This is a genomic window from Bacillus sp. 204(2023), from assembly GCF_037027505.1.
GTDB classification, from domain to species: Bacteria; Bacillota; Bacilli; order Bacillales; family Bacillaceae; genus Bacillus; species Bacillus subtilis.
Genome location: NZ_JAXCHE010000001.1, coordinates 115,344 through 346,029, shown reverse-complemented (window position 1 = coordinate 346,029; position 230,686 = coordinate 115,344). Strand labels below are relative to the sequence as shown.

The 230,686-nt window shown below is 42.9% G+C and carries 230 protein-coding genes, 2 tRNA genes, 1 other RNA gene, 5 pseudogenes, 1 riboswitch and 4 other annotated features (1 of these 243 running past the window's edge); of the genes and pseudogenes, 55 read left to right on the top strand and 183 right to left on the bottom strand.

Going from position 1 to position 230,686, the window contains the following annotated elements; all coding sequences use genetic code 11:
* Nucleotides 1–319: 319 nt before the first annotated feature.
* The 9 genes from brnQ to WA279_RS01740 all read right to left on the bottom strand — a co-directional run bounded on the left by brnQ (nt 320) and on the right by WA279_RS01740 (nt 7,515).
* On the bottom strand, nt 320–1,642 hold the full coding sequence (gene brnQ / locus WA279_RS01780) for a branched-chain amino acid transport system II carrier protein (protein WP_336154052.1): 1,323 nt from the start codon (nt 1,640–1,642) through the stop codon (nt 320–322).
* Nucleotides 1,643–1,806: 164 nt separating this feature from the next.
* Complete coding sequence (gene azlD, locus WA279_RS01775; protein ID WP_336154050.1) at nt 1,807–2,139, bottom strand: branched-chain amino acid transporter AzlD; 333 nt, start codon at nt 2,137–2,139, stop codon at nt 1,807–1,809.
* Nucleotides 2,136–2,900 carry an azaleucine resistance protein AzlC gene (azlC, locus tag WA279_RS01770; RefSeq protein ID WP_336154049.1) on the bottom strand — a complete coding sequence of 255 codons (765 nt, stop codon included), beginning with the start codon at nt 2,898–2,900 and terminating at the stop codon, nt 2,136–2,138. Before azlC ends, azlD begins: the two co-directional genes overlap by 4 nt.
* A 12-nt stretch (nt 2,901–2,912) precedes the next feature.
* Nucleotides 2,913–3,386, bottom strand: a complete 474-nt coding sequence (gene azlB, locus WA279_RS01765; RefSeq protein ID WP_021480168.1) for an azlBCD operon transcriptional regulator AzlB — start codon at nt 3,384–3,386, stop codon at nt 2,913–2,915.
* A 322-nt stretch (nt 3,387–3,708) separates the two neighbouring features.
* Entirely contained in the window at nt 3,709–3,984 is a 276-nt protein-coding gene (locus WA279_RS01760) for a barstar family protein (RefSeq protein ID WP_336154048.1), read from the bottom strand.
* A 275-nt stretch (nt 3,985–4,259) separates the two neighbouring features.
* Nucleotides 4,260–5,492, bottom strand: a complete 1,233-nt coding sequence (locus tag WA279_RS01755; protein WP_336154046.1) for a cytochrome P450 family protein — start codon at nt 5,490–5,492, stop codon at nt 4,260–4,262.
* Nucleotides 5,493–6,145: 653 nt separating this feature from the next.
* Nucleotides 6,146–6,712, bottom strand: a complete 567-nt coding sequence (locus WA279_RS01750; RefSeq protein ID WP_327829555.1) for a cysteine hydrolase family protein — start codon at nt 6,710–6,712, stop codon at nt 6,146–6,148.
* Between the two features lie 230 nt (nt 6,713–6,942).
* Nucleotides 6,943–7,314 (bottom strand): DUF2568 domain-containing protein, encoded by a 372-nt coding sequence (locus WA279_RS01745; protein WP_110109640.1) that lies wholly within the window; start codon nt 7,312–7,314, stop codon nt 6,943–6,945.
* A 45-nt stretch (nt 7,315–7,359) separates the two neighbouring features.
* Entirely contained in the window at nt 7,360–7,515 is a 156-nt protein-coding gene (locus WA279_RS01740; RefSeq protein ID WP_014477443.1) for a hypothetical protein, read from the bottom strand.
* Nucleotides 7,516–8,010: 495 nt separating this feature from the next.
* Between WA279_RS01740 and WA279_RS01730 the strand changes: the two genes are divergently transcribed.
* Together WA279_RS01730 and WA279_RS01725 are read left to right on the top strand one after the other, a co-directional pair.
* Nucleotides 8,011–8,808, top strand: a complete 798-nt coding sequence (locus WA279_RS01730) for a Hook-associated protein 2 (protein ID WP_251187876.1) — start codon at nt 8,011–8,013, stop codon at nt 8,806–8,808.
* A 25-nt stretch (nt 8,809–8,833) separates the two neighbouring features.
* Entirely contained in the window at nt 8,834–9,100 is a 267-nt protein-coding gene (locus WA279_RS01725; protein ID WP_251187875.1) for a hypothetical protein, read from the top strand.
* Nucleotides 9,101–9,152: 52 nt separating this feature from the next.
* Here the strand turns inward: WA279_RS01725 and WA279_RS01720 are convergent.
* The 3 genes and pseudogenes from WA279_RS01720 to aadK all read right to left on the bottom strand — a co-directional run.
* Nucleotides 9,153–9,397, bottom strand: a pseudogene (locus WA279_RS01720) (MFS transporter); the annotation flags it as partial.
* 192 nt (nt 9,398–9,589) lie between these two features.
* Nucleotides 9,590–10,093, bottom strand: a complete 504-nt coding sequence (locus WA279_RS01715; protein WP_015251612.1) for a DinB family protein — start codon at nt 10,091–10,093, stop codon at nt 9,590–9,592.
* A 228-nt stretch (nt 10,094–10,321) separates the two neighbouring features.
* Nucleotides 10,322–11,176 (bottom strand): aminoglycoside 6-adenylyltransferase AadK, encoded by an 855-nt coding sequence (gene aadK / locus WA279_RS01710; protein ID WP_336154040.1) that lies wholly within the window; start codon nt 11,174–11,176, stop codon nt 10,322–10,324.
* A gap of 395 nt (nt 11,177–11,571) precedes the next feature.
* Here aadK and WA279_RS01705 point away from each other — a divergent pair, with 395 nt between their 5' ends.
* The 4 genes from WA279_RS01705 (at nt 11,572) to WA279_RS01690 (ending at nt 15,504) form a co-directional block, all read left to right on the top strand.
* A complete protein-coding gene (locus WA279_RS01705) occupies nt 11,572–12,615 on the top strand; it encodes a nitronate monooxygenase (protein ID WP_336154038.1) in 1,044 nt (347 codons plus the stop codon).
* A 342-nt stretch (nt 12,616–12,957) separates the two neighbouring features.
* Nucleotides 12,958–13,755: a glutamate racemase gene (gene murI, locus WA279_RS01700; RefSeq protein WP_336154035.1), complete on the top strand. Its 798-nt coding sequence runs from the start codon at nt 12,958–12,960 to the stop codon at nt 13,753–13,755.
* Between the two features lie 380 nt (nt 13,756–14,135).
* Nucleotides 14,136–14,843 carry a YrpD family protein gene (locus WA279_RS01695; RefSeq protein WP_251187981.1) on the top strand — a complete coding sequence of 236 codons (708 nt, stop codon included), beginning with the start codon at nt 14,136–14,138 and terminating at the stop codon, nt 14,841–14,843.
* Nucleotides 14,844–15,426: 583 nt separating this feature from the next.
* Nucleotides 15,427–15,504 (top strand): YjcZ family sporulation protein, encoded by a 78-nt coding sequence (locus WA279_RS01690; protein WP_072175780.1) that lies wholly within the window; start codon nt 15,427–15,429, stop codon nt 15,502–15,504.
* A 301-nt stretch (nt 15,505–15,805) separates the two neighbouring features.
* Here the strand turns inward: WA279_RS01690 and WA279_RS01685 are convergent.
* From WA279_RS01685 to sigZ, 3 genes and pseudogenes are all read right to left on the bottom strand, one after another.
* A pseudogene (locus WA279_RS01685) lies at nt 15,806–15,935 on the bottom strand (hypothetical protein).
* Nucleotides 15,936–15,998: 63 nt separating this feature from the next.
* Nucleotides 15,999–16,754: a metal-binding protein ZinT gene (locus WA279_RS01680; RefSeq protein WP_015384187.1), complete on the bottom strand. Its 756-nt coding sequence runs from the start codon at nt 16,752–16,754 to the stop codon at nt 15,999–16,001.
* A 133-nt stretch (nt 16,755–16,887) separates the two neighbouring features.
* The gene (sigZ, locus tag WA279_RS01675; protein ID WP_021480181.1) at nt 16,888–17,418 is read right to left on the bottom strand and encodes an RNA polymerase sigma factor SigZ; all 531 of its coding nucleotides are present in this window, start codon (nt 17,416–17,418) and stop codon (nt 16,888–16,890) included.
* A 135-nt stretch (nt 17,419–17,553) separates the two neighbouring features.
* On the opposite strand from sigZ, the gene WA279_RS01670 reads away from it, so the two are divergent.
* Nucleotides 17,554–18,534: an aldo/keto reductase gene (locus WA279_RS01670; RefSeq protein ID WP_336154031.1), complete on the top strand. Its 981-nt coding sequence runs from the start codon at nt 17,554–17,556 to the stop codon at nt 18,532–18,534.
* A 275-nt stretch (nt 18,535–18,809) separates the two neighbouring features.
* On the opposite strand, the gene WA279_RS01665 is transcribed toward WA279_RS01670, so the two are convergent.
* Nucleotides 18,810–20,126, bottom strand: coding sequence for a citrate:proton symporter (locus tag WA279_RS01665; protein ID WP_276353004.1), 1,317 nt, complete (start codon nt 20,124–20,126; stop codon nt 18,810–18,812).
* 114 nt (nt 20,127–20,240) lie between these two features.
* A complete protein-coding gene (locus WA279_RS01660; protein WP_015251604.1) occupies nt 20,241–21,110 on the bottom strand; it encodes a LysR family transcriptional regulator in 870 nt (289 codons plus the stop codon).
* Nucleotides 21,111–21,254: 144 nt separating this feature from the next.
* Here WA279_RS01660 and WA279_RS01655 point away from each other — a divergent pair, with 144 nt between their 5' ends.
* Nucleotides 21,255–22,358, top strand: a complete 1,104-nt coding sequence (locus WA279_RS01655) for a 2-methylaconitate cis-trans isomerase PrpF family protein (RefSeq protein ID WP_327829563.1) — start codon at nt 21,255–21,257, stop codon at nt 22,356–22,358.
* A 281-nt stretch (nt 22,359–22,639) separates the two neighbouring features.
* Here the strand turns inward: WA279_RS01655 and csn are convergent, their stop codons facing one another.
* Nucleotides 22,640–23,455, bottom strand: coding sequence for a chitosanase (csn, locus tag WA279_RS01650; RefSeq protein WP_336154024.1), 816 nt, complete (start codon nt 23,453–23,455; stop codon nt 22,640–22,642).
* 435 nt (nt 23,456–23,890) lie between these two features.
* Here csn and WA279_RS01645 point away from each other — a divergent pair, with 435 nt between their 5' ends.
* Entirely contained in the window at nt 23,891–24,154 is a 264-nt protein-coding gene (locus WA279_RS01645; protein ID WP_336154023.1) for a CD3324 family protein, read from the top strand.
* Nucleotides 24,155–24,290: 136 nt separating this feature from the next.
* A pseudogene (locus tag WA279_RS01640) lies at nt 24,291–25,107 on the top strand (alpha/beta hydrolase).
* Nucleotides 25,108–25,514: 407 nt separating this feature from the next.
* Here the strand turns inward: WA279_RS01640 and WA279_RS01635 are convergent.
* From WA279_RS01635 to WA279_RS01620, 4 genes are all read right to left on the bottom strand, one after another.
* Nucleotides 25,515–25,871: an SH3 domain-containing protein gene (locus WA279_RS01635; RefSeq protein ID WP_004398671.1), complete on the bottom strand. Its 357-nt coding sequence runs from the start codon at nt 25,869–25,871 to the stop codon at nt 25,515–25,517.
* A gap of 52 nt (nt 25,872–25,923) precedes the next feature.
* Nucleotides 25,924–26,283 carry an SH3 domain-containing protein gene (locus WA279_RS01630; RefSeq protein ID WP_119899611.1) on the bottom strand — a complete coding sequence of 120 codons (360 nt, stop codon included), beginning with the start codon at nt 26,281–26,283 and terminating at the stop codon, nt 25,924–25,926.
* Between the two features lie 286 nt (nt 26,284–26,569).
* The gene (locus WA279_RS01625; protein ID WP_336154402.1) at nt 26,570–26,656 is read right to left on the bottom strand and encodes a hypothetical protein; all 87 of its coding nucleotides are present in this window, start codon (nt 26,654–26,656) and stop codon (nt 26,570–26,572) included.
* A 144-nt stretch (nt 26,657–26,800) separates the two neighbouring features.
* Nucleotides 26,801–27,187: a VOC family protein gene (locus WA279_RS01620; RefSeq protein ID WP_336154021.1), complete on the bottom strand. Its 387-nt coding sequence runs from the start codon at nt 27,185–27,187 to the stop codon at nt 26,801–26,803.
* A 273-nt stretch (nt 27,188–27,460) separates the two neighbouring features.
* On the opposite strand from WA279_RS01620, the gene WA279_RS01615 reads away from it, so the two are divergent.
* Genes WA279_RS01615 through WA279_RS01595 form a run of 5 tightly spaced genes read left to right on the top strand, consistent with a single transcriptional unit; the run spans nt 27,461 to nt 29,778 of the window.
* The gene (locus tag WA279_RS01615; RefSeq protein ID WP_014477469.1) at nt 27,461–27,706 is read left to right on the top strand and encodes a hypothetical protein; all 246 of its coding nucleotides are present in this window, start codon (nt 27,461–27,463) and stop codon (nt 27,704–27,706) included.
* Nucleotides 27,707–27,723: 17 nt separating this feature from the next.
* A complete protein-coding gene (locus tag WA279_RS01610; RefSeq protein ID WP_009967868.1) occupies nt 27,724–28,092 on the top strand; it encodes a spore coat protein in 369 nt (122 codons plus the stop codon).
* Between the two features lie 18 nt (nt 28,093–28,110).
* Nucleotides 28,111–29,247, top strand: coding sequence for a zinc-dependent alcohol dehydrogenase (locus tag WA279_RS01605; RefSeq protein ID WP_014477471.1), 1,137 nt, complete (start codon nt 28,111–28,113; stop codon nt 29,245–29,247).
* Between the two features lie 18 nt (nt 29,248–29,265).
* Entirely contained in the window at nt 29,266–29,463 is a 198-nt protein-coding gene (locus tag WA279_RS01600; protein WP_070547576.1) for a hypothetical protein, read from the top strand.
* A gap of 15 nt (nt 29,464–29,478) precedes the next feature.
* Nucleotides 29,479–29,778, top strand: coding sequence for a spore coat protein (locus WA279_RS01595; RefSeq protein ID WP_043856871.1), 300 nt, complete (start codon nt 29,479–29,481; stop codon nt 29,776–29,778).
* Between the two features lie 261 nt (nt 29,779–30,039).
* On the opposite strand, the gene adhR is transcribed toward WA279_RS01595, so the two are convergent.
* Nucleotides 30,040–30,462, bottom strand: coding sequence for an aldehyde stress transcriptional regulator AdhR (gene adhR / locus WA279_RS01590; RefSeq protein WP_004398725.1), 423 nt, complete (start codon nt 30,460–30,462; stop codon nt 30,040–30,042).
* 182 nt (nt 30,463–30,644) lie between these two features.
* Here adhR and WA279_RS01585 point away from each other — a divergent pair, with 182 nt between their 5' ends.
* The 3 genes from WA279_RS01585 to yraA all read left to right on the top strand — a co-directional run bounded on the left by WA279_RS01585 (nt 30,645) and on the right by yraA (nt 32,659).
* Entirely contained in the window at nt 30,645–30,839 is a 195-nt protein-coding gene (locus tag WA279_RS01585) for a carboxymuconolactone decarboxylase family protein (protein WP_047182939.1), read from the top strand.
* Between the two features lie 128 nt (nt 30,840–30,967).
* Nucleotides 30,968–32,017, top strand: coding sequence for a formaldehyde dehydrogenase AdhA (adhA, locus tag WA279_RS01580; RefSeq protein WP_047182940.1), 1,050 nt, complete (start codon nt 30,968–30,970; stop codon nt 32,015–32,017).
* Nucleotides 32,018–32,149: 132 nt separating this feature from the next.
* Nucleotides 32,150–32,659: a cysteine protease YraA gene (gene yraA / locus WA279_RS01575; protein ID WP_003229836.1), complete on the top strand. Its 510-nt coding sequence runs from the start codon at nt 32,150–32,152 to the stop codon at nt 32,657–32,659.
* 41 nt (nt 32,660–32,700) lie between these two features.
* Here yraA and sacC read toward each other — a convergent pair whose 3' ends face one another.
* The 7 genes from sacC to levR all read right to left on the bottom strand — a co-directional run bounded on the left by sacC (nt 32,701) and on the right by levR (nt 40,488).
* The gene (gene sacC / locus WA279_RS01570; RefSeq protein WP_250540426.1) at nt 32,701–34,704 is read right to left on the bottom strand and encodes a levanase; all 2,004 of its coding nucleotides are present in this window, start codon (nt 34,702–34,704) and stop codon (nt 32,701–32,703) included.
* On the bottom strand, nt 34,643–34,774 hold the full coding sequence (locus WA279_RS01565) for a hypothetical protein (protein WP_223497671.1): 132 nt from the start codon (nt 34,772–34,774) through the stop codon (nt 34,643–34,645). Before WA279_RS01565 ends, sacC begins: the two co-directional genes overlap by 62 nt.
* A 116-nt stretch (nt 34,775–34,890) precedes the next feature.
* Nucleotides 34,891–35,718 (bottom strand): PTS fructose transporter subunit IID, encoded by an 828-nt coding sequence (levG, locus tag WA279_RS01560; RefSeq protein ID WP_047182942.1) that lies wholly within the window; start codon nt 35,716–35,718, stop codon nt 34,891–34,893.
* 21 nt (nt 35,719–35,739) lie between these two features.
* The gene (gene levF, locus WA279_RS01555; protein WP_014477476.1) at nt 35,740–36,546 is read right to left on the bottom strand and encodes a PTS fructose transporter subunit IIC; all 807 of its coding nucleotides are present in this window, start codon (nt 36,544–36,546) and stop codon (nt 35,740–35,742) included.
* A 16-nt stretch (nt 36,547–36,562) separates the two neighbouring features.
* On the bottom strand, nt 36,563–37,051 hold the full coding sequence (levE, locus tag WA279_RS01550) for a PTS fructose transporter subunit IIB (RefSeq protein WP_004399158.1): 489 nt from the start codon (nt 37,049–37,051) through the stop codon (nt 36,563–36,565).
* Entirely contained in the window at nt 37,051–37,491 is a 441-nt protein-coding gene (gene levD / locus WA279_RS01545; RefSeq protein ID WP_003246144.1) for a PTS fructose transporter subunit IIA, read from the bottom strand. Before levD ends, levE begins: the two co-directional genes overlap by 1 nt.
* Before the next feature lie 189 nt (nt 37,492–37,680).
* Entirely contained in the window at nt 37,681–40,488 is a 2,808-nt protein-coding gene (levR, locus tag WA279_RS01540; RefSeq protein ID WP_047182943.1) for a transcriptional regulator LevR, read from the bottom strand.
* 551 nt (nt 40,489–41,039) lie between these two features.
* Here levR and WA279_RS01535 point away from each other — a divergent pair.
* Nucleotides 41,040–41,180 (top strand): hypothetical protein, encoded by a 141-nt coding sequence (locus WA279_RS01535; RefSeq protein ID WP_121517033.1) that lies wholly within the window; start codon nt 41,040–41,042, stop codon nt 41,178–41,180.
* 38 nt (nt 41,181–41,218) lie between these two features.
* Complete coding sequence (locus WA279_RS01530) at nt 41,219–42,607, top strand: amino acid permease (protein WP_015483487.1); 1,389 nt, start codon at nt 41,219–41,221, stop codon at nt 42,605–42,607.
* Between the two features lie 95 nt (nt 42,608–42,702).
* Here WA279_RS01530 and WA279_RS01525 read toward each other — a convergent pair whose 3' ends face one another.
* Nucleotides 42,703–43,335: a LysE family transporter gene (locus WA279_RS01525; RefSeq protein ID WP_014477480.1), complete on the bottom strand. Its 633-nt coding sequence runs from the start codon at nt 43,333–43,335 to the stop codon at nt 42,703–42,705.
* A gap of 153 nt (nt 43,336–43,488) precedes the next feature.
* Here WA279_RS01525 and WA279_RS01520 point away from each other — a divergent pair, with 153 nt between their 5' ends.
* The 5 genes from WA279_RS01520 to WA279_RS01500 all read left to right on the top strand — a co-directional run bounded on the left by WA279_RS01520 (nt 43,489) and on the right by WA279_RS01500 (nt 48,285).
* Nucleotides 43,489–44,316, top strand: coding sequence for a TrmB family transcriptional regulator (locus WA279_RS01520; protein WP_336154012.1), 828 nt, complete (start codon nt 43,489–43,491; stop codon nt 44,314–44,316).
* A 172-nt stretch (nt 44,317–44,488) separates the two neighbouring features.
* Nucleotides 44,489–44,989 carry an RNA polymerase sigma factor SigV gene (sigV, locus tag WA279_RS01515; RefSeq protein ID WP_004398891.1) on the top strand — a complete coding sequence of 167 codons (501 nt, stop codon included), beginning with the start codon at nt 44,489–44,491 and terminating at the stop codon, nt 44,987–44,989.
* Entirely contained in the window at nt 44,989–45,846 is an 858-nt protein-coding gene (gene rsiV / locus WA279_RS01510; protein ID WP_251187858.1) for an anti-sigma-V factor RsiV, read from the top strand. Before sigV ends, rsiV begins: the two co-directional genes overlap by 1 nt.
* A 110-nt stretch (nt 45,847–45,956) precedes the next feature.
* Nucleotides 45,957–47,861, top strand: a complete 1,905-nt coding sequence (gene oatA / locus WA279_RS01505) for a peptidoglycan O-acetyltransferase OatA (RefSeq protein ID WP_336154011.1) — start codon at nt 45,957–45,959, stop codon at nt 47,859–47,861.
* A gap of 133 nt (nt 47,862–47,994) precedes the next feature.
* A complete protein-coding gene (locus WA279_RS01500; protein ID WP_087614863.1) occupies nt 47,995–48,285 on the top strand; it encodes a YrhK family protein in 291 nt (96 codons plus the stop codon).
* A gap of 243 nt (nt 48,286–48,528) precedes the next feature.
* Here WA279_RS01500 and cypB read toward each other — a convergent pair whose 3' ends face one another.
* The 7 genes from cypB to WA279_RS01465 all read right to left on the bottom strand — a co-directional run bounded on the left by cypB (nt 48,529) and on the right by WA279_RS01465 (nt 55,529).
* Complete coding sequence (cypB, locus tag WA279_RS01495) at nt 48,529–51,693, bottom strand: bifunctional cytochrome P450/NADPH--P450 reductase CypB (RefSeq protein ID WP_336154010.1); 3,165 nt, start codon at nt 51,691–51,693, stop codon at nt 48,529–48,531.
* Between the two features lie 15 nt (nt 51,694–51,708).
* A complete protein-coding gene (fatR, locus tag WA279_RS01490) occupies nt 51,709–52,293 on the bottom strand; it encodes a transcriptional regulator FatR (RefSeq protein WP_336154399.1) in 585 nt (194 codons plus the stop codon).
* A 222-nt stretch (nt 52,294–52,515) separates the two neighbouring features.
* On the bottom strand, nt 52,516–53,055 hold the full coding sequence (locus tag WA279_RS01485; RefSeq protein ID WP_336154008.1) for a class I SAM-dependent methyltransferase: 540 nt from the start codon (nt 53,053–53,055) through the stop codon (nt 52,516–52,518).
* Nucleotides 53,056–53,243: 188 nt separating this feature from the next.
* A complete protein-coding gene (locus WA279_RS01480) occupies nt 53,244–53,402 on the bottom strand; it encodes a hypothetical protein (RefSeq protein WP_003229817.1) in 159 nt (52 codons plus the stop codon).
* A gap of 156 nt (nt 53,403–53,558) precedes the next feature.
* Nucleotides 53,559–53,708 (bottom strand): YrzI family small protein, encoded by a 150-nt coding sequence (locus WA279_RS01475; RefSeq protein ID WP_004399102.1) that lies wholly within the window; start codon nt 53,706–53,708, stop codon nt 53,559–53,561.
* A 389-nt stretch (nt 53,709–54,097) separates the two neighbouring features.
* Complete coding sequence (locus WA279_RS01470; RefSeq protein ID WP_336154006.1) at nt 54,098–54,898, bottom strand: formate/nitrite transporter family protein; 801 nt, start codon at nt 54,896–54,898, stop codon at nt 54,098–54,100.
* Nucleotides 54,899–55,160: 262 nt separating this feature from the next.
* Complete coding sequence (locus tag WA279_RS01465) at nt 55,161–55,529, bottom strand: DUF2294 domain-containing protein (RefSeq protein WP_004398508.1); 369 nt, start codon at nt 55,527–55,529, stop codon at nt 55,161–55,163.
* Between the two features lie 315 nt (nt 55,530–55,844).
* Between WA279_RS01465 and fdhF the strand changes: the two genes are divergently transcribed.
* Complete coding sequence (gene fdhF, locus WA279_RS01460) at nt 55,845–58,787, top strand: formate dehydrogenase subunit alpha (RefSeq protein WP_080344278.1); 2,943 nt, start codon at nt 55,845–55,847, stop codon at nt 58,785–58,787.
* A gap of 18 nt (nt 58,788–58,805) precedes the next feature.
* A complete protein-coding gene (locus WA279_RS01455) occupies nt 58,806–59,288 on the top strand; it encodes a DUF1641 domain-containing protein (RefSeq protein WP_336154005.1) in 483 nt (160 codons plus the stop codon).
* Nucleotides 59,289–59,324: 36 nt separating this feature from the next.
* Here the strand turns inward: WA279_RS01455 and WA279_RS01450 are convergent, their stop codons facing one another.
* The 5 genes from WA279_RS01450 to WA279_RS01430 all read right to left on the bottom strand — a co-directional run bounded on the left by WA279_RS01450 (nt 59,325) and on the right by WA279_RS01430 (nt 63,124).
* Entirely contained in the window at nt 59,325–59,555 is a 231-nt protein-coding gene (locus WA279_RS01450) for a YrhC family protein (protein WP_015483495.1), read from the bottom strand.
* 82 nt (nt 59,556–59,637) lie between these two features.
* Nucleotides 59,638–60,777, bottom strand: a complete 1,140-nt coding sequence (locus WA279_RS01445) for a bifunctional cystathionine gamma-lyase/homocysteine desulfhydrase (protein WP_336154004.1) — start codon at nt 60,775–60,777, stop codon at nt 59,638–59,640.
* 1 nt (nt 60,778) lies between these two features.
* Nucleotides 60,779–61,702 carry an O-acetylserine dependent cystathionine beta-synthase gene (locus WA279_RS01440; RefSeq protein WP_336154003.1) on the bottom strand — a complete coding sequence of 308 codons (924 nt, stop codon included), beginning with the start codon at nt 61,700–61,702 and terminating at the stop codon, nt 60,779–60,781.
* A gap of 64 nt (nt 61,703–61,766) precedes the next feature.
* Complete coding sequence (gene mtnN / locus WA279_RS01435; RefSeq protein ID WP_009967881.1) at nt 61,767–62,462, bottom strand: 5'-methylthioadenosine/S-adenosylhomocysteine nucleosidase; 696 nt, start codon at nt 62,460–62,462, stop codon at nt 61,767–61,769.
* 20 nt (nt 62,463–62,482) lie between these two features.
* A complete protein-coding gene (locus WA279_RS01430) occupies nt 62,483–63,124 on the bottom strand; it encodes a class I SAM-dependent DNA methyltransferase (protein WP_336154001.1) in 642 nt (213 codons plus the stop codon).
* Nucleotides 63,125–63,316: 192 nt separating this feature from the next.
* Here WA279_RS01430 and WA279_RS01425 point away from each other — a divergent pair, with 192 nt between their 5' ends.
* Nucleotides 63,317–63,520 carry a YrzA family protein gene (locus tag WA279_RS01425; RefSeq protein WP_014477495.1) on the top strand — a complete coding sequence of 68 codons (204 nt, stop codon included), beginning with the start codon at nt 63,317–63,319 and terminating at the stop codon, nt 63,518–63,520.
* 36 nt (nt 63,521–63,556) lie between these two features.
* Here the strand turns inward: WA279_RS01425 and WA279_RS01420 are convergent, their stop codons facing one another.
* The 13 genes from WA279_RS01420 to WA279_RS01360 all read right to left on the bottom strand — a co-directional run bounded on the left by WA279_RS01420 (nt 63,557) and on the right by WA279_RS01360 (nt 76,839).
* The gene (locus tag WA279_RS01420) at nt 63,557–64,258 is read right to left on the bottom strand and encodes a YrrS family protein (RefSeq protein ID WP_003246156.1); all 702 of its coding nucleotides are present in this window, start codon (nt 64,256–64,258) and stop codon (nt 63,557–63,559) included.
* 64 nt (nt 64,259–64,322) lie between these two features.
* A complete protein-coding gene (locus WA279_RS01415) occupies nt 64,323–66,077 on the bottom strand; it encodes a peptidoglycan D,D-transpeptidase FtsI family protein (RefSeq protein WP_336154000.1) in 1,755 nt (584 codons plus the stop codon).
* 53 nt (nt 66,078–66,130) lie between these two features.
* Complete coding sequence (gene greA, locus WA279_RS01410; RefSeq protein WP_004399078.1) at nt 66,131–66,604, bottom strand: transcription elongation factor GreA; 474 nt, start codon at nt 66,602–66,604, stop codon at nt 66,131–66,133.
* Between the two features lie 250 nt (nt 66,605–66,854).
* The gene (gene udk / locus WA279_RS01405; RefSeq protein ID WP_003225916.1) at nt 66,855–67,490 is read right to left on the bottom strand and encodes a uridine kinase; all 636 of its coding nucleotides are present in this window, start codon (nt 67,488–67,490) and stop codon (nt 66,855–66,857) included.
* A gap of 6 nt (nt 67,491–67,496) precedes the next feature.
* On the bottom strand, nt 67,497–68,765 hold the full coding sequence (locus WA279_RS01400) for a peptidase U32 family protein (RefSeq protein WP_003229802.1): 1,269 nt from the start codon (nt 68,763–68,765) through the stop codon (nt 67,497–67,499).
* 18 nt (nt 68,766–68,783) lie between these two features.
* Nucleotides 68,784–69,713, bottom strand: a complete 930-nt coding sequence (locus WA279_RS01395) for a peptidase U32 family protein (protein ID WP_336153996.1) — start codon at nt 69,711–69,713, stop codon at nt 68,784–68,786.
* 5 nt (nt 69,714–69,718) lie between these two features.
* Entirely contained in the window at nt 69,719–70,372 is a 654-nt protein-coding gene (locus tag WA279_RS01390) for an O-methyltransferase (RefSeq protein WP_014480416.1), read from the bottom strand.
* A 151-nt stretch (nt 70,373–70,523) separates the two neighbouring features.
* The gene (mltG, locus tag WA279_RS01385; protein ID WP_327829131.1) at nt 70,524–71,606 is read right to left on the bottom strand and encodes an endolytic transglycosylase MltG; all 1,083 of its coding nucleotides are present in this window, start codon (nt 71,604–71,606) and stop codon (nt 70,524–70,526) included.
* A gap of 130 nt (nt 71,607–71,736) precedes the next feature.
* Entirely contained in the window at nt 71,737–72,018 is a 282-nt protein-coding gene (locus tag WA279_RS01380; protein WP_327829132.1) for a DUF1292 domain-containing protein, read from the bottom strand.
* 17 nt (nt 72,019–72,035) lie between these two features.
* Nucleotides 72,036–72,452, bottom strand: a complete 417-nt coding sequence (gene ruvX / locus WA279_RS01375) for a Holliday junction resolvase RuvX (protein ID WP_003229795.1) — start codon at nt 72,450–72,452, stop codon at nt 72,036–72,038.
* 7 nt (nt 72,453–72,459) lie between these two features.
* On the bottom strand, nt 72,460–72,726 hold the full coding sequence (locus WA279_RS01370; protein ID WP_003225903.1) for an IreB family regulatory phosphoprotein: 267 nt from the start codon (nt 72,724–72,726) through the stop codon (nt 72,460–72,462).
* Between the two features lie 84 nt (nt 72,727–72,810).
* Complete coding sequence (gene alaS / locus WA279_RS01365; protein ID WP_336153991.1) at nt 72,811–75,447, bottom strand: alanine--tRNA ligase; 2,637 nt, start codon at nt 75,445–75,447, stop codon at nt 72,811–72,813.
* A gap of 330 nt (nt 75,448–75,777) precedes the next feature.
* Nucleotides 75,778–76,839 carry an AI-2E family transporter gene (locus WA279_RS01360; RefSeq protein WP_336153989.1) on the bottom strand — a complete coding sequence of 354 codons (1,062 nt, stop codon included), beginning with the start codon at nt 76,837–76,839 and terminating at the stop codon, nt 75,778–75,780.
* A 156-nt stretch (nt 76,840–76,995) separates the two neighbouring features.
* Between WA279_RS01360 and WA279_RS01355 the strand changes: the two genes are divergently transcribed.
* Genes WA279_RS01355 through WA279_RS01340 form a run of 4 tightly spaced genes read left to right on the top strand, consistent with a single transcriptional unit; the run spans nt 76,996 to nt 79,951 of the window.
* On the top strand, nt 76,996–77,724 hold the full coding sequence (locus tag WA279_RS01355; RefSeq protein WP_336153986.1) for an amino acid ABC transporter ATP-binding protein: 729 nt from the start codon (nt 76,996–76,998) through the stop codon (nt 77,722–77,724).
* A gap of 21 nt (nt 77,725–77,745) precedes the next feature.
* Nucleotides 77,746–78,567: a glutamine ABC transporter substrate-binding protein GlnH gene (glnH, locus tag WA279_RS01350; protein ID WP_032722249.1), complete on the top strand. Its 822-nt coding sequence runs from the start codon at nt 77,746–77,748 to the stop codon at nt 78,565–78,567.
* 60 nt (nt 78,568–78,627) lie between these two features.
* Nucleotides 78,628–79,278 carry an amino acid ABC transporter permease gene (locus WA279_RS01345; RefSeq protein ID WP_336153983.1) on the top strand — a complete coding sequence of 217 codons (651 nt, stop codon included), beginning with the start codon at nt 78,628–78,630 and terminating at the stop codon, nt 79,276–79,278.
* A 16-nt stretch (nt 79,279–79,294) separates the two neighbouring features.
* The gene (locus tag WA279_RS01340) at nt 79,295–79,951 is read left to right on the top strand and encodes an amino acid ABC transporter permease (protein WP_336153982.1); all 657 of its coding nucleotides are present in this window, start codon (nt 79,295–79,297) and stop codon (nt 79,949–79,951) included.
* A 34-nt stretch (nt 79,952–79,985) separates the two neighbouring features.
* Here WA279_RS01340 and WA279_RS01335 read toward each other — a convergent pair whose 3' ends face one another.
* The 8 genes from WA279_RS01335 to cymR form a co-directional block, all read right to left on the bottom strand.
* Nucleotides 79,986–80,117, bottom strand: a complete 132-nt coding sequence (locus tag WA279_RS01335; RefSeq protein WP_003229780.1) for a YrzQ family protein — start codon at nt 80,115–80,117, stop codon at nt 79,986–79,988.
* 21 nt (nt 80,118–80,138) lie between these two features.
* Nucleotides 80,139–80,330 (bottom strand): hypothetical protein, encoded by a 192-nt coding sequence (locus WA279_RS01330; RefSeq protein WP_003225893.1) that lies wholly within the window; start codon nt 80,328–80,330, stop codon nt 80,139–80,141.
* An 11-nt stretch (nt 80,331–80,341) separates the two neighbouring features.
* Nucleotides 80,342–80,866, bottom strand: coding sequence for a PRC-barrel domain-containing protein (locus WA279_RS01325; protein WP_167408325.1), 525 nt, complete (start codon nt 80,864–80,866; stop codon nt 80,342–80,344).
* A gap of 55 nt (nt 80,867–80,921) precedes the next feature.
* Nucleotides 80,922–83,318, bottom strand: a complete 2,397-nt coding sequence (gene recD2 / locus WA279_RS01320; RefSeq protein WP_014477509.1) for an SF1B family DNA helicase RecD2 — start codon at nt 83,316–83,318, stop codon at nt 80,922–80,924.
* A 24-nt stretch (nt 83,319–83,342) separates the two neighbouring features.
* A complete protein-coding gene (locus WA279_RS01315) occupies nt 83,343–83,963 on the bottom strand; it encodes a tetratricopeptide repeat protein (protein ID WP_336154397.1) in 621 nt (206 codons plus the stop codon).
* An 85-nt stretch (nt 83,964–84,048) separates the two neighbouring features.
* Nucleotides 84,049–85,164 carry a tRNA 2-thiouridine(34) synthase MnmA gene (gene mnmA / locus WA279_RS01310; protein WP_004398509.1) on the bottom strand — a complete coding sequence of 372 codons (1,116 nt, stop codon included), beginning with the start codon at nt 85,162–85,164 and terminating at the stop codon, nt 84,049–84,051.
* A gap of 27 nt (nt 85,165–85,191) precedes the next feature.
* Complete coding sequence (locus WA279_RS01305; protein WP_014477512.1) at nt 85,192–86,334, bottom strand: cysteine desulfurase family protein; 1,143 nt, start codon at nt 86,332–86,334, stop codon at nt 85,192–85,194.
* Between the two features lie 18 nt (nt 86,335–86,352).
* Entirely contained in the window at nt 86,353–86,769 is a 417-nt protein-coding gene (gene cymR / locus WA279_RS01300; protein ID WP_003225879.1) for a cysteine metabolism transcriptional regulator CymR, read from the bottom strand.
* A 202-nt stretch (nt 86,770–86,971) separates the two neighbouring features.
* On the opposite strand from cymR, the gene WA279_RS01295 reads away from it, so the two are divergent.
* Nucleotides 86,972–88,237, top strand: a complete 1,266-nt coding sequence (locus WA279_RS01295; protein ID WP_015714437.1) for a replication-associated recombination protein A — start codon at nt 86,972–86,974, stop codon at nt 88,235–88,237.
* Between the two features lie 39 nt (nt 88,238–88,276).
* Here WA279_RS01295 and WA279_RS01290 read toward each other — a convergent pair whose 3' ends face one another.
* The 5 genes from WA279_RS01290 to WA279_RS01270 all read right to left on the bottom strand — a co-directional run bounded on the left by WA279_RS01290 (nt 88,277) and on the right by WA279_RS01270 (nt 92,995).
* Nucleotides 88,277–89,041, bottom strand: coding sequence for a tRNA threonylcarbamoyladenosine dehydratase (locus WA279_RS01290; RefSeq protein WP_123372978.1), 765 nt, complete (start codon nt 89,039–89,041; stop codon nt 88,277–88,279).
* An 81-nt stretch (nt 89,042–89,122) separates the two neighbouring features.
* Nucleotides 89,123–89,315: non-coding RNA, 6S RNA (gene ssrS / locus WA279_RS01285), on the bottom strand.
* A gap of 60 nt (nt 89,316–89,375) precedes the next feature.
* A complete protein-coding gene (gene aspS, locus WA279_RS01280) occupies nt 89,376–91,154 on the bottom strand; it encodes an aspartate--tRNA ligase (protein WP_336153975.1) in 1,779 nt (592 codons plus the stop codon).
* A 13-nt stretch (nt 91,155–91,167) separates the two neighbouring features.
* Complete coding sequence (gene hisS / locus WA279_RS01275; RefSeq protein WP_047182959.1) at nt 91,168–92,442, bottom strand: histidine--tRNA ligase; 1,275 nt, start codon at nt 92,440–92,442, stop codon at nt 91,168–91,170.
* A 90-nt stretch (nt 92,443–92,532) separates the two neighbouring features.
* Nucleotides 92,533–92,765: a binding site (T-box leader), on the bottom strand.
* A 59-nt stretch (nt 92,766–92,824) separates the two neighbouring features.
* Nucleotides 92,825–92,995, bottom strand: a complete 171-nt coding sequence (locus WA279_RS01270) for a YrzK family protein (protein ID WP_004399157.1) — start codon at nt 92,993–92,995, stop codon at nt 92,825–92,827.
* 132 nt (nt 92,996–93,127) lie between these two features.
* Here WA279_RS01270 and WA279_RS01265 point away from each other — a divergent pair, with 132 nt between their 5' ends.
* Nucleotides 93,128–94,684: an SH3 domain-containing protein gene (locus WA279_RS01265; protein ID WP_336153971.1), complete on the top strand. Its 1,557-nt coding sequence runs from the start codon at nt 93,128–93,130 to the stop codon at nt 94,682–94,684.
* 25 nt (nt 94,685–94,709) lie between these two features.
* Here the strand turns inward: WA279_RS01265 and dtd are convergent, their stop codons facing one another.
* From dtd to comN, 8 genes are all read right to left on the bottom strand, one after another.
* A complete protein-coding gene (gene dtd, locus WA279_RS01260) occupies nt 94,710–95,150 on the bottom strand; it encodes a D-aminoacyl-tRNA deacylase (protein WP_004398689.1) in 441 nt (146 codons plus the stop codon).
* 12 nt (nt 95,151–95,162) lie between these two features.
* Complete coding sequence (gene relA, locus WA279_RS01255) at nt 95,163–97,367, bottom strand: GTP diphosphokinase (RefSeq protein ID WP_003229747.1); 2,205 nt, start codon at nt 97,365–97,367, stop codon at nt 95,163–95,165.
* A gap of 167 nt (nt 97,368–97,534) precedes the next feature.
* The gene (locus WA279_RS01250) at nt 97,535–98,047 is read right to left on the bottom strand and encodes an adenine phosphoribosyltransferase (RefSeq protein ID WP_015384246.1); all 513 of its coding nucleotides are present in this window, start codon (nt 98,045–98,047) and stop codon (nt 97,535–97,537) included.
* 5 nt (nt 98,048–98,052) lie between these two features.
* A complete protein-coding gene (recJ, locus tag WA279_RS01245; RefSeq protein WP_336153970.1) occupies nt 98,053–100,413 on the bottom strand; it encodes a single-stranded-DNA-specific exonuclease RecJ in 2,361 nt (786 codons plus the stop codon).
* A 66-nt stretch (nt 100,414–100,479) separates the two neighbouring features.
* The gene (locus WA279_RS01240; RefSeq protein ID WP_336153968.1) at nt 100,480–100,803 is read right to left on the bottom strand and encodes a LapA family protein; all 324 of its coding nucleotides are present in this window, start codon (nt 100,801–100,803) and stop codon (nt 100,480–100,482) included.
* Between the two features lie 75 nt (nt 100,804–100,878).
* Nucleotides 100,879–101,376 carry a cation:proton antiporter regulatory subunit gene (locus tag WA279_RS01235; protein ID WP_003229739.1) on the bottom strand — a complete coding sequence of 166 codons (498 nt, stop codon included), beginning with the start codon at nt 101,374–101,376 and terminating at the stop codon, nt 100,879–100,881.
* 157 nt (nt 101,377–101,533) lie between these two features.
* Entirely contained in the window at nt 101,534–103,747 is a 2,214-nt protein-coding gene (gene secDF / locus WA279_RS01230) for a protein translocase subunit SecDF (RefSeq protein WP_015714442.1), read from the bottom strand.
* Between the two features lie 38 nt (nt 103,748–103,785).
* Complete coding sequence (gene comN / locus WA279_RS01225; protein WP_003229735.1) at nt 103,786–104,082, bottom strand: post-transcriptional regulator ComN; 297 nt, start codon at nt 104,080–104,082, stop codon at nt 103,786–103,788.
* A gap of 115 nt (nt 104,083–104,197) precedes the next feature.
* Here comN and spoVB point away from each other — a divergent pair, with 115 nt between their 5' ends.
* Nucleotides 104,198–105,754, top strand: coding sequence for a stage V sporulation protein B (spoVB, locus tag WA279_RS01220; protein WP_015251562.1), 1,557 nt, complete (start codon nt 104,198–104,200; stop codon nt 105,752–105,754).
* A gap of 3 nt (nt 105,755–105,757) precedes the next feature.
* On the opposite strand, the gene WA279_RS01215 is transcribed toward spoVB, so the two are convergent.
* Entirely contained in the window at nt 105,758–106,414 is a 657-nt protein-coding gene (locus WA279_RS01215; RefSeq protein WP_336153967.1) for a DUF421 domain-containing protein, read from the bottom strand.
* 197 nt (nt 106,415–106,611) lie between these two features.
* Here WA279_RS01215 and WA279_RS01210 point away from each other — a divergent pair, with 197 nt between their 5' ends.
* Complete coding sequence (locus WA279_RS01210; RefSeq protein WP_251187560.1) at nt 106,612–107,001, top strand: TIGR04086 family membrane protein; 390 nt, start codon at nt 106,612–106,614, stop codon at nt 106,999–107,001.
* Nucleotides 107,002–107,057: 56 nt separating this feature from the next.
* Here WA279_RS01210 and yajC read toward each other — a convergent pair whose 3' ends face one another.
* The 9 genes from yajC to iolG all read right to left on the bottom strand — a co-directional run bounded on the left by yajC (nt 107,058) and on the right by iolG (nt 114,506).
* Nucleotides 107,058–107,324, bottom strand: coding sequence for a preprotein translocase subunit YajC (yajC, locus tag WA279_RS01205; RefSeq protein WP_004398708.1), 267 nt, complete (start codon nt 107,322–107,324; stop codon nt 107,058–107,060).
* Nucleotides 107,325–107,360: 36 nt separating this feature from the next.
* Complete coding sequence (tgt, locus tag WA279_RS01200; RefSeq protein ID WP_336153965.1) at nt 107,361–108,506, bottom strand: tRNA guanosine(34) transglycosylase Tgt; 1,146 nt, start codon at nt 108,504–108,506, stop codon at nt 107,361–107,363.
* 26 nt (nt 108,507–108,532) lie between these two features.
* On the bottom strand, nt 108,533–109,561 hold the full coding sequence (gene queA / locus WA279_RS01195) for a tRNA preQ1(34) S-adenosylmethionine ribosyltransferase-isomerase QueA (protein ID WP_003229723.1): 1,029 nt from the start codon (nt 109,559–109,561) through the stop codon (nt 108,533–108,535).
* A gap of 29 nt (nt 109,562–109,590) precedes the next feature.
* Nucleotides 109,591–109,791: a DUF2905 domain-containing protein gene (locus tag WA279_RS01190; protein ID WP_003222669.1), complete on the bottom strand. Its 201-nt coding sequence runs from the start codon at nt 109,789–109,791 to the stop codon at nt 109,591–109,593.
* Entirely contained in the window at nt 109,784–110,788 is a 1,005-nt protein-coding gene (gene ruvB / locus WA279_RS01185) for a Holliday junction branch migration DNA helicase RuvB (protein WP_003229718.1), read from the bottom strand. Before ruvB ends, WA279_RS01190 begins: the two co-directional genes overlap by 8 nt.
* Before the next feature lie 10 nt (nt 110,789–110,798).
* Nucleotides 110,799–111,404: a Holliday junction branch migration protein RuvA gene (gene ruvA, locus WA279_RS01180; RefSeq protein WP_003229717.1), complete on the bottom strand. Its 606-nt coding sequence runs from the start codon at nt 111,402–111,404 to the stop codon at nt 110,799–110,801.
* 138 nt (nt 111,405–111,542) lie between these two features.
* A complete protein-coding gene (gene bofC / locus WA279_RS01175) occupies nt 111,543–112,055 on the bottom strand; it encodes a sporulation cell-cell signaling protein BofC (RefSeq protein WP_003229715.1) in 513 nt (170 codons plus the stop codon).
* Nucleotides 112,056–112,102: 47 nt separating this feature from the next.
* Nucleotides 112,103–113,410 carry an MFS transporter gene (locus WA279_RS01170; RefSeq protein ID WP_017696346.1) on the bottom strand — a complete coding sequence of 436 codons (1,308 nt, stop codon included), beginning with the start codon at nt 113,408–113,410 and terminating at the stop codon, nt 112,103–112,105.
* Between the two features lie 70 nt (nt 113,411–113,480).
* Nucleotides 113,481–114,506 (bottom strand): inositol 2-dehydrogenase, encoded by a 1,026-nt coding sequence (iolG, locus tag WA279_RS01165; protein WP_014480440.1) that lies wholly within the window; start codon nt 114,504–114,506, stop codon nt 113,481–113,483.
* 237 nt (nt 114,507–114,743) lie between these two features.
* Between iolG and WA279_RS01160 the strand changes: the two genes are divergently transcribed.
* Nucleotides 114,744–115,391, top strand: coding sequence for a phosphotransferase (locus WA279_RS01160; protein ID WP_024572252.1), 648 nt, complete (start codon nt 114,744–114,746; stop codon nt 115,389–115,391).
* Nucleotides 115,392–115,436: 45 nt separating this feature from the next.
* Here WA279_RS01160 and WA279_RS01155 read toward each other — a convergent pair whose 3' ends face one another.
* The gene (locus tag WA279_RS01155) at nt 115,437–115,559 is read right to left on the bottom strand and encodes a hypothetical protein (RefSeq protein ID WP_003229707.1); all 123 of its coding nucleotides are present in this window, start codon (nt 115,557–115,559) and stop codon (nt 115,437–115,439) included.
* Here WA279_RS01155 and WA279_RS01145 point away from each other — a divergent pair.
* The 3 genes from WA279_RS01145 (at nt 115,539) to WA279_RS01135 (ending at nt 117,855) form a co-directional block, all read left to right on the top strand.
* Nucleotides 115,539–116,090 (top strand): DUF5412 family protein, encoded by a 552-nt coding sequence (locus WA279_RS01145; protein ID WP_442894658.1) that lies wholly within the window; start codon nt 115,539–115,541, stop codon nt 116,088–116,090. The genes WA279_RS01155 and WA279_RS01145 overlap by 21 nt on opposite strands.
* Nucleotides 116,091–116,096: 6 nt before the next feature.
* Nucleotides 116,097–116,237, top strand: coding sequence for a hypothetical protein (locus WA279_RS01140; RefSeq protein ID WP_004398683.1), 141 nt, complete (start codon nt 116,097–116,099; stop codon nt 116,235–116,237).
* A 163-nt stretch (nt 116,238–116,400) separates the two neighbouring features.
* Complete coding sequence (locus WA279_RS01135; protein ID WP_336153960.1) at nt 116,401–117,855, top strand: alanine/glycine:cation symporter family protein; 1,455 nt, start codon at nt 116,401–116,403, stop codon at nt 117,853–117,855.
* 40 nt (nt 117,856–117,895) lie between these two features.
* Here the strand turns inward: WA279_RS01135 and WA279_RS01130 are convergent, their stop codons facing one another.
* From WA279_RS01130 to nadB, 6 genes are all read right to left on the bottom strand, one after another.
* A complete protein-coding gene (locus WA279_RS01130) occupies nt 117,896–118,618 on the bottom strand; it encodes a YebC/PmpR family DNA-binding transcriptional regulator (RefSeq protein WP_335388809.1) in 723 nt (240 codons plus the stop codon).
* Nucleotides 118,619–118,720: 102 nt separating this feature from the next.
* The gene (sgpA, locus tag WA279_RS01125; protein WP_003245996.1) at nt 118,721–119,317 is read right to left on the bottom strand and encodes a spore germination protein SgpA; all 597 of its coding nucleotides are present in this window, start codon (nt 119,315–119,317) and stop codon (nt 118,721–118,723) included.
* A 147-nt stretch (nt 119,318–119,464) separates the two neighbouring features.
* Entirely contained in the window at nt 119,465–120,628 is a 1,164-nt protein-coding gene (safA, locus tag WA279_RS01120) for a spore coat assembly protein SafA (RefSeq protein WP_101502145.1), read from the bottom strand.
* A 116-nt stretch (nt 120,629–120,744) separates the two neighbouring features.
* Nucleotides 120,745–121,851 carry a quinolinate synthase NadA gene (gene nadA / locus WA279_RS01115; RefSeq protein WP_003229691.1) on the bottom strand — a complete coding sequence of 369 codons (1,107 nt, stop codon included), beginning with the start codon at nt 121,849–121,851 and terminating at the stop codon, nt 120,745–120,747.
* The gene (gene nadC / locus WA279_RS01110) at nt 121,838–122,707 is read right to left on the bottom strand and encodes a carboxylating nicotinate-nucleotide diphosphorylase (protein ID WP_336153956.1); all 870 of its coding nucleotides are present in this window, start codon (nt 122,705–122,707) and stop codon (nt 121,838–121,840) included. The genes nadA and nadC overlap by 14 nt, the downstream gene beginning before the upstream one ends.
* Nucleotides 122,661–124,256: an L-aspartate oxidase gene (gene nadB / locus WA279_RS01105; RefSeq protein WP_251187567.1), complete on the bottom strand. Its 1,596-nt coding sequence runs from the start codon at nt 124,254–124,256 to the stop codon at nt 122,661–122,663. The genes nadC and nadB overlap by 47 nt, the downstream gene beginning before the upstream one ends.
* Nucleotides 124,257–124,358: 102 nt before the next feature.
* Here nadB and nifS point away from each other — a divergent pair, with 102 nt between their 5' ends.
* Entirely contained in the window at nt 124,359–125,546 is a 1,188-nt protein-coding gene (gene nifS, locus WA279_RS01100) for a cysteine desulfurase NifS (RefSeq protein ID WP_336153953.1), read from the top strand.
* Entirely contained in the window at nt 125,506–126,048 is a 543-nt protein-coding gene (locus WA279_RS01095; RefSeq protein ID WP_160244787.1) for a transcription repressor NadR, read from the top strand. The genes nifS and WA279_RS01095 overlap by 41 nt, the downstream gene beginning before the upstream one ends.
* A gap of 23 nt (nt 126,049–126,071) precedes the next feature.
* On the opposite strand, the gene pheA is transcribed toward WA279_RS01095, so the two are convergent.
* Genes pheA through spo0B form a run of 4 tightly spaced genes read right to left on the bottom strand, consistent with a single transcriptional unit; the run spans nt 126,072 to nt 129,348 of the window.
* Nucleotides 126,072–126,929, bottom strand: a complete 858-nt coding sequence (gene pheA, locus WA279_RS01090) for a prephenate dehydratase (RefSeq protein ID WP_014477545.1) — start codon at nt 126,927–126,929, stop codon at nt 126,072–126,074.
* Between the two features lie 16 nt (nt 126,930–126,945).
* On the bottom strand, nt 126,946–127,389 hold the full coding sequence (thrR, locus tag WA279_RS01085; RefSeq protein ID WP_003222630.1) for a transcriptional regulator ThrR: 444 nt from the start codon (nt 127,387–127,389) through the stop codon (nt 126,946–126,948).
* A gap of 60 nt (nt 127,390–127,449) precedes the next feature.
* A complete protein-coding gene (gene obgE, locus WA279_RS01080) occupies nt 127,450–128,736 on the bottom strand; it encodes a GTPase ObgE (RefSeq protein ID WP_014664841.1) in 1,287 nt (428 codons plus the stop codon).
* Nucleotides 128,737–128,769: 33 nt separating this feature from the next.
* Complete coding sequence (gene spo0B / locus WA279_RS01075) at nt 128,770–129,348, bottom strand: sporulation initiation phosphotransferase Sop0B (RefSeq protein WP_004399131.1); 579 nt, start codon at nt 129,346–129,348, stop codon at nt 128,770–128,772.
* Between the two features lie 77 nt (nt 129,349–129,425).
* On the opposite strand from spo0B, the gene WA279_RS01070 reads away from it, so the two are divergent.
* Nucleotides 129,426–129,548 carry a hypothetical protein gene (locus tag WA279_RS01070; protein ID WP_003229671.1) on the top strand — a complete coding sequence of 41 codons (123 nt, stop codon included), beginning with the start codon at nt 129,426–129,428 and terminating at the stop codon, nt 129,546–129,548.
* A gap of 120 nt (nt 129,549–129,668) precedes the next feature.
* Here WA279_RS01070 and rpmA read toward each other — a convergent pair whose 3' ends face one another.
* From rpmA to valS, 16 genes are all read right to left on the bottom strand, one after another.
* Nucleotides 129,669–129,953, bottom strand: a complete 285-nt coding sequence (gene rpmA, locus WA279_RS01065; protein ID WP_003222623.1) for a 50S ribosomal protein L27 — start codon at nt 129,951–129,953, stop codon at nt 129,669–129,671.
* A gap of 12 nt (nt 129,954–129,965) precedes the next feature.
* Nucleotides 129,966–130,304 carry a ribosomal-processing cysteine protease Prp gene (locus WA279_RS01060; RefSeq protein ID WP_003229669.1) on the bottom strand — a complete coding sequence of 113 codons (339 nt, stop codon included), beginning with the start codon at nt 130,302–130,304 and terminating at the stop codon, nt 129,966–129,968.
* Between the two features lie 2 nt (nt 130,305–130,306).
* Nucleotides 130,307–130,615, bottom strand: coding sequence for a 50S ribosomal protein L21 (gene rplU / locus WA279_RS01055; RefSeq protein ID WP_010330275.1), 309 nt, complete (start codon nt 130,613–130,615; stop codon nt 130,307–130,309).
* Nucleotides 130,616–130,628: 13 nt separating this feature from the next.
* Nucleotides 130,629–130,704, bottom strand: a sequence feature (ribosomal protein L21 leader region).
* A 57-nt stretch (nt 130,705–130,761) separates the two neighbouring features.
* Entirely contained in the window at nt 130,762–131,628 is an 867-nt protein-coding gene (spoIVFB, locus tag WA279_RS01050; protein WP_103803775.1) for a stage IV sporulation intramembrane metalloprotease SpoIVFB, read from the bottom strand.
* Entirely contained in the window at nt 131,621–132,415 is a 795-nt protein-coding gene (gene spoIVFA, locus WA279_RS01045; RefSeq protein ID WP_029727118.1) for a stage IV sporulation protein SpoIVFA, read from the bottom strand. The genes spoIVFB and spoIVFA overlap by 8 nt, the downstream gene beginning before the upstream one ends.
* Nucleotides 132,416–132,563: 148 nt before the next feature.
* A complete protein-coding gene (gene minD / locus WA279_RS01040; protein ID WP_014664846.1) occupies nt 132,564–133,370 on the bottom strand; it encodes a septum site-determining protein MinD in 807 nt (268 codons plus the stop codon).
* A gap of 1 nt (nt 133,371) precedes the next feature.
* Nucleotides 133,372–134,052: a septum site-determining protein MinC gene (gene minC, locus WA279_RS01035; protein ID WP_004398901.1), complete on the bottom strand. Its 681-nt coding sequence runs from the start codon at nt 134,050–134,052 to the stop codon at nt 133,372–133,374.
* Nucleotides 134,053–134,104: 52 nt separating this feature from the next.
* The gene (gene mreD / locus WA279_RS01030; RefSeq protein WP_004398811.1) at nt 134,105–134,623 is read right to left on the bottom strand and encodes a rod shape-determining protein MreD; all 519 of its coding nucleotides are present in this window, start codon (nt 134,621–134,623) and stop codon (nt 134,105–134,107) included.
* Nucleotides 134,620–135,492: a rod shape-determining protein MreC gene (gene mreC / locus WA279_RS01025; protein WP_003222609.1), complete on the bottom strand. Its 873-nt coding sequence runs from the start codon at nt 135,490–135,492 to the stop codon at nt 134,620–134,622. The genes mreD and mreC overlap by 4 nt, the downstream gene beginning before the upstream one ends.
* Before the next feature lie 30 nt (nt 135,493–135,522).
* Nucleotides 135,523–136,536: a cell shape-determining protein MreB gene (gene mreB / locus WA279_RS01020; protein ID WP_003229650.1), complete on the bottom strand. Its 1,014-nt coding sequence runs from the start codon at nt 136,534–136,536 to the stop codon at nt 135,523–135,525.
* Between the two features lie 91 nt (nt 136,537–136,627).
* The gene (radC, locus tag WA279_RS01015) at nt 136,628–137,323 is read right to left on the bottom strand and encodes a RadC family protein (RefSeq protein WP_015384272.1); all 696 of its coding nucleotides are present in this window, start codon (nt 137,321–137,323) and stop codon (nt 136,628–136,630) included.
* Between the two features lie 36 nt (nt 137,324–137,359).
* The gene (locus WA279_RS01010; protein ID WP_004398496.1) at nt 137,360–137,929 is read right to left on the bottom strand and encodes a Maf family nucleotide pyrophosphatase; all 570 of its coding nucleotides are present in this window, start codon (nt 137,927–137,929) and stop codon (nt 137,360–137,362) included.
* A gap of 152 nt (nt 137,930–138,081) precedes the next feature.
* The gene (gene spoIIB, locus WA279_RS01005; RefSeq protein ID WP_047182972.1) at nt 138,082–139,080 is read right to left on the bottom strand and encodes a stage II sporulation protein SpoIIB; all 999 of its coding nucleotides are present in this window, start codon (nt 139,078–139,080) and stop codon (nt 138,082–138,084) included.
* A gap of 133 nt (nt 139,081–139,213) precedes the next feature.
* A complete protein-coding gene (locus WA279_RS01000; protein ID WP_336153947.1) occupies nt 139,214–139,960 on the bottom strand; it encodes a prepilin peptidase in 747 nt (248 codons plus the stop codon).
* Nucleotides 139,961–140,099: 139 nt separating this feature from the next.
* Nucleotides 140,100–141,392 (bottom strand): bifunctional folylpolyglutamate synthase/dihydrofolate synthase, encoded by a 1,293-nt coding sequence (locus WA279_RS00995; RefSeq protein ID WP_336153946.1) that lies wholly within the window; start codon nt 141,390–141,392, stop codon nt 140,100–140,102.
* A 59-nt stretch (nt 141,393–141,451) separates the two neighbouring features.
* Complete coding sequence (valS, locus tag WA279_RS00990) at nt 141,452–144,094, bottom strand: valine--tRNA ligase (RefSeq protein WP_336153945.1); 2,643 nt, start codon at nt 144,092–144,094, stop codon at nt 141,452–141,454.
* A gap of 59 nt (nt 144,095–144,153) precedes the next feature.
* Nucleotides 144,154–144,376: a binding site (T-box leader), on the bottom strand.
* A gap of 165 nt (nt 144,377–144,541) precedes the next feature.
* Between valS and WA279_RS00985 the strand changes: the two genes are divergently transcribed.
* Nucleotides 144,542–144,733 (top strand): hypothetical protein, encoded by a 192-nt coding sequence (locus tag WA279_RS00985; RefSeq protein ID WP_003222590.1) that lies wholly within the window; start codon nt 144,542–144,544, stop codon nt 144,731–144,733.
* 18 nt (nt 144,734–144,751) lie between these two features.
* Here the strand turns inward: WA279_RS00985 and cotN are convergent, their stop codons facing one another.
* The 8 genes from cotN to hemA form a co-directional block, all read right to left on the bottom strand.
* Nucleotides 144,752–145,777, bottom strand: a complete 1,026-nt coding sequence (gene cotN / locus WA279_RS00980) for a spore coat protein CotN (protein WP_336153944.1) — start codon at nt 145,775–145,777, stop codon at nt 144,752–144,754.
* A gap of 32 nt (nt 145,778–145,809) precedes the next feature.
* On the bottom strand, nt 145,810–147,537 hold the full coding sequence (gene spoVID / locus WA279_RS00975) for a spore coat morphogenetic protein SpoVID (RefSeq protein ID WP_336153943.1): 1,728 nt from the start codon (nt 147,535–147,537) through the stop codon (nt 145,810–145,812).
* Between the two features lie 130 nt (nt 147,538–147,667).
* On the bottom strand, nt 147,668–148,960 hold the full coding sequence (hemL, locus tag WA279_RS00970) for a glutamate-1-semialdehyde 2,1-aminomutase (RefSeq protein ID WP_015384279.1): 1,293 nt from the start codon (nt 148,958–148,960) through the stop codon (nt 147,668–147,670).
* 29 nt (nt 148,961–148,989) lie between these two features.
* Entirely contained in the window at nt 148,990–149,964 is a 975-nt protein-coding gene (gene hemB, locus WA279_RS00965) for a porphobilinogen synthase (RefSeq protein WP_336153942.1), read from the bottom strand.
* Nucleotides 149,961–150,749: a uroporphyrinogen-III synthase gene (gene hemD, locus WA279_RS00960; protein ID WP_153256325.1), complete on the bottom strand. Its 789-nt coding sequence runs from the start codon at nt 150,747–150,749 to the stop codon at nt 149,961–149,963. Before hemD ends, hemB begins: the two co-directional genes overlap by 4 nt.
* On the bottom strand, nt 150,739–151,683 hold the full coding sequence (gene hemC, locus WA279_RS00955; protein WP_336153941.1) for a hydroxymethylbilane synthase: 945 nt from the start codon (nt 151,681–151,683) through the stop codon (nt 150,739–150,741). The genes hemD and hemC overlap by 11 nt, the downstream gene beginning before the upstream one ends.
* A gap of 32 nt (nt 151,684–151,715) precedes the next feature.
* On the bottom strand, nt 151,716–152,546 hold the full coding sequence (locus tag WA279_RS00950) for a cytochrome c biogenesis protein (RefSeq protein ID WP_003222575.1): 831 nt from the start codon (nt 152,544–152,546) through the stop codon (nt 151,716–151,718).
* A gap of 7 nt (nt 152,547–152,553) precedes the next feature.
* Entirely contained in the window at nt 152,554–153,921 is a 1,368-nt protein-coding gene (gene hemA, locus WA279_RS00945) for a glutamyl-tRNA reductase (protein ID WP_004399038.1), read from the bottom strand.
* Between the two features lie 228 nt (nt 153,922–154,149).
* On the opposite strand from hemA, the gene WA279_RS00940 reads away from it, so the two are divergent.
* Nucleotides 154,150–154,647 (top strand): hypothetical protein, encoded by a 498-nt coding sequence (locus WA279_RS00940; RefSeq protein WP_336153939.1) that lies wholly within the window; start codon nt 154,150–154,152, stop codon nt 154,645–154,647.
* 21 nt (nt 154,648–154,668) lie between these two features.
* Here WA279_RS00940 and yihA read toward each other — a convergent pair whose 3' ends face one another.
* From yihA to ilvB, 13 genes are all read right to left on the bottom strand, one after another.
* Nucleotides 154,669–155,256: a ribosome biogenesis GTP-binding protein YihA/YsxC gene (gene yihA, locus WA279_RS00935; RefSeq protein ID WP_003229621.1), complete on the bottom strand. Its 588-nt coding sequence runs from the start codon at nt 155,254–155,256 to the stop codon at nt 154,669–154,671.
* On the bottom strand, nt 155,253–157,577 hold the full coding sequence (gene lon, locus WA279_RS00930; RefSeq protein ID WP_336153938.1) for an endopeptidase La: 2,325 nt from the start codon (nt 157,575–157,577) through the stop codon (nt 155,253–155,255). The genes yihA and lon overlap by 4 nt, the downstream gene beginning before the upstream one ends.
* Before the next feature lie 180 nt (nt 157,578–157,757).
* Nucleotides 157,758–159,416 carry an ATP-dependent protease LonB gene (lonB, locus tag WA279_RS00925; protein WP_014477564.1) on the bottom strand — a complete coding sequence of 553 codons (1,659 nt, stop codon included), beginning with the start codon at nt 159,414–159,416 and terminating at the stop codon, nt 157,758–157,760.
* 151 nt (nt 159,417–159,567) lie between these two features.
* Complete coding sequence (gene clpX, locus WA279_RS00920) at nt 159,568–160,830, bottom strand: ATP-dependent protease ATP-binding subunit ClpX (protein WP_003229613.1); 1,263 nt, start codon at nt 160,828–160,830, stop codon at nt 159,568–159,570.
* 271 nt (nt 160,831–161,101) lie between these two features.
* Complete coding sequence (gene tig, locus WA279_RS00915) at nt 161,102–162,376, bottom strand: trigger factor (RefSeq protein WP_336153937.1); 1,275 nt, start codon at nt 162,374–162,376, stop codon at nt 161,102–161,104.
* Nucleotides 162,377–162,603: 227 nt separating this feature from the next.
* Nucleotides 162,604–163,608 (bottom strand): DNA damage checkpoint antagonist DdcA, encoded by a 1,005-nt coding sequence (gene ddcA / locus WA279_RS00910; protein WP_014477566.1) that lies wholly within the window; start codon nt 163,606–163,608, stop codon nt 162,604–162,606.
* Between the two features lie 118 nt (nt 163,609–163,726).
* The gene (leuD, locus tag WA279_RS00905; RefSeq protein ID WP_032726329.1) at nt 163,727–164,326 is read right to left on the bottom strand and encodes a 3-isopropylmalate dehydratase small subunit; all 600 of its coding nucleotides are present in this window, start codon (nt 164,324–164,326) and stop codon (nt 163,727–163,729) included.
* Nucleotides 164,327–164,338: 12 nt separating this feature from the next.
* Nucleotides 164,339–165,757, bottom strand: a complete 1,419-nt coding sequence (gene leuC / locus WA279_RS00900; protein ID WP_336153936.1) for a 3-isopropylmalate dehydratase large subunit — start codon at nt 165,755–165,757, stop codon at nt 164,339–164,341.
* A 49-nt stretch (nt 165,758–165,806) separates the two neighbouring features.
* A complete protein-coding gene (leuB, locus tag WA279_RS00895; protein WP_015251530.1) occupies nt 165,807–166,904 on the bottom strand; it encodes a 3-isopropylmalate dehydrogenase in 1,098 nt (365 codons plus the stop codon).
* Between the two features lie 20 nt (nt 166,905–166,924).
* On the bottom strand, nt 166,925–168,481 hold the full coding sequence (locus WA279_RS00890; RefSeq protein ID WP_336153935.1) for a 2-isopropylmalate synthase: 1,557 nt from the start codon (nt 168,479–168,481) through the stop codon (nt 166,925–166,927).
* On the bottom strand, nt 168,468–169,496 hold the full coding sequence (gene ilvC, locus WA279_RS00885) for a ketol-acid reductoisomerase (RefSeq protein ID WP_003222549.1): 1,029 nt from the start codon (nt 169,494–169,496) through the stop codon (nt 168,468–168,470). Before ilvC ends, WA279_RS00890 begins: the two co-directional genes overlap by 14 nt.
* A gap of 23 nt (nt 169,497–169,519) precedes the next feature.
* A complete protein-coding gene (gene ilvN / locus WA279_RS00880; protein ID WP_004399096.1) occupies nt 169,520–170,038 on the bottom strand; it encodes an acetolactate synthase small subunit in 519 nt (172 codons plus the stop codon).
* Complete coding sequence (gene ilvB / locus WA279_RS00875) at nt 170,035–171,759, bottom strand: acetolactate synthase large subunit (RefSeq protein WP_336153934.1); 1,725 nt, start codon at nt 171,757–171,759, stop codon at nt 170,035–170,037. The genes ilvN and ilvB overlap by 4 nt, the downstream gene beginning before the upstream one ends.
* Nucleotides 171,760–171,880: 121 nt before the next feature.
* Nucleotides 171,881–172,127, bottom strand: a binding site (T-box leader).
* A gap of 446 nt (nt 172,128–172,573) precedes the next feature.
* On the opposite strand from ilvB, the gene cotQ reads away from it, so the two are divergent.
* Together cotQ and WA279_RS00865 are read left to right on the top strand one after the other, a co-directional pair.
* A complete protein-coding gene (gene cotQ, locus WA279_RS00870) occupies nt 172,574–172,909 on the top strand; it encodes an inner spore coat protein CotQ (RefSeq protein WP_038827685.1) in 336 nt (111 codons plus the stop codon).
* 164 nt (nt 172,910–173,073) lie between these two features.
* Nucleotides 173,074–173,529, top strand: coding sequence for a GNAT family N-acetyltransferase (locus WA279_RS00865; RefSeq protein ID WP_268555709.1), 456 nt, complete (start codon nt 173,074–173,076; stop codon nt 173,527–173,529).
* Between the two features lie 132 nt (nt 173,530–173,661).
* Here the strand turns inward: WA279_RS00865 and WA279_RS00860 are convergent, their stop codons facing one another.
* Nucleotides 173,662–174,972 (bottom strand): Kelch repeat-containing protein, encoded by a 1,311-nt coding sequence (locus WA279_RS00860; RefSeq protein WP_336153931.1) that lies wholly within the window; start codon nt 174,970–174,972, stop codon nt 173,662–173,664.
* Between the two features lie 217 nt (nt 174,973–175,189).
* Here WA279_RS00860 and WA279_RS00855 point away from each other — a divergent pair, with 217 nt between their 5' ends.
* Nucleotides 175,190–176,014, top strand: coding sequence for a YsnF/AvaK domain-containing protein (locus tag WA279_RS00855; RefSeq protein WP_336153930.1), 825 nt, complete (start codon nt 175,190–175,192; stop codon nt 176,012–176,014).
* A gap of 58 nt (nt 176,015–176,072) precedes the next feature.
* Here WA279_RS00855 and WA279_RS00850 read toward each other — a convergent pair.
* The 24 genes and pseudogenes from WA279_RS00850 to sdhC all read right to left on the bottom strand — a co-directional run bounded on the left by WA279_RS00850 (nt 176,073) and on the right by sdhC (nt 197,793).
* Nucleotides 176,073–176,164: transfer RNA gene (locus WA279_RS00850), tRNA-Arg, on the bottom strand.
* A gap of 969 nt (nt 176,165–177,133) precedes the next feature.
* Nucleotides 177,134–177,820, bottom strand: coding sequence for a hypothetical protein (locus tag WA279_RS00845; protein ID WP_336153929.1), 687 nt, complete (start codon nt 177,818–177,820; stop codon nt 177,134–177,136).
* Nucleotide 177,821: 1 nt separating this feature from the next.
* On the bottom strand, nt 177,822–178,148 hold the full coding sequence (locus WA279_RS00840) for a hypothetical protein (RefSeq protein WP_336153927.1): 327 nt from the start codon (nt 178,146–178,148) through the stop codon (nt 177,822–177,824).
* Nucleotides 178,149–178,164: 16 nt separating this feature from the next.
* Nucleotides 178,165–179,124: a ParA family protein gene (locus WA279_RS00835; RefSeq protein WP_336153925.1), complete on the bottom strand. Its 960-nt coding sequence runs from the start codon at nt 179,122–179,124 to the stop codon at nt 178,165–178,167.
* Nucleotides 179,125–179,521: 397 nt separating this feature from the next.
* Nucleotides 179,522–179,764 carry a hypothetical protein gene (locus WA279_RS00830; RefSeq protein ID WP_336153923.1) on the bottom strand — a complete coding sequence of 81 codons (243 nt, stop codon included), beginning with the start codon at nt 179,762–179,764 and terminating at the stop codon, nt 179,522–179,524.
* A 13-nt stretch (nt 179,765–179,777) separates the two neighbouring features.
* Nucleotides 179,778–179,915 carry a recombinase family protein gene (locus tag WA279_RS00825; RefSeq protein WP_336154392.1) on the bottom strand — a complete coding sequence of 46 codons (138 nt, stop codon included), beginning with the start codon at nt 179,913–179,915 and terminating at the stop codon, nt 179,778–179,780.
* Between the two features lie 25 nt (nt 179,916–179,940).
* A complete protein-coding gene (locus tag WA279_RS00820) occupies nt 179,941–180,078 on the bottom strand; it encodes a recombinase family protein (RefSeq protein ID WP_336153921.1) in 138 nt (45 codons plus the stop codon).
* Nucleotides 180,079–180,539: 461 nt separating this feature from the next.
* Entirely contained in the window at nt 180,540–182,021 is a 1,482-nt protein-coding gene (locus WA279_RS00815; protein WP_442894659.1) for a restriction endonuclease subunit S, read from the bottom strand.
* A gap of 17 nt (nt 182,022–182,038) precedes the next feature.
* Nucleotides 182,039–183,469, bottom strand: a complete 1,431-nt coding sequence (locus tag WA279_RS00810) for a class I SAM-dependent DNA methyltransferase (RefSeq protein ID WP_336153916.1) — start codon at nt 183,467–183,469, stop codon at nt 182,039–182,041.
* A 113-nt stretch (nt 183,470–183,582) separates the two neighbouring features.
* Nucleotides 183,583–186,789: a type I restriction-modification system endonuclease gene (gene hsdR, locus WA279_RS00805; protein ID WP_336153915.1), complete on the bottom strand. Its 3,207-nt coding sequence runs from the start codon at nt 186,787–186,789 to the stop codon at nt 183,583–183,585.
* 302 nt (nt 186,790–187,091) lie between these two features.
* The gene (locus WA279_RS00800) at nt 187,092–187,574 is read right to left on the bottom strand and encodes a hypothetical protein (protein WP_336153913.1); all 483 of its coding nucleotides are present in this window, start codon (nt 187,572–187,574) and stop codon (nt 187,092–187,094) included.
* Nucleotides 187,575–187,727: 153 nt separating this feature from the next.
* Nucleotides 187,728–188,741, bottom strand: a pseudogene (locus tag WA279_RS00795) (tyrosine-type recombinase/integrase).
* 132 nt (nt 188,742–188,873) lie between these two features.
* A tRNA-Arg gene (locus WA279_RS00790) sits at nt 188,874–188,947 on the bottom strand.
* A gap of 129 nt (nt 188,948–189,076) precedes the next feature.
* Nucleotides 189,077–189,586: a metallophosphoesterase gene (locus WA279_RS00785; RefSeq protein ID WP_015384295.1), complete on the bottom strand. Its 510-nt coding sequence runs from the start codon at nt 189,584–189,586 to the stop codon at nt 189,077–189,079.
* Nucleotides 189,587–189,601: 15 nt separating this feature from the next.
* Nucleotides 189,602–190,198, bottom strand: coding sequence for an XTP/dITP diphosphatase (locus WA279_RS00780; protein WP_336153910.1), 597 nt, complete (start codon nt 190,196–190,198; stop codon nt 189,602–189,604).
* 12 nt (nt 190,199–190,210) lie between these two features.
* Nucleotides 190,211–190,948: a ribonuclease PH gene (gene rph, locus WA279_RS00775; RefSeq protein ID WP_003246039.1), complete on the bottom strand. Its 738-nt coding sequence runs from the start codon at nt 190,946–190,948 to the stop codon at nt 190,211–190,213.
* 109 nt (nt 190,949–191,057) lie between these two features.
* Complete coding sequence (gene gerM, locus WA279_RS00770) at nt 191,058–192,158, bottom strand: spore germination protein GerM (protein ID WP_021480263.1); 1,101 nt, start codon at nt 192,156–192,158, stop codon at nt 191,058–191,060.
* A gap of 114 nt (nt 192,159–192,272) precedes the next feature.
* Entirely contained in the window at nt 192,273–193,091 is an 819-nt protein-coding gene (gene racE, locus WA279_RS00765; protein ID WP_015251521.1) for a glutamate racemase, read from the bottom strand.
* Between the two features lie 7 nt (nt 193,092–193,098).
* Complete coding sequence (locus WA279_RS00760) at nt 193,099–193,539, bottom strand: MarR family winged helix-turn-helix transcriptional regulator (protein WP_003229573.1); 441 nt, start codon at nt 193,537–193,539, stop codon at nt 193,099–193,101.
* 243 nt (nt 193,540–193,782) lie between these two features.
* Nucleotides 193,783–194,007, bottom strand: a complete 225-nt coding sequence (gene gerE / locus WA279_RS00755; RefSeq protein WP_003184172.1) for a spore germination transcription factor GerE — start codon at nt 194,005–194,007, stop codon at nt 193,783–193,785.
* A gap of 115 nt (nt 194,008–194,122) precedes the next feature.
* Entirely contained in the window at nt 194,123–194,566 is a 444-nt protein-coding gene (locus WA279_RS00750; RefSeq protein WP_015251520.1) for an acyl-CoA thioesterase, read from the bottom strand.
* Nucleotides 194,567–194,626: 60 nt separating this feature from the next.
* Complete coding sequence (gene sdhB / locus WA279_RS00745) at nt 194,627–195,388, bottom strand: succinate dehydrogenase iron-sulfur subunit (protein WP_003229569.1); 762 nt, start codon at nt 195,386–195,388, stop codon at nt 194,627–194,629.
* A gap of 2 nt (nt 195,389–195,390) precedes the next feature.
* Complete coding sequence (gene sdhA / locus WA279_RS00740) at nt 195,391–197,151, bottom strand: succinate dehydrogenase flavoprotein subunit (RefSeq protein WP_003229567.1); 1,761 nt, start codon at nt 197,149–197,151, stop codon at nt 195,391–195,393.
* 33 nt (nt 197,152–197,184) lie between these two features.
* Nucleotides 197,185–197,793, bottom strand: coding sequence for a succinate dehydrogenase cytochrome B558 (sdhC, locus tag WA279_RS00735; RefSeq protein ID WP_003222512.1), 609 nt, complete (start codon nt 197,791–197,793; stop codon nt 197,185–197,187).
* A gap of 292 nt (nt 197,794–198,085) precedes the next feature.
* On the opposite strand from sdhC, the gene WA279_RS00730 reads away from it, so the two are divergent.
* Complete coding sequence (locus WA279_RS00730; RefSeq protein ID WP_003222508.1) at nt 198,086–198,532, top strand: YslB family protein; 447 nt, start codon at nt 198,086–198,088, stop codon at nt 198,530–198,532.
* Nucleotides 198,533–198,575: 43 nt separating this feature from the next.
* Here WA279_RS00730 and WA279_RS00725 read toward each other — a convergent pair whose 3' ends face one another.
* The 14 genes from WA279_RS00725 to zapA form a co-directional block, all read right to left on the bottom strand.
* Nucleotides 198,576–199,802, bottom strand: a complete 1,227-nt coding sequence (locus WA279_RS00725) for an aspartate kinase (protein ID WP_024572581.1) — start codon at nt 199,800–199,802, stop codon at nt 198,576–198,578.
* A gap of 125 nt (nt 199,803–199,927) precedes the next feature.
* Nucleotides 199,928–200,107: riboswitch (Lysine riboswitch) on the bottom strand.
* A gap of 64 nt (nt 200,108–200,171) precedes the next feature.
* The gene (uvrC, locus tag WA279_RS00720) at nt 200,172–201,944 is read right to left on the bottom strand and encodes an excinuclease ABC subunit UvrC (RefSeq protein ID WP_336153883.1); all 1,773 of its coding nucleotides are present in this window, start codon (nt 201,942–201,944) and stop codon (nt 200,172–200,174) included.
* Nucleotides 201,945–202,079: 135 nt separating this feature from the next.
* Nucleotides 202,080–202,394, bottom strand: coding sequence for a thioredoxin (gene trxA, locus WA279_RS00715; RefSeq protein ID WP_336153881.1), 315 nt, complete (start codon nt 202,392–202,394; stop codon nt 202,080–202,082).
* Between the two features lie 322 nt (nt 202,395–202,716).
* Nucleotides 202,717–204,204: an alpha-L-arabinofuranosidase AbfB gene (gene abfB / locus WA279_RS00710; RefSeq protein WP_015483534.1), complete on the bottom strand. Its 1,488-nt coding sequence runs from the start codon at nt 204,202–204,204 to the stop codon at nt 202,717–202,719.
* Nucleotides 204,205–204,421: 217 nt separating this feature from the next.
* On the bottom strand, nt 204,422–205,399 hold the full coding sequence (gene etfA, locus WA279_RS00705; protein WP_336153879.1) for an electron transfer flavoprotein subunit alpha: 978 nt from the start codon (nt 205,397–205,399) through the stop codon (nt 204,422–204,424).
* 35 nt (nt 205,400–205,434) lie between these two features.
* Nucleotides 205,435–206,208: an electron transfer flavoprotein subunit beta gene (etfB, locus tag WA279_RS00700; protein ID WP_014480500.1), complete on the bottom strand. Its 774-nt coding sequence runs from the start codon at nt 206,206–206,208 to the stop codon at nt 205,435–205,437.
* A 14-nt stretch (nt 206,209–206,222) separates the two neighbouring features.
* Nucleotides 206,223–206,999: an enoyl-CoA hydratase gene (locus WA279_RS00695; protein WP_038828015.1), complete on the bottom strand. Its 777-nt coding sequence runs from the start codon at nt 206,997–206,999 to the stop codon at nt 206,223–206,225.
* A gap of 14 nt (nt 207,000–207,013) precedes the next feature.
* Nucleotides 207,014–207,598, bottom strand: coding sequence for a fatty acid metabolism transcriptional regulator FadR (fadR, locus tag WA279_RS00690; RefSeq protein WP_014477593.1), 585 nt, complete (start codon nt 207,596–207,598; stop codon nt 207,014–207,016).
* Nucleotides 207,599–207,703: 105 nt separating this feature from the next.
* Entirely contained in the window at nt 207,704–209,386 is a 1,683-nt protein-coding gene (gene lcfA / locus WA279_RS00685; RefSeq protein WP_336153876.1) for a long-chain-fatty-acid--CoA ligase LcfA, read from the bottom strand.
* Nucleotides 209,387–209,574: 188 nt separating this feature from the next.
* Complete coding sequence (locus WA279_RS00680) at nt 209,575–209,979, bottom strand: DUF350 domain-containing protein (RefSeq protein WP_003237674.1); 405 nt, start codon at nt 209,977–209,979, stop codon at nt 209,575–209,577.
* Nucleotides 209,980–209,993: 14 nt separating this feature from the next.
* The gene (locus WA279_RS00675) at nt 209,994–212,351 is read right to left on the bottom strand and encodes an endonuclease MutS2 (protein ID WP_336153874.1); all 2,358 of its coding nucleotides are present in this window, start codon (nt 212,349–212,351) and stop codon (nt 209,994–209,996) included.
* Between the two features lie 20 nt (nt 212,352–212,371).
* Nucleotides 212,372–214,084 (bottom strand): DNA polymerase/3'-5' exonuclease PolX, encoded by a 1,713-nt coding sequence (gene polX, locus WA279_RS00670; RefSeq protein ID WP_336153871.1) that lies wholly within the window; start codon nt 214,082–214,084, stop codon nt 212,372–212,374.
* A 73-nt stretch (nt 214,085–214,157) separates the two neighbouring features.
* The gene (locus WA279_RS00665; RefSeq protein ID WP_003229537.1) at nt 214,158–214,691 is read right to left on the bottom strand and encodes a CvpA family protein; all 534 of its coding nucleotides are present in this window, start codon (nt 214,689–214,691) and stop codon (nt 214,158–214,160) included.
* Nucleotides 214,692–214,697: 6 nt separating this feature from the next.
* Nucleotides 214,698–214,955: a cell division protein ZapA gene (zapA, locus tag WA279_RS00660; protein WP_003229534.1), complete on the bottom strand. Its 258-nt coding sequence runs from the start codon at nt 214,953–214,955 to the stop codon at nt 214,698–214,700.
* A gap of 133 nt (nt 214,956–215,088) precedes the next feature.
* Between zapA and rnhC the strand changes: the two genes are divergently transcribed.
* Nucleotides 215,089–216,030, top strand: a complete 942-nt coding sequence (gene rnhC, locus WA279_RS00655; protein ID WP_336153868.1) for a ribonuclease HIII — start codon at nt 215,089–215,091, stop codon at nt 216,028–216,030.
* A 35-nt stretch (nt 216,031–216,065) separates the two neighbouring features.
* On the opposite strand, the gene pheT is transcribed toward rnhC, so the two are convergent.
* Both pheT and pheS read right to left on the bottom strand, forming a co-directional pair.
* Nucleotides 216,066–218,480 (bottom strand): phenylalanine--tRNA ligase subunit beta, encoded by a 2,415-nt coding sequence (pheT, locus tag WA279_RS00650; protein WP_336153866.1) that lies wholly within the window; start codon nt 218,478–218,480, stop codon nt 216,066–216,068.
* Between the two features lie 15 nt (nt 218,481–218,495).
* A complete protein-coding gene (gene pheS / locus WA279_RS00645; protein ID WP_004398818.1) occupies nt 218,496–219,530 on the bottom strand; it encodes a phenylalanine--tRNA ligase subunit alpha in 1,035 nt (344 codons plus the stop codon).
* Nucleotides 219,531–219,611: 81 nt separating this feature from the next.
* Between pheS and WA279_RS00640 the strand changes: the two are divergent.
* A pseudogene (locus WA279_RS00640) lies at nt 219,612–219,817 on the top strand (hypothetical protein).
* Between the two features lie 66 nt (nt 219,818–219,883).
* On the opposite strand, the gene WA279_RS00635 reads toward WA279_RS00640, so the two are convergent.
* Entirely contained in the window at nt 219,884–220,630 is a 747-nt protein-coding gene (locus WA279_RS00635; RefSeq protein WP_336153865.1) for a TrmH family RNA methyltransferase, read from the bottom strand.
* A 118-nt stretch (nt 220,631–220,748) separates the two neighbouring features.
* On the opposite strand from WA279_RS00635, the gene sspI reads away from it, so the two are divergent.
* The 4 genes from sspI (at nt 220,749) to WA279_RS00615 (ending at nt 224,986) form a co-directional block, all read left to right on the top strand.
* Nucleotides 220,749–220,964 carry a small acid-soluble spore protein SspI gene (gene sspI, locus WA279_RS00630; protein WP_021480275.1) on the top strand — a complete coding sequence of 72 codons (216 nt, stop codon included), beginning with the start codon at nt 220,749–220,751 and terminating at the stop codon, nt 220,962–220,964.
* A gap of 69 nt (nt 220,965–221,033) precedes the next feature.
* Nucleotides 221,034–222,140 carry a CdaR family transcriptional regulator gene (locus WA279_RS00625; protein ID WP_336153861.1) on the top strand — a complete coding sequence of 369 codons (1,107 nt, stop codon included), beginning with the start codon at nt 221,034–221,036 and terminating at the stop codon, nt 222,138–222,140.
* 102 nt (nt 222,141–222,242) lie between these two features.
* The gene (glcD, locus tag WA279_RS00620) at nt 222,243–223,655 is read left to right on the top strand and encodes a glycolate oxidase subunit GlcD (protein WP_336153859.1); all 1,413 of its coding nucleotides are present in this window, start codon (nt 222,243–222,245) and stop codon (nt 223,653–223,655) included.
* Nucleotides 223,652–224,986 carry a (Fe-S)-binding protein gene (locus WA279_RS00615; RefSeq protein WP_336153858.1) on the top strand — a complete coding sequence of 445 codons (1,335 nt, stop codon included), beginning with the start codon at nt 223,652–223,654 and terminating at the stop codon, nt 224,984–224,986. The genes glcD and WA279_RS00615 overlap by 4 nt, the downstream gene beginning before the upstream one ends.
* 38 nt (nt 224,987–225,024) lie before the next feature.
* Here WA279_RS00615 and WA279_RS00610 read toward each other — a convergent pair whose 3' ends face one another.
* The 6 genes from WA279_RS00610 to WA279_RS00585 all read right to left on the bottom strand — a co-directional run.
* The gene (locus WA279_RS00610; RefSeq protein WP_336154391.1) at nt 225,025–225,393 is read right to left on the bottom strand and encodes a VOC family protein; all 369 of its coding nucleotides are present in this window, start codon (nt 225,391–225,393) and stop codon (nt 225,025–225,027) included.
* Nucleotides 225,308–225,496: a hypothetical protein gene (locus tag WA279_RS00605; protein ID WP_100506469.1), complete on the bottom strand. Its 189-nt coding sequence runs from the start codon at nt 225,494–225,496 to the stop codon at nt 225,308–225,310. Before WA279_RS00605 ends, WA279_RS00610 begins: the two co-directional genes overlap by 86 nt.
* Nucleotides 225,439–227,235, bottom strand: a complete 1,797-nt coding sequence (gene cstA, locus WA279_RS00600) for a carbon starvation protein CstA (RefSeq protein ID WP_163138227.1) — start codon at nt 227,233–227,235, stop codon at nt 225,439–225,441. The genes WA279_RS00605 and cstA overlap by 58 nt, the downstream gene beginning before the upstream one ends.
* A 151-nt stretch (nt 227,236–227,386) precedes the next feature.
* Entirely contained in the window at nt 227,387–228,889 is a 1,503-nt protein-coding gene (gene abfA, locus WA279_RS00595; RefSeq protein WP_336153855.1) for an alpha-L-arabinofuranosidase AbfA, read from the bottom strand.
* 18 nt (nt 228,890–228,907) lie between these two features.
* Nucleotides 228,908–229,753 carry an arabinose ABC transporter permease AraQ gene (araQ, locus tag WA279_RS00590; protein ID WP_122895564.1) on the bottom strand — a complete coding sequence of 282 codons (846 nt, stop codon included), beginning with the start codon at nt 229,751–229,753 and terminating at the stop codon, nt 228,908–228,910.
* A protein-coding gene (locus tag WA279_RS00585) for a carbohydrate ABC transporter permease (RefSeq protein ID WP_003229507.1) crosses the window boundary here: on the bottom strand, nt 229,754–230,686 show its 3' portion. 9 nt of this gene lie beyond the right edge of the window; 933 of the gene's 942 nt are visible here — the last part of the coding sequence; its start codon lies beyond the right edge, outside the window; it ends in the stop codon at nt 229,754–229,756.

Below are 230,686 nucleotides of genomic sequence, written 5' to 3'. Positions count from 1 at the left end.
TGATCATGTGTTCATATATAAATATATATGCTCTTTACTGAAATGTCAAAATATTTTTTGTAGAAATCAACAATACCTCCTTAATTATTCTCTTATAAACATAAAAAAGCGGAGCAAACACATGGTTTGCTCCGCTAACCTAGTTTCTCTATCCTTTTCTTCTTCATATCCCTTATAAAAGGTATTGCGGACCCTCGATGATTTTTACCTTCATAAAATACATTATGCTATGTAACAGCTGTTTGTCCAAATGAGATTAAAAACATGCAAGCACTTTGTCCTTCCTGGAGATATGAGTGATATTGCTGCTGTTGATTGATCAACTTGTTTTTGCTCGGAATATACTCAGTATATAGCCGCATATTCCCCCTGCAATAGCTGGAATGAGCCACCCCAGTCCTATGCTATACATAGGAAGAATCTGATTGAAAATGCGATTCACAACTTCAATTTTTATTCCCGCCTCCTTCAAACCGTCAAATAAGCTGATGATGAATGCGAATAATAAACTGCCTTGATACACTTCTGTCTTCCCTTTAAATACAGAATGCAAAAACGTTAAAAATATTAAGGAAATCGCGATAGGATACATCGTCAGTAAGACAGGCATTGACACCTTAATGAGCTGGGTTAATCCTATATTTGCGACAAGCGTACTAAACACTGATAAAACGACAGCAATTTTTTTATAAGAAATGTTCGGAAATAATTCATGAAAAAATGAAGAACACGCTGTGATCAGTCCGACACTTGTCGTCAGACACGCCACTGTAATCATTAAGCCCAATAAGATTGAACCATAAGATCCAAAATAATAGGATGAAACCTTAGCCAAAACCTCTGCTCCATTTTCTAAAATCCCCAGTTCTTCAACGCTGGAAGCCCCCATATAGGAAAGGGCTGTATACATAACTGCTAAGAGTACTGCTGCAATCGCGGCTGCTTTTGCACAAACACCCATCAGCTGTTTTTTGGTAGAAGCTCCTTGTTCTTTCAATGCATTCACGATGATAATTCCAAAAACAAATGCTACAAGGGCATCCAGAGTAAGGTACCCTTCCTGAAATCCTTTAAAAAACGCTTGTGATGTGTACCCTTTTGATGGTGCTTGAATGGTTCCAATTGGGCGAATAAGAGCTACCACTACAAGCAATCCGATAAATGTCAGCTTAATTGGCGTCAAAAATTTTCCAACTATATCAATGATTTTTGAAGGATTAAGTGATAACAAGCATGCCAATGCGAAAAATAATATTGTAAATATGATCAATGAGACAGGGCCTGCATCATTTGATAAAAAAGGTTTTACCCCAATTTCAAACGATACGTTTCCTGATCTCGGGATAGCGAAAAAAGGCCCGATTGCCAAATAGAGAATCGTCGTAAATACAATGCCAAACACCGGGTGAACACGGCTGGCTAACGACTGTAAGTTTTGTTTACCCGAAAAAACAAATGCTGTTATAGCCAGTAATGGCAAACCAACTCCGGTCACTAAGAAACCTGCATTAGCGATCCATACATTTTTTCCAGCCATTTGACCAAGCATAGGTGGAAAAATGAGATTTCCTGCTCCAAAAAACAATGCAAATAGCATTAATCCTATAATGATGATATAGGAAGCAGACACTTTTTTTGACATTATACATCCTCCGATTAAAGTAGACACTTCTTGAATAGCCAGGAAACATTACAGATGCTATTTGCACTGGCACAGTGTTGATTCCAAAATAAGCTTGTGTCAGTTTATATATTTTTATCAAGTTCAATAAAAAGCATGATCATGTTGATAGTTTCCCATATCGGTTAAAAAACCAATTGCATCAAAACCATATAAACAACGGTTCCCCCCGCTATGGAAAGAAGCATATTTTTCTTCCACAAGTGAAGCAGTACAACTGCAGCTGCCCCAACCAATTCAGGAATGCCATGACTTCCAGAAAGCAGACTCACATCTTTTAAACAATAAATGACCAAAAGCCCGATTACCGCTGATGGCAGCACTTTACCAAGATACTGTACATATTTCGGTGTCGGTTTGCCTGAAGGGAAAATCATGAATGGAAGGAACCGTGTCAGCATTGTTCCAAGCACGACCATTGCAATGGTAATCATTTGCTGCATCATAGTCATCGTCATACGGAAACCTCAGCTTTCTCCAATGGTTTTCTCAGAACAGTCAGTACCCCTAAAATGGCGAGCATAGCAGGAATAATAAATTGGTTTCCGCCAAAAAGGATAAGACTGGCTACTGAAAGTCCAAGCCCTGTGAGAGCACTGTAATGCTTTTTCTCTTTCATCCACTGTTCTATGAAGATCACAATAAACAGAGCAGTCATCACAAAATCAAGCCCTTCAGTATTAAACTTCACGTACGACCCAAAAATCCCTCCTATCGCTGCCCCCGCGACCCAATATAAATGATTAAGCAGTGTCACAAAAAACATAAACCAGCCCTTGTCAACATTCGCCGGAACATTAGCGGTATAATTAATAGAAAATGATTCATCGCACATTCCGAAAATCAGATAAAGCTTTTTCTTTCCAGTCCCCCTGTACTTATCCAACATGGAAATTCCATAAAACAAATGCCGGGCATTGACCATTAACGTCAAAAAAAGAGCATTCATAGGGTTGAACACACCAAGTAAAAAATTCGCTGCAACAAACTCCATTGAGCCCGCAAATATCATAAAACTCATGATGATTGGATAGATTGCGCTAAATCCCAAAGAATGCATAAAGATTCCATAAGCTATCCCCAAAAACAAAAACCCCGCAAAAATCGGAATAGTATATGGGAATGCAGAACGAAATGCAGCCCATATTTGACTTCTCTTATTCATATGAGTGTTTATAGCAGGAGAGCTTAAATGTAACGATTCTTTATTTTTATTCAAATCAACAACCTCCTACATTTCATCAATTGGCACACTGACAGTTCTTTTTTCTGTACTCATGACTATGCTTGTGTCAACTCCACTAATAGCAGGGTTCTGCATTAATGAATCAATGATAAAATTCCGATAACTCTCCATGTCCTTCGCCACAATCTTAAGCATATAGTCATGGCTTCCTGTAAGTGTGTAGCATTCTTGAACCTGTGGGAATTTGTTTATATCCTCTAAAAATGAATGAATTGTCTCCCTATTTAAAGGTGATAAGTTGATGAGAGCTAGTGCTGTGACTTCGATTCCAAGTTTTTTCTCATCAACAATAGTCGTAAACTTTTTAATTATACCTGCTTCTACTAGGTTCTTTGTTCTTGCAAGGCAAGCTGATGGTGAAAGCCCAATTTTCTTAGATAAATTTAAATTTGATATTGAAGCATCTTCCTGCAATTCTCTTAAAATGGCCTTATCAGTTTCGTCAAGCATAATACTCATTTCACAACCCCCAATACCCTTAACTGAATTATATTTCATCCAATTTAAATGATAACGAATTTTTATTCGATGATCAAATATTATTTAAATTTAAATCCTTTCAAACGATTATTCACAGAATAAAATTACACTCGCTATTAACTAATAATTAAATTATCTTACATCAGAAAGAAGTCATGGGACTTGTGTGACTTGATACCAACATCATAAGAAACTTATCAGAAGCCAAAAAGTTATTGCGGTCTCACCGAAATTTTAATTTGTGGTGCCCTATTGCCTTTTTCCGCGAACGAAAATTGTTAAAATTCACAAAACAGAAAGTCTACTCTATTATTATTTTAAATTCGTCCTCTAGTTCCTCTTGAGCCTCTTGTAAAACTTCCAATACATCATCAGCGTATGAACCTAAAAATGTATTGCTGAACTCAAAATGTATTAAGACTAAAGTGAGCGGCAAATCCATCCACCCTGTCAGGCAATCCCATAAAGCGTCTAAATTTCTCCCATAGTAGTTTGGGAAGTCTAGTTTATCTTTTAAAACATCATGTAAAACTTCTATATTTTCAAAGTCTTTTCCATCTATTATTATTTTTCTCATTAGAAACTATGCCCTCCATTATTTTATCTTAACAAACGTTTTCTATGTAACAGCTGTTTGTCCAAATGAGGCTGAAAACAAATAAAAAACACCGATAGGGGGAAACTATTGGTGTTTGCAAGACATTTTCATGCCCGGTAGGCATAAATAATGCTAAACTTTGTTTTTGAAAAGCTATCATGTCAAATTTTTATGTTACAGCTTTTACTATCGTTTAATCTAATTTGAGGAGTAAAACGAGATATGTTTGAAAATCACATATCCCCCAAAAAAAATTAAAAACTGAGCGGCAGTTCTTCGAGTGCTCTCATCAGAAAATTCCCTTTCCATTTCATTTGTTCCTTTTCGCCTTTTAACTGTATATTTGGACAGCGGCGTAATAAGGTGGAAATCGCAATCTTTGCTTCTAAGCGGGCTAGCTGTGCACCAAGGCAAAAATGATTGCCATGGCCAAAAGCAATATGGCGGTTGTTCTTTCTTTCAATATCAAATATGTCGGCATTTGGAAATATCTTCTCATCACGGTTTGCTGATGCTAAAGAAATGATGATCACGTCTTTCCGTTTAATCTCCTGCCCATGCAGTATAAACGGTTCAGCCGTCCAGCGAATAGTCGTTAGCTCAACAGGGCTGTGAAACCGCAATGCTTCTTCTATGGCTGAATTCATCAAGTCCGGCTGCTGGCGGAGCTTTTCTAGTTGATCATGGTGACACATCAGAGCATATGTCATATTGGTGATTAAGTTTACGGTTGTTTCATGACCTGCAACGATAAGCAGCATAATCATCGAGTATAATTCTTCTGTACTTAATTGTGTGCCTTCACTTTCCGCTTGAATTAATGCACTGATTAAATCTCCTGCAGGTTCTCTCCTTTTTTTGCGAACTAAGGATTCCAGATATTCAACAAATTCCCCTAACAAATGGTCATTCTCCTGAAGTCTTTCAGGGGCATCTGAAAAATCAATAATTGCTTGCGACCACACTCTGAATTTTTGACGATCTTCCAAGGGAATGCCGAGCATTTCACTTATCACGATAATCGGCAAAGGAAACGCATAATCGTCTACCAGGTTCATGAATTTGTTGGGCTGTACTTTATCCAATAAAGAATCTGCGATATGTTGAATTTTGTCTTCCAACTGCAAAATCATCCGATGCGTAAATGCTTTTTGAACAAGAGTTCGCAAGCGGTTGTGATCAGGGGGATCTGAATTAAGCATATGCTTTGTTAAAGACTCTTCATTCTTCAATAGAGCAGGACGTTTTTCTTTTGCGGTAAATACATTTTCATAGTTTTTCTTTAATTTTTCATTCTTTAATAAATGTATTGCATCATCATATCTCGATATGAGCCAGCCTTTCCCCAGAGCTCCTAAAGATAATGGGTAGAGAGGCTGTGATTTTCGCACTTCTTTATAAAATTCATACGCTTCATCTTTAAATGCTCTCGAAGACAATTGACTTTCCGTCAAGATGGTTACACTCTTTTTTTCTTTTGAAGACATTCATTCGACCTCCATCTTTATGAAAGGTTATGTTAATCTTTAAATATATAATCAGTACGATTTGTAAAATGATCTATTGAAATCAGTATTCATGATAAGGGCCAAAATGCCGCCCCCTCATTTTGAAATAAAAGATATGAGACAGTCATTAATCATTTTGCTGCCTAAACTCTTTCCCTGATAAAATGGCGAAACTCCTAATACTTCTATGCCGGCTCTTATAAGGATTTGTAAGATTTTTCAGCCTCATTAGTCACCGTCAACATGTTCAATACTGAGGATCCCCCATTTTGTTATCCCCCCTGCTGCTATATAATCGATCAAGTTTAATGTCGGGTTTATCACGATGTTTTAATAGAGCAACAACAATTTCACCATTCTGAATGTCAACAAAAAAGAAATGCTTTTTAAAATATGCTCTTGTCAGTACTTTATGCATTTCAAAAATAAATGAATGATCTTTTTTTCTTGTTTTACGAGAAATCCATAAAAGGATATTGATTGAAAGATTCATGGAATAGCTTTGCCACTTTGCTTCATTCGATAAAGAAACATTGATACATCTCCTCTGAGCAAGTAAAGCAGGAAATCGAATTAAAGCGCCCTTCCTTTGGAAAGGCGCCTGCCGTTTTACTGTGCCAAAATGTTTTTCATCAGTGAGTTTTTATAAAATCATTTATTAATTGATCAGTTGTCAATATTGTGGCAAATTCATCATGCAATGTAGCTAGAGATATATTATGAATAGTCGCCGCATCATAATATGTATCATTTTGGTCTCTCATTCCGAAGGCTGCTGTTGCATCTGAAATCAGGTATGTATCAAACCCTAAATTACCACTCATTCTTGTGGTGGTTGATACACAGTGAGGCGTGGTTAAACCAGTTATGACTACAGTTGTTATTTCATTTAATTTTAAGAATTCTTCTAAATTCGTTCCAATAAAGCTGCTATTTACTGTCTTGATTATAATGACTTCTTCATCCATAGGCTTAACTATTTCCTTTATCGCAAACCCTTCATTCTTTGGATGGAATAAAGAATGAGGTTTATCAGAAGTGTGTTGTATGTATATGACTGTCCATCCTTTTTCTCTCCATAATTTTAGTATTTTACTAATGTTTTCTTCCGCCTTTACGTTATTTCGTTCCCCCCATTTTTTATCATCAAAGGCTTTTTGCACATCCACAATGATTAAAGCTTTTTTCTTTTCTTCCACAAGATACCCTCCTACGTAGAATTTCTATTTATTACTACATTCTAAATACAAATTTTACTTTTGTACAATTGTTTAATGATGAATTTCAAATGAGCGCCTTCTTTATTGGATAATGCGTTCTAAACTGCAACTGTGCCCAAGCCGTTAACCTTCAATAATCTAATCTGAGAATCACTGGCTCTACAGAGAATGATAAAAAGCACTCTAATAACGAGTGCCGAAATGAAAAACTATTGATTTAGAAGCCATTTGATACGCTCAGCTGAAAAGATGTAGTGGAGTATTATTAGACATAAAAAGACAATACCAACTGGTTTTAAATGACTAAAATAAAGCGCTGCAACAGCCATTGCAAAGATCAATAATTCAATAACTAACCTTGTTACCCCGTTTACAGCTATTACAGTTTGTCCACTTCGACTAGGATCATTAGGTACTGCAAATACAGACCAGACAATCATAACTGCAATAGGTAAAACCCAAGTTAAAACATATTTAAAATAACCATTAAAGCTTATCCAAGCAAACACCCCTAAGGAGATTAGTGCAGCCATTTCAAGGGTGAATCTTAAAAGTAAATTAGTCTGATTCAGTTTTTCCAACTCCTCTATAAAAAACACCCCCGTAGGAGATGCTCTTTCTCTGCTTTATTTCAGCGTATAAAAACTTTTCTGTTCTTCCTCTTTAGATTCTATTGTAGTTTTCGGCGAGATTACCTCTACTTTTGAAGAGATGATACCGACTGCTGCTGTTACCAATGCTCCGATTAATAGAACGATGATAAGTATAATGAAATATGACAACTTTTCCCCTCCTATCCAGTTAATTATCCAAATAATCAGGAAGTTGTCTACAATTTGCAGAATTTGTCGAACGAAGTAATGAATATACCATAAAAGCTGAATATTGACCTCGCTTATCGCTGGGAGGCTTTACTCATTGTATGAATTACAGTAATAATCTGCCTTCCCTTTTGAGAAGACGTTCCTCTCTTATATCCATTTGTTGCAACTCAGCTAGACTCTTTCTCCTTTTGGCGCAGCTGCTTCTGTTCCAAATTGAGTAACACCTGAATGTTTCATTGGAATTTCTGAACCATAGAGTAGTCTCCGCAATCGATGAACCTCAATAATATGGTTCGCCTAAGTTGTGAATATTATCTACCCAATTAATCTATTCATATATTGAATATCTCTTTATCATTTTTTTCAATCAATTGAAAATTTATGATGAAAATACTTTTTTTTCTTGTTAGTTGAGTTATAATACTTGAGTAACGGATAAAAAGGAGGAAAAATATGAAGAAAGTTTTATTGACAATACTTACTTTCAGTCTACTTATTTCTTTATTTGCTATTGATGGCAGTGAAGTCAAAGCAAAAGAAGTCGAAAGAGCGCATCTCCAAAAATCAGCAATTAATGGTTTAGATAAAATTGTTGATAAAAACGGCAAAAAACTTATAACTGAGGAAGAGTTATTAGAATTATTTAATTCAAGCGATTTTAGTCCAAATTCAACAAACCAAGTAAATTATTTCTATACTAATATTGATAACAAAACAACCATTTTAAAGTTAAATTTAGTAGTACATAACAACAAATTAACTTCAGTATCTTTAACAGATACCGAAGAAAAATCAGCGACAATTACAACAGCAGTTACAAATCAAGAAAAGGCATCGCCACAGTTTCAAATGCTTAGAAAGGTGCCAAAACCTAAACCGAAGCCTAAGCCGAAAAAACCAAAAATCACTAAAGATGTTCCATATAAAAAGAATGGTGGTACAATTAAAAAAGATTTTATAAGTGAACATGCGTATAAAAGACACAAGTATGACGCAAGCCGAAAATCTACAAGTAATAGAACTCAATATGGAAAAGATGTAGATGTCGCTGAACTGAGAAGATTAACAATGACACAGCCCGATCAAGCTTGGTCTTCTCGTGACAAAGGTGGTCCATGGCGGACATTCTATAGAAAGCAATTTAATAAAAATATAAGCACAAAAGACACTTCTACGACTCATCATCGTGTCATTATTAATACAGCAGACAGTAGTAAAAATACACAATTTCCGTTATCCTTTAAGAACTAAAACATTCTTTAGCAGGGAGCTAACCATGATTGAAAAATATACAACTGAAGTTTCTTTAGACTTTTTTAATGGTGACGAGACAGATTTAAAGGATACAATTGAGGAAATTAGACTTTTTGCAAAGACATATGAGAACGATAAAGTAACCGTCCTAAGTGTTACTGAAGACGAATCTTCAAAGGGAAAAAACTATAAGGTCCTTTTACAGCACGAAAGAGATACAGATAATCTAGGACGTAAATATGAATATGATGAAGAAAAACTATTTGGTTTCTTTGAAGATGAAGAATAGTTAACACCCTTAAAACGCATTCAAAAAAACCCCACTTTTAAAAGTGGGGTTTTTAAAGCGAATGTATTCCCTGTCTAGAAAGTTGTTGTGCAGGAGAGAACATATAAGTTTTTAGAAAAATACTTACCCAACTTAGTATCAATGATAGAATTCCCACCAATATGACGTTTTGTGTACGCATTTCTGATATAAATAACCCGCCTATAGCTGAACCAATTGTTGTTCCTACGTTACAGATGATATAAATAAGCCATTTGCGAAACCAGGAGCTTCAGGGGCTGAAGATGCAATCAAATATTAATTAATATTAGCCATTGATAGTACCGTTTCGTATGAAATGACGATGGCATTCTTGTTTGGAATAAAAATTATTAAAATATGTTCTTATCATTGGTAAACGAACAAAAAAAGAAGATGTTTTGAAAAAAGATAGCATCAAAACATCTTTTTACATGTTGTCATAGCGTAACTTTTTTATAACAAGGTTGATTACATTTTCGGGGCTTCCAAACCAAATTTTGCCCATTCTTCTTTTGCTGGACCATAAATACCTGGAACAGTTAAACCTGCTTGTCTCATAAGAACAGTCATTTGTCCTCGATGGTGATTTTGATGTTGAATTAAAAACATCAAAAGTGAACCATTAGGCAATTGTTGTCCGATAAAGTTGATACGTTCTTGAAGTGTATGGTCAGTCCATTGGGTTTTTAATGCCTGTACAAATGCATTACTGGCTTGATGATAGCTGTCAGCTATAAACTGAGCTGAAGTTGGAACAGGATAATCTTCAGCTGGGGCATGGAACGTTAAGTCTGTGTTTGAGGTAATGATGCGAATGGCAGCAACAGTATGCCAAGCAATACGGCCTAGAGTCCAATTTTGTGAAGTTATTTCTTGTTTAAGTGATTCATCAGTCAGACTATTTAATAGTTTCTGTGTAGCATCTGCTTCGAACTCCCAAGATTTCAAAAAATGGTCTAAGGTTTGAAACACAAAAATCCTCCTTTTTATTCTTTTGTTTTTTCAATGTACCTATAGGTTAATTATAATGCCTCGTTTCGTTAAAAAGAACAAAAATTTTGGACAAGAATAATCTATAGTAAAGTACGTAGACATTTCTTAAACGTAACGATTTTCGCATCTTTTTACAAACATCGTGACGACTTGGTCTACATTGTCAGCGAGAATCAAATATCATATGAAGACAATCCTATATTCTTATCACTTTACTGAGCAATAAATACCTTCCGTATACTTAGTGATGCCTTCATCGTAATCAGGATACTTATATGCAAGACTTTCTGATACAGCTTTTGAATACTTTCTAAATAATGCATAGCAAGTAAATAAAGACTTCCACATTTCCTGATACCCATTCACAGAATATGTAGACATGAGTTCCTCCCATTCTTTATTTGAAAGGTACCGTTTCATAAATTTATAGTTCTTCCCCATACTAAATGAATACCCTTTCTGAGATGCGATATGCCAGGCCATCATTCTCAATAAATTAGGACGTACAATTTCATTTAAATGGTCAATGGCAAAAAGGATTTCATTTCTTGCTAGTCCTTTTACTACGTAAGTCGAAACCATCCAGAACTCATTACAGCAATCATCAAATTCCCTTGCAGTCGGCTTTTTCATCCAGTATTGGCGATCATTTGGGGTCACTTTATAGTTGATGAACGAATCCTTATCGAGCAATACCTTAACCAAACCATCGTTATTAGCAAAATAATCTTCTGCTTCACGAATTGGAATAAGGGTTAGATCTAATTTGTTGCCATCCTCAAAAAGAATAATGTATGAAAACCAATTACCTAATTCGGGAGGAAAAAGCTCCATATCTTCTGGTTTTTGCATCATAATGCGCTTCCCAAAGATTTCGAGCCACTGATCATTTTCTTTAAAAGATTCTACATCAGTTACAAAATACGAGATGTCATAATCTTGGAAGTTGTCAGAAGGGATATTTCTGTTTGTACGTGACCCTTCCAAAGTGACCAATCGGATTCTCTCATCGTTCAAAGCAAAGTCCAAGAAAATGTCCATCATTTCCTGCTCACTTCGCATCGCATGTTCCTCCGTTTCAGCCTTAATATCTAACTGTAAAACCGAATATTGATCTGTACGTCTTATAGATTTTTTCATTCTTGAATGTGATGTATTCTTCTAAGCTTTATTTTACATGAAGTTCTCCTATATATCATTCAATATTAAGATGCAAGACATCTCAATATCAGATATCAACTATGAAGGACTACATGAATATTCAGTTTTTTGCAGAGCCGCCATGGGACGACACTATCTTTGACACACTTTAATCCCCCCTGCTTTATCGTCATGTTAACTAGTATGAGAGATTGACAAAAAGAAGGAAAACGATATATTTAAGCGAATACGGGTTTTTGAGTAAATTTTAAAATGACACTTTTTTCAAAAATCATGTCTTAACGGGGGGATTCGGTATGAATGAATTTATGAAAAAGTTTTCCTTAACAAAACCGATTATTCAAGCTCCAATGGCTGGCGGTATTACAAAGCCCCGACTTGCATCTGCAGTTTCGAATCAAGGTGCTCTTGGCAGCTTAGCATCGGGGTATCTTACGCCAGCCTTACTAGAACAACAAATAAAAGAAATGTTTGAGCTGACAGACGCTCCTTTTCAAATTAATGTGTTTGTTCCGCTAGGTCTAGAGATGCCACCAAAAGATCAGATTAAAAAGTGGAAAGAAAACATACCGTTAGCTAATCAAGTAAATCAATTCACATCTGTACAAGAAGAGTGGGATGACTTCTATCAAAAAATTGATCTAATTTTAAAATACAAGGTTAAGGCTTGCTCATTCACTTTTGATCTGCCGCCTGAAGACGCAGTAAAGAAGCTAAAAACCGCTGGATGCTGTTTAATAGGAACCGCTTCAACAGTAGAAGAAGCATTGTTAATGGAAGAACGGGGAATGGATATATTAGTCCTTCAAGGAAGTGAAGCCGGTGGACATCGCGGAGCATTTTTACCTTCCAAAGGTGAATCTGCCGTAGGTTTAATGGCTCTGATTCCACAAGCAGCAGATGCACTGAGCGTACCTGTCATAGCTGCTGGGGGAATGATAGACCACAGAGGAGTAAAAGCAGCTTTAACCCTTGGAGCCCAAGGCGTTCAAATCGGTTCTGCCTTTTTAATTTGTCACGAGAGTAACGCACATCCAGTACATAAACAGAAAATACTAGAGGCAAACGAAGCAGATACAAAGCTTACAACATTATTTTCAGGTAAAGAGGCCAGAGGAATCGTAAATAAATGGATGGAAGAAAAAGAACAGTTTGAGACACAAACCCTTCCGTACCCTTATCAAAATACACTAACGAAGGCAATGAGACAGAAGGCTTCACTTCAAAATAACCATGATCAGATGTCTTTATGGGCAGGTCAAGGGATACGGTCATTGACTGAGGAAATATCGGTTAAGCAGCTTTTAAATCAGCTTTGCCAAGAGGATATAAAAATATAGGCGCACCTCATTGATAGAGCAAAAAGCAAACTTCGACAGGCAGTTTGCTTTTTTTTTAGTAATTTCATCCCCTGACTCTGGAAATCTCAATACTCCTACATTTTCAAAGCTAATTGATTCGGGTTATCAATCATCCCATTGATTTGGTATGATCTTGATGAATTCACCACAATACATCACCAACATTTCGATCTTATCTCCTCTTCTCATGTTTTGCTACCTATTCGAAAAATCGGTAACTCCCATATTACATTCGAATAGTAAAATGGTTCTTTTTCGTTTGATTCAGATGATATAAAGTCATATGATAAAAAAAGAATGAGACAGAAAGCGTGAGAAGTTATGAAGATAGGATTTTTTGATTCTGGAATTGGTGGCATGACTGTATTGTATGAGTCCATAAAAGTTCTTCCTTATGAAGATTACATTTTTTATGCAGATACGTTAAACGTTCCATACGGTGAAAAATCAAAGGGTAAAGTTGAAGAATATATTTTCAATGCAGCTGAATTTCTGGCCAGTCAAAATATCAAAGCTCTTGTTATTGCGTGTAATACAGCTACTAGCATTGCGATAGAGGATCTTCGGAGAAACTTCGACTTTCCGATAATCGGAATCGAACCCGCTGTAAAGCCTGCTATAAATAAATGTACAGAGGAAAGAAAAAGAGTTCTGGTAGTTGCTACTAATTTGACGCTTAAAGAAGAGAAATTTCATAATCTAGTTAAAGAAATTGATCACCATGACCTTGTTGATTGCTTAGCTCTTCCAGGACTAGTTGAATTTGCTGAGAACTTTGATTTTAGTGAAGACAAAATCATTAAATATCTAAAGAACGAACTATCTTCTTTTGATTTGAAACAATACGGAACGATTGTGTTAGGATGTACTCATTTTCCGTTTTTCGAAAACAGTTTTGAAAAACTGTTTGGGATAAAAGTTGATATTATTTCAGGCAGTGTCGGTACTGCAAAACAGTTGAAAAAAGTTCTTGCAGATCGTAATCAGCTTGGTAAAGGATCGGGCTCAATCACCTTTTTCGATTCTGGCCATAAAATTGTGGACCAAGAAATCATATCAAAGTACAAAAAATTGTTTGAAATATTAGATCAAACTCAAAGGAGTCATGTTGGACATTGAATGTAAATGAAAAAGACAGTCTCCTGAAGGGAAACATGAACTAAGAAGCGGGCTTAAAAAGCCCATTTCTTTTCTAACAAACAATTGAGTTATGCACACATATCTGATTACAGTGTTTTCCCTCTTTCCCCCTCTTATTCTCCCCCATCTCTATAGCTTTTCTATTTCAATAAAGCACAAGTATCGATTGAAAAGTTATCGTAACATGTACACTTCACGGGACATTTTTCGAGATTGCGAATCGACCGTTTGCCAGATACACAAAGTCATAATGTGTAAATTCTGTGTCTATTAGCATGTTCATTATGGAATTATTTTCATAATGTTTTATAATACAAGATGATAGCGTTTTCTAATTATAATGATAGGGGGAAATAATGATGATGAAAAAAGGACTGCTTGCGGGTGCGCTTACGGCAACTGTGCTTTTTGGCACATGTGCAGTAGATGTGCCGGGTATTATTAGTCCAAAAACCGCAGAAGCTGCATCACAGCTAACTGATGGAATCGGCGGAAGGGCTTACTTGAACAGCACTGGTGCAATTTTTGTTACAAAAATCCAGCTTCCTAGCTCCATTCAGGTTTCAAATGGGACAGCCTATATCTACTCTGGCTTTAGCGGAGGCACAGAATCCGATATCGGGTTTCAGTACAGTGATAAATATAATGTATGGAAACCATATATGAAAGTTGGTTCAAAAGGGCAGGATCAGGTTCAGTACCTCGAAGGAGGAAGCCAATTCACGAATACGAAAGGCTTCCGTCCCGGCAGCACCGTACAACTTACCATCTACAAAAACCTTAACGGCAATACCCGCGCTACATACTGGGGCACGAACAATGCGGGATACAACGGCCGTCTCATTTCAGAAATCAGCAAAACAAATGTCGGCTCCATCTCCAAATGGAAAGCGCTCGCTACAGTTGCTACAACAGGGTCACGCCAATCTATCAAATCAAACTTTTCAACATCTTTTACAAACATCACCATCGACAATAAAGCAATAACACCTGTAATTGATACACAAGACTTCGCTAAAATAACAGTCTCAGGAAACAGTGTCAGTTTATCCGTTGTGAAAAATTAAAACATGTTAAACATACAATGCGTTAGGCTATTGAGAAGCTCTCGATAGTCTTAAAGGGGGGCATAACATGCCCCTTTTTTCATTTCAATTTAACTTTCAGTTAGCTTCGGTACATGCCGTCTATCCCCGTCTTTTATCTGGGTGAAGTAAGGAGCAGCTCTCCCCTTCTGAACCTGTTCCATTTGCTCAACGCAAAAGGTGTGCATCACTGTCTTAAAAATGTTAAAACAAATGGCAGATGGTGCACTTTATTTTTAGATGAGGCATGCTTACGCTCGATATGCAAGTCAAATGATTAAGGGTCTGCAAGAGAGAGAAGTTTTGGGTGTAATTCCATAAAAGAGGGATGTCTTCATATAGCTCGATTGCATCAGGAAGATTAGCCAGCGATTGGCCGAGAACAACACATCACTTTGAAACGGATTCATTCCAAAATGATAAGTATGATCCCATAACTAATATAGATCAGTTAGCAGTCCAGCCTTAGGCTAAAAAATATTTTTACATCAATTAAACTAGTATCACTATCGAATAAGCTCGATCTGCATATCATGTACTATCCTCTTTTAAGGAAGGTGATGTTATGAGGTCATTTCCATTAATTGTAGTTCTATTCATCCTATTAATCATCGTTGGGACATCTTTCTTTGGTGGCTATTAAGAACACACCTTACCTCATATCCATCAGACGCCATAAGAAATCTTTATGGCGTCTGTTTTTATTAGATTTAAACAAAACCATTAAAGTGGGGCCATGCAAACACACCTATGGAGATTACTGCCACGACTTGTGAGGGAAATGTTCTTCTCTTTATGGACTATTGTCGATCAAAAGAGAAAGTTGAAATACCTTTTTATGGTGAGATGAATCATATAAAAGACCGCAAAGCTTTCTTGAAGAAGCTTTGCGGTCTTTGGGTCTCTTTTTTGCTTTGTATAAGCCTATAGATTTCAAGCGGAATCTACTGCCATACATCCAATGATTTTATTTTGAAATAGGTTTCTTCTACTCTTCATGTGGGATGAACTCAAGGTATGCACGTCACAATAATGTGGCGGATCCTGAATGGTCTCAATCAGTTTTTTACCCATTCTATCAATTCTCCACAGAAAAAAATGGCTATGGCAGAACAACTTTCATAGAGTAATCATCATTTAATGAGCCATCATCTCATGGGCAATATCGTGTCCATCCATTTTTGACGGGTAGTAGGTAGGCCAGTTTTTGACTTCATCAAGTAAAGCTTCACGGTCGTCCCCCCAATAGAGATGGTAATGACTAGCTTTAGTCGGGTAAATACTATGATCACTAAACTGAATATACTGAGGCAGCCCTTCTGCTTTTTTAGCTAGTTTGAATATGTATCTTACCCCTCTATTGCCCGCATCATAGGTTAGAATTTCGTATCCGTCATACGTATACTTACCAGAATATTCTTTTCCATTTTTGAAGAACGTTACAGTATCTTTCTGGATGACAATACGGTCAACATCTGTTTGATAGCCTTTTTTATAATACTCTTTATATTCTTCAGCTGTCTTGCCGCCTTCGTATTCTGATTTATATGAAAACACTTCGTCAAGAGTACCATCTTGCAGGTATGGATATACAGATTGCCAATCTCCTTCCCAATCAGAAAGTAAGCGATCCTTTACTTGGCTGTTTTTAAAATAGCCTTCATATATTTTTTCTGTTTCTTCATCATGCGCATGACTATGATCGTGAGAATGTTCGTGTGTATGACTGTCAGATGTTTGCTCTTGCGTTTTGGAAGAGTCTTCTTCAACTGCTGAGGATGATGTTGTTTGATTAGACTCACCTGCAGAAGAACCGGAAGTCTGACATCCTGCCAAAACTAGTAATGAACCAATCGTTAATATGCCTAGCCGCTTTGAAAATAAAATGTTCATTCCAACACTCCTTTTTTATTAAATCGAAAACATTACGATTTATATTATACATGCATCTCTTGCAAACATCAAAGGGAAAATGCTTTTCATGCGGATGGCCTATTTTAAAGGAATAACTGACTATGTTCATCAGTTATTCCTTTAAAATGCGAAAGTCTACGATATTTCCATATCGATCCGCTTCAATATGACAGCACCCCTCAAGCAGCTGTTTTAATTTTCTCCGTCCGCGTTGTACCCTTGATTTTGCTCCCGAGTAAGAAATGCCGAGCTTTTCACTCAACTCTTTTTGTGATAACCCCTGGAATTCAGTTAACTCGAGAGCCTCTCGATACTTTTCAGGCAACCGTTTGATGGTCGATCGAATACACACAGTTGCTTCCTTGGTGAAATTTTCTTCCTCTGCACTGTCATTAAAATGTAGAACATCAGGCAATATTTCGCTTGTTTTTTTTGTACGGTAAAAATCAATAATCGTATTTCTAGTGATCCGATAAATCCAGCTGTCGATCTTTTGTTCATCGATCAGATTTGGGAGATGCACTTGTATTTTCATAAATACGATTTGCAAGAGGTCATCAACGATAGATTGATCGTTAACCCTATGTGAAATATATGTTTTTAACGGCTGATGAAATTGATCCCATAGATCCTCTATATTCATTTGAAAAAACCTCCTATAATTTTGCGTCTGCTTTACATTTGCTTCGTCTTTTTAATCGTAACAAAGAGCGAAACAATTGTTGAATCAATTGTATTGCAGCTGTTGCAAAAAATAATGATAAAGGAGAGGTTTGTTGTGGAGTATACCTATTTAGGGAGAACAGGATTGCGGGTGAGCCGTTTATGTTTAGGCACGATGAATTTTGGAGTTGATACAGACGAAAAGACTGCGTTCCGTATCATGGATGAAGCGCTTGATAACGGCATTCAATTTTTTGATACTGCCAATATTTACGGCTGGGGCAAAAACGCAGGATTGACAGAGAGCATCATTGGAAAATGGTTTGCACAAGGAGGACAGCGCCGCGAGAAAGTTGTTCTGGCGACAAAAGTATATGAACCGATTTCTGATCCGAATGACGGACCAAATGATATGAGGGGCTTGTCTCTATACAAAATCAGACGTCATCTGGAAGGATCACTGAAGCGGCTTCAGACAGATCATATCGAATTGTACCAAATGCATCATATCGATAGGCGGACACCGTGGGATGAGATATGGGAAGCTTTTGAGACTCAGGTTCGCTCCGGCAAAGTAGACTATATTGGATCCAGTAATTTTGCAGGCTGGCATTTAGTTAAAGCGCAAGCTGAAGCTGAAAAACGGCGATTCATGGGACTCGTCACTGAACAGCATAAGTATAGTTTATTAGAACGAACAGCTGAGATGGAAGTGCTGCCGGCTGCACGGGATCTTGGTTTAGGAGTAGTGGCGTGGAGTCCCCTTGCAGGAGGGCTTCTTGGCGGGAAGGCATTGAAAAGCAATGCCGGAATTCGTACAGCAAAAAGAGCAGATTTAATTGAAAAACATCGTTTGCAACTCGAAAAATTTTCAGATTTATGCAAAGAACTAGGAGAAAAAGAAGCAAATGTGGCTTTGGCATGGGTGCTGGCAAATCCAGTTTTAACTGCGCCGATCATCGGGCCACGAACGGTTGAGCAGCTGCGTGATACGATAAAAGCCGTTGAAATCAGTCTGGATAAGGAGATTCTCTGCATGTTAAATGATATCTTTCCCGGACCTGGAGGAGAGACACCTGAGGCATACGCCTGGTGATACATCCAAGACTCAATACTGACATTTTTCTTAAATATTTATACTGAACTATCATATTAGGAAAGACAAGAGCTTGTTTGTCTCTTGTCTTTTCCACATCATGCTGAAAATGCTGGCTAAACATCGACAAAATCGCTGCCGTTTCTAAAAAAGAACCCTAAACAATAGAGTAACTGGAAAGACAACTGGCTTGATCAGCTTGGGACCCCTTTCAGCTGTATTTAAATCAATCAAACTAATGATTCATTGGCAGTCTAAATATTATTATTGTTTCTTTACAAAATAGTAATAGCCCCTGTAATGATTGCTAACAACGTAATAACTAATGATGTAATTACAGCCCACTTAACGGCAAACCTTTGAAATGACCCCAAGTCAATTTTAAGCATGCTTACTAACAGTAGTGTTGACGCAACTAATGGACTCATCAGATGAACCGGCTGCCCCATTATAGAAGCCCTTGCAATTTCTACTGGTTCTATACCATATGCTGAGGCAGCTTCTGCAAAGATAGGTACCATACCAAAGTAATATGCATCATTTGATAAAACAAAAGTAAACGGAATGCTAGTGAGTGCTACAATAATGGGGAAAAACTCTCCCATTGATGAGGGGATGATGGATACCAATGATCCTGCTATGGCATCCACCATCTTTGTCCCGGATAATATACCAGCAAATACTCCTGCCGAGAACACCAATAATACCACGGTTATGGCATTACCAGAATGCTCGGCGATTCGCTCCTTCTGCATTTTTACATTCGGATAATTTATAGTAAGGGCAAGAACAAAACCAATTAAAAATAAAACTGACGGATGCTTAGTTCCAAGCACAATAAACACCATGATACTTATAACGAGGAATAAATTAAGATATATTAAGCGTGGCCTTTTCAATTGCTCGCTCTCCAAACTAGCAGCCATATAAGATTGAGAGCTGTCCTTTGTTATATGTCTAGGCTCTAATTGAACGATGCCTATTCGATTCCTCTCTTTCCTTCCCATTAGAAAAGCCAGAAATATCACACAAGCAATACCTCCAAGCATGGTCGGAAGTAATGGCACAAAAAAATCTGAAGGATCCAAACCCAGCACTGAAATCGCTCTTGTAGCTGGTCCGCCCCATGGAGTCATTCCGCTAACGATACTCAACGACAGCATTGCTAATGTCGCCATAACCATGGGATTCATACCAATTCTTTTATACAAAGGTAACATTGCTGAGACTGTTATCATATAGGTTGTTGTACCGTCCCCATCTAAAGCGATAAGCATTGCCAAGACAGCAGACCCTATCGCTATTTTCACAGGGTCTCCCTTTACTATAGATAAAATTTTTTCTATTAGCGGATCAAATAAACCTGCATCAATTAAAATTCCGAAAAAAAGAATAGCAAACAATAGCAATGCCGCTGAACTTGCAACTGTTTGAATTCCTTCTAAAATCATGTCGCCAATATCCTTACCAAAACCTCCAATAAGAGCAAAAACAATGGGAGTGATGGTCAAGGCAACAATTGGCGAGACTTTCTTTGTCATTATTAATATTGTAAAAACAGTTACCATCGAAAAACCTAAAATAGTAAGCATATTACACCTCCAAGAATACGCTTTCAAATGACTTTTGATTAACATATCTTATACGGTGTAATAAGTTAAATAAATATTTTTTTACTGTGTTCCAAAAAAAATTCTATCATAACTTTAAATGGTTACCATTTGTTCACCCTTTAAAAAATCAATGAATGCTTTAACGAGTTTGATTCCTAATGATTTTTGATCGTACATTAGCCAAGTATCTCTCATTAGAGGCTTACCCTTAGCATTATACAGTTCCATTGTGTACAAATGATCAGATTCCTGCAGGCAAATTTCTGGTGCTATGGAGTAACCAAGACCATGCTTTACCATCTCTTTGCAAGTCTCTTGTCGATCCACTTCCATTGCAATAATGGGGGCTTGTTTTAGATTCGTATGCATCCAATCTTCTATAATCGTTTTTAAAGAAGCATCAGTTTTATATTTGATAAAAGGTAAAAAAGGAAGCTGCTCTATCGTTATTGGTTTTTTTGAGATGATATGTAATTTTTCCCGTGTCAGCCGTTCCTCCACCCCTTTCCAGCGATGGCTTCCTCTCAGTATACCGACTTGTACAATACCAGCATCTAATAATTTCATGACATCTGTGCTCCAGCCTGTTTGTACACTATATTGGACATTAGGATACATAGTGGAAAATTCCCTTAATAACTTAGGGAGCTTATATTGAGCGAAATTGCTTGATACCCCCAGCCTTAGATGTCCTTGCACCTCTTTGCTTAGATTAGAAATATGATCTTTGGTATCTTGAAGTTCCTGTAGCATTCTTCTTGCATAAGCAACCAAGTGTTCTCCTTCCGCAGTAAAGGTAATTCCTTTATGCCTTTTGGTGAATAATTCAATTCCGAAAATCTCCTCAATCTTATTCAACCGATAAGTGATGGAAGGCTGTGATGTAAATAATCGTTCTGCTGTTTTTGTTACACTTTGTTCTTCGTGAAGAATTTTCAATAAAATCCAATCTTTCTCATCCATTTTCATCTTCCTTTCTAGTCCTTCTTTCACAATTATAAAAGTTTTTTTATTGAATATTAAGAAAACTTATATTTTATTTTTATTTTTTTACCTTCTACACTAAAAAACATAAAAAATACTACCTTTCAGATGAGGATGATGACGATGGTCAAGACGAATGTAACAATCATGAGAGGCGGAACAAGCAAAGGCGTTTTTTTTCATGAATCAGCCATGCCTAACAATAAAAACGAATGGGAGCCCTTTTTGCTTGATATCATGGGAAGTCCTGATAAAAGACAAATAGATGGTTTGGGTGGCGGCAATTCTCTTACTAGCAAAGTGGCGATAATCAAGAAAGCACATACCTCGGATATTGATGTTCACTATACTTTCGGTCAAGTCAGCATTTCAGAAGAAAAAGTGGACTTTATGGGGAACTGCGGAAATATCTCCGCTGCTGTTGGGCCATTTGCTATCGAAGAAGGACTTGTAAAAGCGACAGAACCAATGACTGCGGTAAGGATCCTGAATACCAATACGAATAAAATGATCATTGCGGAAGTGCAAGTGGAAGACGGTCAGGTCAAATATGACGGAGATGTTACGATATCTGGAGTACCTGGATCTGGATCTCCAATCTATTTAAACTTTCATGATGCCGCTGGTTCAGTTACCGGTCATTTATTGCCTACTGGAAATAGTTCGGAGTTTTTAGATACAAGTCAAGGCCAAATAGAGGTGTCTATTATCGACTATGCAAATCCATTAGTTTTTGTGGAAGCAAGCAGTATCGGCCTGGATGGAACGGAACTTGCAGAAGAATTTACTGATCTACAGTTGGCTCAATTTGAAGAATTAAGATCCATTGCGGCAGAGAAATGCGGCTTTGCCAGTCGATTTTCAGCTACAAAGTTATCGCCGGCTGTCCCCAAACTGGCTATAGTATCAAAACCAGAGAAATATAAGGATAGTACAGGTGCTTGGCATTCAAACGTTGAGATGGACTTACACATCAGGATGATGTCCATGCAAAAGCCACATCAAGCACTGGCTGTCACTGGAGCGATATGTACAACAAGAGCCCTTTCAGTGGAAGGTGCAATCCCTGCAAGAATAGCAAAAAACCACTCTACAAAGGTTCGGCTAGCTCATTCTTCTGGTATTATTGAAACAATGGTGGAGCCCACTGGTATAAAGATCGTCCGTACCGCACGACGTATTATGGACGGAACAGTTTATACGCATGGAGACTATCAAATGATGTAGATGGACTGTGCAAAAAGCCTCCCCCTTTCCATCGTTAATAGATGGATTGAAGGCGCCTTCTTGCACAGATCCATTGTAATCCGGCATGGCTTTAAAAAAAGCCTCTATATTGTTATTGTTTTACATGAAATCGCCAATGTCCTTTAAGGTATCTGCCTCAAGCCTGACCTAATCATTATAGAGAATTGAATACTTTTTACTGCAAATAAAAAGATACCAACATACATCATTGGTATCTTTTAGATTGAGTTCAATCCGCAGCGGTTTCTTTTCCTTACTGCTTATTTGATTACGAAATTACCGTACTCGTTTGAACGAACATGAATCGGTCCGTTTAAATTGTAGTTGTTCTCCTTGGCGATAGATCGAAGCACGTCCACACGGGCAACTGATTCTCTCCATTCGTCACGGGTGTCATGATTGGCCGGATTCATCAGATCGTCATAGCGTACGTCCAAGAATTTATTTAACCACTTCTTCTCGTCTATTCCGTCTTTAGGTGATCCGCCCGCTTTTTTGTTCGTACGTTTAATCAAGGCATAAAAAGAGTCAGGGTCATCACCATCGCCATGTTGAATAACCGTATCGTACATCACAGCTCTAGCCAATGCTGTTTTTAGTCCGGCATTGTCTGATCGTTTCATAGCAGGCTGATAATACAAATGGTCATTTACTTTGTCTTGAGCGGCGCGAAATTCCTTATCATTTGCAAGCAACTTCCAGGCAGAAGCGAATCCCTTGAGATTGCTTGTATCATCGCTTTCTTCCTTGGCCAGACGGCGCAATTCAGGCAGATACTTTTTCAGTTTGTTATTCGGAACTGCCTTTGTGTATACTTCCACTACTTCCAATGCATCCCCGGTAGCCGTTGTAAAGCCTGCCCGTCCGCATGTATAGCCTCGCCCGTCATCCAATCGCTCTACATATCCATATTGGATCTCCGTTGTGCCGTTTTCAAAGATACTTGTCAGCTGTTCCGCCCGGCGCTTTTGATCTTTATTCAGTCCCGCCGCAAAAACCGTTTCGCTCATCATCAGGGTAAAAAACATGGTGAAAACAAGTAATGAGATCGCTGCTTTTTGCATACTGATTTTCATTGCACTTCCCCTTTCTAAATATTGTAAATACAGACTCAGTATACATGAAGAGACTGCCCTATTGTTGAAAATGCATCAATTTGTCAATATTTTGAATCTAAAGTAATATAGCTTGAATCTTACTCTTTTGATTGCCAATCAGCCTTAGCCCCTCTCACTTGGAAGGTCCCTTTCATACTGCCAACTTTCATTAACAAGATGCCATAAGGCTTTACTCTATTTTATAATGGAAGTGATCATCGAAAATCGTTAGGGAGGTGATGTAAATGGCAAGCAAGATGAGAATGCCAGATTCCGCAACGTCCCATGCAAAGCCTACTATTGGGAAGCGATACTTTGCATGGGGTAGACTTTCTAAAAGATCGCCCAAGTAAGCTTTTCTGATATAGTGGCTTTGCACCTTATTTGTCATAAAAAAATAAGGAGATGGCAGAAATGGCATATGTAAAAGCAACCGCTATTTTACCTGAAAAGCTGATATCGGAAATTCAAAAGTATGTTCAAGGAAAAACAATATATATTCCTAAACCTGCATCCTCTCATCAAAAATGGGGTGCGTGTTCAGGAACAAGAAAGCTGATCGATGACAGAAACGCTTCTATTAAAAAAGCATTTAAAAACGGCAAAACCATTCATCAATTATCTGATGAATATCACCTCTCTATTGAAACAATAAAAAAAATTGTCTACTCTAAATAAACAAAACGGAAGCACTGATGAAATATAATCAGTGCTTTTTATATGGCGAGTTTGTTTCTTAGTTATTTCCTGCATATGATACCATTGGCCAATTGTGTAAAGTTAAGGGAGATGAGAAGAAAGGAAGGTCCTACAAATGACGATAAACAATGGAACATTGCAAGTACCCGGCGCGAACATCCACTATCAGGTGCGTGGCTCAGGTCCAATCATTCTTTTGGTCCACGGCGGAGGCGGTGATGCCGACAAGTTCCATCATGTTGCCAATCATCTGGCTAACTGGTACACGGTTGTTACTTATGATCGCCGCGGCCATTCCCGCAGCAATCTCGCCAATCAGATTGAGGATTACCGTGTGGAAACACACAGTGACGATGCTCACCGTCTTCTAGCCAAAATCACCAATAAGCCGGCATACGTATTTGGAAGCAGCTCCGGGGCTGTTATCGGGCTTGATCTGTGCATACGCCATCCCGAACAAGTACATGTCATGATCCCACACGAACCAATTCTTATTGCAGCTTCTGCATGGAAATGAGCTGAAACAAGCCGAGCAATTCATGGAAGACCTTAAGAAAAATCATCGAAGTGAAGTCATTAAGTTAATGTCAAGATTAGAGACAGACGAACAATCAAAGGCTGTGCTGACAAAGCGGCTTCTCGGCAATTCAACGTATTTCACTGAGTATGAAATTCAAGGAATTCTCAACTATACATTAGATATCGAAGCTTTAAAAACTGTGTTTACATCTCCACTGATGAAGATACTCCCAGCTGGCGGAAGTGCTTCTCGGGAGCTTTTTCCTTATCGTTGCGCGAACGCCCTGGCGGAACAATTGAAAACAGAATTGGTTGAATTCCCCGGAAATCATACAGGGTACACAATGCATCATAAAAAATTTTCTGAGAGGTTACACGACATGTTAGAAAAAGAAAAGAAACATACGTGTTAAGGATTGATTAAAATTTTCATAATAGGACAGGTAAAACTAACTATGGAATTGGAGAAGATTTCACGAAGCGTAAAAAGAACTTTTCACTAACGAGAACGCAATGTGAGATGTTTAACCAAAGTGATATTAGGGATTTCATCGAAAAATAGGTTTGTACATTACGTTCTCCTATTGATTATTTCCTATCTTAATTCCGTATTTTATACCATTAGATACAACTCTAAAGCGGCTCGTTATTTTGTCCTCAACATTAACCAGTGTCTAACATCATGAATCTCTTTTGAAAATCACCACAAATGCAGGTATGGAAGACTTCATCGCAACAAAAACCATACCAACTATTGTTGTTGGTATGGTTCGTCCTAGATAGGCCCTTAAGAAGAGATTCTATTGTACGGAGTATTTAGCTAATTGCATTTGTAACCGACAGGGCCGTCTGAACCTGTGTACACATATGTGTCAGAAACATATCCAATATTCACGACACCCCGGGAATCTTTCCACTGGATTTGGTCCCAGATATTACTCGTTCCATACTTCCCTGTAACAGTCGTTCCATAAGCGTAACAATAATAAGGAACACGGGAGCCGCTCGGAATGGAAAGCATAATAGGATAATTTGTACCAGGACCGCTGCGCATATTGACAGGCGCACCGCTGCTTGTTGAGACAGTAAAGTACTGAACGGCAAGTGCCTGACTGGAAAAAATGAATAATGATGCAATCATAACGGTTAACATACTCAGCATTTTCAGTTTAGTCAATGTCATCCCTCTTTCTTCAATTCCTTCATTTTAAGAAACGATAGAACATATGCTACCAGCTGCATTTAGGAACAACCGGACCGTCTGAGCCTGTATACATATATGTATCAGAGACAAATCCAGGAACGATCTCCCCGCTGGCAAGCGTCCGCTCTGTGTAATTCCAAATATTACTCGTTCCATACTTTCCAGTTACAGTTGTACCGGTTTTGTAGCAATAGATCGGGATGCGGGTTCCGCTCGGAATGGTTGTTACAATCCCCCAACTTGTACCTGGGCCGCTGCGCATATTGACAGGAGCACCGCTGCTTGTTGAAACCGTATAATACTGAGCCGCAAGTGCATGGCTAGAAAAAATGAACAAAGATGCAATCATCACCGTTAGCATACTTAGCCTCTTTAACTTATTCACCTTAAACCCTCCCCTTATAAATGCCGTACGTTTGACTTTCTTACATCCAGTTAAGGATTTACTTTCAGATACCATGCCCCCTCCCCTCCCATATATTTATCAATGTACCATAAACTAGATCTTTCAAAAGTGGAATTATTCCTATGTTTTCGACAATTAAGGATACAAAATAAATGGTATTCAGGCTTGATATTGATGGTGTGTTACATTTGGCTCTTAATCATTTGTCCAGTCGGTAATCACGATTGACAATCCCGAAAAAGGACATGGATCAAGCGGCTTCGTGTCAACCAATTAACTCAATCAGTGTACTGCTTCCTTGTATCCACGCTTCTCCTCGCTTCATGTATACTCCACCTTTTTCACCAATCAAAAACGGACACCAAACAAATCAGCGTAAATGCTGCAAGTTCAGTGTCCGCAACCTATTATGACTTTGCTTTCTTTTACCAGGGCGTATAAAAATGATGAGGTACGTTATCAAACGTTATATTCTATGATTTTGCGAGTCGAAAAATCATAACATTTTATATATTTCAATCAGATTATGATCTGGATCTCTGAAGTGAGCAACTCGGGCACTCCATTCCTTGCGATCATGCGGTTTATTCTCACATTTAACTCCTTTTTCGTGTAAATCGTCATACGTTTTATCAACATCTTCTACCTTAAACTGAAGCAAAAATTTTGATTGAGCTTCTCCTTCCAAGGACTTTTTTTCCTCTCCAACGATTTCAGCCATCGTTTCTCGAGATAAAAGCTCTATTTTCGTTTCACCATTATTAAAGAGTGCATATTCCATTTCATTCTCTAACCAACTTATTGGAAGTCCTAATGAATCTTTATAAAACTCGACGCTTTTCTTAAAATCATTCACCAAAAGTCTAATTTGTAACAGCTTCATATCGAGTGCCTCCTATAAAACCATACTTTTACTGGTCATCCAATTTAATGATACAAAAAGAAACCTGACAGCACTATGTCAAGTTTACATAAATAAATTTCCATACTTCACCTTATTTCAGATTTAAGTGCAGCTTATTCCATGTCATAAGAAATGTACGCTAACGAGCAAAAACAGCGATTCTTAAAACAAAAAATGATACCGAGTGTACTTTCTGTATGCTTCAACGTCATTTCGGGAAATGTAACGTTGATAAAAGGAGGTTACATCAATATGGATCATCAAACATTGGCAGCTCACGAGGCTGTTGACTTACATGAAATCGTGAACTTTAAAACACTTTGTATAGCGAAATCAAAGTTAATGCAAGGGCTTGTGTTTGACCAAGAACTGAAGGACTTGATGCAAAAAGATGTGCAGCAATCCATTCAAGACCTTACTGAATTACAGGCGGTGTATGAGCGTGCCTCATTTCAGGCCCCTGTCCCTCAAAGCCGCCCAACGCCAATCATCAATTGAAAGGAAGGTAAGCCTCTTTGAATAATGATCATTTAGACCCCATTAATTCGCTGAATGTGCCTGAACTAGCAGACACTACATTCGCGATGGATTTTCTTATACGAGCTAAGGAAGGCGTAAGGAATACTGCTGTAGCTTTGACAGAAACCGCTTCACCAGATGTAAGAGCACTGCTTCGGAAACAGCTGATGCAAGGAATTGCGATGCACCAAGAGATTACGGAACTGATGATCAGCAAAAAGTGGTTCCATCCATATGAGCTGAGCGAACAGTATAAGCTGGATCAGCTCTCTGCAAAAAACACGATCATGGTCGGCAATATGAACCTCTTTCCTGATGAAACAAATCGCAAAGGGATGTTTGACCGGACACCTGATGAACACTAACACTGGAGGTTTTACAGCATGAAGGCAGTAACGTATCAAGGCATTAAAAATGTTGTTGTCAAAGATGTCCCCGATCCAAAGATTGAAAAATCCGATGACATGATTATCAAAGTCACCAGTACAGCCATTTGCGGATCAGATTTACACTTAATCCATGGATTGATTCCTAATCTCCATGAAGACTATGTCATCGGCCATGAACCGATGGGAATTGTTGAAGAAGTTGGGCCAGGGGTTACAAAGGTCAAAAAAGGTGACCGCGTCATTATCCCTTTTACGATCGCCTGCGGTGAATGTTTTTTTTGTAAAAACCAACTGGAAAGCCAATGTGATCAGTCTAATGACAATGGGGAAATGGGTGCTTATTTCGGCTATTCAGGGCAAACTGGCGGTTATCCAGGCGGGCAAGCGGAATATTTAAGAGTGCCGTTTGCGAATTTTACCCATTTTAAAATCCCTGAATCTTGTGAGGAACCCGATGAGAAATTAAGCGTGATTGCCGATGCCATGACCACCGGCTTTTGGAGTGTGGATAATGCCGGCGTAAAAAAAGGCGATACAGTTATCGTTCTCGGCTGCGGACCAGTCGGCCTGTTTGCTCAAAAGTTTTGTTGGCTAAAAGGCGCAAAACGCGTCATAGCAGTTGACTATGTAAACTATCGCTTACAGCATGCGAAACGTACAAACAAAGTAGAAATCGTTAATTTTGAAGACCATGAGAATACAGGGAATTATTTAAAGGAAATCACGAAAGGCGGAGCGGATGTAGTCATTGACGCTGTTGGGATGGATGGTAAAATGAGCGATCTCGAGTTCCTTGCCAGCGGATTAAAGCTTCATGGCGGAACAATGAGTGCATTGGTCATTGCCTCTCAAGCTGTTCGCAAAGGAGGAACCATACAAATTACAGGTGTGTACGGAGGCAGATATAACGGTTTTCCGTTAGGAGATATCATGCAGCGAAACATCAATATACGCTCTGGACAGGCTCCTGTGATCCACTATATGCCGTACATGTTTGAACTAGTATCAACGGGCAAAATTGACCCGGGAGATGTTGTCAGCCATGTCCTGCCGCTTAGTGAAGCCAAGCATGGCTATGACATTTTTGATTCCAAAATGGATGATTGTATCAAAGTTGTGTTAAAGCCTTAAAAAACGGAGGTTACAGAAATGGAATACGCCTTACACGAAATGCTTGAGGTTCAGGAAATGACTTCATTTAAGACACTTTGTTTGACGAAATCTAAAACAATGAAAGCACTGGTATCTGATCCGAAGCTGAAAGAAATCATGCAGCAAGATGTTGACATCACCACACGCCAGCTGCAGGAATTTGCCTCTATTTTATCTAATGCAAAGCACGAATGAGGAGATGAATAAATCATGAATCCTATCATAGAATATCTGACCGGCATGAATGTTCTAACAGACCAAATCATTGCTATGGACTTATTAATTTCAGCAAAAAACGGAGTCAGAAATTATGCGATGGCAGCCACTGAAGCCGGAACGCCTGAAGTAAAAGAAGTCCTTATCCGCCATTTGGAAGAAGCACTCGATATGCACGAACAACTCTCGAGCTATATGATGGAAAAAGGCTGGTACCATCCTTGGAACACAGACGAACAAGTCAAGCTGAATTTAAAAAATATTGATACAGCCATTCAATTGCCAACCCTTTAACATACAATGAGTGATTTGCTGAGGAACAGTATTGATTGTGCACAACTGTTCCTCAGCTTCAAAATGAGCACTGTTTGTTCGGGTCCTATGACCGTAAATAGATTAACCGCTTTTCTCCATCTGTTCTCCGATAATGTTTGCAAATTCTCCAATCCAAATAAGGAATCGTAACCACCTCTTTTTATGCGATCTCTTGATGGAGAAAACAGGCCAGAATCAAAATCCTTGGTTTTAACCTGCCCTCTTCACACGCAAAGAATGCTACCTTCTTTGCTCCACTGATCCGTGAAGACTTTCCGTTTTAGGCCTGCTTTTGAGCTTTGCCTCATTTTCGCGCAATTTCCCATCATAATCTTTAATTTTTGTGTCTAATCTCTTAATTGTTTCATCAATTTCTTTCCGCTTCTCTATCAGCCGCTGTCGTTCGTCAGCCAGGATATTTTTTCGAGCTTCTACCGTACGGTCACCTTCGGTAAATAATGTTGTATATTCAATTAGCGCTTCTATCGATAGTCCCGCATTTCGCATGCATTTAATGAATTCAATCCATTTGATATCTTCTTCATCATAGTCGCGAATGCCGCTGTCTTTTCGTTTTACAGGCGGGATTAATCCTACACGTTCGTAATATCTGAGTGTTGCGGCTGTCAGGCCAAACTGCTTTGCCACCTGAGCAATATTCATGATCTTCACCTCTCTATCCTGCATGTTGTGAAGGTAACACTTAAAGTTAACTTTAAGTCAAGCTCAAAACAAGTGGTTAGCTGCTGAATCTGGGTTTATATATTCGGGACTTGTCTTAAAGCACACTTTAAGCTCTATACTTCTCCATGCAATAAAAACAGTTTAGATGGAGGGATTGCTGAATGGCAAATAAACAAACTGCCGGAAGAGAACAATTAGGAGAATTTGCGCCAAAGTTTGCTGAACTTCATGATGATGTTCTATTCGGTGACATTTGGGCAAGAGAGGAAGAACTTTCACCCCGGGATCGCAGCATGATTACAGTTTCTGCGTTAATTGCTGACTGTAGCTCACCTTATAAATCAGGTTCATTTTAAATGCTATTTTAAAAAAACCCTTGCCTTAAAGCAGACTTTAAGGTTTATCGTTATGTTGAAGACACCATAAAACATAAATAAGTGCATGTTTTTTTACAACACTTATGATGAAGAAAGGAAAGGTTCATATGTGTACTCAACATCAAACCCGTGTATTAAGCGTGTCACATGCAAAAGCCAAATTTGAACAAACGACGATTGAGCGAAGAGAATTACGGCCGCACGATGTCTTAATCGATATTAAATTCAGCGGTATTTGCCATTCAGACATTCATAGTGCTTTTGATGAATGGGGCGGTGGCATCTTCCCAATGGTGCCAGGACATGAAATAGCCGGTGTCGTAACAGCCGTTGGAGCAGAAGTCACCAAGTTTGCTGTCGGAGACCGCGTTGGTGTCGGCTGTTTTGTTGACTCTTGCGGAGAATGCGAATACTGTCTCAACGGAGAGGAACAATTCTGCACGAAGGGTGTTGTTCAAACGTATAACTCAGTAGACTACGACGGAAACCCCACTTATGGCGGGTACAGCCAAAAAATCGTTGTCACTGACAGATTTGTTGTTCGCATACCAGACCGTTTGGAAATGGATGTTGCCAGTCCGCTGTTGTGTGCAGGTATCACAACGTATTCCCCGCTGAAACACTGGAATGTTGGCCCTGGTAAAAAGGTTGCGATTGTAGGCGTGGGTGGCCTTGGACATTTGGCGATTCAATTTGCACATGCGATGGGTGCAGAGGTAACCGTCCTGAGCCGTTCCATGAATAAGAAAGAAGAAGCTCTGGAACTCGGTGCAAATCATTACTTTGCAACAAGTGACCCAGCTACATTCACTGCATTGGCCGGGCGTTTTGACGTGATCTTAAATACGGTATCGGCGAATCTTGATGTGGATGCCTATTTATCAATGCTTCGTATAGACGGGACACTTGTAAACGTTGGAGCTCCTGCCAAGCCGGACACATACAGTGTGTTTTCCCTAATCATGGGGCGCCGCAGCATTGCAGGTTCTCTAGTCGGCGGAATTCAAGAAACTCAAGAGATGCTGGATTTCGCAGCTGAGCATGACATCGAACCTAAAATCGAAGTCATCCGAGCTGACCAAGTGGACGAAGCATACGAACGTATCCTCCGAAGCGATGTCCGTTATCGATTTGTGATTGATATTTCCACATTGTAATAGGTAAGTCCTTATATGGGCTGACCCGCTTTTATTGAAACTCACGAAAAACGATCTCGTTAAGCAAATATTTTGAAGGCCGGTCAATCTTCCTGTTATTCTATGAATAGAGAGTTATTAGGAGGGTTTTTTATGAGCAAAAAAATTGCAGTTCTTGTTACAGACCAATTCGAAGACATCGAATATACAAGTCCGGTAAAAGCATACGAAGAAGCTGGCTACAGTGTTGTAGCTATCGATTTGGAAGCCGGCAAAGAAGTGACCGGTAAGCATGGCGAGAAAGTAAAGATTGACAAAGCCATCTCTGATGTGGATGCAAGTGACTTTGATGCACTTTTAATTCCTGGGGGATTCTCTCCGGATTTGCTTCGTGCAGATGACCGTCCGGGTGAATTCGCAAAAGCATTTGTCGAAAACAAAAAACCTGTTTTCGCAATTTGCCACGGCCCGCAAGTACTGATTGATACGGATCTTCTAAAAGGCAAAGATATCACAGGCTACCGCAGCATCCGCAAAGATTTAATCAATGCCGGTGCAAACTACAAAGATGCAGAAGTAGTCGTCAGCCACAACATTGTCACAAGCAGAACACCTGATGATTTGGAAGCATTTAACCGCGAATCTTTAAATTTGTTAAAATAACGAGAAGGCACAGACTGTTCGGGTCTGTGCCTTTTTTAAAATTAAGACTCCTTCTTTACATTCTGAAAGACAGCAGTCGCGTCCCACACATTCAAGCCAAATTGGCCTTCTGAAAATGCGGAATCATTTGCATCAATCACAAGACGATCATCTAAATAGATTTTAAAGCGATCGCCCTCGGCCTCTGTTTTCAGATGATACTTTTTATTAACGTCTATCGGTGTTTTGTATTCAGCAATGACAGAAGCAACACCGTTCTCAAATTTAAAGAATTTCACCAGGTCATGCTTCGCGTCCACATTGGCAAGATAACCGTTTTTGGCATCTTTGTCAGAGCGAAACATTAGTGCTCCTGCCCCTCTTCCGTTTCCATCCTTAATGGTGATATCAGATTCATAAGTGAAGTCTGACCCGGATGCTGAAGACAAGATAAAGGAATCTCCGTCCGACCTCCCTTGTTTCCCCTCAATTGTGTCGGCCCACGTGCCATTTACAGTCGTCCAGCCAGTCATATTGGACATAAAAGGTGACGTTCCCCATACCTTTTTTAAAGGGTGTATGGTTAAAGATTTTACCTTTACACCGCCCTTTGCAGCATATAATTCAAGCCCTTTGCTTGATCGGTCTGGGAGAATAATATCCGTTATGACCTGCTTTCCGTCATTCCCAAATACTTCAACCGAGGAGCGGTCAACAAAAATGCGCATCTTAACCTTCCCATTTACCGGCTTCAATGGGGCTGTTTCTTTTCCGGTGTTAAAGGCCGGATTAAAGGTGTCGTTGCCCGACTCGCTCCGGTCAACGAACAATTTGGCGTTCCTTCGGTCATAGCCGACCTTCGTAAATTGATTTTCACCTGTTCGGACCTTAAAACCAAATTCAGCAGCTGAACCAGGGCTTACTTTAAATTCTGCATTTATTTCATAGGCATCTCCAGATTGCCCTGCTAACACATTATGACTTGCAGGCGATATGGTCAGATTCTTCCACTTCTTAGAGGTCCCGCGAATCGTTTCCAGCTCTTTCACTGGTGTTTGGACCACTCTAACCCCTTCGGTAAACGCTTTCAATTTTAACTCTCTTGGAATGGACGTTGCACTTCTCCATGGGGATGTCGGAACATCATTCGCATATTGCCAATTGCTCATCCACCCTAACCATAGTCTCCGACTATCTGTGGCTGGAATATCGGACCAGGATACAGCGGCATAAAAGTCTCTGCCGTAATCCGTCCAGAGAACTTTGTTTGACGGGTTTTCATTTTTAAAATGAGTTCCATCAAAGTCCCCTACAAAATATTGCATGCCTGATCCTCCCGAGACCGCTCCGTTTCCGACACTGACCTGCATGACCCATTTCTTTTGATTCGGATTGCCGTCTACCGGAAGCTCAAATAAATCCGGGCATTCCCATACTCCCCCGTGGCTTCCTTGACCCTGTCCAAATTCACTTGCATACGTCCACTGCTTCAGATTTTTTGATGTATAAATGAGGATTCGGTCACCGGCCGCAAGCACCATTACCCACTTTTTTTCTTTCTCATACCAAAAGACTTTTGGATCGCGAAAATCTTTTTTACCCGGGTTTGGAATGACAGGGTTGCCAGCGTATTTCGTCCATGTTCTTCCTTTGTCGTTGCTATAGGCAATACTTTGCACTTGATGGCCTTCCCGATCCTGTGTATAAATGGCCACAAGCGGCCTCTCTTTGCCTGTTTGAAAACCGCTAGTGTTATTTTTATCTACAACTGCGCTTCCAGAAAAGATCGTGCCTTTTTCATCCGGATACAGCGCAACAGGAAGGTGTTCCCATGTAACCAAATCTTTGCTGACGGCATGCCCCCAATGCATGGGCCCCCACTGAAGCCCGTATGGATGGTATTGATAGAACAAGTGATATTCCCCGGCATAATATACCATTCCGTTTGGGTCATTCATCCAGTTTGCCTCTGGTGTGAAGTGGTATTGAGGACGGTAATCCTCATCATAGTAGCTTGAATCGGCTGCATCTGCCGAAAATGCCATAGTCAACAGCAGGGTGAACATGATCATGACTTGAATAAGTCTCTTTTTCATTTGTTCCTTCGCTCCTCTCTTCATGTTTGAACACTTTCAAGAGAGACTGCTAAGCAAGCTGGTCCGTTTCTGGCAATTCTCCTCTGTTTCGCTGTTATCCGAATGATTTATATATGAAAAGACTGCTGCAGTTTCTCTCTTTTTCCTTCACACAGCTTATGCTAAGAATCCAGCCCAATACCCGAGAATCCCGATGACAAAGATGCCGCAAATAATGAGAAGAGGATTCACCCCTTTGCGAAGCATCCATGCCACCAATAACGTTAATCCGAGAGGCAGCGCACCCGGCATAATGCTGTCTAACACGTTTTGTACAGTTTGAACATCTACTTTTCCGCTTTCATCCTTAATCCTGGATACAACGATTGGAATGTTGATGGTGGTCCATTTGGACACGAGAGCCCCCATAACAAATAATCCGAGAATCGAAGCGCCCTCTGTAAGCTTTTGAATGCGATTCCCCGCTAAATCCTGAAGAATCTCCATTCCTTTCACATAGCCATACTTTAATCCGTAATATTTTGTGCTTAATCTTATGGCATTCAGCAAGAAAAAGAATAGCAAAGGACCGGCAATGTTTCCTCCTAAAGCAAGGGAGGCTCCTAGCGCAGCTAAGACAGGACGAATCGTTCCCCAGAAAATCGGGTCGCCTACGCCCGCTATTGGTCCCATCAAACCAATTTTCATTCCGCTTATCGCTTTTTCGTCAATTCCTTTATTGTTCGCCATTTCTTCTTCCATGGCTGCCGTCACGCCAAATATAGGCGCTGTCAGCCACGGATGTGTATTAAACCATTCCAAATGCCGCTGCAAGGCTTCGTTTCTTTTCGCTCCGGGACCGTACAATTTTTTGATCGCCGGTATCATGACATAACAATATCCCATTGCCTGCACACGTTCGAAGTTAAAGGAACCGAGTAAAAAATTTGAACGAATAAACATGCTGAAAATTTCTTTTTTCGTTAATCGTTTTTCTTTCTCCATTTTTTCTTCCCCCCTCATCGTTTAGGCATCAAGATCATCATCGTCATCATAAACAGCAACACTGCCACTGTCTGATGCGGCCGCGACTGCTCCATGAGCGCTTTGTTTTTGCATCACCTGCTGGTATAAAAGCGCCAGACAGAGACCAAGGGCTCCAAATCCCACTAAGTTAAAATCGGTAAACGCCGCTAATAAGAAACCAATATAGAAAAATGGCTTTAAATAAGGAATATTCATCATATTGATCACCATGGCATACCCGACAACCACAATAATGCCTCCGCCTATTTGCAGTCCTTTTGTAATGACATCAGGAATATTTCCCAAGAACGCCTGAACAGCGCTGACACTAATTAAAGCAACAATCAATGTAGGAATCATGACGCGCAAAGCTTGAAACACCATCGCGGTAATATGCATAATTTCAATTCCTTTTATATTTCCCGCTTTTGCATATTGATCAGCGCGGTGGATGAAAAAGACAGTGATCGTCCGAACAAAAATCGTCAGCGCCTGACCCGCAGCTGCTAAAGCAACAGCGACAGCAATCCCTTCGCCAATTCCCTGATCAGCGGTAATAACTAAAATGGTTGAGATGACAGAGGCGATCGCTGTATCAGGTGCCATGGCAAGCCCGACGTTCATCCAGCCGAGCGCCATCAGCTCCAGTGTGCCTCCAAGAATAATTCCCGTTTTTAAGTCCCCGAGCACCAAGCCAACCAACGTACAGGCCACAAGCGGACGGTGTGTCTGCCCTTCATCCAATACACTTGCGATTCCGGTGATTGCTGCAATGATTAACAACAAAATAATTTGTAATGAAGACATATTCTCATCCCCTTGATTATTTTGTTACGTTCCGTAAAATCTGTACAAAATCCTCACTGGCATCTGAAGGCAGCTGCCTCAATTCCAGTTTCACGCCCTTGTCACTTAATGTTTCAAATGCCTTTATATCTTGTTCTGTGACACTGACTGATTTTGTGATTTGCCTGCGATGATTTTCAAAACGCATTCCCCCCACGTTTACGGTTTTGATCGGTACACCTGCTTCTATAAGAGATACAATATCGGACGGATTTTCAAACAAGAGCATTGCCGTTACCCCTTCGTAGCGCGGACTATGAAATGCTTTTGCCATTTTAGAAACCGAGACGGCACTCGCCTTTACATTTGAAGGCGCAACAGAAAGGATCAGCGTTTTTCTCATTTCGTCCTGAGCAATATCGTCGGAGACAACGATGATTCGGTCGGCTGCATGGACTTTTATCCACCTTGTCAGGATTTGGCCGTGAATAAAGCGGTCATCAATTCTTGCTAACACAATGTTCATCATAATTCATCCTCTCTTGTATCTTGATTGGCTGTTTTTACTTTTTCTAAATGTTCACTGCACACTTGAAAGCTTTGCTGACTCATTGCTTTTAAGTTGTTCAGCAAATCTTTGAGAGCCAGATGTTCTCTCAGGCTTAATACCTCCAGCAGAATCGGCAGGTTTACGCCGGCTGCCATATCCATTCTTTGATCCTCAGCAATAAAGGAAGCTGCCGCGTTATATGGCGTCCCTCCAAAAATATCGACTAAAAAAAGCACTTCATGTTCTTCCGGGATATCCTTGAGCGCCTGATGATATTTTTCTTGCAACGTTTGTATTCCTTCCCCTTTAAAAAACGGCACTGCAATCAGGTTATTTTCTTCACCGAATATCATCCCTGAAGATTCTTTTAATGCTATGGGGAAATCTCCATGACCGCTGATAATAACTGAAATCATATCTATTGCTCCTTTCCTGTTTTGTACATCCATATATAATGCAAGGATCGTGCCAACACAGTTGTGTTAAGCGTTTTCATTGTTATTTCAGCCAATAGCAATTTGTTGTTGAAACACTTAAAACGAAAAAAATAAACCTGTATTAAAATGGTGTTCCATTTAATACAGGTTCATATAAAAAAACTATTTTTAAAACAGCTGGCCATGCACTTCTTCAGCAAATATGGCGGCTATAAATAATTTTTCATCATCACTTATGCGAAGTCCGAGCTTTTCTTCATAAGGGGCTAATGTTCGCCCTGTCACGTACACCATTTCCTTCAGCTGATCATTGATCTCTTCTTCCTCCGAGAAAGCGATCGGATTCTGCTTAATTACCCTTTCAAAGGCGAAAGCCGTGTGCATAATGACTTTGATCAAAACCGCATTATTGAAAATGACTCCCAGCTCATCTTGAACGGTTTGCAGCCACTCCAATAACATTTCGATCACATGATGAGGATTCAAGAAGACAAGGTATTTTTTCAGACTATCCTCGCAAAGCTCCCTGACAATAATATTTGCTTCGTTCAATCCATTGCTCAAGGGGATGCTTCCTTTTGTAATCGCCTGTTGAATCAGCTTCTCTCCCTCCCCTTCAATTAACACTTCTAAAGATACATGCGGAGCATTGATTTTAGGGTCTTTCGTTCCGACTGTCGCAAGGATTTCATACTCTTTTTCGATTTCTTTTATGCTGTTGGCCAGCTTAATCGATGATACGGTCAATATGTGAATCGGGGTATCGGAGGCCTTGTTTACGATCGTGGTTAGAATGTCTTCCAGCTTTTTGGCCGTTCCGCTGCCCGTCGTGCAGATGGATACCAATGCCTTCTTTTTGCCGGGTGCCGCTGGCTGACGCTCCCACAACTCGATAAAATCCTTCGTGACCGATTGATAGATCGCATGCAAATTTAAATTCAAATAGTTTACCTTTCTGACAGCATCCAGCACCATTGAAGTCGTAACATTGCTGATCGTTTTGATGGAAATGCCTGTCTTTTCCTCCAGCCTGCTTTCCATCATTGCAAGCGACCCCATATCTACCAGCATTAAAACACCTTCACCTTCATCAACCTGTTTCATTTTTTCCGCTACGCATTCAATAATGTCCGAAGGTGAAACAGAAAGCGGCATGTCAACTGCTGCAATCGGCGTGCTCCCTAGCAGTTCTGTCGCGACTTCAACCATTGAACTCGCCGTGCTGTTTCCATGAGCAGCCACGATGATACCGACTCTTTTGTTCTCCTTTAACGATTTGATGGAATGGATTAACATCGTTAAGTAGATGACTTCTATTTCAGGAATAGCCACTTTAAAATATTCCTGAATTTTATCTTTAAAAATCATCGCCACCCGATATTCTTTCACATGAGTATCACGAATTTCATCCGTCTCCTGTGTATTCAAAACATCAATTTGCTTTCCTCGCTTTAAAAATGCGTCAATATGCATACTCAAGAAATAAATAAACTTACGGTCAAATGTGCAATCCAGCTCATGTTCAGCTATTTCTTTTAACTGTTTTGTCATTTGAATCACATCATCTTCAACGAATGTCAGCAGGTTGTCTTTTTGAAAAGCTTGATGGTGAAAAAAACTTCTGACATGCAAATGGACATCAGTCAAGATGTATTGGTTAATATCCTTTTTGGATAAACCTTCTTTCATAAGCGTTTTCACTTTTTCCTCAATCAAATGATATAAGTTAAATGAGAGGTCTTCGTCAATTTTTGTTGTTTCATCTTCTACAATCGGAGAGATAATCGTTGTAATATTGACATATTCAGAAATGGCTTTGCTTCTTTGCATGTTTTTGCTGCTGGACATCCATTCTTGCTTGATTTCATCAGGCAGATCGCGAACAGTCAGTTCAATAACCTCATTTCTGTCAAGGTTATGCAAAAATCCGTGTGCGCAAACTAACTGGACATTTGATTTCAGCTGTCCGACATTCCCAAATTTCGCAGAATGAATAAGCGCATTATAGACATCGATATGCACACTCAGATTCTTCTTAATTCGCTCTGCTTCTTTCCCTAATAAAAACGTCGTCAAATCTACTCTTTCTTTAAGCGATCGTTCTTCAAGCGAAGGAATATGAATGGTCATTGGGATTCTTCGCAAAAATGTTTTCAATAGTGCAGAACTCGGATTTTCTGTAGTCGCACAAATAAACAATACATTCGATGTTCGTTTATGTTCAGATTCTCCAAGCCTGTTATAAGAACCGCTGTCAATAAAATAAAACAGCATTTCTTGTCCCTCGGGAGGGAGACGGTGGATTTCATCCATAAAAAGAATGCCCCCATTGGCTTGTTCGACTAAACCTGCCTTATCCTCGGCAGCACCTGTAAATGAACCTTTTTTGTGTCCGAATAATTGAGAAAGCAATAATTGAGGGTTGTTGTAGTAGTCTGCACAGTTAAATGTAATAAATGGTGCGCCGGCCTTCAATATGTCAGAGTAAATGGCAAACTGGTAAATTCGGTTCGCAAAAAGGGATTTACCGGAACCAGTCGGCCCTAGGAGGAGCATATGCAGACCGTTCGGCGGATAAAAGACAGCTGCTTTTGCCTGGGAGATCGCTTTCTTCAAACTCCCTTTTGCCCCTATCATAAGCTCTAAGGGATTCGTGGAAATGTGTTGATGATTTTGCTTTGAATTTCCGGAAAACGCCTGAAGGTCTTTCACTTCCATCATCTCTGTATCCCATTTCTTGTTGAATAATTTTTCTGCTATCTCGACTGGGATGTATCTTACAGGAAACGTTTTAATTTTGATGACCTTTTTGGACCGGACGAGATTGTTCAATTCAAAGCTGACATTGGACCGCTCCATTTTCAGCTGCTCGGCAATTTCCTTTGCTGAATTCCCTTGTATTTTTAAAAGATGATCTAAGGTTGAATCATGAAAATTATGCATGAGCTGATGGTATATTTTATCTTTTCTTCTCACGTCTATCATCCTTTGTCCTTATTAGATAAGCCATTAACAAGAATATTTCGAAACTTTATAGTCCGCGTTGAGATTATCTGCTGATACACGTTTAAAAAGGTCTCTATAGCAGATTGACAAAGCTGGCTTTTATGCGTATATGTTTACATTTTGAATCATTTGCATCTCATATTAGTATGATAGATTCGCAGTTCTTGAGGGCCAGTCCCCTTCAAAAGTAATAATCAGTAAACAGTTTATCATTCTTGGGGAATGTAATGATGTCAAAATCATCAATGCCAAAAAATGAATCTTATAGATCAGGACAAATTACCTAAATATAACCCCTTAAGTTCGTTCACAACTAAAAAGACGGACACTCTATGTGACCGCCGCAGTATTACAATTTGCAAAACTTCGTCATTTTTGCAATCCACCTTGAAGGTTAAGGAATCTGTAAGCTTAAAAACTTTATCTTCGATTCTCTCGATTTGATCCCCCCTGCAGGCCTCAATCATAGTGGGTATGCAATTATACAAATCGTTACCGATCTAGTCTGTCAGATTGTCCAAATGACTTTCCTGTTTTACTCTGCTATTCAGGTAGAATCACGAGTGAAAAATAGAGCCAGAAGACATGTAACAGCACTTAAAATAGTTTTAAAATTTAAAAATAAAAGTATCTATTCTTTTAAATGTTATAATATCCGATAAAACTTTACTCATCTTTTTATTACTGGAGGAAAATAAAATTGATAGGCAATTCTAGCAAAGACAATTTTGGCCAGCAACAGAAATTGTCTAGAGGCCTTAAAAACAGGCATATACAATTAATGGCGATTGGGGGTGCAATCGGTACAGGTTTATTTTTAGGTTCAGGTAAATCCATCCATTTTGCAGGACCATCCATTTTATTTGCTTACTTGATCACCGGCGTATTTTGCTTTTTCATTATGCGTTCGCTCGGAGAACTGCTCTTATCAAATGCGGGATACCACTCTTTTGTTGATTTTGTAAGGGACTATTTAGGAAACATGGCAGCGTTTATCACTGGGTGGACCTACTGGTTCTGTTGGATTTCCCTCGCGATGGCTGATTTAACGGCGGTTGGCATTTATACGCAATATTGGCTTCCCGATGTGCCTCAATGGCTGCCGGGTCTTCTTGCGCTTATTATCCTGCTGATCATGAACCTTGCCACCGTTAAACTTTTCGGAGAATTAGAATTTTGGTTTGCATTGATCAAAGTCATTGCCATACTGGCTCTGATCGTAACTGGTATTTTCCTGATTGCGAAAGGTTTTTCCGCAGCTTCCGGCCCTGCCAGCCTCACCAACCTTTGGAGCCACGGCGGCATGTTCCCAAATGGATGGCATGGGTTTATCCTATCGTTCCAAATGGTCGTCTTCGCTTTCGTGGGTATTGAACTTGTTGGGCTGACAGCAGGTGAAACAGAAAATCCCCAAAAAGTGATCCCTAAAGCCATCAATCAAATCCCTGTCCGGATTTTACTTTTTTATGTTGGCGCACTTTTCGTGATTATGTGTATCTATCCTTGGAATGTGTTGAATCCAAACGAAAGCCCATTTGTTCAGGTCTTCTCTGCAGTAGGCATCGTTGTGGCTGCCAGTTTGATCAATTTTGTTGTATTAACATCAGCCGCGTCAGCTGCAAATAGCGCTTTATTCAGCACAAGCCGAATGGTCTATTCACTTGCAAAGGATCATCACGCACCTGGACTATTAAAGAAATTAACTTCTTCTAACGTGCCAAGCAATGCGCTGTTCTTTTCATCCGTCGCCATTCTGATTGGCGTTAGTCTGAATTATTTAATGCCCGAGCAAGTCTTCACACTGATTACAAGTGTTTCTACAATATGCTTCATTTTTATTTGGGGCATCACGGTGATTTGCCATTTGAAATATCGAAAAACAAGGCAGCATGAAGCGAAAGCAAACAAATTTAAAATGCCTTTTTACCCATTATCCAACTATTTAACACTTGCATTTCTCGCGTTCATTCTTGTCATATTGGCACTGGCGAATGATACACGTATTGCTTTGTTTGTAACCCCGGTCTGGTTTGTTTTATTGATTATTTTGTATAAGGTGCAAACCCGCAGAGGACATAAGATGAAATAAAAAAAAGACAAGGGATACTCACTCCCTTGTCTTTTTTATAGGGCCAAACACTAAATTAAACTTTGGTTTCAAATTTCATTCACTTCATTTAAGTGTTAACTCAAACCAGTTTTGATGCCGAAACCTACTAATATTATTCCGGTAATTTTTTGAAACACTTTCTGGAACTTCGAGTTTTTCATCCATTTTTTCGCGTAATCAATAATATAAACAAGAAACAGAAACCACAACACCGCTAATAAGGTTAGGATTGAAGCTAAAATGATGAGCTGCTGGTTTATATTTCCGTTCAAATTGATAAATTGGGGCATGATTGTAACATACACCAAAACAGTTTTAGGATTGAGAATGTTACTGAGTGAACCCTGCATAAAGGAAGTTTTATAATACCGTTTCGGAGAACTTGCCATATTTTTTGCTTGGGATTGCATGTCATCTAACGAAAACATACTTTTAGCAAAAAAACTTTTTACACCTAAATAAATTAAGTATGCCGCTCCCAAATATTTGATCGTTGTGAAAAGAATCACTGACTTTGCGATCACCACTGATAACCCTAAAATGGCAATCACCGTCCAAAAGGAAAGTCCTGTTGCCAATCCGAGAATGTTATAACGGCCGGCTTTCGGACCATACCTAAGCGTATTTTTCATCACAAGCATCGTATCTGCCCCCGGCATGATAACCATCATGGCAGCGATTGGTATGTATGCGAGTAAGCTGTGCACTGTTCTCTCCCCCTTTAAAAAATCCCCTCAATAATTTAGTGACTACAAAAGTAACTACTTATAAAAGTGTATCAATCAGTTTGGAATAAATCAATATGGTTTGTTAAAATAGCGATTACAAAGGCAGCGATTGCTCTTTATATTGGAGGATATATGAAAGAAAATATGTTAGACATTTTAAAAAACCTCAATTTTACAGAATATGAATCGAAAGCGTATTTGGCATTATTGCAAGAATCACCTTTAACAGGCTATGCCGTTGCCAAAAAATCCGGAGTGCCCCGTTCTAAAATTTATGAAGTCCTGGAAAGCCTTGTGATCAGGGGAGATGTTTTTGTCAGTCATGGAAATACGCCTCAGTATGTTCCTGTCCCCGCAAAAGAACTGATTAAAAACCGCCGGCTCAAAGCGGAAGAGCATTTTGATCAGGCTGAGAAATATTTTGAAAAGTTCGAGCAGACTGCTAATGACCGGGAAAACATCTGGAATATCACCGGCCGCAGTGAAATTCTTGAAAAGGTGAAGGCTTGTATTTTATCTGCCAAAAAAAGAATCCTCTTAGAAATATGGAAAGAGGATTTTGAGGAGATAGAAGCAGAGCTCAAACATGCGGCAGAACAAGGCGTTATTGTCACCATTATTGCGTACGGAGACATCGTATCTGATTTTGCCAATGTTTATCTTCATGATATGAGCAGTGAAATTACAGAAGAGTATGACGGCCGGTGGCTTGTCTATAGCGGAGATGATTCAGAAGTCGTAGCAGGCATTGTCTCACTTGGCAACGACAGCCGTGCTGCATGGACGATGCATGTAGGTTTAGTCATGCCTATTACTGAAGTGATCATTCATGATCTGTACCTCATGGAAATTCTGAAAAAGCATAGAGAGCTTTTAGAAGAGAGCTTCGGGAAAAATCTCATCCAGTTGCGCCGTAAATTTTCTATTCACTCAGATTTCAAAAAACATTATTTGGAATAATATTCGCATCGCTTAACCAAAACAAGGCTTGTACAAAACAAGCCTTGTTTTTTTATGCATAACTCTCTTTTTAAAAAATGTGATTCTGCGCAAACTATTTTTCAGCCTGCCGCGTCTATCCTAGGTAACAGCCTACGATATACGTATATTCAAAAAGGAGCCCTTTATTGCAATGAAGAAAAAACAAACAACAAAAGCGTTGCTTGTCACATGCATAACTGACCATAAGCAAGATTTCTACAGGTTGGCTTTCAGTTATGTGAAAAATCAAGATGACGCATTAGATATTGTTCAGGAATCGATAAAAAAAGCGCTGAGCTCAGTTGAAACGGTCAGGAACCCTGAGACGATAAAAAGCTGGTTTTATAAAATTTTAGTGCGGACAGCCATTGATTTTTTGCGCAAACAAAAAAAGATAAGAGTGATGGACGACGAAACGATAGAATTTTTAAGCAAAGGAAAGGAAGACCATTACAAGGATACTGATCTCCATGAAGCGCTTGACGAATTGCCGTACCGCTATAAAACCATTATTATTTTACGTTTTTTTGAAGACCTCAAATTAGAAGAAATTGCGGAAATTACAGGAGAAAACACGAATACCGTCAAAACGCGCCTATACAGAGCATTGAAACTGATGCGCATTCAGTTGACGAAGGAGGATCTTTCTTAATGGATAAGAGATTACAGCAATTAAGAGAAGAATATAAAAATGTTCAGATTCCTAAAGAATTGGATATCATTGTTGAAAAAGCCCTTCAGCAAGAACCAAAAAAGAAAAGAATCGTCATGTGGCCGACATCAGCAGCAATCGCTGCAGCTATTTTATTCACTGCGCTTGTTAATATCAACCCTGACGCTGCTCAGGCTATGTCAAAGATCCCTGTCATCGGCAAAATCGTCAAAGCGATCACCTTTATTGAAATCAAAGAGGAAAAAGACCAATCAAGCATTGATGTCAAAACACCTGCTTTGTCCGGGCTTTCTAATAAAGAGCTTGAAAACAGCATTAACGAGAAATACTTGAAAGAAAGCCAGCAGCTGTATAAAGAGTTTATACAGTCCACATCCAAAAACAAAAAAGGGCATCTCAGCATCTACAGTGATTACGAGACGGTCACAGACACGCCAGATTTACTCTCTATCCGGCGCAATATTGAAAAAACACAAGCATCTTCCTACACACAAAGCCGTTATATTACAATTGACAAGAAGAATGATATTTTACTTACATTAAAAAGCTTATTCAAAGATGAGCGGTATATTAAAGTCATCAGTCAAAATATTAGAGAGCAAATGAAACAACAAATGAAGGAAGATCCAAATAAAATATATTGGCTCACTGACGAAGATGCAGAACCGTTCAAAACGATTCTTCCTGATCAGACGTTTTACATTACTGAAGACCATAAACTTGTGATCTCATTTGACGAATATGAAGTCGCCCCCGGCTATATGGGCGTTACCGAGTTTACAATTCCAACCAGCGTCATTTCAAACTTGCTCGTGGGAGAACGTTACATTCGATAAAATAAAAACATCCATCCAAGATTATGGATGTTTTCTCTCTTCTCTATTCGAGGTCGTAACCCCGCTATCAAAAACAACGAGAATATTTGCATACTATTGGAGGAATACCCATGTATCACAAGACACAGCATCATCGATACATTCCTGGACTTGATGGCCTTCGGGCTTTCGCCGTCCTGTCAGTTATCGCTTATCATCTAAATTTCAATTGGGCTAACGGAGGTTTTATCGGAGTTGATATCTTTTTTGTTTTATCCGGATATTTGATTACATCTATTCTATTACCGGCATATGGAAATGATATCAATCTTGATTTTCGAGATTTTTGGGTGCGCCGCATTCGGCGGCTTCTGCCGGCGGCTTACCTTATGATCTTTTCCACTGTTGTGTGGGTCGTATTGTTTGATCGAGAACTATTACACACTGTACGTGGAGATGCGATCTCTTCTCTCTTTTATATGAGCAATTGGTGGTTTATTTTTCACAAGCTATCATATTTTGATAGTTTCGGTTCCCCATCACCTCTAAAAAACCTTTGGTCGCTGGCGATTGAAGAACAATTTTATATCATATGGCCGATATTTTTAGTTGTTGGAATGTACATAATGAAAAGCCGCGCCAGATTGGCTGCGGTGATATCATTGCTTGCACTTTGTTCAGCCGTGATGATGAGCGTACTGTATGAACCTGGCGGAGATCCGAGCCGCATTTACTATGGCACAGACACTCGTTCGTTTGAACTTCTCATCGGATGTGCCTTAGCTTTGGTATGGCCGATGAAAAGGCTGTCTTCCAACAAGCTGCCAAGCAAACTGAAGCACACTTTGCACGCCACTGAATTTTTGGCATTTTGTATTTTAGTGTTGTGTGTCTATTTCACAGATGAATACGAGCCTTTTCTTTACAGAGGCGGAATGCTATTCATTAGCGTGACTGCCGCAATCCTTATTGCATGTGTTTGCCATCCGAGCAGCTTTTTAGGCAATCTGCTTTCATGGAGGCCGCTTCGGTGGCTTGGAACGAGGTCTTACGGAATTTATCTTTGGCACTACCCTGTTATTGTGTTAAGCACGCCAGTTCAAGAAATCGGAAACCCTGTTTTTTGGCATATCTTGCTAAAGATCATTGTGACATGTATACTTGCCGAGCTTTCCTACCATTTTATTGAGAAGCCGATACGGACACAGGGATTTAGGTCATTTTTCCGCCGTGTTTTTGTACATAGAATCAAGGAATGGAAAACGACATCTGTCATCAGCAAACTGTCAATTGGTTTCGTCATTTTCGCTATACTTATTTTTGCAGGCGGGCTGTCTGGGTTAGCCGGAGAGCAAAAGCACCCTACCAAATGGACCTATAGCTCACAAGAAACAAATGCTGACACCAGCCAGGCTTCTGGGGATAAAAAGAACGCTGCAGCAGATAAAAAACACAATCCTGAACAAAAGACAACAGAATCGGATCAACGTCAAAAGGAAAACAAAGATAGTGGGCAAGAGACTCATAAAAAGAAAGACACGCAATCCCAACAGCAGAAAAAACCAGCAGACACTGCGAAAGAAGTTTTAGCTATAGGAGATTCTGTCATGCTTGATATTTCTTCACACCTGCGTCAGTCACTTTCAAATGTGACGATTGATGGAAAGGTAGGAAGACAAATGTCTCAAGCTTTGGAACTCGCAAGGGAATACAAGTCTTTTAATCAGCCGAACAAGGCTGTCATCATTGAGCTTGGAACCAATGGCTACTTTACAAACAGCCAAATCGAACAACTGCTTCAATCTTTCTCAAAAGCCCATATCTATCTTGTCAATACACGGGTTCCCCGCCAATGGGAAAGCAAGGTTAATGAGTCTTTACAGCACCAGGCAAGCGCACATCAAAATGTTACGTTAGTTGACTGGCATACAGAAGCCCTTCAGCATCCGGAATATTTTACCCCTGATGGTGTTCACTTGGTTCCTAAAGGGGCAAAAGCTTTGACCGCTCTTATTGTTCAGGCGATGAAATCATAAAAAAGAGATCCTATGCGGATCACTTTTTCACTTTAGTTTCTGATCGTTGATTATGTCTCCTTTCAGCAAGGCTGCCCTTATGTTTACATTCCGTTTACGTAAGGGTAAGCCAAAATAGAATGGAGGGATGATGGTGACAGTAAATGAAGAACATGACTTCCAAAAAGAGCTGAAACGATATGAACTTTTTTTCAAAAAACGATATAAGATTCTTTATACAGTTAACGATTTTATCATTGGTGCTTTGTTTCTCGTCGGGAGCTTTTTCTTTTTTTATGACCGATTAATGTCGGCAGGGATATGGCTGTTTGCGATCGGAAGTTTGCTGCTGTTAATCAGGCCGACCATTCGGCTGATTCATGACTTTCATTACCGTAAGCATGTGGAACAGCAATTCAAGCATCAATCTTCAACAGATGACTGATCTTAAGGAATAAGCAAGAACAAAATGCCAAAAGCCTGAGTTGAAAATCAAAAACAAGACTTTTAGACTATTTATTTTTAAAAATAAGGTAAAAAGAACTAAACTTTTGCCTCTGCATGACGATATGAATAATAAGGCCGGCGCGATACTCCCTATAACATCCTTTTCAGTAGATTTCATTATCGTGCCGGTTTTCTCATATGCAAAGCAATCCCGCCAATCAAATTGGCGGGATTTTATATTTTACATTCCTGTCCAAACGTCTTTCACATAACGTCTTTGATCTTGCAGCTTTTGCAGCCATTCAGCTGATTCTTCCTGACTTGCTCCTTTTTCAGCTTCATACGCCAATCGCAAAGTTTTCTCTACATCAGGAGCCATTTGTGATCCATCACCGCATACGTAAATATGAGCCCCTTTTTCAATGAGTGTCATCAATTTCAGCGTATCTTGCTTGAGCAAGTGCTGGACATATTCTTTTGGTTCGTTTTCGACGCGCGAGTAGCATCGGCGGATTGTGACCAAACCGTCCTGTTCCGCTTGATCCAGCTCTTCTCTGTAAAGGTCGTCATGGTCCGGGCGGCGGCAGCCGAAGTATAAAAGTGCTTCACCAAGGGTGCTTCCTTCCTTCTTCAAAACCGATCTAGCCTGAATAAAGCCCCTGAATGGCGCAATTCCTGTGCCCGGCCCGACCATAATCATAGGCGTTTCAGGCTCATCCGGCATCTGGAATCCGGACTGCGGCGTACGAATGAAGCAAGCTGCTGCATCACCTGTATTCAACTCTGCTAAATAATTAGAGGCGACACCCCGGTATTCACCTCTCCCGCTCCATGCTGAGGCTTTCACAACTCCTACCGTCATGCTCACGATATTTGCATGAACTTTCGGTGAGCTTGAAATGGAATAGTATCTCGGTTTTAGTGATGGCAAAAGTGCTAAAAACCGTTCAAACGGCATTTCGCAAGCAGGATAATCCTCTAAAAAATCAAGCATGGTAAGACGTTTTGCAAGTACCTGCTCTTTGTAAATGCCATCATCTGAAACGAGCTGTTCCAGCTCTTTTTGATGCGGCGGACAAACTGTATAAGAGGCCAGCTCCCGAAGCTGAAGCCTTGATGCCGGTTCCTGCAGCTCTACATAGGACGACAATAAATCCACTACTTTGATCGGCCGATCCATCGGCAGATGAGCCATATGAGCGCTTCCGCTTACTTTTATCACATGATTGGACTGCAAACCGAATCGGCTGAGAACCCGCTGAACAAGCTCCCTGCTGTTCTTCGGCAGGATTCCGATATGATCGCCTTCTTTATAGGTTTTACCAGCCGGAATTTCCAATTCAATATGGCGGGTTGAACGCGTGCTGTCAGCTGTCTGGAGTTCTCGATTCTCTAACACAACCCCTTCAAACGCGCCATATGCTTTAGCAACCGGCGTTTCCGTCGCTTCACTGAGAAAAGCAATCGATAATGAAGGCCTGTTTTCTTTCTGGGCTATTTCGTTAATATCAAATGCGTCCATCGTTTCCTTCCAGAAGCGGTTTTCCCAAGACTCGCGATGGCTTTCAAAATCATCGGCGGCGTCACCTTCCCCAATCTCTGTTAAACGCGATGCCCCCTTTGCTTTCATCATGTCATCAATCAGGCGGGGAATCCGCTGATACGTGCTGGCCCAGCTCTGGTTCCCGCAGCCGAATACCGCATAGGAAACACCTTTCAATTGGCCTTCCTCAAGCTCTTTCAGCCACTCTACAAAGCCGGCAGCATTATCAGGCGGTGACCCATTATAAGAAGCCGTTACAATGACGACTGCCCCTTCTTCAGGGAGCTTGCCGATATAATCATCAAGCGGAGCCGTTTCAGCTGTAAAGCCCATCTGGCGGCCTTGAGCAGCCAGTTCACCGGCTATTCCCTCAGCTGTCCCAAGGTTTGAACCGTAAAGAACGAGTAAAGGTGTGCCGTGTTTAGGTTTGGTTTCTTTTGGCTTTGTTTCTGTTTTGATGTCTGTCTGTTCTTTTCTCTGTACATTGTTTGCCGCTGTTTTCCGCGGTTTCACAGTAATTTTAAAATCATCCGGCTTGATCGTTAATGCTTCTTTGATTTTTAGTTCGTAGCCAGTATGGTTTATCAATTCAAAATGCTTTAATACAAGACCGAGAACCATTGTCGCTTCTTGAAGAGCAAACTGCATGCCAATACAAGCGCGCTGTCCGTTTCCAAACGGCTTATACGCATGGTGAGGGATACTTGAAGGATCCTCAAACCGTTCCGGACGGAAATCTTCCGCATCCGGCCCCCAAGCGTTTTGGTCCCGGTGCAGTTTTGGAATTAAAACAGTGACTGGCTGCCCTTTGCTGATCGGATATTCCCCGCCTAGAACAGTATCCTCCTTCGCATATAGAGAAAAAGCCGGAGCTGTTGGATACAGTCTGAGGGTTTCATTTAACACCATCCGAGTGTATTTGAGCTGCTGGATTTGTTTATATTCAGGCGTGTCATCCGTTAACACGCGATCCGCTTCCTCCTGAGCTTTTTTCAGTTTTTCTGGATGTGTAAGCAGACAATAAATCGCAAAGGAAAGCAAACCGCTTGTTGTCTCATGTCCAGCAATTAAAAATGTGATGATTTGATACCTTATGTTTTCATCATCCAGCGTTTCACCGGTTACTGGATCTTTGGCATAAAGCATGAGAGACAAGAGATCCTTGATGTTATCATCCGGATTCGCCTTTCGCTCCGCTATCATTCTATCAACCAGGGAGTTCATGACTTCTATATCCTTTTGGAACTGCAGCTTCGTTTTCACCATCATCTTATCTTGCAGACCCAGTCTTTTTGATTGATTCATCGCCTCTTTTAAGGCACGGAGCATACTGGTGATAAACGGATGCTGTGAATCACGGTAAAAGCTGTTGAATCGATAGTTAAACCCGCATAACCCAATCGTATCAAGCGTCAGGCGTGTCATATCGTCCGCTACATCAATTTCTTCATTAGGGTTTAACCGGCTCCATTTTTGAATCAGCTGGGTTGCGATATCCAGCATCATAGAATGGTAGCCTTTCATCGCTTTTTGACTAAAACTCGGCAGCAAAATGCGGTGGGCTTTTTGCCAGTTCGGTTCGTGCGTCCAGCTTGTAAATAAGCCATCTCCCCCGAATTCGCGCACCTTTTGCAAGCCTTTGCCAAGGTTCTTGTCAAAGCGGCTTTCATCACACACTTCAGCCACAAGATTGTGGCCCGATACAAAAACACTGGATACTCCCGGAAAATCAAATCGGAAAATCGGCCCCAATTCATCAGCTATCCGCCATAAGGATTGAGAAAGCTGTTCTTTTTCAAGATGCGGAAGATTTTTTAAAGGTCCGTATGTTTTGGGCTGAGGTATTGCGCTTGCCTGTTTCATTAACATCTCCCTTTCCTATTTTTGTGATGAATGAAGCTTAATGGCGTCCCAGCAGCATTGTTCCAATTCAGTAATTAAATCAGTGTCCATCTCTATATCACCTGTTTGAACGAGCTGATATATCTTGAGAAACGCCCCTAATACAATCGCAATTAACACATTAGAGGGCAGGCTGCGAATCACGCCTTCCGCTTTTCCCTTATTAAAATAGTCATCAAGCATTTGAGTCAGATTTTCTATCATTTTTTTGCTTGTATGATTTAAGTAATGAGCATCTTTTTTTGTTTCAAGAAAAAAAAGCGCATAGTCGCTCTCTTTCGTAAACTGAACGAGACAGCAAAATACGTGGTGAAAGCCTTCTCTGACAGGCAATTCTGAAACGTCTTCCTTCAGTTTTTCCGTAAATCGCTGGATGCTTTCTTGAAACAGTACGTTTACGAGTGTTTCTTTGCTGTCAAAATAACGATAGATCGTTCCTGTCCCTACGTGAGCACGTTCAGCTATCATAGGAATAGTGGTAGCGTCAAAACCCCTTTCCGTAAAAAGTGAGACCGACGCTTTCATAATCATGTCGTATTTACTGCTGGATGCGGATAACATGTAATCTGACAACCTCCGATTCGTTTGCGGAATGAATATTCATTCCTTTTGTTCACAAAGAATGTCTGCCCTGTCTGAAATCACCTCTTTGTTCTTTCTTCTGTTATAAGTTTATATGAAAAAAACTTTTTTTAATATAAAGTATATGCAAAAAATAAAAAATTAAGAAAATATACCCAAATCCTGATGCGAGGATCTTGGATATATTTCCCGAGAAATTTTTTATTTAACAGCCACAATACATAGACAGGAATCACGCCTGATAACAGAAAGATCCCTGAAATGCTGGTCTTTCAGCAGTTGAATATACGTTTTCTCTTTTTCACCGGTCTTTGTGTCAATACTGATATAAAACCGGCCGTCAATTTGAAGCACCCTGTAAATTTCTCTTAATGCAAGCCTAATATCGGTGCAGCTCTGAACTGTATGTAAAGAAAAGACTTTATTAAAGGTACGGTCATCAAAGGGAATGTCTTCTGGATAGCCATGAAAAACCTCCCCGTTCCCCATATTCTTTCGATTCGCACGTGATATCTGTCTTACCTTTCGCTTTGAAGGATCAATGCTTTTTAGGCTTCCCTTTTCTAGTTTCTTGGTTATGCTTTTAAAGACAGTGCCATTTCCGATTCCAATTTCTAAAATTCTGTCATTTTCTTGTATATCTATAGAGTCAATCATCATATGCTCAATTGTTTTGGTTAGCTTATATTTCCGAGAAAATAATTTCCAAAAATTCGATCTATAGAGTCTATTTTCTAGCATTTTAAACACCTGCTTTTGGTTTCCTATGTTTATTTATTATCTTAAAAAAATAAACATCATCTTCATTTCTAAAAGTGAAGGAAGGTACCAACTAGACGGCAATGTATTGAAAAATGTTTCAACAGAACTAAACTTTTTCATTTTTTTCCGCAAAAAAAGCAGAAAACATAATGTTTTCTGCCCTCTTTCTAATGCCAATGATAAGGGAATACATACAGCCTTTGCTGCTGCATTGCCATCAGCCTCTGCTGTCGGAATGGATTTCCATAACCATGTTTGAAGGAATGCGGCATGGACGCATAACCATGGCCAATCGACGGCAGCCTTTTTTGATAATCGTTCATCATGCCATCACCTGCCTCACAGTAACGTTGATTTATTGTATGCAGGCAGGCATTTTCTTGACAGCTGTTTCGCTAAACTTGGTCCTTCTCCATAGTATAATGCATCAATAGTTCCATTCTAAGCATATGCCATTCCCCCTTCAGTTTTTTTCGTTGCTTTTAGCGCCAGTTTGTTAAATAAAGATGCTTTAACTGAGACTCTTTCATTTCATCATAAATCTGCTCAATCTGCTGTTCTCGTTCGAATTCTTCCAGGCTTTTAAACCGTTTTTTAATCGTTAACGTTAAAAAGAATAGGTTAATCGTCATATCGCTCACCCCCTTTCAAAGTCCGCATCAAGCGAAATAACCCGCGGCACAACCCTTCTGCCGCGGGCAAATAAAAACCGCAGACAAAAGAAGACACCAATGCCTCTACTGCCTGCGGGGAGTTGCGTATGTCCGACTATTCCGAATTTAATGCGTGCGATAAGCATCGGTTAAGGAAGGACACGAACTCTTCCACAGGCTGAATAAACCATGAACTTTTACATGTGTATCACGTACAGGTTGACGTCGTTGTCTCATTGTCATTTTGGTTCAGCCTCCTTTGCTTTTTTCTTACTTTGTAAGTATATCCACCAAATTCCATTTTGTAAACATCTTTTTCTAAAAATGGACGGAAATTGTGCAAATCATCGAATGGATTTGCCCGTTGGTCATGACACCTGCTTTATTTCTTTTCTGGAGCGGTCTTTCTTATGATATGCAATAAAATAAATGAGACCCACAAATACAGCTCCGCCGATGACATTACCGATAAAAGCCGGAATGATGTTTCCGATGAACTGCCCCCACGTGAATGAGCCTGCAAAAATGGCAGCAGGAATCACAAACATGTTGGCGACAACGTGCTGAAATCCGATAGCCACAAAAGCCATGATTGGGAACCAGATGCCAAGGATTTTTCCTGCTGCGTCTTGGGCGCCGAAAGAAAGCCACACTGCAAGACATACAAGCCAGTTACAGCCGATGCCGGAAATGAGAACCTTGCCAAAGCTCATATCGAGCTTTCCTTGGGCAACGGCAATCGTTTTTTCTAAATAGGGACCTGTTTCAGTCAATCCAACCAAATGCCCGAAAAAGTACGCAACAAACAATGCGCCGATTAAGTTCATAATTGTGACGATTCCCCAGTTAATCGCCAACTCTTTTACTGATATTTTTCTCGAGAATAACGCCATCGCAACTGACATCATATTGCCTGTGATCAGTTCAGCGCCAGCGAGAACGACTAGGATCAGGCCTACTGGAAATACTGCTGCACCAATCAAACTGGACAGGCTCCCCCATTCTTTCGGAAGATCGCCGATTACCCTGATATCAAGCAAATACCCAAGCGCGATAAATGCACCGCCTAAAAACCCCAGCACAAGCAGTGACGGCAGCGGGAGCTTTATTTTTTTCATCCCTGCTTCAATTGCTGCTTCCGCTATTTCATCCGGTTTTCGAAAAGCCATAATTAAACGCCTCCATTACTTCTTCTTTTCTCACAGTTATGCAAGAAAGGCAATAAAAAAGGCAGCACTCAAATAACCTGTGTCAAACCAGGCGTTTGAATGCTGCCTAACTTGTATGCATACCCATACAACAATATCAAGCAGTATGTAAGATATTGAAAGAGAATATATACAGTTCGTGCATACATTCCATTGCTTTAGCCTTCTATAACTGTAGCAACATCATAACAAATGTGACAAATTTGTGTCAATGACAAATATACTAGCTTTGCAGAGCTTCTTTTTGCTCATCTATTTTTCGGTCAAAAACAAATACAGATACAGCGATGTTTTCCTCAATTTTAATATCAGAAAACAAATGGACTAGCTTAGCTCCCATGAGTTCCTCCATTCCTTCCGGTGTTTGTTTGGAATAAAGGTCTTGAATTAGGCTTGTCCGGGCCGCATGTACCATCTCTCTTCCTTCAGGCGTGCGGGCGATAAACTGCTCGCTTGCACTCAGATTTCCATATAGTGTTGAAACTGCCATGTTTTCTACAAATACAGTATGAATTCTCTCAGGCCCTTTTCCGAACAATTCTTTGCGAAGTTTTCGAATAATATCATTGAATTCATGAATTTTTTTAGACATGCTGATTACCCCTTCCGATATTGCCTTATAAAGGCTTTTCCCGGTTCCCCTCAGGACATTTCACTTGGTTAAAATTTTCCTGCCATATTGTATTATAATAAATATCACATTATAATAAAAGCAGTGTTGATGGATTTGTAATAGGATCTTGTTATGAGTCTATCGTTTTATAAAAATCAAGGATTGGTCTGTTAGTAAGACTTGCTAGTGAACTATTCCGCCATGTGTGTTTACACCTTCTTAGAATAAAGGGCAGGTGTATCTATACATGGCTTTTTTTGACTTCTTGAAAGAAAGATGGAGGGGAATATGAATATGATGGACGTTAAGTCGATCAGTGTCCGTGTAGACGGAACAGAAATTCAAGCACGAGCAGGGGCCACAATTTTAGATATTTTAAATGAAAACGGAATTGAGTACCCGCAGATTTGCCACGTACCAGAGGTTGACCCGATTCAAACTTGTGATACTTGCATAGTAGAGGCAAACGGCAAGCTGGTTCGTTCATGCGCGACGGTTGCAGAAAACGGGATGTCTATTGATCTATCAGGAAATCGAGTGAAAGAAGCGCAAACCGAAGCGATGGACCGCCTTCTTGAAAATCATTTGCTGTATTGTACAGTTTGCGATAACAACAATGGAAACTGTACGCTGCATAATACAGCGGAAATGATGGGGATCGAGCATCAAAAATACCCATACACGCCAAAAGAAGATCCTTCTTGCGCGGTTGATATGTCTCATCCTTTTTACCGCTATGATCCAAACCAATGTATTGCCTGCGGCCAGTGTGTTGAGGTCTGTCAAAACCTTCAGGTAAATGAAACACTCTCAATCGACTGGGAACGCGAACGCCCTCGCGTCATTTGGGATGAGGGAGTTCCGATCAATGAATCTTCCTGTGTCAGCTGCGGTCAGTGTGTAACAGTATGTCCATGTAATGCACTGATGGAAAAATCAATGCTCGGGCAGGCTGGCTTTATGACAGGCATTAAAGAGGACGTCATGGAACCGATGATTGATCTCGTGAAAAATGTTGAACCGGGGTATGGCAGCATTTTTGCCATTTCTGAAGTCGAAGCGGCAATGCGTGAAACGAGAACGAAAAAAACGAAAACTGTATGTACGTTCTGCGGTGTCGGATGTTCATTTGAAGTATGGACAAAAGGACGGGATATTTTAAAGATCCAGCCTGTTTCTGATGCTCCGGTTAACGCGATTTCCACATGTGTCAAAGGGAAATTCGGCTGGGATTTCGTCAATTCAAAAGAACGGATCACAAAGCCTTTAATCCGTAAAAACGGAGCCTTTGTGGAATCTTCTTGGGAAGAAGCCCTCGATCTTGTCGCAAGCAGATTAGGATCAATCAAAGAGCAGTACGGTAAAGGCTCTGTCGGGTTTATTTCTTCTTCTAAAATTACGAATGAAGAAAACTACGTCATTCAAAAACTAGCGCGTCAGGTATTTGAAACAAACAACGTCGATAACTGCTCACGCTACTGCCAGTCTCCTGCTACAGACGGATTGTTCCGCACTGTCGGCATGGGCGGTGACGCCGGCACGATTAAAGATATTGCCAAAGCAGGTCTCGTCATCATTGTCGGTGCCAATCCGGCGGAAGGACACCCAGTGCTCGCAACACGCGTCAAACGGGCACACAAGCTCCACGGTCAAAAACTGATTGTTGCCGACCTGCGTAAAAATGAGATGGCTGAGCGATCTGATCTGTTCATCAGCCCTAAACAAGGCACAGACCAAGTTTGGCTAATGGCTGTTACGAAATATATGATCGACCAAGGCTGGCACGATCAGGCGTTTATTGATGAGAACGTCAATTACTTTGAAGATTATAAAGAAACCCTTAAAACGTATACGCTTGATTATGCAGAACGCATCACAGGCCTTTCAAAAGAAAACATCATTCAAATTGCTGAAATGATTCGTGATGCTGACGGCACTTGTGTCCTTTGGGGAATGGGTGTCACACAAAATACAGGCGGTTCTGATACATCAGCAGCCATTTCAAACCTGCTTCTCGCTACGGGCAACTATCGCCGTCCAGGTGCCGGCGCTTATCCTCTGCGCGGACACAATAACGTGCAAGGCGCTTGTGATATGGGAACATTGCCTGGCTGGCTGCCGGGATATCAGCATATTACAGATGACAAAGCCCGTGCTAAATTTGAAGAGGCATATGGTGTCGAGATAGATGGAAAGCCTGGTTTAGATAATATTCAAATGCTTCATGCCATTGAAGAAGGAAAAATGAAAGCTATGTATCTTGTCGGTGAGGATATGGCACTGGTCGATTCAAACGCGAACCATGTGCATGATATTTTATCAAGCCTTGATTTCTTCGTGGTACAGGACATCTTCCTGTCAAGAACAGCTCAATATGCCGATGTCGTCTTGCCGGCCACTCCTTCACTTGAAAAAGACGGAACATTTACCAACACAGAACGCCGTGTCCAGCGATTGTATCAGGCGCTTCCGACGCTTGGTGACGCAAAACCGGACTGGTGGATTATTCAAGAGGTGGCAAACCGTTTAGGAGCGAATTGGACTTACAGCCATCCAAGTGACATTTTCTCTGAAATGGCGAGTCTTTCTCCTCTGTTTGCCAAAGCAAGCTATGAGGTGCTTGAAGGCTGGAACAGCTTCCTATGGGGCAGCTTCACAGGTGAAAGCACACCGCTTCTGTATGAAGACGGATTTAATTTCCCTGACAAAAAAGCCCGCTTTGCCCTTTCTGATTGGACCGAGCCAGCGGCATTTCCGGAGGAATATGACCTTCATATCAATAACGGCCGGATGCTGGAGCATTTCCATGAAGGAAATATGACAAATAAATCGAAAGGCATTCAAGCAAAAGTGCCGAATGTATTCGTTGAGATCTCACCTGAGCTTGCACAAGAGCGAGGTGTTTGTGACGGTTCGCTTGTACGGCTCGTTTCTCCGTTCGGAGCAGTCAAATTGAACGCGCTGATCACAGACCGGGTACGGAAAAATGAACTCTATCTGCCAATGAACTCGACAGACAAGGAGTCAGCGATTAACTTCTTGACGGGCCCTGCAGCTGATAAACGGACGAACACGCCTGCTTATAAACAGACAAAGGTCCGCATGGAAGTGCTTGGCGGCTGTGAAACAGCGCCGCTTCCAAAAACCAATCCGCGCAACAAAAAACGGCATCCGCAAAACGGAGTCGAAGCGGAAAGAAAATGGAACCGCCCTGGCTATGTCCATCTGACTGATTAAACGATAGGAGGAAAACGAATGGCCACTCCGATTACGACGATCAAAAAAGAAACAAAAACAGCTGAGCAAATTAAGCTTGAAAAAATAGAAGAACTGAAAGAGCTGCTGGCGGAAAATGAGGACGCCGTCTCTAAAACGATGACGTTAATGAATGAACTCAATGATCTTGGAATTTTTGATGCGGCAACAAGCATGCTCAGAGCGAAGGAAGACATTTCCAAGATTGCGCTTGGCCAAGTTTCCCGCGAGCCTGTCACCAACCTCATCAACACGATGATGGCCGCCGGAGGCGCATTGACAAAAGCCGATCCTGAGTTTACAGCAAAGCTTTTAGAAAGCGTAATGGCTGGGACTGAACAGGCACAAAGCTTTTTAAAAGAAGACAAGAAAGTCGGGATTCTCGACCTGTTAAAAGCAATGAACGATCCTGACATCAACAGAGCCGTCGGCTTCGGCCTTCAGTTTTTAAAAGGCATGGGAAAAGAACTTCGAGAAAAATAACAGAAAAACAGCCATCGCTTGATGATGGCTGTTTTTTTATTCGTCGGCTTCTTCCAAACGCTTCTTGTAAATAAGTGAACGGTCAGCGCAAAAGAAGGCACCGGCTAAAAATAAGCAATCCGCTAAAAACATTGTCGATTTCTGGCCTAATGTTAAGCCTTGATCAGGGAGAACTGCGCCTATATATAAAAAAGTGCTGACTGCAAGCAATGTAAAAGCAAAATGCTTGTAGTCTTCTTTTAAAGATTTCATTCTATTTTTGTTCAAAAGAATCACCTGCCAGATTCATAGTATACGACTATTATAATATAATCCGGCGGCTTACAGAGAAAGTAATTCTATCCATTTGTTATATATTTTCAAGCGCTTGGCCGATATCTTCCAACAAGTCTTCCGCATCTTCAATTCCTACAGAAATTCTGATCAAGCCGTCCGTAATGCCGAGCTCAAGCCGGCGTTCTCTCGGAATAGAGGCATGTGTCATTCTTGCAGGAACAGAAATTAAGCTTTCAACCGCCCCCAGGCTTTCAGCAATGGTAAACAGTTTCAGATTTCCTAAAAACGCATCAACCCGTTCTTCACTGCCAATATCAAAGGAGATCATGCCGCCGAAGCCAGATCCTTGCCTTTTTGCAAGCTCATGTTCGGGATGATTTGAAGAACCAGGATAATATAACGTTTGGACAGCAGGGTGATTCTCAAGAAAGCTTGCGATTTTCCGCGCATTTTGATCGATCGCTTCCATTCTGAGTCCCAACGTTTTGATTCCTCTCATTAACAGCCAGGAATCTTGAGGGCCAAGCACGCCGCCTGTGGAGTTTTGCACAAAATGCAGCTCTTCTCCAAGCTCTTTCGAAGCTGTCACAACTAAACCTCCGACGACATCACTGTGTCCGCCAAGATATTTTGTCGCACTGTGAAGTACGATATCAGCGCCTAAAGTAAGCGGCTGCTGAAAATAAGGAGTGTTAAAGGTATTGTCTACGATAAGCAGAACACCCGCTTTTTTTGCGATATCAGCCATGAGCGTCAGGTCGGTGATTTTGAGCAACGGGTTTGTCGGTGTTTCAATATAAATGGCTTTTGTATTAGGGCGAATCGCTTTTTCAACTTCTTCCCTGCTGCTCGTATCAACAAATGTTGATTCAATGCCAAGACGGTTAAGCACCTTTGTCATCACGCGATATGTTCCGCCGTACACATCATCAGTCAACACGACATGATCTCCGCTGTTAAACAGCATCATAACCGCTGTAATGGCAGCCATTCCTGAGCTGAACGCATAGCCTGCTTCCCCGCTTTCCAGTTCTGTCACAAGTGCTTCGAGAGCTGTTCGAGTCGGATTGGCCGTTCTTGAATACTCGTAGCCTGTATGCTGTCCTGCTTTCGGCTGCTTGTACGTGCTGACTTGATAAATGGGCACGGAAACTGCGCCTGTTTTCTCATCACCTGTGATTCCGCCATGTATCATCAATGTTTTTTTCTTCATATCAGATGCCTCCTTCGTATATTTGTTTGCTGATATATCGATCGCTGCTGTCAGGAAATACTGTGACAATGTTAGTTCCAGCGGATGCTTTTTTCGCTTCCTCCAATGCCGCATAAAGCGCTGCACCTGAAGAGCTTCCGATCAGCAGGCCTTCTTTTTCTGCCGCTTCTTTCACAAGTCTAAACGCATTCTCATCTGTTACGGTGTAGATCTCGTCAAAATGGCTCTTATCCATATAATCGGGGATAAACTCCATGCCGATGCCTTCTGTTTTATGAGCGTGAGGCTCTCCTCCGTTTAAAATCGAGCCCTCCGGTTCAACAATCACCGTTTTGACTGCTGGATTTTTTTCTTTTAAGAAGGAAGCTGTTCCTGCGAACGTGCCCCCTGATCCTGCCCCTGCGACAAACGTATGAATATTCCCGTCAAGCGCTTCCCACATTTCAGGTCCAAGCGTATTATAGTAAGTCGATGGATTTACTTGGTTTTTAAATTGCAAAACGCAATAAGAATTTTCAATTTCAGTCTCCAGCTGAATGGCTTTTTGAATGGCTCCCTGCATTCCTTCTTGACGCGGTGTATGAATGATTGATGCGCCAAGCGCTTGCATAATTTGCTGTTTCTCTCTGCTGAAATGTTCAGGGACACAGAAAATCGCTTTCAACCCATATTTTCTGGCACTTAGCGCAAGGCCGATCCCTGTATTGCCTGCTGTAGCTTCTATAATCACTCCGCCAGGTTTCAACTTGCCTGAATCGAGCGCATCACGAATCAGCATATCTCCCAGTCTGTCTTTGATGCTTCCCCCTGGATTCATCATTTCAAGCTTGGCATACACCGCGACTCCTTCTGGAACATCAAAGTTCTTCAAGCGGAGAAGCGGTGTATTCCCAATCAGCTCGGTAATGTCCGTAATCACTGTCATATATGTCCTCCTCCTAATTAGAGGTTGTTTTTAGAGAAAAACGGAGGAGAACGTTCTCCCCGTTTTAATGAATTCGTTTGATCACCTTTAACACAAGCTCTGTTGAATGGACAGCCGCCTGCTCTAAAAATTGGTCAAATGAAACATGTGATTCTTTTCCTGCGATATCAGATAACGCTCTGATGACGACAAACGGCGTTTTAAATTGATGGCACACTTGAGCCACTGCCGCAGCCTCCATTTCAACCGCGTACAGATCAGAAAATCTCGCACGCACCTCTTCAACCCGCTTCGGATCGTTCATGAAAGAATCGCCTGTTGCAATCGTTCCTTTTGCAACCTGAATGCCGTCGAGTTCAGATACCGCTTCTTCAGTGATGCTAATCAGCTTTTCATCCGCCGCATAAGCAGCCGGAAGACCCGGCACTTGGCCGTATTCATAGTCAAAAGCCGTTACGTCTACATCATGATGGCGAACGTCAGTAGAAATGACGACATCCCCTACATTCAATGTATGATGAAATCCGCCGGCTGAGCCTGTGTTAATGACATAATCAGGCTTGTAACGGTCAAGCAGAAGCGTCGTGCTGATCGCAGCATTTACTTTTCCAATTCCTGATTTTAAAAGAATCACTTCAGTTCCTTCATATTCGCCTGTTGTAAATTCACAGTGTGCGATCGTTTCTGTTTTTGCATTTTCAAGTTTGTTTCTTAAGATGGTAACTTCCTCTTCCATTGCTCCGATGACTGCTAGTCTCATCTATTCACATTCCCTTCACTTTACCGTTTGATCGCCTCCATTATCCACACGAAGTCGTTTTGCTGAGTGAATCGGACTGCAAAACCTTCAGCTGTAAACATTTCTTTCAACGCATCCAATGTAGGATAATGCTCTGTCTCTAAATCATTTGCAAGCTGATAAAAGCCTTGAGAACGGGCTTTATCGATAGCCTGTTGATACGCTTGCGCATCTTCAAAGACGGTATCGGCAAACACTATTTTATCATGCAAGTGAAGGTATTTGCCATATTGCTTTATGGCAGCCTGCTTTTCTTCGTCAGTCAAATGATGAAAAGCATATGAACTGACAATTGTATCAGCCTGAAATGGCGGCTCAGGGAATGTCAGGAAGTCTCCATCAACGATTTCTGTCCTGCCTGAAAGCTTGTCAGAAGCCAGTTTACGCATTGCTGGAGAAGGTTCGATTCCAAATACAGTTTTGCCTGCATCGAGCAGCTTAGCTGTCAAATTCCCGGTCCCCGGGCCAAATTCTAACACATGTGTTCCAGATTTGCTGACGATGGCATCAAGGATATGATCGTAGCCTCTGAACGCTTCTTTATACTGAATATCTAAACCTTGTACTGTTTGATCATAAGTTGCTGCCCAATCTTCAAAGAGAGGGATAAATTCACGGCCCATATTTGTCACACTCCATATTTAATAATTCCTATAAGTATACTATGGATTAATGATGGAACAGTTCCTATAATACCACATCTTCTGAAAAGCAGGTACTAAAACACTTTGTGTATTTTATGCCATCTCATATTGCGCATCGACCGCAAAAAAGCTTATACTTCATATGACTTGTGAAAGCTGGAGGGTCAAGACATGAATTTTCAATTAGATTTGATTAAAGACAAAGTGGAATTTTTTGAGGCGGCTTCATTGCAGGAGCTTGAAAAGAAAATCAATACACAAATTGAAAACAATAAAGCCATCATGCTCCGGGTGAAATCTGTTTCACACCAAACTGCTGTGGCAGAAGGAAGAATATTGTACAGCGCGGTGGTTCATTTCGCAGCTGAAGCCTAAAACAAAAGCAGCCGGTTGTAACCCGGCTGCTTTTGTTTATTTTAGCTTTTCTACTTTTGTCGGCTTCCAGCCTTTTTCATCGACCCATGTAATCGTGACTTGATATTTATTCCCAGTCGCCTTGTCCAAAATCTTGCCTTTGGCATCCTGAGGGCTACCGTTATTTCCGAGCCAGAGCACCGTCATGTTATCTGTTGAGACACCAGTTGCGTACGAAATGGCTTTCAGCATCTCAGCCCAGTCTTGTGAGCTTGAATCATAAGTAGCGGCATGCTCGCCAGTCTGCTCAGTTCCAACTGCTTTCCAGTCAGGATTTTCATACGTTTTTTCCACATCGCTCGATGAGCCGCCTTCTGTTACTTTTGCATCTTTAAGCCCGTCACCAGCTGAATCTGAGCTTGAATCTGAATCTGAGTCATCTTTTTTAGAAGAAGAATCATCTTTTTTGGAATCAGAGTCAGAAGACTTCTCAGAATCCTTTTCGCTGTCAGATGTATCTTTCTTGCTGTCTTTTATATCCTCATCCGATTTCTTTTCCGTCTTTCCTGAAGCCGGAGATTCCTGTTTTTGCGCCGTTTCAGAATCCTTGCTGACATCTTTGCTAGAAGGACTGTTAATGAAGAGATTCGCTGCTACTACGACAATTAGTATGGATACAATTGCGATTAAAATGTTAAGCACTAAATTGGCTTTTCTGCGTTTATCACGATTTTCATAACGAGATTGATTATTGCTCAATAATTCTGCACTCCTTTATCCCTCTTGGCTCAGCATATATTTTAACATGTGCTGAGAAGTTGTTCTATTTCTGATTGATTTCAATTTCGTGTACTTTTTTAACAATATCATAAAACACCGAATTTGTCAGAGCCTTATCTCCCGGTGTATCCAGGTGTAAAACAACCAGAGCGTATTTCGGCTTATCCGCGGGAAAATATCCGGCAAACCATTTTTCATAGAGCGTTTCCTTCTCTTTTGAAAACTTGCCTGTCTGGGCTGTGCCCGACTTCCCTGCTACAGTATACGGAAGATCTTGAAACCTTCTGCCCGTTCCGGAAGGAGATTCTACTACCCGCCGCAGTAATTTTTGAAGCTGCTGTGACGTATATTTGTCTATCGTTTCCCCTTTGAGCTTCTGATCTTTAAACGTAACGAGCGTTGTGCCGTTCTTATACTCAATTTGTTCGGCAATTTTCACCTGCCATTTTTCTCCGCCGCGGGCGATTGTCGCCATCATATTGGCTACCTCCAGCGGCGTTACCTTTACATTTTTCTGCCCAATTGCGGTTTGCGCAATGGCTTTTTTGACTGATTTGTCTTTTTCATCCCCCCAAATCACGCCGCTTTTTTCGTTATACAGCTGGCGGAAATCGGTTTCGTGGTACAGTTTTCCCTCCCAGCCTGCCCGATCAGTGAGAGCCAGCTTCTCGGACATATCTTCAATAACCGAGCTGTCTTTTTTCATTAATTGTTCTGCAAGACTCGTAAATGTGTAATTACAGCTTTGGGCAAAACTTTCATCAAAAGACAAGGTTCCTTTGTCGTCCCCCGGTTCCCCGTACAGGTTTAAATTGCAATTAAAGGTTTGACTAGGCTTCACCATATTATTTTCGATTGCAGCTGCGGCAATGACTGTTTTAAAAACTGATCCGGGATAGATTGGCGTCAGCATATAATTTTGAAGTGTGTTTTGCCGGGACACATCCGCATCTGGTTTGCTTACAATTCCCAGAACACTGCTATTTTCGATGTCCAGCAGCACAGCTCCTCCCTTTTTCAACCCCTGTTCATCCAATACCTCCTCCATCGCTTTTTGAATGCTTTGATCGATCGTTGTTTTGACCTGGAGCGGATAAAATGTATTGGCTTCAGCTGTATATTTGACGTCCATGCCAAACAAAGGGTTTCCTTTTCCATCCACATGATATAAAAGCTTTGTGTCTTGTTCTGGAAGCAAAAACTCGTCAAATGTCCGTTCTAAACCGGTTGTTCCGATTTCTGTTGTAATCGGAAGGCTCTCCTTGTCAGGATATTTCTTGCGGAGCAGCGCCGGATCTTGGTTCGTGCTCCCTATCGTATGTGAAGCAAGGCTGGGCTTGTCTTCATTCTCCATATATACGCCGTAAATGCCGGGATATTTCAAAGAATTGATTTTTGTGATAGATTGTTTTGAAAGTGTTTTGATTTTCTTTTGCTGCAAAATGACCGGTTTTTTTGCCTTACCTAGTGTCTGGCGCAAATCATCTTCAGACATGCCGAGGATGTCCGCAACTTTTTTGATCGGCCAATCCTGCGTCAGCAGAAAAGGGAACAAAACAACCGCAGGCTCGCTTTGTCCTGTCAGCGCCCGCCCGTTTCGATCTAAAAAAGAGCCTCTTCCATCTGAAATGAGCACTTCCTCCGTGCGCTGTTTCACACTTTCTTGAATCAAATTAATTTTCTTTTTAGAAAATGATTCTGTGAAAAACAGCTGGATTTCTGCAAGCCTCAGCAGAAGCAGAAAAAATACAATCAAAAAAGCGATGACTGCCAGCTTCATTCGTTTCGATATCTTCATAAAAAAACACCTCACCCACATTGTGGACGAGGTGTTTCGCTGCTAAACAGATATTATGAAATTTTCACAATTTTCACGAGCATTTCTCCGCCCGGTGTTTGTACTGTGACTTCTTCATCTACTTTTTTGCCCAAGAGGCTTTTTGCGATCGGTGAATCGTTTGAGATTTTCCCTTCAAACGGGTCAGCTTCCGCGCTTCCGACGATCGTATATGATTCTTCATCACCGTCAGGAAGTTCGACGAAAGTGACGGTTTTACCCAAACCGACAACGTTAGAGCCGCCGTCATCTTCAATGATTTTCGCATTGCGAATCATATTTTCAAGAGTCGTCACGCGGCCCTCTACAAATGCCTGCTCTTCTTTCGCTGAATCGTATTCAGAGTTCTCGGAAAGGTCTCCAAAGCTTCTCGCAATTTTGATTCGCTCTACTACTTCTTTTCGTTTAACCGTTTTCAAATATTCTAATTCTTGTTCAAGTTTTTGTTTTCCTTCTGCAGTCATAGGAAAAACTTTCTCTTGTGCCATGTCCCTTCACTCCTTCTGGTTGTCCCTCAACATCTTCGATTATGTATGAGAGCATAAACTAAAAAATACAAGAATGAGAACACAGGGCAGTCCTCGTTCTTCTCTCCCATATAGGTACTGTTTATCTTAAACTGAATCGTGTCGTTCTGCAAATATTTCGCGTTTATAAACAGGGAAAGAAGGGAATTCGCACATTCCCTTCCTGCCTATACATAATATGGTCAGAGTTATTTATGTCTATGCTATGGTATTACAAAATCGCGTTTTGTTCAAGAATGGTTTGAATTTTTGTGACCATCAGATCAATTGCGACGTGATTCTGACCGCCTTCCGGGATAATAATATCAGCGTATCGTTTCGTCGGCTCTACGAATTGGTTATGCATCGGACGGACCACTGACACATATTGTTCAATGACAGAATCAATAGAGCGTCCGCGCTCATTAATATCTCTCATAATCCGTCTGATGATACGCAAGTCAGCGTCCGTATCAACATAAAGCTTGATATCCATCAGATCACGAAGCCTTTTGTCTTCAAGAACAAGAATGCCTTCAAGGATAATAACATCCTTTGGCTCTACGTGAACCGTTTCTTCTGAACGTGTGTGAAGCTTATAGTCATAAATCGGCTTTTCAATCGGACGGTAATTCAATAGATCCTGAATATGCTCGATTAAATAGTCATTATCAAACGCAAGCGGATGATCATAGTTTGTGTTCAGCCTTTCTTCAAACGGAAGATGGCTTTGGTCTTTATAATAAAGGTCCTGCTGGATCATTAAAATCGAGTGTCCTTTAAACTGTTCATAAATGGACCGTGTGACACTCGTTTTTCCTGAACCGGAACCTCCTGCGATTCCAATGACTACTGGATTCTTACCCATGGGCTGTTACTTCCCCTTTCTCATCATGTTGCTCGGATAAATCTTTTTGTCTAGTTTGAATTTGACAATTTGCAGGGGATGGCGGGCAGCATCTAGCTCATTTCCGTCTTCGTCCCAAATGGTTTCAATCGTATGTGTAAAGTTTTCGATTTCTGGACCGAAAAACTCCACTTCGTCGCCTTTTTTGAAGAAATTGCGCTGCTGAAGCGTGACCATTTGTGTATCTTCATCATAATTCAGCACTAAGCCGACAAAATCATATGTCGTTTTCTTGGCGTGTTCGCCGAACATTTGCTCTTCATAGCCTGGCGTTCCTTCAAAGAAAGCTGTCGCAGTGTCCCTGTTGGCGCACTTATCAAGCTCTTCAAGCCATTCTTTTTGAATCACAAAGTTCTCTGGATCAGCGCAATAAGCATCGATTACTTTGCGGTATACGCTGACAACAGTTGCTACATAGTGAATGGATTTCATGCGGCCTTCAATCTTTAAGCTGTCGATTCCCATTTCAATCATTTTCGGAATGGATTCAATCAGCTTCAAATCTTTCGGGCTCATCGCAAATGGTGCATCTTCTTCACCATACAAAGCAACGGCGTTGGCACCGTCTGTTTGGTAGAGATCATAGTCCCAGCGGCATGACTGGCAGCAGCCTCCGCGGTTGGAATCCCGCGCTGTCATGTGATTGCTCAGCACACAGCGGCCGGAATATGCGATACACATTGCGCCATGAATAAAGGATTCGATTTCGATATCTACCTTTTCTTTCATTTCTCTGATTTCAAGAGCGCTTGTTTCACGAGCCAGCACGACGCGGTCGAGACCTTCTTCCTTCCAGAACTGGACAGCCTTCCAGTTTGAAAGAGACTGCTGTGTGCTCAAGTGAACCTCCACATTCGGCGCCACTCTGCGGCATGTTTCAATAATAAGCGGATCTGCCACAATAATACCGGCAACGTTGGCGTCTCCAAGCGCTTTTAAATAGTCTTCAAGCCCGTCCATGTTTTCATTATGAGCGAAAATATTCGTTGTTACGTAGATCTTCGCGCCATATTTCTTTGCGAATTCAACGCCTTCTGCAATTTCTTCGATCGTAAAGTTATCGGCATTCGAGCGCAGCCCGTATTCCTGTCCCCCGATAAAGACCGCGTCCGCTCCGTAATGAACAGCGATTTTCAGCTTTTCAAGATTACCCGCAGGTGCGAGAAGTTCCGGCTTTTTCGTAATCACACGCTTTCCATTAACGATTGTGGATATTTTATCATTTACGGCAGTCATAGCTTAACCTCCTTTTGATTAATAAACCGTTTCCTTGAAGAAGAATCCAGTATCAATTTTTCTGTTTGCTGGCTGGATGCTTTCAATGCGTTCGATCCAGTCTTCTTTTTTCGCTTCGTATTCGTCACGGTTTTCCACGCACAAATCAATTGCTTCTCTGTACATTTTGGTGACTTCTATTAGGTATTCAGGCGTTTTCAAAACACCATCGATTTTGAAAGAATCAATTCCGGCATCTATCAATTCCTCGAGCTCATCAATGATGCACACATCGTTCGGGCTCATGATGTGAGTGCCGTTTTCATCTTCGAAAATCGGATATTTATTATCGCGTTCTTTATCGTGTAAAAACATGCCTGATTCTTTTTTCTTTCTTTCAATGTCCATGACTTTGCCCTGATATTCAAAATAGTTTCCAATCAAAGAACGCTTCGATTGGAACATGCACGTCATTCCATGCACCTGGATTTCAATTTCGACTTCAGCATTTTCTTTAATCTCAACAATGCTGTCCATGTTTAATTCTCTGGCAAGCACAGAACGCGCCGCACCCTTGCGTCCCCAGTAGTTGCATGTATAATAGTTGGTGCCTGTCGTTTCTGTGCTCCAATGAAGCTTCAGATCAGGCGCAGATTCACGGGCAGCCATCAGCACGGCAGGATCGCCGAATACCGCTGCATCGACACCGGCTTCTGCTAAGAAAGCCAGATATTCGCCAAGTTCACCCACTTTATCGTTATGGAAAATTGCATTTACAGCAACGTATACTTTTGCCCCTTCTTTGTGAGCAATCTCTACGGCTTTTGTTACATCTTCACGAGAAAATTCTCCGGCTAATCTCAAGCCGTATCTCTGTTCCCCAACTAAAAACGCAGTTGCCCCAGCCTGTATGAGCGGCAAAATGTCCGCTGTACTCGTCGGCGTCACTAAGAGCTCTGGTTTTTTCATGACGTTCACCTCTTCTTTTTACTAATCGCAAGTCCGTCCCCGACAGGAATAATCGCAGTTTGATAATCCGGATGATTCATCAGCCAATGATTATATTCATCAATTTTTGCTACAAGCCTGCGCCTTCTCTTCGGTTCTATTTTGCTGTAATCCTCTGCCACCAGACCTTTAAACAACACGTTGTCTGTTATAATCACCCCGTCCGGTGAAAGCATCGGTTCATATAAATGAAAAAAGTTTTGATACTGACCTTTTGCAGCGTCAATAAAAATGACATCGTAAGGCGCGGTTACATGAACGGCGTCGGCTAATTCAAGCGCATCTCCGTAAAAAACATGAATCCGGTCATCAAGCTGAAATTCCTTGATATTGTTTACCGCTTCTTCATGCCGTTTCTCATTGCGTTCAATTGTATATATTTCAGCAGACGGCAGCTCCAGCGCCATTCGAATGGCTGAATAACCAATGGCCGTTCCGATTTCTAGTATTTTTTTCGGCTGTTTCACAGACAAAATTTGAAGCAGCACCTCCATGCCCGCTTTTTCCATAATCGGGACATGATGTTCTTCTGCATATGCTTCAAGCTTCTTCACGTTATCCGGCCGAGGCTTTAATAATGCTTCTATATAGTCATTTATTTGTTCATACCGGTCAGTCACTACAAACAGCCTCCCGTTCTAAAAAGGAGTGCCCCAGTCTTATGCGCAGGACACTCTCTGAATACATCATGATACATCGGTAAACAACCCGATATATTTTATCATAAAACCTTGCGGAAAGCGAACAAAAGGAGAGCTTTTTGCTCTCCTTTTATTTCTCATTTTTTGAGGAAATGTATTTTTCTTTTGCTTTATTATGCTCTTTTAGCGTTTTTGTAAATACGACCTCACCATTTGATTTGGCCAAGAAATACAGATAGTCCGTTTTATCCGGATGCAGCGCCGCTTCCCATGACGACATACCGGCATTGGCAATCGGACCTGGCGTCAGCCCTGTGTTTTTATACGTATTGTATGGTGAATCGATTTCCAGATCCTTATAAAGAACCCGATCTTTATGCTTGCCTGCCGCGTACAGCACGGTCGGATCTGTTTGGAGCGGCATTTTCTTTTTCAGGCGGTTATAAAAGACGCTCGCAATTTTATGGCGGTCGGCTTTTTCAGTCGCTTCTTCTTCTATCAAAGAAGCCATTGTCAGCAGCTTATGCACAGAAACTTTGTTTTTCTTCATTTCTGATTTATATGTTTCCACATAAGAATTTGTCTGCTTAATCATTGCCTTGATAATGTCTTCAAGTGATGTGTCCGGATCGTTAAAAGGGTATGTAGCCGGGAATAGGTACCCTTCAAGCGGGTGCTTAATGTTTTTATTGAAAACATCATTTGTCACAGTGTCCGGGAATTCTTTCTTCAGCTGATTGATAAATGTTTTATCGTCCAGCTTCGCTATGACTTGTTTTTTAGAGTATTTTGTTTCATCAGCAATAGCAGCCGCGATTTGGGTCAGCTGTGCTCCCTCAGTCACTGTGATTTGAAAAGCGTAGCCTGTAGCCCCGCTTGTCAGCTTCTGAATAATGGCATCTAAATCCATACCTTTATTCAGATGGTAGAATCCGGCCTGAAACCCGGAAGCACCTTTATATTTCACATAGTACTGAAACGCCTTCTCGCTTTTTATGACATCATTTTTCTTTAATATCGATGCGATGGCTGAAACAGACGAACCGCTCGGAATGTTAATATTAACTGTCGTTTTACTGTCTTTTTCAACAGGTTCAAGCAATGATTTCCCATATAAAAATGCCCCGCCAATGATGAGAAACAGCACAACAATGGAAGACAGTATGATTCTTTTTTTATTAAAAAACGATTTTTTTTGCTGATTGATATACATTAGGTCTCCTCCCATCAGCTCTTATACTACATGATTCATTGTATTTCGGCAATTTATTACAAAAAGAGACCTGCATAAAGCAGAAAAAAGCCGGAGCAGTATAGCTCCGGCTTTGGTTTGGCGCGATGTTTTACTCTTCGTCTTCGTCCGCTAAGAATGTGTTTAATGTTTCTTCGATCATATCCCATTCTTCGTCAGTTTCAATCGGGAATAGCTCACCGTTTTCACCGTCTTCGTTTGGCGTGAAGCTGGAAGCAAGAATTTCTACTTCTTCGTCTTCTTTTGATTCGATCGGGTAGTACAAGACATAAGACTTGCCAAACTCTTCGTTTTCAAATGTAAACAGCACTTCACAAAGCTGTTCATTTCCTTGATCGTCAACAATTGTAATATTTTTTTCGCCGTGTTCCATTTTCTTCACCTCTGGCTTTAATTTAAGCTGTCAAGATATCCTTGTAAAATCATAACAGCCGCCATTTTATCAATGACTTTTTTTCGTTTTTGCCTGCTGACGTCAGCTGCAATCAGCATTTTTTCAGCCGCCATTGTGGTAAGACGCTCGTCCCACAGCACAACAGGAACATTGTACGTTGTTTCAAGCACTTTAGCAAATGTTTGGCTGGCTTCGCCTCTCGGGCCGACTGTTCCGTTCATGTTCTTAGGAAAGCCGAGCACGATTTTATCTATAGTATAGTCCTTTATCAGTTCAGATAAACGGGATAAACCATAATCGCCTTCTGCTTCATTTATCTTTATGGTCTCAATGCCTTGAGCAGTCCAGCCCATTTCATCGCTTAGAGCTACACCGAGTGTTTTGGTTCCTAAATCGAGTCCTAATATTCTCATTCTTTATTTACGCCTCTTTATGCTGTTCTAAATAAGACTTTACCAATTCCTCGATTAATTCGTCTCTTTCAAGTTTGCGAATTAAATTGCGAGCGTCACGATGCCTAGGAATATAAGCGGGATCACCTGACAGCAAGTATCCGACAATCTGGTTGATTGGATTGTAGCCCTTTTCCTGAAGCGCGTCATACACTGTAATCAGCACCTCATTTACGTTAGTCTCAGCAGAATCATCGGAGAAATTAAATTTCATCGTTTTATCAAACGAGCTCACCGTTTTGCACCTCTTTCCCAAATTCGCAGGCAAAGTTCAGCCTGGGGTCCTAATCTTACCATCATTCTACACTACATGGGCGAATTATAAAACGGATTTCACCCAATCTTCTACAGAAGCCAAAGCTTCTTCTAATTTTTCCGGCTGTTTGCCGCCTGCCTGCGCCATGTCCGGACGGCCTCCGCCGCCTCCGCCGCAAACTTCCGCAGCTTGTTTAACCAGCTTGCCGGCGTGAAGGCCTTTCTCAATGAGGTCCTTTGTGACTCCGGCAGAGATATTAACTTTATCGTTTTGTACCGCACCAAGCACGATCACCGCAGAGCCAAGCTTTGCTTTGAGTTCATCGACCATAGTGCGGAGATGATTCATGTCTTTTGCATTTACTTTTGCCGCAAGTACGTTTACGCCGTCCACTTCTTTTACTTTCGACAGGATTGCTCCTGCTTCCACGTTGCCTAGTTTTGCAAGAAGAGATTCATTTTCTCTTTGTGCATCCTTCAGTTCAGCCTGCAGAGCCGCGACCCGTTTCGGCACTTCTTTGATATTTGTTTTCAGCTCGTCAGCAGCCTCTTTCAATACAGAAATCTGGCTGTTCATTTCGACGTAAGCGCCTTGTCCCGTTACAGCTTCAATCCGTCTTGTGCCTGCTCCGATTCCGGATTCAGAAACGATTTTAAACAAGCCGATTTCTGCTGTATTTCTGACATGGCAGCCGCCGCACAGCTCTAAGCTGTAATCTCCAACTTGAACGACACGGACAATATCGCCATATTTCTCGCCGAACAGTGCCATCGCACCCATTTCTTTTGCTTCAGCGATCGGTTTCAAATCAATGCTGACCGGGATGCTCGCCCAGATCTTTTCGTTTACGATTCTTTCAATTTGTTCGAGCTCTTCTTTTGTCACTTGGCCAAAGTGCGAGAAGTCAAAACGAAGACGGTTTTCCGTTACAAGAGAGCCCGCCTGATTGACATGAGTTCCAAGAACATCTTTTAGAGCCTGATGCAATAAATGCGTTGCCGTGTGGTTTTTAATAACGCCGCTTCTCATATGGTCTTCAACTTCAGCCGTAACATGCAGCCCTTTTTGAACAGTACCGCTCTCCACTACACCTTCATGCACATGCTGGCCGTTCGGCGCTTTTTGAACATCTTTAATTCTTACAACGGCCTGCTCGTTTCGGAGATAGCCTTTATCGCCGATTTGGCCGCCGCTTTCTGCATAGAACGGTGTTTCATCAAGAATGATTTGAACGCTTTCTCCTTCATGAGCCTCTTCGATTAATTGGCCGTCCTGAAGAAGCACAATGATATTGGCATCAGCTTTGGTTTGAGAGTAGCCGACAAATGTGCTTTCATCTGTCACGTCGCGCAGTGCGCCGCCCTGCACCTGCATGCTGCCGACATCCTGGCGGGCGTTTCTTGCCCGTTCACGCTGCTGGTTCATTTCCTCCTCAAAGCCCTCATGGTCAACCGTCATGTTCTCGTCTTCTGCGTATTCTTCAGTCAATTCAACCGGGAATCCATACGTATCATACAGTTTAAACACATCAGCACCTGAGATAACGCTGCTGCCCTTGTCTTTTTCTTTTTTGATCATTTCTGACAGGATCGCAAGCCCTTCATTAAGGGTCTCATGGAAGCGTTCTTCCTCGGTTTTAATGACTTTTGCGATGAAATCCGCTTTCTCTTTCACTTCAGGATAGAAATCAGCCATGATTTCTGCAACAACCGGCACTAAATCAAACATGAACGGACGATGGATGTTGATTGTTTTGGCATAACGCACGGCACGGCGTAATAAGCGTCTTAATACATAGCCGCGGCCTTCATTTGACGGCAGCGCACCGTCACTAACAGCAAAGGCAACCGTTCTGATATGGTCAGCAATCACTTTAAACGCAGTGTCTTTCACATTGTCTTTGCCATATGTTTCACCAGAAATCGATTCTGTTGCTTTAATGATCGGAACAAACAAATCGGTGTCAAAGTTTGTCGGAACATTCTGGATGACAGATACCATTCTTTCAAGACCCATGCCTGTATCAATGTTTTTCTTTGGAAGCGGTGTGTACGTGCCGTCAGGGTTATGGTTGAACTCTGAGAACACAAGGTTCCATACTTCCAGGTAACGGTCGTTTTCCCCGCCTGGGTAAAGCTCCGGATCTTCTGGATCATTACCGTATGCTTCACCGCGGTCGTAAAAGATTTCCGTATTCGGTCCGCTCGGCCCTTCACCGATATCCCAGAAGTTCCCTTCCAGACGGATAATTCTTTCTTCAGGAATACCGATTTTTTTCGCCCAAAACTCATATGCCTCTTCATCTTCAGGATGAACCGTAACAGAGAGAAGCTCTTTGTCGAAGCCAATCCACTTGTCGCTCGTTAAAAACTCCCAAGCCCATGTAATGGCTTCTTCTTTGAAATAATCGCCGATGGAAAAGTTTCCGAGCATTTCAAAGAAAGTGTGATGGCGCGCAGTTTTACCTACATTTTCTATATCGTTTGTTCTGATCGCTTTTTGAGCGTTTACGATTCTTGGATTTTCCGGCACGACACGGCCGTCAAAATATTTTTTCAGCGTCGCAACACCGCTGTTGATCCAAAGCAGTGAAGGATCCTCATGAGGCACTAATGACGCGCTTGGCTCTACCGCATGTCCTTTTTCTTTAAAGAAATCCAAAAACATTTGACGCACTTCCGCAGAAGTTAAGTGTTTCATTGTATTTCCTCCTCTATAAAAATCGAAATTCTCTTCAGTGACAGCAAAAAAGCCCTCCCCCTATGCAAACCAACGTTTACACAGGGACGAGAGCTGTCTCGCGGTACCACCCTGATTACGGGCATTCATTCGCCCGTCACCTTTAACCCTGTAACGCAGGATAAGCGGCAGTGATTAACTGCACTCAGGATTAGCTTCCTCCGATCTTCTGATAAAGCTCCTTTCAGCTTATGGAGCTTCTCTCTTTAACAGGGCTTCGGCGTACTCAGATCCGTCACTCGAGATTCGTATGTATTCTACGAGAAATTATAGACAAGCGGCACGCCGATGTCAATGCTCCGTCCTCATCCGCAAAAAATGGATCATCATTACTTTTAAAACAGCCGTCGCAGGAACAGCCAAAATCATCCCGACGATTCCCGCAAGCTCCCCTCCGGCAAGGAGCGCAAGCATGATAACGACCGGATGCATTTTAAGGCTTCTGCCGACAATGAACGGACTGAGGATATTTCCTTCCATAAACTGCAGAATAAACACCGTAATCACCACAACAAGAACCGCCTTGACTGAGATCGTCATCGCAATTAACAACGCAGGAACAGCTCCGATGAAAGGGCCAAAATACGGGATGACATTCGTTACCCCAGAGATAAGGCCAAGTATCAGCGGATATGGAAGCCCAAATACCCAGAACGAAATGCCTGCAATCACGCCAAGAATCAAGCAGACCAAAAGCTGGCCGCGGATATAATCGCCAAGCGAATCATCCACATCCCGCAAAAAGGCGCTGCCTCGCTTTCTCCACGACTTCGGAGTCAAGTACCATACTGTCTTTTTCATTAATTCAATGTCCTTCACCATATAAAACACGAGAAAAGGGATTGTTGCAGCAATTAAGAAGTAATCAAGCACATTGCGGATCCCGCTGATCGCACCCTCGATCGTTCCCGCAAAAAACGCCTCCGTCTGGCGGATCATTTTATCTATACGGTGATGCATACCATCAGGCCAGTCATCCGTATGGTTATGCACATGAAGAAGAAACCCGTTATACGTTTCGGCAAACATGGGTATATTTTCTGACAAATCCGTCAGCTGCACGATTAAAACAGGCACCCCTTTATACAACGCCCAGCCAATCCCGCCAAAAAAAAGAACATAAATGACCAAGATGCTCAAAGTCCTAGGCAATCCTTTGCCATGCAGCCATTCCGTGACCGGAAGCAATAAATAAGATATAAAAATAGAAATGATCAAGGGAATAAAGATCGTTTTTATGACGAGCCAAAAGGGTGACCATAACATATCAAGCATAAAAAAGACATAGACTGTTAACAGAACCAGCAAACAAATAGCCACCCACAACAAAAGCTGCACCGGTTTTTGGAGCATCTGCTTTCACCTCACCTATATCTTTTGAGGTTTACACGGAATTATTCTTTATGTTTCTTTAGACAGTCAGAAGTCATGGACATTTTTTCACATTTAATTTTCAGAAAAGTTTGATCATTTACTTTTTTGGTCAAGTTTTCTGATAGGAGGATTGCGATGATCACATTTCAAAATGTAAACAAGCATTACGGAGATTTTCACGTGTTAAAACAAATTAATCTTCAAATCGAAAAAGGTGAAGTCGTTGTTATCATCGGCCCATCCGGTTCCGGTAAAAGCACATTGCTCAGATGCATCAACAAACTTGAGACGATCAATGAGGGAGTGCTCACAGTAAACGGCACCGCCATTAACGACAGAAAAACTGATATCAATCAAGTGCGGCGGAATATCGGGATGGTGTTTCAGCACTTTCATTTATATCCGCATAAAACAGTGCTGCAGAACATCATGCTGGCTCCGGTAAAAGTGCTTAGACAATCACCTGAACAAGCAAAGGAAACGGCGCGGTACTATCTTGAAAAAGTCGGCATCCCAGACAAGGCTGACGCCTATCCTTCCCAGCTTTCCGGTGGGCAGCAGCAGCGTGTTGCCATCGCAAGAGGACTGGCGATGAAGCCGGAGGTCATGCTGTTTGACGAGCCGACATCAGCACTTGATCCTGAAATGATCGGTGAGGTGCTAGATGTCATGAAAACACTCGCAAAAGAAGGCATGACCATGGTTGTCGTGACACACGAAATGGGGTTTGCCAAAGAAGTTGCCGACCGGATTGTCTTCATTGACGAAGGAAAGATTTTAGAAGAAGCAGTGCCGGCTGAGTTTTACGCGAACCCGAAGGAAGAACGGGCCCGCTTATTCTTAAGCCGTATTTTAAATCATTAGAACAGAAATGGGGGAGCTTGTATGAAAAAGATTTTTTCTTTAGCATTGATTTCTTTATTCGCTGTCATCTTGCTTGCCGCTTGCGGCAGCAAGGGATCAAACGGAGAAGCCTCAAAGGAGAGCAAAAAAGATACGCTAGCCGCCATTAAAGACAATGACAAAATTGTCTTCGGCGTAAAAACGGACACTCGACTGTTCGGTCTTAAAAATCCAAGCTCAGGTGAGATTGAGGGTTTTGATATTGATATTGCCAAACAAATCGCTAAAGACATTTTAGGCGATGAGAAAAAAGCTGAATTTAAAGAGGTCACCTCAAAAACAAGGATTCCTATGCTGCAAAACGGGGATATCGACGCCATTGTCGCCACAATGACGATCACTGAAGAACGAAAAAAGGAAGTTGACTTTTCTGATGTCTATTTCGAGGCCGGGCAATCGCTGCTCGTGAAAAAAGGCAGCAAAATCAAGAGTGTCGAGAATCTTGGCAAAGGCTCAAAAGTTCTTGCAGTAAAAGGCTCCACCTCCTCTCAAAACATTCGTGAAAAGGCGCCTGAAGCATCTGTTTTAGAATTTGAAAACTACGCAGAAGCCTTTACAGCCCTTAAATCGGGGCAAGGCGATGCCCTCACCACAGATAATGCGATTTTATATGGAATGGCTGATGAAAATAAAAATTATCAATTAACAGGAAAGCCTTTTACAGATGAGCCTTACGGGATCGCCGTGAAAAAAGGGCAATCTGCTCTCGCGAAGGAAATCAACGCTTCACTTAAAAAGATGAAGTCGGATGGCAGGTACGATGAAATTTATAAAAAATGGATTAAAGAAGACCCAGCTGAATAACAACCATCCCGGGATGAGCAGGCGATGCTCATCCCAATTTGATAAGGAGTGAATAGGCAGATGAATGTGTCAATTCTTTTCGATAACTTCGGCATGTATATGGACGGTTTTTACCATACCTTACTCGCAAGTGTTATCGCGCTGGCCGGCAGTTTTGTCCTCGGCGTTGCTGTAGCGGTTATGAGAATAACAGTCTTTAAGCCGCTGCAATGGCTCGGGACCGCATATGTAGAATTCATCCGCAACATCCCTCTTCTTTTAATTACCTTTATTTTCTATTTCGGACTTCCAAACGCAGGCCTGAGGCTTGACGGTTTTCAAGCGGGAACGGTTGCTCTCACCATTTATACCTCTGCGTTTATCGCTGAAGCCATCAGAGCAGGCATCCAGTCTGTTTCAAAAGGGCAGATGGAAGCGGCACGCTCGTCAGGCTTTACCTACAGCCAGGCCATGCTCCATATCATTTTGCCGCAGGCAATCAAAATCGTCATTCCGCCTTTAGGCAATCAATTTTTAAACTTAGTCAAAAACTCTTCGATTCTTGGGGTTGTGGCCGGATTGGATCTTATGTACCAGGCCGATTTAGTTTCGTCGAGCACACTCGTTGTATTTGATGTTTATATTTTTGTGGCGCTTTTTTACTTAGTGCTGACGATTCCGCTTAGCATCGGTGTTAACTATCTGGAAAAACGGCTGGAAAAAAGCTATTGATAAGGAGTGAGTTACATTGGATTTCATTGGTGCTTATTCACAGGAGCATTTAGCGTTTTTATGGGCTGGCTTTCTCGTCACCTTGTACGTTGCTTTCATCTCCATCATTCTGAGCTTTTTCTTCGGTTTAATCGCAGGCACCCTGCGTTATGCGAAAGTTCCCGTTCTTTCTCAATTGATTGCGGTTCTCGTTGAAACGATCAGAAACCTCCCCTTGCTGTTAATTATTTTCTTTACGTTTTTTGCCCTTCCGGAAATTGGGATTAAACTTGAAATTACAGCTGCTGCAATTACAGCACTAACGATTTTTGAATCCGCTATGCTATCTGAAATTATCCGAAGCGGACTGAAATCAATTGACAAAGGACAAATTGAAGCGGCGCGCACCTCCGGGTTGAGCTATACACAGACCCTGTTCTTTATCGTCATGCCGCAAGCGCTTCGCCGCATGGTTCCGCCCATCGTAAGCCAGTTTATTTCTTTATTAAAAGATACATCGCTCGCTGTTGTGATCGCCCTGCCTGAACTGATTCACAACGCGCAAATTATTAACGGCCAAAGCGCAGACGGCAGTTATTTTTTCCCGATCTTTTTACTTGCGGCCCTTATGTATTTCGCAGTCAACTACAGCCTTTCACTCGCAGCAAGACGCCTCGAGGTCCGGCAAACATAGAAAAGGATACTCTTTGGAGAGTATCCTTTTTGCATTAAAACATTTTCGTAATTCTTCTTCTCATCCGCTTCATGCTTCGATTATTCAGCATGTCAGATTGAGTCGCCATTCGGTACACGAGAGCTCCGGCTCCCATTGCCAAAAGAGAAGTCATCGTCCGATTCATCCTGCGCATCTCCTTTCATGATTAAAAATTGATGCTGCGTTCATCCTCAGAAAACAAATCATCCAAGCTGCTTAACGTTCCGTCTTCTTCCACCTGATGAGTTGCAATCTTCCCTTTCGCCACTGTCAGTTCAATAAAACAGCCCCAGCAATAATATTGGTTCACGCCGATTTTGCCGATATCCTTACTTTTGCAATTCGGGCATATAAGCATACCTCACACCTCTATCCGTTCAGAACGATCTCGTCTTTCCGCACCTCGACAAGCGAATCCGCTCTTTGGATCTGGCGCTTGCTTCCCGCCAGGTCAGAAAAGAAACCGTCCGAGAGTTCATATGCTACGATTATGCCCCTGTCCAAACAAAAGTATACATCTTCCAGCATCCCCAATATATCGCCCTCTTGCGATTTCACAAGCTTCATCTTCATCTGCTCGTATGTGAAGCATGATTTCGGAAGAGGCAAAAGCTGTTCTGAACTGACCGAAGCCAATATGCGGTCATCAAAAATGGAAGAGATATCACACGCCCGTAATAGCGCATGATGATGATGCAAAAAGCGTTTTTGTGCAAGAATAAACCCAAGACAATCTCCTTTCAGAGAAAAACAAATATCGGAAATTGCCCCGAGATAACAAGAAGTTCGTTCTGAGTATACTGGGAATCCTTCTACTTCATGGCATGTTCTCAAAGTGTGATCAACCACCTTTTGTTGAACAGGCTTAGGTTTTGCTTTGCGCCTTAGACTCATACGATGAAATCAATTCCACTGCAAATGAAAAAACTCCCGCTTGCACGGGAGCATTTTATTGCTGTTCTTCTTTCATAAAATCGAATGGTGTAATGCCTTCCATGCCAATGTTGGCGTCGTGTACGCTGAACGGGAGCTCTTTTTGGAGAGCCTCAAGCTCGGCATCCATTTCCTCAACCTGTACGGACAGCCTGTTTTTTAAGGAGGTCTGTCTGACAGTTGCATCATTATTTTTCACGCCCCACTCCAGCGCCTCCTCCTCACCGCATAAAATGAGAAATTTCTTCGCTCTTGTAATCGCGGTATAAAGAAGGTTTCTTCTGAGCATTCTATAATAGCCTTTCACAACAGGCAAAACCACAATCGGAAATTCACTTCCCTGCGATTTATGAATAGAACAGCAATACGCATGGGTAAATTGATTAAAATCTTTTTTCGTAAACGTCATTTCATTGCCATCAAAAGAAACAACGGCCATGTCTTCTTTTTCTGTATTTTCCTTTGCATAAAATATCGACGTGATTTCGCCAATATCTCCGTTGAATACATTGTTTTCCGGCTGATTGACAAGCTGCAAAATTTTATCTCCGGTTCTGTAGACAACATCCCCGAACTTCAATTCTCTCCGTTTTTCTTTAGGAGGATTTAAAATGTCCTGCAGCATCACATTCAATTCATTAATGCCGGCTTTTCCTCTGTACATCGGAGCGAGGACCTGAATGTCCTTTGCTGTATAGCCTTTTTTCAATGCATTGGCGACAACCTTCTCAACTACTTCTTTGATTTGCGACCCGCCGCAGCGAATAAAGGAACGGTCCTTTGTCGGGGCAGTCAAATTGTTCGGCAGCAATCCATTTTTCATCTGGTGGGCAAGCTCGACGATTGATGACCCCTCCGCCTGGCGATAGATGTCTGTCAGTCTCACAGTCGGAATCACCTGGGATGCCAGCAGGTCTCTGAGCACTTGTCCCGGACCGACGGAAGGCAGCTGGTCTTCGTCTCCGACAATGATGATTTGTATATGATCAGGGATCGCCTTGAACAAATGGTTCGCCAGCCATATATCAAGCATACTGGCTTCATCGATAATTAACAGCTTCCCTTCGATCGGCTGATCCTCTGTATGAGTAAAGCCTTCAGCGCCGTTCCAGCCAAGCAGCCTGTGTATCGTGACTGCAGGAAGTCCCGTTGATTCACTCATCCGTTTTGCTGCTCTCCCTGTCGGAGCGGCCAAAACAATCGGAAAAGCTTCATCCTTTTTATAAGCTGACGGGTCTAGTGACACACCGTGAAGCTCTCCGTAGAGCTCGACAATCCCTCTGATTACCGTCGTTTTCCCTGTTCCAGGACCGCCTGTTAAAAGAAGCATCGGCGAGGAAAGAGCTTTTTGAATCGCTTCCTTCTGGCTGGGGGCATACTGAACGTTCATCCGTTCTTCCAGTTCTCCCAACGCGAGCAAAAACTCTGATTCGGGAAACTGGTTCTCATATTCGGTTTGGCTAGCGATATGTTTCACACGCTTTGCAACGTTTTGTTCTGCGTAAAACAGCGAAGGAAAATAACAGCGGCCATCTTCTATGACAATGTCTTTATTTTCTCCAAGGGCAATAATCGCGTTAGCGGCATCCATTTCTGTGATGCGCTGCCCTTCCCTTGCTGACTGGTTTAACAGTGATTGAGTGTCGATGATCAGCTGTTCCGTTTCTATGTACGTGTGCCCCTCTGACAGACAAGTCGTTTCAAGCGTGTACAAAATAGCAGCTTTTACCCGCTCAGGATGGTTACCCGAAAGACCCATTCTGCTGCCCAGCTCATCCGCTTTCCCAAACCCGATGCCTTCTACATCCTTCACAAGCTGATAAGGGTTTTCCTGAATCTTTTCAAGCGTCTCGGATTCATAGGCTTGATAGATTTTCATAGACAGCTGCGGGCCAAAACCAAACTGATTCAAGGAAATCATGATTTGCTCCAGTCCCTGATGCCGCTGCAATGCGCCAGCCAGCGTGTCGGCTTTCTTTTTTGAGAGTCTGGGAACATCATAAAGCACTGAAGCATCAGCCAATATTTTATTAATGGCGCTGTCGCCCAGCTTTTTCACAATTTCTTCAGCTGTTTTTTTGCCGATCCCCTCGAATAAATCACTCGATAAATATTGAATGATGCCTTCCTTAGTCGTCGGAATCTCCTTTTTGAAATGCTCCGCCTGAAATTGGAGCCCGAACTTTGGATGGGTTACGATCTTTCCGTAAAACGTGTAGGTCTCTTCTTCTTGAAGCGCAGGGAAGTAGCCCGTCACGGATACGGCTTTATCTTCAATGGCTTCGGAGGTCTCTGTGACTTTCACTTTCAGAACCGTATATAAATTGGTGTCATTATGATAGATGACTGTGTTGACTGTCCCTTTTAAATAGGGCTCTTCCTCCAGTTTAAGCTGATCCGGATGCTGCTGCACGAGCTGTCCCTCCTCCTGTGCCTGTTATGATGGATCAATCAGTTTTTTAGCATGAAGCGCAAGCATATGATCTGGCTGGATATCGATTGCCTTGTCCAGCATTTCAAGCGCTTTTTCTCGGTTTTCTTTATAAGCATAAGCGACACCGGCATTATAAAATGCATCTGCATGCCCCGGGTCTTGCTCTGTTACAGCTGCGAATTGGCTGAGCGCTTCGTCCAGCATGCCCTCGTTGGCTAAGCACATCCCGAATTGAAAACGCGCTTCCGTATCGCTTTCATTCAGTTCGACCGCTCTTTGTAAATATGGCAGTGCAAGCTTAGGCTGTTCGAGCTTGACAAGTACCGTTCCGAGCATGTAAAACAGGTCGCCGTTTTCCATCCCCGCACGAAGCGCTTTTTCAAACATGTCTTTCGCTTCTTTGTACATTTCTTTTACAACATAGACATTTCCTGCTCCATAATAAGCAGTGGCTGCGCTACTTTCTAATTCAAGCGCTTTATCATAAAACGCAAGCGCACGTTCCAGCTCGTTTACGGATGAAAGCAGGTTGGCAAAATTGATATACGGAATCGCGTCTTCTTTATTTTCTTCAATCGCTTTTGTAAATGCCTCTGCCGCTTTCTCGTAATCGCCTTCCTGCATCGCCTCTATACCGAGTTGATTATAATCCACCGATCATCTTCCTTTCATTAAAAAACCCCAACTCAGTGTTGAGGTTTTTCATCTTTTATACGTACCACAATTTTGTTCCGTCTTTGTACACATCATCAATTGTCCCGCCGCCAAGGCATTCTTCGCCGTCATAGAAGACAACGGCTTGTCCAGGCGTTACAGCGCGGACTTGTTCATCAAAGATGACTTCCGCTTCACCCTCGCCAGTCATGCGCACCGTTACTTTATGATCCTCTTGGCGGTAACGGAATTTAGCCGTGCAGGAAATCTCTTCGCCCTTCATGATATCCGAACGTACCCAGCTGATATTTGTTGCTGTGATTTTGTCGGAATATAAAAGAGGGTTATGGAACCCTTGATCTACGTAGAGGATGTTCTTTTCAAGATCTTTCCCTACCGCAAACCACGGCTCGCCGCTTCCGCCGATGCCAAGGCCGTGACGCTGTCCGATCGTATAGTACATCAACCCGTCGTGACGGCCTTTTACTTCGCCGTCCATCGTCATCATATCGCCCGGCTGTGCAGGGAGATATTGGCTGAGAAACGTTTTGAAGTTGCGTTCGCCGATAAAGCAGATGCCTGTACTGTCTTTTTTCGTCGCCGTTGCAAGTTCTGCTTCTTTGGCGATTTCACGCACACGGCTTTTTTGAAGTTCGCCGATCGGAAACATGACTTTGCTCAGCGTATCTTCTGTCAGCTGATTCAAGAAGTACGTTTGATCCTTGTTTTCATCAATGCCGCGCAGCATTCTGACTTTTCCGCCGCTTCTGTCCACTCTTGCATAGTGGCCAGTCGCTAAATAGTCGGCGCCAAGTGACAATGCATGCTCCAAAAAGGCCTTGAATTTAATTTCTTTGTTGCACAGTACATCCGGGTTTGGTGTTCTGCCTGCTTTATATTCATCAAGGAAGTATTGAAATACCTTCTCATAATATTGCTTTTCAAAGTTTACGGCATAATACGGAATTCCGATTTGGTTGCAGACGCGGATCACATCTTCATAATCCTCTGTCGCCGTGCAAAAACCGTTTTCGTCCGTATCATCCCAGTTTTTCATAAAGATTCCGATTACATCATAGCCCTGTTCTTTTAACAGCAGGGCCGCCACAGATGAGTCTACTCCGCCGGACATGCCGACGACGACTCTTGTATCCTCCGGCCGTTTTTCCATTTCATTCACTCCAATTACTAAGCCGCCTTATTGTGTCAGCCGTTTGACAACGTCGGCCACATGTTTGGCAGCAGTTTTCACTTGCTCAGCCGTATTGCCGAGGCCGAAGCTGATTCGAATAGAGGACGTCAGCCGGTCACTCTCTTCTCCGAACATAGCAGTCAGAACATGTGACGGCAGGACTGAACCGGCCGTGCACGCTGAACCGCTGGAGACAGCGACACCCGCCATATCAAGATTAACCAGCAGGGCTTCCACTGACACACCGGGGAAATAAAGATTCAGAACATGCGGCAGACTATGCTCTTTGTCCCCGTTGATCTCGAATGCCACACCTGCATCTCTAAGCGTGTCGGCAAAGATTGCTTTAAACGATTGATACTTCTCGTTTTTTTCGTCCCGTTCTTCACTTGACAGCTTAATCGCTTCTTTCAGCCCGACAATGCCTGGAACATTTTCCGTTCCGGCACGGCGTTTTCTTTCTTGCTCTCCTCCGAATAAAAGCGGTGAAAGCTTCACATCTTTACTAGCATATAAAAAGCCTGTCCCTTTTGGCCCGTTGAGCTTGTGCCCGGAAACAGACAGAAGGTCAATATGGCTGTTTTTCACATCAATTGGCAGCAACCCGAATGCCTGAACAGCATCGGTATGAAAATAAGCTTTGTGTTCCTTTAACAGCTCACCGATTTCTTCGATCGGCTGCACTGTTCCAACTTCATTATTTCCATACATCACTGTCACAAGGATTGTATCATCACGCAGTGCTTCTTTCACCTGTTTTGCACTGACTCTTCCATTTTGGTCAACGTCCAGATACGTTATGTCAAATCCGTCTTCCTCAAGTTTTTCACATGTGTGAAGCACGGCGTGATGCTCAATTTTTGTTGTGATGATATGTCTGCCAAGATCTTTTCTTGCAAGTGCGGTTCCCATGATCGCCAAGTTATCAGCTTCCGTTCCCCCGCTTGTAAAAATGATCTCCTGCTCTGCCGCTCCGATTTCTGCTGCGATCTGCGCTCTTGCTTCATCCACCCATTTTCGAGATTCTCTGCCAAATGAATGAATACTGGATGGATTACCGAAACTGCCGGAGAAGTGCGGTATCATTTTTTCCAGCACGCGCTCATCCATCGGAGACGTTGCGGCATGATCTAAATAAATCCGTTCCATTATGTTTACACCTCTGATCTAAATATAGAACATATAAGCTTCTTGCTCTCCGTCTGTATAGCTGGCAAGATCCTCTAATGTCGTACTGTCTAAAACCTCTTTTACAGCATCCCGGATGCGAATCCAGAGCTCACGCTTGGCAGGCTCCTCATCTTCCAGCACTTCAACAGGGCTGATCGGCCCCTCAAGCACACGGATAATATCTCCCGCGGTAATGGCATCCGGCTCACTGCCTAATACATATCCGCCATATGCGCCTCTGATGCTTTTCACTAAACCGGCATTTCTGAGCGGCGATACCAGCTGCTCCAAATAATGCTCGGACAAATTATTCGTCTGTGCGATGCTTTTTAATGAAGTCGGGCCTTCACCGTGCTTTTTTGCAAGCTCGATCATAATGGTGAGCCCGTATCTTCCCTTAGTTGATATTTTCAACATGAACACCTCTGTTATTTCATGATTTTCCACATTTATAATGGTAATTTCTATATGTTTCGTCCGTTTATTATCTTATAGACCAACTGTTATTATAACATACCTTCAGCGAATTTTCATTGAGGCAGAAGGAAAGGGGCCTTTCCCCTTTTCTAATGTACGGTTTTCCGTTACCCTGTAATTAAGTAAGGAGAGATGATAGATGAAGCCATTGGCATATCGGATGCGTCCGACAAAAATAGAGGATATTATCGGCCAGCAGCATCTGGTGGCTGAAGATAAAATTATTGGCAGAATGGTCCAGGCAAAACATTTGTCATCCATGATTTTGTACGGGCCGCCCGGAATTGGAAAAACATCAATCGCAACAGCAATCGCCGGTTCAACAAGTATTGCTTTTCGAAAGCTGAATGCTGTCATTAACAATAAAAAAGATATGGAAATTGTAGCCCAGGAAGCCAAGATGTCCGGCCAAGTGATTTTGATTCTGGATGAAGTCCACAGGCTGGATAAAGGAAAACAGGATTTTCTATTACCCTATTTAGAAAACGGGATGATCATTTTGATCGGAGCAACCACAGCTAACCCGTATCATGCCATTAATCCGGCGATCAGAAGCCGGACCCAGATTTTTGAGCTTGAGCCGTTAACACCTGATCTGATTAAACAGGCACTGGAACGTGCGCTCCATGATGAGCATCGGGGCCTTGGCACCTATTCTGTATCCATTGATGATCAGGCGATGGAGCATTTTGCCCACGGATGCGGAGGAGATGTCCGCTCCGCTTTAAATGCGCTTGAGCTTGCCGTGTTGTCAACGAAGGAGTCAGCAGACGGTGAAATTCACATTACATTAGAAACCGCGGAAGAATGCTTGCAGAAAAAAAGCTTTTCTCACGATAAAGATGGTGACGCGCATTATGATGTACTGTCCGCTTTTCAAAAATCGATCCGCGGCTCTGATGCCAACGCTGCTCTTCACTATTTGGCTAGATTAATTGAAGCCGGTGATCTGGAGAGCATCGCAAGACGATTGCTTGTTATCGCCTATGAAGATATCGGTTTAGCAAGCCCGCAAGCCGGCCCTAGAGTGCTGAACGCTATTCAGACCGCTGAGCGAGTCGGGTTTCCTGAAGCGCGAATCCCGCTGGCCAACGCAGTTATTGAGCTTTGCCTCTCACCGAAATCAAACTCTGCCATTCTGGCAATCGATGAGGCCCTGGCAGATATCAGAGCCGGAAAAATTGGGGATGTCCCGAAGCATTTAAAAGACGCGCATTATAAAGGAGCTCAGGAATTAGGAAGAGGAATCGACTATAAATACCCGCACAATTACGACAACGGTTGGGTCGAACAACAATACCTCCCTGATCCTCTTAAAAATAAGCAATACTATAAGCCGAAACAGACAGGAAAATTCGAATCCGCCTTAAAGCAGGTGTACGATAAATTAATGAAAAGAAAATAAAACAAAAACAGCCTTGATCATCAAGGCTGTTTTTATGCATTATTTATCCTTCACACGTTTGATTTCAATGTCTTTCAAAAGATCCATGACAACATGTCCGCCCATAATCAAACCTGCAACTGACGGCACAAAAGCATTAGAGGAAGGCGGCATTTTTGCTTTACGGATTTTCGCTTCGTCATTTCCCACTTCTTTTCTGACATCTTCCCGAATGACAATCGGACTTTCATCAGAGAAAATCACTTGAACACCTTTTTTGATACCCTCTTTGCGCAATCTCGTACGGACGACCTTCGCAATTGGATCAGTGTGCGTTTTTGAGATATCAGCGATTTGGAAGCGCGTCGGATCCGTTTTATTTGCTGCACCCATGCTGGAGATGAGCGGAATATCCCGTTTCAGACATTCTTTCATTAAATGAATTTTATAATGAATCGTGTCTGACGCATCAATGACATAGTCAAGATCATAGTCAAAAAACTGCTCATACGTTTCCTCCGTATAGAACATTTTTAACGCGATCACTTCACACTCCGGGTTAATGTCTGCGATCCGCGCCTTCATTAAATCAACTTTCGGCTGTCCGACAGTTGAAAGCAGCGCGTGAAGCTGACGGTTTACATTTGTAATGTCGACATCATCTTTGTCGACAAGCAGAATGCGGCCGACGCCTGACCGCGCGAGAGCTTCCGCCGCGAACGACCCGACTCCCCCGACTCCAAGCACAGCAACTGTGCTCTTTTTCAGCGTTTCAAGCCCTTCTTTTCCGATAGCTAATTCATTGCGTGAAAACTGGTGTAACAAGAACCTCACTCCACATTCGTATTCTGGTTTCATCTATAAAATGGCTGATCCATGAGCAGCCGTTTTTCTGCGCACAAAAAATAAAGTCCCAATAGTGCCGTTGCAGCTTTCCTTTGTTTTGAACCCGCTCTCAGCAGGTGGGTGCCCTCTTTTAAATCTTGTAAGTCCTCTTTACCGAATGAAAAGAGGCATGTACGCCATTTAAAAATGCGGGCTCCCAAATCAAAAAAATGTTCGGTCAAAACTAGGTGTACAACTAACACATCAGGACTTTATTTAACTTGTCAAAATCATATCACAGACGATTTTGATTTTCAAGAATCGAACTGCACATTCAGTTCTTAACTTTTTTCTTGATAGAAAGATGAAGCTCGTCAAGCTGGGCGTCGCTTACTTCGCCTGGCGCTTCTGTCATCAGGCAGCTTGCACTTGCCGTTTTCGGGAATGCAATCGTATCTCTCAGGTTCGTACGTCCAGCGAGAAGCATAACGAGACGGTCTAAGCCGAGTGCGATTCCGCCGTGCGGAGGAGCGCCGTATTCAAATGCTTCCAGCAGGAATCCGAACTGTTCAGCCGCTTCTTCTGGTGAGAAGCCGAGAAGCGCAAACATTTTTTCCTGAATATCCTTTTCGAAAATACGGATTGAACCGCCGCCAAGCTCATAGCCGTTTAAGACGAGGTCATAGGCTTGTGCTTTCATGTCTTCAGGCACTGTTTCAATCAGCTCAAGGTCTTCTCGGACAGGCATTGTGAACGGATGGTGCGCTGCGTAAAAACGGCCTTCTTCCGGATCATGCTCTAATAGCGGCCAGTCAATGACCCATAAGAAATTGAACAGGTTTTCGTCAATCAGCCCGCGCTCTTTCCCAAGCTTTAAACGCAGCGCGCCGAGTGATGCGGCCACAACTTCAAATTGATCCGCTCCGAACAGCAACAAATCACCTTCAGCAGCATCAAGTGCTTCAATTAGCTTAGACTGCTTTTCTTCATCAAAGAATTTAGCGATCGGTCCTTTCACTCCGTCTGCCTCAACCTTCACCCAGGCAAGCCCTTTTGCCCCGTAGTTTGCAGCAAAAGCGCCAAGAGCGTCGATGTCTTTTCTGGAGTAATCGCCGGCACCGCCTTTTACGTTGATGGCTTTAACCACGCCGCCGTTTGCTACAGCTGATGAGAACACTTTAAATTCCGTATCCTTTACAATGTCAGACACATCCGTCAAAAGCATGTCAAAACGCGTATCCGGTTTATCAGAACCGTACTTGTTCATTGCTTCGTCATACGTCATTCGAGGAAGAGGAAGCTTAAGTTCCTCACCTTTTGTTTCACGCATAACCTTTGCCATCATCTCCTCAGCCAATGACATAATGTCTTCCTGGCTCATAAAGGACATTTCAATATCAATTTGCGTAAACTCAGGCTGGCGGTCCGCACGCAAGTCTTCATCGCGGAAACAGCGGGCAATTTGATAATATCGTTCAATGCCTGATACCATCAGAAGCTGTTTAAATAGCTGCGGGGACTGCGGCAGCGCGTAGAACTCACCTTCGTGCACACGGCTCGGCACCAAGTAGTCACGTGCGCCTTCAGGCGTGCTTCCTGTTAAAATCGGCGTTTCAATATCAAGAAACCCGTTTTCATCTAAAAAGCTGCGAACAGCTTTCGTCACGTTATGGCGCAGCTGCATCGTCTGGAACATAGCCGGTCTGCGCAAATCTAAGTAACGGTGTTTTAAACGAACGTCCTCTGACACTTCTTCAGCTTGATCAGAAATCGCAAATGGAGGTGTCTTTGCAGCATTTAATACGTTCACTCCATCAGCATGTATTTCGATCGCGCCTGTTTTCAAATTCGGATTAACTGTTCCCTCTTCACGCGCCACCACTTTTCCTTGAATATCAAGCACGTATTCATTTCTGATGCCTTCCGCAATAGCAAGCGCTTCTTTTGACACATCAGGGTTAAAAACGACTTGAACAATTCCCGTACGGTCACGCAAGTCAATAAAAATCAATCCGCCGAGGTCTCGTCTTTTTTGGACCCAGCCTTTCAGCGTTACAGATTCGCCAATTGCTTTTTCAGTTATATCACCGCAATAATATGTTCTTCCAAACAATGCGTTTCACTCCTTATCCCTTTTGGTTTGCCTTCATCACATGTATAAATTCATCAAGTGCCACTTCAATCTGTTCGCCCGTCTGTGCATCCTTTACATTGATTTTGTTTTGGGCAAGCTCATCTTCACCCAAAATCGCAATAAATCTGGCATTTAAGCGATCAGCTGTTTTAAACTGGCCTTTCATTTTCTTATTTTCATAATCGATTTCACTGGAAATGCCTGCTTCTCTCAGTTTGTACACCAATGAAACAGAATAATCCTTTGCTTTTTCGCCGAGTGTGACGATATAGCAGTCGATTCCCTTATCAACAGGCAGCTCTCGTTTTTCAGCATCAATTGCGGCAAGCAAGCGTTCGATGCTCATCGCAAATCCGATACCCGGTGCTTCAGGTCCGCCGATCTGTTCGACAAGCCCGTCGTAGCGTCCGCCGCCGGCAAGTGTCGTAATCGCGCCAAAGCCCTCCGCATTGCTCATAATTTCAAATGCGGTGTGGTTGTAATAATCCAGCCCTCTCACAAGGTTCGGATCGATTTCATACGAAATGCCCAGATCATTTAAGTATTGTTTCACTTTTTCAAAATAAGCGGCCGATTCATCGTTTAAATACGTCAAAATTGAAGGCGCTGATTTCATCAGCTCATGATCTCGGTCTTTTTTGCAGTCCAAGATTCTAAGCGGGTTCGTGTGCAGCCGGGACTGGCAGTCTGAACAAAATTCTTCGATGCGAGGCTCGAAGTGTTTCACGAGCGCTTCTCTGTAGCTTTTGCGGCTATCTTGATCGCCGAGACTGTTTATGACAAGCTTAACGTTTTGCAGACCCGCTTTTTGATAAATACTCATCGCAAGCGCCATTACTTCAGCGTCGATTGCAGGGTCTTTCGAACCAATCGCTTCAATTCCAAACTGATAAAACTGGCGGTAACGGCCCGTCTGAGGACGTTCATAACGGAACATCGGCCCGACATAATAAAGCTTTGTCGGCTGTACAGGATTTGCGAACAGCTTGTTTTCATTAAAAGCGCGAACCGCAGCAGCTGTCCCCTCCGGACGAAGCGTCAGGCTTCTGCCTTTGCGGTCCTCGAAGGTATACATTTCTTTTTGTACGATATCCGTTGATTCTCCGACGCCTCTGGCAAACAGTTCTGTATGCTCAAAAATCGGTGTGCGGATTTCTTTATATTGATAAGTGCGGCAAGTGTCTCTCATAATTTGTTCAACATACTGCCAGCGATCTGATTCTCCAGGCAGAATATCCTGTGTTCCTCTCGGAATGTTATATCCCATAGGTAGACCTCCTTATGTATTCCTTATAAAATATCCAATGATCGTTAATGATGAAAATGAAAAAAACTCCCAGCCCCTACTATACATGATAGTAGGGACGAGAGTTATACCCGTGGTGCCACCCTAGTTGGAATACGTTCATATTCCCGCTCGATCCTTTAACGCAGGTTCACGTTCACTGCCTAATGGCGTTATTCACGCGTTCAGCAAGAAACCTCCGGAGTGTTGTTTCGAGAAAGACGCAATGGGATCCGCTTTCAGCCTGGGGCGGGTTCCTCTCTAATCATGCAATCTGACCTACTCTTCTCCATTATTGGTTCAAATCTTTCATCATTTGCTATGTACTCAATTTCTATTATAATAATGGGATTGGGGTTCTCTGTCAAGCTTTATTCCGGTTGTTTTTCCTCAGCGCTGCTTCTTTGGACATAAGACCAAATTCAGATGCTGTCTCCGTAAGATAACCAGTCGTATCGGGATCTGCGTGATCGCTGTAATGCAGATTCGCTTCACCGTCGTGAAATGCACGTCCCATTTTTGGATGATATTTCATGATTTGCACACCTTTTTGATTGTATTTACGCTTAGTATAAACAAATCATTTTATTTTTATTTAAAAATCAGAAAGGACTTTACGATATTAAACAAGAATGCTTTTTTAATGATCATCAGAAAGGAGGACACAATGAACAAGAAATACTTTGTCCTTATTGTATGTATTATTTTCACCGCAGCGCTATTCCCGACCTCTTCATCCGTTACAGCTGCTCAAGGAGAAGCGGTCATCGCAACAGATGAAATGAACGTCAGAAGCGGCCCTGGGCTTAGCTACGGCATTACAGCGGAAGTAAAAAAGGGAGAACGCTATCCGATTTTAAAGGAAGATGGAGACTGGGTGCAGATACAGCTTGGTTCCGGAGAAAAGGGCTGGGTAGTCTCCTGGCTTATTACAAAGGAAGACCAGGCCAGCACAAGCTCCTCAGGAAGCAGTGACACTGTGACATCAACAGACCCCGATCTGCGGATGAGAAGCGGCCCGGGCACTTCCTACGAAGTCATCGGCAAATTCCCGCAAGGCAGCCAAGCATCTGTCATTGATAAAGATTCGGGCTGGATCAAGATATCCTATCAAAGTGCCACCGGATGGGTATCATCTGAATATGTCACATCAGGAGGCAGCAGTTCAGCGTCTGATGAGAGTGACCAAACCGAGGATTCTGGTGCGTCAACGACGGGCACAGTCGGTGTTTCTTCGCTAAATGTAAGAGCCTCCGCCTCACATGACGCGGCAATTATAACAAAACTTGATCGCGGAACGAAACTGACGGTTCTCAACGAGAAAAATGGCTGGGCTCACATTGAGGTGAACGGGCTAAAAGGCTGGGTTGCAAGCCATTACCTGTTGACTAGTTCTGTTCCAGCTGATGATTCAGCAAATGCCGGCAGTTCATCCTCCGCTAAAAAAGCCTATATCATGTACGGAGGAACGAATCTAAGAAGTGATGCGTCAACATCAGCTTCGATCGTTGAGCGCGCTGCCAAAGGAGATTCATACACCATTACCGGTTCAAAGGGAAGCTGGTATGAAATAAAGCTTGATAACGGGCAAACTGCTTATGTAGCCAATTGGGTGGTCCAAACGTCTAAAAGCGCAGAAGAAGCAGGTGAACCGCCAGTCTCTGATTCCCCGTCTGGAAACGGCTCTCTAAACAATAAAACGATTATTGTTGACCCGGGACATGGAGGAAAAGACAGCGGAACGATCGGGTATTCGGGGAAATTCGAGAAAAACCTGACGATCAAAACGGCAAAACTGCTCGCCAGCAAACTTAGATCGGCTGGAGCGGATGTATATGTGACACGCCAGGATGATACCTTTGTCAGCCTGCAGTCACGGGTCTCTACGTCTCACTACCGCAACGCTGACGCCTTTATCAGCATTCATTATGACAGCTATGCGGATACCTCTACAAGAGGCAGTACAGCATATTACTACAGTCCTGCCAAAGATCAGGAACTCGCATCAGATGTCCACTCAGAAGTGGTGAAGCGTTCTTCCATTCCAGACCGCGGCGTAATATTCGGAGATTATTATGTGCTCCGGGAAAACAGACAACCCGCTATGCTGTACGAGCTGGGATATGTAAGCCATCCGCAGGAAGAAGCCATTGTACATAGCAATTCATACCAAGAAAAAGTAACAGATGGGATCGAAAGCGGATTAGAGAAGTACTTCCAATAAAAAAAGCTGCCTTTTGGCAGCTTTTTTATTTTGAATCCATAATGAGCGTGACCGGTCCGGAGTTTGTAAGCTGAACATCCATCATTGCTCCAAACGTTCCGGTCTCCACTTTGATTCCTTTTTCACGAAGCAGGTCATTCCATTTTTCATAAAGACCTAAAGCTTTATCAGGTTTGGCTGCGTTCATGTAGTTCGGCCGGCGCCCTTTTTTCGTATCTCCATAAAGCGTAAACTGTGAGACGGATAAAATCTCTCCTCCTATATCTACAAGAGACAGATTCATTTTTCCTTCACTGTCATCGAAAATACGGAGATTGACAACTTTATCAGCTAAATAAGCTGCATCATCTTCTGTATCATCATGAGTGATGCCGACCAGCACCATGAGGCCTTGTCCAATTTGGCCGACGACCTCTTCGTCCACTGTAACGCTTGCTTCTGTTACTCGCTGAACAACTAATCTCATTTTCTAACCCCTTTAGTTCATGACGCGGCGCACAGAATAGATATCTCTAATCTGTTTAATACGCTCGACGACTTTGTGCAAGTGATTGATATTCTGAATAAAAATCGCCATATGAATGGTTGCCACTTTATTGCGATCCGATTTGCCAGAGACAGATGAAATATTTGTTTTCGTTTCATTCACTGCCTGCAGCACTTCGTTCAGCAATCCGCGGCGGTCATACCCAAGAATCTCTATCTCAACATTGTATTCCTTGCGCTTTTGAACCTGTGACTCATGCTCCCACTCTACCGGGATCAGCCGCTCTTGGGCTTCATTCGTTTTGACATTCGGACAGTCTTCGCGATGGACCGAAACCCCTCTGCCTTTTGTGATAAAGCCGACAATATCATCACCTGGCACAGGATTGCAGCATTTTGATAAACGGACAAGGAGATTGTCGATGCCCTTGACACGAACGCCAGCTTCCCGTTTTCTTCCTTGCGGGTACGGCTTAGGTTCCCCAGTAACTTCCTGAACGATCTTTTCCTGTTCTTCCTGATCTCGCTGCTTTCTCTCTTTTTCTGTTAGGCGGTTCGCCACCTGCAGAGCTGTGATGCCATTGTAACCGACCGCCGCGTACATATCCTCTTCATTTGAGAAATTAAATTTGTCAGCAACCTTTTGAATATTCTCCGGCGTTAAAACATCCTTCAATTCAAAATCCAAGTTTTTAATTTCTTTTTCGACCAGCTCACGGCCTTTTTCGACATTTTCTTCACGCCGCTGTTTCTTAAAGAATTGACGGATTTTATGCTTCGCTTGGGATGTTTGGGCAAGCTTCACCCAATCCTGGCTCGGACCGTAGGAATGCTTAGAGGTGAGAATTTCAACGATATCACCTGTCCGAAGCTTATGGTCAAGCGTAACCATTTTTCCGTTTACTTTGGCACCGATTGTTTTATTGCCGATTTCAGAGTGAATCCGGTAAGAAAAGTCAATCGGAACAGAACCGGACGGAAGCTCGATTACATCTCCTTTTGGCGTAAAGACATACACCATGTCAGAGAACAAATCAATTTTGAGCGATTCCATAAATTCTTCTGCATCTGTCGATTCATTTTGAAATTCTAAAATTTCACGGAACCAAGAAAGCTTTTTCTCAAAGGTTGCACCTTCATTGGCTGCTTTCCCTTCTTTATAAGCCCAGTGAGCCGCAACCCCGTATTCCGCTATTTCATGCATTTCAAAGGTGCGGATCTGCACTTCAAGCGGATCGCCTTTAGGCCCAATAACCGTTGTATGAAGCGATTGATACATATTCGGCTTCGGCATTGCGATATAATCTTTGAATCTGCCGGGCATCGGTTTCCAGCATGTGTGAATGATGCCAAGCACCGCGTAGCAGTCCTTTATGCTATTCACAAGAATACGGACAGCCAACAAATCGTAAATTTCATTGAATTGCTTATTTTGCAGCACCATTTTTCGATAAATGCTGTAAATATGTTTCGGGCGTCCCGAGAAGTCAGCCTTGATATTTACTTCTTCGACACGTTTCTTCACTTCATTGACAACCTCATCGACATAAAGCTCACGTTCTGCACGTTTCTTCTTCATGAGGTTGACAATTCTGTAATATTGCTGAGGGTTCAAATAACGGAGCGCCGTATCTTCCAATTCCCACTTAATTTTTGAAATCCCGAGACGATGCGCCAAAGGAGCAAAAATTTCCAGCGTTTCATTGGAGATTCTCCGCTGTTTTTCCTGAGGCAGATGTTTCAGTGTCCGCATATTGTGAAGACGATCCGCCAGCTTGATCAATATGACCCTGATATCTTGAGCCATAGCGACAAACATTTTGCGATGATTTTCCGCCTGCTGTTCCTCTTGAGATTTATATTTAATTTTGCCGAGTTTCGTTACGCCGTCTACAAGCATTGCCACTTCTTCGGAAAATGCTTCTTTCAGATCATCGAGCGTCACATCTGTATCTTCCACGACATCGTGCAAAAATCCGCCCGCGATTGTGGAAGGGTCCATTTCAAGATCGACGAGAATCCCCGCAACCTGAATCGGATGAATAATATATGGCTCGCCCGATTTGCGGTATTGCTCGCGATGAGCATCTTCAGCGTACAGATATGCTTTTTCGACAAATGCGATATGCTCATCAGATAGATAGCTGCGCGCTTTATCTATAACTTGCTCGGCAGTCAATACTTGTTCGTTCGCCATGGAATCACCTTTTTTAAAATGTAAACTGTATTGTAGTTTATTATCAAGAAAAAAACGAAAGATGTAAAGAGCAGAAGTTCAAATAGCCAAATATTATATAAAATAAATGCAAAACAATAGGAAAAAAGCACCCTGACATGGAGTGCTTTTTCGTTATGCGGTTATCCTTAGTATTTCATCAATGTTAAGATGTCGTAATTTTCCAGCTTATTTCTGCCGTCAAGGTAAGAAAGCTCGATTAAGAAAGCGATACCAGCAACAACGCCGCCAAGTTCTTCAACAAGTTTGATTGTCGCTTCAATTGTGCCGCCTGTCGCAAGCAGGTCATCTGTAATAAGCACACGCTGACCAGGCTTAATCGCATCTTTGTGGATCGTTAATACGTCTTTTCCGTATTCCAAGCCATAATCCACTTTGATTACTTCACGAGGCAACTTGCCTTCTTTGCGGACCGGCGCAAAACCTACGCCAAGCGCGTAAGCAACGGGACAGCCGATAATAAAGCCGCGCGCTTCAGGGCCAACGACCAAATCAATTTGCTTTTCTTTCGCATATTCAACAATTTGATCTGTGGCATAGCGGTATACATCGCCTTTATCCATCAGTGTCGTAATATCTTTAAATTGCACGCCCTCTTTCGGGTAATCCGGTACAATTGTTACGTATTGTTTTAAATCCATCTGTTTTATGTCCTCCTCGTACTTTCATAAGCCTCTGAATCTTGTTTCATCAGCTTATTCAGCCATTCCTTCAGCTCTTCAGCAGAAGAATAATTCAGCTTTTGATCCAGTTCCATCAGCTGCTGTTTCGCCTGATATGTTTGTGAGTCTGTTAAGTCGCGCTTCTTTGCTCCGCTCACAACAGACAGCACACCATTCTCTATTTTAACAAAACCGAGATCAAAAAACACCTTTGTCATGAAATTGATTGTTTCAACGGACCAGCCTTTATGTTTTGCAAGCTCTGAACCGTGTTTTTTCACGTCAAAAGCGCCTCTTTTCAGCAAGAACGCATAATACCATTTAAAGTGGTCTCTTGCGGGAAAAGTTGATAAAAAGTGGTCCTCATGATTGAGAAAAATAAAATATATCCGCTCAGGCGCCTTGCCTTCCAGCAAACGTGCGAGCATGTCCAGCGAAGGCGGCGGATCCAGTAATACAATATATGCACCATCGAGGTCAAACGCCTTTGCTTGATCTTTAGAACTGATGACGTGCACTTCTCGGCGAAGGTCTTCAGTTTGAAGTAATGTTGTTGAGTCTTCTTTGAAAGAGACAATGGCCCGTTTAGCAGATGGAAGGGCGGAAACTGTGTCTTCCCACGTCCGTTTTCCCCTTAAATCAAACAGCTGCCATTCAGAAACAGCGGCATCCTTTATCATAAGCTGCGGCTTTTTTCGATTGTTCCATTCGTTGATTGACATCTCACCGACAATGGAAATTCTTGAACCCGGTACGATGCCTTCTTGAAGCTCGCCTTTATTAAAACCGACGCAATCAAGCTGGGACGACTCGTTTCTGATCGTCATTTTGACATGAGTTTTATTTGCCCCTATCTTGCGGACATCTTCCAGTACTGCATTTTCTACGAGAACGTGCGGTTTCGGGTTCAGCATGCCAAAAGGAGACAGCATGTTCATTTCTGCGATGCTTTCAACTGTAATGTCTTCGACGCCGCAGACAAGGTCGACTTCCTGTACGGGAATAAAATCCTCTTCCGTAAGCGTATTGTCCGCTATTTCATTCAGCCTGCTTCGCAAATCCGGCACATCTTCGGCTTTCAGCGTCATCCCCGCAGCCATTGGATGGCCGCCGAAATGAGGAAGAATATCTCTGCATTCAGAAAGGCTCTCAAATAAATTAAATCCTCTGATGCTTCGGGCCGAACCTTTAGCGATTCCCTTTTCTTCATCAATGCCAAGAACAATGGCCGGTCGGTAGAAACGGTCCACAAGCTTTGAAGCCACAATCCCGACGACTCCCGGGTTCCATCCGGCTTTGGCCACGACAATTGCAGTTTGATCGAGCCCTTGCTGTTCAACCATTTCAATCGCTTCATCCGTCATTTTGCTGACCATTTTTTGGCGCTCTTTGTTCAGCTGGTCAATTTCTGCGGCAAGCTCTTCCGCTTCAAACGAATCCTCTGACATAAGCAAATGAACAGCGGGATCCGCCTGTTCGATTCTTCCAACGGCATTCAGCCTTGGTGCGAGCTGAAATCCGACTGTTTCTTCGTTCGCTTCTCCGATGTCTCCGCCTGACAGCTTAATCAGCTCTTTTAAGCCGAGCCGATTTGTCCGTCGAAGCCTTTCAAGTCCTAGTGTTGCAATTAATCTGTTTTCGTCATGCAGCGGGACTAGATCGGCAATGGTGCCGATAGCCGCCAGGTCAAGCAGTTCATCAGGAAGTTCACCCAATAGAGCGTGAGCAAGCTTAAACGCGACTCCAACCCCGGCAAGCTCCTTAAACGGGTAAGTGCATCCAGGTTGCTTCGGGTGGACGATCGCATGGACATCCGGAAGCTCCGGTCCCGGTTCATGATGATCAGTAATGATGACATCCAGTCCGAGTTCCTTTGCCACCTTCGCTTCATGCACAGCGGCAATTCCTGTATCAACCGTAATGATCAAAGAGAAGCCCCGTTCTTTAATCGAACAAAACGCCTGTTCATTAGGTCCATATCCTTCTTTAAAACGGTCAGGTATATAAAAATCAACTTGAGCCGACAGTTTTTGCAGCGTGTGAAGCATGACTGACGTACTTGTAACCCCATCGGCGTCATAATCGCCATATATCATAATCTTTTCTTGTTGTGAAATCGCCTGTTTTATTCGATCTGCCGCTTCTTTCATGCCTTTCATTTCAAAAGGATCATAAAAATCGGCATCCTTTGTATGTAAAAACAGCCTAGCGCTTTCTGCCGTATCAAAGCCTCTTTTTACAAGCAGGGACGCAACAAGAGGTGTTATATGCAATTGTTCTGTGAGTGATTTGACCTTATCCTGATCTGGTCGCTGGATTTCCCATCGCATTTTTGACGCTAACATAAATTCACCCCTCAACCACCCTATTATACTAGAGCAGGCTGAGGGGTTTCAAATAATATTCGAAAACTAGTCTTTTTTCTCAATGATGGCTGATGCATCCTGTGTGTCAGTCTGATCAGCAAGATGAGTATCCTCTTGTTTATGTATTGCTGTTCTATTTTCTTTCCGCAAGGTTTTTATTTCCCGCTTCAATTTCATTACCTGAAAAATGCCGACAGAAAATACGATCAGCGCTCCCATTAAAACTGAGCCCAAAATAACAAGAATGAGCGGCCATTCTGATCTTCCAAACAGGTAATCAACTTCTACGGATCGAACATTAATGACTGCGAAAATAGCGACAATTAAGGTGAAAATAAGTGCGAAAATAATGGTCCATTGTTTATTCATTCTCTTTTCCCCCAAACTTCTTATTGAGGTAACTTTCCCCATCAAGACTGGTTTTAAACATGGCTTAACACTAGGTTAAGCTCCCTTTGCTGTTAATTTTTCCCGGATCAGCCTCTTCAGTCCGGTTCCCTCACCGGAAATCACAAGTGTATCGCCTTCGTCAATGACTGTTTCAGAGCTCGGATTCAGTTGTTTATCCTGATTCTTTTTAACAATTGCAATGACCGTTACATGATATTCCTGACCCACATTCAAATCACCAATCGTCTGATGAATGGCAGGCGCTCCCGCCTCTGCTTTACACCACTCTATAATCAAATCATCAAGGGCTGACTCGACCTGTTCTAATGCTTTCGGTTTATATGCCATTCCGCCAAGAATTGCAGACATTTGCCTTGCTTCAGCGTCATCAAACTGCACGGAGGCAACACATTCCTCATGGTCGTTTTCGTCAAAATAGTAAAGCTCTCTTCGTCCGTCATGATGAATGATAATTGAAATTTTATCACGGTTTCTAGTAATCATTTCAACTTTTTGTCCTATGCCCGGCAGCTCTGATTCGCGAACCCTCATATATAAACCCTCCTACATATCTGAAAACCAGTCATAAACACTTTTAACACCATATATATGTTTAAATGTAAGCGTATGTCATTATAGCAAATGTCTATTTTAAGTTCAATGAAACTTCAAAAAACAGGCTGCCCTGCAGAGGACAGCCTGATATTTTTTATTGCGCCGAATCTTTTTTCAGTTCTCTTCCTTTCCATGCAAGCCAAATTTGTGCGGCAATGTATAGAGAAGAATAAACGCCTGTTAATAGCCCGACCAATAAAGCAATTGAGAAATTAGTAATAGAAGATGCTCCAAAGATCAGCAATGTCACAACAACAATCACAACAGTTAATACAGTGTTAATTGAACGTGTAAAGGTTTGCTGCAGGCTCAGGTTTACAATATGGTTCAGATCGGCAAATGTTTTCGGCTTACGCTTTTTCATATGCTCGCGGACCCTGTCAAATGTAACGATTGTATCGTTAATGGAATACCCGATTATCGTCAAGATGGCCGCGATGAACGTAACATCTACCTCAAGCCTTGTAATACTGAAGAACGTGACGATAAAGAATGCGTCATATAGCAATGAGGCGATGGCAGCAATCGCCATTTTGTATTCGAATCGGATTGAAACGTAAATAATGATGCCAATAGAAGCTATAGCAACTGCGTACAGCGCATTTCTTGCCAGCTCCTTACCGACTGTTGGTGAAACTGTGCTGACATTTGGCTCAGATCCGTATTTGTCTTTAAAATACGTTTTTACTTTTGCTATGGTTTCTTTATCTGGCACCCCGACAAAACGGGCAACACCGATATTGCTCTTTTCGCCTGACAGAACTACAGTATCAGGGTCCATACCCAGAGATTCAAAATCCTTCTCAACTTGCTCTGTCGTCAGCTTATGGTCGCTTTGTACTTCAATCCGTGCACCGCTAGCAAAGTCAATGCCAAGATTCAGCCTGAACACAAGCAGGATAATAATCCCGGCAACCGTGACTGCACTGGAGAAAATAAAGAAGTATTTGCGTTTGCTCGTGAAATCCCATTTTTGGAATGGCGTATGCGGCTCTGTATTTTCATCCGTATCCTGAATATCCATGATATGTTTCTTATTGACACCAAACCAGCCTTTTTTCCGATCAAGCCATCTGCTTTCCACAAGGAGAGCGAGGAGAAATCTCGATAAGAAAACGGCAGTGATAAAGCTTGTCAAAATCGATAGGATCAGCATTGTCGCAAACCCTTTAACAGAGCTTGTCCCAAAGATAAAGAGCACAACCGCTGCAATAATGGTTGTAATATTAGCATCAAAAATCGTCGCAAATGACCGTCTGTTTCCTGAACGGAAGGCAGAGCGGACTGACTTTCCTAGCTTGAGCTCTTCTTTAATCCGCTCATAGGTAATAATGTTGGCGTCAACAGCCATCCCGACACCTAAAATGAGAGCGGCAATTCCCGGAAGCGTGAGTACGGCATTCATCCAGTCAAAGATCTGGAGTGTAATGTAGATATAAACAGATAGCGTAATCACCGCGATTAATCCCGGCAGACGGTAATAGAAAAGCATAAATAAGAAAATAATTGCAATACCGACAATACCGGCAAACACCGTATCATGGAGAGCCTGCTGGCCGAATTGTGCACCTACTGATGTTGAATATTTTTCAGTCAGTTTCACAGGAAGTGCGCCTGCGTTTAAAATGCTGGCTAAATCTTTTGCTTCTTGAACCGTAAATTGCCCTTCAATTGTAACGTCAGTTGTGTTTAATTCCTGACTTACATTTGGGGCGGATACATATTTAGGGTGCTCTTTTTGAACCTCTTTTTTAAAGGAGTCCCCTTTTTCATAATCCATCCAAATAACAAGCTGGTTGTTTGGCGCCATTTTCATGACCTTTTTGGTCACTTCGCCGAATTTATCAGCATCTTTCAGTTTAATGCTGACAATCGGTTCATTTGTTTTGGCGTCATACGTTTGTTTAGCTCCGTTTTCGACGAGGTCAGAGCCATTCAGCAATTCTTTGTCATTCGTATCTCTGAAAGAAAGCTGCGCTTCAGTCGCCAGAATTTCACGCGCTCTGTTTTGGTTTGTCACACCTGCGAGCTGAACGCGAATCCGGTTATTCCCTTCAATTTGGATGTTCGGTTCGCTGACACCGAGAACATTGGCCCGGCGGTTCAATGCCTCTACTGTGCTGACCAGAACGTCTTTTGTGATTTTGTCACCTTTTTTTACAGGCTGTACATCATACAGCACCTCAAATCCGCCTTGCAAATCCAATCCTAATGTAATATTGTTAGCGGCAGGCTTCGTAAAGTAGCCCAAGCCCGTGCCGATCAATAGAACGAAAAGGAAAAACGCAATCAAGCGTCCTTTTTTCATTATGTATATCCTCCCTTAAACCTGTGCGAATCAACCTGCTATCTCAGCAGTTCTTCCAATGCTTCCTGGCCCTCTTCACTGCCCAGCCAATTAGACGTTTTAAATGACTCAACGGTTGCATAGTTCATAAATTCGCCAATTTTCACTGATAAAATATCACTCGCCAGTTCATAAATGTTCAGTTCCGTTTTCTTTTTCCACTTCTTATCTGTTAAGTATGACCACAAACTTTCGAGTTCAACATCATCATACCCGAGAATCTTAAACTCTTCCAGTTTGCTGTAAAGAAACGGCCTGACGTGGTCTTTATATAGATCGGCTGGATGCTTCTCCACGAATTCCACGCTCCTTTTTTATTGTTTTTCAAGAAGACTTGTCATGCTTGGACGACATATACGCATATCTTTATTGTATATGATTCCAGGTAGTTTGAGAAGGCAGGGGGTAAAAATGGCGAAACAGACGTTTTTAAAGGGCACTCTTATCCTTATCGCAGCAGGAATGGTTACAAGAATGCTCGGGTTTGTCAACCGGGTGGTTATCGCCCGTTTTATCGGTGAAGAAGGAGTCGGGCTTTACATGATGGCGGCGCCTACCTTCTTCTTGGCCACTACATTAACTCAATTCGGTCTGCCGGTCGCGATCAGCAAGCTAGTCGCTGAAGCCAGTGCGCGCGGAGATCATCAAAAAACGAAAAATATTTTAGTCATGTCTCTGACCATCACGGGAGTGCTCAGCCTCATCTTTACACCGCTGTTTCTGTTTTTCGCCCCGGTTATGGCTGAAACGATGCTGACAGATAAGCGAACACTGTATCCGCTCTTGGCCATTACGCCGGTTGTGCCGATTATTGCTATATCGAGTGTGCTGAGGGGATACTTTCAAGGAAAACAGAATATGAACCCGCTTGCTATGTCACAAGTCCTTGAACAGGTCGTCCGCATTTCACTCGTGGCTGTCTGCACAACGATTTTTCTCCCTTACGGAATTGAATATGCTGCAGCGGGGGCAATGCTATCCTCAGTGGCAGGGGAGCTGGCATCACTTCTTTATTTATTCGTTTGCTTTAAGTATAAAAAGACAATTAAAATCAGAAAGCATTTTTTCCAGTCAATTAAAAACGGAAAACAAACCTTTACCCAATTAATGAGCGTGTCCCTTCCAACAACCGGGAGCCGCTTTATCGGAAACCTCTCTTGGTTTTTCGAGCCAATCGTCGTCGCTCAAAGCCTTGCCATCGCCGGTGTGGCAACAGTTGCCGCAACAAAGCAATACGGGGAACTGACCGGCTTTGCCATGACGCTGCTGACTCTGCCCAGCTTTATTACATATTCTTTGTCGACCGCGCTTGTTCCTGCGATCAGTGAAGGAATGGAGCAGAAAAAATTGCAGGTGGTAGAATACCGCTTGGAACAGGCGATGCGTCTCTGTCTGCTCAGCGGGGGCATTTCAGTTGTTATTTTATTTGTATTTGCAGATGAGCTGATGAGAGTGATGTACGGTTCCTCAGGCGCAGCTGTATTTATAAAAGTAATGGCCCCGTTTTTTCTGCTTTATTATTTCCAAGGCCCGCTTCAAGCTGTGCTGCAGGCGCTTAATTTGGCTGGAGCTGCGATGATGAACAGCTTAATCGGAGCGCTTGTCAAAACAGGCCTTATTTTTGTCCTTGCCACAAGGCCTTCTCTTGGCATTATGGGCGCGGCATTAGCCATTGTGACAGGCATGGTGCTCGTCACGCTATTGCACGCAGCAACCGTAAGCAAAGTGCTGCCGATCAGCATCAAAATCAAGGAGTATGCGCTCAGCTTCGCTGTTATTGTAATTTGCGGATTTATCAGCTCCGCCATCAAACAATATATAAGCTTTGGAGCATCTGAGGCTGTCAATCTAGCCGGATGGATTGCGGTGAGCGCCGCCATTTATATAATCCTCCTGCTCGTTTTCCGTTTAATTAAAAAAGATGAGCTTCGCCGCATTCCCATTATCGGACGTCTAATCGTCCGATAACGGTCACGGGCGGTGCCCATCTTTTTCATCAATAAATAATTCTCCGTCTGTAAACGAGCAAAAAGAAATATCTGAAGGGTTTGTGTATCCGTGTTTTTGCAAACTTTCGAGCAGCCATTTTTTATCTTTACTGATTCTGGACAGGTTTTCTGTTTGAATGAAGCCGTCTATAATGAGCGGCATTTCGAGCTGTCGATGCTCTCCGCTGTTTTCTTTCTTAACAATAGTCAGTTTGCCCGACGGCTCTAAAATAGCAAATGATACGTCAGCTACTCTGTCGATGCTATTTTCTCTGAGCTGAACCATTAAATCATCAAAATTATAACGCTGTGATTTCATGGCGTCTTCGTCAATTTTTCCATATTTGATAATTATGGTCGGCTTACCGTCAAGAAGCTGGCGGACTTTTCGGTTTTTTAAAGAAAAGTATGCCAAAGTCACTTGAATGATCATTAATACAAGCATTGGCAAAATGGTATGAAATAGATGATCGTCTACGTTTTCTATGGCTAAAACGGCAATTTCAGCCATCATGATAAAGACAACGAGATCTAAAATACTAAGCTCTCCGATCTCCCGTTTGCCCATGAAACGAAAAATGACCAATATCACAAAATACAATACGACTGTGCGAAACGCAATAGTGAGAAGCTCTTCCATTATGCACCTCCAACTCATTATAGGATGCAACAAAATGATCAATTTATGTAAGAAAAACCGATTGCATTTCACAAAGCTTTTACGTCTAATTCATGGGATAAGGGAATACATTTTTACAAAGACGAGCCATCAGCATGTCTGACGGTTTTGAACAAAAAGAACAGAAGCCTTTTAATACAGGCAGAGAGGAGACAATCATGGAGGAAACGAAACAAGTTGGAAAAGGCATTCTTTACGGCTTAATCGCCATATTTTCAGCCATGCTCCTGACAAGTTTGGCGGTTTCACTTTTATTGACCGCTACCTCGCTGGAAGAATCATCATTTAACTGGCTGATCACAGCTATCTCATTTCTCTCTTTATTTATCGGCGGGTTCATTTCAGGCGGGAAAGGCAAGGAAAGAGGCTGGATGATTGGAGCATTGACTGCCATAAGTTTTTCTCTGATTATCTTATTGTTTCAGTATTTAGGATTCGGAAAGACATTTACAGCAGAACAGCTGATCTTCCATCTGGGATTTTTAGGGGTGTGCATGCTGGGCGGGATTTTCGGCGTGAACATAAGGGGAAACAGGTCTTCCACATAAAAAAGAGCGGGCTCACTTGCCCGCTCTTTTTTGTTTGCTATGTATAGCTCCTGCTGTTATTCAGCAGCAGAAACTTCTCTGATCGCGCGGCGGTCGAACGTAAGACGTGTGTTATCACCAGTCTTAATTACGACTTTGCTTTCGTCGATAGAGTCAACAGTACCGTGCAATCCCCCGATTGTCACTACTGAATCGCCTTTTTTCAGTTCCTCTTGCATTTGGCGTACAGCCTTTTGCTGCTTTTGCTGAGGACGAATCAGCAAGAAGTAAAGGACCGCAAACATTAAAATAATAGGAACCAATGTACCTAAAGTGCCAGTCATCATTTTCACCCCTTTCTGTAAGCCTGTTATGTTTATTTAGAAGCTTTTCGCATTTGGCTTGTTATAGCCGTAACGCTCAAAGAACTCTTCTCTGAAATCACCCAGACGATCCTCGCGAATAGCCTGTCTTACCTGCTCCATTAAGTGTAACAGAAAATGAAGGTTATGGTAAGTTGTTAATCGAAGGCCGAATGTTTCATTGCAGCGAATCAAGTGCCTAATGTACGCGCGAGTGTAGTTTTTACATGTATAGCAATCACACTCTTCATCAATCGGACGGAAGTCTCTTTCAAATTTCGCATTTTTCATATTGAGTCGTCCTTCAGCAGTAAACACTGTGCCGTTTCTTGCAATCCGTGTAGGCAGCACACAGTCAAACATATCGACCCCGCGGATCGCTCCGTCGATCAGTGCGTCCGGAGAACCTACTCCCATCAGATATCTCGGTTTATCCTTCGGCAAGAGCGGTGTTGTAAATTCGAGTACACGGTTCATGACATCCTTCGGTTCACCTACAGACAATCCGCCTATAGCATATCCCGGAAAATCAAGGGAAATCAAGTCCTTCGCACTTTGTGTCCGCAGATCTTCATATTCTCCGCCTTGTACAATACCAAACAGTCCTTGTTCATCCTGACGATTGTGGGCATTCAGGCAGCGTTCCGCCCAGCGGCTTGTCCGTTCAACTGACCTCTTCATGTAGTTGTACTCCGCCGGGTATGGCGGGCATTCGTCAAACGCCATCATAATATCAGAGCCGAGTGCGTTTTGGATCTCCATCGCTTTTTCCGGAGATAAAAACAGCTTGTCTCCATTTAGATGATTGCGGAAATGGACACCCTCTTCCTCTATATTACGAAACTTGCTTAAAGAAAAGACCTGAAAACCGCCTGAATCTGTTAAAATTGCGCGGTCCCAGTTCATAAATTTATGGAGCCCGCCCGCTTCTTTGACAATGTCTTGGCCCGGACGAAGCCATAGATGATAAGTGTTGCTCAAAATGATGCCTGCATCCATTGCTTTCAGCTCTTCAGGCGACATTGTTTTGACTGTCGCCAGTGTGCCGACCGGCATAAAAACCGGCGTTTCGAAGGAGCCGTGAGGCGTATGCACTTTGCCCAGCCGCGCTCCTGTTTGTTTGCATTCTTTTATAAATTCATAGCGTATTGGTTGTTCAGCCACTTTTGATGAGGCCTCCTGTTCTCAAATTATATAATCAGCATCGCGTCTCCGAAGCTGAAGAAACGGTATTCCTCTTCCACTGCATGGTTATAGGCACGCAGAATGTTTTCTCTTCCAGCAAGCGCGCTGACCAGCATAATCAATGACGATTTCGGCAAATGGAAGTTTGTAATCATTCCGTCAATGGCTTTAAATTCATAGCCCGGATAAATAAAAATAGATGTCCAGCCGCTTGATGCTTTAAATTGCCCGTCATGTTCCCCGGCAATCGTCTCAAGCGTGCGTGTCGAGGTCGTGCCGACAGAAATGATCCGACCGCCATTTTCTCTTACTTTGTTTAAGGCTGCAGCCGTTTCTTCTGACATTTGATAAAACTCTGCATGCATATTATGCTCTTCCACTTCATCGGCACTCACAGGGCGAAACGTTCCAAGGCCTACGTGCAGTGTGATGAACTCAATTTGCACGCCTTTGTCTTTCAGCTGCTGTAAGATTTCTTCCGTGAAGTGAAGGCCAGCTGTAGGCGCAGCAGCAGAGCCGATTTCTTTTGAATATACTGTCTGGTAGCGCTCTTTGTCATCAAGCTGTTCTTTGATATATGGAGGGAGCGGCATCTCTCCAAGGGATTCAAGCACCTCGTAGAAAATACCGTCATATTGAAATTCCATCTTTCTGCCGCCGTGCTCAAGCTCTTCCGTGCAGATTGCCTTCAATCTTCCGTCTCCAAATGTGACAACAGTTCCTTTTTTCACCCGTTTCGCCGGTTTGGCAAGTGTTTCCCATTTATCACCGGTTTCCTGTTTCAACAAAAGAAGTTCCACTTTCGCGCCGGTATCCTCTTTTGTGCCGAATAACCGCGCAGGCAGTACCCGGGTATTGTTCAGGACTAGACAATCGCCTTCGTTAAAGAAGCTGATAATGTGTTTAAACGAGCTGTCAGTAAGCTCTCCTGTATGTTTATCGAGCACCATCAGCCTTGAAGCATCACGCTGCTCCAACGGTACTTGTGCAATTAAACGTTCTGGTAGTTCAAAATCAAATAAATCGACTTTCATGATGATTTCACCTTTATTCTAGTCTTTTGTTATTTCATTCTGCCAAAAAGATTAAGCAAAATTGATAATACCACACTTATAATAATACAAGTGACAACCGGGAAGAAAAACGTGACATTTCCTTTTTTTACAAAAATATCTCCCGGCATCTTGCCAACAAAATGCAAAACTGCTCCGATAATAAGCAAAACAGCACCAAGAATCATGATGATCTTAGGAAATTCAGTCATATCGGGGAGCCTCCATTTGGAAATGATGATAAACGGCCGGTGTCACGATCCTTCCACGCGGCGTTCTTTGTATAAATCCAATTTGCAGCAGATATGGTTCATATACGTCTTCAATCGTATGCGATTCCTCGCCGATGGTAGCTGAAATCGTATCAAGGCCTACTGGGCCGCCGTTGAATTTTTCGATCATGCCCATCAGCAGCTTATGATCAATATGATCCAAACCGAGGCGGTCAACCTGAAGCCGCTCCAGCGCATTCTGAGAAATGTCTTCCGTAATCCTGCTGTCACCCAGCACTTGGGCGAAATCGCGCACCCTTCTCAGCAGGCGGTTCGCCACGCGGGGCGTCCCTCTCGATCTTCTTGCAATCTCTAGAGCCGACGGTTTATCAATCTCAACCTCGAATACATCAGCGGTTCTTGTGACAATATCCGCCAGTTCTTCTTGTGTATAGTACTCAAGGCGAGACATGACGCCGAATCTGTCTCTTAAAGGAGCCGTCAAAAGGCCCACTCGCGTCGTGGCTCCCACCAGCGTAAAAGGCGGAAGGTCGAGCCGAACCGAGCGGGCAGATGGGCCTTTGCCAATCACAATGTCAAGGCAAAAGTCTTCCATTGCAGGATAAAGCACCTCTTCGATCGATCTGTGCAGCCTATGTATTTCATCAATAAATAATACATCTCCAGGTTCCAGCGCCGTTAATATTGCAGCCAAATCACCAGGCCTTTCAATCGCAGGCCCTGATGTCGTCCGCAATTCCACTCCCATTTCATTGGCAACAATCGAAGCAAGCGTTGTTTTTCCGAGTCCGGGCGGCCCGTACAGAAGAACATGATCCAGCGTCTCCTGTCTCATTTTCGCCGCATCTATAAACACGCGCAAATTTTCTTTTACCTTATGCTGCCCGATATACTGTGCCAGATTTTGTGGCCTCAGGCTCTGCTCTATCACTGATTCATGGTTGTCTGCTTCACTTGAGACGAGCCGTTCATCCATGAACATCACCTTACTTTAATAGTTTTTGTAATGCTTTTTTCACATATTGGTCTGTTGTCAGCCCAATTTCTTCTTTAAGGTGAGGAAGCACCTTTTTGATTTCTTTTTCAGCATATCCGAGAACCCTGAGGGCTTCAAGTGCTTCTTCAAGAGCCGTTTCCGCTGTTTGCTTTTCAAGCCTTTCTTCATGATTAAACAGATTTTCAATCATTTCAGGCACAACATCTGCCAGCTTTCCTTTTAAATCTAGAATAATCTGGCGTGCGGTTTTCTTTCCTACTCCAGGAAACTTGACCAAAAAAGCTTCATCTTCATTTTCAATTGCTTGGATGACCGCTCCGGGATCACCCGAGCCCAAGATGGCAAGTGCTCCTTTCGGGCCAATTCCGGTCACGTTTAACAGCTTTGTAAAGAGCGCCTTCTCCTCTCTTGTTGAAAAACCGTAAAGCGAAAAAGCATCCTCTCTGATATGATGGTATGTAAAAATCGTTTCCTGGCTTCTCTCCTTATATATAAACGGATTCGGCGTGAAAATCTGATAGCCGATGCCGCCGTTCTCTATGACAATATATTGGGGAGATACATAATCAATCGTCCCTTTAACAAATTCAATCACGCAAATTCACCTCTTTGACTGTTCTTCATTGTACCATAAAAACAGCCAAAGTCTTATAGAAAAGTTAACATATGTTCGCTTCTCTCTCATTCTTTCACGAAAAAAAAGACATGAATACATGTCTTCAATCAGCGGACGTTACCCGCTGTATGTCTTCATATGTTCGATGACATCCTCAAACTCCGCTTTTGTCCGAAATGGAATGCCTTTCAGCAGATTTTTTTGCATATGGCTTTCCAGCCTTTCTAAATCAATTTGAAAAAAAGACTGAATTGGTTCGGAAGCTGGCTCAGGCCGCCCATGAAAAGTGGAAATCACTCCATTATCCGATACACCGATATACCCGTTGACCTTGCTGAGCGGAGAAATATCGTCCATTTGCTTCCGGAAGAGCACATATCCCTTTTTTTGTTCCACAAGCGTCCACCCGGCATAAGCTGCCCAAAAATCATCCATAGAAAACACTTTCTCATGCTTATGCTCAATGCTGACATCGCCGTCCAAATACACCTTTTCAAGCTGCACATGCACCTGCAGCGGCTCATAGTGCTCCACTTCCGCGCCAAGTGCGCGGGAAGGAGCTCCTATTAAAAATACTGCCGCTGAGCAAAGAATGCCCAGCAAAAGATACGCCGTGCTGAATCGTTTCACCCTCTACACCTCTTTGCACACGTTTATGATTAGTTTGACCAAAGAGGCTACTGCTTAACCGTTTTATCAAAATTTGTCTGCACATTTTCCCTGACAAACCGTTCCTCCGTATACACATCTGTACTTTGCTCAGAAATTGTCAAGAATCGCGTCAGAAAGGCACTGAAAAAATACAATGCCGCAAAGATCCAAATCACGCCGCCTGCACCGAGCGGCCCAATGAAAAGACTCACGATGCCCGGCGCGATAAACGCACATAAACCAGATCCCAAATTCAACACTGACATAGCAGCACCTTTATTATCAGGTGCAAGCGTCGGCAAAAGCGCGCTTAATGGAACGTACCCTGCTAAAGCCGCGCCGTAGCAGCAGGCGATAATCATGAGCACCCAATACTGATGCCCGATCAGCTGAGGCGTGTAATACAGCGCCAGCGTAAAAATACCGCATCCGACACCGCCAAACCACATGACCGTATTGCGCCAGCCAAGTTTATCTCCGACTGCACCGAAAATGATATTAAACACAATATTCACAAAAAACAGCGTCCCCCATATTTGCAGCCATTCCGAAACCGAATACCCGTATCGTGCTAAATAAGTAGGAAGAAAGATGGCAAATCCAAATTGTCCTATCGCATTAATCGTCTTGACCACTCCGCCGATGCCGACCTTAGGGTTTTCAAACATAATTGTAAATGCCTTGGACAGCTCTTTCCATTTCGGCTGATCTTGTTTTTGTATCGGAGTAAATTTATCTTTGTTAAAAAATAAGGCCAGAAATCCGCCTGCCGCCACAAACAGTAAAGCGCTCCAAAGCGTATTGATTTCTCCAAAGGCCGGAACCGCATAGCTGGAATAGAACGGGCCGAGCACGTTAAGGCCGCACGTAAACATAAACCAAAACCAGCCGACGGCTTTTCCGAGAATATTTTGAGAGGTGCTGTATGACACCCATACGAGAAAAGAGTATGCAAACAGCGGATATCCCAAGCCTCTAAGAGCATAGCTGCCCAAGAGAGCCGGATAATACATATGAGGAATCGCCCAGCCGATAAAAGCGGCCGAACCGAGGATAAATGCAAGCAATCCGACAGTCATCGTTTTTCTCGGCCCCCAAGTTTGGACAAACGTTCCTGAAAGCCAAGCTGAGATGGTGACAGCAATGCCGTACATGGTAAATAACGATGCGGATTGCTGCATACTGAGACCATGATCAACGAGAAAAGGAGACAGCCAGCCTTGTTCGAGGCCGTCTCCAACCATAAAGATGACAACGCCAATATAACCCCAAACCATGTGAGAAGGAATTCCGATTTTGTTCAAAACATTTCCTTTAGCATGTACTGTATTCATTTTCTCCACCGCCTACTTAAAGTATCAATGGAGTATATACCCAAGCTTGCTGAATTGTAATCCTGTTAGATTAAAAAGCGATTTTTTCAGTGTGCTCAATGCTGACAGGCATGCCAAAAGCAAGCGATTGCTGTGCTGCTCTGGCGATCCTTCCGGCCTGTAAACCGTCATTGCCGGTGCAGGGAGTCTCCTGGTTTGTGCCGATCGCTTCTGCAAAACGGAGAATCTCCTCCTCATATGAATCCTTATAGCGTTCAAGGAAAAAGAAATGCGGTTTATCCTTCATCACAAAATCAGCTGTTGACACCTCAACCGTTGTCGGCCTGCTATTGTCAGCCGCTGCAGAACCTTTCGTCCCGAAAACCTCAACCCGCTGGTCATATCCGTACACAGCTTGGCGGCTGTTATCAATCACAGCCATGGCACCGTTTTCAAAAGTCAGTGTAATAACAGCTGTATCAATATCACCCAGTTCCGCAAAAGAAGGATTCACCAAAGCCGCCCCTTTGGCATACACTTCCGTCACTTCGCTTCCCATAATATATCTGGCCATATCAAAATCATGGATCGACATATCCATAAACAATCCGCCTGACGTACGGACATAATCTATATTCGGCGGTTCTGGGTCCCGGGACGTGATTCTTAATAAATGAGGTGTGCCGATTTCACCATTTTCAACAATCGTTTTGATTTTCTTAAAATGAGGATCAAAGCGGCGGTTAAATCCGACTTGAAGTGTTACCCCGTGTTTCCGGACAGCCGCAAGCGCTTCACTCGTTTCGTCCAGAGAGAAACTAACGGGCTTCTCACAAAATATATGCTTTTTCGCCTCGGCTGCTTCTTTGATCATCTGTGCATGTACGGCTGTAGGAGAGCAAATAAAAATAGCATCAATATCAGGATCATGTAATAAATCACGATAATCAGAGGTTATGTATTCGATCTGATGACTGTCGGCCCAGCTTTTTATACGGCTTGCCTGAATGTCAGAGACTGCTTTTATTTTCATGTGAGGAATCCGGCTTATATTTTGAACATGAAGTTTGCCGATGCGGCCTGCACCGATAATCCCTGTCACAATCTGTTTTGTCATGGCTTCTTCCCCCTTGATCATTCACGAAAGCGCTTTATTTAAAATTAATACTATCCCATTTGTAAGCGCTTTTCAAGAATGGAAATTAAACGTTCTATGTCTCTTTTATCACAATTCATGCTTATAAGTAGCCTTCTTCTTCAAGACCAGATACACTAGAATTAGGCTCTTTTTCCTGAACAGTTTATGATTTTCCTATAAACAGCTGCATAAAATAGAGCAAAGAAGGTGAATGAAATGCTGACAAAAGCAGAGGCACTGGCCCATTCCGTCATATACCGCAAGAACAGCAGATTTGATAAAGTCAAAGAGAAATCCGAGGAATTAACACTAATCGGCAAGGGAAGAAGCGCCTATGTGTTTGCCTTAACAGAAGGCGGTCGAAAAATGGCGCTGAAAGTTTTTTTTCCGGAATATCAAGCGACAGCAGTCAAAGAAGCAGCGATCTATGAAAAATTAGCCGGGTCCGCATTCTATCCTGACATTTACGAAACTGGCGATTCATTTATTCTCATGGAATATATTAAAGGTGAAACCTTTTATAACTGTCTGAAGAAAGGCATTGCAATCAGTGATGACATGATTCAGCAGGTTGAAGAAGCGCTTTCTGACGCCCGGGCAGCCGGACTGAACCCGTCAGATATTCATTTGCGGAATCTGATATTGACAGAAACCGGGGCGGTGCGGGTGATTGATGTTGCGAGATTTGAGCAGACAAAAACATGCACGCAGTGGGACGACTTAAAATCCGCATATCATGCACTCTACAAAAAACCGATATTCCCCAAAAAGATTCCGGGTTTTTGGCTGGAGATCATCGCATTTTTATATAAGAAAGATTGGTTTCAAAAGCATTTCGCACAGCGGAAAAGAAAATATTCTTAAATCAAAAAGGCAGCCGCACAAGCGGCTGCCTTTATCATGTATTTTTTACTTTCTGACGGCAGAAATCAGTTTCATTTGTTCAGGCGACAGCTTAATTCGATAGCCTCTCACAGTTAAGTAGACCGCTTCTGGGTCCTTCTCGCCGGAATGACAATACGTTTTTTCCATTTCTGTCTCCCCTCACCCTTTATTGGCTTTATTTCATCATATCATTGCTTTATTAAGGTAATTTTAAAGAAATGTAAAGATCATATGAATCCGATATATAGTAAAATGAGAGAAAAAAAGGGAGAGAGTCACATTAAGACACGCAGCAACATCCCGCTTATTATGTTTGCCCTGCTGGTCTTCTTCGGCGGCGCCATCTATTGGATGTTATTCTCACTAAAAAACGTTCCGAAAGGCAATCTCGTCCAATCGGTTGAATCGCCGGAAGGCAGCTATACGTTAAACACTTATGTATCCGAAAACACCTTGAGCTTAGATGCAGCCAGAGGTGAACTTGTAAATGAAAAAACACTTGTCAAGAGAACAATCTACTGGAATTACCCGGACAGCCGCCCAGCAGTGACGTGGGTCAATCACAATACAGTGAAAATCGGCAATCAGACTTTACATCTTGATACTGATGAAACGTATGATTGGCGAAAAGATGATCATTGGATCCGTGAAGAACCGCCGCAGGCGTCAGTGAGGTGATGAAACATGAATAAGATGAACGGAACAAATGATGAAAAGCATTTCAATCATTTTGTGATTGCTTTATCCTTTATATACGGTTTGACTGAACTAGGCTATTTGTTGCTGAAGGATTTTATAACAATTGCCATAAGTTTGCCTCTGTAGAAAAACTCAGCGTAGTCGATACGCCGCGTTTTTTCTTTTTCCCTTCCTCTTCTTATTGATAATTACAGGTCATATAATGTGACAAATCGATTGTAGAAATAGTTCGTTTAGACCAAAATCCTTTTTATACATGTATTCGAATTTGAAGTGAGGGGGAAGCTTGATGTCAGATTTTGTTGCTAGTTTGAATGCGGTCTTATGGAGTACGCCCGTCATTTATATTTTATTGGGAATTGGATTCGCCTTTTCAATTATGACCCGTTTTTTACAAGTCCGACATTTAAAAGAAATGATTGTTCAGATGTTCAAAGGCAAGAGCTCTGAAGCCGGCGTTTCATCTTTCCAAGCGTTATCGATTGCGCTGTCCGGCCGTGTGGGCACAGGAAACATCGCGGGAGTGGCGACAGCAATTGCATTCGGCGGACCCGGTGCAGTGTTCTGGATGTGGGCGATTGCCTTTATCGGGGCGGCTAGTGCCTTTGTAGAATCAACGCTTGCTCAAATTTACAAAGTGAAACAAGACGGTCAATATCGGGGCGGCCCTGCTTATTATATAGAAAAAGGCTTAGGCATTAAGTGGTTTGCCGTCTTATTTGCCGCTGCTGCCCTTATTGCAATGGCCTTTCTAATGCCGGGCGTACAGTCCAACTCCATTGCGGCTGGGATCCAAAATGCATTCGGCATCTCTCCTTTCGTCACAGGGTGTGGTCTGGTTTTATTATTAGGGTTCATTATTTTTGGCGGCGTCAAACGAATTGCCAATGCGGCGCAAATGATTGTTCCATTTATGGCCATTGGATATATCCTGCTGTCTTTGATTATTATTGTCATGAATGTGTCTGAATTGCCTGCTGTGATCTCATTAATATTCAAAAGCGCCTTTGCATTGGATTCCGCTTTTGGCGGCTTGATCGGCATGGCGATTTCCTGGGGCGTTAAACGTGGCATTTACTCAAACGAAGCCGGCCAGGGAACAGGCCCGCATCCGGCAGCTGCTGCAGAGGTTTCTCATCCGGTCAAGCAGGGACTGGTTCAGGCATTTTCTGTTTATATTGACACCTTGTTTGTATGTTCCGCTACAGCTTTCATGATCTTGTTTACCGGCATGTACAATACCCAGGCTGCAGATGGTTCCTTTATCGTTCACCAGCTTAAAGGCGTAGAAGCAGGACCTGGTTTCACACAAGCGGCAATTGACAGTGTTCTGCCCGGATTCGGTGCAGGCTTTGTTGCCATCGCTTTATTCTTCTTCGCTTTTACAACAATTATGGCGTATTACTACATCGCAGAAACAAATATCGCCTATTTAGCACGAGGCAGAGAAAGCAAATGGGCGATGCTTGGCTTAAAACTGATTATTTTAGCCGCCACGTTCTATGGTACTGTGAAAACAGCTTCACTTGCTTGGGCATTAGGGGATGCAGGGCTTGGCATTATGGTATGGCTGAACGTCATTGCCATTGTGCTGCTTGCCAAACCGGCGCTTCTTGCTTTAAAGGATTATGAGCGCCAAAAGAAGCAGGGCTTAGACCCGGTCTTTGATCCAAAAGCGCTGGGTATCAAAAACGCTGATTTCTGGGAGAAAGAATACACTCATGAAAGTGAACGTGTCTCCTGAACATACTAAAACCGGCCCGATATGACATCGTGCCGGTTTTTTATGAGCGATAGTTTGTATACACTTCTTGAACATCATCGTCATCTTCAAGGACGTCTATTAATGTTTCCAGCTTCTCAACAGCCTGATCATCGGCTTCTGCATAGGTATTGGGAAGCATGGTCACCTCCGCCGAAGAAATTAGATATTTCGATTCGAGGGCTGTTTTCACCTTTTCAAAATGCTCAGGCTCTGTGAAAACCTCATATAGGTCTTCTTCAGTTCGCAGCTCTTCTCCTCCTGCTTCAAGCACATCAAGCATGAGCTCATCTTCTTCTATTTGCCGTTCAGTACGGTCTATCGTAATGAACCCCTTTCGTTCAAATAAAAAGGCTACACATCCGCTTTCTCCCAGACTTCCGCCATTTTTATTAAAGGCTGTCCGCACATTTGACGCCGTTCGGTTTTTATTATCTGTTACGCATTCAACCATGACGGCAATCCCTGAAGGGCCGTAGCCTTCATAGGTGATTTCTTCATAGCTGCTTCCGTCTTGACCTCCCGCAGCTTTTTTAATTGCCCGATCTATATTTTCATTCGGCATATTGGCGCCTTTTGCTTTTTCGATGACAAGACGCAATGCTGAATTTGCTTCTGGATCCGCTCCGCCTTCTTTCGCTGCCACATAGATTTCTTTTGCCAGCTTCATAAATATTTTCCCGCGCTTTGCATCCTGTGCATTTTTTCTTTTTTGAATGTTTTTCCACTTGGAATGGCCTGCCATGTTTTCACCTTCTTTTACATTTTCTATGTACACTTTAATGGGAATTGTTCGCTGATGCAAAGAAAAAGGCTGCCGAATATCACTTCCGGCAGCCCTTCCTTCCTAGCGGTTGTTCATTTTATGAAGTTTTCTGAACAGCCCTTTATCTGTTGATACTTGGACATCACGGCCATTTGCATAGTTGCGCGCTGCTTTTACGACATTATCTCTGTCAGACTTTGTGAACTCTCTGTGGCTTTTGACTGCGATAACTACTCGGTCATCCGATACCATAACTTGTGTGTCATTGACGTTTTTCACTTGTTTCACACGGTTGGCAATTTTTGCAGCCAGTCTTCTGTTTTCTTGGTTGTCATACCCGTTGTTCGCTGCATTCCGATTCATGTTTCGGTTATTCGTGTTGTTATATGTTCCGTCAGTTGCCAAAGGAACACGATCGTCAGCAGTAACACGGTCACGGTTATTTACATTCGTGGTGTTTCGGTTACCGTCGTTCTGATCCTCCATTAATTCAGAAACAGGACCATCGTGGTCGATTCCGTCTCCCTGTCTATCGGCGTCATTTTCATTTGTATAATATCCGATTGGACGGGTATTGCCGTTATTGCGCGTATCATTCATAGCATTATCGTTTGCTCCGCATGCTGTTAAGCCGGCTGTCATTAGAATCAGGCTAGCGATCGTCATTTTTTTACCCAATGGAAAAACCCCCCGTGGACGAATTGAGCATGTTTGCTCGCTTTTATCATGTGCGTATGGGGGGCATGTTAAGCGTGTCAGTTCTCTCCATTTGGCAGTGATCTGCTTGAAAATAAAAAAAGGAACGATTTACATCGTTCCGAACGATCACTCATTTTCTTCTTCCGGCCGGCCAAACATTTGGTTTACAGAAGGCTGATTCGTCATTGGCATAGAAACTCCTGCCGAATATGGGTTTGGATTTGGGTTAGCTGTGCCATATGGCATATTAGGGCTTCCGTAAGCTCCCATTCCCGAATGGCCAGGCGCAGAGAAATATGGCTGATGATCACCGTCACAGCCGCAGTCGTCATGATCTTTGTACGGCATGTAACCATGAGCCGCAGCAGGCTGGTATGCTCCCATTACTTGGGGAGTGCCGTAATAAGGGCCATACGGCATATGTCCATACGGAGATCCATAAGCCGGAGATGCGTATTGCGGCGCACCGTATGAACCGTAATGTCCGTGATGGGTGTTTTCATGATGCTGGTTTTCATAACCCGGGTCATACTGAGGCGATACAAAGCCTGGCTGGTATCCATGCATCGGATGCATTGGATAAGCTTGTGCCGGATAGTACGGATAGCATAATCCTGATCCTGGAAGAATTGGCGAAACAGGCACCGGACACGGTACGAAATGAGCCGGATAATGATAATAAGGCTGAACAGCCGGCATCGGCATATTCGGAACTGTGTGATGAACGTTTTCCTCTTCTATACCGCCTACCTCTGGCGCCTTTGGCATATTAGGCATATTCGGATAATTTGCATTTTCCATATTACTCATAGCCTCCTGTTGTGGAAATTGGTCTTGCATATGATACATATGATCCATATTTCCGTCATGATGTTTTTTCGGCTCCTCCGGTTTAGGAGGCGACCAAGGCTGGAAAAGCTGTTTCATATCATAATAATCGTTCACATCAGCTTCAGGGTACACATTTTCCTGCAAATTAGGCATCGGCGGGACATACGGCATGGACTTCTTTTCTTTCGGCTTTGTGTCTTCTACATCGACAACGGATTTAGGCTTCTCTTTCGCATATGGATGTTCTTGCTTCACACTCCCGGCCGCAGGACTTTTGCCCGCTTTTGGCTCTTTTCTGACCGGGACTCCTTCTGACGGCACTTTTATTTTCATTCCAGGCATGATTAAGTCTGGATTGCTAAGCTGTGTATTGAGTTTTTTCACTTCCTCAACATCGACTCCGTACTTTTCAGCTATTTTCCAGAGCGAATCGCCTTTTTGAACGATATGGATTTTCAACGTTTTCCCCTCCTATGCAAAACGTGAACAGTTCAGCTGTGATTACAATATGTTTCTTCACAACATATGCCTGAACAAAAGAAGTTATGAGTAAAGGAAGGGAAAATATTTCTGATCTACGTGATCGAAAGCATTCGATTCAGGGCAAGGAGTGCATCTTCCTGAATGGCTTTTGGCACCTTGATGACGCCTGAAGGTTCTCCTTTTTCAATTTGTTCCAGCGACCACAACAAATGCGGCAAATCAATTCGGTTCATTGTCAGGCAAGGGCACATGTCAGGGTTAAGTGATTCGATTTGTTTATCTGGATGCTCGTGAATGATCCGCTGAACAAGATTCATTTCTGTCCCGATTGCCCACTTGCTTCCCGCCGGAGCCTGGTTGATTGTGTCGATAATATATTTAGTTGATCCGTTATCATCGCTTAGTGTCACGACTTCGTGTGAACATTCCGGGTGCACAATGATCTGAATGTCGGGGTCTCGCTCTCTCATATCATGGATATTTTTAGTGGTGAATTTCTCGTGAACAGAGCAATGCCCTTTCCACAAAATCACTTTCACATTCGTATGCCCGGATTCAGCTACTAATTCATCTTTCATCGGGTCCCACACAGCCATATCTTCAAGCGCAATGCCCAGATCATAAGCCGTATTTCTCCCTAAATGCTGATCAGGCAAAAATAAAATTCTTTTTTTCTGTGTAAACGCCCATTCAAGCACTTTTTTCGCATTCGAAGAAGTCACAGTTGCTCCGCCATGCTTTCCGACGAATGCCTTGATCTCCGCAGTGGAGTTCACATAAGTTAAAGGTATGATCGTATCTCCAAATATATGCTGAAGCTTCTTCCATGCCCTATTGGTCTGCTGCATGTCAGCCATGTCAGCCATAGAACATCCAGCTCTCATATCTGGCAGGACGACCGTTTGCTGCTCGCTTGTCAGCATATCGGCGGTTTCTGCCATAAAGTGAACGCCGCAAAATACGATATAATCCGCTTCTTTGTTTTTTTCCGCTACTTGGGCCAATTGCAGGGAGTCGCCTGTTTGGTCAGCAAATTGTATCACTTCATCCTTTTGATAATGATGGCCTGGTATAAAGAGCCTGCTGCCGAACTTTTTCTTAATGGCGGCAACGCGCGTTTCCATATCCTTTCTCGATAGTTCTTTATAACTTTCGGGCATCATATCATTCGATTGTTTGATCACATCAAGAATTGACATAACGGCATTCCTCCACAGATTCATTTGATAACGTAACATCCATGCTGATATCTAAACTTTTGACGGAATGAGTCAGAAATCCTAATGAAATATAATTCACACCCGTCCCTTTAAAAGCAGGCAAAGATTCTAACGTAATCCCGCCGGAGGCTTCAGTTTTTATATGATCCGGTGTGAGCTTTGCAAAATGACGGACCGTATCAGGCGGACAGTTGTCAAACATAATAACACCCGCTCCAGCTGCAATTGCTTCCCGCAGCTGTTCCTCCGTTTCAATTTCCACCTCGATATTTACCATGTGCCCCGTGGCCTGACGGGCTTTTTTGCACGCCTCTAAAATAGAACCGCATGCTGCGATATGATTATCTTTAATCATGATGCCGTCATACAAACCGAATCGATGATTATACCCGCCGCCGGCTCTGACAGCATATTTCTCCAGCATTCTGAGCCCCGGTGTTGTTTTTCTCGTGTCACAAATTTTAATCTGTTCATCATCCAGACACCGAACAGCCTCTCTTGTCATTGTCGCAATTCCTGACAGCCTCTGAATAAGATTTAATACGACCCGCTCTCCTGAAAGGAGCGCAGCTGCGGGACCGTGTAACTCGGCAATCACTTCACCTTTATGCAACATGTCCCCATCTTTTTTGTGTAAAATGATTTGAACATTTTCGTCCAATAACGAAAAGCCTTCTTTTATGATCGCTGCTCCTGCAAAAATACCCTCTGACTTTGCAACAATCTCCGCTTCACAGCTCTGTTCTCCAAAAATAGACTGCGATGTAAGATCCCCTGTCCCAATATCCTCAAGAAAAAAGTGATTCAGTAATTTTTTCAGCTGTAAATGATTCATTGTTCCAAATCCCCTCGTTTTTTCTGATCTTCGTTCCTTTTTTTGTATGGACAATTTGTCTTCCTTGCCAGCTCACCTCAGCATGAGGAAAATCGGTGCGGAAGTGAGCCCCTCTGCTTTCCTCCCGCAAAAGCGCAGAAAACGTCATCAGCTTTGCAGTTTGCCATAGATGAGAAAGTTCCATCTGCCGAATTGTGATATCCTTCACATTTACTTCCTGAAAAGGCAGCGTATGAAGCCAGATGCTAAGCTCAATCAAACTGCTTTGTTCCCGCAAAATAGACATGTGGCTTGTCATTTTGCTTTGTAGTTCATACACCTCTATATCCGGCACCTCGTAGACGACACTGGTTTCTAGCCGTGATTGATATTGCCTGTTATAAACCGGTTTTTGGATAATATGCTCTGCTGCCCTTTTTCCAAATACCAGCGCTTCCAATAAAGAATTGCTTGCAAGCCGGTTTGCTCCATGTAAACCGGAGCATGCTGTCTCGCCAATCGCATAAAGTCCCGGCACTGTCGTTTCTCCCCAGCGATTAACTGAAACACCTCCCATTAAGAAATGCATTCCCGGAGCAACAGGAATTTTTCCGCTTTGGATATCAACCCCTGCTTTTTCACAAATAGCGGTGATGGTAGGGAAACGCGTTTCAAAATCAGAAATCGCACTGAAGTCTATATAAACGCGATTTCCTTTTGCCATTTCTTCGTGAATAACCCGTGAGACAATATCTCTTGGAGCCAGGTCACCTAAAGGATGCCGTTCAGCCATAATCCTGCGGCCGTTTTCGTCTACTAAACATCCGCCTTCCCCTCTGACAGCTTCTGAAACAAGCCCGTAGGAAACACCATTTTTCACAAGCAGTGTCGGGTGAAACTGAGTAAACTCCAAATCCGTTAATTCCGCCCCGGCCCGGTAAGCCAGAGAAAGACCGTCACCTGTGACAGTGGGATCATTCGTATGGTGAAGAAACAGGTTTCCACAGCCGCCGGCAGCCAGCACAACTTCGTCTGCGTGCCTTACCTTGAGCCGCCCTTTGCTGTCTTTTGTCATGACGCCGATACATCGTCCGTCCTCTATAAGCAAATCTGCTGCCGTTTCATTCTCGATTAACTTGATTTTGCTGTTGATCCGTTTGAGCAAATAATCGATAAGCAGCCTGCCTGTTGCATCTCCGCCTGCATGAAATATGCGGTTGTATGAGTGGGCCCCTTCTCTTCCAAGACAAACACAGCCTCGTTCATTGCGGTCGAATGGAAACCCACGCTCCAATAGGCTTTGAACCATCATTTTTCCATCATGTAAAATGTCTGCTGCAATAGCTAGATTATTATGGCCGCACCCTGCGTATAACGTATCCTTCAGATGGGCTTCAATCGAGTCATCTTTTGCATAGGCCGCAGCAATCCCGCCTTGTGCATAGACAGAATTGCTGTTTTTGACGCTTTTTTTTGTGATAACAGTCACTTCGTATGAGGGCGGGAAAGCTGCAGCTAAGGAAAGTGCCGCCGCCCCTGAACCGATGACTGCAATCGTCTTTTTAGACATATGCCATCCTCCTGTTGTTTACACCTGTCTTGACACCTATATTTACACAAGGATAAAATAAACTCAAGAGTTTTTTATGGAGAACGGATGGAGGAAGACCGGATGATTTATTTAGATTATGCAGCGACAACGCCTATTTGTGAGGAAGCCCTTACTGTATATCAGAAGCTTAGTATGGATATGTACGGAAATGCCAGCAGCCTGCATGATGCAGGAGGAAAAGCAAAGCACATACTGGAGTACTGCCGTAAAAAAATCGCCAACATCATTGGCGGAGAAGCAAGCGGCATCTATTTTACAAGCGGCGGCACTGAATCCAATTTTCTGGCCATTCAATCATTGCTAAACGGCCTGCCAAAAACGAAAAGACATTTTATTACGACTGCCATGGAGCATCAGTCCATTCATAATTGCGCTGCTTTTTTGGAACAGCAGGGATATGATGTAACAGTCATTGAACCGAATGAATACGGGCTTATTACCGAGGAAATATTACTAGCCCATATCCGGCCGGAAACAGGCCTTATATCTATTCAGCATGCAAATTCTGAAACCGGGATCATTCAGCCCATTCAACGCCTGTCTTCATACCTGCACAATAAGGGGATTCTTCTTCATTGCGACGCTGTTCAAACGTTTGGAAAGATCCCGATCAATACAAAAAATCTGGGAGTAGATGCACTCTCAATGTCCAGCCATAAAATCCACGGTCCAAAAGGAGTAGGGGCGGTCTATATCCGTCCGGATGTCCCTTGGAAACCCGTTTATCCTCTGACTACTCACGAATACGGATTCAGAGCCGGCACCGTAAATGTTCCCGGGATCGGCGCCTTCACTGCCGCTGCAGAATTGATCGTAAGCGAAATAGAAAAACAGATATCCCGCAATGAGGCATTAAGAACATACTTTCTAGACCAAATCCGTATTCGGTCTCTCCCTATAACCCTTGCGGCAGACACTTCGCAAGCAGAATGTCTTCCGCATATTATAGGGTGTTTTTTTCACTCATTTGAAGGACAATATGTTATGTTAGAATGTAATCGGAGTAATATTTGCATTTCAACCGGCAGCGCTTGTTCAGCAGGTTACCACGGTCCGTCTGAAACAATGAAAGCATTAAGAAAAACCGAACAAGAAGCTCTGCAATTTATCCGCATCTCTTTTGGCAGGCATACAACAGCTGAACAGCTGGAACAGTTATTACATACGTTTACAGTGCTTTGGGAACAAAAGAAAGGAGAATTTGATATTGACCGAAGAATTAAAGCTAATGGGCGCCAACAGGCGTGACCAGCTTCTTCTGTGGCTGAAGGAATCTAAATCACCGCTGACAGGAGGAGAACTCGCAAAAAAAGCGAACGTCTCAAGACAGGTTATTGTACAGGATATATCGCTCTTGAAAGCGAAAAATGTACCGATTATCGCCACAAGCCAAGGATATGTATACATTGATGCAGCCGCTCAGCAGCACCAGCAGGCAGAAAGAATCATAGCATGTCTGCACGGTCCTGAACGGACAGAAGAGGAACTGCAGCTCATCGTCGACGAAGGCGTTACAGTAAAAGACGTAAAAATCGAGCATCCCGTATACGGAGATTTAACTGCAGCCATCCAAGTAGGCACCCGGAAAGAAGTTAGCCATTTCATCAAAAAAATCAATTCTACGAATGCTGCCTACTTATCACAGCTGACCGACGGCGTGCACCTGCATACACTGACAGCACCTGATGAACATCGCATCGATCAAGCCTGCCAAGCCCTCGAAGAAGCCGGCATTTTAATTAAAGACTAAAAAAAGCCCTCTAGAGGGCTTTTTTATAATTGGTAAGACTGGTATGCACCCAGGAGCTTCACTTTGCAGCCGAGCGCTTCAAGCTCCTGCATGGCCCCTGGAATCAATACATCATCAAACGCTTTTTCAATATCAATAATAAAGAAATAATGGCCTAATCCGGTTTTAGTCGGACGTGACTCAATTTTTGACAAGTTTAAATTTCTCCAAGAAAATGCAGACAGCACTCTATGCAGCGCCCCGGACTGATCATCCTGCGGCAGCATGACCATTAAGGTCGTTTTGGGCCTAGAGCTCAATTTTGAATTCACTTCAAAAGATATGTTTTCATCAGGAGACAGGATAACAAATCTTGTATGATTGTCCCTATAATCTTGTATATCCCGTTTCACGATTTTTAATTCGTATGTAGAAGCTGCCATATCATTGGCAATGACCCCGATATTCAGCTCGGGATGGTCACTGACAAACTTTGCTGCCGCCCCGGTAGAATTGGCGTATTCATATGGAACGGAAGGAAAATGTCGATGAAGAAATTTATGGCATTGCGCAATCGCGTGTGAATGTGAGTAAATTTTGTCGAGCTCTTTCCATGCATTCTCTCTTGAGGGATGGACGAGCAAGTGCTGATGAATCGGCAACGTCATTTCACCCACGATTGGCAAAGGCTGTTCATGTATTAAATAGTCTATTGTTAGATTAACAGATCCTTCTAAAGCATTTTCCAAAGGAACAAAAGCAAAATCAACTTCGCCTGCAACGGCTGCATCTATACACTCCGGAATGGTGCGGTAAGCAACATGTTCGGCGCCGTTTTGAAAACAAGAACTGACTGCTAGATGTGTAAATGTAGCTGCTGGACCTAAATAACCGACTTTCATGACGATTTTCTCTCCCTTATGCACCTGAACCTAATATTTCAACCTTTTCTACAAAATCAAACTTCCTGAGCTTATTCATTAATGTATGAATGTCTTCTTCCATTGCCGACGTACTGATAGACAGTGTCACATTTGCTCTGCCTTGAAGCGGAATGGTCTGATGAATGGAAAGAACGTTGCTTCCAGAATCAGCTACCGCCTGAAGAAGCTGAGATAACGCACCTGACCTATCCTCTAAATGAAAGAAAAGTGTGATAATTTGTTCTTTTACCATGGTGTAGAATGGAAAAACAGCATCCCTGTATTTATAAAACGCACTTCTGCTTAAATCGACCTTTTGAACGGCATCTGCTACTGAATCTGCTTTTTTTCGATCAAGCAGCTTTTTGACTTCTAATGTTTTTCTCATTGCATCGGGCAATACATCTTCACGGACAAGATAAAATGTCTCCTCTTTCATTTGCATCTCCCCTTTAAAATAGAGAGCCTGACACCAGGCTCTCTTTTCAGCCAACATTCATTAATCAATAAATTCAAATTCAAATTCCAGAAGCCTGATTATATCTCCATCCTTGGCTCCGCGTTCTCTGAGTGCTTCATCAACACCCATTCCGCGCATCTGTCTTGCAAACCGTTTAACCGATTCATCACGTGAGAAATCAGTCATCTTGAATAACCGCTCAAGGCTGTCTCCTGAAAGCACAAATACACCGTCTGGATCGCGTGTAATGTTAAATGGCACTTCTTCATTTTCCATCGTGTACATGACACGGTTTTGTGTAAGCTCTTCCTCGTCATACAGCGGGAATTCCGGTGTGTTCTCAAGCTGATTGGCAACTTCAAACAGAAGCTCGCGAAGGCCTTCTCTTGTCACCGCGCTGATCGGGAATACTGGATAATCATCCGTCAGCTTTTCTTTAAAGGCTTCGAGATTTTCCGCAGCCTCCGGCATGTCCATTTTATTTGCAACGATAATTTGCGGACGCTCAGTGAGTCGCAGATTGTACTCGCTCAGTTCCTGATTAATCGTGACATAATCATCATACGGATCGCGGCCTTCTAAGCCGGACATGTCAATGACATGAACAATAACTCGTGTCCGTTCAATATGGCGCAAAAACTGATGGCCAAGTCCGACGCCTTGGTGTGCGCCCTCAATTAGCCCTGGTAAATCTGCCATTACAAAGCTGCGCCCGTCATCCGTTTCAACCATGCCGAGATTCGGGACAAGCGTTGTAAAGTGATAGTCCGCAATTTTCGGTTTTGCAGATGAGACAACAGACAGCAAAGTCGATTTTCCCACACTCGGGAACCCGACAAGTCCGACATCTGCAAGCACTTTTAATTCAAGAACAATGTAGCGTTCTTTTCCCGGCTCGCCGTTTTCTGAAAGCTGAGGCGCGGGATTAGCCGGTGTAGCAAAGCGGCTATTCCCTCTTCCGCCTCTTCCGCCTCTTGCAATGACAGCCCGCTGTCCGTGCTCTGTTAAATCAGCGATGACCTGTTTTGTATCATCGTCTGTCACAACGGTGCCCGGCGGAACTTTAATGACCATATCATCAGCATTTCGTCCGTGCTGGTTTTTGGACATGCCATGCTCGCCGCGAATCGCTTTAAAGTGTTTTTTGTATCTAAAATCCATCAGGGTGCGGAGACCTTCATCTACTTCAAAAACGACGTCTCCTCCCTTTCCTCCGTCACCGCCGGCAGGGCCGCCTTTCGGCACATATTTTTCACGGCGAAACGCAACCATACCGTTGCCGCCGTCGCCGCCTTTTACATATACTTTGACCTGATCTACAAACATAATGTCCTCCGTTCTAAACCGTTAAAAACTCCGCTAGTCCAACCCAATTTCAATCAGACATTCGTGACTCGTGATTTCAAAACGCATGATATCAACGTCCTCATATCCATTCTGCCGAATATCATCAAAAGCAGATGGATCGGCAAAGGCGCCGTGAAAATCAAGGTACAGAATCAGCTGTCTGTCAGGATGATCCGTTTGAAGCGAAACTGTTAAATGATTTTCACTCTCTCTGCTGACTGCTTGATCAAACAGATGAAACAGCTTTCTCATCAGTTTCGCCAGCTTTTGATCATAAGCCGACAAATCCTTAATTTCTCCGAGAACTTCATATTCAAGCGTCATATAATGGGTTTTCCAATTGAATGTAAGAAAATCAAACGCCAAATGCGGTGTTTTCAGGTTTGAGAGCTTTGATTCGTGCTTTGCGTCTATAACCATTTCTTCAATCATTTCAAAGACGCGGTCATACTTCTGTAAGCTTAAGTTTCCTTTAATCAGCTGCAGCTTATTCATCCAATCATGCCGGGAATGGCCAAGCAGATGAATCAGTTCGTTTGTTAATGCCGTGTCGCTTATATTTTCTTCTTGATTTTTTGAAACATCCTTCATTTTCGCACTCCCAATCATTTAATTTCTTATTTAGGAGTCTGTATAAGTGTGTATTATGAATTATAACAGAGAAGGCTTTGTTAGAAAAACAATTGTTTTTCCCAGAAATATCATGTTCCTTTTTTCTGGCTTTGGTTGATTTGCAGCCAGGCAGAACATTTTATGTATTACTGCTTGGGGAACATATCCAGTGGGTTTGAGATGTTTATTCTCATTCTTGGCGGGGTCTGCTCGCACATACTCTGCATTTCATTCTAGGTGTTTACTCCGCATATTGCAAAAAAAACTCCAGTCATCATCGACCGGAGTTTTTTGAATCATTATTGAGCTACAGGATATACGCTCACTTTTTTGCGGTCACGGCCGAAACGTTCGAATTTAACAGTTCCGTCGATTTTCGCAAATAGAGTGTCATCTCCGCCGCGGCCCACGTTTTCACCTGGGTAAATTTTTGTTCCGCGTTGACGGTAAAGGATAGAACCGCCTGTTACGAATTGACCGTCAGCACGTTTAGCACCTAAACGTTTAGCCTCAGAGTCACGTCCGTTCTTTGTAGAACCTACTCCTTTTTTAGAAGCGAAAAACTGAAGATCTAATCTAAGCATGTAGCTCACCTCCTATATTATGTTTGTGGTCACACGCAAGTTGTCTTTGTAATCCCGTTCGATTGTCTCCAGCGAAACAATCATGCCTTCAATCAGCAGCTGAGCTTTTTGGCGTGCCTCTGGATCAAGAGATTCAGGGAATTCAAAATAAAAATAACCCCCGTCCTCCCCTATATCAAGAAGCGGCTCGAAGCCCGCGAGCACAATGACCGCGTTAACGGCTCCAAACACAACGGCTGTCACTCCGGCACAAACAAGATCTTGTCCATGTTCAGCAAAATTCGCATGGCCCGTCATTTCAAAAGACAATATGCCTTTATCATGAGACCTCCTTATTGTTGCCTGAATCATGCTTACGCGTTGATTTTTTCGATCGTCAATTTAGTGTAAGGCTGACGATGACCTTGTTTTTTATGAACGTTTTTCTTTGCTTTGTATCTGAAAACAGTGATTTTTTTCGCGCGGCCTTGTTTTTCAACTTTAGCCGTTACTGTCGCGCCTTCAACTGTAGGGTTGCCGACTTTCACGTTGTCTCCGCCAACAAACAAAACGTCTTCAAAAGTAACTGTTTCACCTGCTTCAGCAGCAAGTTTTTCGATGTAAACAGTTTGGCCTTCTTCAACTTTGATTTGTTTACCGCCTGTTTTAATGATTGCGTACATTCTCTGCACCTCCTATTAGACTAAGACTCGCCAGATACCAGGGGGCTGTAAAAGCTCTTAACACCTGTACTGAGCGGTTGTAGCAATGGTGCTACATCCATAACATTAAAAAATATACCAAAATACAAGGCGTTTGTCAATCAGTTTTAGTAGGGCAGAAGCAGTTCCTCCATGGAAGAATTCGTCCGCTTATCGGCAAAGTAAGCGTGCAGCACTTCATTCTCGTCAAGCTGGCTGAGCTTTTGGCCTGATTTTTCTATAATAATCGGATGCTTACAGCCACGTTTGAACTCGGCCATCACATGATAGACTTTATCCTCCGCCTTTACTGTCAGCGGCAGAAGTTTCTCAAGCTCTCTGTTTTTTCCGTAATACCTTTCGAGGAGAAATCTCACATGGGTATAGTGCCTTTGCCGATATTCCTCAAACAAGGAAACAGCCAGAAAGACAAACAAAACCCATGCGCTGATTTGCAGAGGAATCACGAATAAAACCCAGCACCCGAGCAACAGGCAGAAGCAGAGCGACGTTTTTAGATTAAGCCGGTGAGCCTTTTGAAAAGGCAGCTGTTTGGAAAACAACAAAAATAACAGTTTTCCTCCATCCAGCGGCCAGATCGGCAGTAAATTGACAAATAAGATAGAAAGATTATAAAAGGTGAAGAGTTCAAAGGTATGCTGATGAATCACTGAGACTTCTGCAAGCATCCAGGCGGCAAACTGAAGCCAGATGTGCTGAAGAGGGCCGGCAATAATGACCGCAAACTCTTCCTTTAACGGCCGATTTCCGTGCTCTTCCACTTCGACCGTTCCCCCAAACGGCAGCAAAAAAACACGCTTGATTCTCCAAGAAAAAAATACGGCCAGAGCAGCATGCCCCAGCTCATGAATCAATACAATCAGGAGCAGACATAATAATGCTTTCATATGGCCTGTGAGCAAGCCCAGCGCCGCGATAATCCAAAGAAAAGGATGCACATGGATCTTTAAGATAAGGTCGAGCCATTTATTCAAATGTAATCACCTGAATCGGATCAATAAATTTATCGCCGTCTTTCATGGCAAAATAATAGACCCCTTTATTATGATCATCAAGCTTAATCGAACCGAGCTTTTTGCCTTTATCCACAAAATCATATAAAGCAACATCCACATCTTTGAGCTCGCCATAGATACTATAGGTGTTGTCAGCATGCTGCACCTTAACCGTCAGTCCCGTCTGGCTGTCTTTGCTGACTTCAACCACATAGCCTTCTTTTACACTATCAATCTTATCGCTGCTTGTTTCGACTTTAATTCCTTCCCCATTGTCCTGAAAATCCTGCTGTACTTTCCCGGATGCAGGCGCGATCAGATCTTTGCCTACTTCAATCTGCTGTTCCTTATTTTTGTGTTCAGGAGCCAGGAAAGCAAGCGGATTTCCGAATTTGGTTTCGAACCAATGGCTTGCTGAGGCAAATTGAAATTCAGTTTCAAAGGTTTTGGCTACGGCGGGTTTAATCTGACTGACGGGTCCAATGTTTGTTTTATAGGCTATAGCTGAAACGAGAACAAGGCAGGCCGACAGAAGACATTTCAGGATAATTGAATCTGTTTTCACCAATGGGTGTTTTCCGTTGAAAGTTGGCATGTTATCTTCGTAGACCGGAAGTGTTCCATGCTTTTCCTGATCCGTTACCATCACCCAGGACGGGGGTTTCTGCTTTTCAGAAACTGTCTGAGTAGAGAAACGTTTTGAGCCGGAAAGCTGTTTTCTTCTTTTCTCTAATCGTTTTCTGATTTCATCTGCTCTGTGACTCATTGCCATCATCCTTTGCATTCGTTGGGTTTGTACATCATATGTCTTGTCCATGGCAAATATTCGGTTTAGTCAAGAACAAAGCAGGCAAAAACAAAAAAACCTGACACAGCATATGCTTTGTCAGATTCTTCTCTTTGATTCTATCACATTAAGATCTTACTCCGAAAAATGACTTAATCTTAGCCATCATTCCTTTGTTTTGCTCTTCAAGCACCTGTAAAGGAACAGATTCACCTAAGATGCGGCGGGCAATATTGCGATATGCAATAGAAGCGCGGTTTTTCGGGTCCATCGCAATCGGTTCACCATGGTTGGAAGCTTTGATGACTTCATCATCATCAGCCACGATTCCGAGCAAATCGATCGACAGATGCTGTACGATTTCGTCGATATCCATCGTGTCACCGTTTTTCATCAGGTGATTTCTGATTCTGTTTACAACAAGCCGCGGCGATTCAACATTTTCTTCTTGCTCCAGCAGCCCTATAATACGGTCAGCATCACGAACAGCTGAGATTTCAGGCGTAGTGACCACAATCGCTTTATCAGCTCCGGAAACGGCATTTTTGTACCCTTGCTCGATTCCGGCAGGACAGTCTATGATGACATAGTCAAATTCCTGTTTGAGCTCTTGGACCATGTTTTTAATTTGTTCAGGAGCAACAGCTGTCTTATCGCTCGTTTGAGCAGCGGGCATTAAATAGAGCAGATCATCGAAACGTTTGTCTTTTACGAGCGCCTGATGCATTTTGCATCTGCCCTCTACAACGTCTACCAGATCGTAAATAATTCTATTTTCAAGACCCATTACAACATCAAGGTTGCGCAGTCCTATATCAGTATCTACTAAGCATACGCGCTTCCCTAAAATGGCTAAGGCGGTACCGAGGTTCGCAGATGTTGTTGTCTTACCTACTCCGCCTTTTCCCGAAGTTATTACGATAGCCTCACCCAATTCACATTCCTCCCTCAAGCCTTGTTAGATCAGGTCTTAAATGAGCCAAATGTTGAAGGCGTTCAATGACCATATTTCCGTCTGTATCTAAATAAGCACATTCCATTTCGTTCCCTTTTTGAATGTGGTCTGGGGAGCGATTTAACACATGATTGATTCTTAATTGTGTCGGAAGCATTTCAGAGGCGGCGATGACCGCTTGATTATTTCCATTAAACCCGGCATGCGCGATTCCTTTCAGTGAGCCCAGAACAAAAATGTTCCCTCCGGCCCTGACTGTTCCGCCGGGATTCACGTCACCGATCAGGAGCAAGTCGCCTTTTACCTGCAGCACTTGGCCTGAACGGACAATTTTTGATACAGAAATAATTTCGGCTTCCTCTCTAATCTGCTGTGCTTCTTTTTTAGTAATGACTTCACTGTCAATAGAATGAACAAACAAATCTTTCTTTGACGCAATCAATTCTGTTAGCTGTTCCTCTTGCTCCTTATATAAAAAGCGATTTCCCAGCTTAACATGAACGCTGATTTTCTGGCCTTTTCCATCGGTATATTGTTCAATTGACAGCATATTCTGAAGACCATCGAGAAGCTCATCAAAAGAACACGCATCATCCAGATGCAATGTTAGTCCATTCTTTGTTCCTTTTATTGTTACATATTGCTGCTTTTTGGTCTTCACAATATTCACCTCAACAACATACTCATTTCGTCAAAAAAAGATAAAATCCTTTTTACTCATCTCTCAATTCTTTCTTTAGACTCATAAAAAACAATCTAAATGGCAGAACAAGAATAAGAGCTGCTGCAATATTTAATAAAATTGTCGGTATAAACCGGTCAAGCACAAATCCGTTAAACGTCATAATGTCTTTATGAATCAAAGACTGAATGCCGAATACGTAAAATTCGAGCAGACAGACAGCCAGAACTGCTATCAATATCACTACAAATGCGTTTGTATGTAACACTTTAAACGCTTTTGAAGCCAAATAGCATAGCCCTGCAAAACCAAACATGTAAACGCCTAATAGACTTGTATAGTTCATGTCATATAGAAAACCAAAAATAAATCCGTAAATCATCGCGTGTTTTTGGTTGATAAAAGCCGACATGAATATCAATACAAGCATCAAAAAACGCGGGGCGAGCACTTGGTCATCTGTAACGAAAGGAAAATGCACCAAATCTGTAAAAATGCTTTCCGCAGAAAAAACAAGCATCATAACGAAAGGGAGAAGGAAACGTTTCACGATCCTTCCTCCTCTGTATCGACAGTCGGCACGTCACGGTTAACAACGATCACATTATTTAAATCGGTAAGGTCAGCCGCAGGTTTTACATAAGCAACCTTCGTTAGTCCATAGGAATCTGACTCGATATCAGTCACTTCACCGATTGTCAGCCCTTCTGGGAAAACACCGCCTGTCCCTGATGTTTCAATAAGATCGCCTTTTTTCACGTCTTGTTTATCCTTACGCTCAATAATTGTCATCTTAAGACGTTTTTTCTCTTTGTCATATCCTTCGATCAAGCCGTAGCCTTTGCTTCCTTTTTTTCCGGAAATTTTCGTCGCGACTCTGTTATTGCGGTCAGTATCGCTTAAAAGCTGAACAGTAGACGTAAAATTATTAAGTCCGGAACTTTTGATCTTGCCGATTAATGCGCCTTTTTCGTTTGTAACGGCCATATCTTTCGCTACGTTTTGCTGAGTCCCCTTGTTAATGGTGACCTGTTTCGCCCAATTATCAGGGCTTCTGGCGATGACCGTTGCTAAAATCGGCTTGTAATCTTTAATCGATTTGACATGGCCAAGCTCGTCTCGCAAGGATTTGTTTTCTTCTTCAAGCTCTTGAAGCTTGGCTTCATATTGTGTCTGTCCGTCAAGCTTTTCTCTTAGACGCTCGTTTTCTTTGTATGTGTTTTTTAAATCATTGATGTTCTCAAATATTCCTGCAAAAAATTCGGCAGGCGTATGAAAAATATTTTGAAATACTCCCGTCGTATCGCCGATCACTTTCTCAGGCCAGGTGGTATTGCGGCCGCCCTTCAGCGAAAATCCAATCATAGCCACCAATATGATAATACACAGAAGTAATAGCATTAACCGCTTATTCGGCATCGTGTTACACCTCTTCTATTGAACTCCCGATTATCTAGTTTTCCCTTTGAAAAGATGGATGTGCTCCAGTGCTTTCCCTGTTCCGATCGCTACACAATCAAGCGGATCTTCGGCGATAAGGACCGGCATTTTCGTTTCTTCGCTGATGACTTTGTCCAAATTGCGCAAAAGCGCTCCGCCGCCGGTTAACACTATACCTCTGTCCATGATATCTGCTGCAAGCTCAGGCGGTGTTTTTTCGAGTGTGCTCTTCACTGCTTCGACAATTGTAGATACAGTGTCGCGTAGAGCATTAGAAATCTCTTTTCCTGTAATTTCAATTGTTTTCGGCAGACCTGTGAGCAAATCGCGTCCGCGGATTTCCATGTTGTCGGATTCTTCAGGAGCTTCTGCAGATCCGATTTCCATTTTAATCGCTTCAGCCGTACGGTCACCGATCATCAGGTTGTACGTTTTTCTGATGTAGTTGATAATCGCGTCATCCATCTCATCACCGGCTACACGGATTGACTGAGAAGTTACAATGCCTCCGAGGGAAATAATCGCAACTTCTGTCGTACCGCCCCCGATATCAACAACCATGCTTCCAGTTGGTTCCCAAACTGGCAGATTGGCTCCGATTGCTGCGGCAAAAGGCTCTTCAATCGGATACGCGTCACGCGCTCCAGCCTGTCTTGTCGCATCGATAACAGCGCGTTCTTCAACAGCTGTAATGCCTGATGGGACACATACCATTACATATGGTTTTCTGGCAAACATGCCTTTATTTTTTATGGCCTGATTGATGTAATATTTCATCATCGTCGCCGTTGTTTCATAATCAGCGATAACGCCGTCTTTCATCGGGCGAAGAGCCACCACGTTGCCCGGTGTCCGTCCAATCATATTTTTCGCATCATTTCCGACAGCGACAATCGATTTCGTATCCGTCTGCAAAGCGACAACTGACGGCTCTCTCACAACAATTCCTTTTCCTTTTACAAAAACAAGCGTATTCGCAGTTCCAAGATCTATACCAAGGTCTCTAGCACCAATTCCAAACATATGTATGTATCTTCCTTTCTTAAAGCAAAAATACCCTAAAGGGAAAAACTCATAAACTCTATTATAGCTTAATTCGACGAAAAAAAAAGTGTTACAAATATCCTTTTTCCTTTAAACTCACAAATTTTTTATCCCCGATCACCAAATGGTCAAGCAGCTCGATGCCAATCAGGTTTCCGCATTCAAACAGCCGTCTTGTCACTTCAATATCTTCCCTGCTCGGTGTCGGATCTCCAGAAGGATGATTATGAACACAAATAAAGGAAGCGGCAGATCGTTTAAACGCTTCTTTAAACACCTCTCGCGGGTGGACAATAGATGAATTCAGGCTTCCGATAAATATGGTGCGTTTATGGATGACTTGATTTTTTGTATTTAAGTATAAACAGACAAAATGCTCCTGGGTTAAAAAGCGCATATCCTCCATGACAAGATTAGCGCCGTCTTCCGGGGAGCGAATAACGAAATGTTCTTCGTTGGCTAATTTATGAATCCGGCTTCCAAGCTCAACTGCAGCCAGTATTTGAATCGCTTTTACCATACCGATTCCCGGGATGCTTGACAGCTCTTCAACCGATGCTTCCTTGAGCAGACGCAGCCCATCAAATGAGCGCAGCAGCCGGTTTGACAGGTCCAAAACAGATTCGTGTTTAGTCCCTGTCCGCAATAATATAGCCAAAAGTTCATGGTTCGCTAAGTTCTCGGCTCCGACTTTCAGAAGCCGTTCTCTTGGCTTTTCTTTGATTGGGAAATCTTTGAGTTTTAATGGCAGATCGTGTATGACCAAGCACTCCTTTTCTTTCCCTTCCCGTTTATAGAACCGTCATGCCCTTATATCAAAATGGCGAAGAGCTCTCATTGTTTTTGATATAGGAAGGCCCATGACTGAATAATAATCTCCGTCTATTTTCTTTACAAAAAGCGCGCCTCTTCCTTGGATGCCGTATGCACCTGCTTTATCCATCGGCTCTTTTGTTTCAATATACGTCCAAATCTCTTCTTCACTGAGGGACCAAAACGCAACTTCTGTCTTATCATAAAAAGTCTCGCTGTGATTTTCAGCTTGAATGCTGACCGCGGTTATTACTGAGTGACTTCGGCCTGAAAGCCTCCGCAGCATAGAAGCAGCTTCTTCTTGATCCTGCGGTTTGCCAAGACATTCGCCGTCAAGGCATACCATTGTATCAGCACCGATAACGATTGCATGCGGGTGGAGATCAGCTACAGCCTTAGCTTTTTGTTTTGCCAACCATTGGACGTTTTCTTCTGGTGAAAAGTTTCGATTTAATTTTTCTTCTACTTCACTGACAATAATGGAGTAGGGCAGCTGGAGAAGATCGAGGAGTTCTTTCCTGCGCGGAGATTGTGATGCAAGTATTAGCGGTTTTGTCATGTTCGTCATCCTTTCAGGGTTTGCTTAAGAAAAAAAGATACTCGTTTATCCTACCAAATCACGAGGCTTGTCACAATTTCAGAAAAATAACTTTTTCATGACAAAATAAAAAAAGCCTGTCACTAAAGGACGAAGGCTCAGGGCACTATCTCTTATTTTACGACGGCTAACAGCTCCTGCTGAGCCTTCCACCCGGCTTCAGCACTTGGATCCTCTAATTCCTTTAAAGCCTGCAAAATCGCTTTTTTCTCTCCTGTTTCTGACGCTTTTGTTTCACCAAGCGACTTTTCTATTTTCTCTACACTCGCTTTTGTAATGTCTTCACCGAGAATCGCCTTTGCTGCAAGCTCCGCTGTTTCCTTAAAAGTATCTGTCATATCTGACTCTATTGATAAGGAAAGCTCCTTGCCTCCCCAGGCTTCAAAATCACTGTCGATTAAAACCTGTCCTAACTGCTGTGAGACATTCTTATCACTGGCTAAGCCCGCAATGACATACGTATACCCGTCATCCTTTGACAGTGACACGGCGGAATAACCCTTTTCGGTCAATTGTTCTGTTAACGTTTCGGCACCCTTTTCATTTGAAAATTTCCCGGCTTGCACAGCGTATGTTTTGTATGTACCTTCAGTTTGCGCCGCTTGTTTTTCTGCGCCTGAGGTTTGTTTATCAGCAGAAGTATCTCCGGCTTTTGCCGTTTGGCTGCCCAGAGAATCCTCTAAAGAGGCCGGTGCTGACGCTTCTTTATTCCCCGATATGCTTAACGCGAATAGCCCTAATCCAGTGCCAATGACAGCCGCGAAGGCAATCGTCGCAGCCACTCTTTTTACTGGTTTGGCAGTCCCGGTCTTTCCTTTTGCATAAGACTTTGTTTTTTTCTTTTGATAAGGAGGAACAACTTTGGGGTCCTCTTTAAACACCTTGTCCTCCTCGGAATCCCAATTAAATTCATCTTCATCAGGATGTTCCTGGGATGCCGCAACCTCTTGTTCTGCCTGTCTTTTTTCCTCCCAATTTGAGAATGTCATGCTTTTATCCGCCTCTGTCTCAGGCGTCTCTTGTTCGTAAACCGTCTCTTCTTTTCCATTAATCGTCACCTTGAGGGCTTTTTCTGCGGCTTTACTGTTTTTTTTATTCTTTCTTTTTTTCAATTCCGCTTCCTCCCTTCATTTGCTTGACCGTTCTTGTCGGCTTTTCATGCTACACACTTTAGCACAGGCAAAGAAAAAAAGAACAAGACTTTTGTCGCCTTGTCCAAAAAACGTTCGTCAAATTTTTCAGCAGTCAGCCCAATGCCATTTTGATATAAAAAGAAATGATAGAGTCACCGTATAAATAGGCTAAAATGCTCCCTGCGGCTATAGCGGGGGCGAAGGGAAGCGGCTGCCTTTTAGCGAGTCTACCAGTCAGAACAGCTGCCGCTCCATATAATGCACCTATCAAAACAGAAAAGAAAAAGGCAGCTGCCAGCATTTTCACACCAAGCACAAAGCCAATCACCGCAAATAATTTAATATCTCCTCCCCCTACTCCCCCATGGGTGATTGCGGCAATTACAGCCAGAAATAGAAATCCGGCTGCCGCACCTAACAGGCCTGCATACCAGGAATCAAGCGGAGAAATCAATCTCGCGGCCGCCAAAAAGGGAAGAAAGAAAATCAATATTCGATTTGGAATCAGCATAAAATGAAGATCTGTCACTGCAACAATAATGAGAAGAGAGATAAACACCAGAGCGGGAAACAGTTCCAGCGACGTGCCAAAGCGTATTCCTGCGGCGGCAAATAAACACGCTGTCACAAGCTCTGCTGCGGGATACATAAAAGAAATCCTATGCCCGCAGCTTTTACATTTACCTTTTTGAATTAGGAATGACAGGATGGGAATTAATTCTGCAGGAGTTAATGTCCGCCGGCAAAACGGGCATGATGAACGGGGCGCAATAATAGATAGATGTAAGGGGATACGGCACCCGGCCGTATAGTAAAAAGAACCAAGGATCAGCCCAAAGATAATAAGAATGGATAGCATAGACAACACACCTTTACTCATTGAGTTCTGGTATGGATTGTAGCAAAATGGACATCCTGAGCTCCAATTGGGAATATTCAATTTTACACATAAAAAAAACGGCAGAATCTTTTTTTGATTCTGCCGGAGCCGGATGCTTTTATTTCAACCTTTTTCGAATGTCAGAAATAAAGTAAAGAGATCCGGTAATCAGCACAATTTCATTTGAGCCCTTTTTGCTTTCTATGAATTTGATCACATCGTCTGGATCTTCACTCCAGCTTTTATTGCTGATTTCACTTGCATCATAGAGATCTTTTGCAAGAGAAGCACGCGGGAAATCAAAAGAAGCAAAATGAATCGCATGAGCAATGGTTTCCAGTCTCTTAATCATGTTCTGATACGGTTTGTCCTTTAACGCGCTAAACACCACAGAAATGCGTGAATTGGCGAAACGCTGCTTCATCGTTTCCGCCAGCTTTTCGACACCTTCTTCGTTATGCGCACCGTCTAAATATACCGGAGGATGCTCCTGAACAAGCTCTAACCGTCCCGGCCAAGCAGCATTCACAAGCCCTCTCCTTAACGCTTCGTCACTGATATGGGCGATATTCTCCTTATTGAGCCACTCCGCAGCCAAAATGGACAAAGCAGCATTTTGTCTTTGATGGGTGCCAATCAGAGATGTCCGAATATCTTCATAGCATTTCTCTTCCGTTTTGAATGAAAACTGTTCTCCTGCAGGCAGAGCCTCTTCATTGAAAATAACACATGCATCATGCAATGACTGGAACGGCGCAGCATGCCGTTGAGCTTCATGGCGGATGACCTGTAAAGCTTCCGGCTGGGTAACTGCTGTAACGATTGGAATACATTCTTTAATAATACCGGCCTTTTCTCCTGCAATTTCTTCAATGGTGTTTCCCAAAATGTTCATATGATCGTGTCCGATGCTTGTAATCACAGTTAAGAGCGGTTCAACCACATTAGTAGAATCGAATCTACCGCCCAGACCTGTTTCAAAAATAACAAAATCGACCTTATGAAACTCTGCAAAATATAAAAATGCACAAGCTGTCATAATTTCAAATTCTGTCGGCTGTCCGTATTCCGTTTGATCAAGGGCTTCAACGTGCGGTTTCATTTGATTGACGAGTGCTGTCCATTCCTCATCTGAAATCGGTATCCCGTTTACGCTGATCCGTTCATTAAACGTAATAATATAAGGCGATGTAAATGTTCCAACCGTATATCCGGCTTCCTGCAGCATAGAACGGATAAAAGCGACAGTTGATCCTTTACCGTTTGTTCCTGCGACGTGGAACGCCCGGATTTTTTTTTCAGGATGTCCTAACCGCGCCATCAGCTGTTTCATTCGGCCAAGTCCGGGCTTCACCCCGAATTTCAGCCGCCCGTGAATCCAGCTGCGCGCATCTTGATATGCAGTAAACAATGATAATCCCCTCTTTTATAAGACAAGGCGGTTTCTCTAGAAACCGCCCCGGCTTTTCATTAACCCTTCAGCTCAGCCATTCGTTTTTGAACAGCGTCACGCTTCACCACATAATCTTTTTCTTTTTCACGTTCTTCATCAATTACGTGTGCAGGCGCTTTTTTCATAAATCCTTCATTTCCAAGTTTCTTTTGGACACGCTCAACTTCTTTTGTCAGTTTATCAAATTCTTTTTGCAGACGGGCAATTTCTTCATCAATATTGATTAAGCCTTCAAGCGGTAGAATAACCTCTGCTCCTGAGACAACGGCCGTCATCGCCTTATCAACAGCCTCAATATCGGTGCCGATTTTAAGCACGCTCGGATTCGTAAAGCGTTCAACATATGAACGGTTCGCTTCGAGGCGGGCCGCTATTTCGTCTGTGCTTGTTTTAATATATAGTTCAACCTGCTTGCTCATTGGCGTATTGACTTCACTGCGGATATTACGCACAGAACGGATCAGCTCAACAAGAAGCTTCATGTCAGCTGCCGCTTCAGTATCGGTATGCTCCGGCACTACTACAGGCCATTGACTTACTGTAATCGATTCCCCTTGGTGAGGAAGGTGCTGCCAAATTTCCTCCGTTAAGAATGGCATAAACGGATGGAGCAGACGCATCGTTTGATCAAGTACGTAAGCAAGGATGGAACGGGTAGTTTTCTTAGCCGCTTCGTCTTCTCCATAAAGCGGAAGCTTCGCCATTTCAATATACCAATCACAGAAATCATCCCAGATAAAGTTATATAAATGGCGTCCCACTTCACCAAATTCATATCGATCAGCAAGCTGGGTCACGTGCTCGATCGTTTCATTTAATCGCGTTAAAATCCACTTGTCAGCAACTGACTTTTCGCCTGACAGATCAAGCTCATCGTACGTCATGCCATCCATATTCATTAATGCAAAACGGGAGGCGTTCCAAATTTTATTGGCAAAATTCCAGGTCGATTCCACTTTTTCATAGCTGAAGCGCAGATCCTGGCCAGGAGAGCTTCCAGTCGCAAGGAAATAACGCAGAGAATCGGCTCCGTACTTGTCAATCACATCCATCGGGTCGACACCGTTGCCAAGAGATTTACTCATTTTCCGGCCTTGCTCGTCACGGATTAAGCCGTGGATTAAAACATCTTTGAACGGGCGCTCGCCTGTAAATTCAATGCCTTGGAAAATCATGCGTGATACCCAGAAGAAAATGATATCGTACCCTGTCACGAGAACATCTGTCGGATAGTAGCGTTTAAAGTCTTCAGCCGTTACATCAGGCCAGCCCATTGTGGAGAAAGGCCATAGCGCAGAACTGAACCATGTATCCAGTACGTCTGTATCCTGTTCCCAATTTTCGCTGTCTTCCGGCGTTTCAAGCCCGACATATAGCTCGCCTGTTTCTTTATGATACCAGGCAGGAATACGATGGCCCCACCACAATTGACGGGAGATACACCAGTCGCGGATGTTTTCCATCCAGTGTAAATACGTTTTTTCGAAACGGTCAGGCACAAAGTTGACCTTTTCTTCTTTCTTTTGCAGCTCAATCGCTGCATCAGCAAGCGGCTGCATGCGCACAAACCATTGTGTAGAAAGATAAGGCTCCACAACAGCCCCGCTTCGTTCACTATGGCCGACAGAGTGCATATGATCCTCGATCTTGAAGAGAACTCCCGCCTCCTGTAAATCTTTCACGAGCTTTTTGCGGCATTCAAAACGATCCATACCTTGATATTGCAGAGCATTTTCATTCATCGTGCCATCTTCATTCATGACAAGAATGCGTTCTAAATTGTGGCGGTTGCCAAGCTCGAAGTCGTTCGGATCATGAGCAGGCGTAATTTTCACGGCACCTGAACCAAATTCCATATCAACATAGTCATCACCGACAATCGGAATTTCACGATTTACAATCGGCAGGATCACCGTTTTTCCGATAAGGTGTTTATAGCGCTCGTCTTCAGGGTGAACGGCAACAGCTGTATCACCGAGCATTGTTTCAGGACGTGTCGTCGCAATTTCAATTGAGCCTGAACCGTCAGCAAGCGGATAGCTCATATGATAGAATGCACCTTGAACATCCTTGTAAATCACCTCAATGTCGGATAGGGCTGTTTTTGTCGCTGGGTCCCAGTTAATAATATATTCGCCTCTGTAGATCAGGCCTTCTTCATAAAGCTTAACGAATACTTCTCTTACCGCTTTGCTCAAGCCTTCATCCAGCGTAAAACGTTCACGGGAATAATCTAGGCCAAGACCTAATTTCGCCCACTGACTGCGAATAAAGTCAGCATATTCTTCCTTCCACTTCCACGTTTCTTCGAGGAATTTTTCACGGCCTAAATCGTAGCGGGATTTGCCTTCTTCACGAAGTTTCGCCTCTACTTTAGCCTGTGTCGCGATGCCGGCGTGGTCCATGCCAGGAAGCCACAGCACATCATAGCCCTGCATGCGTTTCATTCTTGTTACAATGTCTTGCAGCGTTGTATCCCATGCGTGGCCAAGGTGTAGTCTTCCAGTTACGTTTGGCGGCGGGATGACAACAGAGTATGGCTCTTTTGTCTGATCACTGTTCGCTTCAAAAAATTTGCCTTTTAGCCAAAAATCATATCGGTCTTTTTCAACCGCTGCCGGATCATATTTCGTCGGCATTGTTTGTTCATTCGTTTCCATCATAACCCTCCAGCATGTTTAAAAATGGCTGAGAACGAAAAAAGAGCTCTTCATCCCTGTAAAAGGACGAAAAGCTCTTTCGCGGTACCACCTTTTTTCATGAACTCTATCAGTTCATGCACTTATAACGGATAACGGGTGTTCCCCGAATTTCTCTACTCTTCTTTCAAGAAATTATGCTCCCGGGCGACCTTCCAATCAGACAACATAAGAAGCCTTTCAGCAAACGGCTTCTCTCTCTGCATGCGCCTTTTTTGTACTCTTCCCGTTCTAAGCAGGTGTATTTATCAGCTCATTGTATACATTATTTATGTTCTTTATTATAGTAAAAGTGTTTTTGATTCGTCAATCATCTTTTCCAAAAACACCGCTATCTATACAGATGGGCAGGCACCTATTGCCCAAGTTTACATATGATGCTTGTAAATGCGTAGAGGAGGATGCACCGTGAAGAAACGTTTCAGCTCTTATTCACTGCCGCCATGGGTAAGGCAAATTCGGCTTGTATCCGCACAAGTGATTATTCCCATTACGATTTTTCAAGGAATCAGAACCATTTTCTTTCCGACAACCTTTGATGTTTTGCTGCTCGCAATCCTAATCTTTTTAGCTTGCGCCCTTCATTTAGAATGGATATAAACAAACAAGTCCGCGTCATTAAGACGTGGACTCGTTTTCAGCCTGAAATTTTTTCTCTTGTTCAATCTGATGGATTTTCATCACAAACGGCTCTATATTTTTCATTTGCCAATAAGCCTTTAATAATTGTGTACATTCCTCTTTTTCATGCTGTCTTTTCCCAGTTTGATAACCGTTCAGCACGTTGTACATGGCTGCCGGATATGCCATATAGCTGAGAAAAAGGCTGACTTCCGCTTCACGCAAAGGGAATGATTTCGTATATCCATAAAACCATTCGACGCATTCCGGACAAGCTTTCGGAAAGCCTCTGAACATTTTTGTATAAAAGCCGAGCAGGTCGTTTTGCGGCGGACCGACAGATGCTCTTTCGAAGTTTGTAAAATATCCGGTCCCGGCATCATTATACAGAAAATGGTGTATAGACAGGCTGCCGTGGTTCATTACAACCCTTGAAACGTCCTTTTCCTTTGCAGACTCATACCAGTCCTCCAACCGTTCCAGCGCAAAATTCACCGCGGAAATGGTTTCTGAAAAATAGGTTATGGCCTGGAGTTCAAAAGGAGAAAGGTACCACTCCTTCTCCGCTCTATCTACAAACTGCTCATAGAAAATTTTATCTTGTTCCCACTTTTTTTTCGTTTGCCCGTAATAACGTTCAATCTCATCACGCCTAACCTTTAGTTCCTGCGCGGTTCTCTCGTGAAGACGGGCTGTTTCTCTAAATAAATAAGCATGTTTCTGATCCCGTTCTTCCTCTTGGTCAAATTGGAGCCAAGGCATTAAATAGTAGGTATCTCCGTATTGTATGCCTGCTGAGAAAAACTCACCGCTATTTGTTCTGTAAACGGGAACGAATGAACGAAAGCCTTTTTCCTCAATCGCCACCATATGATCTGTAAAATGCTTGCCGCGACCTTCTTTCAATTTTTTCAGGGCAAATATGCCGTAGTCTGTATACACTTTCCAAACAAGAGGACTGACAGGCTCAATAAATTGAGCAGTCAGTCCGTATTCCTGAAGAACCGATTGGGTATCTTCCATTTCATTCACCACATTTTCCGATCGCTTACGGTTTACGCATGGCTATTTTTATATTGAGGAATATAGAGAATCTGTCCTGCTTTTAATTCATCATCCAAGGCTAAAGAATTCATCCTGATCAGCTGCTGGGATGTAATTTCATACCGTTCGCATAAACGCTCGATCGTATCTTCCTGCTGCACAATACAAATTTTCATTCTCGAAAACTCATCCGCTTCTTTTGTAAAGAGTTTTGTTAAATAAAGAGAATTATCACTTTCCTTTGTTTGAGGTTCCTTCGTTTCAGCAGCAGGAGCAACCCTAGGAACAGCATCCGTTTCCTTCCTTTCAGTCTCAGAAGATTCAGGCAGCTGGAAGGATTGAAAAGGTGTTTCTTCCTTAGGCTCTTCAGCTGATGGTGTTTTTCTCACTTCAATTTCGAAGCTCTCTTCCTCTTGTTCTTCCTCCTCCAGCAGCTTAGGCGCTGAATAAAAAGAATCCTCCTCTTCTTGTTCAGGCAGGAAGGTACGGTATGCCGGTTCAGGCAATTCTTCTTGTTCTTCCTCCTCCGAGCTTGTTTTTTGATTGAAATGGAAATGTAAATCGGCTTTGTCATTCTCCACATATACAGCTGAAGCTGTTTCTCTGCTATCTTCTATGGAGAGAGCGGCCTCTGATACACTCTCCAAAGCTTCATCCGCTTCCGCCTCTTCTTGGCAAAGCGCAGGATCAGCCTGATCCGATTGAGCTGCTTCTTCATTTTGAGCCTCTTGGCGCAGCACATATTCATGATTAGGAGACACTGTTGTTTCCTCTTTTTCCTCTGCAATCACAGTCTCTGAATGAAGCTCAGCTTCCAAAGCAGGCGATTCTTCTGCTCCAGCGTGTTCACGAAGCTCAGTCTCCGCTGGAGAGTCTGCTTCTTCACGAACATCCGCTATTGCAGCTGCCGGCTCAGCCGTTTCTTTTTTTGCTTTAACGATCTCTTGAATCTCTATTTCTGAAGGATCAGGTTCTGGCTCAGATTCTTCTGTTTCCGATTCAGCACGAACCTCCGTTTCCGGCACAGCAAGCTCTTCTGACTCTTCTTCCTCTTTCACATCTTCTCTGGCCTCTGGTTCTGAAGCAACCGATTCAGGCGGCTCAGATTCTGCTTTTTCTGTCTCCAGTTCTTCACGGAGGCCCGCTTTCGAGATAAAAAGTTCTGGCGGTTCGGCTGGCGGTTCATGCTGAAGAACTGCTTCCTCTGCCGATGATGCACCCGGTTCTTCTACTACACTATGTGCCGGCGGCTCTGAAAGCTCTTCCTCCCTGAATGCCGCAGGAGCTTCATATAAAGGTATCTCCGGCTCTTTGTCTTGCGTATCGTCCAAAAGCCCTTCGATCGCTAAATCAGCTTGAATTGTTAAAATGCGCGAATCCGTCAATTGATAGTCAAATGCGTCAATAAAGACAAAGACATCCTGTAAATGGCTCACTTTATTTTTCGGAATGGTAATATCCACAGGAAAACAGTGAGTCAGTTCCGCACTTCCATCCTCTCTCTTTCTGACTTGTTCAACAAACCGCTTATCTGTATAAATCTCTTCGGTATGTTTGTTTTGATCTATGTTGTACTCACCTGTAAGTTCAAGCGATCCTATGATTGATACATAATCATTTACTTCCTGAACCCTAATATCAGGATCTAATGAAATAGAAAGCAGTTCAGAAACTTCCTGTCCTTTTTGGAAACAGATCGATTCTTCTACAGAAAATTGCAATCGATGATTTTGCGGCAAGTTCATATCCTCCTTTCATCTAATCCTTAAAATTAGATGTCACTAAAGGTGTATGTATGAACTGGAGAAAATATGAGTGGGAGAGCACGAAAAAACCGGCACAAGGAGTCCTTGATACCGGTTTTCACTCTTATCTGCGGCTGATCTCAGCAAATACTTTCTCAGCTGCCTGGATTGTGTTTTCAATATCTTCATCAGTATGGGCCGTTGAGAGGAAAAGACCTTCGAATTGTGATGGCGGAAGGAATACCCCTTCATTTGCCATCCCTTTATAATAGCTTGCGAACAGCTTCAAATCAGATGATTTCGCTGTTTCATAATTGATGACTGGTTCGTTTGTAAAGAAGAAACCGATCATCGAACCTGCACGGTTAAAGGTATGCGGAATGCCATGAGCCTCGGCAGCTTTTGAAATTCCTTCTTCCAGTCTGTCGCCTTTTTTGATGAAATTCTTGTAGGAATCAGGTGTCAGCTGTTTCAATGTCTCTAAGCCAGCCGTCATCGCAAGCGGATTGCCTGACAATGTACCAGCTTGATAGATCGGGCCGCTTGGAGCGATCTGCTCCATGATTTCTGCCTTTCCTCCATAAGCGCCGACAGGAAGTCCGCCCCCGATTACTTTTCCTAAACAAGTCAGATCAGGCGTTACGCCGAAGTAGCCTTGAGCGCAGTTATAATCGACCCGGAAGCCAGTCATCACTTCATCAAAAATCAGCAGGGAACCGTACTGCTCAGTGATATCACGCAGACCCTGCAGGAAACCTTCTTGCGGCGGAACAACACCCATATTTCCAGCAACTGGCTCTACAATGACTCCCGCAATGTCTTCACCGAATTGCTGGAAAGCAAGCTTTACACTTTCTAAATCATTGTACGGAACGGTGATGGTGTTTTTCGCAATACCTTCAGGCACCCCCGGGCTGTCAGGCAGACCGAGAGTGGCAACACCTGAACCAGCTTTAATCAAGAGAGAATCGCCGTGTCCGTGGTAGCAGCCCTCAAATTTTAAAATCTTGTTGCGGCCCGTATAGCCCCTTGCCAAACGGAGGGCACTCATTGTAGCCTCTGTTCCGGAGCTTACCATTCGTACAATTTCTACAGATGGCACACGATCAATGACGAGCTTAGCCAGTTCATTTTCTACTTCAGTCGGAGCACCGAAGCTTGTCCCATATTCAGCCACTTTTTTGAGGCTTTCTACGACGCGGTCATTTGTATGCCCTAAAATTAAAGGCCCCCATGACAAGACGTAGTCAATATATTCATTCCCGTCAATATCAAAGATTTTCGAGCCTTTTCCGCGCTCCATAAAAATCGGGTCCATGTCTACCGATTTAAATGCGCGAACGGGACTGTTCACACCGCCCGGCATGAGTTTTTGCGCTTCTTTAAAAGCCGTTTTTGATTTTTCATAGCTTCTCATCTGCCTCAACTCCTGTCAACTGAATAAAATTACTCCGCAAGCCATTTCGCTGCGTCTTTCGCATGATACGTAATAATCAGGTCGGCACCCGCGCGCTTCATGCTTGTCAAAATTTCCAACACAATTTCTTTTTCTTTGATCCAGCCGTTCTGCGCTGCAGCCTTCACCATTGAATACTCTCCGCTTACATTATAAGCGACGAGCGGCAAAGTAAACTCATTTTTTACGTCACGCATGATATCCATATAAGAAAGCGAAGGTTTGACAATCAAAAAGTCCGCGCCTTCCTCGACATCTGATTGTGCTTCGCGGAGTGCCTCCATACGGTTGGCAGGGTCCATCTGATATGTTTTGCGGTCTCCGAATTGCGGTGTGCTGTTTGCTGCATCACGGAACGGACCGTAAAACTCGCTAGAATATTTCACAGCGTAAGACATGATTGGAATATTGACGAATCCTTCTTTATCAAGTGCTTCTCTGATCACTGTAACAAATCCGTCCATCATGTTTGATGGCGCAATGATATCCGCACCTGCTTTCGCTTGGCTGACAGCTGTCTGCGCCAAAAGCTCCAGCGATTCATCATTGAGAATGACCCCGTCTTTGACAAGTCCGCAATGGCCGTGGTCTGTGTATTCGCACAGGCACGTGTCAGCGACAACAACCATTTCAGGGAAGTGTTCTTTAATTTCTGTGATGGCTTTTTGGACAATTCCGTGATCATGGTACGCTTGTGTTCCGCAATCATCCTTTTCTTCCGGGATGCCGAACACGATAACAGATTGAATGCCCAGTTTGACCAGCTCCGCTACTTCACCCTTCAATAAATCTAATGATACATGGTAAACATCAGGCATTGACGGAACAGCTTTTTTGCCTTCCAGCCCTTCAACGACAAAAATCGGATAAATAAAATCTGATGGATGCAAACGTGTTTCCTTTACCATTTCTCTCATTGCTTTTGATGTCCGCAGGCGGCGGTGTCTATTAAATGATTGACTCATATTCTCTCTTCCTCTCTTGACATGCTGCACATTAACTCAAGCATGCCATCTATTGTAAATGTATCAGGCGTATGCGATGTGATGCCGTACGTCAGAAGGGCATCATTTGTTAAAGGCCCAATGCTGATACAGGCCGTCCCATTCGCCTTCCACTTTTTTAATTCTTCTCCCAAGACATGCATAAACGTATGTACGGTTGATGAACTCGTAAATGTTACATAGTCAAAGGAATATTGACCCGCAGCGTCTTTCAGTGCCTCAATGCCTTCTTCATCCGGAATCGTTTCGTAGAGAACCCATTCCTTTACTTCAAAACCGAGCGGGACAAGCTCTTGTTTTATCACATCACGTGACAAATTCCCTTTCATCACGGTAATGGGCTCCCCCGGTTCAGCATGCTGCTTAAGAGCGTCAGCCAATTGTTCAGCAATATACTCCTGTGGCATCACATCAACCGATACGTTATGCGTTTTTAAACGGCGGGCGGTTTTTTCACCGACGGCTGCAATTTTTTTATGCGCAGGGAGAATAAGCTGATTTTCCTTCAGATAAGAAAAAAAGAAGTCTGCCCCGTTCACACTTGTAAAAACAAGCCAGCCTGGCGCAGCAAGATCCTCTCTTACCTGTTCCGCAACATCATTCGGCAAAGCGCGGCGAAACGTAATCAAAGAGGTTAAAACCGCTTTACCGCCAAGCGCCTCCACTTTTTGCTTAAATGATGTTGCCTGTGCCTTATTCCGGGTGACAAGCACTGTTTTTCCTTTCAACGGAAAATCATTTTCCATCCTCATCAAGCTCCCGTTTTACACGATCAATTAAATCTTTTGCTCCTTTGTCAGCCATAAGAGCGGCACAGCGCTTTCCTACTTCCTCAGGATCGTTTCCGGTGACGGTTTCTTTAAAAATGATTTTGCCGTCAGGTGAAGCGACAAGACCTGTCATTTCAATTTCATCCTGTCCATTTAACACGGAGTAGCCCGCGATCGGAACCTGGCAGCCGCCCTCCATCGCGTTTAAAAAAGCACGTTCCGCTAAGACAGTCCGTTTTGTATATTCATCTGTAAACTTAGAAAACAACGCCAACAGCTCTTCATCCGATTCTCGGCACTCAATCGCCAGTGCTCCCTGCCCCACAGCAGGCAAACAGCGCTCAGGCTCAAGGAATTCGGTTACGACATCTTGCTTCCAACCCATTCTAGAAAGGCCGGCAGCCGCTAAAATAATCGCGTCATAATCCTCTGTTTCCAGCTTTTGAAGTCTTGTATCTATATTACCTCTAATCCATTTAATTGTAAGGTCAGGGCGCTCAATCAAAAGCTGCGCGCTTCTTCTTAAACTGCTTGTGCCAATGACAGCACCTTCCTTCATTTCTGAAAGCTTTACGCGATTCTTTGAAATAAGGGCATCACGCGGGTCCTCCCGTTCAGGAATACAGCCGATCACAAGGCCTTCAGGCAAAACAGCAGGCATGTCCTTCATGCTGTGCACTGCCATATCAATCTCTTCGTTTAAAAGCGCCTGTTCAATTTCTTTGACAAACAGCCCTTTTCCACCCACTTTTGAGAGTGTAACATCGACAATCCGGTCGCCCTTTGTCACGATCTCTTTAATTTCAAAAGCAAACGAAGGATTGATTTCCTTCAGTTTTTGAATAACCCATTTTGTTTGAGTCATAGCGAGTTTGCTTCGTCTGGAACCTACTTTAATCGTTCTCATCATTTCTTTCCTCCCGAATCTGCTTGGGACATCGTTTAACTGAACCAATGGAATTGCGACAGGCTTCCAAGCAGGAAATAATTGATCATCAGCACCAGAAAACAAGCCGTATTCCACAGTGCAGCGACCTTTCCTTGCAGCTCTTTAATCAGCCTGATATAAAGATAATAGCTGTACAGCAGCAGGACGACAAACGAACCAAGCACTTTGGCGTCAAACCAATACAGCGTTTCTAGTGAGACATATGCCCATATGACGCCGAGAATCAAACTCAGCAGCAGCATGGGAACCCCAATGACATTTAAAACATACGCCATATAATCAAGCTTAGATAAATCTTCTATTCTCAACAGCCATTTTCCCCACTTTTTCTTTTTCAGCAGATGATATTGAAACATATACAGCACAGAAAAAACGAAAGAAAGGGAAAAAGCGCCGTATGAAAGAATCGCCATTGTAATATGAATCACCAAAAGCTCGGATACAAGCTGCCCGGAAAAAGCAGCTGACTGCTGCTCTGTCGGTGAAAATGTGTGAATGGCGATCATAGAAAATCCTATAACATTTGTAAAAAACACGATAAAGTCAACACGTAAAAGCTTTGTCAGTACAAGTGACAGCGTGACAAGCACCCAGGCATAAAAATAAAGCGCCTCCGTCACATTTAATACCGGAAACCGCCCCGTCACCCACATAAAATAGGCCAAATACACGGTTTGCAGAGTCCAGACAATAGAAAGCAACCAGAAGGCCATTTTTCCAGCCTTCCGGTTGTGTTGAAGAAAATCTATAAAATAAAAGAGTACACTTAACGCGTAAATGACGATTGTCCCCTCATTAAGCCTTGCCATTGCAGTATCAATCATTCAGCTTTCACTCACTTACAAGTGGGCTAAAGCCCGCTTTTGATTCAGCCTTCTTAAAAGAGTGGACCTTCTGGCTGCTTTCAACGGTTTTCATCATTTGACGGCCCGCAGCTTCTTCAATATCAAAAATCTGCATAAACAACGCAAGCTTTTCTTCAGAATCAGCATCTGCAGCAAGCTCTTTCACCTTTAAAATCGGATCACGAAGCATTTGGTTAATAATACTTTTGGTGTGTTTGTTCAACAGTTTTTTCTCTCTTGTGCTTAAGTGAGGCAGCTTACGCTCAATGCTGTCCATCGTTTCTGACTGGATGGCAAGCGCCTTTTCGCGCAATGCAGAAATAACAGGCACAACACCAAGTGTATTCATCCATTGTTTAAATTCCACAATGGTTTCTTCAATTAACAGTTCAACTTTTTCAGCTGTTTCTCTCCGCTCTTTCATGTTCGCTTCTACAATGCCTTCCAGATCGTCGATATCATAAAGAAAAACACCTTCAAGATCATTCAGCGCCGGATCAAGATCTCTAGGCACGGCAATGTCGACCATAAACAGCGGGCGTCCCTTGCGAAGCTTATTCGCGTTTTCCATCATCTCTTTGGACACGACAAATTCACTTGCACCGGTTGAACTGATTAAAATATCAGCCTCCGCAAGCGCGCTTTCAAGCTGATTCAAGCTTCTCGCTTCACCTGAGAAACGGTCTGCAAGCTCCTTCGCTTTCAAGTATGTTCGGTTAATGACAGTGACCTTGCCGATTCCCTGTCCGTGCAGGTTTTCCGCAGCAAGCTCGCCCATTTTTCCCGCACCGAGAATCAATATGTGCTTGCTTGAAAGATTTCCGAAGATTTTTTTGGCAAGTTCAACTGCAGCATAGCTTACTGACACCGCATTTGAGCCAATGTCTGTTTCGGCGTGAGTCCGTTTGCCCACTGTAACCGCCTGCTTAAACAGCTCATTAAAAATAGTCCCGATCGTTTTTTCTTGCTGAGCTGTTTTAAAGCTGTCGCGTACCTGTCCGAGAATCTGCGTTTCGCCAATCACCATAGAGTCAAGTCCGCAGGCTACACGGAATAAATGCTCAACAGCGGCATCGCTCTCATAAAACGTTAAGAACGGTGACAGCTCTTCTTTGCTTAATTGAAACCAATCAGCTAAAAACTTTTTTATATAATAACGGCCGGTATGGAGCTGGTCGACTACCGCATAAATTTCAGTGCGGTTGCAGGTTGAGACAATGATGTTTTCAAGAATGCTTTTCTCTTCTTTCAGCTGCACCATTGCTTCTGCCAGCTCATTCGGCTGAAAACTTACTTTTTCACGTATCTCAATAGGGGCGGATTTATAATCTACTCCCACAACAAGTATATGCATCGCTCTAATTACACCCCCAACACCCAATCTTAATTTATAATCATTCTAACATAGAACTCATTATTTATAATAATTATAACATAGTTTCTTTCACAAAATGTGAACAGATTTTAAAATTCTTATGCTATATTAGAAAAAGCTTCAGGGAAAAGAAGCATTCCTATTGACAATACCAAAAACAGCAGAAATTTACTACACATCAGCTCTAAAAAACAAGAAGGTGATATCATGAAACAAAAATCAATTTTATTCCCTTGTCTGCTGCTTGCCGCTTCTGTATATGCATGGCTTGAAAGCGGCCAAGCCGAACTGTTTTCAGGGCAGGATCAATGGCCTGTTCTCCTCATGCTGTTAGGCGCAGCCTTTGTATATCAAGGAAAAAAAGAAGCCGTCACACCCCATTTTTTTATTGGTTTGCTTCTCTTCGGGATCGGTTTACACTTTTTTGCCAAGCCGAAGTGGGTATGGTGGCCGGATGATTTTGAAATGCTCCTCTTTGTGATCGGCTTCTCACTTCTCGTTTCAACCGTTCAAAAAAAAGAATATGTATATGAAGCTGTGTCGATGATTTGTTTTTCCCTGTTTTTGTACTTTTTCAAACAAATTATGGCATGGCTTGAGTCTGCGCATATTCCAACAGCGCTTCTGAAGGAGTATTGGCCGTTTGTCTTTATTGGAATCAGTTTATTGTTATTATTGATAAAACGAAAAAAATCTATACGATAAATAAAACCGGTAGAGGATCCTCTACCGGTTTATCATTTTTTTGATCGCTCCCCAAGCTTCGTCTTTTCCCTTTTTCGTTTCTGAGGAAAAGAGAATCAGCTCGTCTTCCGGATCAATATTTAATGTTTGTCGGACAACCTTCGCGTGTTTGTCCCATTTGCCTTTCGGGATCTTATCCGCCTTTGTAGCGATAACAATAACAGGAATGCCGTAATACTTTAAAAATTCATACATCTGTACATCATCATTAGATGGCGCATGCCGCAAATCAACGATCTGCACCACAGCTTTTAATTCCTCGCGTGTCGTGATATAGGTTTCAATCATTCTGCCCCATGCTTCACGCTCAGACTTTGACACTTTGGCAAAACCGTAGCCCGGCACATCCACAAAATGCAGCTCATCATTGATAATGTAGAAATTAAGCGTTTGTGTTTTTCCTGGCTTTGATGACGTTCTCGCAAGATTTTTACGATTGATTAATGAATTGATAAAAGACGATTTTCCTACGTTCGATCTTCCGGCCAATGCGATTTCCGGAAGCCCCCCTTCAGGGTACTGTTCCGGTTTTACTGCACTGATCACGATTTCTGACTTTGTGACTTTCATTTCTTCTCTCCTACTAAGGCATGTTCCAAAACCTCGTCTAAGTGGGACGCCAATATAAATGTCAGCCCCTCCCTGACGCTTTCCGGAATATCCTCTATATCTTTTTCATTATCTTTAGGCGCAATAATGGTCGTTAATCCCGCTCTATGTGCGCCAAGCGCTTTTTCCTTCAAGCCGCCGATCGGCAGCACGCGCCCGCGAAGCGTGATTTCTCCAGTCATGCCAACTTCACGCGAAACCGCCCGTCCCGTTAAAGCAGAAACAAGCGCTGTTGCCATCGTAATACCGGCTGACGGACCATCTTTTGGCACCGCACCCTCTGGTACATGTATATGAATATCATACTTCTCATGAAAGTCAGGTTCAATGCCAAGTTCTTCTGTTTTGGATCGCACATAGCTGAATGCAGCCTGAGCAGACTCTCTCATAACATCTCCGAGCTTTCCTGTCAGGATTAATTTCCCTTTCCCCGGAGAAAGCGATACTTCAATCGACAGCGTATCTCCGCCAACGGTTGTATAAGCAAGCCCTGTCACTACACCAACCTGATCCTCTGTTTCAGCTTGTCCATATCTGAAAATACGTTTTCCGATAAAGTCTTGAAGGTTCTTCTCAGTAACCGTAATCCGTTTTCGCTCTTCAGCAACAATGGCTTTTGCAGCTTTACGGCAAATCGCGGCAAGCTGGCGTTCAAGGCTTCTCACACCAGCTTCTCTCGTATAGTAGCGGATAATATCAAGAATCGCCTGATCACGCAGCTGCAGGTTGCTTTTCTTCAGCCCGTGTTCTTTGATTTGCTTTGGAAGCAAGTGATCCTTTACGATTTCAAGTTTTTCTATTTCTGTGTAGCCTGCGATATTAATAATTTCCATTCTGTCTCTGAGCGGACCCGGAATTGTGGCCAAATTGTTCGCCGTTGCGATAAACAGCACTTTGGATAAATCAAAGGTTTCTTCAATATAGTGATCACTGAAGCTGCTGTTTTGCTCTGGATCAAGCACTTCAAGCATAGCGGATGATGGGTCTCCTCTAAAATCAGATGACATTTTGTCAATTTCGTCTAATAAGAAGACCGGATTCAGCTTGCCCGCTTTTTTCATCCCTTGAATAATACGTCCAGGCATTGCTCCGACATAGGTCCGTCTGTGTCCGCGTATCTCTGATTCGTCCCGAACTCCTCCGAGTGAGATTCTGACGAATTTGCGTCCCAAGCTTTTTGCAATTGATTTGGCTAAAGACGTTTTTCCGACACCTGGAGGTCCTGCCAAACAGAGAATCGGGCCTTTCAGGGATTTGGTCAGCTTCTGGACAGCCAAATATTCTAAAATACGTTCTTTTACTTTTTCAAGCCCGTGGTGCTCTTCGTCCAAGAGACGTCCTGCTTCTTTCAAATCAAGCTTATCATTTGTTTCATCCGTCCACGGAAGAGCAACCAGCCAGTCGATATAGTTGCGGATCACAGAGCTTTCCGCAGAACTTGACGGAATTTTTTCATATCTGTTCAATTCTTTAAGCGCTGTTTCCTTCACATGATCAGGCATGCCTGCTTCTTCGATTTTTTCCGTCAGCGTCTGAACTTCGCCAGTTTTGCCTTCTTTATCGCCAAGCTCTTTTTGAATCGCCTTCATTTGTTCTCGTAAGTAGTATTCCTTCTGCGTACGCTCCATCGAACGTTTGACGCGCTGGCCGATTTTTTTCTCAATCTCCAGCACTTCTTTTTCATTATTAATAAAATCAATGACCTTGTTCAGCCTGTCTTTGACATCAGCCGTTTCTAAAATATCCTGCTTATCCTTTAGTTTAAGGGGCAGATGAGAAGCAACGATGTCTGCCATTCTCCCCGGCTCTTCGATATCAGTAACCGCGGCGTACGTTTCGGCCGAGATTTTTTTAGAAATTTTTATGTACTGATCAAAGTGGTCTAGCAAAGTCCGCATCAATGCTTCGTCTTCTGTATCTTTTGAATCATCTTCATGAATAAGTTGAATGTCGACCGACGTGTAATCCTCGTGTTCATTGTATTTAACGATATGGGCGCGCTTGAGGCCCTCCACCAACACACGAATCGTACCGTTCGGAAGCTTCAGCATTTGCTTAATTTTTGTATAGGTGCCGACAGTGAAAATCTCGTCTTCACCAGGTTCGTCTATCGAAATATCCTGCTGAGTGGCTAAAAATATCATATGATCATGCATCATTGCCTGTTCAAGAGCCTGAACCGACTTGTCACGTCCTACATCTAAATGCAAAACCATCGTCGGGTACACTAATAAACCTCTTAAAGGGAGGAGTGGGATGCTGCGTTTTAATTCTTCTGCCATGTGACTGACACCTCCGTGACTTTAGTATGAACCATTATAATACAACTTTTTCATCCTTGTACAATAAACGGCATGGTTCCATTTTCTATAAAACAGTCTCCTCGTAGTATACCCTTTCTTTCTGATATGAAAAAGGAAAAGATGTCCTTCATGAAAAAAACCCTATTATCAAAATAGGGTTTAAACAGATTCTTTATTGATTTCAATATGAAACGGTTTTTGTTCCGTTGGCGGATTCACTAAAATTTCATCAAGCACTTCTTGGAACGTCTTCACTGCAATAATTTCGATCCCGTCAATCTGCTTTAAGATCGCCTGCTGATTTTCATATGGGATAATCACCTTTTTCGCACCGGACTGCTTGGCCGCTTTTATTTTCGGAATGACGCCTCCGATGGGTTTCACAAGACCGTTCAGGCTGATTTCGCCCGTCATCGCAACGGTATTGTCAATAGGAATTTTGTGTATCGCCGAGAAAATCCCCGCCGCCATCGCAATGCCTGCTGACGGCCCATCAATCGGAATCCCTCCTGGGAAATTGATGTGAATATCATAATCAGAAGGCTTCATTCCCATTGTCCGGAGCACGGTTAATACATTTTCAACCGAACCCTTCGCCATGCTTTTTCGTCTGATTGATTTTGATTGGCTGCCGATGCTTTCTTCTTCAGCTATTCCGGTGATGTTAATTGATCCTTTATCTTGAGCCGCGGTTACACTCACTTCGATTTCCAGAAGCGATCCGCTGTTAGGCCCATAGACTGCAAGCCCATTTACAATGCCGACCTGTGGTTCAACACCGATTTTTTGCTCATGCTTCGGTGTGAGCTGACTAGAGTGGATGACCCATTCAATATCCTCAATGGTAATGTCTTTCCGATTCTCCGTAACAGCCATCCCCGCTGCGATTTGAATCATATTGACAGCTTCCCGTCCGTTCCGCGTGTAGCTGGTCAAAAGATCTAGGCCTTCTTCGGAGATATTTTTTTCAATTTTATCAGCTGCTGTTTTAGCAACCGTTTTCAGCTCATCCTTTTCAAGCTCGCGGAAAAAAACCTCCAAACAGCGGGACCTGATAGCTGGCGGAATTTCGTTTGGCATTCTCGTGGTCGCGCCAATCAAGCGAAAATCAGCCGGCAGCCCATTTTGAAAAATATCATGAATATGATTCGGAATTTGTGTATTTTCCTCACTGTAATACGCACTGTCTAAAAAGACTTTTCTGTCCTCAAGCACCTTCAGCATTTTATTCATTTGAATAGGATGCAGCTCCCCTATTTCATCAATAAACAGCACACCGCCATGGGCATGGGTGACAGCTCCCTGCTTCGGCTGCGGAATCCCAGCCTGTCCCATCGCTCCGGCCCCTTGGTATATCGGGTCATGGACAGAGCCAATGAGCGGATCGGCAATTCCTCTTTCATCAAAACGGGCTGTTGTCGCATCGAGTTCCACAAAGACAGCCTGCTCTTTAAACGGTGATTGTTTATGTTTTTTTGCTTCTTCCAACACAAGCCGCGCAGCAGCCGTTTTCCCAACTCCCGGTGGCCCATAGACAATCACATGCTGAGGATTTGGCCCGCATAAAGCAGCCTTTAATGCTTTAATGCCGTCTTCCTGTCCGACGATATCTTGAAAGCTTTTGGGGCGGACCTTCTCAGATAATGGCTCGGACAAGCTGATAGCGCGCATTTTCCGAAGCTGCTCCATTTCCTTCTTTGATTCTTTATCTATTGTGACCTTTTGTGTCCTTTGATTTTTAAGCAAATTCCAAAAATACAAACCGATGATGATCCCAAAAAACAGCTGAATAAATAACGCGATCCCTGTCCAACTCATGGTGGTCCCTCCTGAAAAACAATTTATGTATCCAATTCATTCCTCTGATTGCTAGTATCTCCCATAGAAGACGGGAATAAACGTTTTTCCGGAAGAGTTGCATGCAAAAAAACCTCCTGAGTGTTACCACTCAGGAGGTTTGTACTTATCTTTATGCAGATGTTTTATCTTGGCTTACCTCAGTGCCGTCTTTTAATAAGAGGCGAGGAGGCTCTCCGTGTGTCACAGTTGCCCCGGTGATTACACATTTTTCAATGTCATCACGAGAAGGCAGCTCAAACATCACATCAAGCATGATGCCTTCAATGATGGAACGGAGTCCGCGTGCTCCAGTCTTGCGTTCAATTGCTTTTTTAGCAATTTCAGAAAGCGCTTCTTCTTCAAACTCAAGCTCAACGTTGTCAAGCTCAAGCATTTTCTTGAATTGCTTAACAAGAGCGTTTTTCGGTTTTGTTAAAATCGCAACCAATGCTTCTTCGTCAAGCTTTTCAAGGCTTGCAATAACCGGAAGACGTCCGATAAATTCAGGAATTAACCCGAAACGGAGCAAATCTTCTGGAAGCACTTTTGAAAGAAGATCTTCTTTCTCAAGATCAGCAGCTTTATTGTCGGCACCGAATCCAATCACTTTTTGGCCTAAACGGCGTTTGATGATTTGTTCGATACCATCGAAAGCTCCGCCGCAAATGAACAAAATATTTGTTGTGTCAATTTGAATGAATTCTTGATGAGGATGCTTACGTCCCCCTTGAGGCGGCACGCTTGCCACTGTACCCTCAAGAATTTTAAGCAATGCCTGCTGTACACCCTCACCTGACACATCACGTGTGATAGACGGGTTTTCAGATTTTCTAGCCACTTTATCGATTTCATCAATATAGATAATGCCTTTTTCGGCTTTTTCCACATCATAATCAGCAGCTTGGATGAGCTTCAAGAGAATATTCTCTACATCTTCACCCACGTATCCAGCTTCAGTCAAAGATGTAGCGTCTGCAATCGCAAACGGCACATTTAAAATGCGAGCCAATGTTTGCGCCAGAAGGGTTTTACCGCTTCCCGTAGGGCCGATTAATGAAATATTACTTTTTGAAAGCTCAACATCATCAACTTTGCTGTTAGAGTTAATGCGCTTATAGTGGTTATACACAGCAACAGCAAGTGATTTCTTCGCTTGATCTTGGCCGATGACATATTCATTCAAAATTTCACGAATTTCCTGAGGCTTTGGTACGTCTTTAAATTCTACTTCTTCTTCTGTTCCGAGTTCTTCCTCTACAATTTCAGTGCAGAGTTCGATACATTCGTCACATATATATACACCAGGTCCAGCTACAAGCTTACGAACCTGATCTTGTGTTTTTCCACAGAACGAGCATTTTAATTGTCCTTTTTCCTCGTTAAATTTAAACATTCTTTCACCCCTTAATCTTGTCTCACTTTTTCTTTTACCGGCAGAGCAAAAGAAAATGATTCTTGAAACGAACGAGTATGTATTGCATTTTACCATACTTTCCAAAAAGACGGTAACAATGTGTTTCTGACTTGCACATTCTATATGTATGACAAAAAACAGCCCTGCATTAACTATATTGCCCCAAGAAAAAGAGATAACTCATAATTGTACAAAACAAGGCACGAATGATTCGCGCCCTGTTTTATTAGTACTATTATTATGCACCATATTAACGGTTTTCTACAAGAAAATCAATTGCTTTGCGAACTTTTAAATCTTCTTTCATCGCGTCAGTAGAACCGATGGCTTGTTTAATATTTTCAACAGGCATGTTGTATGCTTCAGCCATTTTAGTAAGCTCAGCATCAACTTCCTCATCTGATACTTCAAGGTTTTCCGCTTTCGCAATCGCCTCAAGAGTCAGGTTAGATTTTACGCGTTTTTCAGCATCTTCTTTCATTTGCTCTTTAAGCGCAGCTTCATCTTGACCTGAGAATTGAGTGTAAAGCTCAAGGTTCATGCCTTGCATTTGCAGACGCTGTTCGAATTCTTTCAGCATGCGGTCAAGCTCAGTGTCGACCATTGCTTGCGGAACATCGATTTCAGCATTTTCAGAAGCTTTCAGAACAAGCTCTTCACGCAATTTAGCGTCAGCTTCGTTTTCTTTTGCTTCTTCCAGACGTTTCTTTGTTTTTTCAGTTAATTCAGCAAGTGTTTCCACTTCTTCATCGATATCTTTTGCGAATTCATCGTTAAGCTCAGGAAGCTCTTTCGCTTTGATTTCGTGAATTTTCACTTTAAACACAGCTGGTTTGCCTGCAAGCTCTTCAGCGTGGTATTCTTCTGGGAATGTCACTTCAACATCTTTCTCAGCGCCTGCTTCAAGACCAACTAACTGATCTTCGAAGCCAGGGATGAATGAGCCAGATCCTACTTCAAGAGAGTAGTTTTCAGCTTTTCCGCCTTCGAAAGCTTCGCCGTCAACGAATCCTTCGAAATCAAGAACAACTGTGTTTCCTTCTTCAACGGCGCCTTCTTCTTTTACAACAAGCTCAGCTTGACGCTCTTGAAGGGCTTTTAGTTCGTTTTGAACATCTTCGTCAGTTACAGTTGTGTCGTCTTTTTCAATGCCCAGGCCTTTGTATTCGCCAAGCTTCACTTCAGGTTTTACTGTTACTTTCGCAGTGAAGATTAAGCTTTCGCCTTTTTCGATTTTTTCAACGTCGATTTCAGGACGGTCTACAGGCTCGATTCCAGCTTTTTCAACCGCTTTAGGGTATTCTACAGGAAGAAGAATATCCAAAGCATCTTGGTAAAGAGCTTCTACGCCAAAGCGCTGTTCGAATAATCCGCGAGGAATTTTACCTTTACGGAATCCAGGAATTGAAACTTGTTTTACTACTTTTTTAAATGCATCATCAAGTGCTGTTTTAAACGTTTCAGCATCAACTTCAACCGTTAAAACGCCTTCGTTGCCTTCTTGTTTTTCCCATTTTACAGACATGTGTTTCCCTCCAAAAATCTATTCAGGTTGTGTCGGTCTTCCATTCTAAAGCAATCATTCGGCTTCGTCCAACAAAAACAAAGCTGCCAAAGATCAGAATCATTATGTATAGATGTTAATAATGAACTGCAAAGCCTGTCCAACCGTATTTCTTATAACCCGTTATACACAAATACAACCACTATATTATAACATAACACATAGCGCTTTCAACTATATGGCGCGATTTACAAATAAGAAATTTCTTCAATATCTTTTAACATTGTGCAAGCTTCATCGAGTTCTCTGTCGGTAAATTCATACATCATATGAAGTTCTTCTCTTTCAATTTCAATTCCGTGCATCTCGTAACCGACTTTATGCAGGGCAGCCGCCCAAAGGTCAGCCGACAGCAATTTCGGCTGGAACGGATATAAAACGTACAAATGTCTTCTCCACAATTCTTCTACTGCCGCATATAAGGTTGGATTTTCATTTCCAAGTGTCTCATCCAGCACCCTGAGAACACGGTGCAGAATCGGCGCGGCATCAGGCGGAACAATCTCAGACGGTTCAATTGTCAACGACTCGCCAAATTTACTAATGTGTACAGGTTTACTGTACTCATGCTCAGCCAACAGCATGACAATCATCGTTTTGATAATCGGATGGGCTGAGGGGTCTTGGAGGATTGTTTTGAGCAATCCTGTATACTTTGCTACGTTACGGTCTTTTAAGGAATGAATGAGATTCATTTGCTCCTCAGGGCTTGCCAGCACTTTCTCGGTGTCAATTGTATCCTCATATTCTTCGGCCCAAGCCTCGTCCTCACGATCCGGATCGGTCATTTTCCGGCTGAAATCCAGCAGCTTATAAAATTGCTCGGCGCTTTCTGCCGGCAGCTGATTTTCTTCCAAAACGGCTTCAATGGTGCTTTTGACTTCCTCGTATTTTTTGAGCTGAATTAAGATGGTCATGTACACCTGCAAAACCGTAAAATAATGGCCATAACCTTCTTTGAGCATCTTCTCGCACACGCTTTTTGCCTCTTCCAGCTCGCCCAGCTCTAAAAAGCAGATGGCCATCCCTAAGTGAAGATCGGATTCAGTATCATCATATTTCATCGCTTCTGAAAACAGTTCAAGCGCTTCTTGATACTTTTTTTCCTTTAGTGATGACATCCCTTTTTCCACAAGGCGGTCTTTCAGATGAGGAAAAGGAATAATTTTTGCGTTCTTCTTGTCATGCGTCATACCTATATTCCTTTCAGGCATTTATTTTGTTCAAGTGTATCAACACCTGTGAACAAACACAAGAAATGAAATGTTTCATAAGGCAAAAAAAGCCGCCGGACAAATACCGGCCGCTTTTTCAGGCTTGAAGCCAAGAGCTTCTTTGTGATTCAAATTGCTTGATTTCATCCTCCAGCAGCAGCGTTAAGGAAATTTCATCATATCCGTTAATCAGCATCTCTTTCCAATGCGGATCAACTTCAAATGAAATTTGATTGCCTTCACTGTCATGAATCAGCTGCTTTTCAAGGTCAACAGTCATTTGCAATGACTTGTTTTCATACTGGCCGACAAGCTGTTTCCAATTGTCATATGGCATGCGGATCGGAAGCATGCCGTTTTTAAAGCAGTTCTGATGGAAAATATCAGCAAATGACGGTGCAATAATAATTTTAAACCCATAATCATCAAGTGCCCACGGAGCGTGTTCACGCGATGACCCGCAGCCGAAGTTTTCTCCTGCTATTAAAATGGAAGCTCCTTGATAAACAGGCTGGTTTAATTCAAATTCAGGGTTCGGTTCACCATTCGCATCATATCTCCAGTCAAAGAATGCAAAACGCCCGTAGCCTGTTCTTTCAATCCTCTTCAAAAATTGCTTAGGAATAATCTGGTCTGTATCCACATTGATCCGATTTAATACGGCTGCTTTCCCCGTATGTGATTTCAAAGGTTCCATCTCGCGCACTCCTTACACAACTGTTTTTTTCTGATAAAACTTTCTGACATCAACGAAGTGTCCGTGAATGGCAGCCATCGCAGCCATTGCCGGGCTGACGAGATGTGTTCTTGCACCTTTTCCTTGTCTGCCCTCGAAGTTGCGGTTAGAGGTTGATGCACAGCGCTCTCCCTCAGGAACAACATCATTATTCATACTCAAACACATGCTGCAGCCTGACTCTCTCCATTCAAATCCAGCTTCCAAGAAAATCTGGTCAAGCCCTTCTTTTTCAGCCTGAAGCTTCACGCTTTGGGATCCGGGCACGACGATGGCCCTTACGCTGTCAGCTACCTTCTTCCCTTTGATCATGTCAGCAGCCTGGCGAAGGTCAGTCATGCGGGAATTTGTGCAGGAACCGATAAATACGTGCTCCACTTTAATGTCTTCAATTTTTTGGTGAGGAGTCAATCCCATATATTCATAAGCGCGAATCGCTTCTTTTTTATCGTCTTCTGCAGAAAAGCTTTCCGGCGCAGGAACTTCAGAATCGACAGGAAGAACCATTCCCGGGTTAATGCCCCATGTCACCATAGGGGAAATTTTGTTGCCGTCAAGGACGATAGATTTATCGTAAACAGCGCCCGGGTCTGTGCGCAGCGCCTTCCATTCCTCTACGGCCTTGTCAAATTCTTCGCCTTTTGGCGTGTACTTGCGGTTTTTGCAATATTCAAACGTCACCTCGTCAGGTGCAATCAAACCAGCTCTTGCTCCTGCTTCAATTGACATGTTACAAACAGTCATTCGTTCATCCATCGTCATATTTCTGAATACTTCCCCAGTGTATTCAATGACGTAGCCCGTGCCGAATTTCACACCGTATTTGCCGATGACAGCAAGGATGACATCCTTTGCCGTTACCCCTTTTTGAAGCGTTCCATCTACGCGCACTTCAAGTGTTTTTGGACGTTGCTGCCAAAGTGTCTGTGTGGAAAGGACATGTTCAACTTCACTCGTCCCGATTCCAAATGCAAGAGCGCCGAAAGCGCCATGTGTTGATGTATGACTGTCACCGCACACAATCGTTTTCCCTGGAAGCGTTAAGCCCAGTTCAGGGCCGACGACATGAACAATCCCTTGATCCACACTGTGAAGATCGGCAAGGCGCACGCCAAATTCCTCACAGTTTCTTTCAAGCGCCGTTACCTGGCGTTTCGCAACTTCATCCTTTATCTCAAAACGATTGACAGTCGGGATGTTGTGGTCCATTGTCGCAAACGTATTTTGGGGTCTTCTGACCTTTCTTCCCTTTTGTCTCAAGCCTTCAAATGCCTGAGGAGACGTCACCTCATGAATGAGGTGCAAATCAATATAGAGAAGATCCGGCTTTCCCTCACCATGTTTTACAATATGCTGATCCCAAATCTTTTCGATGATTGTTCGAGGCATCATCTTTTATTTCCTCCCTCTACCTAGAGCTAAGACCGCTTAACGTAAGCTGTCACACATTAGAAATTGTATTTTCACTCATGATTGCTGCCTTAACTTCCTCTGTAATGGCCTGAGTGCTGCTGAACTCTTCACCCCGTGCCAAGTCTCTTGTTCTTTTTCCGGAAGCCAAGACTTTGTTTACCGCATCTTCTACAGCTTTCGCTTCCTCTTCAAGCCCGAAAGATGTTCTCAAAAGCATTGCCGCTGACAATATGGCTGCGAACGGATTTGCCATCCCTTTACCGGCAATATCAGGCGCGGAGCCATGAACAGGTTCAAACAGATGAAGACCAGAGCTTGATAGGCTGGCTGACGGGAGCATTCCGAGCGAGCCTGTAAGCATGGACGCTTCATCGCTTAAAATATCACCGAACATATTTTCAGTCACCACGACATCAAATTGATTCGGTGCATAAATTAGCTGCATGGCCGCGTTATCCACAAGCATGTGCTCAAGCTTCACATCGGGAAACTCTTGTGCAACGTCCTCAGCCACTTCACGCCACAGCCGGCTTGATTCAAGAACATTCGCTTTATCTACAGAGGTCACTTTGCCTTTTCTGGCTGCCGCCATTTTGAAGCCCTCTCTGATCACTCGTTCAATTTCCGTTCGCTTATAAAACAGTGTATCTACTGCTTCCTGCTCACCTTCAGTGTTTACATAGCGTTTGCTCGGCTGGCCGAAATACAAGCCGCCTGTGAGCTCACGAACGATAACGAAATCAACATTATCTATATATTCTTTTTTCAAAGGCGAAGCGTCAGAAAGGCTTTCAAATACCTTCACAGGCCGTAAATTCGCAAACAAATCAAGCTGTTTTCTGATGCTGAGCAGCCCTTTTTCCGGTCTCAGTTCCGAAGGATTTTGATCCCATTTCGGTCCGCCGACAGCGCCAAGCAATATCGCGTCTGCATTTTTACAAGCAGCAACGGTTTCCTCCGGGAGGGGGTTATGATGTTCATCAATAGCCGCCCCTCCAATCAGGCCATATTCAAATTCAAATTCATGGTTAAAGCGTTCGGCAACACTTTTCAGTACGTCTGTCGCTGATTCTAATACTTCAGGGCCGATCCCGTCTCCGGGCAATAGAGCAATACGTTTCTTCAAGTTAACCGTTCTCCTTTCTTTTATGATCCGACAGCTGTGTGGTTTTTCAATCCGCTCATATTCGACTGGAAAACCAATTGACGGTTGACTGCGTTCAAATAGGCTTTCGCTGATGCTTCTAATACGTCTTGCGCTATGCCCCGCCCTGCTGATTCTATTCCGTTCACCAAAACTCTTACATACACCTGGGCAAACGCATCTTCGCCTTTTCTGTTAGACTGAGTGCGGTAGTCTAAGAGCTCCACGTCCTTATCGATGCAGCGCTCAAGCGTATTGTAGATTGCTTCCACGCTTCCAGCTCCAGTTGCAGCTTCCTGAATAAGCTCTGCGTTTTCTTGATTTTTCAAAGAAAGAGTAGCCGTAGGGACCTGACTTGTTCCGTAATGTACTTGCAGAGAAAGAAATTCATACCCAATCTTGCGATCTGTTACTTTTTCTTCTAAAATAAGAGAAACAAGATCCTCATCAGTGATTTCTTTTTTCTTCTCAGTCAACTCTTTGAACATCGTAAAGAATTTATTAATCTCTTCACTGTCAAATTGGAATCCTAAAGCAGTCAGCCGGTCTTTAAATGCGTGGCGTCCGGAATGTTTACCTAGGACAAGCGCATCTGCGGTTACGCCGACAAGCTCCGGTGAAATAATTTCATAAGTCGATTTTTCTTTTAAAAAGCCGTCCTGATGGATGCCTGATTCATGAGCAAATGCATTATCTCCAACAACCGCTTTGTTGCGCGGGACAGCCATGCCTGTCAGTTTGCTTACTAAATCACTTGTTCTCTTAATCTCGTTCAGCGTAATACCTGTTTCGACTTGGTAGAAATCTTTTCTGGTATGGAGGGCTACGGCAATTTCCTCTAATGCCGCGTTTCCGGCTCTTTCACCGATCCCATTCACAGCGCATTCGATTTGATCAGCGCCATTTTCAATCGCAGCAAGAGAGTTTGCGACTGCCATTCCCAAATCATCATGACAGTGGGCTGAAAGCTTTGCTTTGTGAATGTTCGGAACGTTTTCTTTCATATATTTAAAGATATTTCCGTATTCCGCCGGGGCCAGGTAGCCGACAGTGTCCGGAAGATTGATAACACTGGCGCCTGCGTCAATCACTTTCTCGACGATTTCTGCTAGAAACGGCAGTTCAGTGCGGCAGGCATCTTCAGCTGACCATTGCACAATCGGAAAACGTTCTTTTGCGTATTTCACCATTTCAACCGCTCTTTCAATGACTTGCTCACGTGTCATTTTCAGCTTGTGCTTCAAATGAATGTCCGATGTGGCGATAAAAACATGTATTCTCGGATGAGCACCTTCTTTTAACGCTTCCCAAGCAGCATCAATATCACCTTTTACACAACGGGCCAGACCAGTTACTGAACAATTTTTAATGGTTCTTGCGATTTCCTGAACAGCTAAAAAGTCACCTCGGGACGAAGCGGGAAATCCCGCTTCAATGATATCTGCCCCGAGTCTTTCGAGCTGCTTAGCTATGGCAAGTTTCTCCTGTGTATTCAAGTTCACTCCAGGGGACTGTTCACCATCACGAAGCGTCGTATCGAAAAAATTAATTTTGCGCAACGGAGACCACCGCTTCCTTCTTCTTGCCTTGTTTCACAAACGGCATCATTTCACGAAGCTTTCTTCCCACTACTTCGATTTGATGTTCGTTCTCGCTTGCATTGATAGCGTTGAAACGAGGACGGTTTACTTGGTTTTCGACGATCCACTCTTTTGCGAATGTACCGTTTTGGATATCTTTTAATACTTCTTTCATAGATTCTTTTACTTTAGCGTCCACAACGCGAGGACCTGATACGAAATCTCCCCACTGTGCTGTGTCAGAGATTGAATATCTCATTCCTGCAAGTCCTTCTTCGTACATAAGGTCTACGATTAATTTCAGCTCATGAAGACACTCGAAGTATGCAAGTTCAGGCTGATAACCTGCTTCAGTTAAGGTTTCAAATCCGGCTTTGACAAGCGCGCTTAATCCGCCGCAAAGAACTGCTTGCTCACCGAACAAATCTGTTTCTGTTTCTTCTTTAAATGTCGTTTCTAATACGCCCGCTCTTGCGCCGCCGATTCCTTTAGCATAAGCGAGGGCTTTGTCTCTTGCTTCTCCAGTCACATCTTGATAGATTGCGAACAATGCAGGTACGCCAGCTCCTTGCTCATATGTTCTTCTGACCAAGTGTCCCGGGCCTTTAGGGGCCACTAAGAATACATCTACATCCGCTGGAGGAACAATTTGATGGAAATGCACGTTAAATCCATGAGCGAATACTAATGATTTTCCTGCTGTCAATTCATCTTTGATTTCAGCTTCGTATACTTTTTGCTGCTGCTCATCCGGAAGCAGAACCATGATGATTTCGGCTTGGGCTGCCGCTTCTTTTACTGAAAATACTTTATGTCCGTCTTCTTGGGCTTGAGTGAAAGATTTTCCTTGTCTAACACCGACGATAACGTCTACTCCGCTTTCTTTAAGGTTCAGGGCATGTGCGTGGCCTTGCGAACCGTACCCGATAACCGCTACTGTTTTTCCAGCCAATACGTTCTCTTTGATATCACCGTTATAATATACTTTTACCATTTCAATCTCTCCCTTGTTATGTTTTATACAATAGATATTGTTTTATTGGATGACGCCTTTTGCTGGGTTCCCCTCGCAAAAGCCGTTGTACCTGTTCTCGCGATTTCTTTAATGCCATAAGGTTTTAATAACTCAATAAGCGCTTCAATTTTGTTAGATTCACCTGTCACCTGAACAACGATGCTGTCTCTGCTGACATCAACGACAGAGGCTCTAAACGGTTCTATGATTCCATTAATCTCTGTTCTTGTTGAAGGTGCGGAGACAACCTTGATTAAGGCCAGCTCCCTCTGGACAATCGATTGATTTGTGATGTCTGTGACTTTCAGCACATCAATCTGTTTGTTGAGCTGTTTCGTTAACTGTTCAACATCATTTTCACCTTCAACATGAACGACGAAGGTGATTCTGGAAACGCCGGCTGTTTCTGTGTGTCCAACTGTAATGCTTTCAATGTTGTAATGCCTTTTTGTGAATAGACCGGTGATCCGGTTTAACACCCCGGAGCGGTTCACCACAGTCAATGTGATAATTCTTTTCAAGGTTTCACCCCCACCATTTCATGCAGCCCTTTCCCCGGAGCCACCATCGGGAATACTTTTTCTTCGCTGGCAACCCGCACGTCAATGACAACAGGTTCTCTTGACGTTAATGCCTCTTCCAGCTTTTCCTTTGCTTCCGCTTCTGATGAAATTCTGATGCCTTTAATGCCGTATGCTTCGGACAATTTGACGAAGTCAGGCTGAGAAGCGAATTTAGATTCTGAATAACGTTCTTCATAGAAAATTTCCTGCCACTGTCTGACCATTCCGAGACAAGCGTTATTTAAAATCACTACCTTGACCGGAAGATTTAATTCGCGAATAACATCGAGTTCTTGAAGCGTCATTTGGAATCCGCCGTCTCCGACAACCGCGACAACAGTAGCATCTTTTTCGGCCAGCTGTGCGCCGATCGCCGCCGGAAGACCGAATCCCATCGTTCCAAGTCCGCCTGACGTGACCCATTTATCTGCTTTTTGGAACGGATAAAATTGCGCTGACCACATTTGATGCTGGCCTACATCCGTTGCGACAATGGCCTCTCCTTTTGTAAATTGATGAATATATTCAATCAATTTCTGAGGTTTAAAACCTTCTTCTTCATTATCTACATACCAGAGCGGATACTCTTCTTTCCATTCTGCGAGCTGTTTTTTCCATTCGCTTGAATCGCTTTGTTTGCCGTCTTGTTTGATCAGCTCCTGCAGGACAATTTTGCTGTCTCCGACTACAGGAATCTGTGTTTTCATGATTTTTCCGATTTCAGCTGGATCAATATCGATGTGGGCTATCTTTGCGTTTCTGGCAAAGTGTTTCAGGTTTCCTGTGACACGGTCATCAAAACGGGCGCCGATACTGATTAATAGATCACATTCATGAAGGGCCATATTGGCTGTATAAGTACCGTGCATTCCCGCCATCCCTAGGAAAAGCGGATGGTCAGCCGGGAAGCCTCCGAGCCCCAAAAGGGTGTGTGCCACAGGGATTTGCTGCTGTTCAGCATAATTTTTTAATTCTTCTGACGCTTTTCCGTGCAGTACGCCCGCACCCGCCAGGATCACCGGTTTTTTCGCACTGCTCACGGCTTCCACAAGCTTGCGGATCTGCAAATAATTCGGCTCTGTTGTCGGCTGGTATCCCGGGAGATTCATCTTATGATCGTAGCTGAATTCTCCTTCAATCGTTGCTACATCTTTCGGAATATCAATCAATACAGGTCCGGGTCTTCCAGTTGTTGCAATATGGAACGCTTCTTTAATGATGCGCGGCAGATCTTCCGGCTGGCGAACCTGGTAGCTGTGTTTTGTTACTGGCATCGTAATCCCTAAAATGTCTGCTTCCTGAAATGCATCGCTCCCGATTACAGAGGTTGCTACCTGCCCTGTAAAGACAACTAACGGCAATGAATCAATCATGGCATCAGCAAGGCCTGTAACAAGGTTTGTCGCTCCCGGCCCTGACGTGGCAATGACGACACCCGGTTTTCCGGAGACCCTTGCGTATCCCTCCGCTGCATGAATTGCTCCTTGTTCGTGACGGGGAAGGATATGTACCAACCCTGAATTGTATAGCTTATCGTAAATCGGAAGCACAGCCCCGCCCGGATAACCGAAGATCATTTCTACTTTCTCTTTTTTTAATGATTCAATCAGCATTAATGCTCCGCTCATCGTCTGTGTACATTCGGCAGATGCTGAATCCACCTGTACATTAGTCCCCATTTTAGTTCCTCCTTTTGGATTTTCATCCTTTAAAGATCATCTTTTCATTAGCTAGATAGCTGATTATTCAATAAAAAAAGCCCTTCCGCCCACAATCAGCCGCGCAGTAACTGCGATAGCTAAAAGGGGCGAAAAGGCTTTTCTTTCCGCGGTACCACCCTTGTTTACGGCCTGTTAATCGGCCGTCTCATGGATATTTCTATCCGCTTTAGTAACGAGTGAATCAAGTTCACCCGGCCAAGTCCTACTGTCATTTCAGACTGGCACTCTGAGGCGAGTTCACCTTGTAAAGCTTCGCCGGTTCTCAGCTAACCCGGTTCTCTGTGGAAAGCTTTTTCAAGGCTACTTATCCTCATCTGCGCTTTTCATATTCAGCCTTCGGAACGGCTTTCCAGCTGTTCAAGAAGGTCGTTTGTTTTTCCTTTTTTTAGAATCATACTGCGATGATTTTCGCTTGTGAAGCTTGCGTTTATCTTTTGTTGAACTCATATTACGCCGCTTTGGACGCAGTGTCAACAGCATTTTTTAAAATTATTAGACAATTTCGATTAATCAAACTATATTGTATACGCTTTCATTATTGGTACAAAAGGAATTGCAAATGTTAAAAGTTTTTATAATTTTTTTATTAATCTATCAAGAGTACACCAGAATTATTCAATTTTATATAAACATGTAAGATTTTATAACACGATATGATTCGTATATAGATTGAGTCTGACAGATCATCTTGCAATCCATTTCAATTTCGGATAGGCACCCCTATTATTCCCCGGCATACATTAATGGTATCTTGCAAAGAAAAGGTGATACGATGAATAAATCATTAGCAGACATGCAAGGATTCCCTGCAGGCTTTCCAAGCTTCCCGAGCTTTCCGCAGCAGTACTATCCTGCTGTCCCTCCCTTTTACCAGCAAAGCCATCAGCCATTTGGAGGCTACGGATACGGACAGCCGTTCAGCCAGGCATATAGCCCGTTAACCACTCCCTCTGCTATGTACTCCTCTTATCCATACACTTCAGATTTTTTCGGGCAGCAATTTTCAGGCACTGGCTTCAGCGGCCATAGCGGCGGGTTCAGTATTCCGGCGACACATGTCGGCGGTTTTAGCGGAACAGCCGGTGTGCATGGAGGCTTTAGATATTAAAGAAAATCACAAGGGCCGAACAACGATTTCGGCCTCTTTTTTGCTTTCAAGCATCTTTTGCAGCTCATACATTCCAAAAAGGCTTCAATACTGTCAGATTATCTGTCTTTATAGTTGGAAACAGGATGGAATATGATTAAGATGAATGTTTGAGGAGGAATAAAATGCATATAAAAATAGATGATTTAACTGGACATCAGGTGGTTTCACTGGTGAATGAGCATTTACATAGCATGACGCTTATGTCCCCGCCGGAAAGCATCCATGCCTTAGGTTTAGAGAAACTAAGAGGGCCTGGAATAACATTTTGGAGTGCATGGGAGGATGATGAACTAGCCGGTTGCGGAGCGCTAAAAGAACTGGACAGCCGGCACGGAGAAATCAAATCAATGCGAACATCTGCATCACATTTAAGAAAAGGCGTTGCCAAACAAATTCTCCAGCATATCATTGAAGAAGCTGGAAAGCGAGGCTATGAGCGGTTAAGCTTAGAAACGGGTTCAATGGCTTCATTTGAGCCGGCAAGAAAGTTGTATGAAAGCTTCGATTTTCAGTACTGTGAACCGTTTGCAGAGTATGTTGAAGATCCAAACAGTGTGTTTATGACGAAGGAATTGTGAGACGGCTTTATAAGGATAGATAAGTGCAGGGGAAGGTCTGTCTATCCCTTACAGTTTTCCCTTCTAAAACTTAATAGAGTAAGTCAACAAAAACCATCCAGCATTGCATTGGATGGTTTTTGGATGGATGGTTTATTTATATTTATTTACTTCGTACATCAAAATATTTTTAAACACAACATAATCCTTTTTACTCTCAAAAGGCCCTTTGTTGTTGTCATGCTCATCTATTTCATAAAAGCCCGGTCCCTCTCCGGCATCACGCTGCTTGTACCATTTGAGGAATCCGTTCACTTCTTTCATAGACAGCTGATATTCTTTTTGCAAACCGTTTACCATGGTGACAACAAGAAGGGCGTCTCCGTCTTCTGCTGAGTTATCCTCAGAAGGTGTTGTTGATCCTTTGTCCTTATCTCCTGAATTGCCTTCAGAAGGTGTTGTTGATCCTTTATCCTTATCTCCCGGAGTTTCCTCTGAATCGGATGGTATGTTTAAATCCTTCAATGAAATTGACATTACTGATTTAAATTTAGAGGCTGCACTTCCAGTAAAACTGGATGTTTCCTCTCTTCCACCGATTACGTAAAGAGTATCATCAATGACGGCAGAAGAATGAGCCATTCTGTAGGGGGCTTTAGGGTTTTTTACCGCTGTAGCTGATTGACTTTTAGGATCGTACACCTTAATTCGGTTTACCCCTCCAGTCATCAGAATTTTTCCTTTGTAAGCAAGCGCAGAATAATACCCTGCTGTGAATCCTTTACCATTTTCTACCCATGTGTCTTTTTCTGGATCATAAACATAAACGATTTGGGGTATATAATGAGTTCCGCCAAGAATATATAGTTTATTATCAATTACTGCTGTAGAAGCTCCGGTTACTGCTCCGGTTACTTCATAATTTAAATTCTGTTTTTTCTGCCATTTTTTCGTTTCGAGATCGTAACTGTAAGTCGTTGCATATCTAGAATTTTCAAAGGCCACAACATATATTTTCTTTCCAATAGCTTCTGCATAAATCTTATAGGCTGGAACCTTTCTTTCAAAAGGAAGATCATCCAATTTTCCCCACGTGTCTTTTTTTGGATCATATACTTCTATTGTGTTGACAGCTCCATCGTTTGACATTCCGCCCAAGACATAAATTTTCCCATCTACAGTAACTGATGCAGCTCCCCCCCTCGCTGTTGGCATGTCGGCTTTTCTTGTCCATTCATTTGTTTTAGGATCATAGACAAACGTTTGATTCCCATAAGTACCTGGTTTTACAGTTCCGCCACCTATCACATATATCTTTCCATCTACTACACCGCTGCTTGCGCCGACACGCGGCTCAGGCAAATCTGCTCTTTCTTTCCATTCAACTGTTTCCGCGCTAACTGTTTGGAGCGATTGACACAGCGCAATAACAAATAAGAAACAAACAACGAACCATTTTTTCAAAAGAAAACACTCCTTTATTTAATTGTTTCACAAAACAAATATCGGCAAGACTATGAATTTTTTCATATCTTTTCCTGTATATTCATTTTTCAGGAAATTCTAATTAAAGTTTTCTCTAAAAAACTCGGATGTTTTCAATCTTGTTTATTTTAAAGATCAGCGGGAATTACAAACGACATGAACGATATCATGCAAATTCATGAAGGAGGAGATTGATATGAAAAGCATAGTTGGTGTATTCGAAACTCCGCAGGAAACCATCGCAGCGATTGAAGGCTTACTCACAAAAGGCTATGATTCTGACGACATCTCTGTTGTGACAAGCCGGCGAGATACAGATTATTTGGAGTCACGTACAGGAACAGAGGTCAATCAAGCCATCGATGCACATCAGGGAGAATCTGAATCTTTTTTCGATAAACTGAAAGATTATTTTACAATGGATGATACTGCTGCACACAGCAAAGCATTATCCGATTTGGATATTAAAACGGATGAAATAGACAAGTATCAAGAAGATTTGGATGACGGAAAACTTCTGGTAGCCGTCAATACAGATGCAGATGTAAATGCTCCTCTTGATAACGGCAGTGCCCTTTCAGGCGGCTTTTCAACCACAAATGAAATGGCGGATTATACAACGAAAGAAGAAAAAACGATGCCGCTCCGGGAAGAACAGCTGAAAGTCGATAAAGAAGACGTTCAAACCGGTGAAGTAGAGATAGGAAAAGAAGTAAAAACAGAAAAAAGAGATATGGATATCCCGGTGAGACATGATGAAATTTATGTCGAACGCCGGCCAGTGGATGAAAATAAAGCGGATGCTTCTCCCGTCAACGATTCGGAAGAGATCAGAGTGCCAATCGTTGAGGAAAAGCTGGAAGTGACTAAAAAACCGGTTGTCACTGATGAAGTGGTTGTCGGTAAACGCACTGTTGAAGAAAATGAACATATTTCTGAAACTGTGAAAAAAGAAGAACCTCGTCTGAATAAAGAAGGAAAAGTTGACGGCTTGGATGATGATCCGTTAAATAACAAATGAAAATCATAAGACGACAACAAAAAACCTCAAATCCAATTAGGATTTGAGGTTTTTCTTTTGGTACGTCCCAGGAGAGATTCGAACTCCCGACCGACGGCTTAGAAGGCCGTTGCTCTATCCAGCTTCCATCCTTTTTATATCGCTATTCGTTCACGTTCATGTATAACAGTCACTTTCCGAACTTTGACCGATTGACTTAATTTTCTATTATATTTGCTTATGCTTTACAATTCAAGCATTCATATAGTAGAAAACAACCCTATTGAAAAGGTAATACAGTTGTACTTAAATCTGCTATATTAAAAGGTAAAGGTATTTATTTAAAAGAGTGGTTTCATGAGAGATAACAAAGAATGCTGTCCATATTGCAATGCTGATTTGCAAGGAGAGCCTATTCCGAAAGAATCCAGAAAGTATATGGTTCTGCCCATTTTACACGAAAAATTGGTATAAGCAGTATAGAAGCTGATAGGATTATTAAATGGAAATGTCCAGACTGCAACAAAGAATGGGATATAGATTGATCATTTATCCAACAAAATCATAAATCAGATAAAGCTGGTTTTGATAATAAATAAAATCGGTACTTCATTAATTGTCGTCACCAACTTTAATCCATAAAAAAGCATCTAACCATATCTAGGTTAGATGCTCGATCTAGAGTGTTTCAATTACCCACATTCTCCGCTGCTTTATTTAAAGGAAAAAACACAGCCATAAGTAACCAATAGCATTCGGATTATCGATCGTAAATCCTCCGCCCATTAGGATTGTTTGAGAATGTTGATATATCAAGGTTTTTTGGTTTTTGGTGATTATGAATAGCAATCATGATTGTTAATTGCAAGCCTTCACGATTGTTAATGCCGTTAACTGAATTATACCCAAAGATTTATGTTCACCCAAGCAAAACCCTATCTCCCATAAGTGAGATAGGGTTTACAATTCTGGAACAATGTTATTAAGTTTCCACGTTACTGTCAGTCATTCACTATATTTTCTATTGCAAAGTAGTTGTTGCGATTTGTGAATATATTTTTTCAAAACATAAAAATAAGCCTAGAAACAAGCCTAGGCTTTAACATCTCAAATCTTATTCTATTCACACTATATTTCGGGTTATTTGTTTATCTCTCTTAACTTCTCAACATACTTAGTCCCCATCAAATACTTCAATACTAATTTACTTCTATGAAATGAACTATCAATTTCTTCCGCTTTATGAATCAAGAATAAATTATTTAAAATATTTATCAAATCTATAAATTGTCCAATTTGATTTTTTCTTTTACGTTTAGATATTTTAGGTTTAATTTGTAAACACTCTTCAAAACTATTCACTAGATGTTTTTTTAAATACTCTCCACCATGGATATATGAACAAGCAATTTTATACTCGTTCATTATTTTCCCATAATCTCTTTCTGTAATGTCCGAAGCATATTTGGCTTGCAAATCTAAAAACGCTTGTTTAGTTACATGAGTAATATATGTTTCGTCTTCTACTAGCAGTCTAACATAATTTTCTATTATAGAGCGTTGATTTAAATAATAATATCTTCTTTCATTTTTCAAATCATTTAAAATTAATGAAAGAAAATCAGATATTAGAACTTTAATGAAATAAGAATTAGGATATGCATTCAAAATATATTTAAAAAATACTAACTGTTTTGAGACAAATCTATAAAAATCCTTACTGTCGTTATCAATAGTTTTCGAAAAGGTTTTCTGATTATAATCCTCAATATAATCAATCAAATCATCAATTTCTTTTTTCCTTAGCTTAGTTTCTAAAACATTCATTTTATAACCAACCGTCAAAAGTATTCTTTTTCTTTGATGCAATGATTTTACTGTCCAAATATTTATAAAGCCTTTTTTTACATGAAAGATAGTCACTTTCAGAATATTTAACCAAAATCCTAATTACTCTTGCTACTATTAATGTTCTAGATAACATTACATATTCCTTGAATTCTACTTCGAAAACAAGTTTTAAGAATTCATTTATATCGCTATTTTTTAAGAAAACTTCCTTAGATAATATCATTTCACTTACTATACCTGTCACTTTATATCTTGAAGGCTTAGAATTTTTTAATTCATTTTTAAAAATTATTAATTCCTGCATCTTTGCCTCCTCCTATTCAGCAATTAACTTTTAAAGCCTCTATCTTCTGTATCATTTCTATAGTTATTGCCTGAGTATCTTCCAATGAAGATTTATATCTAGTTGGCAAAGTACCACTATATCCATATTGAATATGGTTCACAACATGACTAACTGAATCAAATATATCTAAATTATTAACTGTCTTTTTTGATTCAAAATCATCTTTTATCTTTTTCTGTTTTGAATTAATTTTTTTATTCATCATAGTATAAATGATACCTAAACATTTTAATGGAATTTGTTCATCATCTACTAAGTTACTTATAGCAGTTTGTAATGAATCAATACCAATTATAGAATATCTATCTATTCTATTCGGAATTAAATAAAAATCAGATGCTAATAAGGCACTATCTGTATAAATCGTCAGAGTAGGTGGACAATCTATTAAAATATAGTCATATTCTTCTCTCAATTTATTAATACTAATAAAGTTTCTTAATCGTTTAACTAGGGCTGAATCACTAATTTTATTTGCCAACACAAGATTCAAATCGCCACATACTATATCTAAATTTTCTTTAACATTAATTATTATTTCTTCAGGTTTTGGCATTATAAATTTATGACTGACATCTAACTGTGGTTTAAATAATCGAAAGATTGTTTTGTTTTCTTGTAATACCTGGCTGTAAAAGCTAATTACTTCTTCAGTTTCATCCTCATCGTCTTCCACTGATTCTTGCGAAATTGTAACTTCAACACTCTCATCATCAATTATTTCAACATCTTCATCATTAGTAGTAATAGATTTCTTTTCCTTATATGTATCTAACAAAGAATGTGTAGCGTTAAATTGCGGGTCAATATCAATCATTAATACCTTTTTACCTTCATACCGAGCTAAATAATCAGCAATTCCAATACTTAATGTAGTTTTCCCTACTCCTCCCTTCATATTAATAAAAGAAATCACAACACCTTCTCTAGGCATATTCTTCACTCCTCACACAAAATTGAATACTATTAGTTCCCTCTACTACTATAAATTACCTTATAAATAAACGTAACTATAACATTTCAAAATAATATTTTCAACAAAATCTTAGTATCGTATCGTCATACCAATCTTAACGTGCAAATATACCTACCCCCTTTTATTTGAACCTACTATTTTACTTCCTTATATAAAACACATAGGTAAATTATACCACACTCTTTGATTTTTAAAGAGGATTGTAAATTGCACTCCTTTAACTGGAGCAAGACCTTGATTTTTCATGATGTGTGGATGAACCAACTGTGAGTTTATCCCTGACATCCTCCCAGTGAAATGTGCAAATTGCCCCCCATATCTCTCACAAATGAAAAAAGACCCCTTTGAGAGTCTCTTAAATTACTTGTTGATGCTCTTTAATTAACTTGTCTAGTGTTGGTCTCGATATCCCTAGTTCCTTAGCAAACTGAGATTTCGATACTTCACGACTCATATATCGTTTACAATGCTTATCGAAATCTGGGATTGATACTTCTTTTCTTCCTTTATATTTCCCTTCCGCTTTGCCTATGGCAATATCTTCCCGCTGTCTCTCAAGCATATTTTCACGTTCAAAATCATTAATAGCACTAATCAAAACATCAATCTACCTATTGCAGTTGAGGATCAATATTCTCTTTAATCGATACTAATTGAACTCCTTTTGACTCTAATAGTTCGACTAGCTCTAACAAGTCTTTTGTGGATCGTGCTAATCTTGAGAAATCTGCAACATAGGATTGTATCACCTTCTCTTGCAAAGTCTAACATCTCTTATAGCTTTGGTCTGTCTGTATTTTTTGCTGAGACTTTCTCTTGATACTCCTTATCTATTTTGCACTGCTTCATTGCTTCAACTTGTCTTGCTTCGTTCTGTTCAACTGTTGATACTCTGATATACGCTATGTTCATGTTCATCGTTCTTCCGTGCTTATCTGATGAATCAAAGATAGCATAATGTAAAATTAGGATCAATAACTTAATTTACATTATGTTAATTAATTTATCAACTTCAAATTTACACTCACTAATGTCCATCCGCTGTAAGCTTAAGGCAGGCTCTAAATTTACAAATAGCTTATCGAAAACAACATAATAAAGGCAGCGGTATCTTTTCTTTGATATCACTTATAAGTCTACCCCTCTGCTATCGATATCATTATCGAACTTGAATAAGGTTTCACTGCAATTCTTATTACTTTACCATGCTAAATCATATTGATAATGTGAGTCGTGTCGGAAATTTACCGATTGTCAGTTTGTGAATGAGAGTGGTTTCTGTATCAAACCAAGACACCAACATACCCAATACCACAACTTGGCATGTATGCAACCATAAAAGACATCCAATTAATTTGGATGCCTTCTTATAACTATTTTACTTGTTCTTGTAGCACTTCTTTCAGCAATTCAATAGCACTTTCTTCACCTGGATCATTTGTTCCCAGTTCACCTCGGAATGCTTTAAAGAGGATAGATTGCTTTAGTGCTTCAATATTCTCTTCTACTAGAATCATTTCTTTTTGTTTGCTTTCTAGTTCTCGATAATTATTAAGCCAGTTTGTAATTTCCATAACTTCTTCCTGCGAAGGTAAAGGAATCGGTAAAGAAGCCAGTTTTTGTGAGTTAATATTAGCTTGTCCAACCTGTTGGGTAACCATTGATAGAAGTATTTTGCGTCCTACATGGCTATTAATATAATGAGAAACGTAACTAGCTAAAAAATCTTTATAAAACAATCGAACTCTGATTAGATAAGATGCAAATGTAAATCTCTCTGAGACATCTTCTGTTATTACAGACGTTTTACCAACTAATTCATAACTATTTGTCCTATTAAATAATAAATCATTAGTTTGTAAATCATATTTTAAAACATCTTCATGATTGTTCGGGAGATACTTCAAGTTATTTAGTTCAAGATAACCATCAACAATATTCCCCATTCTTAATACTGGTGTTCCAGTTACGTCATCATTTGTTTTAGCAGATGTGCCATATGTAGATGCTTCAATTAGGTCATTTAAGCGCACCCACTTCCATTCTTTTGGCAATTTATATAGCTTTTCTAAAATACTTGAGTCTAATTGGTCTTTATACTTTGTTTTTGTTCCTTCTTTTAATAGATTTATTTGTTCAATCCATTCATTAGCCGTAGTTATATCGGCATTTTCCCCTCTCCACTTCCTAGTCAATTCCCCACGAAACGCCTTATCCAAAATAGCAGCTCGACGAAGTTCAAACGTTTCCTTCGCTTCCTCAATCAACTGCTTTGCTTCTTCAATTTTACTTAAAAGACGCTCCACTTTCTCAGCAATCCGTTTTTGTTCATTTACAGGGGGTACAGGAATACTAGTTGTTTTTATAGATGCTTGATTTATAGCTGGTTGAGCAGAAGAGTTTACCTTATCCCATAAGGCATTTTTAAAATGCCTTGTTTGCATATACAACGCTAAATAAAAATTGTTTATTCTTATGTTTTTCAATAGTGCAACATTCGGATTTATACAAGCATCACCAATTTGCTCTTTTATTAGTGCTATCTTTCCAATGCTAGCCCCTGTTTTTACAATTAGGATGTCTCCAATATTAACTTGAATCTCAGGTGATTCCTTAAATTTTTCAATCGAAATGTGAACAGGGTTACTTAAATCAACCTCATCTTTTTTATTAATTTGTGCTGCACCTAAAACTAATGGACCTGATTCTCTCAAATCAGACTTCGTATATCCTCTCCAACCAATACGACCTTTTAATTCTCCTAGTTCTCCTAGTTTAGTCCAAACCCAATTATTTGGTATTTCATAGGGTTGCTCTTCTTCTATTACTAACGCTTCCCTTAACAATTCTTCCATGGACTTTTTTTTCTTACTCACTGTTTGACCACCTCATCCTCTTCAACAGCACGTAACTCCTCAACTACTTCACCTAATAAATCCATTGCTTGTTGAAGTTTCGCAATCGCCTCTTCTGCCGATTCAATTGGATCTGGTAAGTTGTTATAGGAAGATAATGATTCATCCGCAATCAAACCGATATCTAAACTGTCCCCTTTTTTTGCAATATCTTCTCTTGTGAACACATTCCAACGTTCATCCTCTACTTTTGAGCGGTCTTCTGCTACATATGCTTTCATGAAGTTTTCAAAGTGTGCCATTGTTAGCTGATTCCGTTTTCCGAATGACGTCATATTGGTGCGGAGATCATATACCCAAACATCCTTTGTATTATCTTGGTCTGTTTTTCCTCTTGTGAAAAATAAGACGTTAGTTTTCACACCTTGGGCATAGAAAATCCCCGTTGGTAAGCGTAAGATTGTATGCAGATTGCATTTATTCATTAAATCACGGCGAATCTGTGCACCAACCCCGCTTTCAAACAAGACATTATCAGGTAATACAACTGCTGCCCGTGCATGACCATCGTCTTTTAAAGCATTATAAATTAACTGTAGAAAATTCAGCTGTTTATTGGAAGTTTCAAACGTCAGGTCATCACGCGAGACACTCTCTCCACCTTTTTTTGTCCCAAATGGTGGATTGGTTAAAATGACATCAAAGTTTTTCATCCACTTTCCATTACTAGATAACGAATCTCCTTGTTCCAGTCGCCCTTCGATATCATGAAGTAATGCATTCATTAGAGCAAGACGATGAGTCCCTGTGACGAGTTCCATTCCAGTAAACGCTTCTTTCTTCTGGAAAACGCCCAGTTGTGGATCTAAATCATAATAGTTATCTGTCTTATTTTTCAAATACTGGTCTGCCGCAATCATAAAACCGAATGTACCAGCTGCAGGGTCATTGCATTTTTCTCCAGGTTTAGGGTCAATCAGTTGCACCATTACATCAATTAATACACGCGGCGTAAAGTATTGACCAGCACCTGATTTTGTTTCGCTTGCGTTTTTTTCTAACAAGCCTTCATATAAATTACCTAAACCTTCTTCTTTTGCGTTGTACCAATCAAGGCCATCAATGGTCTTCAGAATTTTCTCTAAGTTCTTGGGTTCTGTAATACTTGTAGCAGCATCAGTGTAAATTTGACGCAATTGAGCATTCTCGCTATTACCCAGCTTAATTAAAAGATGTTGATAAAATGTTTTGAGTTCTACTCCTTCTTTTTCTAGCAAATCATCCCATCTATATCCTTCGGGTATTACATTTTCTGTTTGCTGTTCTTTCATCATTTTTAAAAATAAAATATAGGTTAACTCCGTGACATATTGTTGATATGTAATACCGTCATCACGAAGCACATTGCATAAATTCCATAATTTTTGAACGATTTCTTGGTTATTCATCTTTTTTCCTCCTGGAAATCTTCTATCTATTAAATCAAATTTGATGATTTTTAGTTGAAAGCGAACCTTTTCATTATAACCCAAAAAAGTGCCTCAATGAAGAGGCACAGTCGTTAGCTGATATAAAGGTTCTCATTGATCATATTGACAATATGATCAATATGGTCACCGAACTCACGTTTCAGTAATTTGTAGCCACCAGACGTTCTAAAAGGTTCTTCCGAGAATGCCTCTTCTGCGGTAGGCGCAAGAACAGGCACTTGAAGTAATTGCTTTTCTATTCTCTCTAACCACTTCTTTTGCCTTGGCGTCCAATCATGCAGTGAATACACTTTGTGCATTGCCTGTTTAATACGTGCTTCATGGTCAACGAGTGCTTCACCTAATGCAGCTTGGCGAATAAAACTAATAATATCTGCTGCAATGTCCTCATTTTTTGTCTGTTTCCAAGCGGTTTGTAAATGAGATTGCTTAAAGCCTTTTGTTTCTAAAATCGTCATAAGTTCTCGTAAATCTTGTCTTGTTAGATCTTTTGGCCGTGTACAGATCAGATGCAAAGCGGGAATTTCATTGATATTTTCTTGGATAAATCGAACAAAACCATCCAGATAATCTTCTGGTCGCTTGTTTCCTTCACCATACCCACGAATGACGTCTGTTACTTCATCTTCCTTATCAGATATATAGCGTTTTTCACGTGTTACATGGTACGTTTCCATGTATTCAAATAGGATATTATACTGTGTGGCTTCTTGCGGTGAGTATGTTTGAATTTCTTTCACCCATTCATCCACATGTTTTCCATTTGATAATTCTTCAAACTTTCCCATGCCTTCTTCGTCAAATCTTTGTTTGCGACGCTGAATTTTCGCTACCAATTGATCACGATAAAATGAAGCTTCCTCATCAGTCGTCGCATTTATAAGAGAATTATACAACTCACCAATACGATAGTTTTGTTTCTTCACAACTGGTTTCATTTCTGTATAATGTTGCAACTTGTCATATATACCAACGGCATCGTAGATGTTAAAGTGTGTTTTCCCAATCTCTGGGCAGAGACGAGTCGCACGGCCAAGCATTTGATCATAGAGAATACGAGATTGTATTCTTCTTAAAAATACCAAATTTGTGATCGGCGGCACGTCAATACCTGTTGTGAGTAAATCAACCGTTACAACGACATTTGGCAGCCGCTCGTTCTTAAACCTTTTAATGGCATCTAATGGCTTATAGATATAGCCAGTAATTTTCATAATAGCATCATCTTCAATTTCATCGCCACGTTCTTTAAAGGCTTCCTTTAATAACCGAACAACTAAATCTGCGTGTTGGTCAGTGGCTGCAAAGATAAGAGTTTTCTCCTTTCCTGTCGGATCAATGTATTCAACCAGTTTGTTTAGAACCGCCCGATTAAAAGGTTCAGTAATTACCCGTTTATTAAACTGCTCAACCTCAAAATGAATGGTATCTTCCATTTTTTCTAGTTGAATCTCGCCTTTATCAACATCATACACTTCAACTTCTTCGTCTTTTTCAAGAGTAATGCCGACTTGTGAAAGTTCTGTCTTAAACAGATATGGTGGTTCATGGTCAACTAAGTAGCCATCCAGAACCGCTTCACTATAAGAATACTTAAAAATAGGCATACCAAAAATCTCTGTTGTATGAAGAGCTGGTGTTGCAGTAAGTCCTAAACATGCCGCATCAAAATAATCAATTACACGCCGGTATTGGCTAATATAATCATTTTGGTCACGGAATTCCAATTCTTCCTCTGACATTTCTTTGTCACTTGTATAGCCACGATGTGCTTCATCTACAATGATGAAATCATACTGCCCGACACTTGGAAGCTTCTCGTTATCGCTATAGAAAAGTCTTCTAACCATTCCCTGCACCGTCGCAATTTGCACCTTCGTTTCAACTTCTGGAGACATGTCTTCTAAAGACTTTACATCGTATATATCAGCAAATGAGTAGCCTTCAATTTTTGTATCCTTAAGTGCATCCTCTGTCTGTTTTCCTAACGAATTACGGTCTACAAGGAAAAGAATACGACGACATTTTTTGGACTTAATTAAGCGATACATGAGGGCGATAGCTGTACGAGTTTTCCCAGTTCCAGTTGCCATCGCAATAAGCATTCTTCGTTGCCCTTCTTTTAATCCCTTTTCAGCGGAAAGTACCGCTCTTTGCTGATAATGACGCAAACCAAACTTCGTAATATCCTCTTCTTCTAATCGTTTATTTGCATCCTTATCATCTTGACTAAGAAGAAGCTGCAAGTCATCAGGTGAATGCCAGCCTTCTAATGGGCGAGCATGTTCTAACGGTTTACGTGAATCCCAAAACCAGATGCCCGACTCTTCTTGAAGTTGTCTCAAGTATGGTCGGCCGTTCGTTGCGTATAAAAACGGCACTTTATATTCACCTGTTGTAGGTGTGATGACCTCATCTTCGACTTGTGCCACATTTTTTGCATACACTTTTGTTTGACTTTCTAATGCGCCAGGAATCGTTTTCTTTTTTGCCTTAGCTTCAATAAAGCCAACAAGCTTTAAGCCAATAAACAACGCATAGTCAACCCTGCCGCCATTGACCTTCCATTCAGCAATTGCCATGTTTCGATTTTTCTCTGGCAGCGTTCCGTTCTTTTGATGATTGAGTACAGTTGTGTCTACTTCCCACCCAACAGCACGTAGTTTTCCATCAATAATCGTACGTGTTTCAGCTTCAGTTAATTGCTGTCGACGCATAAAGTTTTTGGATATCTTTTTACGTTCGATTTTTACCTCTTCTTGTTCCACTTCCGCCTGTCGACGAATTGCCTCTAATTCTTCTTCAAGCTTTTTGACTTTCTCCTCATATTCTCGCTGAAGTGTTTCTGTACTCTGTTCTACTTGTTCTTGAAGTTCTGTATACTCTGGTGCTTGAAAATCCCAATCACCATATACCTCCATGAACCAAATGGACAAGCGGAACGTTAATTGCAACAAAGCCTTTGCTTCTTCTACTTTTCCATAATCCGCTTCATGCATCGCTACATTCCCTTTGCGACGAAGAGCCTCTAATATATCAATTAATTCAGGCTCAAGTAACCTTTCCCGACGCAAAGTGTTAATGCGATCCACTTGTGTTGTACCATATGCCTCTTTAATATTTTCAGCCGCAAGGATAAATTTAGTTAATGTCTCAGCAAACAATCGCAGTTTCATTACTGTTGTATGGGGGTCATGATATACATTTCTCTCAGCTGTCTCTCCCAAGTTAGCAAGTACATCCCATTTCCCTTGAAAAAATGAAAAGTTGCCACTCATTGTTATCACCGTTTTCCTAAAAGGTTGTTTGTGCCCATTATACTATAATCATGCAAAAATTAGGGAATAAGATGTATCGCTCTTTTTTTCTACTCTGCTCCTTAGTTTAGGTTCATTCTTTAACCAAGTGGTGTTTTATTAGTTATTGTTTAAATATCGAGGCTACGACATCAGATTTGATCGATAAAAAGAAGAGCCTCAATTTAATTTTAGATTATAAAAACAGAGAACAGTCATTTGACCGCTCGCTTAAATTACATCACTGAAATTGATTTAATGTACTGCTGTTGATATATAATGTATTATCTAACGCCAAATCTTTCATATGTTTCTATTTTGATTTTTTGTTTTATTTCAGATAGGACTGGTTGAATACATTGCTCTGAGCAATATTTATGGTTTGATTCATAATCTGAACCAACAATTCTCCACCAACTACTATCAGTCTTGCTAGATACCTTTTTTCCACACATTCCACAGGTAAATCCCCAATTCCCTTTTAGATTATTTCTAAAAGGTGTCTCTAATGCTCTAGGTCCATAGGATTGAGAATAATTCCACAGGTCATTTTCTGCATTATGCATTCTAATGTTATTCATTTCAACATCACTTAAATTTACATATGCCTTGGTCATTCCCTCTATTATCGCTGTTCCAGATTCTGGACTAATTTCGTATCCATGGTTGTTTAAGACCCGAATTTTCCCGCTATTTTCCTCATATACGAAATGAAAAGTAACGTGTTTTGAATCCTCTATAAATTCTTTAATTATATTTTTATCCATAATTTCTCCTCTCATCATATTCAATAATTATTTGTTTATACAGAGATCAACGATTATTACTATAAGGAATTAATCGCCCCCTCATAGGTTTGTCTTGATATTTCAACATACTGAGCCACTTTATTTGAGTGATGGGCTAAGCGTTTCATTCCCTTAGACATCCAGATAAGAGCGAAGGCTATTCGCTACTTCATCAACATCCAAATGCAAATACTTAGTTGTGACGGAAATATCGCTATGTCCTAATGCCTTAGATATCACAGCAACATTTGCCCCCTTATCTAACAATAATTTAGCAAAACCCCTTCTCAAAGCATGAGGGTTGATATTTTTCAAACCGTACATCTTAGCATATTTGTTTAGCCGTTTTTGAATGTTATTATGCGTTGGAGAGTTTGATATAACATCACCGTACTTAGTAATAAAAATCAGACTGTTCTTCTTGCCGTATCCATCTCTAATCATGGCATTTTGTTTTATCAATACCTTTAGCATCCTTTTAATTACGTCGTCAAAAGGTAATTTAATTTGCTGATGATTTTTCATAATACTGCCTTCTAAATTCAGCACATTATTATTGAAGTCTATATGGCGCTCTTCAAGTTGGGTTAATGTATTTATTCGAATACCAATTTTAAAAATCACTAGGACAGCTGTAGCGTCCCTCAGCTGAATGAAATTGCTTAAGTCCAATAAAGAGAGCAGCACATTAACATCACGCTCTGTAGCACCTTCCTTAACCTTTTGATCGACCTTTATATTAATGGTTTTCCAAAACTTTATTTCAATTCAACCGTTATTAAAACAGCGGGAGAGGAATGCTTTTAGACATTTCAATCGTGTTAATTTAGTTTGATTGCTTACATTCATACTATCTAGCCATTTATAGACCGTATCGGCTGTAATATCAGCAACATGGTTTACGTTTGTTATACTCTGAAAATGCTCTACATGAAGGACATAATCGCTTATTGTACGCCTTCTATTCCCGCTCACCTTCATTTGCCTAGTGATGGTTTCGAGAGCATCAGAAACCATCATTGAGTGATCCAAGACCTCAAATTGTTTTATTTTTTCTTTTGGAGCGGTGGAACTAGTACTAGTAATGGTTAATCCATTTAATAATCCATTTACATCCACATCTAATAATCCTTTTCTTTTGGTCACAACAAAAAACCTCCTATATCAAAAGTGATATAAGCCAATAACAGGTGTAATTTCTTACGTGACCGTTATACTGACCGTTTCACTATACGATATAGAAGGTTGATTTGACGGGCTTTACACCCGATTTCTCTACGTCCCAGGAGAGATTCGAACTCCCGACCGACGGCTTAGAAGGCCGTTGCTCTATCCAGCTGAGCTACTGGGACACGTTTTGTTTTTTGTTTTTCGCTTTAACTATCAGCGACAAGATTTATTATATATGGGATGCAATAATAAGTCAACGGTTTTTTAGAATTTTTTTCATGAGGAAGAAAATTTTCTTCCTCATGACATTTTCATAGTGTGACTCGGTTTTGCAGATCCTCAATTTCATTGCCTGCTTGGTCGTAAAAACGGACTGTCGCAGCATCATTTTCTAATGTCAGTATAGCATAGCTTTCTGTCCTGCGCACCCTCGGAAGCCGGATGCTGCCTGGGTTAATCATCAGTTTGCCCCGCAGCACTTCGCTTCCCGCGATGTGCGAATGCCCGAAGCAGATAATATCCGCTCCGAGCTCCTCTGCACGATAGTATACGTTTAACAAGGTCTGTTTTATACCGTGAAGGTGGCCGTGTGTGACCAGTATTTTTCTTGAACCGGCAGTCAGTAGAAGCTCGTCCTTAAAATCGCCGGCAAAATCGCAATTGCCTTTTACAACCGCATAAGGCTCCAATGCAGGATGCCTCGTTTCAAGCTCAGAGTCCCCGCAATGAATCATGAGATCAACTTCTGCCTCATGCCGTTTCGCAATGGTTTGGAGTTCTTCTTCAAGCCCATGGCTGTCACTGATAATCAGCACGTTCATGTACAAGCTTCCTCCTTATGCCTCCAAAAGCTTAGACAGCTTTTTAAGCGCGTCAGCCCTATGGCTGATTTTATTTTTTTCATCACTTGTCAGTTCAGCCATTGTCTTATCTTTATCTTTCACGATAAAAATTGGGTCATAGCCAAAGCCATATTCTCCTCTCGGTTCTTCAGCAATATACCCTTCAACATGGCCTTCGACTGTTTTTGTTTCCTCTCCGGGAATACTCACGGCCAGTGCGCAGCGGAAACGGGCGGTGCGCTGTTCTTTTTCAATACCTTTCAGCTCGCTGAGCACTTTTTCGATATTTGCCTGGTCGTCTTTCTGTTCTCCTGCATAGCGGGCTGAATAAACCCCGGGTCTGCCGCCAAGATTATCGATGGATAGACCGGAGTCGTCCGCAATCACCATTTTGTTCACTGCTTTGGAAACAGCTTCCGCTTTCAGAATGGCATTTTCTTCAAATGTATGGCCTGTTTCTTCAATTTCTTCTGCGAATCCAATTTCAGCTAAAGATTTGACATCATAGCCTCTTGGCTCAAGAATTTCTTTGAATTCCTTCACTTTTCCCGGATTATGTGTTGCAATAATTGCTTCTTTCATGATGATCAAGCCTTTCTGTCTTTATTTCAGTTCTGGCAGAGAATCACCCAGCACTTCTTTTTGCTTGTCAATCAGCTCTTGGATTCCTTTTTCCGCAAGACCGAGAAGACCGTTCAGATCCTCTCTAGAAAAAGTTGCCTCTTCCCCGGTTCCCTGCAGTTCCACAAAACGGCCGCTGCCTGTCATGATGACATTCATGTCAACTTCAGCAGAGGAATCTTCTTCATAATTTAAATCTAACAAAATTCCCTGTTCCTTATCAATTCCAACAGAGATCGCAGCAAGAAAATCAGTGATCGGATTTGTCTTGATTGTTCCTGCTTTGATCAGCTTGCCAATCGCAATCGCCATAGCAAGAAATGCGCCTGTAATGGAAGCTGTTCTAGTTCCTCCATCAGCTTGAATGACATCACAGTCAATCCAAATCGTCCGTTCACCGAGCTTTTCCAGATCTACAACAGCTCGAAGCGCGCGGCCGATCAGGCGTTGGATCTCCATTGTTCTGCCGGAAATTTTCCCCTTAGAAGATTCTCTGATTGTTCTTTGGTTTGTTGCCCGCGGCAGCATGCTGTACTCTGCTGTAATCCAGCCTTTCCCTCCGCCCCGCAAAAACGGTGGTACGCGGTCCTCAACAGACGCGTTGCAGATTACCTTTGTATTTCCCGCTGTTATTAGAACAGAACCTTCCGGATGGCTGATAAAATCCAAATCGAATGTGATTGGACGCAGCTCATCGTGTTGTCTTCCGTCATGTCTCATGTTTTACCTCCGATTGTATGTACATAAACCATTTTTGTCCCGGAATTGAATAAAGAAAGAGGCAGCCGGAACGCTAACCTCTTTCTTCTAGTATATCAAAAATCCCAATTTAAAAACTACCCGTATTCACTTGAGAAGGTCTGGAGACCGGTTCTGTGAGCTTTTCGCCTTTTTCATTTACCAGCTCTGATTTTCCGTTCACTTTAACAGACACGCCTTTTATATCCGGCTGCTCCGTTAACGTCAGCACAATGCTGTTCAGAACTTCTGAAGAAATCATTTTCGTCTTCTCATCGGCGCTGCCGAATATAGATTGATTGAAATCCAACGTCACGCGCCCGTCTTTGATTTTCGGTTTGCTGACCAGCTTTACATCTTCACTGAAGTCTGTTAACAGCCCGCTCACCTTGCTTGGGCCTTTAGCCAATTCATTAATGGCTGCTGTGATGTCGTCTTTTTCCGAATTGTCGATTCGTTTCGTCACCGGCACGTAGTATTCACTGTCTTCATTTTCCGCCAAATAGTAGACTGTCAGCGGATGGGTAGCAGTGAGATCATTTACACCGGCTGTTTCCAAATTAATGCCGTCTTTGCGGCTTAAATCATCTGAGATCGGTGTCCCTCCTACAGGCATCTCCTTCAGTTCATGCCCGTTTATTCTCAGCTTCACTTTATCTATCGAACTAAATTGCGTCAGCGTCCACGTCACAGACTGAACGATTTTCTGTTCGTCTTCTTTCTTATAATTTTTGAACTCATTAGAGAAATCAGCTATCGCCGTTCCATCTTTTTTGATGTCAACGTTAACGGTGGTGTCAGCCGGCAATACAGCTCTGAAGCCATTCGGAAGAATTTCAGACACAGGCCCGCCCTGTACGAGGTATTCAAGCGCCTGCTTAGCCGTGCTCTCACTTTTAGGGAGAGGCAGCGTTTGCGCAACAACATACCCGTTTTTATCAATGAGATAAAGCTCCCTCATGACAGTAGATGAGGCTTGATCCGCTTTTGCGGTATCGCTTTTTTCACTTTCTGTTTTTTTGGCTGCTGTTGTATTTGAATTGGCACCCGCTTCATCGTTCACGAATGTAACGTCTTGAGGCGGATCAATTTCCTCGGCTGCCTTATCAGATTGAAACAAACCGCATCCGGATAAAAGCAAGGCAGAGGTGAGACAAGTGGCACCAATGACTGCAGGTCCTTTTTTCAGCATACTTTTCCCTCCTAAGGATGTTTGTACTATTATGTATACGAGCCTCTTTAGGAAATAGACCGAAGAATTCCGGCAAAACAGAAAAAAACCCGCAACATACCGTTGCGGGGAAAACTATCTTCTAATCGGTTCTTGCAGTGAGATGCATTCCACATGGCCCACCTCATGGCCAAACCAATCGTCTGCGATTTTCGCAAACTGATCACGCGCTCCTGTTGTCAAGAACTGATGATCCGGAGCATTCGCAGACTGGTTCAGCAGCCCTTTATACGAGAGAATCGTGCTGACTTCCCGGGCTGTTTCATCGCCGGACGAAATAATGTTAACGTGTTCTCCCATATATCTTTGAATGGCTTCTTTCAAAATGGGATAGTGGGTGCAGCCTAAAATCAGCGAATCAATCGATGTATCTTTTAACGGATACAGCGAGGTTTTGACAATCTCGTCTGCTGTTTTGTCAAGAAACTTCCCGCTTTCCACAAAAGGCACAAGCAGCGGGCAGGCAAGGTTTTCAACCTTCAGATCAGGATTTAATGCCAAAAGCGCCTCTTCGTATGCATTGCTCTTAATCGTATTCTCTGTGCCGATGACACCGATATGCTGATTATCCGTCACTTTTATCGCTGCTCTCGCACCAGGCTGGATCACTCCGACCACCGGTATACCGACGCTTCGCTGGATGTCATCCAATGCGATCGCTGTTGCTGTGTTACAGGCGATCACGAGCATTTTGATGTGGTGGTTTTCGAGTAAATAATTCGTCAGCTCCCACGTATATTGAAGCACCTCTTCTTCAGGGCGCGGCCCATAAGGACACCGTTTCGTATCCCCGACGTAGATAATATTTTCTTTAGGTAGCTGTCTCATGATTTCCTTCGCAACGGTTAAACCGCCAACCCCGGAATCAATGACTCCTATTGGTTGTTCCAACAAAATCGCCTCATTTTCTCTTCATTTCATGCTGCAGTTTCATCAAAGATTTTTCGAAGATGGCTATTTCTTCATCTGTAAACGATTCGAACATATCACGCAGATATTCCTGTCTTTTTGTAATGACCTCTTGGATAATCCGTTCTCCTTCAGGCAGCAGATGTATCCGGACAACACGTCTGTCCGCCGGGTCCTTGACCCGCTCAACAAGCTCATTTTTTTGCATGCGGTCGATTAGGTCTGTTGTCGTGCTGCATGCCAGATACATTTTGCCCGATAATTCACCGATTGTCATATCTCCTAATTCATAAAGCCATTGCAAGCCGACAAATTGCGGCGGCGTAATCGCATATTGGTTAAGGATTTCTCGTCCTTTTTGCTTAATGATCGCGGCAATGTGGCGGAGTGACTTTTCAATATCCGCAACATGCTCCAAAGGTTTTGATGTCATTTGTCCATCCCTCACTCAAGGATCTCTTACGCACAAAAGCGTTCCGTGTCTATTTTCCTTCTTTTTTGAAGAAAATGCAAGACTCGCAGGAGAGAAATAGAGGACTTTAGTCAAACAACATCAAGAAATAAAATTTAATTTATGACTTGCCTACGTTTTGCACAGCATTCCAAATATGGTTTCGAATGTTCCAAACAAACAGCAATAACCGGCTCCTTCCAAAAGAAGGAATACCGGCAAGGATTAAAGCTCTAGCTCACCCATTCTAAGAAGCTCAACAACGGCTTGCGAACGCCCTTTCACACCCAATTTCTGCATGGCATTTGAAATATGGTTTCGAACGGTTTTCTCACTGATAAATAGCTCGCTTGCAATCTCCTTTGTTGTCTTATCTTGAACGAGCAATTCGAACACTTCTCTTTCTCTTTTCGTTAGCAGCGGCTTCGATTGAAATTCTTTCTCCTTCAAGTATTGTAACCCTCCTTGCTAAGGTGAGAGCGAATCAGAAACGAATGGGTTTTGATATAGTCGAGATATCATATGTAAGAAGGGCGCAGGAGGTGACGTTTACAAGATAATTAGTTTATCGTGTATGAAGAAGCGTTTCTTTCTCCTCATCCGTCCAGCTGACAGCCTTGCCGCTTTCCTTTGAGACTTGAACCATCACGACTGCCCCGGTGAAGCAGGGTTCGCCTTCGAGGTTCTCTCCGAGATAGTGCAAAGTAAGAGATGAACTGCCGACGGCGCTTGTTTTCACATAGATGCGCAACTCTTCATAAGGCATGACTTGGCGCAAATAATCGCACTGCTGGCTTGCCACGACTGTCATGGTCTGTTTGTTTTCACTCATCATATTCAGCTTTTTAAAATAAGAAATCCGCGCCTCCTCAAAGTATATAAAAGGAGTTACATTATTCATATGCCCAAACATGTCTGTCTCGGAAAATCTTACGGATACCTCATTGAAAAAAGAAAAGGATGTTTTCCATTCTTGAAACGGCATATCAATATAAGCGGGAAGCTTCATCTTTTTTCATCTCCTTATTGTTTAAAAAAACCTCTCCCATGCGGAAGAGGTTTTTTCTTCTTATACTCTGTCGCTTCCGAAGAAATTGCGGAACGCTTGTAAGTTTGTATCTCTATTCAAGGCTGCAATCGAAGTGGTAAGCGGAATCCCCTTCGGACAGGATTGAACACAGTTTTGCGAGTTGCCGCAATCTGCAAGGCCGCCTTCATCCATTAATGCTTCCAATCGTTCAGATTTATTCATGGCGCCTGTCGGATGCGCGTTAAACAGGCGGACTTGCGACATCGGTGCAGGCCCCATGAACTTCGATTTGCTGTTCACATTCGGGCAAGCTTCGAGGCAGACGCCGCATGTCATGCATTTTGATAATTCATATGCCCATTGACGGCGTTTTTCCGGCATTCTCGGCCCCGGTCCTAAATCGTACGTACCGTCAATCGGTATCCACGCTTTTACTTTTTTCAATGAATCAAACATTCTGCTGCGATCAACCTGCAAATCACGAACGACTGGGAATGTTTTCATTGGTTTTAAACGGATCGGCTGTTCAAGCTGGTCAATAAGCGCCGTACAAGACTGGCGGGGTTTTCCGTTTATGACCATTGAACATGCGCCGCATACTTCCTCAAGACAGTTCATATCCCATGTGACAGGGGTTGTCTTCTCACCTTTGACATTAACCGGATTCCGGCGGATTTCCATCAGAGCGGAAATGACGTTCAGATTTGGGCGGTATGGAATCTCAAATTCTTCATCGTAAGGCGTGCTGTCGGCTGTATCTTGACGTGTGATAATAAATCGTATGGTTTTTTGTTCACTCATGATTATTTCGCCACCTTCTTCTTCGAGTAATCCCGTTTCCGAGGCGTTATCAGTGATACATCGACATCCTGATACTCAAATTCCGGCGCTTCATACGGGCTTACATGTTTAGCCATTGTTGTTTTGAGCCATTCGTCATCATTACGTTCAGGATAATCTGGTTTATAATGGGCGCCCCGGCTTTCATTACGGTTGTATGCGCCAAGGGTAATCACCCTCGCAAGCTGAAGCATGTTCGAGAACTGGCGTGTGAACATCGCTCCCTGGTTGCTCCATTTTGTCGTGTCATTGATGTTGATCTTTTTGAAGCGCTCCATTAACTCCTGAATTTTGTCATCCGTTTTCAAAAGCTTGTCATTATGGCGGACAACCGTTACGTTCGCCGTCATCCACTCACCGAGCTCTTTGTGAAGAACATAGGCATTTTCGGTTCCGTCCATACTCATAATATCAGCCCATTTTTCTTCTTCTTTCTTAACGTGAGCGTCGAATAAGGATGAAGACATGTCTTCCGCTGAAGATTCTAAGCCGTTTACATATTTCACCGCATTCGGTCCGGCCACCATGCCTCCGTAAATCGCAGACAGCAGGGAGTTCGCTCCCAAGCGGTTGCCGCCATGCATAGAATAATCACATTCCCCAGCCGCAAACAGTCCAGGGATGTTTGTCATTTGATCGTAATCCACCCATAAACCGCCCATAGAATAATGGACCGCAGGGAAGATTTTCATTGGAAGCTTACGCGGGTCGTCTCCCATGAATTTCTCATAAATCTCAATGATGCCGCCAAGCTTAATATCAAGCTCTTTCGGATCTTTATGAGACAGATCGAGATATACCATGTTTTCACCGTTAATGCCGAGCTTCTGGTTCACACACACATCAAATATTTCGCGTGTCGCAATATCACGCGGCACCAGGTTTCCGTATGCCGGATATTTTTCCTCCAGGAAATACCACGGTTTGCCGTCTTTATATGTCCACACGCGCCCGCCTTCTCCACGCGCTGATTCACTCATCAGTCTTAGTTTGTCATCGCCCGGTATGGCTGTCGGGTGGATTTGAATGAATTCTCCGTTTGCATAATACGCTCCCTGCTGATAAACGATTGATGCAGCAGATCCTGTATTAATCATGGAGTTCGTTGATTTTCCAAAAATGATTCCCGGTCCGCCCGTCGCCATAATGACAGCGTCTGAACGGAAGGATTCAATTTGCATGTTTGTCAGGTTTTGTGCAACAATTCCGCGGCAGGTTCTGTCATCATCTAAAACAGCGCCAAGGAATTCCCAGCCTTCGTATTTTGTGACCAGACCCGCAACTTCGTATCTGCGCACTTGCTCGTCCAGTGCGTAAAGCAGCTGCTGTCCCGTCGTCGCACCAGCATAAGCAGTTCTGTGATGCTGTGTACCCCCGAATCGACGGAAATCAAGCAGGCCTTCAGGCGTCCGGTTAAACATAACACCCATCCGGTCTAATAAGTGGATGATCGAAGGCGCCGCTTCACACATCGCCTTGACCGGCGGCTGGTTGGCAAGAAAGTCTCCCCCGTATACCGTGTCATCAAAATGTTCCCACGGAGAGTCACCTTCCCCTTTTGTATTGACCGCTCCGTTTATGCCGCCTTGCGCACAAACTGAATGAGAACGTTTGACAGGAACGATGGAAAACAATTTAACCGCCATTCCTGATTCCGCTGCTTTAATTGTCGCCATGAGGCCGGCAAGACCCCCGCCGACTACGATAATGCTTGATTGACTCATGATAGCCCCTCTCCCTCTAGTAATCTAGTACTCTTAAACAAATGCGAAAATCGCTTTTAAGCCTACGTATGACAGTGCAACAAAAATAATCAGCGTAACGTATGTCGAAATTCTTTGAGAACGAGGCGTTACCGTGATGCCCCATGTAACAGCGAAAGACCATAAACCGTTCGAGAAGTGGAAAATTGTTGATAAAACACCGACAATGTAAAAACCAAGCATAGCCGGAGAGCTCAAAATATTCGCCATCATGTCGAAATTGACCTCAGCACCCATTTGTGCGGCAATGCGGGTTTCCCACACGTGCCAGCTGACGAAAATGAGGGTGATGATACCGGTTACACGCTGCAGGACGAATAGCCAGTTTCTCATGTAGCTGTATTGGCCTGCGTTATTTTTCGCAGTAAACGCTATGTACACACCATAAACTGCATGATAAATTAATGGTAAGAAGATAATAAAAATTTCCAAGGCATACCTGAAAGGCAGACTATCCATAAAATGAGCAGCGCTATTGAATGCTTCAGCGCCCCTTGCGGCAAACTGGTTGACGACTAAATGCTGAATGAGAAAGATGCCGACCGGTATGACGCCAAGCAAGGAATGCAATCTTCGAAAATAAAACTCTCTGTTCCCAGACATTACTTTACCCCCTGTTTGATAAGTGCGAAATGTGCTAAATCTCTTCCCCCACTTCTTTCAATTGTAAGCACTTTATTAAGATTTATTGACAATTTCATTTTACTCCTCCCTCAAAAGGGCGTCAAGAAAACGCGTACATAAATTATAATTTTCCGAATTGATTAGTTGATTGAAAAATTTTATTTTATCAATATATATTTCTTGCTTAATTTTTCATAAGAATTACAGGATCATTCTGTAATCCTCCCCCCTGTTTGAGCTATAATATACGCAGGAGAGAGGGGAGACAGATATGAAGTCTAAATTTGAAGCATCTATTGACAACCTAAAAGAAATTGAAATGAACGCCTATGCCTACGAACTAATACGAGAGATCGTTCTCCCAGATATGCTTGGCCAAGATTACTCTTCCATGATGTATTGGGCAGGAAAACATCTCGCCCGTAAGTTTCCTCTTGAATCATGGGAGGAATTTCCGGCCTTCTTTGAAGAAGCGGGCTGGGGAACCCTCACCAACGTAAGCGCTAAAAAACAGGAGCTTGAATTTGAACTTGAAGGGCCGATCATTTCCAACCGGCTTAAACATCAGAAAGAACCTTGCTTTCAGCTGGAGGCTGGTTTTATCGCTGAACAAATTCAATTGATGAATGATCAGATTGCCGAATCATATGAACAAGTGAAAAAGAGAGCCGATAAAGTGGTTCTGACTGTGAAATGGGATATGAAAGACCCAGTGTAATCAAAAAGGCGGTGACTGCATAGTCCCGCCTTTTTGATTGTCATTACACAGCTGAAGGGTGTTTTGAAAGCTCAAATGCATCGTGAAGCGACTCGACTGCTTTCACCATGTCATTTTCGCTTACGACTGTTGACACTTTGATTTCAGATGTGCTGACCATTTTGATTAAAATGTTTTTTTGCGCCAGTACAGCAAACATTTCAGCCGCTACACCGGGATTTGAGACCATGCCGGATCCAACAATGGATACTTTAGCCAATTTGCTTTCTGTCTCGATTTTCTCAAATTCCAGCGCGTCTTTATACTCTTCAAGCACTGCAACGGTTTGGTCTGCATCTTCTGTTTTGACAGAGAAGGAAATTCCAGTCTTGTCCTCGGCCTGCGTTTGGATAATGATATCCACGTTTATGTTTCTTTTGGCAAGTGTCGTAAAAATAGTAGACAAAGTTGTCAGGCCGCTAGTCAGCCCGTAAATGGTTACTCTTGTGATTTGATCTTCAAATGCAATGCCTCTGACAATTAAATTCTGTTCCATGGATGATTCCTCCTCAATTAATGTTCCCGCTTCGGTTTCTGTACTTGAACGCACTTCTAACGGCACTTGGTAATTTTTCGCGAACTCAACTGCTCTTGGATGAAGAACGCCGGCGCCTAAATTGGCAAGCTCAAGCATTTCATCGTATGAGATGCCCGCAAGTTTTCTCGCTGATTTCACATAGCGCGGATCGGTTGTAAACACGCCTGGCACGTCTGTGTATATGTCACATTTATCAGCTTTTAAAGCGGCAGCCAAAGCAACTGCTGTTGTATCTGAACCGCCCCGGCCCAATGTCGTAATTTCACAATCCTCTGTCATGCCTTGGAATCCTGCAACAATGACAATTTTTCCCTTTTCAAGCTGGTCTGCTAAAACCGATGTGTCGATATCTGTAATTCTGGCGTTTCCGTGAATGGCCTCCGTACGGATTCCCGCCTGCCAGCCAGTATAAGACACAGCGTCATAGCCTTTTTCCTGCAATGCCATTGAAAGGAGTGAAATCGTGACCTGCTCGCCTGTCGCCAGCAGCATATCCATTTCGCGTTTGCTCGGCTGGTCAGAAATAGCTTTTGCAAGGCTGACCAATTCGTCAGTGGATTTTCCCATTGCTGAAACGACGACAACGACTTGATGGCCTTTCTGTTTTTCTGCAATTGCGCGGTTTGCCGCATTTTGAATTTTTTCGACTGAGCCGACGGAAGTGCCTCCGAATTTTTGTACAATAAGACCCATGTATTACCACCCTTTACATTTTGGTTCGTGCGGGTGAGGAGAAAGAGCGCTTTGTCCACAATAAAAAAAGCAATGAGAGGAATACTCTCATTGCTTATCAATTAATCATCATAAATGATTATGAACAACGAGATAGCCCTCCAAGAAAATGATTTCTTGACAGCCTTACATTTATTCAATGCACGGCCAGCAAATAATACCGATGGGGTTTTATTTGCTTCGGCGACGCTCCCCTTTCAGCCTTTTTCACAGAATCCATCTTTCTCCAAAGGCATACTCTTGAAGTTCGCACCTCTATCTTCACCATATAACACGATCTAACTATGAAATTAGTTCACATTTTATCAGATCTTATTTAAAAGGACAACATTATTTTTGCAATTTGTCGTAAAGGAGCTGAGCCGCCGCTGCGGGAACACCGGCTTTTTTGATGTCCTCAAGGCTTGCTTCCTTCATTTTTTTAACGGAACCGAAATGCTTTAACAGCATTTTCTTTCTTTTCTCTCCGATACCCGGGATGTCGTCCAAAACGGATTGAAACGCGCTTTTTCCCCGGATTTGCCTGTGAAAACTGATTGCAAAACGGTGCACCTCGTCCTGAATGCGCTGCAGGAGGTAAAATTCCTGGCTGTTTCGTTCCAGATACACCACCTCCAGCGGATCACCGATCAGTAAATTTGAGGTTCTGTGTTTTTCATCTTTCGCTAAACCGGCGATCGGGATATCCAAGCCGAGTTCATTTTCAATGACATCCCTTGCTGCGTTGATCTGCCCTTTTCCTCCGTCAATGATAATCAGATCGGGCAGCGGCAGATTCTCACGAAGCACTCTCGTATAGCGTCTTCTGACAACCTCTCTCATAGAACCGTAATCATCCGGCCCTGTAACAGTTTTGATTTTATATTTGCGGTATTCCTTTTTGTATGGTTTGCCGTCGATAAACACAATCATCGCGGAAACCGGGTTTGTCCCCTGTATGTTTGAGTTATCAAACGCTTCAATTCTGTGCGGCGTATAAATATTTAATGCCTCACCTAGCTTCTGCACTGCCCCGATTGAACGCTCCTCGTCCCGTTCGATTAAAGAGAATTTTTCTTTCAATGCAATTTTCGCATTTTTATGGGCAAGCATGAGCAGTTCTTTTTTCGGACCTTTTTTCGGCTGGTGAACGTTTGTTTCCAGCAGCTGCTCGATCATGGATTGATCTACGCTGTCCGGTACTAAAATCTCCTTCGGAAGGAAGTGGTTGTTTTTTGAATAGAACTGCCCGATGAACGTGAGGAACTCTTCATCAGCTTCCTGATAAAGCGGAAACATGCTGACATCGCGTTCAATGAGCTTCCCTTGGCGGATGAAAAAGACCTGCACGCACATCCAGCCCTTATCGTACGCGTACGCGAATACGTCACGGTCGACTAGATCGTTCATCGTCATTTTTTGTTTTTCCATCGTTGATTCAATATGGGCCATTTGGTCACGAAGCTCTTTTGCTCGTTCAAACTCAAGATTCTCAGCAGCTTCATGCATTTTCTCTTCAAGCTCTTTTTTGACCTCATTATAGCCGCCCCTTAAGAAACGAGTAATGCTTTCAACCAGCTCTCTGTTCGTCTCTTCGGAAATATCCTTTACGCACGGAGCAAGACATTGGCCCAGATGATAATAAAGGCACACTCTGTCCGGGAGCTTGGAGCATTTTCTGAGAGGATACAGACGGTCGAGCAGTTTTTTTGTTTCCCTTGCTGCCTGTACATTCGGATATGGCCCGAAATAGCGCCCTTTGTCTTTTTTGACATTGCGGGTGACAATCAGCCTTGGGTGGCGTTCATGGGTGAGTTTTATGAAAGGATAGGTTTTGTCATCTTTGAGCATGACGTTGTATTTCGGATCATGCTTTTTGATCAGATTCATTTCTAAAATAAGCGCTTCAATATTGGAGGACGTCACGATATATTCAAAATCCTCGATTTCCGTCACAAGCCTTTGGGTTTTCGCGTCGTGAGAACCGGTGAAGTAGGAGCGCACTCTGTTTTTCAGCACTTTTGCTTTCCCTACGTAGATCACAGTCTGCTGCCGGTCCTTCATGAGATAACAACCCGGTTGATCGGGAAGGAGGGCGAGTTTTTCTTTCAGTTGTTTGTTCATATGGTACCCTTCCTTATATTTAATCCTTTATTTCCAGTTTAACACGAACGTTTGTTTTTCTCTATGGTTCACAATTGGCGAATAAAAAAAGCGATCCCTCAATCGGAATCGCTCTGGCATGTAAGCAGCGGAAAATTAAAGATGTTTGTTTACAAGCTCTTGAAGCGCTTCTTTTGGTTTGAAGCCGACTGAAGTTTCAACTACTTCGCCGTCTTTTAACACAAGAAGAGTCGGGATGCTCATAACGCCGAATTTTCCAGCTGTTTCTTGGTTTTCGTCTACATCGATTTTTACAATTTTCAGTTTGTCGCCCATTTCTTGATCCAGTTCTTCAAGAACAGGTGCAATCATTTTACAAGGTCCGCACCAAGGAGCCCAGAAGTCTGCCAGTACGACGCCTTCGCTTGTTTCAGCTGAGAAAGATTGATCAGTTGCTTTTACGATAGCCATTATTGAATTCCTCCAATGTGAAATGATGATTTTTAGTATAGCATCTCCCATTCGTTCACGCTATTTTAATGCTTACAAATTATTTTTTCCTGATCACAGCCGGTTTACTCATTTTTATATGGTTGAATGGGATATGCTCTTTTTTTAAAACACAAATCTGATAATGGCCCCGATCACTACAATTGCCCCAATAATCATTAAAATGGTACGAAGCATAAGATAACATCTCCTCTTCACTGTCATGTACTTTACCATGCCCTGCCGGAGCTGTTTTAAAACCTGAAAAAGAGCGCCGGCATGAAGCTCCGGCGCTCTTGCGCGATTAAGAATCGGCACGCAGCGTAAGTAAGACGACTGACATTGGCGGGAGTTTTACTTTCAGTTTGTTTTTGCTGAGCGTGTACTGTCTGAAGGATTCCGGTTTGACATGATGAGGATCGTCAAACGTGTTATGCGCATTCATTTTTTCTGCCGTAAGAATGACTCCGGAATGGTCCGCTGCCTTGTGTAGGCCTCTCAGCTCGATTTCCGCCTCCGCTTTGTTTTGGTGATCGATGTTGCAAATTGTGATATTGATATCGCCTTCAGCTTGTTTCGACGCTGAAATGCTGATTTGCGGAAGCGTTTCACCGTTCCATTCATAGTCGGCAGACATTGTCTCTGTGGCTAAAAGAGAAGCGTCCTGATGCACCTTAAACATATTGAATACATGGTACGTCGGTGTCAAAAGCATCCGCTCTCCCTCAGTCAAAATCATCGCTTGCAGAACGTTTACTGTTTGGGCGATGTTGGCCATTTGCACCCGGCGGCAATGCTGATGGAAAATGTGGAAATGAGAAGCCGCCACCAGTGCATCACGAATGGTGTTTTGCTGATATAAGAAACCGGGATTCGTGCCTGGCTCGGGATCAAACCACGTGCCCCATTCATCAATAATCAGCCCGACCCGCTGCTCCGGATCGTACCGGTCCATAATCGTGCCGTGTTTTTGAATCAATTCATCGATGTATTTGGCTTTTTTCATCGTAATAAACCATTCATCTTCCGTGAATTCTGTGGCTGATCCTTTGCCCTTCCAGAAATCCCCCGGAATCGTGTAATAATGAAGACTCAACCCGTCCATCAGGCCAGCGGCTTTTTTCATAAGCACATCCGTCCAATTAAAATCATCCACATTTGCGCCGCCTGCAATTTTATAAATGTCATTCCCGCTGTAATTGCGGACATAAGTCTGAAAACGCCGGTACAGATCTGCGTAGTATTCGGGATGCATGTTGCCGCCGCAGCCCCAGTTTTCATTGCCCACGCCGAAATATTTCAGCTTCCAAGGCTCTTCTCTTCCATTTTGTTTTCTCCAGTCTGACATCGGCGTGCCTTCTTCAAATGTCATATACTCAATCCACTCCGCCATTTCCTGAACGGTTCCGCTTCCGACATTGCCGCAAATATATGGCTCGCATTCAAGCAGCTCGCAAAGCATCATAAATTCATGCGTTCCGAATTCATTTGATTCAATTGTACCGCCCCAGTGAGTGTTCAGCATTGTCTTACGGTCACCGACACCGTTTGCCCAATGGTATTCGTCCGCAAAACACCCGCCCGGCCACCTGAGGACAGGAATGTGCAGTTGTTTGAGCGCCTCCAGCACGTCCTTTCGTATCCCGTTGATATTGGGGATGTCTGAGTCCGTTCCTACCCAGATCCCCTCATAAATCCCTCTTCCTAAATGCTCAGCAAAATGACCGTATATATTTTTGTTAATGGTTCCTTTTACAATATCTGTTTGAATCACTGCTTGATGTTCAGACATGCCTCTGATCATTCCTTTCATACGGATATGAAAAGCACCACAGTCAAATATGTGATCTGTCTTTTGCCTGAGGAGTCAGCATGAATGTAAGCGCTTTTAAAGTAACCATATTATATATGTTCGTACATGTCAACAACATTTTCTATTGTTTTTATATTTGTACGTATGTATTTATAAATATGAAAAAATCCCGAACTTTTAAAGTCCGGGATTTCCTTTATGAGTGTATATTCAATTGTTTGAATTCCTCAGTTAATAACGGGACAACTTCAAATAAATCACCGACGATGCCGTAATCCGCTATTTTAAAGATATCGGCTTCGGGGTCTTTATTGATGGCGACGATCACCTTGCTGTTTGACATGCCTGCCAAATGCTGGATGGCGCCGGAAATGCCGCATGCAATGTACAAATCCGGAGTAACGACTTTCCCGGTCTGCCCGATTTGGAGAGCGTAATCGCAATAATCAGCGTCACATGCCCCGCGAGAAGCCCCGACTGCGGCCCCTAGCACCTCTGCAAGCTCCTGCAGCGGCTGAAATCCTTCCTTACTTTTGACTCCTCGGCCGCCCGCAACGATAATTTTCGCTTCGGAGAGATCAACACCGTCCGCCGTTTTTTTCACGACCTCTTGAATCACGGTGCGAAGGTCAGTAAGAGAGACATTCATGCTTTCGATGCTTCCCGACCTGCTGGTGTCTTTTTCTGAAGCTTGAATGTTATTGGGGCGAATTGTTGCAAAGATCATCGGATCGGTTGAAATGACGCGTTCAAAAGCTTTCCCCGAGTAAATCGGCCGTGTGAACACAACATTCCCTCCGGTAACGCTTACATCTATAGCATCAGAAATTAAGCCTGTTTGCAGCCGGGCAGCAAGCTTCGGTGAAAGATCCTTGCCCATTGCCGTATGCCCGAAGATGACTGAATCAGGGTTTTCTTGCTCGATAATACCTCTCATGACTTGGCTGTACCCATCTGCCGTGTATGTTTTCAGCTTCGGGTCCTCAGCGGTAAGAACTTTATCCGCTCCGTAATGAATAAGCTCTTGTGCAATGCTTTGTACATTTTCACCGATGAGAACACCGATGACTTCTCCATCTCCTGAAATGGTTCTTCCTGCAGCTATTGCTTCAAAGGTGACATTCCGCAATTCCCCATCGCGTATTTCTCCAAGCACGATCACTTTTTTTCCCATTCTAACATCCCCCTGTTTCTTTGAATGTCCAAGCTTTAAATGACTTTAGCTTCGCTGCGGAGCAATGAGACAAGCTCTTTTGCCTGTTCAGCAGGCTCACCTTGGAGAAGCTTCCCGGCTTCTTTTTTCGGCGGCAGAAAACGCTCAATGGTTTTCAGCTTTGGTTCAGCATCCTCTTCGTCCAGGTCAAGATCATCAAGTTCAAGCTCTTCAAGCGGCTTTTTCTTAGCCTTCATAATTCCCGGAAGCGATGGATAGCGCGGCTCGTTTAAGCCCTGCTGAGCTGTGACAAGCAATGGGAGCGTCGTTTTGATTTTTTCAACATCCCCTTCGACGTCCCTTTCTGCTTCTGCATCAGTGCCGTTGATTTCGAGTTTGGTGATCGTAGTGATACACGGAATGTCCAGTAGCTCGGCAAGCCGAGGCGCCACTTGTCCTGATCCTCCGTCAATGGCAACATTTCCGCCGAGAATCAAATCAAACTCCTGATCCTTCATATAGTGGTATAAAACTTGAGAAATGGAATATTGGTCGGGTTCTTCGAGATCATCTTCTATGTTGATTAAAACAGCTTGGTCACAACCCATGGCCAGCGCCGTACGCAATTCTTTCTCCGCTTCTTCACCGCCGACCGTGACGGCGGTGATCGTGCCGCCATGCTTTTCCTTCAGCTGGATGGCTTCTTCTATCGCGTACTCATCATATGGATTAATGATCCATTCCGCTCCGTCATCCTGAATCTTTCCTGTTTCAATGACGATTTTTTCTTCTGTGTCAAACGTCCGTTTCATCAGTACAAATAGATTCATGATCATATCCCCTTTTATTCGCCTTTGAACTGAGGCTTTCTTTTTTCGAGAAATGCCTGGATGCCTTCCTTGGCGTCCTCTGACTCAAATGCTTCCCCAAATCGCTTTGCTTCAAGCTTTAAGCTGCCTTCATAGGAATACACCTTGTTGGAATAAAGAAGCTCAAGCAAAGATGCCAGCGTTTGCGGGCTTTTCTCTGCAAACTTAGCGGCAAGTGCCTTTGCTTTTTCAATCACTTCTGCCTCATCTTTCGCTCCAATTGAGACAAGTCCGAGATCAAGCGCTTCTTTTCCGGATATCGGTTCTCCTGATCCGATGAGCTCTAATGCTTTGGCAGTACCGACATATCTCGGAAGGCGCTGTGTCCCCGCAAAACCCGGAATGATACCGAGATTAAGCTCCGGGAGCCCTAGCTTAGCATCTTCTGTTGCGATTCTGATATGACAGGCCATCGCAAGCTCCAGCCCGCCTCCGAGAGCAGCGCCGTGAATCGCCGCGATAATCGGTTTTGGAAAACTTTCGATTCTCTCCATTAACTGCTGGCCGCGCTCAGCGAGCAATGAGGAATCCTCATTGCCTTTAAGCGATGTAAATTCTTTAATATCAGCGCCGGCTGAGAAAAATCTTCCCTCGCCGTGAATGATAATGCTTCGTACGCCTGCATCTGTCTCACATTGATCAAGACAGGAAGACAGCTCTTCTAATATCCGGCTGGAAAGCGCATTTGCCGGCGGATTGTGAATCGTCAAAACTGCCACAAATTGATCAACTGCCAGTGATATTGCATTCATAGGACAGAACTCCTTTACTTATTATGAATTCCGGACACCAATAATTCTAAAACGCTGTCTGAAAGCGCAGCGAGATCGTACTTTTGGTCATTCATCACCCATGTTGTCACGGTTTCGTCAATCGTTCCAAAAATCATCTGCCGGGCGAGGCGGACGTCGAGGCCTTCTTTTAATTCGCCTGATTGTATACCTTCGGTCAAAATGCCATCCAAAATATTTAAGTAGCCTTTTAATATTTCGTTGATTTTTTGGCGCAGCTCCAAGTTGGATTGGCGGAGCTCAAGCTGCGTGACAATTGCGAGATTATGGTCACCCGCTAAAAGGGAAAAATGCTTTGAAATCACAAGCGCCAATTTCTCTTTCGCTGTTGCTTTTTCTTTAATGTCCTCTTCCATCCGCTCAATAAATTGACCCATTTTTTCTTTGAAAAGAGAAATTAAAATATCTTCTTTGTTTTTAAAATAGAGATAGATGGTGCCGTCCGCTACTCCGGCTTGTTTGGCAATTTTGGATACCTGTGACTGGTGGTAGCCGTTTTCTGCAATGACTTCTACTGCTGCATCAATAATCTGCATATACTTTGGCCGTTTTTGCTTCAATGTTCATCGTTCCTTCCTATAGAAATGAATGACTATTCATTCATAATTTTATGATAAGAAGGATTTTCAGGTTTGTCAAGTTTATTCATAGACGTTCTCTTTTTTTTATTTGATATGATGATTTTCGGTTCCTTCTTCAAGTAAACGCCTTCTTAAAATTTTTCCCACCGCCGTTTTCGGCAGCTCTTTTCTGAACTCATAGGCTTTGGGCACCTTATAGGGAGCTAGTCGAGATCTCGCAAAGGCATCCAGTTCTTCTGCATCGGCTTTTGCGCCTTTCTTTAATACGACAAATGCTTTTACTGTTTCTCCCCTGTAGGAATCGGGAACGCCTGCGACAACAATTTCCTGGATGGCTTCATGTTCATAAAGCGCTTCTTCTACCTCACGCGGGTAAATATTGTAACCGCCGGCAATGATGATATCCTTCTTCCTGTCAGCAATATAGAAAAAGCCTTCTTCATCCATATAGCCCATGTCCCCGGTGAACAGCCAGCCATCTCTCAGCACTGCGGCGGTTTCCTCTGGTTTATTCCAGTATCCTTTCATGACTTGCGGACCTTTTACAATGATTTCTCCATGCTCATACGGAGCGGCAAGCTCACCCGTCTCTTCAGAATAGATCGCAGCGTCCGTACTCGGCCAAGGACAGCCGATACTGCCCGGCTTGTTTTTCCCCCATATAAAATTGGCGTGCGTCACTGGGGATGCCTCAGACAAACCATAGCCTTCCACAAGCTTTCCGCCAGTCACCTTTTCAAATTTCTGCTTTACCTCCACGGGAAGCGCGGCTGATCCGCTAAGACAGCTTTTAATGGATGACAGATCATAATGCTGCAATTCGGGGTGATGCAAAAGGCCAATGTAAATTGTCGGTGCGCCAGGAAAGAGCGTCGGTTTGTGTTTGTCGATGATTTTAAGTGTTTCGAGCGGATCAAACTTAGGAAGAAGAATCATTTCGAAGCCTAGTTTAATCGAATAGTTCATGACTGCCGTCAGTCCGTAGACATGAAAAAACGGGACGATGCCCAGCACTTTTTCAGCGCCTTCTTTCACGTCATACATCCAAGCGGCGCACATTTCAGTATTTGCCAAAATATTTTGGTGCGTGAGCATAACCCCTTTTGGAGCTCCGGTTGTTCCTCCGGTATACTGGAGGACAGCGATATCATGCTCAGGATCGATCTTCGGGATTGTCAGGAGTTCAGTTTTTTCCTGCTTCATACTGGAAGCGAACGTGTGAATGTCAGCTGTTTTGTCAAAGTCGATATGCACTTTTTGTTTTTGCGTCAGCGGGTAAAGAATATTCTTCGGAAAAGGCAAATAGTCTTTTACGCTGGTTATCAAAATCTGGTCGACTATTGATAACGTTTTCATTTTTATTGCCTTCGGGAAAAGCAAATCTAAGGTGATGATCACACTTACCTGAGCATCTCTAAGCTGGTATTCAAGCTCATGCTCGGTATAAAGCGGATTCGTCTGCACCACGATGCCACCGGCAAACAAGACGCCATAATAAGAAATCACTGTTTGCGGGCAATTGGGCAGCATAACAGCCACTCTGTCTCCTTTTTGCAGGCCATTGCACTGCAAAAAAGCTGCAAGTTTAAGAGCATCCGTCAGAATGTCATGAAAGGTGAGTTTTTTTCCATAAAACGATATTGCGGTTTTATCAGGGAATCGTGCGGCGGAGTCTGTCAGGATGGATTGCAGGGTTTTATTCGGCAACGGAAGCTCATGCGGGATATCGTTGGGATACTCGGCAAGCCACGGCTTTTGAGACTGCATAAAACCTCCCCTTTCGATTTTAGAGATCCACCTTATCATTATAGCAGATGGACGGCAAAAAAAAGAAAAAGAAAGGTAAATCTTTCTTTTTCTCATAATATGAACAGATATATAAGACCAATTAACAAAAAGATTCCCGCTGCGGCGAGCAGTATTTTAGCAAGCTTTTCCATCTATTCTCCGTCCCCTTATATTCCGGCTGCCACCACAAAAGAAAGCCCGACAGAAATGACAAATGAAATAAAGCCGACAGCCCGGTTATCATTTTCGATTTCCTGATCAATTTTAAACCGCGGAGTCAAAAACTCAAAAATAAAGTAGCTGATCAGAAGCATAACAAACCCGTAAACGCCCCAGCCGATCATTTGCAGCAGCGAATTATGCTGGGAGATGGAATGCTGAAATACGTTTGCGATTCCCAAAATTTTTCCGCCGGTCGCCATTGCCACCGCAAGATTTCCTTTTTGAATCTCTTCCCAGTTTTTATAAGCCGTCACCAGCTCAAACACAGTCAAAAAGAGGACGAGGCAGAGAACCGCGACACTGTAATATGCCGCGATTTCCACAAGCTCGTTTTCCCAAAAATCACTCATGGCCATACTCCCTTTTATTTTAGTTCAACAACCGTAACGCCTGATCCTCCCTCACCTGCTTCACCGAAACGGGAACTTTTGACGCTGCGGTGGTTTTTCAGAAGATCCTGTACGCCTTTTCTTAAAGCGCCGGTTCCTTTTCCGTGGATGATTGACACTCTTGGATATCCGGCTAACACCGCATCATCCAAGTATTTTTCAACCCGGCTGAGGGCATTTTCATAGCGTTCGCCACGGAGATCAAGTTCAAGCGATACGTGATAGTCCTTTCCCTTGACCGCTGTAATGATTTTTTCTTTTTTTGGCTCCGGAGCTGATTTGATAAACTCCAGATCTTTTTCTTTTACTTTCATCTTTAAAATACCGATTTGAACATTCCATTCATTGCCGCCTGTTTTTTCGAGCAATGTTCCTTTTTGCCCGAAAGTGAGGACTTTCACCTCGTCGCCAGGCTTAAAGTCGCGTTTTTGCGCTTTCGGCTTTTCCGGTTTCTTGGACTTTTCAAAAGCCGGCATAGCGCCTTCTAACCGTTTCTTCGCGTTAATCAGCTCGTGATCCTTGAAGGATTTATGTTCTTCTTTTATGGAGCGCAATTCATGAATAATGTCCTCGGCTTCTTTCATTGCCGCTTTTACTTTTTCAGCAGCCTGCTGTTCTGCCTCTTCAAGCATTTTGTCTTTTTTGCTGTTAAGCTCGATGATTTGCTGCTGCAGCTCTTTATGCAGTTTTTCCGCTTCTTTTCTGATTGATTCTGTCTCAGAAAGCTCTTCTTCCGCACGTTTTTTGCTTTGTTCCAGCGACGCAATCATCGTATCGACTTCGTTATGCTCGGCCGTCATTTCTGACTTCGCCTGCCCGATGATATGGTCCGGAAGCCCGAGGCGTTTTGAAATTTCGAAAGCATTGCTTCGACCCGGCACACCAATTAAAAGTTTATAGGTCGGTGACAGCGTTTCGATGTCAAATTCAACGCTGGCATTCATGACGCCTTCTCTGTTATAGCCGTACGCCTTCAATTCCGGATAATGCGTCGTAGCTAACACTCGTGCATTGGTGCGATGCACGTCATCCAAGATGCTCATGGCGAGGGCCGCCCCCTCCTGCGGATCTGTCCCTGCACCAAGTTCATCGAAAAGCACAAGGCTGTTTTCATTGACCTGTTCTAAAATGCCGACAATATTCACCATATGGGATGAGAACGTACTTAAACTTTGCTCAATCGACTGTTCATCACCGATATCAGCGAATACGTGCTCAAATACTGCCGCTTCTGACCCTTCATCTGCCGGGATATGAAGACCTGATTGCGCCATTAAGGTTAGCAGGCCTAACGTTTTAAGGGTGACTGTTTTCCCCCCTGTGTTTGGCCCTGTGATGACAATGGTTGAAAAATCGCGGCCAAGCTCGATGTCATTGGCAACAACCTGGTCAGGCGGAAGCAATGGATGGCGGGCTTTTTTCAAACGGATAAAGCCGGTGTCGTTCATAATCGGTTTTGTTGCTTTAACCGCTTTTGCATATCTAGCTTTTGCAAAAATAAAGTCAAGAGTCTGCAGCACTTGCAAATCTAGAAATAGCTCCTCTGTATGCTCTGCCGTTTTCTCTGTCAACACACGCAAAATCCGTTCAATTTCTTGCTTTTCTTTCACTTTCGCCTGCTGAAGGGAATTGTTCATATCTACAATCGCCTGCGGTTCAATGAATAGTGTCGCACCAGAGGATGAGGTGTCATGCACAATTCCTCCATAGCTGGATCTGTACTCCTGTTTGACCGGGATCACAAAGCGGTCATTCCGAATCGTAACAATCGTATCAGACAGCATTTTCGATGCGGAAGAGGAACGCAGCATCGACTCTAACCGGTCTCTGACTCTTGATTCGAGTGTTCTGAGCTGTGTGCGGATTCCTCTTAATGTTTCCGATGCATGATCAATCACTTCTCCGTGATCATCAATGCAGGAATTAATGTCCCGCTCTAAATCGGACAGCGTGATAAGCTGTTCAGCATGCTGATGGATCAGCGGAATGTCGACACCGTCTTCAGCCATTTGGGTGATAAAATGTTTCATTTGTTTAACTGCATAAAGCAGGCCTGAGATTTCAGTGAATTCAGAAGGACTGAGAACGCTGCCGATTTCCGCCCGTCTTAACGCTCCTCTGATATCTACAAGGCCGCCAAATGGCGCTTGGCCTCTCAGCCGGATAATGTCAGAAGCTTCGTCTACTTCATCCAGCTGTTTTTTGATTTCGTCTATAGAAGCAGAAGGCTTAAGCTCGAGAAGCATTTCTTTTCCGAGCGATGAAGCGGCATGCCCAATAACCTGTTCTTTCACTTTATGAAATTCAAGAGCTGATAATACTTTTTGCTGCACGATTGTGTGAGCCTCCTTACTTAATCGTTGCGCTTCAGAAATGCCTCTACGTCTTTAAGCGACCGGGCATTCAGAACGTTTTTCGTTTCCGTCCATCCTTTGCGCGCGGCAGTAACGCCAGTTTTCATATCGTCTAACATCTCAATATTATGGGCATCAGTATTAATCACCAATGTAACCCCTTGTTCGTTTGCTTTCATTAAATGCTCTGTGCGCAGATCAAGGCGCGCAGGGTTGGCGTTGAGTTCAAGCGCCGTATTTGTTTTCCTCGCAAGCTCAATCAGCTGATCAATATCGATTTCGTAACCGGCCCGTCTGCCGATAAGGCGCCCGGTCGGATGTGCGATAATGTCAACATGCTTGTTTGTCAGTGCCGTCTCAAGCCGTTTCATAATCACGTGTTCCGGCTGATTAAAACTGGAATGAATCGATGCAATAACGATATCCATTTCCGCAAGCACATCGTCATCATAATCGAGCGTACCGTCAGGCAGGATATCCATCTCAACGCCTTTCAAAATACGGAAGTTTTCGAACTCTGCATTCAGCGCGTCAATTTCTTTTGCCTGCTGCTTAAGTCTTTCTGCAGTAAGGCCGTTGGCGACCTTTAAATATTGTGAGTGATCGGTGATCGCCATGTATTGATAGCCTTTTTTGATGCAGGCTTCAGCCATCTCTCTGATCGAAAATGCACCATCGCTCCACGTTGAGTGCATGTGGAGATCACCTTTGATTTGCCCGAGCTCTATCAGTTCAATGCTGTCGCTGTAGGTTTCCACTTCCTGTCCGCTTTCACGAATTTCCGGCGGAATCAGCGGCAGGCCGAAGTGCGCATAAAATTCACGTTCACTCGGAAATGTTTTGATCTCTCCGGTTTCAACTGTCTCAACGCCGTATTCACTGATCCGCTCGCCGCGTTCTTTGGCGATTTGGCGCATCTTAATATTGTGATCCTTTGATCCCGTAAAATGATGGAGTGTTGTCGGAAACTGCTCTTCCGTCACAAGGCGGAAATCGACGCTTGTTTCATATTCAAAGGAAAGGATGACGGACACCTTCGTATCTCCGCTTGCGATCACGCTTTTGATGTTTGGCAGCTCAAGAAGCTGCTCTCTTACTTCAGCGGGATGATCTGTAGCAATGATATAATCCAGATCCTTCACCGTTTCCCGCGCTCTGCGGAGACTTCCGGCACGGGAAAATTTGATGATATGCGTAAATTGAGAAAGATGCTTCTCAATTTCCCGCGCGATCCGGAGGGCGTATCCGATCGGGAACCGTTCAGGCTGTTTTCCGGCTTCCCCGAGCGCCTGTAATATTTTTTCTTCCGATTTTTTGCCGAAGCCCGCAAGACCCTGGACCTTTTGCTGCTCACAGGCTTCCTTCAGAGATTCTGCATCGTGTACGCCGAGCTCTTTATACAGCTTTGCGATTTTTTTGCCGCCGAGCCCTGGCAGCTTCAATAAAGGCACGAGTCCTTCCGGCACTTCTTTCTGCAGCGATTCGAGCGTGCTTGACTTTCCTTCATCTATATACTCTTTAATGACGCTGTACGTTCCTTTTCCAATTCCGGACAGCGACATCATATCGTCAATTTCTGATAAGCTTCGGTCGTCCTGTTCCAAGGCTGCCGCCGCTTTTCGGAAGGCAGATACTTTAAACGGGTTGTCCCCTTTTAGTTCCATATAGACTGCAATGGTTTCAAGCAGCCGGATAATATCTTTTTTATGCATATCATAACCCCCAGACGTTCACATATGTTTCCATCATACTTGAAAAAAACTTCTCCGGACAAGAGAAGTTTTTTTATGCCCCGTACTGTGTCCACAGCTCTTGTAAAAGCCCTGACAAGTACGGTGTATGGTTAATGATCACATTTGCGAGAGACGATTGCCCCATCATTTGCTGCAACGCATCTACCGGCAGAACGGATGCGACATACAGCAGCACAAATGTAAATAAATAGACTTCTAGAAAACCGAGAACGGCTCCCAGCATCTGGTTGATTTGTTTAATCACCGGAATGCCGGCTACAATACTCAGGAACGAGCCGATGATTCTCAGTAAGATTTTAGCAATGATAAATAAAACGATAAACGCAATCGCATTATAGTACGCTGCTTCCAAATTCCCCGTAAAAAAAGAAAGAGCCGGCTGTCCCGCTGAAAAATCGGGTGCGGGAATCCAATGCAAATGCGGTGCCACGTTTTTATAGAATAAAGCCGCAAAGGCAATTGATAAAATAAAGCTCGTCAAGCGGATAAACTGCAGGATAAAACCGCGTTTTAACCCCAGTAAAGTCCCCATCAGGAGCAAGATTAAGATGATGATATCTAGCATAGTTGTTCAATCCTTTTCTTTAAGCTGACGCTCCAGTTTTTCACATTTCTCTTGTAATTTGACATAATCGTGCACCACATTTACCGCTGTCAGCACTGCAAGTTTATTTATATCAAGGTATGGATTTTTTTCATTGATTTCTCTCATTTTATCATCAACAATTCCGGCGACATACCTCATATGGGCTCTGCTTTCTTCACCGACAATCGTGAAGTGCTGGCCGTAAATGTCAACGGTTGTTTTTGTTTTTTTGCCGTCAGACAACGTTTCTCCTCCATTCCGCGAGAATCCTAGTTCTTATCATAACACGTTTATTAAATGAATGGAAAGACGAGCCTCCCGCTGTTATGATACACTGGTATATACAGCGAAAAGTGTAAAAAAAGGAGATTATTACGTGTCCCATTCAGTGATAAAAGTATCGTTGTCTGCTATTGACCAAATGAAAATGACGTACAGCGGTTCACTTACAGCCTCTGTTCCGCAGGGAGCCGTTTTTCAGGCGAAACCGCCCGGCTGTACCATTACAGCATATAAATCCGGCAAGGTCTTGTTTCAAGGCAAAAACGCTGCGGCAGAATCCGCGCGCTGGGGAACAGCAGAGCCTCAGGAAAAGAAGAAAACGGCCAAAAAGCCGGCTGATCCCCGCTATGCCCCTCCGGCAGATATCGCCGGAATGTCTGTTATCGGTTCTGACGAAGTCGGAACCGGAGATTACTTTGGCCCAATGACGGTTGTATGCGCGTACGTCGACAAAACCATGCTTACTTTAATGAAGGAACTCGGTGTTAAGGATTCTAAAGATTTAAAAGATCCGCAAATCATCGAGATTGCCCGAAACCTGATTAAAACCATTCCGTACAGCCTGCTGGTGTTAAAGAATGAAAAGTATAACAGCATGCAGGAAAAAGGCATGAGCCAAGGGAAAATGAAAGCATTGCTGCACAATCAGGCGATCACACATTTATTAAGAAAATTGGATGGAGTAAAGCCTGAAGCCATTTTGATTGACCAATTCGCTGAGCCAGGCGTCTACTTCAATCATTTAAAGGGCAGAGACATTGTGAAGGAGCGGACCTATTTTAGCACAAAAGCTGAAGGTATTCACCTGGCTGTCGCTGCTGCTTCAATCATTGCAAGATATTCATTTTTAATGGAAATGGATAAACTATCACGCGCGGCAGGAATGACGCTTCCAAAAGGGGCCGGTCCGCACGTCGATGAAGCGGCCGCCAAGCTGATCCTCAAAAATGGGGCATCTGCACTCAGAACCTTTACAAAACTCCATTTCGCCAATACGCAAAAAGCGCAGCGCCTTGCTGATAAAAAACGCTCATAGAAAAAAGCTTGCAGATTTCTCTGCAAGCTTTTTTATCAGCCTCTTAAAACAGCTTGATATGTGTCTTCTAACGCTTTCAGCACTTTGCTGTGCGCTTTTGTCACTTCTTCTTCAGTCAGTGTTTGTTCAGGGTTGACATACTGGAGTGAGAAAGCGACTGACTTCTTGCCTTCCTCCATATGTTCGCCTTCGTATACGTCAAAGACGGTTACCTCTTTCAGAAGCTTGCCGCCAGCCTCTTTAATGACGCTCTCGAGCTGTCCGCTTGTGACGGTTTTATCTGTTACAAGAGCAATATCACGTGTCACAGACGGATATTTCGGAATCGCCGTGTAAACAAGAGGTGCTGTTTCTGCTGCAAGCAACGCATGAAGATCGAGCTCAAATACGTATGTTTCCTTTATATCCAGTTCTTTTTCCAATGAAGGATGGACTTGGCCGATGAAGCCGATCAGAGAACCATTCAATAAAATGTTCGCTGTTCTGCCCGGATGCAGCTGTTTGCGTTCAGACTGTACAAATTCAATGCTGTCTAGGACGTTGAGTTTGTCTAACAGCCCTTCCACAATTCCTTTGACAACAAAGAAATCAACTGGTTTCTTTTCACCCTGCCATAGCTGCTTGCGCCATAACCCGGTAACAGCTCCTGCTACGCGTTCTGTTTCAACAGGTTTTGTGTCCTCTTCCTTCGTCAGGAAAACGGAGCCGACTTCGTACAGTGCAACTGAGTCAGTCTGCCTCGCGAGGTTGTAAGAAACAGAATCAAGCAGATTCGGAACAAGACTGTGTCTGAGAATGCTTCTTTCTTCACTCATTGGAAGCGCAAGCACAGTATTCAGTGATTTTTCAATCGCAAACGCTGCCGCTTTCTTCTCGTTTGTCAGTGAGTAAGTGATGGCTTGTGATAAGCCTGCGCCTTCAAGGAAGCGTCTGACTTTACGGCGTTTTGCCTGGTATGGCGTTAATCCGCCTGTAGTTCCCGCTGTCTCAGGAAGCGTAGACGGAATGTTATCGTAGCCGTACAGTCTTGCCGCTTCTTCGATTAAATCCTCTTCTATTGTAATGTCGCCGCGGCGTGATGGGACGGTCACAACGAGAAGTTCACCCGCTTCACCGACCGTAAAACCGAGACGTTTATAAATGCTAATCAGTTCTTCTTTACTGATCGTCAGGCCTAGAACGCTGCTCACTTTATCAGCAGATACGTGAATGTTATTTGCTTCGATTGTCAGGTGATCTTCCTCAACTGTTCCTGCAAGCACCTCACCGCCGGCATACAGATGGATCAGCTGCGCAGCCCGTTCTGCTGCAAGACGTACGCGCGCCGGATCAATTCCTTTTTCAAATCTTACGCTTGATTCACTTCTCAAACCAAGGTCTTTGGAAGCCTTGCGAACCGTCTGCCCGTTGAAATACGCTGCCTCAAGCAAAATCGTTTTCGTATCTTCCTGAACCTCTGACTCTGCTCCTCCCATGACACCCGCAACGGCCTGCGCTTTCGTTCCGTTTGTAATGACAAGGTGATCGGCGGACAGCTTACGTTCTTGATCATCAAGAGTTACGATCATTTCATTCTCAGCTGCTTTTCTTACTACCACTTCCTTAGAGCCAAATCTGTCATAATCAAACGCATGAAGCGGCTGTCCGTATTCCAACAGGACAAAATTTGTGATGTCAACGACGTTGTTGTGCGGACGAATGCCTGCATTCATCAGCTTTGTCTGCATCCAAAGCGGTGACGGAGCAATCGTGACATTTTTAATGATTTTTGCAGTGTACAGCGGGTTCGCTTCTTGATCTTCAATTTTGACTGAAATGTAATCAGACGCTTGTTCTGAAGCAGCCGGGTAATCCGTTTGCAGAAGATTTACCTCAGTGTCTAAAATCGCGGCAACCTCGTAAGCAACACCAAGCATGTTCATGGCATCGGCGCGGTTTGGCGTTAAACCCAGCTCAAGAATCGCATCGTCAAGCTGTAAAGCCGCTAAGGCATCGCTTCCTGTTTCAGCGTCATTCGGGAATACGAAAATGCCTTCTGCATACTTCTTCGCCACAAGTTTGCTTTCAATACCAAGCTCCTGTAAGGAACAGATCATGCCGTTTGATTCTTCACCGCGAAGCTTAGCTTTTTTGATTTTGAAATTGCCCGGCAGCACCGCTCCGACTGTTGCAACCGCGACTTTTTGTCCTTTATCCACATTCGGCGCGCCGCAAATGATTTGTACAGGGGCTTCAGCTCCGATATCCACAAGGCACTTATTCAGCTTATCAGCATTCGGGTGCTGCTCGCGCTCCAGCACATGGCCGATGACAACGCCTTTGATGCCTTCTCCTTTGTATTCAATTCCTTCAACCTCAATACCGGCTCTTGTAATTTTTTCAGCAAGAACAGCCGGGTCCATGCCTTTTAAATCAACATAATCCTCTAACCATTTATAAGAAACAAACATCCTTGCATCCTCCTCTTACGCCTGTTTAAACTGCGAAATAAATCTGACATCGTTTGTATAGAAGTGGCGGATATCATCAATGCCGTATTTCAGCATCGCGATGCGCTCAACACCCATTCCGAATGCGAAGCCCTGATATTCCTTCGGATCAAAGCCAGCCATTTTAAGCACGTTCGGGTGAACCATGCCGGCGCCGAGGATTTCAATCCAGCCTGTTCCTTTACAGACTGAGCAGCCGTTCCCACCGCATTTAAAGCATGTCACATCCACTTCTACTGAAGGCTCAGTAAACGGAAAGAAGCTTGGACGGAGTCTGATTTCGCGGTCTTGCCCGAACATTTTTTTCGCAACGAGTTCAAGCGTTCCTTTTAAATCACTCATGCTGATGTTTTTGTCAACGACAAGCCCTTCAATTTGCATAAATTGGTGAGAGTGCGTCGCATCATCGTTATCACGGCGATATACTTTACCCGGGCAAATGATTTTAACGGGACCTTTGCCTTCATGCTTTTCCATCGTCCGTGTTTGGACAGGAGAAGTTTGCGTTCTCATCAAAGTTTCCTCTGTGATGTAAAAGCTGTCCTGCATATCGCGCGCTGGGTGTTCTTTCGGAAGATTGAGCGATTCGAAGTTGTAGTAATCCGTTTCAACCTCTGGCCCTTCCTCGACTGTGTAGCCCATACCGATAAATAAATCTTCAATTTCTTCAATGACAACAGTGAGCGGATGGCGGCCGCCGACTGCAACAGGGTTCCCCGGCAGCGTGACGTCAATTGTCTGTCCTGCAAGCTTCTGTTTCATTTCCTCTTCTTCAAGCTTCTCGTTTTTGTCAGCAATCGCATTGGCAATACGCTCCCTTACTTCGTTCGCGAGCGCCCCCATTTTTGGACGTTCCTCAGCAGAAAGCTTGCCCATTCCGCGCAGCACTTCTGTAATCGGCCCTTTTTTTCCGAGATATTGCACCCGAATATCATTGACAACCTTCAATGAGCTTGCCGCTTCTACTTGTTCTAAAGCTTCTTGTTCCAGCTGTTTTAGCTTTTCTTCCATTTTGCATCCTCCTTTTATGTAAACAAACCGTCATATGTCTTTGGAAAATAAAAAAAACCCGTCCCTTGTACAAGGGACGAGTTGTGGCCGCGGTACCACCCTTATTTCAGACAGACTGATGCTGTCGTCAGCTTCATTGACATAACGGAATCAGATTCCGGTTCACCTTTACGCGCATGTGCACGGTCCCGGCGACAACTCAAGAGGTGAAGCCAATTTCCGGCTGCGTTAAAAATGCTCTCAGTCAGCGGCATTTTCTCCCTGGAAAGCAGTTGATCAGAAATTGAGGTCCTCTGTCACGGTTTTTGAAATATTATGTTCTATTATAGAGAAATCCAACGCTTGGCGCAACACTATCCTCGCAAGTGATACACGAGGATGGCAGCCGCAACCGCAACGTTTAGTGATTCAGCCTGTCCGTAAAGCGGCACATACAGGTTCAAATCCGTTTTTTCCAGCAATGCAGCATCCACCCCTGCACCTTCATTTCCTACAATGAGCGCAAAGAATTCAGACTGAGGGATCTCCTGGTAAGGCGCTCCGTTTTGCAACGCCGTGCCGTATACTTTTACGCCCTCTGCCTTCAATTCGTCCACATATGAAGGCAGGTTTCTTCTCACAACAGGAATATGGAAGTGAGATCCTTGAGCAGATCGCAGTGTTTTTCCGTTAAAGGCGTCCGCCGTGCCGTCACCGAGTACAACCGCATCCAAACCGGCCGCATCAGCCGTTCGAATCATTGTGCCAAGGTTTCCCGGATCTTGAACAGCGTCAATCAGCAGCACCTTGCGTGCCGTTGCCAGCTTTTCTTTAGGCATATGGCACACAGCGGCAATCTGCTGCGGCGTTTCGGTTTCAGTCACAGCTGAAAACGCATCTTCACTCAGCATATAGCACTGGATACCAGTCTCAAGATCTGAAGGAATCCTCGTTTCATCCTTTACAAGGATTTCTTTCACAATGCCCGGGCTTTTCAACGCCTCTTCAACGAGGTGTTCTCCCTCTATCAGAAATGTATTTGTTTTTGTTCGTTCTTTTTTTGTGTGAAGCTTTTTCCAATCCTTCACTTTTTGGTTTTTTGCCGATTCTATTTGTTTCACTGTCTATGTGGCGCTCCTTTTTTTAACATGATGTTATTATATCGCAAGAACAGCACATAATAAACCAGGTGCAGGGTTAGAATATACGTATTACATTTTAGAAAAAGGAGCGTTTTACATGGATCTTAATTTACGTCATGCCGTCATCTCCAATGTCACCGGCAATAATCAGGAGCAGCTTGAGCATACAATCGTAGATGCGATTCAAAGCGGTGAAGAAAAAATGCTTCCAGGGCTCGGCGTTTTATTCGAAGTCATTTGGCAGCACGCATCCGAAAGTGAGAAAAACGAAATGCTGAAAACGCTTGAAGGCGGATTAAAACCCGCCGAATAAGACATGAAACCGGGTGACAGCGCCCGGTTTCATGTCTTATATAATAAAAACATGATGAGGGGGAACGCCATGTTTTTACAGCCGTTATTAGCGAAAAAAATTATTGCTGAAGTTAAAAAAATGTACGAACGTGAAGTCATTATTGTAAACACGGACGGTCTTATTATGGCAGGCACAAACGATGAGCGTGTCGGACAATTTCATGAGGGAGCGCTTATCTGCGCAAAAGAAAGACGCAGCGTGATTATTACAAAAGAAGATGAAACAAGGTTAAAAGGAGTGAAAGCAGGCATAAACCTCCCTGTATTTTTTGACCATGATGTGATCGCCGTCTTCGGGCTGACAGGTGAGCCTGCAGAGATTCAGCCATTCGGAGAACTGCTTCGAAAAATGACAGAGCTGTTCATTAAGGAATCGCGGCACTTAGAGCAATCCCAGTGGCGTGAGAGAATGCTGGAGTCCTTTATGATCGATTGGCTGCAACTAAAGGAGTGGTCTCCCAGTTTTCTTGAGAAAGCTCAGCTTCTTGGTGTTGACCTTTCCTCCCGGCGCCAAATGATTCTGATTCAGGGGTATGAGTGGTCACGTCATGATATTGAACAAATGGCACGCAGCTGGAAATCCTCGTACCCTGCGGATTTGTTCATCAGGTGGGGAAATGAACGGATTTTGATTAATCATGAAGTGCCGCAGCATGAACAAAGGGATCAGCTTTTACGGAAAATCCTTCACATTTGTTCGTTTGCCAATACCGCAAGCAGCCAATATACAGCAGCTGGCGCCGGAAGGGCTGTCGCAAGCTCCAGCCTGACAGAGTCATACGAGCAAGCGGAAAAAGCGCTGGCTGTCAGCCTTAAGCGAAAAACGCCCATATTTGAAGAGGATCTGAAGCTTGATATGTGTCTGACGGAGATCAGCCCGGGAACCCGAAACGAATTTCCGCAAAGAGTATTAGGAGAGGCGCTAGAGCATCAGGAACTTATGAATACGATACGGACTTTTTTTCATCACGATTTGTCTTTGAAACAAACCGCTGAAGACATGCATATACACATCAATACATTGCGTTATCGTCTGTCTAAGGCTGAACAGCTGACGGGTTTACGTTTTGACCGTACCGAGGACGTCGTCACGATGTACGTCGCACTCTATTTTTTAGATCAAGATACAAAATAGAGAGAGTTTCAGTTTCATTTTTTGTATGTTTCTCCATGGAAGGCTTTGCTTTTTTTCTTTTACAATAGATTGAAAGCGTTTTTTGACAGGGGGATGGGTGAAATGATCACCAAGGATGTAAAGGAACAGCTGATTCGGGTCTCCGGACCAGAAAACTTTGATGACTCGAATGCCGGCCGTCTCGTCTATTCATATGATGCGACGCCTCAGTATCAGTCTATGCCTGATGCCGTGATTGCTCCGAGGAATACTGATGAAGTATCACGCATTTTAACAATTTGCAGCGAACATCGAGTGCCGATCGTTCCAAGAGGATCAGGGACAAACCTGTGCGGCGGCACGTGCCCGACTGAAGGCGGACTTGTGCTTCTCTTTAAGCACATGAACCGGATTCTTGAGATTGATGAAGAAAATTTAACTGCCACAGTTCAGCCGGGAGTCATTACGCTGGATATGATCCGGGCAGTTGAAAGCAAAGGTTTGTTTTATCCGCCTGACCCGAGTTCTATGAAAATATCAACCATGGGCGGAAACATCAATGAAAATTCCGGCGGGCTCCGCGGATTAAAATACGGCGTCACCCGCGACTATGTTATTGGACTGGAGGTTGTGCTCGCAAATGGTGACATCATCCGCACCGGCGGAAAACTCGCAAAGGATGTGGCCGGATACGATCTCACACGTCTTTTTGTCGGCTCAGAAGGAACACTCGGCATTGTGACAGAGGCAATCGTCAAGCTCGTTCCAAAGCCGGAAACAAAAAAGACGCTGCTTGCCCTATATGAAAATATCGATGCCGCTGCTCAAACGGTATCAGACATCATTGCCGCAAAAATCATACCCGCCACGCTTGAATTTCTCGACCAGCCTACACTATTGGTGATTGAGGATTATGCCAAAATCGGACTGCCGACAAACGCAAAGGCGGTTCTATTAATTGAGCAAGACGGACCGCTTGAAATCGTGGCACGGGATATGGAAAAGATTGAGGCGATTTGCAAAAAAGGCGACGCCGTTTCCGTTCAGACCGCACAAACAGAGGAGGAAGCGTTTGCCCTGACTGAAGCCCGGCGTTCTGCACTTTCTGCCCTAGCCCGCCTCAAGCCGACGACGATTTTAGAGGATGCGACCGTTCCTCGCTCAGAAATCGCCAATATGGTTAAAGCGATTAATGATATTGCTGCTAAATATGATATTTCCATCTGCACCTTTGGCCATGCGGGAGACGGGAACCTTCACCCGACATGCACGACAGACATAAGAAATGAGGATGAAATGGAACGTGTCGAACAGGCTTTTGCCGAGATTTTTGAGAAAGCGATTGAACTTGGCGGGACGATAACCGGAGAGCACGGAGTCGGGGAAATGAAAGCGCCTTACTTGGAAATGAAGCTGAAAAAAGAAGGCATTGATGCGATGAAAGCGTTGAAAGCGGCATTTGACCCCCGGAACATATTAAATCCGGGCAAAGTGTTTGCGAAAGATGCCAGAAAACGTGTGGTGGCGGAAAGATGACAACAGAAAAAGAAATGAAACAGATCCAAAATGAATTTAAAGAGCGTATGGATGAAGGCGAGTTATTAAATTGTATGCGCTGCGGCTTCTGTCTTCCTTCCTGTCCGACCTATATCGAATCGGGATTTCAGGAAACACACTCTCCGCGCGGGCGTATCGCCTTAATGAAAGCCGTAGCCGACGGTATGATTGAACCGGATGAAGATGTCGAACGGTCGCTGTCACTTTGCCTCGGCTGCCGCGCCTGTGAGCCCGTATGCCCGTCTGGCGTGAAATACGGGCAGCTGCTTGAGGAAGCCAGAGATATTATCCACCAAAATAAAAAACACTCGCTTGGTGAACGTGTCATGCGAAAGACGGCTTTTCACGAGCTGTTTCCGCATCAAAACCGCATGCGCTCAGCTGTAAGCCTTATCGGTTTATATCAGCGGTCAGGGCTGCAAACCGCTGTGCGAAAATCAGGCATGCTTCGGGTCCTGCCTGAGCATTTGCGGACGATGGAAGCTGTTCTTCCTGATGTTCCAAAAAGCAAAGACATGAAACATCGGCCGCGTTTCCTGCCTTCCATTGGCCCCATGAAAAAACGGGTCGCCTTTTTTTCGGGCTGCTTAATGGATACAATGTTTTTACCGACCAATAACGCCACATTGAAGCTTTTACAGCTGGCAGGCTGCGACATTGTCATTCCGCCTGAACAGTCTTGCTGCGGGGCGCTTCATGGACACAGCGGTGAAAAAAACACAGGGAAAGAGCTCGCGAAACAAAATATCGCTGCTTTCGAAGCATTAGACGTGGATGCAGTCATTACAAACGCAGGAGGATGCGGAGCCTTTCTCACTGAATATGATCATTTGCTGAAGGATGACCCTGAGTGGTCGGAGCGGGCCGCCGCTTTTGTTCAAAAGCTGAAGGATTTTTCTTCCGTTTTGGTTGAACTCGATTTCCATCAAATGGACTTAGCGCTCGAGACACCTCAGGTCGTTACCTACCAAGATTCATGCCACCTAAGAAATGTAATGCATACGTCGCTTGAGCCCCGCCAGCTTCTTAAAAGCATCAAAGGGGCTGAATTCAAAGAAATGGAGAAAGCAGACAGCTGCTGCGGGTCAGCGGGAATTTACAACATCGTCGAAGCTGAAATGTCTATGAAAATACTGGACAGCAAAATGGCTGCCGTCAAAGCAACCGAAGCGATCCTCATTGTAACAGCAAATCCCGGCTGCCTGCTGCAGATGAAGCTCGGGATTGAACGCGAAGGACTAAGCGGTAAAGTCAGAGCCGTTCACCTGGCTGATCTGCTATTGGAAGCAGCCAGGCACAAAACATCATGAGAAAGCCCAAAACAGACACTGTTTTGGGCTTTTGTGCGTTATTCCATCGGACTGCAAATTTCGATATAATGTCCTTCCGGATCAGCGATATAGGCGACCGTCTGCCCCCATGGTTTCACTTTCGGCTCCCCGATAATCGATACGCCTTGTTCTCTCATCCTTTTGATGACCGCTTCTACATTTTCAGTAACAAACCCGATTTCAAATGTGTTTGAAGCAGATGTATCCGGAATGTCCAGCGCCGTGATGTCTCTGGCGCTTTCCCGCGTATTAAGCGCCAATATCGTAGACCCTGTATCAAACTCGATATACGTTCCGTGTTCAGCACGAATCGGCAGTCCTAAAATATCCCGGTAAAAATGAATAGCCCGCTTGCTGTCCGATACGTATAGAATAAGATATTTCATTGATAGATTCATTGCCAACCCCCCTCAGCATTTTCAATAGTCCTTCTAGCCCGGTATAGACGCTTCCATCCTTAAGCTCGGATCTTTCCACATCTGCGCCCATTTTTTCACAGCCGCCACGATAATAATGAAGCCTAACACCAGCATGATGATAGATAATACGCCATTCAATACACTATATCCTGCTGCTTCAGGATTGAGATACACATTGCGCACCATCCAATAGCCCGCATAATTGACAGTGACATATAAATAGGCAAGCGGGATAAGGCAAGTCAGAATGTATCGGCGTTTATCAGCGATTTTCAGCACGATGGTCGCTCCGATAATCAGCCCCACTGAAGCCATCAGCTGATTAGAAACGCCGAACAGCGCCCAAATGGAACCGATATCTCCTGAATACAGCAAGTACCCCCACATCAAACAGGCAAGCGCGCTGGCAAATACAGAGCCCGGAATCCAGTCTGTTTTCTTCAGCGGCTTATACACCTCCCCGAAGAAATCCTGGATCAAATAACGGGCGACGCGTGTGCCGGCGTCAATCGCTGTTAAAATAAAGACCGCTTCAAACATAATGACAAATTGGAAAAAGTATGAGGCCAAATGGCTGAAAAACGGCATTCCGGTAAAAATATAAGTCATCCCCACCGCAAGCGTGACGGCTCCCCCTGTTCTTCCTTCTAAGTCCAAACCGATTTCCCTGCTCAATTCAGGCAAATGTACGACATTCATGCCAAGCGTACGGAAAACCTCAGGCGTGCTGTTAATCGCAAAGTAATCAGCAGGCTGTAAAGCGGTCGCTGCAATCAGCGCCATGATGCCGACAAGACACTCAACAAGCATTGCGCCAAACGCAACCGGCTTCATGTCACTCCATTTATTCAGCATTTTCGGTGTCGTTCCTGAGCCGACAAAGGCATGGAACCCAGAGATCGCCCCGCAGGCGATGGTTATTGAGATAAACGGCCAGACAGGTCCTGCCAGCACCGGCCCGCCGCCTTTTACGAATTCTGTAAACGCAGGAAACGGAATGGACGGATTGACGACAAACACACCAACAATCAAAGCGATAAAAACACCGATTTTCATAAAGCTGCTTAAATAATCACGCGGAGCAAGAAGCAGCCAAACGGGAAGCGCAGCCGCAAAAAACGCATAAACAGGAAGCGCGATTGAAAGCGTTTTTGTATCTAGCGTTAAAAAGTCACCGAGCGCTGTAGTCTGTACCCATGGACCGATAAAGACTCCTGCCATTAAAAAGAGAAAGCCGACCGTTGAAGCGAGCTTTAAATTTCCCGTTTTCTTATAAAATAAGCCCACACCCATCGCAATCGGAATCGTAATCCCTACCGCAAATGTTCCCCATGGATTACGTTCAAGCGCATGCAAGACAACCATCGACAGACCCGCCATTGTGATCGTGATGATAAACAGCATGGACAGTCCTGTACAAAATCCTGCAACAGGGCCAAGCTCATCCTTTGCCACTTCCGACAGCGATTTTCCGTTTTTGCGCATCGATGCAAACAACACCACAATATCATGGACGGCTCCCCCAATTACCGCCCCGATTAACAGCCACAATAATCCCGGCAAATAGCCAAACTGCGCCGCCAGAATTGGTCCGACCAGCGGCCCGGCCGCTGCGATCGCGGCAAAGTGGTGGCCGAACGAAACCCATTTATTTGTAGGCACATAGTCTTTCCCATCCTCAAGCGCATGAGCAGGTGTTGGCTTGTCATCATTCACTTTGAGAACCTTCACCATCATAAATGTTCCGTATAAACGATAGGCAATAGCCAAAATACACATTGATGCTATCACAATTGTAACCGCATTCATTTTCTCCCATCCCCTTTGCTGTTTTTCATAAATATATCATAATTTCATGGTGAAAAGCGGTCATTTTTTCCTATACAAAAAGCCGGCTTGAACGGGCCGGCTCGTGGCAGTTGAAAGACAAGCCGGAGAGAAATCTCCGGCTTAGCTTCTCTTATGACTGTTTTTTCAGGCGGATCACATTCCAGGAAAGCGGCGTGAAATGAGCAGTTAAGCCGTTTTCGCTGACAGACGATGTTCCGTTGGAATGCGGAACGACATTTTTTCTGTTATGCTGGTTTGTCGCTTTGATATCCTGATGCTCAAGTACGATGTGCTCTGCGATTTGGTAGGATTCAAAGCCTCTGAGCGAAATCTCCGTCTCCATCTGATCCTCAGCCTTGTTTACCGCAAAAATAGTGAGGGTTTCTTCCTTTTCAGAGTACACAACAGCAGCATCAACATATGGCACATCAGTGAAATCAGAACAGTCGTACTTCGGAGAAGAAATAAGCGGTTTCAGTGACTCGCCCCTTCCATAAACAGAAGCATGCATGTATGGATAGAAAATCGGCTGTCTCCATGCTTCACCGCCTTTTTCCGTCATGATCGGCGCGATGACATTGACAAGCTGTGCAAGACACGCAATTTTCACACGGTCTGCGTGCTGCAGCATCGTAATGAGGAGCGAGCCGACTAATAAGGCATCTTCAAAATTGTAAATATCCTCTAAAATCGGACGCGCAGTGATCCACGGCTCGACTTTTTTATCAGCCTCATTTGAGTGGTACCAGACGTTCCATTCATCCAGAGAAAGATTGATTGTTTTCTTGCTGCGTGTTTTTGCTTTTACATAGTCACAGGTCGCAGCGACTGATTTGATAAAATGATCCAAATCCATAGAACGTGCCAAGTAGTTTGGCAGATTGTTATCCCGGTTTCCGTAGTAGGTGTGAAGAGAGATATAGTCGACATGCTCATACGTATGCTCCAGCACCTTCGCTTCCCAATCGATAAAGGTCGGCATGCCGCTGTTTGAGCTGCCGCAGGCAACGAGTTCAATTGATGGGTCAACCCACTTCATGACCTTTGCTGTCTCTGCAGCAAGCCGTCCGTATTCATCAGCTGTTTTGTGGCCGATCTGCCACGGTCCATCCATTTCGTTTCCTAAGCACCATGTTTTGATGCCATACGGCTGTTCATAGCCTTGCGATCTTCTTAAATCACTCCAGTAAGAGCCTTTCGGATGGTTGCAATATTCAACGAGATTACGGGCGGCATCTATGCCTCTTGTGCCAAGGTTGACGGCCATATTGACCTCAGTGTTCACCTTTTTTGCCCAAGATAAAAATTCATTTGTTCCCACTTCATTGGTTTCTGTCGTTTGCCATGCCAAGTCAAGCCGTCTCGGGCGGTTTTCGACTGGTCCGACACCGTCCTCCCAGTTGTATCCGGATAAAAAGTTTCCGCCCGGATAGCGGATGATGGGAACCTGCAATTCTTTGATCAGCGACTGGACATCTTTTCTAAATCCATCTTCATCCGCTTCAGGGTGATCAGGCTCATATATGCCTTCATATACCGCACGACCCATATGTTCGATAAATGAGCCATAAATCCGTTTATCTACTTCACCGATTTTATATTCTTTGTCTACAATCATTCGCGCTTTTTTCATCACACGTTTCCTCCTTCATTAACCTTTGACTCCCCCTACCGTCAGGCCGGAGATAAAGTACTTTTGGAAAAACAAGAAAATGATAATCACCGGCAAAATCGCAAATACTGAGCCGGATATAAGCATGTCGTAATTATTTCCATAAGGGCTCAGCAAGCTGGACAGCCCTATTGGAAGCGTAAACATTTCTTTCGACCGAAGCACAATCAGCGGCCATAAGAAGTTGTTCCAGCTGTTTAAGGACTGGAGGATAATCATCGCGCCGAAAGCCGGTTTCATCAGCGGTGCCATAATCCTGAAAAAGATGCCGAATTCCGTACAGCCGTCCATCCTTGCAGAGTCCAGCAGATCTCTTGGAAGGCCAAGAGCATATTGCCTGAAAAAGAAAACGGCAACAGGTGAAACGATAAACGGCAATATGACACCCGTATATGAATCGATCAAGTGCAGTCCAACGGTAAGCTTAAACAGTGGAAGCATCATCACTTCCAGCGGAACCATCATGATAATCAGCACAAGAACAAAGATGATGTTTCTGCCCTTAAAATCATAAACCGCAAGCCCGTACCCGATCATCGAAGAAAAAAACAGAGTGAGCACGGTCGTGAAAAGCCCGAGTACAAGACTGTTAAAAAACCATTTGAAATAAATGCTGCCGCCATTAAACAGAAATGTGTAGTTATCAAAACTCATCACTTTTGGATCAATATCAAGATTCAGCCCCACACGCAAAAGCTCAGATGACGGCTTTAATGATCCTAAAAGCAAACAGAAAATCGGAAAAAGATACAATAGGCTCAGCATAATAAAAAACAGGGTTAGCGCAATTCTATAAACGCTAAACTGAGGACTGTGCCGCAACATTTATCCCTCCCCCTTAAACGAGCCTGACAGCTTTAATGAAATCAGGCTGACAACAAGGATCACAATCAAAAGCACAATGCCGATGGCCGCTCCGTATCCCATTTCATTGTAGGCAAGTCCCTGCTGATACAAATATCCGACAAGCGTCAGACCAATATTACCCGGGGAATTATTCTGCCAAAGGACGTAGCTTTCCTCAAACATCCTGAAGCCGCCGATGATGCTGATGGTCAGCACATATACGGTTACAGGCTTGAGAAACGGCAGCGTGATGTGCAGAAATTTTTTCATTGTATTCGCGCCGTCTATATCAGCGGCTTCATACAGCTCTTTCGGCACATTTTGCAAACCGGCTAAAAAGTAAAGGATGTTGATTCCCATCCATCTCCATGAAGCAAGCAGCACCATCAAAAACATGCCGGTATGTTCATTGTTCATCCAGTTCTGAGGTGAAAAGCCGAGTTTGAGTAGGATGGAATTGGCCAGAGACGTTTCCATTTCTCCGAAGATCAGCCGAAAAATGATCCCCGCGACAATGGTTGAGGTCAATGCCGGGATAAATAATGCTGATTTAAATATATTTCTAAATTTGACCAGCTTTGAATTCAGGAATATGGCTAGAAGCAATGGGACAGGAATCAGCACGATCAGCGTCCAAAAGGTGTATTCCAGCGTATTCCAAAGGGCGGTATAGAACGTCGGGTTGTTTAGCGCTGTATAATTAGACAAACCGACAAAGGACACCTCTCCCGGCAAAATTCTTTGGAAGCTCATGATGAAGACACTAATGATGGGGTATAGAAAAAATACGAGAAAGGATAAAACGAATGGCGCTGTAAACAGATAGGGCGCCGCTTTTTTTGAATAAAACAGATCTCGCCAGCCTGATTGTTTCGCAGCTGAAGGAACGGGATGAACCGTTCCTGTTTTCAC

Excerpts from the sequence above, each read along its gene's own strand:
- spo0B (WP_004399131.1), bottom strand. The coding sequence starts at position 129,348 with ATGAAGGATGTTTCAAAAAATCAAGAAGAAAATATAAGCGACACGGCA.
- WA279_RS01645 (WP_336154023.1), top strand. The coding sequence starts at position 23,891 with ATGGCATATGTAAAAGCAACCGCTATTTTACCTGAAAAGCTGATATCG.
- WA279_RS01760 (WP_336154048.1), bottom strand. The coding sequence starts at position 3,984 with ATGAGAAAAATAATAATAGATGGAAAAGACTTTGAAAATATAGAAGTT.
- WA279_RS01600 (WP_070547576.1), top strand. The coding sequence starts at position 29,266 with ATGGAATACGCCTTACACGAAATGCTTGAGGTTCAGGAAATGACTTCA.
- WA279_RS01660 (WP_015251604.1), bottom strand. The coding sequence starts at position 21,110 with ATGGATGAGAAAGATTGGATTTTATTGAAAATTCTTCACGAAGAACAA.
- WA279_RS00845 (WP_336153929.1), bottom strand. The coding sequence starts at position 177,820 with ATGAATGTTTTAGAAACTAAGCTAAGGAAAAAAGAAATTGATGATTTG.
- WA279_RS00615 (WP_336153858.1), top strand. The coding sequence starts at position 223,652 with ATGACAACAGAAAAAGAAATGAAACAGATCCAAAATGAATTTAAAGAG.
- WA279_RS00840 (WP_336153927.1), bottom strand. The coding sequence starts at position 178,148 with ATGCAGGAATTAATAATTTTTAAAAATGAATTAAAAAATTCTAAGCCT.
- ddcA (WP_014477566.1), bottom strand. The coding sequence starts at position 163,608 with ATGACGCATGACAAGAAGAACGCAAAAATTATTCCTTTTCCTCATCTG.
- WA279_RS01520 (WP_336154012.1), top strand. The coding sequence starts at position 43,489 with ATGAAAGAAAATATGTTAGACATTTTAAAAAACCTCAATTTTACAGAA.
- WA279_RS01140 (WP_004398683.1), top strand. The coding sequence starts at position 116,097 with ATGAATAAGATGAACGGAACAAATGATGAAAAGCATTTCAATCATTTT.
- polX (WP_336153871.1), bottom strand. The coding sequence starts at position 214,084 with ATGCATAAAAAAGATATTATCCGGCTGCTTGAAACCATTGCAGTCTAT.
- pheS (WP_004398818.1), bottom strand. The coding sequence starts at position 219,530 with ATGGAAGAAAAGCTAAAACAGCTGGAACAAGAAGCTTTAGAACAAGTA.
- WA279_RS01445 (WP_336154004.1), bottom strand. The coding sequence starts at position 60,777 with ATGAAGAAAAAAACATTGATGATACATGGCGGAATCACAGGTGATGAG.
- mtnN (WP_009967881.1), bottom strand. The coding sequence starts at position 62,462 with ATGAGACTAGCAGTCATCGGAGCAATGGAAGAGGAAGTTACCATCTTA.
- WA279_RS01480 (WP_003229817.1), bottom strand. The coding sequence starts at position 53,402 with ATGATGAACGATTATCAAAAAAGGCTGCCGTCGATTGGCCATGGTTAT.
- WA279_RS01380 (WP_327829132.1), bottom strand. The coding sequence starts at position 72,018 with ATGGAACACGGCGAAAAAAATATTACAATTGTTGACGATCAAGGAAAT.
- leuD (WP_032726329.1), bottom strand. The coding sequence starts at position 164,326 with ATGGAACCTTTGAAATCACATACGGGGAAAGCAGCCGTATTAAATCGG.
- WA279_RS00725 (WP_024572581.1), bottom strand. The coding sequence starts at position 199,802 with ATGGGTCTTATTGTACAAAAATTCGGAGGCACTTCCGTCGGCTCAGTC.
- cstA (WP_163138227.1), bottom strand. The coding sequence starts at position 227,235 with ATGAATGCGGTTACAATTGTGATAGCATCAATGTGTATTTTGGCTATT.
- hemB (WP_336153942.1), bottom strand. The coding sequence starts at position 149,964 with ATGAGTCAATCATTTAATAGACACCGCCGCCTGCGGACATCAAAAGCA.
- sdhB (WP_003229569.1), bottom strand. The coding sequence starts at position 195,388 with ATGAGTGAACAAAAAACCATACGATTTATTATCACACGTCAAGATACA.
- WA279_RS01680 (WP_015384187.1), bottom strand. The coding sequence starts at position 16,754 with ATGAACATTTTATTTTCAAAGCGGCTAGGCATATTAACGATTGGTTCA.
- WA279_RS01160 (WP_024572252.1), top strand. The coding sequence starts at position 114,744 with ATGCTGACAAAAGCAGAGGCACTGGCCCATTCCGTCATATACCGCAAG.
- ruvX (WP_003229795.1), bottom strand. The coding sequence starts at position 72,452 with ATGAGAATATTAGGACTCGATTTAGGAACCAAAACACTCGGTGTAGCT.
- rsiV (WP_251187858.1), top strand. The coding sequence starts at position 44,989 with ATGGATAAGAGATTACAGCAATTAAGAGAAGAATATAAAAATGTTCAG.
- araQ (WP_122895564.1), bottom strand. The coding sequence starts at position 229,753 with ATGTTGCGGCACAGTCCTCAGTTTAGCGTTTATAGAATTGCGCTAACC.
- WA279_RS01240 (WP_336153968.1), bottom strand. The coding sequence starts at position 100,803 with ATGAATAAACAATGGACCATTATTTTCGCACTTATTTTCACCTTAATT.
- WA279_RS01585 (WP_047182939.1), top strand. The coding sequence starts at position 30,645 with ATGGCAAATAAACAAACTGCCGGAAGAGAACAATTAGGAGAATTTGCG.
- lcfA (WP_336153876.1), bottom strand. The coding sequence starts at position 209,386 with ATGCAGTCTCAAAAGCCGTGGCTTGCCGAGTATCCCAACGATATCCCG.
- ilvB (WP_336153934.1), bottom strand. The coding sequence starts at position 171,759 with ATGGGGACTAATGTACAGGTGGATTCAGCATCTGCCGAATGTACACAG.
- sigV (WP_004398891.1), top strand. The coding sequence starts at position 44,489 with ATGAAGAAAAAACAAACAACAAAAGCGTTGCTTGTCACATGCATAACT.
- WA279_RS00940 (WP_336153939.1), top strand. The coding sequence starts at position 154,150 with ATGAAACAAAAATCAATTTTATTCCCTTGTCTGCTGCTTGCCGCTTCT.
- azlD (WP_336154050.1), bottom strand. The coding sequence starts at position 2,139 with ATGACGATGACTATGATGCAGCAAATGATTACCATTGCAATGGTCGTG.
- trxA (WP_336153881.1), bottom strand. The coding sequence starts at position 202,394 with ATGGCTATCGTAAAAGCAACTGATCAATCTTTCTCAGCTGAAACAAGC.
- lonB (WP_014477564.1), bottom strand. The coding sequence starts at position 159,416 with ATGAGTTGGACAGGGATCGCGTTATTTATTCAGCTGTTTTTTGGGATC.
- recJ (WP_336153970.1), bottom strand. The coding sequence starts at position 100,413 with ATGTTAGCGTCAAAAATGCGATGGGAAATCCAGCGACCAGATCAGGAT.
- WA279_RS01615 (WP_014477469.1), top strand. The coding sequence starts at position 27,461 with ATGGATCATCAAACATTGGCAGCTCACGAGGCTGTTGACTTACATGAA.
- mnmA (WP_004398509.1), bottom strand. The coding sequence starts at position 85,164 with ATGGAAAAACGGCCGGAGGATACAAGAGTCGTCGTCGGCATGTCCGGC.
- leuC (WP_336153936.1), bottom strand. The coding sequence starts at position 165,757 with ATGATGCCTCGAACAATCATCGAAAAGATTTGGGATCAGCATATTGTA.
- hemL (WP_015384279.1), bottom strand. The coding sequence starts at position 148,960 with ATGAGAAGCTATGAAAAATCAAAAACGGCTTTTAAAGAAGCGCAAAAA.
- WA279_RS01360 (WP_336153989.1), bottom strand. The coding sequence starts at position 76,839 with ATGCTCCAAAAACCGGTGCAGCTTTTGTTGTGGGTGGCTATTTGTTTG.
- WA279_RS01155 (WP_003229707.1), bottom strand. The coding sequence starts at position 115,559 with ATGGAAAAAACGTATTGTCATTCCGGCGAGAAGGACCCAGAAGCGGTC.
- fatR (WP_336154399.1), bottom strand. The coding sequence starts at position 52,293 with ATGTTATCCGCATCCAGCAGTAAATACGACATGATTATGAAAGCGTCG.
- WA279_RS01170 (WP_017696346.1), bottom strand. The coding sequence starts at position 113,410 with ATGAATACAGTACATGCTAAAGGAAATGTTTTGAACAAAATCGGAATT.
- WA279_RS01440 (WP_336154003.1), bottom strand. The coding sequence starts at position 61,702 with ATGACAGTGATTACGGACATTACCGAGCTGATTGGGAATACACCGCTT.
- cotQ (WP_038827685.1), top strand. The coding sequence starts at position 172,574 with ATGAATAAATCATTAGCAGACATGCAAGGATTCCCTGCAGGCTTTCCA.
- lon (WP_336153938.1), bottom strand. The coding sequence starts at position 157,577 with ATGGCAGAAGAATTAAAACGCAGCATCCCACTCCTCCCTTTAAGAGGT.
- WA279_RS00695 (WP_038828015.1), bottom strand. The coding sequence starts at position 206,999 with ATGAATGCAATATCACTGGCAGTTGATCAATTTGTGGCAGTTTTGACG.
- alaS (WP_336153991.1), bottom strand. The coding sequence starts at position 75,447 with ATGAAACACTTAACTTCTGCGGAAGTGCGTCAAATGTTTTTGGATTTC.
- WA279_RS00760 (WP_003229573.1), bottom strand. The coding sequence starts at position 193,539 with ATGACATCAAAACCTTTGGAGCATGTTGCGGATATTGAAAAGTCACTC.
- spoVB (WP_015251562.1), top strand. The coding sequence starts at position 104,198 with ATGGCGAAACAGACGTTTTTAAAGGGCACTCTTATCCTTATCGCAGCA.
- WA279_RS01295 (WP_015714437.1), top strand. The coding sequence starts at position 86,972 with ATGAAGCCATTGGCATATCGGATGCGTCCGACAAAAATAGAGGATATT.
- WA279_RS01475 (WP_004399102.1), bottom strand. The coding sequence starts at position 53,708 with ATGACGATTAACCTATTCTTTTTAACGTTAACGATTAAAAAACGGTTT.
- obgE (WP_014664841.1), bottom strand. The coding sequence starts at position 128,736 with ATGTTTGTAGATCAGGTCAAAGTATATGTAAAAGGCGGCGACGGCGGC.
- sigZ (WP_021480181.1), bottom strand. The coding sequence starts at position 17,418 with ATGAATATAGAGGATCTATGGGATCAATTTCATCAGCCGTTAAAAACA.
- WA279_RS01335 (WP_003229780.1), bottom strand. The coding sequence starts at position 80,117 with ATGAATCGGACGATGACTTCTCTTTTGGCAATGGGAGCCGGAGCTCTC.
- sspI (WP_021480275.1), top strand. The coding sequence starts at position 220,749 with ATGGATCTTAATTTACGTCATGCCGTCATCTCCAATGTCACCGGCAAT.
- queA (WP_003229723.1), bottom strand. The coding sequence starts at position 109,561 with ATGAAAGTCGATTTATTTGATTTTGAACTACCAGAACGTTTAATTGCA.
- WA279_RS01265 (WP_336153971.1), top strand. The coding sequence starts at position 93,128 with ATGAACAAGAAATACTTTGTCCTTATTGTATGTATTATTTTCACCGCA.
- glcD (WP_336153859.1), top strand. The coding sequence starts at position 222,243 with ATGATCACCAAGGATGTAAAGGAACAGCTGATTCGGGTCTCCGGACCA.
- WA279_RS01690 (WP_072175780.1), top strand. The coding sequence starts at position 15,427 with ATGAGGTCATTTCCATTAATTGTAGTTCTATTCATCCTATTAATCATC.
- thrR (WP_003222630.1), bottom strand. The coding sequence starts at position 127,389 with ATGAAAGAGGAGACATTTTATCTTGTCCGTGAAGATGTATTGCCCGAT.
- mreB (WP_003229650.1), bottom strand. The coding sequence starts at position 136,536 with ATGTTTGGAATTGGTGCTAGAGACCTTGGTATAGATCTTGGAACTGCG.
- nadB (WP_251187567.1), bottom strand. The coding sequence starts at position 124,256 with ATGTCTAAAAAGACGATTGCAGTCATCGGTTCAGGGGCGGCGGCACTT.
- abfA (WP_336153855.1), bottom strand. The coding sequence starts at position 228,889 with ATGAAAAAAGCGCGAATGATTGTAGACAAAGAATATAAAATCGGTGAA.
- WA279_RS01145 (WP_442894658.1), top strand. The coding sequence starts at position 115,539 with ATGACAATACGTTTTTTCCATTTCTGTCTCCCCTCACCCTTTATTGGC.
- WA279_RS00865 (WP_268555709.1), top strand. The coding sequence starts at position 173,074 with ATGCATATAAAAATAGATGATTTAACTGGACATCAGGTGGTTTCACTG.
- WA279_RS01470 (WP_336154006.1), bottom strand. The coding sequence starts at position 54,898 with ATGGCTTTTCGAAAACCGGATGAAATAGCGGAAGCAGCAATTGAAGCA.
- mltG (WP_327829131.1), bottom strand. The coding sequence starts at position 71,606 with ATGTATATCAATCAGCAAAAAAAATCGTTTTTTAATAAAAAAAGAATC.
- etfA (WP_336153879.1), bottom strand. The coding sequence starts at position 205,399 with ATGGGAAAAAAAGTGATCGTGCTTGGAGAAATACGCGATGGGGAATTG.
- yajC (WP_004398708.1), bottom strand. The coding sequence starts at position 107,324 with ATGACTGGCACTTTAGGTACATTGGTTCCTATTATTTTAATGTTTGCG.
- oatA (WP_336154011.1), top strand. The coding sequence starts at position 45,957 with ATGTATCACAAGACACAGCATCATCGATACATTCCTGGACTTGATGGC.
- spoIVFA (WP_029727118.1), bottom strand. The coding sequence starts at position 132,415 with ATGAGTCACAGAGCAGATGAAATCAGAAAACGATTAGAGAAAAGAAGA.
- WA279_RS00610 (WP_336154391.1), bottom strand. The coding sequence starts at position 225,393 with ATGAAATATCTTATTCTATACGTATCGGACAGCAAGCGGGCTATTCAT.
- WA279_RS01345 (WP_336153983.1), top strand. The coding sequence starts at position 78,628 with ATGAATGTGTCAATTCTTTTCGATAACTTCGGCATGTATATGGACGGT.
- cypB (WP_336154010.1), bottom strand. The coding sequence starts at position 51,693 with ATGAAACAGGCAAGCGCAATACCTCAGCCCAAAACATACGGACCTTTA.
- WA279_RS00730 (WP_003222508.1), top strand. The coding sequence starts at position 198,086 with ATGAAGTCTAAATTTGAAGCATCTATTGACAACCTAAAAGAAATTGAA.
- WA279_RS00785 (WP_015384295.1), bottom strand. The coding sequence starts at position 189,586 with ATGAACGTGCTGATTATCAGTGACAGCCATGGGCTTGAAGAAGAACTC.
- secDF (WP_015714442.1), bottom strand. The coding sequence starts at position 103,747 with ATGAAAAAAGGACGCTTGATTGCGTTTTTCCTTTTCGTTCTATTGATC.
- hemA (WP_004399038.1), bottom strand. The coding sequence starts at position 153,921 with ATGCATATACTTGTTGTGGGAGTAGATTATAAATCCGCCCCTATTGAG.
- sacC (WP_250540426.1), bottom strand. The coding sequence starts at position 34,704 with ATGTTCACCCTGCTGTTGACTATGGCATTTTCGGCAGATGCAGCCGAT.
- nifS (WP_336153953.1), top strand. The coding sequence starts at position 124,359 with ATGATTTATTTAGATTATGCAGCGACAACGCCTATTTGTGAGGAAGCC.
- WA279_RS00835 (WP_336153925.1), bottom strand. The coding sequence starts at position 179,124 with ATGCCTAGAGAAGGTGTTGTGATTTCTTTTATTAATATGAAGGGAGGA.
- WA279_RS00950 (WP_003222575.1), bottom strand. The coding sequence starts at position 152,546 with ATGATTGATACTGCAATGGCAAGGCTTAATGAGGGGACAATCGTCATT.
- ruvB (WP_003229718.1), bottom strand. The coding sequence starts at position 110,788 with ATGGATGAACGGCTCGTCTCAAGTGAAGCAGACAACCATGAATCAGTG.
- udk (WP_003225916.1), bottom strand. The coding sequence starts at position 67,490 with ATGGGTAAGAATCCAGTAGTCATTGGAATCGCAGGAGGTTCCGGTTCA.
- csn (WP_336154024.1), bottom strand. The coding sequence starts at position 23,455 with ATGAAAATCAGTATGCAAAAAGCAGCGATCTCATTACTTGTTTTCACC.
- WA279_RS00820 (WP_336153921.1), bottom strand. The coding sequence starts at position 180,078 with ATGAACATAGCGTATATCAGAGTATCAACAGTTGAACAGAACGAAGCA.
- WA279_RS01235 (WP_003229739.1), bottom strand. The coding sequence starts at position 101,376 with ATGAGGGTTCGCGAATCAGAGCTGCCGGGCATAGGACAAAAAGTTGAA.
- WA279_RS00750 (WP_015251520.1), bottom strand. The coding sequence starts at position 194,566 with ATGAAGCTTCCCGCTTATATTGATATGCCGTTTCAAGAATGGAAAACA.
- glnH (WP_032722249.1), top strand. The coding sequence starts at position 77,746 with ATGAAAAAGATTTTTTCTTTAGCATTGATTTCTTTATTCGCTGTCATC.
- sdhA (WP_003229567.1), bottom strand. The coding sequence starts at position 197,151 with ATGAGTCAATCAAGCATTATCGTAGTCGGCGGGGGTCTTGCCGGCCTC.
- hemD (WP_153256325.1), bottom strand. The coding sequence starts at position 150,749 with ATGGAAAATGATTTTCCGTTGAAAGGAAAAACAGTGCTTGTCACCCGG.
- WA279_RS01315 (WP_336154397.1), bottom strand. The coding sequence starts at position 83,963 with ATGCAGGAAGGCGATTACGAGAAAGCGGCAGAGGCATTTACAAAAGCG.
- WA279_RS01270 (WP_004399157.1), bottom strand. The coding sequence starts at position 92,995 with ATGAAATATCATCCAAAAATGGGACGTGCATTTCACGACGGTGAAGCG.
- pheA (WP_014477545.1), bottom strand. The coding sequence starts at position 126,929 with ATGAAAGTCGGTTATTTAGGTCCAGCAGCTACATTTACACATCTAGCA.
- WA279_RS01465 (WP_004398508.1), bottom strand. The coding sequence starts at position 55,529 with ATGTCTAAAAAAATTCATGAATTCAATGATATTATTCGAAAACTTCGC.
- WA279_RS01135 (WP_336153960.1), top strand. The coding sequence starts at position 116,401 with ATGTCAGATTTTGTTGCTAGTTTGAATGCGGTCTTATGGAGTACGCCC.
- WA279_RS01330 (WP_003225893.1), bottom strand. The coding sequence starts at position 80,330 with ATGCTTATATGCCCGAATTGCAAAAGTAAGGATATCGGCAAAATCGGC.
- etfB (WP_014480500.1), bottom strand. The coding sequence starts at position 206,208 with ATGAATCTATTTGTACTGATGAAACGGACGTTTGACACAGAAGAAAAA.
- nadA (WP_003229691.1), bottom strand. The coding sequence starts at position 121,851 with ATGTCAATTCTTGATGTGATCAAACAATCGAATGATATGATGCCCGAA.
- WA279_RS01000 (WP_336153947.1), bottom strand. The coding sequence starts at position 139,960 with ATGCTATCCATTCTTATTATCTTTGGGCTGATCCTTGGTTCTTTTTAC.
- WA279_RS01655 (WP_327829563.1), top strand. The coding sequence starts at position 21,255 with ATGGTCAAGACGAATGTAACAATCATGAGAGGCGGAACAAGCAAAGGC.
- aadK (WP_336154040.1), bottom strand. The coding sequence starts at position 11,176 with ATGCGAAGTGAGCAGGAAATGATGGACATTTTCTTGGACTTTGCTTTG.
- yraA (WP_003229836.1), top strand. The coding sequence starts at position 32,150 with ATGAGCAAAAAAATTGCAGTTCTTGTTACAGACCAATTCGAAGACATC.
- pheT (WP_336153866.1), bottom strand. The coding sequence starts at position 218,480 with ATGTTTGTTTCTTATAAATGGTTAGAGGATTATGTTGATTTAAAAGGC.
- WA279_RS01725 (WP_251187875.1), top strand. The coding sequence starts at position 8,834 with ATGATTGAAAAATATACAACTGAAGTTTCTTTAGACTTTTTTAATGGT.
- ilvC (WP_003222549.1), bottom strand. The coding sequence starts at position 169,496 with ATGGTAAAAGTATATTATAACGGTGATATCAAAGAGAACGTATTGGCT.
- WA279_RS01535 (WP_121517033.1), top strand. The coding sequence starts at position 41,040 with ATGACTTTCCTGTTTTACTCTGCTATTCAGGTAGAATCACGAGTGAAA.
- hsdR (WP_336153915.1), bottom strand. The coding sequence starts at position 186,789 with ATGAGTGGCAACTTTTCATTTTTTCAAGGGAAATGGGATGTACTTGCT.
- WA279_RS01415 (WP_336154000.1), bottom strand. The coding sequence starts at position 66,077 with ATGAAGATATCGAAACGAATGAAGCTGGCAGTCATCGCTTTTTTGATT.
- WA279_RS01705 (WP_336154038.1), top strand. The coding sequence starts at position 11,572 with ATGAATGAATTTATGAAAAAGTTTTCCTTAACAAAACCGATTATTCAA.
- levD (WP_003246144.1), bottom strand. The coding sequence starts at position 37,491 with ATGATTTCAGTTATTATCAGCGGTCATGGAGATTTCCCCATAGCATTA.
- WA279_RS01010 (WP_004398496.1), bottom strand. The coding sequence starts at position 137,929 with ATGACAAAACCGCTAATACTTGCATCACAATCTCCGCGCAGGAAAGAA.
- WA279_RS01430 (WP_336154001.1), bottom strand. The coding sequence starts at position 63,124 with ATGGGCCGTGAATTTATCCCTCTCTTTGAAGATTGGGCAGCAACTTAT.
- adhR (WP_004398725.1), bottom strand. The coding sequence starts at position 30,462 with ATGAATATTGCTCAGGTGGCAAAGCAGTTTGGCCTGACAGCCGCAACA.
- WA279_RS01425 (WP_014477495.1), top strand. The coding sequence starts at position 63,317 with ATGAATTTTCAATTAGATTTGATTAAAGACAAAGTGGAATTTTTTGAG.
- WA279_RS01400 (WP_003229802.1), bottom strand. The coding sequence starts at position 68,765 with ATGACTGCCGTAAATGATAAAATATCCACAATCGTTAATGGAAAGCGT.
- hisS (WP_047182959.1), bottom strand. The coding sequence starts at position 92,442 with ATGGGATATAACATTCCGAGAGGAACACAGGATATTCTGCCTGGAGAA.
- WA279_RS01755 (WP_336154046.1), bottom strand. The coding sequence starts at position 5,492 with ATGTCTTCAAAAGAAAAAAAGAGTGTAACCATCTTGACGGAAAGTCAA.
- WA279_RS01620 (WP_336154021.1), bottom strand. The coding sequence starts at position 27,187 with ATGAAGCTGTTACAAATTAGACTTTTGGTGAATGATTTTAAGAAAAGC.
- WA279_RS01325 (WP_167408325.1), bottom strand. The coding sequence starts at position 80,866 with ATGAGTCTAAGGCGCAAAGCAAAACCTAAGCCTGTTCAACAAAAGGTG.
- WA279_RS00800 (WP_336153913.1), bottom strand. The coding sequence starts at position 187,574 with ATGGATAAAAATATAATTAAAGAATTTATAGAGGATTCAAAACACGTT.
- WA279_RS01215 (WP_336153967.1), bottom strand. The coding sequence starts at position 106,414 with ATGGAAGAGCTTCTCACTATTGCGTTTCGCACAGTCGTATTGTATTTT.
- tig (WP_336153937.1), bottom strand. The coding sequence starts at position 162,376 with ATGTCTGTAAAATGGGAAAAACAAGAAGGCAACGAAGGCGTTTTAACG.
- hemC (WP_336153941.1), bottom strand. The coding sequence starts at position 151,683 with ATGATGAGAACGATTAAAGTAGGTTCCAGACGAAGCAAACTCGCTATG.
- greA (WP_004399078.1), bottom strand. The coding sequence starts at position 66,604 with ATGGCACAAGAGAAAGTTTTTCCTATGACTGCAGAAGGAAAACAAAAA.
- mreC (WP_003222609.1), bottom strand. The coding sequence starts at position 135,492 with ATGCCGAATAAGCGGTTAATGCTATTACTTCTGTGTATTATCATATTG.
- WA279_RS01305 (WP_014477512.1), bottom strand. The coding sequence starts at position 86,334 with ATGGAACGGATTTATTTAGATCATGCCGCAACGTCTCCGATGGATGAG.
- fdhF (WP_080344278.1), top strand. The coding sequence starts at position 55,845 with ATGATGGACGTTAAGTCGATCAGTGTCCGTGTAGACGGAACAGAAATT.
- relA (WP_003229747.1), bottom strand. The coding sequence starts at position 97,367 with ATGGCGAACGAACAAGTATTGACTGCCGAGCAAGTTATAGATAAAGCG.
- cotN (WP_336153944.1), bottom strand. The coding sequence starts at position 145,777 with ATGGAAGATACCCAATCGGTTCTTCAGGAATACGGACTGACTGCTCAA.
- nadC (WP_336153956.1), bottom strand. The coding sequence starts at position 122,707 with ATGAATCATTTACAGCTGAAAAAATTACTGAATCACTTTTTTCTTGAG.
- murI (WP_336154035.1), top strand. The coding sequence starts at position 12,958 with ATGAAGATAGGATTTTTTGATTCTGGAATTGGTGGCATGACTGTATTG.
- uvrC (WP_336153883.1), bottom strand. The coding sequence starts at position 201,944 with ATGAACAAACAACTGAAAGAAAAACTCGCCCTCCTTCCCGATCAACCG.
- WA279_RS00855 (WP_336153930.1), top strand. The coding sequence starts at position 175,190 with ATGAAAAGCATAGTTGGTGTATTCGAAACTCCGCAGGAAACCATCGCA.
- WA279_RS01210 (WP_251187560.1), top strand. The coding sequence starts at position 106,612 with ATGGAGGAAACGAAACAAGTTGGAAAAGGCATTCTTTACGGCTTAATC.
- WA279_RS01395 (WP_336153996.1), bottom strand. The coding sequence starts at position 69,713 with ATGAAAAAACCAGAGCTCTTAGTGACGCCGACGAGTACAGCGGACATT.
- clpX (WP_003229613.1), bottom strand. The coding sequence starts at position 160,830 with ATGTTTAAATTTAACGAGGAAAAAGGACAATTAAAATGCTCGTTCTGT.
- WA279_RS01730 (WP_251187876.1), top strand. The coding sequence starts at position 8,011 with ATGAAGAAAGTTTTATTGACAATACTTACTTTCAGTCTACTTATTTCT.
- WA279_RS00625 (WP_336153861.1), top strand. The coding sequence starts at position 221,034 with ATGTTTTTACAGCCGTTATTAGCGAAAAAAATTATTGCTGAAGTTAAA.
- levF (WP_014477476.1), bottom strand. The coding sequence starts at position 36,546 with ATGTCTTCATTACAAATTATTTTGTTGTTAATCATTGCAGCAATCACC.
- WA279_RS01060 (WP_003229669.1), bottom strand. The coding sequence starts at position 130,304 with ATGATTCAGGCAACAATAAGGAGGTCTCATGATAAAGGCATATTGTCT.
- valS (WP_336153945.1), bottom strand. The coding sequence starts at position 144,094 with ATGGAAACGAATGAACAAACAATGCCGACGAAATATGATCCGGCAGCG.
- WA279_RS00605 (WP_100506469.1), bottom strand. The coding sequence starts at position 225,496 with ATGGGCGCAGATGTGGAAAGATCCGAGCTTAAGGATGGAAGCGTCTAT.
- WA279_RS01605 (WP_014477471.1), top strand. The coding sequence starts at position 28,111 with ATGAAGGCAGTAACGTATCAAGGCATTAAAAATGTTGTTGTCAAAGAT.
- WA279_RS00665 (WP_003229537.1), bottom strand. The coding sequence starts at position 214,691 with ATGCTAGATATCATCATCTTAATCTTGCTCCTGATGGGGACTTTACTG.
- WA279_RS00680 (WP_003237674.1), bottom strand. The coding sequence starts at position 209,979 with ATGAGTGATTTTTGGGAAAACGAGCTTGTGGAAATCGCGGCATATTAC.
- rph (WP_003246039.1), bottom strand. The coding sequence starts at position 190,948 with ATGAGACATGACGGAAGACAACACGATGAGCTGCGTCCAATCACATTC.
- brnQ (WP_336154052.1), bottom strand. The coding sequence starts at position 1,642 with ATGTCAAAAAAAGTGTCTGCTTCCTATATCATCATTATAGGATTAATG.
- rplU (WP_010330275.1), bottom strand. The coding sequence starts at position 130,615 with ATGTACGCAATCATTAAAACAGGCGGTAAACAAATCAAAGTTGAAGAA.
- WA279_RS01695 (WP_251187981.1), top strand. The coding sequence starts at position 14,136 with ATGATGAAAAAAGGACTGCTTGCGGGTGCGCTTACGGCAACTGTGCTT.
- levG (WP_047182942.1), bottom strand. The coding sequence starts at position 35,718 with ATGGAGAAAGAAAAACGATTAACGAAAAAAGAAATTTTCAGCATGTTT.
- yihA (WP_003229621.1), bottom strand. The coding sequence starts at position 155,256 with ATGAAAGTCACAAAGTCAGAAATCGTGATCAGTGCAGTAAAACCGGAA.
- WA279_RS01190 (WP_003222669.1), bottom strand. The coding sequence starts at position 109,791 with ATGACTGAATTTCCTAAGATCATCATGATTCTTGGTGCTGTTTTGCTT.
- levE (WP_004399158.1), bottom strand. The coding sequence starts at position 37,051 with ATGAACATTGTGTTAGCAAGAATTGATGACCGCTTTATTCACGGCCAA.
- WA279_RS01595 (WP_043856871.1), top strand. The coding sequence starts at position 29,479 with ATGAATCCTATCATAGAATATCTGACCGGCATGAATGTTCTAACAGAC.
- rpmA (WP_003222623.1), bottom strand. The coding sequence starts at position 129,953 with ATGCTTAGATTAGATCTTCAGTTTTTCGCTTCTAAAAAAGGAGTAGGT.
- WA279_RS01455 (WP_336154005.1), top strand. The coding sequence starts at position 58,806 with ATGGCCACTCCGATTACGACGATCAAAAAAGAAACAAAAACAGCTGAG.
- WA279_RS01130 (WP_335388809.1), bottom strand. The coding sequence starts at position 118,618 with ATGGCAGGCCATTCCAAGTGGAAAAACATTCAAAAAAGAAAAAATGCA.
- gerM (WP_021480263.1), bottom strand. The coding sequence starts at position 192,158 with ATGCTGAAAAAAGGACCTGCAGTCATTGGTGCCACTTGTCTCACCTCT.
- dtd (WP_004398689.1), bottom strand. The coding sequence starts at position 95,150 with ATGAGATTAGTTGTTCAGCGAGTAACAGAAGCAAGCGTTACAGTGGAC.
- WA279_RS01485 (WP_336154008.1), bottom strand. The coding sequence starts at position 53,055 with ATGCTAGAAAATAGACTCTATAGATCGAATTTTTGGAAATTATTTTCT.
- iolG (WP_014480440.1), bottom strand. The coding sequence starts at position 114,506 with ATGACAAAACAGATTGTGACAGGGATTATCGGTGCAGGCCGCATCGGC.
- WA279_RS01665 (WP_276353004.1), bottom strand. The coding sequence starts at position 20,126 with ATGCTTACTATTTTAGGTTTTTCGATGGTAACTGTTTTTACAATATTA.
- abfB (WP_015483534.1), bottom strand. The coding sequence starts at position 204,204 with ATGTCTGAACATCAAGCAGTGATTCAAACAGATATTGTAAAAGGAACC.
- WA279_RS01355 (WP_336153986.1), top strand. The coding sequence starts at position 76,996 with ATGATCACATTTCAAAATGTAAACAAGCATTACGGAGATTTTCACGTG.
- WA279_RS00810 (WP_336153916.1), bottom strand. The coding sequence starts at position 183,469 with ATGAATAACCAAGAAATCGTTCAAAAATTATGGAATTTATGCAATGTG.
- sdhC (WP_003222512.1), bottom strand. The coding sequence starts at position 197,793 with ATGTCTGGGAACAGAGAGTTTTATTTTCGAAGATTGCATTCCTTGCTT.
- azlB (WP_021480168.1), bottom strand. The coding sequence starts at position 3,386 with ATGAGTATTATGCTTGACGAAACTGATAAGGCCATTTTAAGAGAATTG.
- WA279_RS01250 (WP_015384246.1), bottom strand. The coding sequence starts at position 98,047 with ATGGATTTAAAACAATACGTAACAATTGTACCGGATTACCCGAAAGAG.
- adhA (WP_047182940.1), top strand. The coding sequence starts at position 30,968 with ATGTGTACTCAACATCAAACCCGTGTATTAAGCGTGTCACATGCAAAA.
- WA279_RS00815 (WP_442894659.1), bottom strand. The coding sequence starts at position 182,021 with ATGGAAGAATTGTTAAGGGAAGCGTTAGTAATAGAAGAAGAGCAACCC.